We start from the raw sequence: 219,071 nt of genomic DNA on the forward strand, positions 1-219,071 counted from the left end.
GGGGGGGCCGGTGCGGGGGGCGCCGGGGGGGCGCCCCGCCCCCGGCGCGGGGGGGGGGCCGGGCCCCCGGGCCCGCCCCCCCCCACCCGGGGGGGGCGCCCGGGGGGCCCGGGGCCCCCCCCGCGGTGGTGTGTGCGTCAGCCGATGACCTTGGCGGACTCGATGACCACGGACTCGGTGGGGACGTCCTGGTGGCCACGACGGCTGCCCGTCTTGACCGCCTTGACGGAGTCGACGACATCCCGGCCCTCGGTCACCTTGCCGAACACGGCGTAGCCCCAGCCGGTCGGGCTCTTCGCCGAGTAGTTGAGGAAGGCGTTGTCCGAAACATTGATGAAGAACTGGGCCGTAGCGGAATGCGGGTCGTTCGTCCGCGCCATCGCCACGGTGTAGTTGTCGTTCTTCAGCCCGTTGTCGGCCTCATTCTGAATAGGCGCCTGGGTGGGCTTCTGGTCCATGTCCGGAGTGAAACCGCCGCCCTGAATCATGAAGCCGTTGATCACCCGGTGGAAAATCGTGCCGTCGTAGTGGCCGCCGCGGACGTACGACAGGAAGTTCTCGACCGTCTTGGGCGCCTCGGCGTCGTTCAGTTCCAGCACGATCCGGCCGAAGTTGGTGTTCAGCTCGACTGTCGACATCAAAAAACTCCTCATTCCGGTGGGCTTCCCCACGCCTACGCTACGGAATATACGACCACGGGGCACATGGGCCGCGCCGCAGCACCTCGTGGTGCGAACGGCCATCCGTCCGGGTCATGTCCTCACGACAGCCGGGGTGCGTCGGCGGGGGCCGGGGGCAGGGCCAGATGGGCCAGATCGCCCGGCCGCGGACTCGTCACCGGCCACAGCGGAGCGGCCGTCCCGTCGGCGAGCGCGGCCGGCGCGTCGGTGAGGTTCATGCGCTGGCGCAGCCGGCCGTAGAAGTCCGTCGGACCGAGCCGGACCGCCTTGAGCCGGCGCGGGGCGGCGTACACGCCGATCCAGTCGCCGGGGGCCAGTACCCCGCGCAACTGGCCGTCGATGCTGACCGCGGCCTGGCCCGAGCGCTCCAGCACCCGCAGCGCGATGGGCTCGTCCGGTGCGGCGACCACCGAGCGGTTGAACACCATGTGCGGCGCGACCGGTGTGAACACCAGGGCGTCCGCGCGCGGCGAGACCACCGGACCGCCCGCGGCGAAGCTGTACGCCGTGGACCCGGTGGGCGTGGCCACCAGCAGGGCGTCGGCCGAGTAGGAGGCGAGCAGCCGGCCCGCCAGATACACCCCCACCGACACCTGCCGGTCCCGGGCCAGCTTCTCCAGGACCACGTCGTTCAGCGCGGTGACGTTCAGGGCGACACCCCAGTCGTTGCCCACCTCGCACTCCCCGCGCACCTGCGGCGGGGGCAGCAGCGGCCCCCGCCCGTACCGCAGCAGCGTCTCCATCTGCGCGGGCACCTCCAGCCGGCACGACGCCCGCATGGTGAGGAGCATCCGGCTCTCGATGTTGATCCGCTCCTCCTGTACGGCGTCCAGCGCGTCCCGCACCGCCGTGGCGGGGACCTCCGTGAGGAAGCCGACCCGGCCGAGGTCGACACCGAGCACCAAGGCGTCGTTCTCGGCCGCGAGCCGCGCACCGCGCAGGAACGTGCCGTCGCCGCCCAGAGTGACGATCAGGTCCGGATCACCCGCGCTCTCGACCTCCTCGCGGGCGTTGTGCCGCGCGCCCTCCTGCCACACATCGATGTCCGCACATCCCACCGCGTGCTCGTCGCACCACGCGCGTACGGCCCGCGCGGCGGTCGCCGCCTCGGCGCGCCCGCCGTGCACGACCAGGCCGACACGGTTCACCGTCATATCCGCACACCGCCTCCCAGCCGGTTCGTACCGGGCGCCATCCTCGCCACGGACCGCGCCGGCCGGCGCACGCCACGCCGCCGCGGCCGGTCGCGCGACCGCCCGCGCCGTCCGGCACCGGTCCCCTCCGTGTACCTCGTCCGCTCTCTCTGTACCTCCCCGTCTTGCGCGTACCTTGCTGACTCCCCGTGCACCGTCTCCCCTTTCGTGTACGTGCGCCACATGTGTCACAGGGGACGCGCCGGGGAACCCGGTGTCCCGGTGTCTGGTCCGTGCCGGTGGGTACCGGCGCCGTGTCCGTGCCGGTGGGTACCGGCGCCGTGTCCGTGCCGGTGGGCACCGGTGCCGCGGCGGGCGCCCCGACCAGGTACCGACGCTCCGACCACGTACCGACGCCTCGACCATGTACCGGCGCCCCGACGACGTACCGGCACCCCGACCACGTACCGCGGACCACCGGGGGAATCCCATGGGCGACCGACACAGCATCCGCGTCACCGCGGCGGCTCTGACCGCCATCGCCGCGACCATGTCGCCGGCCGCCGCCCAGACGGCGAGCGCCGCCTCGGTGGAGGCGGCCCCGGCCGGCACGGCCCCCGCTTCCAGGGCGCCGGCCTGCACACCGGAGGCGCTGGAGGCGACGGCGTACCAGGCCGCCCACCGGCCCCGTGGCACGGGCACCGGAGCGGCGATCGTCCAGTTCACCAACGTCTCCGCGCGCACGTGCGTGGTCCGGGGCCACCCGACGGTGGCCGTGGCCGGCAACGGCTCCCCGGAGCGCAACCTCCCGCTGAAGGTGACCCGCGAGGGCAGCGCGGCCCCGGTGCGGGTCGCACCGGGCCGCAGCGCATGGGTGAAGCTGACCTTCGTCCAGGTGCACGGCGGGGCGGACGGGTACTGCGTCTCCGGCGCCACGCCCTCCATGTACCCGACCCTGGTGGTCGGCCTGCCCGGCGCGGGGATCCATCAAGTGGCCCTGTCGGCAGGCGAGATCACCGAGTGCGACAACAAGGTCACGGTGACGGCGGTGTCGGCGACGCGCCCCTCCTGAGTTCGCTGCCGTCCGCTCCCCGATCGCACGGCGCTTCGTCCGCGTCGAGGAACGGCTCCACCAGGCGCAGCAGCGCGTCCGGGCGGTCCAGCGGGATGATGTGGCCGCAATCCGGGATCACATGGCCCATCAACCGGTCGGCATACGGCCGCAGTTGGTGTTCCAGTGCCCGCCCCACCGGATGGGCGCCGATCGTCAGCGCGGGCACGGTGAGGCGGGCACCGGCCACGGCCTCCCGGATCTGCCGCGCGCCCGTGGGCAGGGCCCGGTACGCGCCGAAGGCGGAGCGCAGCGCCCCGCTCCCGGTGTACGCGCGGACGAACTCGGCGCGGACGTCCGGCCGCACGCCCCGGCCGAGCGTGCCGCGGTCCAGGAACCAGCCGATGTACGCCTCCTCGCGGCCGGCGAGCACGGTCTCCGCCAGGCCGGGTTCCGCGTGGAAGCCGAACCACCACGGCGGGCCGCCGGCGAGGAAGTCCTCGGCGCCCGGGAGGTCGCCCAGCACCGACTCCATCAGCACCAGCCGCCGTACCAGTCCGGGCCGCCGCATGGCCAGCAGGAAGGCGGGCGGGGTGCCCAGGTCGATGCCGACCACGGCGGCCGGACCGGCGTCCAGTGCCTCCAACAGGCCGGCGGCGTCGGCGGCGAGGCTCCCGGCGTCGTAACCGCCCGCCGGCCGGTCGCTGTCCCCGAACCCCCGCAGGTCCGGCGCGATCACCCGGTAGCGGGTGGCCAGGGGACCGATCACCTCGGTCCACAGCCGCCAGGTGTGCGGGAAGCCGTGCAGCAGCAGGACGGCCGGCCCCTGACCGGCCGTGGCGACGCTCAGTCCGACGCCGTTGACGGTGACCCGGCTCAGCCGCACGCCGGGGACGGGGGAGACAGCCATGAACGACCCCTTGAGTAACGAATGGTGACAAGGGAACGCTAGGTAACTAGCCTGGGTCCCACCAGACCGCACTTTCCCGTCAGTTGGTGAGCTTCAGGTGACCTCCCAGGCCAAGGGCGTGAACGCCCCGCGCGGCGACCTGTTCGACCCCGCGTGCCCGACCCGTCGGCTGCTCGACCGGATCGGTACGAAATGGACCTCGATGGTGGTGAAGGTGCTGGCGGAGGCGGCCCCCGGGGAGGTCCGCTTCGCCGAGCTGCTGCGCCGGATGCCCGGCGTCTCCCAGAAGATGCTGTCGGTGACCCTGCGGAACCTGGTGCGGGACGGCCTGGTCGCGCGCAGGGTGGAAGCCACCGTGCCGCCCGCCGTGCACTACCGCCTCACCGAACTCGGCCTGTCCCTCGAAACCGTTCTCGCGGCCGTCCGGAACTGGGCCGAGGAACACATGGCCGAGGTCGACCGGGCCAACGAGCTGACCGGCGATCAGGACGCCTGAACAGGGCCGGGGTCCACCGCCGTGTGATCTCCTCCCTTGCGGCCGTGGCGCAGCTCCTGTGAGTCTCCCGTCGAACGATTTTCCGAAGAACTGTTATCGGCACCGCACCGAGCGGTCTCCCAGGTAACGGACAGCATCGTTCGGCGTCGAGGACAGGGAAGCTCTGATGAGGACACAGCACACGGTGGATCCGGCGGCACTGGTGAACGCCGCCCGAGCGGGGGACCCGGCGGCCCAGGACGCCCTGGTCAGCGCCTACCTACCGCTGGTGTACAACATCGTGGGGCGGGCCCTGAACGGTTCGGTCGACGTCGACGACGTGGTCCAGGAGACCATGCTCCGGGCCCTCGGCTCGCTCGGCGACCTGCGCACCCCGGAGAGCCTCCGCTCCTGGCTCGTGGCCATCGCGATGAACCGGGTCCGGGCGCACTGGCAGGACCGCCGACTCGCCCCGGACGCCGTGGAGGAGCGCGGCGACGTCGCCGACCCCGGCGCCGACTTCGTCGACCTGACCATCGTCCGGCTCCAGCTCTCCGGCCAGCGCCAGGAGACCGCGCGCGCCACGCGCTGGCTGGAGCCGGACGACCGGGAGGTGCTCTCGCTGTGGTGGCTGGAGTGCGCCGGCGAGCTGACCCGGGCGGAGGTCGCCGCGGCCCTCGGGGTGTCGCCGCAGCACACGGCGGTACGGGTGCAGCGGATGAAGGCGCGGCTGGAGGCGGCCCGGGTGGTGGTACGGGCGCTGGACACGCGGCCCGCCTGCGAGGAGCTGCGCGCCGTGCTGGCTTCCTGGGACGGCCTGCCCTCCGCCCTGTGGCGCAAGCGAATAGCCCGGCACGCCCGCGAGTGCCCGCGCTGCGACGGCCTGTGGAGCGGCCTGCTGCCGGCGGAGGGGCTGCTGGCCGGACTGGCGCTGGTCGCGGTGTCGTCGACACTCCTCGCGACGACGCGCTCGGCGACGGCCACCCTGACCGCGACCACCGAAGCCGCCCCTCGGCTGACCCACCTGGGCCCGGGCACCGACACGGGTGCCGGCGGGCCGGGTCACGGCACCGCCGGGTCGGACGCCGGCAGCACCGGACCGGGCGTCGACGGCAGCAGCCCCGCCCCCGTCGGACTCCGGGCGGCCTCCCGTCGTCGTACGAGCGGGCGTGGCGAGGCGCGGCGGCGGCGACGCGTCCGGCGTCGGGCCGTCGGGGGCGCCGTGGTGGCGGCCTGTGTGGCCGGCGGCGGTCTCTGGTACTTCGGCACCGACTCCCGACCGGCCGACACCCGGGAGGCGACCGCCGCGCGGACCGCCGGTGCCCCCGTCGTGGACCTGGCGGAACCCAGCGCCGTCGCCACCTCCGCGTCGCCCTCGGCATCCGCGTCGCCGTCACCGTCCCCGTTCGCCACGAAGAAGAAGCCGAGTGCTTCCAAGAGCCCCCGCCCCACGCGCGAGGACACCACTCCCCGGGCCGAGCCGGCCGCGCCCACGACTCCGACCGTCTCCCGTACCCCGCAGGCGCAGCCGGCGCCCACCGGCACGGTGGCCCAGGTGGTCGCGCTGGTGAACAAGGAGCGCGCGGCCGCCGGGTGCGGCCCGGTCACCGAGGACCCACAACTGGACAAGGCCGCCCAGGGCCACTCCGACGACATGGCCGCCCGCGGCTACTTCGACCACACCGACCCGGACGGCGCCGGCCCCGGCGAGCGCATCACCGCGGCGGGCTACCGCTGGTCCACGTACGGCGAGAACATCGCGAAGGGCCAGCAGACCCCGCAGGCGGTAATGGACTCCTGGATGAACAGCCCGGGCCACCGCGCCAACATCCTCAACTGCGCGTTCAAGAACATCGGCGTGGGCGTCCACGACGGCTCGGGCGGCCCCTGGTGGACCCAGGCCTTCGGCGCCAAGCTCTGACCCGGTCAGGGCGGGGGAGACCGCCCGGCGGCCTGTGCCCGCGGGCGCGCGGCCAGGACCACCCGCCCTCACGGATCGGCACCGCGGGCGGCATCACCCTCGGCCCGGCCGTCGGGCTCCGGCGGACCGGCGAACCCGCGGGGCTGTCCGGGCCGACGCGCCGCCCGCCGACGCGCCGCCCGCCGACGCGCAGCGGACCGATGCTCCGCGGACCGACGCCCAGCGGACCCACGCTCCACGGACCGACGCCCAGCGGACCGACGCCCAGCGGACCCACGCTCAGCGGGACGTGCCGAAGTCCTGGGTCCAGTAGCTGCCGGGCTGCGCGAGACCGACGCCGATCTCCTTGAAGCCGCAGTTGAGGATGTTGGCCCGGTGGCCGGGGCTGGACATCCAGCCCGCCATGACCTGGTCCGCCGTGCTGTAGCCGTAGGCGACGTTCTCGCCGTAGCTGCTCCAGGTGTAGCCGGCCCGCGTGATGCGGTCGCCCGGGGACGAGCCGTCGGATCCGGTGTGCGACATGTTCTGGTGCGCCGCCATGTCGTCGCTGTGGGCCTGAGCGGCCTTGGTCAGCGTCGAGTTGAGGGTCAGGGGCTGGCAACCGGCCTTGGCACGCTCGGCGTTCACGAGCCGCACGATGTCGGCGGTGACCCCGGACGCCGTGGCGGCGGGCGCCGGGCTGCTCGGCGCGGCGGGCGCCGCGGAAGTGGTGGGCGCCGGGCTGCTCGGCGCGGTGGGGGCCGAGGAAGCGGTGGGGGCGGGCGCGGTGGTCTGGGGGGTGCCGGGAGCGGCGGTCTGCCGGGCCTTGTGGGCCAGGGCCTTCTTCTTGTGGGAAGGCGCGTTCTTCTCGGCGTGCCAAGGCCTGCTGCTCGGCCGGGTCGTCGGACGCGTCGCGGCCCGGGGCGTGGGCGGCACGCTGGTCTCCGGCCCGACGGTCAGCGGCGCTCCGGTGGCGTAAACGTTGCTGTCGTGATCTCTGGGCGTGTACTGCCACTGCCCCACGGGTGCGCTCGTCGCGGTGGTCTGCGCCGGGTCGTCCGTGCCGTACGGCCACTCGGAACAGGCCAGGGCGACAGATGGCACGCCCACGGCGCCGATGGCGGCGGCGGTGACGACTATTCGCCGGTAGTGCTTCGTCTTGCGGTGCTGGCCCATACGTCAACCTCACTCGGTGATCGCGGAGGGCTCATTCTCAAGACGGCTTCACACGGAGTGCAAAGGGTGCGTCTACTATCGCTCCCCGTAGAGCCGCGCGGCCCTTGTCAGACGGGCCGAGAGATGCCGACTTCGCGACCGCGACGTTTGCGCAATGCTGCCGGACCGTCAGATCCGCGCTCTCGCCGGGTCATGCGACGAGGTGCCGGGCGGCGCGCGTGCCACCGTTCGAGCCGCCGCGCATACCCACGGCAAGCCGGACAAATCCCATATGTCGTGGGAGCCGCACCTACTATCCGGCCCGCTCAGTCGCCGACTCCGCTGTGACGGATGTCACCTCTCGCCAGGTCGCCGTGTTGTAAAGGCCGCGAAACAGCCGGGCAATACCGCGGCACGAACCTTCCTGCACTGCCCCGGGCCGTCCGGGCGCAGCGCAGGCAAAGGGGAGCGCCGTGACGGAGATCGTCGACACCCAAGCGCCACCGGCCCCGCCAGGCGGTCGTACGTACAACGGCTGGACGCAGAACGACACGCTGGAGGACTACTCGCTGCGGTACGCGCCCAAGTCCTTCCGCCGCTGGTCGCCGTACGTCGTCGCCACCACGGCCCTCGGCGGTATCGCCTACCTCGCGGACTTCGCCATCGGCGGCTCGATAGCCGTCTCGCACGGCTTCACCAGCGCCCTGGTGGCGATCCTGACCGCCGCGGTGGTCATCTTCCTCACCGGCATCCCGATCTCGTACTACTCGGCGAAGTACTCCATCGACATGGACCTGCTGACCCGGGGCGCGGGCTTCGGGTACCTCGGCTCGACCCTCACCTCGGTGATCTACGCGAGCTTCACCTTCATCTTCTTCGCCCTCGAAGGCTCCATCATGGCGCAGGCGCTGGAACTGGGCCTGCACATCCCGCTCGCCGTCGGCTACGTCCTGTGCTCCCTGGTCATCCTGCCGCTCGTCGTCCACGGCATGACCGCCCTGTCGAAGATGCAGGTGTGGACGCAGCCGGTCTGGCTGGTGCTGATGGTGGCCCCGTTCGTGTCCATCGCGATCCAGGAGCCCGGAAAGTTCTCGGAGTTCGCGCACTTCGCGGGCGACTCGCCCACCGGCTCGACGATCAGCATGCTCGGTGTCGGGGCGGGTGCCGGCGTCGCGCTGTCGCTCATCGCGCAGATCGGGGAGCAGGTCGACTATCTGCGCTTCATGCCCGACAAGACCCCGGAGAACAACGGGCGTTGGTGGGCCGCGGTGCTCGGCGCCGGCCCCGGCTGGGTGGTCCTCGGGGCGCTGAAGCAGATCGGCGGCGCCTTCCTGGCCTTCTACATCGCCGGCAGCGTGGGACCGGGCAAGGCGAACGAGCCGATCCAGCAGTACGTCCACGGGTTCGGGACGTTCGCCGCGCCGGTCGCCCTGGGCCTGGCCACCTTCTTCGTCATCCTCTCCCAGGTGAAGATCAACTCGACGAACGCGTACTCCGGTTCACTGTCCTGGTCGAACTTCTTCTCACGGCTGACACACCGCCACCCGGGTCGCGTCGTCTACATCTTCCTCAACGTCGGCATAGCGCTCGCGCTGATGGAGGGCGGCGTCTTCGGCTTCCTCAACACCGTCCTCGGCTTCTACTCCAACGTCGCCATCGCCTGGATCGGCGCGGTCGTCGCCGACCTGGTCGTCAACAAGCCGCTCGGACTGAGCCCGTCGTACATCGAGTTCAAGCGGGCGCACCTGTACCACTTCAACCCGGTCGGCTTCGGCTCGATGCTGATCGCCTCGGCGGTCTCCATCGCCGCGTACTTCGAGGCGTTCGGCGCGTACGGCAAGGCGTTCTCGCCGTTCATCGCACTGTTCCTGGCCATGGTGCTCTCACCGCTGTTCGCGGTGCTCACCCGGGGCCGCTACTACCTCGCCCGCGCCGACGACCTGTCCGAGCCGCCGCTCGGCGCGGACGGTCTGCCCTCGGCCGCCGTCCTGACCTGTTCCGTCTGCGCGACCGGCTTCGAACGTCCGGACATGGCCGCCTGCCCCTTCCACCAGGGCGCCGTCTGCTCACTGTGCTGCAGCCTGGAGAAGGACTGCCACGACTCCTGCAAGAGCGGCACGGGCGCCCCCGGTCCGGTCCCCCTCGCCCTGCCCACCGTGCGGTCCGGCGACGGTCCCGGCCCCCGCTGACCACCGCGCGGCGGCCGGAGCAGAAGCCCCCGGCCGCCGCGCACCCGTGTCCGGTCGCCGTCACTCGTTCTGGAAGACGGCCTTGCTGACCTCGGCGGGGTTCTCGAACTTCTTCTTCCCGAGGTGAGAGATCCGCTCGGTGATCTCCTTGGGCGCGTGGTTGTTCTCGGCGACCTTCCGAAGCTGGTCGGAAGTGGCCGGGTAATCCGCGCCCGACAGGGCTTTCTGCAGCTCAGGTGGGGTGATACCCGCCATGGCTCCTCCAGGCGGTGAGTTGGTTCAGGATCATCGGGCCGGCGCCGCATGCTGCGCCGGACTGGTCAGGTACCCATCCGACGGAAGCGGATTCAGAGATTCCGCGGGTGATGGGTCCCGCGTCGCCCGGGTACCCGGGGTCCGGAACAGCGCGCACGCGTGAGAGGACCGAGAGCATCCGATGAGCGAGAACACCCCCTCCCAGGCCGAGGGCGAACGGGAGCCGGGCGCCCCCGAGGCCGAACAGCCGCCCCGCACCACTCCGTCTCAGGCGGAGGGAGCGGACCCCGCGGACGAGCAGACGGACGAGACCGCAGACGAGAGCGGTGACGCGTAGGGAGGCGTCATGGGCATGGCACACACCGGCGTTCCCGAGGTGCTGGACGCGCTGAAGGACGTGACCTACCCGGCGGACAAGGACCGGCTGGTCTCGGCCGCGCGAGAGGCCGGAGCCTCCGAGGAGGTCGTGAAGGCCCTGCGCGGCATACCCGCCGAGGAGTACACCAACCGCGCGGACGTGGCGAGGTCGGTCAGGGTGGACCCGGACTCCGACCTGGGCACCAACGCCACCCAGCGGGCGGAACGGGCACGGCAGGGCGGCAAGCCGGGACTCTCCCAGCACCTGCGGGAGGAGCCGAAGACCCCGATCCAGGAGGAGTTCGACCGCTGACCGGCTGAACCGGGCTTGCCTGGGCGCCCCCGAGGGCAGACCTAGCGTGATCGAACACGTCCGGACAGGTAGGGCAGGTGGCTCGGCGATGACGCACCCGCACGACCCTCTCGACGGCGGAGCCACCGGCCCTCTGGACGGCGGAGCCGGCGGTCCTGTCGACGGCGGAGCCACCGGGCCTGTCGACGGAGGAGCCGGCGGCCGTGTCGACAGTGGAGCCGACGGCCCTCTGGACGGCGGAGCCGGGGGCCGACCCCTCCAGTTGGAGACGCACGGGCTCGACGTGATCGCGGACTCGGAGCGCCGGGGCACCCCGCGCTCCCTGTTCTGGCCCTGGTTCGGGGCCAACGTGTCCGTGCTCGGACTCAGCTACGGCGCCTTCGCGTTCGGCTTCGGCATCTCCTTCTGGCAGGCCATCCTGTCCGGCGTGCTCGGCATCGCCGTCTCGTTCCTGCTCTGCGGCTTCGTCGCGGTCGCCGGGAAGCGCGGCTCGGCCCCCACCATGGTGCTCAGCCGGGCCGCATACGGCGTGCGCGGCAACCGGCTGCCGTCCGTCGTCTCCTGGATGCTCACCGTCGGCTGGGAGACCGTCCTCACCGCGCTCGCCACGCTGGCCACCGCGACCGTCTTCGACAGCCTGGGCTGGGGCGGCGGCACCGAGACGAAGGCGGTCGCCCTCATGGTGGTGGCCGCGCTGACCGTCGTCGGCGGGGTCATGGGCTTCGACCTGATCATGCGGTTGCAGACCTGGATCACCGTGGTCACCGGCGCGCTCACGATCGTCTACGTCGTCCTCGTCGCCGACCACATCCACTGGAGCACGGTCGAGGCCGTCCCGGCGGGCTCGGCGCAGGAGTTCATCGGCGCGCTGGTGTTCATGATGACCGGCTTCGGCCTCGGCTGGGTCAACGCCGCCGCCGACTACTCCCGCTATCTGCCGCGCGACTCCTCCAGCCGGGGCGTGATCGGCTGGACCGCCTTCGGCGCCTCCCTGGCCCCGCTCGTCCTGCTGGTCCTCGGTCTGCTGCTGGCCGGTTCCTCCGCCGAGCTGAGCAAGGCCGTCGCGGCCGATCCGATCGGGGCGCTGGCGACACTCCTGCCGACCTGGTTCCTGGTGCCGTTCGCCCTGGTCGCCGTCCTCGGTCTGGTCGGCGGCGCCGTCCTCGACATCTACTCCTCCGGCCTGGCCCTGCTCTCCGCCGGCCTTCGGGTGCCCCGCTATCTGGCCGCGCTCTTCGATGGCGTGCTGATGATCGCCGGCGCGATCTACATCGTGTTCTTCGCCGACACCTTCCTCGTCCAGTTCATGGGCTTCCTCACCACCCTCGGCGTACCCATCGCCGCCTGGGCCGGCGTCATGCTCGCCGACCTGGCCCTGCGCCGCCGCGACTACGACGACGGCGACCTGTTCCGCCCGCACGGCCGCTACGGCGACGTCCCCCTCCGCCCACTGGTCCTCACCCTCGCCGCCACGGCGGTCGGCTGGGGCCTGGTCACCAACAGCGCCGCGCGCTGGCTGACCTGGCAGGGCTACCTGCTGGAGCCGTTCGGTCTCGGCGGCAGGACCGGTGCCTGGGCCTACGCCAACCTGGGCGTCCTCGTCGCCCTGGCCCTCACCTTCGTCGGCACGCTGCTCCTGGGCCGGGCCCCGGTCCGCTCCCAGGAGGCCCGTGAACCGAGCCCGGCGCTCGACGAAGGGGTGCTGAACCCATGAGCGCCGGGCACCCCGGCGCCCGGGTGCCCCGCAGGAGCCCCGGACATCTAGCCGTCATCGACATGCAGCGCGTCTTCGCCGACCCGGCGAGCCCCTGGGCCACCCCCCGGTACGCCGACGCGGCAGCCGGCGTACGCGCCCTGCTGCCGGCCTTCGCCGGCCGCGTCACCTTCACCCGCTTCCTGGCCCCTGAGCGGCCGGCCGGCGCCTGGCGCGCCTACTACGACCAGTGGCCCTTCGCCCTTCGGCCCCCCGACGCCGGACTCTGGGCGCTGACCGACGAGTTCGCCGGTCTCGCGGACCACGTCATGGACGCCACCACCTTCGGCAAGTGGACCCCCGAACTCGCCGCCCGCACCGCCCCGGACGGCCGCCTGGTACTGGCGGGCGTCAGCACCGAGTGCTGCGTGCTCTCCACCGCCCTCGCCGCCGCGGACGCCGGCGCAGAGGTGCTGGTCGTGGCGGACGCCTGCGCGGGCGTGGACGACGACTCCCACGTCAAGGCCCTGCAGATCATGGAGCTGTACCGGCCGCTGGTCCGGGTCACCACCATCGACGACCTGCTCGCGCAGGCCGGGCCGTGACCGGTGTCCCGCCCGCCCGGGCCACCGGCGGGTGAGCGGCCGCCCGGAGAGCCCCCGAGGCGGGTCCCCCCGCGTCAGGCGCGCCCCGGACCCGGTAGAGGCCGAGCTCCCCGTCCAGTGCGACGCGAGCAGCATGGCGTACTCGTCCACCTCCTCCGGCGCCGGCGCGTCGAGCCATGTCACGCCCGGTACGTCGTGCAGCCGGCCGATCGGGGCGCACGCGCGTGAGGGGTGCTCTGAGGAGTGGTGGGGCCGCGCTCACCTGATCGTTTCCCGGCCGCCGTCAGGTCCACCGCCTCGTCACCGGACCTGCCGCCGATCCCCACGCATGCCGGGGACCCCACCGGGTACGCGAGGCGGGAGCCCGTCCGGGCACCAGCCCGCCCGGACGGCCCGTACGACCGCCCGCTACCTGGGGACCAGCCATGGAGACACCCGCACACGACGCCCAGCCGACGCCGGCCCAGCAGGCACTGGACGCGCTGGCCGAGAACGCCGAGGACCAGGCCGCCCTGGACACCCTCGCCCACAGTGACGTGCTCGTCCCCGTGCCGGACGACGCGGTGGACGGAGAAGGCGCCGACGCCTCGACGGTGGCGCTGCCCGTCCTGGAACAGCCCGGGGGCGACCCGGTCGTCCCGGTGTTCACCACGGAGGGTGAGATGGCCGAGCTGCTGCCGTTCGTCTCGCGCTACCGCCTGATCCCGCTCGGCGCGCTCGCCGCCCAGTGGCCCGAGGGAGAGCTCTCCCTGGCCATCGACGGCAGCTCCGCGCACGGGCTGACCCTCACCTCCCAAGGGGTACGCACCCTGCTGGCCCGGTGACCCACCGCCTCTGAGGGGCGCGAACGCTGAATCCCGGCCTTACGCGCCCGCGCTGAAGCCAGGCGTACGCGCCACGATGAAGCCGGGCGTACGCCCCCACGATGAAGCCGGGGCACGCCCCACACGCTGAATCCCGGCGCACGCGCCCACGGTGGAGCCCGGCGCACGCCCCCACACCGCGCGCACCGGCGCGCGTCAACCGAGGCGTCCCGGTCCTGGACGGCCGGAAGTGCTCCCCGGCGCCGGTGGTCACCGGCCTTCCGGCGGGAAGATCCCAGCGGGAGACGGATCGGGCGAGCGCGAAGGAGCCGATGGTCGTGAAGGTCGTCCTGCTGGGTACCGCCGCCGGGGGCGGCTTCCCGCAGTGGAACTGCGCCTGCGCGCTGTGCGCCGCCGCCCGGGACGGCAGGCTGCCCTCCCGCACACAGGAGTGCGCCGCCGTCACCGGCAACGGCCGCGACTGGTGGCTGCTGAACGCGTCCCCCGACCTGCGCACCCAGCTCGCCGCCACCCGGGCCCTGTGGCCCGGCCCCGGACCCCGGGACACACCGCTGCGCGGCGTGCTGCTCACCGACGCCGAGGCCGACCACGTGACCGGCCTGACCGAGCTGCGCGGGGCGGCGGGCCTGAAGATCTACGCCGCGCCTCCGGTCCACGCCGCCCTCGCCCCCGCCCGCGCCGCCCTTGACCGCTACGCCCCCTGGGAGTGGGCCGACAGCCTGGCCGACGGCGGCTTCGTGCTGGCCGGCGGACTCGTGGTCACCGCCCATCCGGTGGGGATGAAGGTCCCGAAGTACGTACCGGACCAGGCGTCCACGGAGCCGGGACCCTGGGTGACGGCGTACCGCGTCGAGGATCTGGCCACCGGGGGAGTGCTGGTGTACGCACCCTGTGTCGGCGCCTGGAGCCCCGTCCTGGACGGCCTGTGCGCCGAGGCGGACTGCGTGCTGCTGGACGGCACGTTCTTCGCCGCCGACGAGATGGGCACGGCGGTGCGCTCCGGCGCCGGGCAGGCCGCCATGGGGCACCTGCCGGTCACCGGTCCGCAGGGCTCGCTGGCCGCACTGGCCAGGTATCCCGGCGCGCGCCGGATCTACACCCATCTCAACAACACCAACCCGCTCCTCGACCCCGCCTCACCCGCACGCGCGCGCGTGGCCGGGTACGGCGCCGAGATCCTGCCGGACGGGACGGAGCTGGTGCTCTAGACGGCCGGTTCTCCGGGGTGGGTCCCGCGCTGCCGGGCCAGCATCCGCCGCAGGACCGCACGCTGCACCGGCAGTACCTCGGCGTGCAGGGCGCGTCCCTTGGGAGTGAGCGCGACCCACACCCCGCGCCGGTCCTCCGCGCACACCGAGCGCTCCACCAGGCCGTCCTTCTCCAGCCGGGCGATGAGCCGGGACAGCGCGCTCTGGCTGAGATGCACCCGGCCGACCAGGTTCTGCACCCGGCACTGGTCACCCTGCCGGGGCGACTCCGTCGCCAGGATGTCCAGCACCTCGAAGTCGCTGGCGCCCAGACCGTGCGGATGCAGGGCGCGGTCGATCTCGCACATCGTGCGCGCGTGCACCGCGAGGATGTCCCGCCAGCGTTCTTCGAGCCGGGTCTCGGCCGTCGTGCCTGCCATACCCGCACCGTAGCACCGATCCGGCCAATCGTTGAGTGTGCAACTAGTGCTGGGCGCGGGGGTCGTGGCGACGTCAGGCCGCCGCGTCCTGGAGCAGCCCCACGAGGTTGCCGTCGGCGTCCTTCACAGAGGCGATCAGCCGGCCGCCGCCGACGTCCTGCGCGTCCTGGAGCAGCTCGGCGCCCGCCGCCAGCAGCGCCGCGAGCCGCTCCCGCAGATCCGCCACGTGCCAGTACGGCACCGGCCCGGTCATGCCCTTGGCGTGCCCGTTCGGGTCCAGGCCGACGTCCTGGCCGGCGGCCTTGAAACCGACGTAGTACGGCTCGTCCGCGTACGGCTCGACACCCAGCAGCGCGCCGAACAGGGCCTTGGCGCGGTCCAGGTCCTTCACCGGATAGATGATCGTCTGCAGGCCGGCGGTCATGGTGCTCACTCCTTCGAGACGCGTGGATCCGACGGTTCCCCGCCGGTGCTCCCACGCTAGGGCCGGGGAGCCCGCCGCGGCTTCTCCGATCCTGACCGCTTAGGGCGGGGCCTTCTCGTCGGCACGGGCGGCACCCCCGCAACGCCGCAGGCACACCCCCTGTGCGCGGTGCTCCTCGCCGCGTGCCACAGCGAACGGGGGGCGGGGAGCAGACGGGGAAGGACGGCGTCGTCAGCCGGTCCGTGGCCGCCCGCACCCCGTCCGGGGGCCCCGAGTTCATCGGGTTCATGCAGTTGCTCGACTCCGTCGCGGAGCCGCAGCCTCAGGCGCCGGCCACGGTCGTGCCCGAGCCGTCCGAGCCGCCGGAGCCGGGACGGGTGAGGACCGCGCCCACGCCCCTGCCCACGCCGCCCCCGCCCCGCCCGTCCCGGACGCCACCGGCTCCCCCGTGAACCCCGTGCGGAGGTCGCGCTGAGCGGTGTCGAGAAATGCCCGGCCCGCGCCCAGGCCCGCCGGATCACCGGCGCCCTGGAGGAGACGCCCGATCCCACTCCGGGCCAGGTCGAGGAAATGCTGCGCGGACTCGGTCACCTCGATCAGCGCATCGACGGCCCCCGGCGGCGTGGGCTGCACGCTCGACCTGCGGATCATGGGCGGACAGCTGTGCCTGGACGGCACCGTCACCGGCACGAGGACAGCCGTGGTGGCGTACGGCGCCTCACCGCGGGTCGGCTGCCGGCAGGTGCGCCCGAGCGCACCCGACGTCACGTCGAGTCGCGCTTGACCAGCTCCGTCGGCAGGATCACGGCCGCCGGGTCCTCACCGCCGATCTGGGCGAGCAGCACCCGCACCATCTCGTTGCTGATCCGGTCCCACGGCTGCCGGATGGTGGTGAGCGCCGGGGTGGCGGCGGTCGCCGCCGGCGAGTCGTCGAAACCGCCGACGGCGATGTCCTCGGGCACCCGCTTCCCGGCACGGTGCAGGGCCGCCAGCACCCCCTGCGCCATCAGGTCGGAGGCGACGAACACGGCGTCCATGTCCGGCGCCTGCGCCAGCAGCCGCTCCGCGCCCGCCTCGCCGCTGGCCCGGCTGTAGTCGCCGGAGACGACGAGCCGCTCGTCGGCCGCGATACCCGCCTCGGCGAGCACCTCCCGGTACCCGGCGAGCCGCTCCACACCACCCGGGGTGTCCAGCGGTCCGGTGACCACCCCGATCCGGCGCCGCCCCAGGGACAGCAGGTGCCGGACCATGTCCCGGGCGCCGTCCCGGTCGTCGGCGGCCACGTAACTCACCTTGGAGCCGAGCCCGATCGGCTTGCCACAGGCCACCAGGGGCACGCCCGCCTCCCGCAGCTCCTCGGCGACCGGATCGCCGGAGTGGCTGGAGACCAGCAGCACCCCGTCGACGTGCCCCGCGGTGATGTACCGCGTGATGCGCCGCCGTTCGTCCTCGGTGCCCGCCAGCATCAGCAGCAGCGGGACGTCGTGCGCGGCCAGCGCCTGGGTGCAACCGCGCAGCAGGACGTTGAAGTTGGGGTCCTCGAAGAACCGCTCCTGCGGCTCGGTCAGCAGGAAGCCCACCGAGTCGGAGCGGCCCGTGATCAGCGAACGGGCGTGCCGGTTCACGACGTACCCGGTCCTGCGGATGGCGGCGTTGACCGCCTCCTGGGCGGCGGGGCTGACGTAGTGGCCGCCGTTGAGCACACGTGAGACGGTGCCGCGCGAGACGCCTGCCTCGCGCGCCACGTCGTGGATCGTCGGCGGTCTGCGCCGGCCCCCCGTATTGCTCATGGTCATGACTTTACGGCCCCGGACAGCAGATCGAGGCTCCAGAAGCGCTGGATGACCAGGAAGAGGGCGATCAGCGGGAGCACCGCGAGGAACGCCCCGGTGATCACCAGGGTGTACAGCGCGGGCGTGTTGGAGCCCTGCTCCAGCAGTGTGTACAGACCCAGCGTGAGCGGGAACTTCTCGTCGTCGCTCAGCATGATGAACGGCAGCAGGAAGTTGTTCCAGATCGCGACGAACTGGAACAGGAACACCGTGACCATGCCGGGGACCATCATCGGCAGCGCGACCCGGGTGAAGATCCGCCACTCGCTCGCCCCGTCCATCCGCCCGGCCTCCACCACATCGGCCGGCACGGCGGCGGAGGCGTAGATCCGGGCCAGGTAGACGCCGTACGGGGAGAGGATCTGCGGCAGCAGCACGGACAGGTAGGAGTCCGTGAGGTCGGCCTTCGCCAGCAGCAGGTACTGCGGGATGGCGAGGATCACCGGCGGCATCAGGACGCCCGCGAGCAGGACGTTGAACATCGTCTCGCGGCCCTTGAAGCGGTAGGTCGCCAGCGCGTAGCCGCTGAACGCCGACACGGTGGTGGACAGCAGGGCGCCGAGGCCGGCGTACAGGGCGGAGTTGCCCATCCACTCCCAGTAGATTCCGCCCCGGTAGGCGTTCAGGTCCTTGAGGTTGTCGGTGAAGCCGGTGCCGGGCAGGAAGGTGAACGTGGAGAACAGTTCGTGCCCGGACTTCGTCGACGCGATCACCACCCAGGCGACCGGGAGGAGGGTGTAGACCGCGCCGAGCAGCAGCGTGACCGTCGGGATCAGCGCGATACGGCGGCGCGGCGGGGGGCCCTGCGCGGTACCCGGGGTGGTGCCGGCGGCCGGGGCCGCCTTGCGGACGGCGAGGGTGCTCATCCCGCTGCCTCCTGCTTGTTCCGGCGGTTGGCGGCCCGCAGGAAGCCGAACGACAGCAGCAGCGTGACCACGGCGATCAGCGTGGCCTCGGCCGCCGCCGAGTAGACGTCGTTCCGGCCGAAGGCGTCCTGGTACACCTTCATCAGCGGGCTCCAGGTCGTGTTGACCGAGTTGGTGAGGGGCTTCAAGGTGGTCGGCTCGTTGAACACCTGGAGGGTCGCGATGATCGAGAAGAAGAAGGTCAGCACCAGCGAGGGCGCCACCATCGGGATCTTGATCCGCAGCGCGATCTGCAACGGGGTGGCGCCGTCCAGCCTGGCCGCCTCGTAGACCTCGGCCGGGATGGACCGCAGCGAGGTGTAGATGACGATCATGTTGAAGCCGGTGCCGCCCCAGACCGCGATGTTCGACAGGGCGAGATACAGCGGGCCGCCGTCCAACAGGTCCGGCTGCGGCAGGCCGAGCTTGTCGAGGACGAAGTAGAACGGGCTGACGTCCGGCAGGTACAGGAAGCCCCACAGCAGCGCGGCCACCACGCCGGGGATGGCGTACGGCAGGAAGATCGCGAGCCGGGTGAACGGGGCGAGGCGCACCTTGTCGGAGTCCAGCATCAGCGCGAACAGCAGCGCGAGGCCGAGCATCACCGGGACGACGACGCAGCCGTAGCCGAGCACGCGCAGCGCGCCGTCCAGCAGTTCGCTGTCCCGGAAGGCCCCGGTGTAGTTCTCGAAGCCGGCCCACACCTCCTTCCGGGCGCCCGACCCCAGGCCGAGGCCGGAGACGCGCACTTTGCGGAAGCTGAGCCAGACAGCGTAGCCGATGGGCAGCGCGAAGAAGAGGGCGAACAGGATCGCGGCGGGGAGGAGGAAGCCGTACGGGGCCCCCTTGACCCCGTACGGCCTCCGGCTGGTGGAGCCGCTCACCGAGCGACCTCGAAGCCCTGCTTCTTCATGTCGGCGACCGTGTCGTCCTGCATCTTCTTCAGGGCGGCGGTGAAGTCCGACTTGTTCTTGGCGGCGGCGCCGAAGGCGTCCTTGAAGGAGGTGTAGGCGACGTTCACGTTCGGGCCCCACGCGGACGGCGCGGTGGTCTTCGCGATGTCGGCGGCCTTGGTGTAGAAGTCCGCCTGGTTGGAGAAGTACGCCGGCGGGTTGGAGAAGGCGCCGCTGAGCTGGGCCGAGGTGGAGGCCGGGTAGATGCCGCCCTCCTTCGCCAGCGCGTTCAGGGCGTCGTGGTCGGTGTTCAGCCAGGCCGCGAACTCGGCGGCGGCCTCCTTGTGCGCCGAGTCGGTGGTGACCGCCGTCGAGGAACCGCCCCAGCTGCCGGTGACGTCCTGGTCGGCCGACCACTGGGGGAGCGGGGCCATGGCCCACTTGCCCTTGGTGTCCGGCGCCGCCGTGGTCAGGGTGCCGGGCGCCCACACGGCGCTCACCCAGGCGATCTGCTTGCCTGTGTTCAGCGCCTTGTTCCAGGACGGGGTGTACATCGGCTGGTTGTCGATGACGCCCTCCTTGACCAGACCGCCCCAGAACCCGGCGACCTTCCGGGTGGCGGCGTCGTCGATGCCGACCTTCCACTTGTCGCCGGAGGTGGTCCACCACTTGGCGCCGGCCTGCTGGGCGAGGCCGGCGAAGAGACCGGAGTCGTTGGCGGAGAAGGTGGTCAGGTCCTTGTCCGGCGCCTTCTTCTTCAGCAGGCGGGCGGTCTCGGCGAACTGCTCCCAGGTGGTGGGGACCTTGAGGCCGTAACGCTTGAACAGGTCCTCGCGGTAGTAGAACATCATCGGGCCGATGTCCTGCGGCACCGCGTAGACCGCGTCCGTGCCGAGGGTGGTCTGCTGCCAGACGCCCTCGGCGAACTCGGCCTTGACGTCGCCGACCTGCCCGGAGATGTCGGCGAGGGCGTCGTTGCTGACCAGCGTCGGCAGCGCCTGGTACTCGGCCTGCACCAGGTCGGGGGCCTTCTTCGCCTTGTGCGCGGTGAGGATCTTGGTGACCAGCGTGTCGCCGGACGCCTGCTTCTTCACCGTGACGGTGATCCGGTCCTTCTTCCCCGGCCCCTTGTTCCACAGGTCCACGACCTTGTCCATGCCGGGTGTCCAGGTCCAGTACGTGAGCGAGACGGGACCCGACTCGGCCTTGGCGTCGTCCCCGGAACCGCAGGCGGCGAGGGCGGTGGCGCCGAGGGACACGGCGAGGGCGGTTGTCACGAGGCGACGGCGCTTCGTGTGCGGCATGGTTTCTCCCCTGACCTGGGTCCCCGCCCGCTGCGGGGACCTGCCATGCAGATGTGCACGTTCACATGACCCGGCTGCTCTCCGGCCGAGAGCCCCTGCCATGCTTCTGTGAGCGTTCACAGTAGAGAAACATCCCGGACACTTGTCAATGGTTGTTGCTGTGCGGTTATGTTGGGCTCGCACCGCCGACGATGTGTGTGCACGTTCCCAAATGATCGATTTCCCGGGAGAGATCCATGCCGGACACCAGCCCCAGGGGCCTCACCAGGCTCGCCTTCGGCGGGGACTACAACCCCGAGCAGTGGCCGGAATCCGTCTGGCAGGAAGACGTCCGGCTGATGCGTGAGGCCGGCGTCACGATGGTGAGCGTCGGGATCTTCTCCTGGGCGCTGCTGGAGCCGGCGCCGGGGGAGTACGACTTCGGCTGGCTCGACCGGGTCATCGGCCTGCTGCACGAGAACGGCATCCGCGTCGACCTCGGCACGCCCACCGTGGTGCCGCCCGCCTGGTTCTACCGGGCCCACCCCGAGGCCCTGCCGGTCACCGCGGAGGGGACGCGCTACGAGTTCGGCTCGCGCGGGGCGATCTGCCACAGCAACGCCGACTACCGCGCCGCCGCGGCGAACATCACCACCCGCCTCGCCGAGCGCTACGGCGACCACCCGGCACTGGCCCTGTGGCACGTCCACAACGAGTACGGCGTCCCCGTCTCGGCCTGCTACTGCGAGTCCTGCGCGGACCGGTTCCGCCGCTGGCTCGCGGACACCTACGGCAGTGTCGAGGCCGTCAACGAGGCGTGGGGCACGGCCTTCTGGGGCCAGCACTACACCGACCTCGCGCAGATCAACCCGCCCCGGGCCACCCCGACCGTCGGCAACCCCGGCCAGGCCCTCGACTACAAGCGCTTCGCCGACGCCGTCATCCGGGAGAACTTCCGCGCCGAGCGGGACATCCTGCACCGCCTCTCACCGGGCGTCCCGGTCACCACCAACTTCATGACCGCGCTCAGCCAGTGCGACTCCATGGACTACTGGGCGTGGGGCCGCGAGGTCGACCTCGTCACCAACGACCACTACCTGATCACCGACGGCCGCCGCACCCACGTCAACCTCGCGATGGCCGCCGACCTCACCCGCTCCGTCGCCGGCGGCGCGCTCTGGCTGCTGCTGGAGCACTCCACCTCGGGCGTCAACTGGCAGCCCCGCAACCCCGCCAAGGCCCCCGGCCAGATGGCCCGCAACTCCCTCGCCCACGTGGCGCGCGGCTCCGAGGGCGCGATGTTCTTCCAGTGGCGCCAGTCCCGGCGCGGCGCCGAGAAGTTCCACTCGGCGATGCTGCCGCACGGCGGCACCGACACCCGCGTCTGGCGCGAGGTGGTCGGACTCGGCGCCTCCGTGGGCGCGTTGAGCGAGATCCGGGGCACCCGCACCGAGGCCGACGCGGCCATGCTGTGGGACTGGCAGTCCTGGTGGGCGCAGAACCTCGCCTGGCGCCCCAGCGAGGACCACGACCCGCGCGAGCGCGCCGACTCCTTCTACGAGGCGCTCTACGACCGCCACCTCACGGTCGACTTCGCGCACCCCGAGGCCGACCTGTCCAGGTACCCCCTGGTCGTCGTGCCGGCCCTGTACCTGATGACGGAGGCCGCCGGGAACAACGTCCGGGAGTACGTCGAGCACGGCGGCACCCTCGTGGTGTCGTACTTCTCCGGCATCGTCGACGAGCACGACGCCGTCCACGAGGGTGCCTACCCGGGCGCGCTGCGCGATGTCCTCGGGCTCACCGTGGAGGAGTTCTCGCCGCTGCTCAAGGACGAGCGGGTCCGCCTGACCGGCCCGGACGGCTCCGAGCTGACCGGTGACGTGTGGACGGAGTTCGTGGTCCCGCGCGGTGCCGAGACCGTGTGGACCTACGCCGACGGGCTCACCGCGGGCCGTCCCGCCGTCACCCGGCACCGGCTCGGCCGGGGCACCGCCTGGTACGTCTCCACCCGCCTCGACGCCCAGGGCCTGGACGCGGTCATCGGCTGGGCGGCCGACGACGCCCGTCTCGCCCCGCGCGCCGACCTGCCCCGCGACGTGGAGGTCGTGCGCCGCCGCGGCGACTCGGGCAGCTACCTCTTCGTCATCAACCACACAGCCGGCGACACCAAGGTGCCGCTGGACACGCCCGGGACCGAACTGCTGACGGGCGAACGCGCCGCGGGCCGCCTCGCGGTCCCGGCGGGGGCCGTCCGGGTCGTACGACTCGACGGCTGAGCCGGCTCCCCTCCGCCCGCGTGTGCCACGAGAGCCGTGGGCGGAGGGGTTCTCCTCCGCTCGCACCGGAGGACACCTCCCCAGTTACGTCGAAGGGACGACGGACGATGAAGTTCCATCCCAGACGCACCATCAGGGCCCTGCTGCCGCCGCTCGCGGCCGGGTTCGCCCTCACCGCCCTGCCCGCCCAGACCGCCCAGGCCGCGAGCACCCTCACCAACGGCGGATTCGAGTCCGACGGCACGGGCACGGCCACGCCCGCCGGCTGGTCCGAGTACGGCGACACCGGTGCCTCGTACACCGAGCCCGGTGGCCATGGCGGGAGCTACCGCCTCAGCCACTACGCGTCGTCCGCCTACAAGGTGGAGACGTACCAGTACCTGTCCGGGCTGACCAACGGGACCTACACGTTGACGGCGTGGGTCCGGTCCAGCGGCGGGCAGAAGGCCGCGTACATGTCGCTCAAGAACTGCGGCAGTGCGGAACAGCGCACCGATCTGCCGATCTCGTCCAGTGGGTGGATACGGATCGTCACGTCGGTCAAGGTGACCAACAACCAGTGCACCATCAGCGTCAACAGTGACGCGAATGCCGGCAACTGGATCAACGTTGACGATCTCACCTTCACATCCGGCACCACCGGTACATCCATCCATGGTGCCGACATCTCCTCCCTCGCCAAGAGCGAGGCCAAGGGCGGCGTCTACAGGACGGGTTCCGGAACGACCGGGGACGCGCTGTCCATCCTCAAGTCGTCCGGCATGAACTACGCGCGACTGAAGGTCTGGGTGAACCCGGCCGACGGCTTCAACGACAAGGCGCACGTCCTGGCGACGGCCAAGCGCGTCAAGGCGCAGGGCATGAAGCTGCTGGTGGACTTCCACTACTCGGACAGCTGGGCGGACCCGGGGCAGCAGAACAAGCCGGCCGCGTGGGCGGGTCACACGTACAGTCGGCTCAAGACGGACGTGTACAACCACACGTACGACGTGTTGAACGCCTTGAAGGTTCAAGGCACCACGGCCGACATGGTCCAGGTGGGCAATGAGATCAATGGCGGCATGCTGTGGTCCGAGGGATCCACGGACAACTGGAGCCAACTCGCCGGGTTGATCAACTCCGGCTATGACGCCGTCAAGGCGGTCAACCCGTCCACCACGGTCGCGCTGCACCTGGCCAAGGGCGGGGACAAGGCCGGCACCGAGTGGTGGTTCGACAACGCGGTCGCGAACGGCGTCAGGTTCGACGCGATCGGCCTGTCGTACTACGGCTACTGGCACGGCCCGCTCTCCGACTTCCAGAGCACGCTGGACGACGCCGCCTCCCGCTACGGCAAGCCGGTGTTCGTCGCCGAGACGGCCTACCCGTTCCGGCTGGACAGCGACGACGCGCTCACCAACCAGATCGACACCACCGGCGAACTGGTCTCCGGCTACCCGGCGACCGTGGCCGGCCAGACCAAGTGGATGAACGACGTGGCGAGCATCGTGGAGGCCGTCCCGAACGGCCGCGGTCTCGGCGTCTTCTACTGGGAGGCGACCTGGACCGCCGTCACCGGCAACGGCTGGGACCCGGCGGACGCCACGTCCGGCAACGGCTGGGAGAACCAGGCCTTGTTCGGCTACGACGACAAGGCGCTGTCCTCCCTGACGTGGTTCGGTCACCGCTGAGCCGTCCGTGTCCGGGCCCGGTCGCGCGCGGCGGCCGGGCCCTCGCCGTGTTCCTGGGCTGCGGACCCCTCCCCGGACGCACGGCCGTTCGGTACCGGTCAACGGCCGCCGAGTCCCGGACGTGGCGGCGTCGCCCGCGCCGACAGTGGGAAGACTGCGTACGAGGAGGCCGGGGACGGGAGGGCGGACGGATGACGGGGACTCCCTCGGGCCGGATGCGGCAGACCATCCTGGCGCTGCTCAAGGACCCGCCGGCCCACTTCCGCGTTTCGCGTCGCCGCGACCCCGCCGAGACAGGCGTCACCGCGCGGGCCGTCGCCGCCAAGCTGGGCGTACCCCGCCGGACCGCACGCGCCCACCTCGACTTCCTCACCCGCCTCGGTGTCCTGCGCACCCGCCGGATCCACGGCCGCACCTACTACCGGCGCGACGAGATCCGCATCGCCGAGGTGGCCCGCATGTTCGAAAAGGGCTGGTGAAGGGACGGCCACGGGGCGGCTGCCGACAGGGCACCGACGGAAGGGACCGCACATGGACCGATCGACGGCACTCGTACCGCTCCACTACGTCTCCCTGCGCGCCCGCGGCCCCGAGGACGTCGTCGCCGACCCGCACGGGCGTGTCCTGACCGGAGTGGCGGACGGGCGCATCCTCCGTGTCCAGCACCTCGGCGACCCGCTCACGGCCCGCGCCGAGGTGCTGGCCGAGACAGGCGGCCGTCCCCTCGGGCTCGAACTCCTGCCGGACGGGGACCTGGTGGTGTGCGACGCCGAGCGCGGCCTGCTGCGCGTCAGCCCGCACGACGGAACCGTCCGCGTCCTCGCGGACGCGGTGGCGGGGGAGCGGCTCCGCTTCTGCAGCAACGTCGTCGCCCTGCCCGACGGCACCCTGTACTTCACGGTCTCCAGCCGCCGCCACCCCCTGGACCGGTGGATCGGCGACATCGTGGAACACACCGGCACCGGCCGCCTGCTCCGGCTCGCCCCCGGCGACCGGGAACCCGAAGTACTGCTGGAAGGCCTGCAGTTCGCCAACGGGCTCGCCCTCAGCGCCGACCGCTCCTTCCTGGTGATCGCCGAGACCGGCTCCTGCCGGCTCACCCGCTGCCCGCTCACCGGCCCCCGCGCCGGACACGCCGAGCCCTTCGCCGACCTCCCCGGGATGCCTGACAACCTCTGGCGCGAGGGCCCCGACGGGCCGGTCTGGGTCGCCCTGGCCGGCCCCCGCCTCCCCCCGCTCGGCCTGCTGCACCGCACCCCGCCGGCCGTCCGCCGCGCCGCCGCGCGGGCCGCCGTCCACGCGCCGTACCGCCCGAGCGGGACCGTCGGCGTCGTCGCCGTCGACGACGCGGGCCGGACCGTCCACCACCTCACCCGCCGGCACTCCGGTTTCCGCATGGTCACCAGCGTGTGCGCCGTCGGCGACCACCTGGTGCTCGGCAGCCTCCGGGAGTCCGGTGTGGCGGTCTGCGCCCGGCCCGCAGCACGCTGAGGCGGCGGTAGCCTGGTCCCGGCCTTGACCGTCTCTCGGGACCGGGGCCGAACAGGGGACCCACCGGCATGACCTCCCCGGAGCCGGCGATCCCGCGGCCCACGCGGCGGCGGTCCGCACCCGCTCGCACCAGACAAAACGGACAGCGGAGGTAAGAAGTCGTTGTGAACCGGCCGCTCGTCATCGCGGGAGCCCTCGTCGGCGCACGAGGCCCCGGCTGACCGGGGCCGGCCCCGACCTCTACGCTGCCCTGGACGTCGTGGCAAGCGGGGCGTGCCGGCGGGTCACGCGGCGGCCTTCAGCGGGGTCTCACCCGCCGGCGCCCCGGGGGCCCGGGCGCTTGCCCTACGGACGGGCACAGCAAGTACTGTCTACAGCAATGTCGACCAACTCTCCTCAGAACTGGATCCCATGAGCGCCATCTCCGTCGGTCAGGCCGTCGTCCTCGGAGTAGTCGAGGGGGTGACCGAGTTCCTGCCCGTGTCCTCCACCGGCCACCTCAAGATCGCCGAGGGGCTCATGGACATCCCCGTCGACGACAAGTCCGTCGTCGGGTTCTCCGCCGTCATCCAGGTCGGCGCCATCGCCGCCGTGCTCGTGTACTTCTTCAAGGACATCAAGCGGATCGTCACCGCCTGGTTCCGTGGTCTGACCAACCGCGAGGAGCGCTACCACCACGACTACAAGTTCGCCTGGTGGGTGATCGCCGCGACCATCCCGATCGTGCTCGTGGGGCTGGCCGCGAAGCCGCTGATCGACGGTCCGCTCGCCTCGCTGTGGGTGGTCGCCGGATCGCTGATCGTCGGCTCGGGCGTGATGTGGGCCGCCGACCAGATGGGCCGGCACAAGCGCGGTGAGGACGACACGTCCTTCAAGGACGCGATGTGGGTCGGCTGCTCGCAGATCCTCGCCCTGCTCTTCCCCGGCTTCTCCCGCTCCGGCGCCACCATGTCCACCGCGCTCATCCTGGACCTGGACCGCGTCGCCGCCACCCGGCTCTCCTTCTTCCTCGGCATCCCGGCCCTGACCGGCGCGGGTCTGTACGAGCTGAAGGACGCCCTCGGTGCGGGGGTCGGCGCCGCGCCGCTGGCCGTCGGCACGGTCGTCTCGTTCGTGGTCGCCTACGCCTCCATCGCCTGGCTGCTCAAGTTCGTCGCCAAGCACTCCTTCAACGCCTTCGTGATCTACCGGATCATCATCGGCGTCGGCCTCCTCGGCCTGCTGGCCACCGGCACGCTCAGCAGCTGAGCCCAGCGGCCGGGCGGACGCCGCTGATCACCCACGGGGTGCGGATGCCTGTATTCAGGCGCCGCACCCCGTGAATGTTTCCTTGCCGGATGCCTTGACAGGCCCTGCCCGCAACCCGCAGGATCGCTCCCGTGAACCTGTCAGACAGCCAGACAGGTGGCCTGGCCCCGCGGCGCGTGAGCGCCATGGAAGCGGTGCTCGCCCACCTCCGCGACGCCATCGAGCGCGGCCGGTACGCCATCGGCGACAAGCTCCCCTCCGAGGCCGAGCTGTGCCGCACCCTGGAGGTGTCCCGGCCCGTGCTGCGCGAGGCGCTGCGCGCGCTGCAGACGATGGGCCTCACCGTGTCACGGACCGGGAAGGGCACCTTCGTCGTCGCGAACGCGGTCGAGGACCCGACCTTCGGCGACTACGCCGCCAGCGACCTGCTCGAAGTGCGCCGCCACATCGAGATCCCGGTCGCCGGGTACGCGGCCCTGCGCCGTACCCCGGAGAACCTGGACCACCTGGCCCACCTGCTCGACCGCATGGAGCGGGAGACGGACACCACCGCCTGGGTCGCGATGGACACCCTCTTCCACCTCGCCGTGGCCGAGGCCGCCCAGAACCCGGTCTTCCGCCGGGTCATCGAGGAGATCCGCGACGCACTGGCGCGCCAGTCGGCCTTCCTCAACGAGCTGGGCGGGCGCCGCGAGCAGTCCAACCGCGAGCACCGGGCGATCGTCGAGGCGCTGACCGACGGTTCCGAGCACGACGCCGTGGAGGCCATGAGCCACCACCTCGACCGCGTCGAGACGACCCTCACCGACATCGTGCGTCCCCAGCGGACGGACCCCCCTACGGAAGGCGGACCCGAGGCGTGAGCGAGCAGCACCTCAAAGACGAGACGCGCCCCTCGTCCGGCCATGTCGACGCCGGAGACGCCGGCTACAGCAAAGGTCTGAAGCACCGGCACGTCAACATGATCGCCATCGGCGGTGCCATAGGCACCGGCCTCTTCCTCGGCGCGGGCGGCCGGCTCGCCGACGCCGGCCCCTCCCTCTTCATCGCGTACGCCGTCTGCGGCGTCTTCGCCTTCCTGGTCGTCCGGGCCCTCGGCGAACTCGTCCTGTACCGCCCGTCCTCCGGCGCCTTCGTGTCGTACGCCCGGGAGTTCCTGGGCGAGAAGGGCGCGTACACCGCGGGCTGGATGTACTTCCTGAACTGGGCGACCACCGGTATCGCCGACATCACGGCGGTCGCCACCTACACCCATTACTGGGGCATGTTCTCGGACGTCCCGCAATGGTTGATCGCATTGATCGCCCTCGCGGTCGTGCTGACCGTCAATCTGATCTCGGTCAAGATCTTCGGCGAACTGGAGTTCTGGTTCGCGATCGTCAAGGTCGGGGCGCTCGTCGTGTTCATGTGCATCGGCATCTTCCTGCTGGTCACCCAGCACCCGGTCGACGGCCACCACCCCGGCCCCTCCCTGATCACCGACAACGGCGGCGTCTTCCCCAACGGCCTGCTGCCCATGCTGCTGATCATCCAGGGCGTCGTCTTCGCCTACGCCTCCGTCGAGCTGGTCGGCGTCGCCGCCGGCGAGACCGAGAACCCCGAGAAGATCATGCCCAAGGCGATCAACTCGATCATGTGGCGCGTCGGCCTGTTCTACGTCGGCTCGGTCGTCCTGCTCTCGATGCTGCTCCCGTGGAACAAGTACTCCGCCGGTGAGAGCCCCTTCGTCACGGTCCTGTCCCACATCGGCGTCCCGGCGGCCGGCGGTGTGATGAACCTCGTCGTCCTGACCGCCGCCATGTCGTCGCTGAACTCCGGCCTGTACTCCACCGGCCGCATCCTGCGCTCCATGGCGATGAGCGGCTCCGCCCCGAAGTTCACCGGCCGGATGAGCCGGAGCCAGGTGCCGTACGGCGGGATCCTGCTCACCAGCGGAATCTGTGTCCTCGGCGTGGGCCTGAACTACGTGGTCCCCTCCGACGCCTTCGAGATCGTCCTCAACTTCGCGGCGATCGGCATCCTCGCCACCTGGGGCATGATCATGCTCTGCCACCTGCTGTTCTGGCGGAAGACCCGCAGCGGCGAGCTGACCCGGCCGTCGTACCGGCTGCCGGGCTCCCCCTGGACCGAACTCGTGACGCTGGCGTTCCTCGCCTCCGTCCTGGTCCTCATGTACGCCGACGGCGGCGCCGGACGCACCACCGTGCTCTGTCTGCCGCTGATCGTCGCCGCACTGGTCGCGGGCTGGTACGCCATCCGCGCCCGTATGACCCGCACATCCACCGGCGCCGGCGCGTGACCCGCGTACCGGCCGACCCCGACCCCCTATGCAGGCAGTGATGCACAGCAGTTCCCCCGCCGACGCGCCCGTCGTCCGCGAACCCCTCCACGCCCCCGTCGCCCACCTCGTCCGCGGCGGGGTCGTCGAGGGCGTCCACTACGGCTCCGTCGTCGTCCTCGGCGCCGACGGCCAGGTGCGCTTCCAGCTCGGTGACATCGAGGCGGCCTTCTACCCGCGCTCGGCCCTCAAACCCGTCCAGGCCGTGGCCATGCTGCGGGCCGGGCTGCCGCTCGACGGCGAACTGCTGTCGCTGGCCGCCGCGAGCCACTCCGGCGAGGAACGCCACCTCGCCGGCACCCGCCGCATCCTCGAACTCGCCGGTCTCACCGAGGGCGACCTGCGCAACGTGCCCGACATGCCGTTCGACCCGGTCGTGCGGGACGCCTGGGTCCGCGAGGGCCGGCTGCCCTCCCGGCTCGCCCAGAACTGCTCCGGCAAGCACGCCGCCATGCTGTGGACCGCCAAGCTCAACGGCTGGTCCCTCGACGACTACCTCGCCCCGGAGCACCCGCTCCAGCAGGCCGTCGCCGCCACCGTCGAGGAGCTGACCGGCCAGCGCGTCGCCCGGGTCACCGTCGACGGCTGCGGCGCGCCGCTGTTCTCCATCTCCCTGCACGGACTCGCCCGCGCCCTCGCCCGGATCACCTCCGCCGCGCCCGGCACACCCGAGGCCCGGGTCGCCGAGGCGATGCGCGAGCACGCCGAGATGGCCTCCGGCTCGGGGCGTGACGTGGCCGCGCTGATGCGGGCCGTGCCGGGGCTGCTGGCCAAGGACGGCTTCGAGGGCGTGCAGGTCGCCGCGCTGCCGGACGGCCGGGCCGTCGCGGTGAAGATCGCCGACGGGGCGAACCGGGCGCGGATCCCGGTCGCCGCGGCGGCGCTCGCCCGCGCGGGCGTCGACCCCGCCCTGCTCACCGAGTTCGCGGGGGAGCCGCTGCTCGGGGGCGGGGAGCCGGTGGGATGCGTGCGGGCCGTGCGTGCGCTGGACCCGGTTCCGCTCACTGCCTGCGCGTAGCGCTCCGCTGCCTCGGCCGTCCCGGATCCGCGGGTCCGTCGTGGTCCCTCGCGCAGTTCCCCGCGCCCCTTTCGGGGCGCTCTCACCTCCGTACCTCAGGAAGAGGACCGTACCCTCATGACCGCCGCCACCCGCAGCGAACACGATCTGCTCGGGGACCGTGATGTGCCCGCCGACGCGTACTGGGGTGTCCACACCCTGCGCGCGACGGAGAACTTCCCCATCACCGGCACGCCGATCTCCGCCTACCCGCACCTGATCGACGCCCTGGCCGCGGTGAAGGAGGCCGCCGCCCTCGCCAACGAGGAACTCGGGCTGCTGGCGCCCGAGAAGGCGGCCGCGATCGTCGCCGCCTGCCGCGAGATCCGGGCCGGGGAGCTGCACGACCAGTTCGTCGTGGACGTCATCCAGGGCGGTGCGGGCACGTCCACCAACATGAACGCCAACGAGGTCGTGGCCAACCGCGCGCTGGAACTGCTCGGCCATGCCAAGGGGCAGTACACGCATCTGCACCCCAACGAGGACGTCAACCTCGGCCAGTCCACCAATGACGTCTACCCGACGGCCGTCAAGGTGGCGACGATCTTCGCGGTACGTGGACTGCTCAAGGCGATGTCCGTACTCCAGGACGCGTTCGCCCGTAAGGCAGTCGAGTTCCGTGACGTGCTCAAGATGGGCCGTACACAGTTGCAGGACGCGGTACCGATGACGCTCGGTCAGGAGTTCTCCGCGTTCGCCGTCATGATCGAGGAGGACCGCAGCCGTCTCGCCGAGGCCGTCGAGCTGATCCATGAGATCAACCTCGGTGCCACGGCCATCGGTACCGGCCTCAACGCTCCCGCCGGCTATGCCGAGGCGGCCCGCCGGCACCTGTCGGCCATCACCGGCCTGCCGCTGGTGACGGCGGCCAACCTGGTGGAGGCCACGCAGGACTGCGGCGCCTTCGTCCAGATGTCCGGCGTCCTGAAGCGCATCGCGGTCAAGCTGTCCAAGAGCTGCAACGACCTGCGGCTGCTGTCCTCCGGTCCGCGCGCGGGTCTCGGCGAGATCAACCTGCCGCCGGTGCAGGCCGGTTCGTCGATCATGCCGGGCAAGGTGAACCCGGTCATCCCCGAAGTGGTCAACCAGGTCGCCTTCGAGGTGATCGGCAACGACGTCGCCATCACCATGGCCGCCGAGGCCGGACAGCTCCAGCTCAACGCCTTCGAGCCGATCATCCTGCACTCCCTGTCGGAGTCCGTCACGCACCTGCGGACGGCGTGCCTGACACTGGCCGAGCGCTGCGTGTCCGGCATCACCGCCAACACCGAGCGGTTGCGCGCCACCGTCGAGAACTCCATCGGTCTGGTGACCGCGCTCAACCCGCACATCGGCTACTCCGCCGCCACCGACATCGCCAAGGAGGCCCTCGCGACGGGCCGTGGCGTGGCCGAACTGGTCCTGGAGAAGGGCCTGCTGCCGGCCGAACAGCTCACGGGGCTCCTCCGGCCGGAGGTGCTCGCGGGCAGCGGGACCACACCGGCGATCTGACCCGACGGCACCCGCGTGCCGCCCGGCCCGTCATGCCGGCCGGACCGGCCCCCGGGTGCCGTCTCACCCGGGGATACCCCCGTCGGTCTCCGACACCGCCGCGAAAGGAGTGGCCGTCGCCCCTGGAGAGCCCCCGCACCAGGGGTGCGGCATGATGACGATCATGTCCTCGCAGTTCCAACCGGTCCTCGATCGCATCATGGCGGAGATCGATCGCACTCCCGGGCGCGGCCGGTCCGCCGACTACATCCCGGCGCTCGCCGCCCGCGACCCGCGCCGCTTCGGCATGGCCGTCGCCGAACTGGACGGCACGGTGTACGGGGTGGGGGAGTGGCGGCAGCCGTTCTCCACGCAGTCGATCACCAAGGTGTTCACGCTCGCCCTGGACCTGGCCCGCGAGGGCGACGAACTCTGGGAGCACGTGGGCCGCGAGCCCTCCGGCAACCCGTTCAACTCCCTGGTCCAGCTGGAGTACGAGAACGGCATCCCGCGCAACCCCTTCATCAACGCGGGCGCGCTCGTCGTCACCGACCGCCTGCACACCCGTACCGGGGACGCGGCCGGCGAGCTGCTGTCCTTCCTGCGCGCCGAGAGCGGCAACCCCGATCTCGGCTTCGACGAGGAGGTCGCCGCCTCCGAGACCGCCCACGGTGACCGCAACGCCGCCCTCGCCCACTTCATGGCGTCCTACGGAAACATCGACAACGAGGTGCCGGTCCTGCTCGACCAGTACTTCCGGCAGTGCTCCATCGCCGCCTCCTGCGCCGACCTGGCCCTCGCCACGGGCTTCCTCGCCCGGCACGGCATCCGCGCCGACGGCAGCCGGCTGCTCAGCCGCAGCCAGGCCAAGCAGGTCAACGCGGTCATGCTGACCTGCGGCACGTACGACGCGGCCGGCGACTTCGCCTACCGCGTCGGCCTGCCCGGCAAGAGCGGGGTCGGCGGCGGGATCATCGCCGTCGTACCGGGCCGGTGCACCCTCTGCGTGTGGAGCCCCGGCCTGGACGAACGCGGCAACTCGGTGGCGGGTGTGGCCGCCCTGGACCGTTTCACCACCCTGACAGGGCTGTCGGTGTTCTGAGGCGCGCCACCGTCCGACCCGGGTCCGGGAAGCCGGCCCGCGGGGGCCCGGGTTCGAGCGGAGCCTCGGGGAGGCGGCGAGCCACGGCGGACCGGCGCCGGGAATCCAGTTCGAGCGGAGTCTCGGGGAGGCGGCGAGCCACGGCGGACCGGCGCCGGGAATCCGGCCGGAACAGACCACGTGCCGGTCATACCCCGGCCCCCGCCCGGCAGGGCTGCCGTCTCCTTCCGGCCACCCGGCGTCGGCACGCTGACCAGGTGTTGGCCATGGTATTCCCCGTCGATCTCCGCCGCTGCCAGGTGATGGGCCTGGCCGGCACGGCCTTCCTCGCCCTCGGCGGTGAGACGGCCGGCGCCCTCCCCGTCCGGGACCTCCTGGCGCCCGCCCCGGCGCGGGCGGCGCTCGGCCTGGTCGGGGTCTACTTCGGGGTCGTCCTGCTCATCGCCGCCTGGGCGCTCCTCGGCCGGCTGGTCCGCGGTCCCGAGCCGCCCACCCCGCGCGCCCTGCTGCTCGTCCTGGCCGTGTGGGCAGCCCCGCTGCTGCTGGCCCCGCCGCTGTTCAGCCGGGACGTGTACAGCTATCTCGCGCAGGGCGCCATGGTCGACGCCCACATGGACGTCTACGCCCACGGCCCGGCGCGGCTCGGCGGCCCGCTCGCCGACGAGGTGGCCCGATGTGGCGGCACACCGGCGCCCCCTACGGCCCCGCCTTCCTGGCCCTCGCCTCGGCGCTGTCCGGACTGACCCGCGGCGAGGTGCCCGCCGGCCTGCTCGGCATGCGCCTGGTCGCCCTGCTCGGCGTGGCCCTCATGGCGGTGGCGCTGCCCCGCCTCGCCCGGCACAGCGGCGCCGACCCGGCCGCCGCCCTGTGGCTCGGCGCCCTGAACCCCCTGGTGCTGCTGCACCTCGTCGCGGGCGCCCACAACGACGCCCTGATGCTCGGCCTGCTCGGGCTCGGCCTGGTCGCCGCGCGAGGCAGACCGGCCGTCGGCGCCGTCCTCGTCACCCTCGCCGCCCTGGTCAAGGCACCGGCGGCACTCGGCCTGCCGGCCGTCGTGGCCCTGCGGGTCCGCTCCGGCCGCCCTCCGCTGCCGGCCGTGCTGACCACGGCTGCGGCCTCCGCCGCGACGACGGTCGCCGCCACAGCCGTCGCCGGCACCGGCTACGGCTGGATCGGCGCGCTGGACACCCCGGTCTCCCCGCACAACTGGGCGCTGACCAGCCTGCTCGGCCGCGCCACCGGTGCCCTGCTGGGACACCTCGGCAGCGGCCTGGCCCCGCTGGCCGTCCCGGTCTGGCACCTGCTGGGCCTCGCGGCCACCGCCGTAGCCGTCCTGCTCATATGGCTGCGGCTGCGTCCCCGGCCGGTGTACGCGCTGGGTCTGAGCCTGCTCGCGGTCGCCGTCCTCGGCCCGGCGATCCGCCCCTGGTACGTGCTGTGGGGCCTGTTCCTCATCGCCGCCGCCGCGCCCAGCACCTCGGTACGGCACCGGATGGCAGCCCTGGCGGGAGTGCTCGCGCTCGCCGTACTGCCCAGCGGCGGCCCGGCCGACCTCGGGCAGCTGGTGCTCGCGGTCTCCGGCGGGGCGCTCGGGGTGGTCGTCCTGTGGCAGGCCCATCAGGCCCATCAGGCCCACCGGACGGCCCGGGCCCCGGTTCCGGGACCCGTGGCATGACGGGCCGGTGGGGGCGGCCGGGGCTGCCCGGGCCGTTGGGAGAGGCGGGGCCGCGCACGGACCGGGGCCGGCTGCTGCTGGTCCTGCTCCTCGCGGTGGCCGTGACCGTGTTCACGGCCACTGTGCCGCTGCTGCGCGGTTTCTTCGACCTGCGGGTGTACTACGGCACCGTGCACACCTGGGTGCACCACGGCGGCCGGATCTACGACTACAAGGTGCCGGGCACCGCGTACGGCTTCACGTATCCGCCGTTCGCCGCCGTCGCCATGCTGCCGCTGGCCCTGCTCGGCCGGACCGCGGCGATCGTGCTGTCCCTGCTGGTGAACCTCGCCGCGCTCGCGGTGGTCCTGCGCATCCTGGCCGGGCCGCGCCCGCGCCGCCACGGCTGGTACCGGTGGGCGCTGTGCCTGTGCCTGCTCGCCCTGTTCGAGCCGCTGCGGGACACCGTCAGCTTCGGGCAGGTGAACCTGGTGCTGCTCGCCCTCGTCCTCGGCGACTGCCGGCTGCTGGCGACCGGCCGGGGCCGCTGGGCGGGCGTGGGAACGGGGCTCGCCGCCGCCGTGAAGCTCACCCCCGCCCTCTTCATCGGTCTGCTGCTGCTCGCCGGGCGACGGCGGGCGGCCGGCACCGCGACGGCCGTCGCCCTGGCCGCGACCGCGCTGGCCGCCTGGGCGGACCCGGCGGCCTCCCGCTTCTACTGGACCGAGGCGCTGTGGGACACCGGCCGGGTGGGCCGCCTCGACTACGTGTCGAACCAGTCGCTGCAAGGGGTGCTGGCCCGCCTCGGTGAGACCGGCCGCCCCCTGTGGGCGACGGTGGTCCTGCTGACCCTCTGCGTCTGGGCGTGGCGCGGCAGGCGGGCGGTCGCGGCCGGCGACTGGACGGCGGCGTTCGCGCTCACCGGTGCGGCGGCCTGTCTGGTCAGCCCGATCACCTGGGTGCACCACCTGGTGTGGCTGCTGCCCTCCTTCGCGGTGCTGGTCCGCGCCGGGCACCCGCGGATCGCGGCCGCCCTGTACGCGGTGCTGTGCACCAGCGTGGTGTGGCTGTGGTTCGACGACGCCTCCGGCCTCGACGGGTTCCTGGGCGGCAATCTCTACACGTGGATCTCGCTGGGCCTGCTGCTCGGTCTGCCGGTGGGTCAGTCGCGGGCCCCGCGGTTGCCCTTGGCGCGCAGCACCAGCGCCACGGCCCCGGCGCCGAGCCCGGACAGCCCCGCGACGACGGCGGTGCCGGACCAGTCCGAGTCGTCGTCCGGTGCCACGGCCGCCGCCACCGGCGTCGCGGACGCCGTCGGCCGGGAGGAGTGCGGTCGCAGCCCGTCCAGCGAGCCGACCGGGTCGACCCGCCCGGCCGCCGCGAAGCCCCAGTCGAGCAGGGCGCGGGCCTCCTCGTACACCGTCAACCCGCCGTCGGCCTGAGGGTTCAGCACGGTCACCACGAGGGTGCGCCCGCCCCGGCGCGCCGCGGCCACCAGGGTGTTGCCGGCGTTGCTGGTGTAGCCGTTCTTGATGCCGATGAGCCCGGGGTACGGCGCCACGCCGTCCTCGCCGGTCAGCAGCCGGTTGGTGTTCTCGATGGGGTACGGCGACCCGTCACCGGGGAAGGGGGCCTCGGCGGTGGCGCAGTACCGGGCGAAGTCGGGGTTGCGCAGGCCCGCCCGGCCGAACACCGCGAGGTCGTAGGCGGAGGAGACCTGGCCCGGGGCGTCGTAGCCGTCCGGGGAGACCACATGGGTGTCCAGGGCGCCGAGCGAGCGGGCCTTGTCCTGCATCCGGGCGGCCGTCGCCTCCCAGCCGCCGCCCATCCGGGCGAGCACGTGCACGGCGTCGTTCCCGGAGCTGAGGAAGACGCCGCGCCACAGGTCGGCCACCTGGTAGGTGTGCCCTTCCTCGACACCGACCAGGCTGCTGCCCTCGCCGACGTCGTCCAGTTCGCCGTACCGCACGGTGTGCTGCTGCCCGCTCGGCAGCACCGGCAGCACGGTGAGCGCGAAGAGGGTCTTCAGGGTGCTGGCGGGCGGGAGCTCGCGGTGGGCGTCGTACGCGGCCAGCACCTCGCCGCTGCCCGCGTCGGCGACGAGCCAGGAGAGCGCCGAGATGTCCGGCAGCCCGGGTGTGTCCCGGTGCGGCCGGACCTGGACGCCGGAGCGGTAGAGCAGGGACGGCCCCGGCACCGCCGCCCTGGGGCGGGGCGGGGCGGGCTCCCCGGCGGGCTGCGCGGCCCGGGGCCCGGCGGCGGCAGCGGCCGGCGTGAGCGCCAGGAGACCCGCCACACAGAGGGAGCAGGCCGACACCGCCGCGCGATAAGAGAATCCGGTCATCATATGATCAAAGTACGAAATCGGTGTGTATCCACCACGCCGCCGGGCCGTTCGGGTCGCCGGGGCAACCCGGATGCCGCACCCGGCCGCCCCCCGGCCGCGCGTCAGGCGCCCGGCAGGGTGGGCCGGACCTGCCGCAGGAACGCGGCGTTGCCGGGTGTGGCGCGCAGCCGCTCCAGCAGGGTCTCCAGCCCGGAGGGTCCGCCGTCCCGGGAGCGCAGGACGCGGCGCAGACCGTGTACGGCCGTCAACTCGGCCGGCGTGAGCAGGAGTTCCTCGCGCCGGGTGCCGCTGGCGTCGATGTCGACGGCGGGGAAGACGCGGCGGCCGGCGAGTTCCCGGTCCAGGCGCAGTTCCATGTTGCCCGTGCTCTTCAGCTCCTCGAAGAAGTAGCCGTCGGCGCGCGAGCCGGTGTCCACGAGGACCGTGGCGAGGATGGTGAGGGAGCCGCCCTCCTCGGCCTGGCGCGCGGCGCCGAAGAACCGCTTGGGGCCGAGCAGCGCGCCGGCGTCCACACCGCCGCTCAGGGTACGGCCGCCGGCGGCGGAGGCGTTGTTGTGGGCCCGGCACAGCCGGGTCAGCGAGTCCAGCAGGACGACGACGTCCTCACCGGCCTCCACCAGGCGCTTGGCCCGCTCCACGACCAGGTCGGCGAGGGCGATGTGCTCCTTGGCCGACCGGTCGAAGGTGGAGGCGTACACCTCGCCCCGCACCGAGCGGCGCATCTCGGTGACCTCCTCGGGCCGCTCGTCCAGCAGGAGGACCATCAGCCGGCACTCGGGGTGGTTGCCGGCCACGGCGGCGGCGAACTGCTGGAGCAGCACCGTCTTGCCGGTCTTCGGCGGGGCCACGATGAGGCCCCGCTGGCCCTTGCCGACCGGCGCGAGCAGATCGGTGACGCGTCCGGCCAGGCCGGAGGCGGGGTGCTCCAGACGGATGCGCCGGTGCGGGTGGAGCGGGGTGAGGTCGCGGAAGTGCGGCCGGGCGGCCGGCTCGCCGGGAGCGCGTCCGTTGACGCGCGCGACCTCGGTCAGGGCCCGCTGCGCACCCCGGACGCCTTCGACCAGATCGCCCTTGCGCAGCCCGTGGCGGCGGATCAGCGCCGGCGCGACCTGCGGATCGGCGGGTGAGGGCAGGAGGCTCGCGGCCCTCAGGTGCCCCTTCCCGTGCGCGTCGATGTCGAGGACACCGGTGACGAGCGGGGCGGCCGGCGCCTGCCGGGTCGCGGGCGGGTTTTCGAGTGTGGTGGTCATGGAAGGGAGTCCTTTCGCGGACGGATCGGGGAGGAGCAGATCAGGGAAGAGGGGGCGAGGCCGCGAGGGGGAGGCGCCTGTGACTGCCTCCGGGCGGCGGGAACGGCACCTCGGGTACGGCGCGCAGGGCCCGTGACGAGGTGGTGCTGGGAAGCTGACGCGCCGGGAGCCGGACATCCGGAAACGGCGGACGGATCAGCGTGAAGGAGGGAAACTGGCACCGGCGGCCACCGTGGCCGTGCACGAGTGCTGAGGGAACGGTACCACTCGGGGGAGTACCACGTCCGTGATCGGCTCAACAAACCACCGGACGGGGCTATTCCCGGGGGCGGGCGTCCGCTCAGGGAGCCGTCAGGAGGATTCACCTTGTCAGGGGAGCGTCAGGAGTATCGGGTGGACACCTCGGCCGCCCGCACCCCGCACCGTCTGGACCCCGCCGGGGGCTGCCCGCACGCCGTCAACGCGCGACTGCTGGCCCAGGGTGCCGTGGCTCCGGTCGAGCTGCCCGGCGGGGTCGAGGGCATGGCCGTCCTCGGGCACGAGGCGCTGAAGGAGTTCCTTCAGCACCCCCAGGTCGCGAAGAACGCACGCCACTTCACCGCCCTGCGGGAAGGGAGGGTCGGCGAGGGCTGGCCGTTGCTGACGTTCGCCACCGTGCCGGGCATGACCACCGCCGACGGTGACGACCACCGGCGGCTGCGGTCCCTGGCCGCGCGTGCCTTCACGCCCCGCCGGGTGGCGGAACTGCGGCCGCGCGTCGAGGAGTTGACGGAGTCGCTGCTGGACGGGCTGGCCCGGGCCGCCACCGCGGGCGACGGGGTCGCCGATCTGCGGCGGCACTTCGCCCTGCCCCTGCCGATGGGCGTGATCTGTGAACTCCTCGGTGTGGACGTGGAGTTCCGGGACCGCCTGCACCGGCTCGGCAGCCTGGTCGTGGCCACCGACACCGCACCGGCCGAGGCCGTCGCGGCCAACCGAGACATCGTCGCCGTCCTGGGCGAGATCGCCGCGGCGAAGGCCGCGCGGCCCGGAGGCGACCTCACGAGCGCGCTCCTCGCCGCCCGCGACGAGGGCGGCGACCGGCTGAGCGAGCGGGAGCTGATCGGCACCCTGCTGCTGATGATCATCGCCGGGCACGAGACCACGCTCAACCTGATCACCAACGCCGTGCGCGCCCTGTGTGCCCACCCCGAGCAGCTCGCCCTGGTCCGCGCGGGCCGGGCGAGCTGGGCGGACGTGGTGGAGGAGACACTGCGCTGGGACGCGCCGGTCAGCTACTTCCCGTTCCGCTATCCCGTGCGGGATCTGACCGTCGCCGGCACGCTCGTCCGCGCCGGCACCCCCGTGCTCGCCGGTTACTCCGCCGCCGGCCGCGACCCGGCGGCGCACGGCCCGGACGCCGACCGCTTCGACCTCACCCGCTCCGCCCGGCCCGGCGCCGTACGCCACCTGTCCCTCGGGCACGGCGCCCACTACTGCCTGGGCGCACCGCTCGCCCGGCTGGAGGCCACGGTCGCCCTGGAGCGGCTGTTCACCCGCTTCCCGTCGCTGCGACTCGCCGTGCCGGAAGCCGACTTGGTGCCGCACGCGGGCTTCGTCGGCAACAGCGTGCGGAGTCTGCCGGTGCGGCTCACGGCGGGGTGACCCGCCCTGGGCCGCGAACCGGCGGACCGTCAGGGCCGGGAACAGAAGTCCCCAGACCGTAACGATCCCGGACGTCCGGGGACTTGACCACCAACCGTGCCCTATCTTCGCGACATGTCCACGCCACCGCAGCCCCCGCAGCCGGCCGACCAGCCCGCACAGCAGCCCCCGCGGCCCCAGCAGCCGGCCGTCCCGCCCCAGCCGACGGCCTACCCGTACCCGAATCCGCAGTCACCGCCGCCGGGGACGTTCCACGCGCAGCCCACCCTGGCCGCCCAGCCCGCACCGGGACAGCCCCAGCCGGGCAACCCGTACGCCCAGGCACCCCAGTACGGGCCCGTGCCGCCCGCTCCTCCTGCCGGCGGTGGCGGTGGGGCGGGCCGCGCGGTGCTGTGGGCCGCAGTCGGCGCGGTCGTCGCCTCCGCCGCGTGGGCGGCGGGTGTCCTCCTCATCGGCGGTCGCAACGACAGCGCGGACCTGCGCGGCTACTCGGCGCCCTCCAACATGTGCTCCAGCGCCGACTACTCCTCCTTCAAGGACGAGTACACCGAGAACGACTCCTCGCCGACCCGCACCTCGCTCAAGGACACGGCGCTGGACGAGAGTTACTGCAGCCTGGGCCTGAAGAAGCCGGGCTCCTCCTACGCGGACGCCTATCTGACCATGCAGCTGGACCTGCACAAGAAGACCGATCCCACTCCCGAGTTCACCGCCACCTGGAAGAACTACGGGGACAGCCACACCGGTTACGACGTCGACCCGGTCGAGGGCATCGGCGACGAGGCCTACCTGGTCAGCCAGGACACCACGAACGGCTCCTCCTCCAGCGGCTCCCGGTACGCCACGCTCGCCGTCCGCGACGGCTGGGTGACGTACACGATGAGCTACAGCGTCTACCTCACCTCGTACGACGAGGACAAGGACCCACCCGCGCTGACCGACGTCACCGACTGGCTGAAGACCGACGCCAAGTCCACGCTGCGACAGCTGAAGGACTGATCGCCGCCGTGCCGCGGTGAGCGCGGCGGTTCACGCCGACCGCGCCCCGGCATCCTTGACGATCTGCTCGAACCGCGCGCCCATGGCCTCGCCGAGGGCCTGCGCGCCCGACAACGGCCGGACCATGACCATGAGGTCGTCGATCAGGCCGTCCTCGTTCACGTGCAGGAAGTCGCAGCCCGTCAGCTCCCGGTCCCCGACCCGGGCCTGGAAGACCAGCGCGTGGTCCGGGCCGTCCGGCTTGCCGATCTCCCGGACGTACCGGAAGTCCTCGAAGACCTGGACCACCGCGCGCAGCACCGCCGCGGTGATCGCCTTGCCCGGGTACGGCTTGAAGGCGACCGGGCTGGTGAAGACGACGTCCTCGGCCAGCAGTGCCTCGATGGCGTCCAGGTCCCTGGCCTCCACCGCCTCGCGGAACGCGCGCATCGGCTCACCCACTCACTACTCAACTAATTGAATAAGTGCGAAGGAGATTACTCAACTGACTGCTAGCCTGTCCACATGTCGCTCAAGTACGCCGTCCTGGCCGCCCTGCTGGAGGGGGAGGCCTCGGGCTACGAGCTGTCGAAGGCTTTCGACGTCTCGTTCGCGAACTTCTGGCCCGCGACCCCCCAGCAGCTCTACCGGGAGCTGGAGCGCCTCGCCGGGGACGGGCTGGTCCAGGCCCGCACCGTGCAGCAGGAACGCCGCCCCAACAAGCGGATGTTCACGCTCACCGAGGCCGGCCGGGCCGAGTTGAGCGCGTTCGCCGCCGAGCCGCCCAAGCGGCCCACCGCGATCCGGGACGAACTCCTCATCAAGGTCCAGGCCATGGACGGGGGCGACCCGGAGGTCACCCGGGCGCTGATCGAGGAGCGCATGGGCTGGGCGCGCGGCAAGCTCGACCGCTACCGCAGGGTGCGCGAGCGCCTGCTCGACGGGCGTACGGAGGAGGAGTTCCTCCAGACCGCCGACCGCGTCGGGCCGTACCTCACACTCCTGGCCGGGATCGCCTTCGAGGAGGAGAACCTGCGCTGGTGCGAGCGGGTCCTCGCGGTGCTGCGACGCCGTGCTGACGACGGGTCGGCCCGGCGGATCGCTCATCAGGGTGGTGATCCCCTGCGGAACGGGTCGTGACCCCGGGCGGTGCGGCACCGTGGGCGGGTGCCTCGCCGACTTATTCCGCTGCTGGTGGCGGCGCTGGTGACCGTCGCCGGCTGCACCACCGTCGGCTCCGCTCCCGGGCCCGACGCCGCCCGCCCCGGGCGCTCACCCGCCCCGGACACGGTGGTGCGGCCCCCGGTGCTCCAGAAGCCGGCCGAAGTGCCGTCCGGGCACGCGGCGCTGGTCCGCACCGGCCCCGGGCCCCGTTCGTCGGCCGGACCGCACCGGCGTCCCGCGACCGGCCGCCAACCGGTGCCCGCGGCGCCTCCCCGGGCGGTCGCACCGGCCGCCCCGCCGGTGCGACACCCACGCCCCGAGCACCGGAGACCGGTACGGCGCCCGGTCCGGCGCCCCCGTCCCGCGTCCCGGCCGCCCACCGCCGTCGGGATGCGCGACCTGTGCCGCCAGGCGGACGGTGTGACCACACCGGAGATCGCGCGGCTGTGCCACGACACCTTCGGCTGACCGCGGCACCGGGGCCGACGGAGCCCGCGGCGGAGCCCGAGAGCGCGGCGGAACCCGGTCCCGTGGCGGAACCCGGTCCCGTGGCGGAGCCCGGTCCCGCGGCGGAGCCCGAGAGCGCGGTGGAACCCGGTCCCGTGGCGGAGCCCGAGAGCGCGGTGGAACTCGGTCCCGTGGCGGAGCCCGGTCCCGTGGCGGAGCCCGAGAGCGCGGTGGAACCCGGTCCCGTGGTGGAACCCGGTCGTCGCTCTTGTCGCTTCCGCCCGCGCCGCGGCACCACCGTCATAGGCTGACGTCATGTTCGGTCCCGAAGGCCCCACGCTCCGCGAGCTGACCGTGCAGGCGCTGTCGTCCGTCGAGCACGGCTACGACCTGCTCGCGCCGAAGTTCGATCACACCCCCTTCCGGACGCCCGACGCCGTACTGGACTCCATGGCGAAAGTGCTCGCCCCGCTCGGCCCCTTCACGGACGGACTGGACCTGTGCTGCGGCACCGGCGCCGGAACGCACCTGCTGACCGGACTGTGCCGCCGCAGCGTCACCGGGGTCGACTTCAGCGCCGGCATGCTCGACATCGCCCGGCGGCGGGTGCCGACCGCCGACGGGCCGGGGATCGCATGGGTCCGCGGCGACGCCCGGGCCCTTCCGTTCACGGCCGCCTTCGACCTCGTCGTCTCCCTCGGGGCGTTCGGTCACTTCCTGCCCCGCGAACTGCCGGGCCTCTTCACCCAGGTCCGCGGGGTGCTGCGGCCCGGTGGCCGCTTCGCCTTCCCGGTGTTCGCGCCGCCCGGCCCGGCACACCCCGCCTTCTGGACGCTGCTCGGCTTCGACGCGGTGATGCGGGTGCGCAACGCGCTGTGGCGACCGCCGTTCGTCATGTACTACCGGACCTTCCGACTGAGCACCGTGCTGCGGGAGTTGGAGCACGCGGGCCTGGCGGTCGAGCTGGGCGTCCTGCCCGGATTCGGCCGGCGAGCCGACGGCAGCCCGCGCGCCCGGCTGGTGACGGCCCGCCGAGCCGACGCGGCGACCCTCGGCGGTCAGACCGCGGCCGGCAGCGTGAACTCGTAGACCAGAGCGTCACGTTCGCCGTCCACGACCAGGTCGGTGATCTCCAGCGGGCGTGCGTACTGGTCGTGCACGCGCCGGGTCACCCGCACCGAGGAGGCGTCGCCGACCTGGGTGATGGCGTCCCGGTGGTGCAGGGTCAGGCCCGCCTTGCGCATCCAGTCGTAGGCCCGCCGCAGCTGCGCGGGCGTGGCCCCGTCGGCCCGGTCCCGGTAGCGGGCCAGCTCCGCCACCTCGGCCAGCACCACCGCGGAGAACGACGTCACCGCCGTGCGCAGCGACCGGCCGTCCGGCGTCACCGACCGGTACCGGTGCACCAGCGTGGGCCGGTGCGGGGCCAGACCCAGCGCCCGCGCGTGCTCCGGCGGCGGCTGCTCCCAGGTCACCGTGGCCCGGTCGACCGCGTAGGGGTCCACCGGCCGCGCGCCCACCGGGAAGGTGAGCGATTCCGCCGTCTCGACGGGCCGGCCGGGCAGCGTAGCGTGGCTGCCCCGCCGGTCGGTGGCGACCGCGCCGCTGCGCCGCAGCACCTCCAGTGCCTGCCGGACGGTCTCCCGGCTGACCCCGTAGTGCGCGGCCAGGTGCCGTTCGCCCGGCAGCCGTTCACCCGGTGGAACGGTGCCGGCGCGTAGTTCGTCGAGCAGCAGCGCCGCGATCCGCCCGTACAGGGGCCGGTCGTCGCCGGGCGGGGGATCGTGCGGGGTGGTGCGGGCCATGCCGCGCCTCCTGTCGGTGACAAAAGGTAGCCGTGCGGGTTCAGTGCGCGACCATGAGTACCATTGGTCTAAACCACAACGGAAGAGCGGTCGGTCGGTTCGACCGAAATCCACCCGCGCGCACCGCGGTCACCAGGCACCGCGCCGCACCCTCACAGGGCGCTGTAAAGGGCGTCCACCAGGGCTGTTTTCCGTGGATCATTGGCGATGTGCGGCCCCATCCGGTTCATGACGTAGCCCAGCGACACCTCCGCGTCCGGATCGGCGAGCCCGCAGGAACCGCCGAATCCGTCGTGGCCGAAAGCTCGCGGGTTCGGGCCGTACGATCCCTGGGGCCCGCTCAGCCACAGCCCGAGCCCCACCTCGGTCTCGCCCTCGAAGCCCGCGCCGAGCACCAGGTCACGGCAGCGGCCCTGCCCCTCGCGCACCCGCTCCGACGCCTCCGGTGACAGGATCCGCCGGCCGCCGTACGATCCGCGCCCGGCGAAGACGCCGTACAGCGCCGCGACCGCCCGGGCGGTGCCGTGACCGTTGGCCGCCGGGATCTCCGCCGCCCGCCAGGCCGGGCTGTTGGCCTCGGCCGCCCCGACGAGGGGATTGGTCAGGGCCGCCAGCGCGGCCGGCGCCAACTGGCTGAAGACGGCTGCCTGTTCGCCGCGCGACGCGGCCGGTGGATGCACCAGCTCCGCCGCCCTGCCGGCGTCCCGCTCCGGCAGGCCCACGGTGAAGTCCAGCCCGAGCGGTCCGGTCACCTCCCGCTCCAGGAAGGTCCCCGGCCGCAGTCCCGAGACGCGCCGCACGACCTCCCCGACCAGGAAGCCGTACGTCAGCGCGTGGTAGCCCGACCGGGTTCCCGGCTCCCACCAGGGGGCCATGGCCGCGAGCCGCGCGGTGGTCAGCTCCCAGTCGTACAGCTCCTCCAGGGTGTGCGGCTCGCGCAGCCCGGACAGCCCGGCGCGGTGCGACAGCAGGTGCCGTACGAGCACCTTGTCCTTGCCCTCGGCGGCGAATTCGGGCCAGTAGGTGGCCACCGGCGCGTCGAGGTCGAGCAGCCCCCGGTCGGCGAGGACGTGCGCGCACAGGGCCACGGGCCCCTTGGTGGTCGACCACACGTTCACCAAGGTGTCCCGTGCCCACGGCCGGGTGCGGGCCGCGTCGGCCCAGCCGCCCCAGAGGTCCACCACCGTCTGACCGGCGACGGTCACCGAGACCGCGGCGCCGAGTTCCCCGCGTTCGCGGAAGTTCTCCGCGAAAGCCTCCCGGACCGCCGCGAACCGCGGATCGCAGTGCCCGTGGATCCGTGTGTCCGTCTCCGGTGTCTGCCGTGTCTCCTGGGCTTCGTGCGCGGACATGTGGCCTCCGTCGTCGCCGGGAACCCGGGACGCGGCACTGCGGCCCGGGTGCTCCGAACGTACCGACTGGTCGGACCGGATGAAAGACCGGCGCCGCCGGCGGCGGGTCTCAGGCGTACCTCCGCAGCCAGCGCACCTTCTCGGCCTCCTGGAAGGGGCCGCCGCCCTCGTGGTCGTTAAAGTCGTACACCTCGATCGCCTTGTCCTCGTGCGCCCACGCGTTGAACGCCGCGAACACGGTCGACGGCGGACAGGTCTGGTCCTCCAGGGCCGCCGAGAACAGGGCCGGTGCCCGGCCCCGGGCCGCGAAGTGCACCCCGTCGAAGTAGGACAGCGTGCGCAGCACGTCCACCGAGCGCCCGCGGTGCGTCTTCAGGAACAGGCCGATCTCCCGGTAGGGGTGACGGTCCGTCAGGGTCGTCGCGCGCGGGAAGTCGCACAGGAACGGCACGTCCGGGGCGACCGCCACCAGGTCCGGGACCAGGCCGCCGACGGCCAGGGCGATGCCGCCGCCCTGGCTCCCGCCGGTCACCGCCGTCCGCGCCGGGTCGGCCAGCGGATGGGAACGGGCGGCCTCGACCGCGCGCACGGCGTCCGTGAACACCCGGCGGTAGTAGTAGTTCTCCGGCGCGTCGATGCCCCGCGTCATGAACCCGGGGTACGCGGGCGCCGCGCCCACCGGGTCCGGCGTGCCGCCACCGCCGCCCCAGGCGCTGCCCTGCCCCCGGGTGTCCATCGCGAAGTGGGCCCGGCCCGTCGACGCCCACAGCAGGTTCTCGTGCGGCAGGCCGCGTCCGCCGCCGTAGCCGATGAACTCCACGACCAGCGGCAGCGGTTGTGCGGCCCCGGCCGGCAGCCGCAGCCAGCCCTTCACCGGGTGGCCGCCGAACCCCGCGAACGTCACGTCGTACACCTCGACCGTGGACAGTCCGGTCTCCACCGGCTCGAAGCGCGCGTCCAGCTCGTGCTCGCGAGCCTGCTGGAGCGTCTTGTCCCAGAAGGCGTCGAAGTCGTCCGGCTCGGGGGACTCGCTGCGGTACGCGCGGAGTTCGTCGAGGGGCAGATCGAACAGGGCCATCAACAACCGCCTTTGTGAAGGGAGACTGCGTCGCCTCACCGTACGTGGGTGATCGGATGACTCGCCAGGGTCAGGCGGAGGTGTGACCCGGCTTCGGTTGCTCCTTCCTGGGTGTCGTCGTGGCTGGCCCGGAGGTGAGTAAGCGCTTGCTCCCAAGGGTCGGGCGGGTACGAGGGGAGCTCTCAGTGGTCGGGTCACCCAGGAGCGATCAGTCGCCTTGGCAGCCATGCCAGCCGGCTGGGGTCATGCGCGCGGCTGGGTCCACCGGGGTCCCGTCCGGGCCCACTCCCGCTCCCACTCGGCCAGCCGGTGGCGCAGGGCGATCCGGCGCTCGATCGCATGCCCGAGGAAGACGACGGTCGCCGTACCGGCCGCCGCGCACAGCCCCACGGTCACAGTGTGCTGCCACACCGCGACGTCGTCCGCGGGCGGCGCGACACTGCGGCCCCGGGAGTCGAACCACACCGACACCGGCTCTCCGGGGCGGGTCCCCATCGGCACCCGGGCCCACGCCGTCCGGACCCCCTTGCCCGGCTCGGTCCAGCGGACCTGGGCGCGGTAGGGCTGCCGGTGGTCGCTCTGCGACGCGGTCAGCCGCTGGGGCGCGTCGCCGACCACCACGGCACGTACCTGATGGCGTTCGGCCCGCTGGGCCGCGGCGAGCGCCCGGGCCTGACCGTGGGCGTGCAGGCCCGCGGCCACCCCGGCCAGGGGCGCGACCACGAACATCAGGACGGCGACCACCAGCACCGTCCACGCCTCCACGACGTCCGACCGGCGCCGCAGCGGATTGCGCCGCCAGCGCCAGCCACGCACCCGGGTACGCATGTCCACCTCCTCGCCACCGCCGGAGCCGGAGAGCGGGAGGAGCCGGTCGCCGGTCCACCGCCCCCGCCGCTCACGGACACGAGCGTCCACACTCGTCTCGTACCCCGTTCGGCGCACCTCGCGCACGCCGCGAACCGCGAGTTCCGGCCCATATGGCGCACGGCACACACCATGCGCCCCACGATCGCGCGCGGTGCTCCCCGTCGCGACCCGGGCGCCGCCCCGCCGGGCCCCGACCGAACCGTTTGCCCCTGGCTGACGTCGGGTCGGCCGGGCGACGGGCTCGGGGTCGGTCCCCTCGCACAGTCTCCCGGCGCGCTGGGGGTCGTGCCCCTCAGGGGCCACCCCCGCGCCCGGTCTCGATCGACTCGCTCGGTGTCCGCCGACCCGGTCGGTCGGTCCGGGCCGGCCGACTCCGTGTCAGCGCGGCCGCTCGGTCCCAGCCGACCGCTCAGGTCCCGGCCGACGCGCTGCGGGCACCGCGCCTCGCCCGGCCCCGACGGGTCAGCCGAAGCGCTCGATGCGGATGCGGTCCACCGGCTGGCCGGCCGCCACCAGCAGTCGGGAAGCGTGTTCGGCGAAACCGTTGGATCCGCACACATAGGCTTCCCACCCACCGACGGGCTGTTCGGCCAGGAGCGGCGTCACATGTGCGGTCGTCATACGTCCCACCGGGACCCCGGGCGGAGCGCTGCGCGTGAACACCGGCGTCGTCTCCGCGCCCAGCTCGGAGGCGTAGATCAGTTCCTCGGGGCTGCGCGCCGACACCAGCATCCGCAGCGGGACGGCGAGGCCGCGCGCCCGGTGGTGCCGGATCATCGACATCAGCGGTACGACCCCGGAACCGGCCCCGATCAGCAGCGCGGGCCGGTCACCCGGCCAGGCGAAGAAGCCACTGAGCGGCCCCCGCACCTCGACCGTGTCACCCGGCCGGGCCACGGTGTGGAACCAGCCGGAGACCTCCCCGTCCGGCACCCGGTCGAGGGTCAGCTCGATGTGCCCGGAGCCGTCCGGCGCCGACGCGATCGAATAGTGGCGCTGCGCCACATAGCCGTCGGCGGCGGTCAGCCGCAGCAGCAGGTGCTGGCCCGGCAGGTGCCCCGCCCAGCCCGGCACCGCCAGCCGGAACGTGGCCGCGTGCGGTGTCTCGGGCCGGATCTCCGTCAGGGTGGCCGTCTGCCACATGGAGGCCGCCTGCTCGCTCACGGCGATCCGCCCGGGCACCGCGAACCGCGTCACGGAAGTCGTCGTCTCAGTCACCGCAGTACCGCTGTTCCTCCCACGGGTTGCCGCGCGCGTGGTAGCCGTTGCGCTCCCAGAAGCCGGGCTCGTCGTGGTCGAAGAGCGTGATGCCCGCGATCCACTTGGCGCTCTTCCAGAAGTACAGGTGGGGCACCAGCAGCCGCGCCGGTCCGCCGTGTTCGGGCGGCAGCGGCGCGCCGTCGTACTCCCAGACGATCCAGGCCCGCCCACCGGTGAGGTCGGCGAGCGGCAGGTTGGTGGTGTAGCCCGTGTGGGAGCGGGCGACGGCATATGTGGCGGATCCATGGGGGCGCACCACATCGAAGAAGGCGTCCAGCGAGACGCCGCCGAACCGCACGCCGAACTTCGACCAGCCCGTCACACAGTGGATGTCACCGTCGTACGCCGACGCCGGCAGTGCGTGTGCCGCGTCCCAGTCCCAGGTGTGCGGGCGCTCGACCAGGCCGTCGATGCGGAAGGACCAGTCGGCGGGGGCGAGGTCGGGGGTGACCTCGGCGGACAGGACGGGCCAGTCGTCGCGCGCGTCGTACTGCCCGGGCGGCAGCCCCGGGTTGTGGACGCGCGGGCGACCCGTGAAGCCTCGCGTGACGTTCATGGTTCAACCGTACGTGGTCGGCCGGGATGCCCGGATCCCGGCCGACGGCCCCGCGGCGGTACGGCGCGCCGCGGCTCACGGCGCCGCAGCGCCCCCTACCGCGGCTCACGGCGCCCCCTACCGCGGCTCATCACGCGTCGTTGCAGCCTTATGAACACTGTCCCGGGCCGGGAATACCGGCCCGACGCCGCTCCTTGGCGATCGGTGCCGGCACCGGTGCGCCGGTGACAGCACGAGAGAAGTGAGGAAACGAGGATGCTCCAGGCCCATGTCTCCAGGACCGTGACCGAGGTGGCCGGATGAGCGCCGTCAGCAGCCCGGGCGTCCCCGGTCCGGCCGCCGCCGGTGTCCCGCACGTCCTCGACAACCCGGCGCTCGCCTCCCTGACCGGCCCGCACGCCCACTTCGCCGAGCGGCGCGGCCGGGTGCTGCGGTATCCGGTCGACGTCTCCCCGTGGCTGGCCCTGCCCGACGAGCCGGACGTGCGGGACTGGGCGGACCTCGCCGCGCTGGCCGGCCCCGGCGCCGAGGTCCCGCTGCCCGGCTTCCGGGGTGAGGTGCCGGACGGCTGGGAGATCACCTTCAGGGTCGAGGGCGTGCAGTTCGTGGACGACGGCCTCGCCGCGGCACCGGAACCGGAGGCGGTCCGCCTCGGCCCGGCGGACGTGCCCGAGATGCTCGACCTGGTGGCGCGGACCCAGCCGGGACCGTTCCTGCCCCGCACCGTGGAACTCGGCACCTACCTGGGCATACGCCGCGACGGCGCGCTGATCGCCATGGCCGGGGAGCGGCTGCACCCGCCGGGCTGGACCGAGATCAGCGCGGTCTGCACCGACCCCGCGTTCCGCGGGGAGGGCCTGGCCACCCGCCTGATCCTCGCGGTCGCGCACGGCATCCGGGAACGCGGGGAGACACCGTTCCTGCACACGAGCGCCGGGAACACGAACGCCATCCGGCTGTACGAGTCCCTCGGCTTCCGGCTGCGCCGCCGTACGGCGTTCCTCGCGGCGCGGGCACCGCAGCGGCCGGCGGAGGACCGGGCGGCGTGACCGGTGCCGTGATCCGGCGCGGTTCCCCGCGGCCCGGCCACCGCCTCAGTCCGAGTCGGCGCCGCCCGGGCCCGCGTTGTACCGCTCCAGGTAGGCGGCGAAGCGCACCAGGTCCTCCTCCGGCCAGTTGGCGAGCCGTTCCCGGAACGCGGCCCGGCGGCTGCGGGTGACCTGGGCCAGGATCTCCTGGCCGGCCTCCGTCAGATGCAGCACCTGGACCCGGTGGTCCTCCGGGTCCAGCCGGCGCTCGATCAGCCCGGCCCGCTCCAGGGCCGCCACCTGGCGGCTGACCGTGGACTTGTCCAGGGCGTAGTGGGCCGCCAGGTCCGTCGCCCGGCAGCCGCCGCTCTCCTCCAGGTGGCCCAGCAGGGTGTACGACACCAGGGACAGCTCGGGGTGCATGCGGCCCGCCGAGGCACGGGCCCGGCGGGCGAAGATGGTCATCTCGCGTTGGATCGTCTCGACGGCCGACTCCGCTGCGCTCACGGGAATACCTCCTCCGACATTCTAGTTGTATAGTACAACTCGAACTGAGAGTTGTATAAGCCAACCTTTGGAGGGTCGCGCGCGATGAGGTCACCGGCACTGCGCCATGTGCTCACGCACCTGATCACCCCGCTGCTGATGTGCATCGGCATGGGGCTCGCGTACATGGGGGCGTTCGTCACCCCGGAGCCGAACCACCTGCCGGTCGCCGTCGTCGGCACCGCCCCGAAGGCGAAGGTCTTCGCGCAGACCGTCAAGGACGCCGCGGGGGACAAGCTCGACGTCCGCACGGTCGCCACCCGGGCCGACGCCGTCGCCCTGCTCAAGTCCCGCGATGTGACCGGCGCCTATGTGCCGAGCGCCAGGGCGCCCGAGCTGCTGGTGGCGACCGCCGCCTCCGACATGGGGGCCACGGCCGTCGAGAAGGTCTTCACGCCGGTCGCCGCCGAGGAGGGCGTTCCGCTGAAGGTCACCGACGTGGCCGCCCCGGTCGCCGACGACCCCACCGGCCAGGGCGTGTTCTTCCTGCTGGTCGCGGTCAGCATCGGCTCGTACGCCTCGGTCGCCGCGCTCGGCGCCGCCGGCGCCGCCCTCGCGATGCGGGTCCGGGCGCTGCTCGCACTCGGTGTCGCCGCCGTGGTCGGCGGCATCGGCGCGCTGCTCGCCGGGCCGGTCTTCCACCTCGCCCACCACGACCTCGCGGGCGTCTGGGGCATGGCCTCGCTGTACTCGGCGGGCATCCTCCTCATCGGCGTCGGTCTGCACACGTTCCTCAAGCGGTGGACCACGCTCACCATGATGGTGCTGTTCGTGATGCTGAACTTCACCAGCTCCGGCGGTCTGTTCCAGCCCGAGCTCCAGAACGGCTTCTTCGGCACCCTGCACGCCTTCTGGAACGGCGCCGGCTTCGTCGAGGGCGCCCGCAGCCTGCTCTACTTCGGCGACGACGGCCTCGCCCGCTGCGTGTGGACCCTGGTGGCCTGGCTGCTCGCCGGTGTCCTGGTGACCGCGGTGGCGGCCCTGTACGAGCGCACCCGCGCCGCCCGCCAGGAAGCCACCGCCCCCGGGGCCGGGGCCGGGGCCGCGCCGGCCGTGTCCGAGCCCGAGCGGAAGGCCCGGCGGGCCACCGAGGAGGAGGCCGCGCAGGAGGCCGAGGAGGAGGCCGAGGAGACGGTCGGTGTCTGAACCCGGCGTCCCCGAGGGCCCGTCGGGGGCCGTGGGGTAAGGTGGCGGTCCTGGTCGCGGCGTCCGCGGCTTCGACGACGAGGAGGTGAGACCCATTACCGCTGTGTCGGCTGGGGTGCTCCCTCCTCGTGACGGCGCGGTACGCCGGCGCCGGTGACCGCGGGAGCGCCCTGAAGGCTTCGTGCTCCCGAAAGGCTCTCGGCTTCCATGCCCGCTCCTGTCCCGTTCTCCCCGTCCGCCGTCGTCTCCGCGTTGCGTGCCGCAGGGTGCGTCTTCGCCGAGGACGAGGCCGAGTTGATCCTCGCCACCGCCCGCACGCCCGAGGAGGCGGCCGGCATGGTGGACCGGCGCGCCGCCGGGCTGCCGCTCGAACAGGTCCTCGGCTGGGCCGAGTTCCACGGGCTGCGCGTCACCCTGGAACCAGGGGTGTTCGTCCCCCGCCGCCGTACCGAGTTCCTGGTCGCCCAGGCGCTGGCCGCCGCGCCGGACGCGACCGTCGTCGTGGACCTGTGCTGTGGTTCCGGCGCGCTCGGCGCGGCGCTGGCCGCCGCCCTGGACGGGGCGGAGGTGCACGCCGCCGACATCGATCTGGCCGCCGTGCGCTGCGCCCGCCGTAATCTCGCCGCGTACGGCGGCCGGGCGCACCAGGGCGACCTGTACGACGCCCTGCCCGCCGGCCTGCGCGGCCGGGTGGGTGTCCTGACCGCCAACGTGCCCTACGTACCCACCGACGAGGTGGCCCTGCTGCCGGCGGAGGCCCGCGAGCACGAGCCGTTGACCGCGCTGGACGGCGGAGCCGACGGACTCGACGTGCTGCGCCGGGTGGCCGCCGGGGCACCCGAGTGGCTCGCCCCCGGCGGCTGCCTGTTCTCCGAGACCAGCGAACGCCAGGCACCGGCCGCCGTACGGGTCTTCGAAACCGCGGGCCTGACGACCCGCCTGGCGGTGAGCGAGGATCTCTACGCACATGTGGTCATCGGTGTACGGCCCCGGGCCGGAGGGTGATTCCGGTCGGCCACGGGCCGCCGGTTCCCTGAACAGCCGTCAGCCGCCCCGGCCGCGAGGCCCCTACGGCAGCTCCTGTGCCCGGGCGATGAGCAGGGCCACGTCGTCGTGGTTGTCCGGGTGGTGCAGCGTGCGCAGCAGGAGGTCGCACGCCTCCTCCAGCGGGCGGGCCGGGTCGTCGAGCAGGGACAGCAGGGAGGCCAGGCGCTCGTCCAGCGAGTGCCGGCGGGTCTCCACCAGTCCGTCGGTGTAGAAGACCAGCTCGTCGCCGGGCTCGAAGTCGACCGTGACGGTGGAGAAGTCGACCCCGCCCACCCCCAGCGGTACCCCGGTGGGCAGGTCGAGCAGCTCCGCCGGGCGGCCGGGCCGTACCCGGGCCGGCGGCAGATGGCCGGCGTTGGCGATCCGGCACTGCCGCAGATGCGGGTCGTGGACGGCGTACACGCAGGTCGCGATCGAGTGGTTCAGGGCCGAGGTCGTCTTGTCCAGGTGCTCCAGCAGGCGCGCCGGATCGAGATCGAGGACGGCCAGGGTGGTCGTCGCGGTGCGCAGCCGGCCCATCGTGGCGGCCGCGCTGATGCCGCTGCCCATCACGTCACCGACGACGAGCGCGGTCTTGCCGCCCTCCAACGGGATCACGTCGAACCAGTCCCCGCCCACCTCGCTGGTGGCGCCCGCCGGCTGGTACCGGGACGCCACCTCCAGGCCGGTGGTGACCGGCGGATGGCTGGGCAGCAGGCTGCGCTGGAGGGTCAGCGCGGTGTTGCGGGCGTTCTGGTACCAGCGCGCGTTGTCGATCTGCACGGCCGCGCGGGCGGCCAGCTCCCGCGCCAGCAGGACGTCGTCCTCGTCGAAGGGCGCCGCGTTGCGGGTGCGTTTGAGGTCGAGCGCGCCCAGCACCTCGCCGCGCGCGATCAGCGGCACCGCGAGGTACGAGTGCAGGCCCGCCCGGCCCAGCAGCACGGCCGCCTCGGGGGAGCGGGCGATGCGCGGCAGATCCTCGTCCTTCACCTGCGGCACCAGGACCGCCTCGCCGGTGCGTACGCATTCGGTGACCAGGCGGTCGGGTGCGTACCGGGCGATCTGGCCGGGCGGGTCGGCGGCCAGCACCGCCTCCGAGCCCTCCGCCGGACGGACCGCCAGGGCCCGGATCACCGCTGCCTCCGTGGGACCCAGGGTGCTGCGCCGGCCCTCGACCACCGCCTCCAGCAGATCCACGGCCGCCACGTCCGCCAGTTCCGGCACGGCGACCTCGGCGAGCTCGCAGGCGGTGCGCTCCAGCTCCAGCGTCGTACCGATCCGGGCGGAGGCGTCGGCGATGACCGCGAGCCGGCGCCGTGCGGCCTCCCGCTCCACCGACGCCCGGTGCTGCTCGGTGATGTCGGTCATCGAGACCGCCACCCCGAGCACGTTGCCCATGGCGTCCTCCAGCCGGTACAGCGAGTGCGACCAGGTGTGGTCCGCGTCCGGGTCGGCGGGCGTGCGGCCGACGAGCGTGGCGTCGATCACCGGCACTCCCGTCTCCAGCACCCGCCGCGCGGCGGCCTCCAGGGACTCGGTGTCCAGCAGCGGCAGCACCTCGTGCAGCGTCCGGCCCACGTGCCCGGCGGCCGGCACCCCGTTCATCTTCTCCAGGGCCGGGTTGACCGAGACGTACCGCAGGCCGGTGTCCAGGACGGCGTAGCCGATCGGTGACTGCATCACCATCCGCTCGGACAGCGCCACGTCCTGCTCCAGCCGTCGTACGGTCGACTGGTCGGCGGCGAGCCCGAGCGCGTACACGTCCCCCTGGTCGTCCAGCAGCCGCATGTTGCGGAACTCCACCAGACGGGTGCTGCCGTCCTTGTGCCGGACCGGGAAGCCGCCCGCCCAGCTCTGGCCGGTGCGCATCACGTCGGCGAAGAGCTTGCCGACGAGCTGGATGTGCCGTTCGTGCACCATCAGCCGGGCGGCGTACTGGCCGAGGGCCTCCTGCGCGGTGTAGCCGAAGAGTTCCTCCGCCTGCGGGCTCCACAGGACGATCCGGCCGTCGGTGTCCAGCACCACCGACGCCACGCCGAGGACGTCGAGCAGGCCGCCCGGAGGCACCGGCCCACGCGCCGGTTCGCCGCTCTCCGCCACCGGAGCCCCGGGTGCACTCATGCCACGCACCGCCTTCGCCCGTCCGCACGGTACGCCGTCCCCCGTGCCGACTCCCCTTGTTCTACCGCGCTCACACCCGACTCTCCGACGCCTTCGCCGTCCACCTCCACCATCTCTCACCACGGCGCGGCCGTCCGCCGAAGCCGTCGCGCCGGCGGTGCGCGCGGTGACGGACCTCCTGCCGAGACCGTACAGCGCGCTCCCGCGGGCCGTGAGAGTTCACGCTCATGTTGCTTCCTTGGTCTGTACATGACTACGGCGCCACGCCAGACTGTCCGCCGACCGAGTGTCCCCGCCCGCTCACCCTGGGTCCCCACCCCCGTCAGAGGAGTCGGCCATGCCCGCGTCCGCCCGGCAACGTTGTCACGCAGTTCTCGCCGGACTCGTCACCCTCGCCACCGCCGCCGTCGTGTCGCTCGCCGCACCCGCGCCCGCCCGCGCGGCCGACACCTGGACCGAGACCGGCTCCGACCGCGCCGACCCGCTGACCGAGAGCCAGGGCCTGACCTCGGTGGAGGTCCCGGCGAACAGCGCCAACCGCTACACCGGCATCGGCACCATCCCCCTCGGCGTCTCCAGCCGCGGCTGGAACCACGTCGGCGACCCCGACGCCTCGTACGACGGCTACTACATCGAGCCCTACCAGCGCGACTCCGGCAACTCCAAGATGTTCCGGGTGCAGGCGCCCGGCGGCGCCTGGTCGGAGTACGTCCACACGCTGAGCGCGGGCGAGGCGCTGAACAACTCCTGGGCCGCGATCTCGCCCGACGGCCAGTGGATGCTGTCCGGTGAGTGGGGCACGATGACCCGGCTGCTGGTCTTCCCGACCCCGGGCGTCAACCCGGCCACCTCCCCCTCGGTGAACCTCCCGCAGGCCTCCACCGTCCGCCTGGACCACGCCGTCCGCGACGTCCAGGGCTGCGACTTCTCCGGCCCGACCACCCTGCTGTGCTCCTCCGACGACCCGGAGGGCAGCCTGTTCGGACTCACCAAGCCGCTGCTCCAGATCGACCTGTCGGCCGCGCCCAACGGCACGGCGGACGTCTCCGGCCATGTCACGGCGCTGCGCCAGCTGCCGCTGCGCAGCTCCTGCTCGGGCACGTTCGAGGCGGAGGGCATCGACTACGACCGCCGGAGCGGCACCCTGCGCGTGATCGTGGTCTCGCCCGGTTTCTGCGTGCTGACGGACAGCAAGACGTACAAGTTCTCCCGCGGCTGAGGTGTGCCCGGCGGCCGGTGGTGCTTTGCTGAGGATGAACGCGGTTCGGCGGGGTACCCCGTTCCACCGCAGCGCGGCCACGAAAGGAGCGATCATGGCAGACACGGAGCGGTCGCATCCGGAAACCGTCTCGGTGGAGATCAGCGGCTATTCCAAGGACGACGCCCGGCTCGTCTTCGAAGCGCTCAGCGCCTGCTTCGCCTCCGACCGGGCTCCGGAGGAGGTACCGCAGCAGCTCCACGAGACCCGTCCGATGGTATGGCTCGGCACGTACGACGTGGCGGACGCCCGCGGCGGGGGCTGCCCGCCGGTCCACCTCGACTCGCCCGTCCAGGCGGACGTGCAGGGCAGCTACTGGGCGGTGGAGAGGTTCCGCCACACCCTGGACTCGATGTTCACCGTGCAGGAGACCTGCACGGCCTCCGGCGACCAGGAGCGGGACCTGCACCTGCGCCTGGAGAGCCGCTGAACACGTCAGGGTCCTGAGCAACGCCCCGGTCGGCTCCCCGCCGACCGGGGCGTACTGCGTCAGGACGTCCATGCCCCCGTGCGGGCGGTTGTGCAACTAGTTGCACAAAGGCTCGGGCTTCCTCTACAACAGGAGGTGACGACACCGCGCACGGAGGGCCCGATGAGCCGTTACCCGCATCTGATGACCCCGCTCGACCTGGGCTTCACCACACTGCCCAACCGCGTGCTCATGGGCTCCATGCACGTCGGCCTGGAGGAGGCCGAGCGCGGCTTCGAGCGGATGGCGGCGTTCTACGCGGCCCGCGCGCGTGGCGGAGTGGGACTCATCGTCACCGGCGGCATCGCTCCCAACGAGGAGGGACGGCCGTACGAGGGCGGAGCCATGCTCACCACCGAGGCGGAGGCCGAGCGGCACCGGACCGTCACCGAGGCCGTGCACCGCGAGGGCGGCCGGATCGCGATGCAGATCCTGCACTTCGGCCGCTACGCCTACCACCGGGACCTCGTCGCGCCGAGCGCGCTCCAGGCCCCCATCAGCCCCTACGTGCCCCGCGAGCTGACCGACGCCGACGTCGAGCGCACCATCGAGGACTACGCCCGCGCCGCCCGCCTCGCCCGCCGGGCCGGCTACGACGGGGTCGAGATCATGGGCTCCGAGGGCTACCTGATCAACGAGTTCATCGCCGCGCAGACGAACCGGCGCACGGACCGCTGGGGCGGCTCCTACGAGAACCGGATGCGGTTCCCCGTCGAGATCGTCCGCCGGGTGCGCGAGGCCGTCGGCGAGGACTTCATCGTCATCTACCGGCTGTCCATGCTGGACCTGGTCCCGGGCGGCTCCTCGCTGGACGAGGTGGTCGCGCTCGGCAAGGCCGTCGAGTCCGCCGGGGCCACGATCATCAACACCGGCATCGGCTGGCACGAGGCCCGCATCCCCACCATCGCCACCTCCGTGCCGCGCGGCGCCTACACCTGGGTCACGAAGAAGCTCATGGGCGAGGTGTCCGTGCCCCTGGTGACCACCAACCGCATCAACACCCCGGAACTCGCCGAGCGACTGCTGGCCGACGGCTGCGCGGACATGGTCTCCCTGGCCCGCCCGATGCTCGCCGACCCCGACTTCGTCGCCAAGGCCGCCGCCGGCACCCCGGAGGCCATCAACACCTGCATCGGCTGCAACCAGGCCTGCCTCGACCACACCTTCAGCGGGCAGATCACCTCCTGTCTGGTCAACCCGCGCGCCTGCCACGAGACCGAGCTGGTCCTCGCGCCGACCCGGCTGAAGAAGCGCGTCGCCGTCGTCGGCGCCGGCCCGGCCGGCCTCGCCTGCGCGGTCTCCGCCGCCGAACGCGGCCACACCGTCACCCTGTTCGACGCGGCGAGCGACATCGGCGGACAGCTCAACGTCGCCCGCAAGGTGCCCGGCAAGCAGGAGTTCGACGAGACGCTGCGCTACTTCCGCCACCAGCTCGACGCCCACGGCGTCGACGTGCGCCTGGAGACCTGGGTGGAGGCCGGCGACCTGGAGGGCTTCGACGAGGTCGTCGTCGCCACCGGCGTCACCCCGCGCACCCCGGACATCCCCGGCGTCGACCACCCCCGCGTCCTCGGCTACCTCGACGTGCTGCGCGACGGCGCGCCCGTCGGCGACCGCGTCGCCGTCCTCGGGGCCGGCGGCATCGGCTTCGACGTCGCCGAGTTCCTCACCGACGGCGGTGACAAGGCGAGCGAGGACCCGGAGACGTACTTCCGGAACTGGGGCGTCGACATGACCTACCGGGCGCCGGGCGGGCTCGCCGCCCCCGAACGGCCCGCGCCGCCCCGCCAGGTCCACCTGCTCCAGCGCAAGACCAGCAAGGTCGGCGCCGGACTCGGCAGGACCACCGGCTGGATCCACCGCACCGAGCTGAAGCACCGGGGCGTGACCATGGTGCCGGGCGTGCGCTACGACCGCATCGACGACGCCGGGCTGCACATCACCGTCGGCGACGAGAGCACGGTCCTGGAGGTCGACACGGTCGTGCTCTGCACCGGCCAGGAACCGCGCCGGGAGCTGTACGAGGAGCTGGTGGCCGCCGGGCGCAGCGTGCACCTGATCGGCGGCGCGGACGTCGCGGCCGAGCTGGACGCCAAGCGGGCGATCAAGCAGGGCACGGAGCTGGCGGCGGCGCTGTAGGGGCCCGTGCGCGCCTCCCTAGGATGAGCCCATGTCACTCCCGCACGCGATCCTCACCGCCCTGCTGGAAAAGCCGTCGTCGGGACTGGAGCTGACCCGCCGGTTCGACAAGTCGATCGGCTACTTCTGGTCCGCGACGCACCAGCAGATCTACCGCGAGCTGGGGAAGCTGGAGGCGGAGGGCCTCATCCGCACCCTGCCGGCCGAGCAGCCGGCCCGTGGGCAGAAGAAGAGTTACGAGGTCCTGCCCGCGGGCCGCGCCGAGCTGGTCCGCTGGACCGCCGCCGCGCAGGACCCGAAGACCCTGCGGGATCCCCTGCTGCTGCGGCTGCGCGCGGCGGCCGTGGTCGGCACCGCGGGCCTTGAGGACGATCTGCGCCGCCATCTGGAGCTGCACCGGCGGCAGCTGGCCGAGTACCGGCGGATCGAGCAGCGCGACTTCCCGCCGGACCGGGACGCCCCGCAGGACCGGCTGCGCCACCTGGTCCTGCGGGCGGGCATCGACCTGGAGACCTTCTGGACCCAGTGGCTGACCCACGCCCTGGCGGAGTTCGCCGAGCTGCCGGACGCCGACTGAGGGGCGCTCGTCCGCCGGTACGGCCGTGCGGGCCGCTCAGAGCCGGTACGGCTTCGAGCGGCGGCGCAGGACCCAGCCCGTGGCGACGACCCCGGCGCCGACCAGGGCCGCGCCGACGCCCAGGGTCAACGGGCCGTAGTCGCGGGCGGCGCCGCCGAGTCCGCCCATCACGCCCCGGGACGGTGCCGGGCTGGACGTCGAGGAGATCGTCGGCCGCGTCGCGGGGACCGTCGGTTTCGCGGACACCGGCGCGGACGCCGACACGATCACCGACTGGCTGCCCGCCGTGAGGCCGCTGGAGCAGACCACCACCACGGTGTACGTCCCCGGGTTCACCCCGGTCCAGGCGGCGGACTGGCTGACGGACGTGCCGGACAGGGCCACCTGCCGGCCCTGGGCGAAGTTCGCCTGCCGGTTGGTGAGCAGGGCCGCCGTGCCCCAGCTGCCGTTGATCAGGGTGCAGGCGCTGGTGACCACGGAGACCGTGGTGCCGGTGGTGCTGACCGAGATGCCCGAGACCGCGGCGGACGGCCCGGCGAGCACGGCCGGGAGGGCGGCGGCCGCCAGGGTCAGGCCGGGTCGGAGCAGAAGTCGCGAGGTGTGCATGGGCTGGCCTCCGGCGGCACGGTCGGCGGTACGTCCCATGCGCCGCCGGGGGTCGGGAAACGTCCGTGCTGCCTCAACCGCAGCCAACGCGCCCCCCGACCCGCCCGCATGCGGGACGGACCCGGTCGGGTGACGCGTTCCGCCGACCGGCGCAGCCGGGACACGCCGGCTCGCCGCGCCGATGGGCCGTGTGTGGTCATGCCTCTGGGGTGGGCGGTCGGCCGTGTGTGGTCGCGTCTGGTGGGTGGGTCGGTGGGCCGTGTGTGGTCATGCCTCTGGGGTGGGCGGTCGGCCGTGTGTGGTCGCGTCTGGTGGGTGGGTCGGTCGGCCGTGTGGTCCCGCCTGTCGGGTGGGGGGAGCCGCCCGTGGTCACGCCCGCCTGGTGGGCCGGTCAGCCGCCCGTGGTCAGGCCCGCCTGGTGGGCCGGTCAGCCGCCCGTGGTCACCGTGCGCTCCGCCGACCAGCCGCCCCAGGTGCCGTCCGGCAGGCGAGCCCGCAGCCGCACGCGGTGTTCCTCTCCGGCGTCGGTGCCGGCGTAGAAGCTGTGGCGTGCCCGGCCGCGCGGCGGTGTGCCGCCCCAGACCAGCGAGGTGGTCGCACTGCGGTCCAGCTCGATCTGGTACTCGGTGATCACCCCGTCCGTGCGGGGCGGGTCCCAGGCCAGATCGATGTAGTGGGCCCCGCCGGCACGGTGGGTCGCGGCGGTGAACCCGGTGGGCGCGGTGTTCCGGCCGTCGTCGGTGCCCGGTGTGGTCAGACGGACCGGTGCGCCGGCGGGGGAGAGGTTGTCGGCGGCGTCGCGGGCCCGGACCGTGAAGACGTAACGGCTGCCGGGGCGCAGACCGGTGACGACGGTGGCGGTCTGGTTCCCGCCGACGCTGTGGATCTTCACTCCGCCCTGGTAGACGTCGTACGACAGCACGCCCCGGTCGTCCCGCGACGCGCCCCAGGACAACTGGACCGCCCGGCTGCCGACGGCCCGCCCGGTGGTCGTCGTCGGCCGGGTCGGTGCCGAGTGGTCCGCCACCGTCGCCGCCGGCGTCCGGGCGCGTGTCGTCCGGCTCGGCGGGCCCAGCCGGCCCGCGCTGTCCCGGGCCCGCACGGTGAACGCATACATGGTGGACGGCCTGAGCCTGGTGACGTCCACCATGTGCTGCGAACCCGGTACTTCCGCCACCTTGGTGGGGCCTCGATAGACCTCGTAGCTGCGGACCCCGGAGCCCTCCGGTGCCGCGTTCCACATCACATGGACGCTCGTGGCGCTGCCCGCCGCGGCGGTGACCCCGGCCGGGGCGCCGGGCACCCGGCCCTCGCCGCCACCGTCGTCGGCCCGGCTCCAGCCGCAGGACGCGACCAGCAGCAGCGAGCCGCAGACCAGGACGAGCGGGACGGGAACGCGTCGCACGGCTCTGCCTCCCCCGGACGGCCTCGACATCCCTAAAGGTCCGGACCAATATGGCCCGGCCGGTGCGGTCACAGCAAGGGGGCCGCGTTGGTGAGCATCCCCGGATGTTACGTATGCTGAGCGTCCCTACGGCTGAACTACCCAAGAGGGCAGGGAAGTTCATGCCTGTGGCGCGGACACGCTGTCGTCGCCGATCCCGCGCCGGCGCGGGTGGCCGGGGATCCGGGGCGGTACCCGGTCCGGATCCCCGGCCCCTGTTGTCCCCGCCGGGCCCCGAGGCTCGCCCGGTTGTCCCCTTACGGGGTGTCAGAAGCGTGCTCCATCCGGCCCCTTCGCGGCGGCTCCCGTGGCCCTGCGCCCGGAGCCGCACCACAGTGTGCTGGATGTCCGCCATGTCCCCGACGAGAGGGTCCCTCATCGTGCGTGTCCCGTCGCTGATCCTGGCCGCGGCCGGCGCCGCCCTGATCGCCCCGGCGGCGCTGCCCGCCCCGGCCACCGCCGTCCCGCCCCGCGAGCGGCCCGCGGCCCGGGATGAGGGCGGGGTCACCGCCGCCGACCTGCTGGCCCGGACCGGCACGTGCACCGAGCTCTCCCGGGGCCGGTACCGCACCGACGCCGGCAGCCCCGCGACCGTCCCCGTCTGCGGCACCGACGACGCCGTCTTCTGGAAGGCCGACCTGGACGTCGACTGCGACGGCCGGCCCACCATCCACTGCAACTCCAGCACCGACCCGGTCTTCGCCCCCATGACGGCCTTCCAGCAGTCCGACGGCCTCTACCTGAACGCCGAGACGCTGCCCTACATCGTGGTCCCCGCCCCGAGCTCCCGCTGGGACTTCCGCGCGCACGGCATCCGGGGCGGCTCCGTGGCGGCCGTCGTCCACGGCGACCGGGTGCAGTACGCGGTCGTCGGCGACACCGGTCCGAGCGACCTCATCGGCGAGGCCTCCTACGCCACCGCCCAGGGCCTGGGCATCGACCCCGACCCGCTCACCGGCGGGACGCCCTCCGACGTGACGTACATCCTCTTCCGGAACTCCCTGATCACCCCCATCGAGGACCACGAGGAGGCGGTGGCGACGGGGGAGCGGCTGGCCAGACAGTTCCTCACGACCGACTGACCGCCCGCCCCGGGCGACCCGCCGGCCAGGGACGGCCCCGGTCGGGAGACCCCTGGGGTCGGCCGACCGGGCCAGGCGCACACGGGCCGCTCCCGGCCGGCCCGGACGGGGCGCGCTGCACCTCGACGGACCGGCCCGGTGCGGGACGCCCGGGCCGGCCGCCGCTGGTCGTCGGCCCGCTCAGGGGAGCCCGGTCAGGTCACCGACCAGGCGGGGGCCCCGGAGTCACACCTTGCGGTAGCTGTACGCCTCCGCTGCCGCGGACTCCACCGCGTCCAGGTCCGCCCCGGCGGCGGAGGTGACCACGGCGGCCACCGCGCCCTCCACGAACGGCGCGTCCACCAGGCGGGTGCCGTCCGGCAGTTCGTCGCCCTCGGCGAGCAGCGCCTTCACCGTGAGCACCGCGCTGCCCAGGTCGGTGAGGACCGCCACCCCGGCCCCCCGGTCCACCGAGGCCGCCGCGGCGGAGATCAGCTCGGCGCTGGTGCCGAGCCCGCCGCCCTCGGTGCCGCCCGCCGGCGCCACCGGTACCGCGGTCGCCCCGCCCGCCAGCCCCTTGGCCAGCTCGGCGACCGACGCGGCCACCTCCGCGCTGTGCGACACCAGCACGATCCCGACCAGCTTCTCCCCGCTCACCGCTCCGCCTCCGCCGTGTCGGCCAGCGCGGCGATGAGCAGCGCCGACGAGGTCGCCCCCGGATCCTGGTGGCCGATGCTGCGCTCGCCCAGATAGCTCGCGCGCCCCTTGCGCGCCTGCAACGGCGTGGTGGCCAGCGCGCCCTCCTCCGCAGCGGCCCGCGCGGCGCCGAACCCGGCCCCGAGCGCGTCCACGGCCGGCACCAGGGCGTCGATCATGGTCTTGTCGCCCGGTGCGGCCCCGCCGAGCGCCATCACCCCGTCCACGCCCGCGCGCAGCGCCGCGGCCAGCTCATCCTCGCCGACCTCGGCGGCGTCCCCGAGCGCCTTGCCGGTCCGGCGCAGCAGGGTGCCGTACAGCGGTCCGGACGCACCGCCGACCGTCGAGATCAACTGCCGCCCGGCCAGCGTCAGCACGGCCCCCGGGGTGTCCGGCGCCTCCTTCTCCAGCGCGGCCGCCACGGCCGTGAACCCGCGCTGCAGATTGCTGCCGTGGTCCGCGTCCCCGATGGCCGAGTCGAGGGCGGTGAGCCGTTCCGCCTCGCGACTGACGGACGCGGCGGCCGTCGTCATCCAACGGCGGAAGAATGCGGCGTCGAGCACTTGATCTCCTCGCGTGGTAGGGCTGTCGGCCGTTCGGCCGGGATCGGTCGCCGTCTGCTCCGCCGTATCACATTCCCCAGCGCAGCGCCGGGGTCTTCACCGGCGCGTCCCACAGCCGCAGCAGCTCCTCGTCGGCCTGGCACAGCGTCACCGAGGCGCCCGCCATGTCCAGCGAGGTGACGTAGTTGCCGACGAGGGTGCGGGCCACGGCGACCCCGCGTTCGCGGAGCACCCGCTGCACCTCCGCGTTGAAGCCGTACAGCTCCAGCAGCGGCGTCGCGCCCATGCCGTTGACCAGCACCAGGACCGGGCTGCGCGGCGGCATGTCCTCCAGGATCGCGTTGACCGCGAAGTCGGCGATCTCCCCGGAGGTCATCATCGGCCGCCGCTCGCGGCCCGGCTCGCCGTGGATACCGATGCCCAACTCCAGCTCACCGTCCGGCAGATCGAAGGTCGGGCTGCCCTTCGCCGGGGTCGTACAGGCGCTCAGGGCCACGCCGAAGCTGCGGGAGTTCCCGTTGACCTGGCGGCCGATGGCCTCCACGCGCTCCAGCGGCTGCCCCTCGGCCGCGGCGGCGCCCGCGATCTTCTCCACGAAGAGCGTCGCGCCGGTGCCGCGACGCCCGGCCGTGTAGAGGCTGTCGGTGACGGCCACGTCGTCGTCGACGAGCACCTTGGCGACCTGGATGCCCTCGTCCTCGGCCAGCTCGGCCGCCATGTCGAAGTTGAGCACGTCGCCGGTGTAGTTCTTCACCACGAACAGCACGCCCGCGCCGCTGTCCACGGCCGCCGCGGCACGCGCCATCTGGTCGGGCACCGGCGAGGTGAACACCTCTCCGGGGCAGGCGGCGGACAGCATGCCCGGGCCGACGAACCCGCCGTGCAGCGGCTCGTGCCCCGAGCCGCCTCCCGACACGAGCGCGACCTGACCGGCCACGGGCGCGTCCCGGCGGGCGATCACCCGGTGCTCCACGTCCACGTTCAGATCCGGGTGCGCGGCCGCCAGACCGCGCAGCGCGTCCGCCACGACGGTCTCCGGGACGTTGATCAGCATCTTCATGCGTATCTCCTCGTGAGCTTGGCGGTTGAGCCCAAGACCTGTGTCTTCGCAGGTCACCGGCGCACTGACGGCCTCCCGAGGGGGAAGCCGCCCGTCCCGTCTACTGGAAGTATCGACCTTGCGGCGGCGAAGGTCACCTGCGACCGCGCCGTTTCACGGTGCGTAGCGGCCGGTCGGCCGACCGTGCTCGCCGCACGATTCAGGCGCTCGGGCCGAACCGGGCCAGGACGGTCATGGTCGGCCGGATGTTGCGCGCCCCCGGCAGCCGCCGCAGCACGGGCCGGACCACGCCGAAGTACGCGCCGCGTCCGCGCGGCAGCGGCAGTTCGCGCACCTCGGTGACGGCCGGGTGCGCCGTACGGATCTTCGGCAGCTCACCGGCGTCGAGCGCCCAGGGCATGGGCGGAGTGACGTAGCCCTGCGCCGTCCTCATCCGACCGCTCAGGGTACGTTCGCCGAACCACCGCGGCACCGCGTCGAAGACCAGCGATCCGCCGGGGAACGCCTCGGCGCAGCCGGCGATCAGCTGCCGCACCTCGGCCGGGCGCAGGTACATCAGCAGGCCCTGCGCGGTGACGAGCACGCCGTGCGCGGGGTCCACCTCGCCCCGCCAGGACGGGTCCAGCGCCGACCGCGCCAGCGTCCGGCGGCGTTCCTCGTCCGGCAGCAGCGCCTGGCGCACCTTCGCCGTCTGCGGGAGTTCGACGCAGAGCCAGTGCGCACGGCCGTTGTCGACCCGCCAGAACTGCGTCTCCAGCCCTTCGGCGAGCGTGACGACGGTGCCGCGGGGATGCTCCCGGAGGAAGGCCCTGACGGCGTCGTCGAAGGTGCGCACCCGCAGGGCCTGCCCCTGGGCCAGGAGCGGGGACGGCGTGCCGAAGGTCTCTTCGAAGGGGTAGTCGATGCGCTCGACGAGCTCGACCGCCTTCGGGTCGTCGAGCACGGGGTGCGGCTGCCGCGCCTCGTAGGCCCGCTGATGGAGGTTCCACAACAGTGTCTCGGGGACGCCCTCCAGGTCGACGCGCCGCCGCCCGCCGTGGTCCATCGCGCCCCCTCACCGGTCTGTTCCCGCCGTGCTACTCCAGTGTCCCAGTCCGGTCCTCCTCCCCGGTGGGCAGGCCCACCGGGCGGCGGCCCGGCGGCTGCTGGGGTTCCGGACGCGTGGGAGCGGGGGGCATCGGGCGGTCGACCGGCCCGTCGGAGGTCAGGGGCGTCAGCTCCCCGTGGTGGAGTACGTCCAGTGGCCCGCCCTCCACCAGCTGGTAGCGCACGCGGCTCCGGCCGATGTCCACCTTCAGCCTGCGTCCGCAGACCAGCACGGTGAACGCCACCCTGGACAGTGCTTCCGGCAGGCGCGGTGTGAACGACAGCATCCCCGGCTTCCCGTCCTCGCCGAGGTACCGGCGCATCCCCCCGAAGCCCGCGACGAGGGCGATCCAGGTTCCGGCGAGGGAGGCGATGTGCAGCCCGTCACGGGTGTTGTGTTCCAGGTCGTCCAGGTCCATCAGCGCGGCCTCACCGAGGTAGGCGTAGGCCAGCCGCAGATGACCGGTCTCGGCGGCGAGCACCGCCTGGCAGGACGCCGAGAGGGAGGAGTCGCGGACGGTCAGCGCCTCGTAGTAGGCGAAGTTGCGCGCCTTCTGCTCCTCGGTGAAGGCGTGCGGGCACTCCATCATGGCCAGCACCAGGTCGGCCTGCTTCACCACCTGTTTGCGGTACAGGTCGAAGTAGGGATAGTGCAGCAGCAGCGGGTAGTTGTCGGGCGGGGTCGCCTCGAAGTCCCAGCGCTGGAAGGTCGTGAAGCCCGCCGACTGCTCGTGGACACCGAGGGATTCGTTGTACGGCAGCGCCATCCGGGCCGCCGCGTCCCGCCAGACCGCGGCCTCCTCGTCGTCGACACCGAGTTCCGCGGCCCGGTGCGGATGACGTACCGCCGCGTCCGCGGCGGCCACGAGATTGTGACGGGCCATCAGGTTCGTGTACAGGTTGTCCCGGGCGAAGGCGCTGTACTCGTCGGGACCGGTGACCCCGTCGATGTGGAAGACGCCCTCCGAGTCGTGGTGACCGAGGGAGCGCCACAGCCGGGCGGTCTCCACGAGGATGTCGAGCCCCTCGGCGCGCTCGAACTCCTCGTCACCGGTCACCATGACGTACCGCACGACGGCCATGGCGATGTCGGCGTTGACGTGGAAGGCGGCCGTACCGGCGGGCCAGTAGGCGGAGCACTCGGCGCCGTCGATGGTCCGCCAGGGGAACGTCGCCCCGGACAGCCCGAGTTGACGCGCGCGCTCCCGCGCCGCCGGCAGCGTCCGGTGCCGCCAGCGCAGCGCCGACGCGACGGCCTCCGGCGCGGTGAAGGTCAGGACGGGCAGCACATAGGACTCGGTGTCCCAGAAGGAGTGTCCGTCGTACCCGGTGCCGGTCAGGCCCTTCGCGGGAATCGCCCGGTTCTCGCCGCGGGCCGCCGCCTGGAGCACATGGAAGAGAGCGAACCGCACCGCCTGCTGGATCTGCGCGTCCCCCTCCACCTCGACGTCCGCGCCGGCCCAGAAGCGGTCCAGGTACGCCCGCTGGGCGGCGACCAGCCCGTCCCAGCCGGTGCTGACGGCGGCCGCCACCGCCCCGTCCACCTGGTCGTGCACGGCCGGCAGCGAACGCTCACCGGACCAGCCGTGGGCCACGAACTTGACCAGCCGCAGCGGCTGACCGGGCACCAGGTCCGCGGTCACCGTCAGCCGGCTGACGTCGGGCTCGCTGTGTGCCGTCCACTTCGTGCTCTCGGGCCCCTCGACGAGGTGGTCGGCCGCCGTACCGACCCGCAGCCTGCTGTTGCCGGTGCAGTGCACGAGCCGCAGCCGGGTGTGCTGCGCGAAGTGCTCCTCGGGCAGCAGCGGGGACTCGGTCGCCGCCGCGACGCGCGGATCGCCGTGGATGCTGGGCAGTTGTTCGTTGGCGACCAGCTCGGACTGCACGGCGACCGTCGTCGGTCCGTCGACCGGCTCCACCTCGTACACGACCGCGGCGACCGCGCGCTGGGTGAAGGACACGAGCCGGTGGGAGGTGATCCGGACGGTACGGCCGCCGGGCGACGTCCACCGCGCGGTCCGGCTGAGCACACCGGAGCGGAAGTCCAGGACCCGCTCGTGCGCCAGCAGCCGGCCGTAGCGCAGATCGCACGGGTGGTCGTCCACGAGCAGCCGGATGATCTTGCCGTCGGTGACGTTGATCATCGTCTCACCGGACTCGGGATATCCGTAGCCCGCCTCCGCGTACGGCAGCGGGTGCCGCTCGTAGACGCCGTTGAGGTAGGCGCCGGGCAGTCCGTGCGGCTCCCCTTCGTCGAGGTTGCCGCGCCATCCGACGTGTCCGTTGGACAGCGCGAACACCGATTCGCTCTGGGCGAGCACATCGAGGTTCAGCTCGGTCTCGCGCAGGCACCACGGCTCGACCGTGTAGCTGGGATGAGTGATCACCGCGACTCCAGGAGCTCGGCCAGGTCCCGGACCACCACGTCGGCCCCGTGCTCGCGCAGTTGCCGCGCCTGGCCCACCCGGTCGACGCCCACGACGATGCCGAACCGTCCCGCCCGGCCCGCCTCGACGCCGGCCAGGGCGTCCTCGAAGACGGCCGCCTCCTCCGGTGGGAGGCCCAGCCCGCGGGCCGCTTCCAGGTAGGTGTCCGGGGCGGGCTTGCCGCGCAGATGACGCTCGCGTGTCACCACGCCGTCGATCCGCTCGTCGAACAGGTCCTCGATCCCGGCCGCGACCAGGACGTCCCGGCAGTTGGCGCTGGACGACACGACCGCGCAGCGCAGTCCGGCCTCCCGCACCGCGTGCACGAAACGGACCGAGCCCTCGTAGGGCTCCACCCCGTCCTCGCGGATCCGCCGCAGGACCAGGTTGTTCTTGCGGTTGCCCAGTCCGTTCACGGTCTCCGTCTCCGGCGGGTCGTCCGGCGATCCCTCGGGCAGGTGCACCCCGCGCGAGGCGAGGAACGTGCGCACCCCGTCCTCACGGGGCCGCCCGTCCACGTATTCGTCGTAGTCGTCGACCGCGTCGAAGGGGACGAACGCCGTCCCCTCACGGGTCGCGCGCTCGCGGAGGTAGCCGTCGAACATCTCCTTCCAGGCCGCCGCGTGCACTTTCGCGGTCTGGGTGAGTACCCCGTCGAGGTCGAACAGGCAGGCGCGGACATGAGAAGGAAGCCCCAGCATGCCGCCGAGGCTAGAAGCCCGGCGCGGCCCGCGGCGGCAGGACACCGGCCGGCGGGCCGGAAGGCACCCACTCGGTGGAGGCGGGAGCGGCGCCGGGGCCGGGCCACCGGCCGCGTCGACGCGGTGGCCCGGCCCGGCCTCACCAGGTGACCGGCAGACTCAGCGGGAAGCGGCGGATGGTGCCGTTGTCCCACTCGATCTCGTCGGCGGGGACGTCGAGGCGCAGCTTGGGGAAGCGGGCCAGCAGGCCGGAGACCGCGCTGTCCAGCTCCGCCCGGGCGAGCGGTGCCGCGAGGCAGTGGTGCCCGCCCCAGCCGAAGGTCATGTGCGGGCGCACGGGCCGTTCCAGGTCGAGCTTGTGCGGGTCGGGGAAGACGGCGGGGTCCCGGTTGGCCGCGAGGTAGGACACGTGCACGTAGTCGCCCGCGCGGATCCGGACGCCCTCGATCTCCGCGTCCTCCAGCGCGATCCGCGGAATGCCCACACCCTTGCGGAACGGGATGAACCGCAGCAGCTCCTCCAGCGCGCCGGGGAACCGCTCGGGGTCGCGCGCGAGCGCGGCCGTCTCCTCCGGCCGGGTCAGCAGCAGATAGGCGATGTCGCTGATCTGGCAGGTCGCGGTGTCGTTGCCGCTGAGGATGAGCGTCACCGCCAGGACCGCCAACTCGTCGTCGCTCAGCGGCTCCTCGCCCTCCGGCACCGGGGCGGTGGCCAGCGTGCTGAGCAGGTCCTCGCCCGGCGAGCTGCGCCGTGCCGGGATCAGTTCGGCGAAGTACGTCCGCAGGCACGCCTTGGCGTCGGCCGCGTCCTGCCGCGCGTCCGGCGAGGTGGCCAGCAGCCGCATGGTGTGCGCGCGCAGCTCGTCGCGGTCGGCCTCGGGGACGGCGAGCAGCTCGCAGATCGTCAGGTGGGGCAGCGGTACGGACAGATGGGTGACCAGGTCCGCGGGCGGCCCCGCCTCGTCCATCGCCGTCAGCAGCCCGGCCACCACCCGGTCCACCGCCGGCCGCATGGCCGCCACCCGCTCCCGGGTGAACGCCTGGGCCGCCACGTGCCGCAACCGGGTGGCGTGCGGCGGGTCCGTCACGTTGATCGACTCGGGGGACACGATCGGCTCGGGAGTCATCCTCGGATAGTCGCGCCCGACGATCGCCGCCCGGCTGAACCGGGGATCGCACGTCACCTGACGCACTCCGGCGAAGCTGGTCACCAGCCACGCCTCCGCCTCGCCGTAGGGCAACCGGATCCGGCTGACCGGGCCGCGCCGTGCCAGCGCGTCCAGCGCCGGGTCGTACTCCAGTGCGTCGGCGAAGTCGAAGGGGCAGTCGAGCACTGCCGGGTCGTGGGACGACATACAGCCTCCTTTGTGCGCCGCCGGGCGCGTCGCTTCCGGGGGGCCGGTCCTACCCGTGCCGGCCGCTCAGCGTCGTCGCGGCGGCCCCGGGGGCGAAGGCGTGGTGTGGGCAGCCCCGGTCCTCCCCGGCCGACCTGGTGCGAGAGCTGTGTTCACTATGCGGTACACCGACCGCTCCCGCACCACGGGCGCTCCGGCCGGCGCACGGGCTCAGGCCGTCATCAGCACGTTGACGAGGACGATGACCACGCCGGCCACGATGGCCGCGACGACCACCCAGGGCCACATCGCGTGTTCCTCGGCCGGCTCGACCGCCGCCCGGACCGGCGGCTTGACTTCGGTGGATTCGGGCACGGTGGCTCCTCGCGGGGCGGACGGCGGGCGGACGGGCGGACGTACGGGGGCCAGACCTGCGGAGCCGGACGTGCGGGGGCCGGACGCACGGGGGCTGGACGCAGGGGGGCTGGACAGGCTCCATCGTGGCCCGTGCCGGGGCCGCGTTTCAGTCAGGGTGGCCACCGGACCCGGGGTGGAGTTATCTCCACCCCGAATCTCCGCCCGCGTCTTCACTCCCTCCTCCGCCCGGCCCGCCGCGGCACCGCATCGGCCGGGCGGAGAGGGGAACTCGGTCGCCCGGGGCCCGGAATGCCGCCGGTCGGCGGAGGAGGTGCCGTTGCCGTGGACGACTGGGAGATGTGGGAGATGCGCGACGAGGTACGGCTGTCACCGCGGGAGCGGCTGACGCTGCTGCGGATCGAGGCGGACCTGCGACGGGACCGGCGGTTCGCGCGCCGCATGGGCGCCGCCCCGCGCGAGGTGTGGCTGCCGGTGGCGGTGCTGCTGCTGACGGTCGCTTCGGTGTTCGTCGCCGTCATGGGCATCCGCACCTCGGACCCGGCCCTGCTGTGGTGCTTCGCGCTGCTGTGGCCGCTGACCCTCTTCCAGGCGTTCCGGCTGCTGTGCCGGGCGACCCGCACACGTCCCCGCACCGGTGCCCGGACGCCGCGTGGCACGGAACCGTGGCTGTGAGAACGCGGCTCCGGGGCGCTGGTCCGGGGCGCTGGGCGGAGCCCCGGCCGGTCGACGTGAGCCGAACGGGTGAGTCCAGGCCGGTGCCGCTCGGTGTGGACCGAATGGGTGAGCCCAGACCGGTGCTCCGCCGGTGCCGCTCGGCGTGGGCCGAACGGGTGGACCCAGGCCGGTGCTCCGCCGATGCCGCTCGGCCTGAGCCGAACAGGTGACAACAGACCGGCACCGCCCGGCCCCCGCGGGTCCGGACGGCGCCGTTCTCCCTCGGCCCTGGCTCTCCTTGCCCGGCCCTGGCTAGCTCTCCTTGCCCCGCCCCGTCAGCGCGTCGCGCATCCGGTCGACCAGACCGGCCCCCGGTGCCAGCAGCTTGTTGGCCGGGGGCTTGTCCGGCGCCGACGGGTGCGGACGGGTGGGCGCCATCTTCTTGGCCCGGCGGACCTTGTCGCCGAGGTCCATCAGCGCGTCCGGGGGACAGGCCGCCTCCAACTGCGGGAAGAGGTTCTGCTCCTCGTCCGTCACATGGGACCGGATCTCGCTCATCAGCTGTGCCATCAGCGAGTCGAACCGCGGATCGTCCGCCTGGCAGCCCTCCAGGTCCTTCATGATCTGCTCGGCCTTGGCGTGGTCCTCCAGCTCCTTGTCCGCCAGGGCGTCCCCGCCCGTCACGTGCCGGCGCACCGCCGGGTAGAGGTAGGCCTCCTCCGCGACCGAGTGGCGGACCAGTTCGATCGTGGCCTGGTCGCAGAGGTCCTTGCGCTCCTGGGAGCCGGGCGGCAGCGCCTCGATGCGGCCGAAGATCTCCTCGACCTCGCGGTGGTCCGTGGTCAGCTCCTGGATGACGTTTCCGCCGTGACCCATGGTCGTTACCTCCTGCGTGGAACGCGGCGGCCCGTGAACGGCCGGCCGTCGCCGCGCCGAGTGCCCCGGGCCGTGCCCGCTACACGGCCCGCCGCGCCCTGTCAGCGCATCGAGTGGCAGGCGGCGGCCGTCCGGCCCGCCCCGGACAGCGCCCACTCCCACCAGTGGTCCAGGATGTCCGGCGTCAGCGCGTCCGCCGCCACCAGTGCCGGCCAGTCCAGGGCGCGGGCCTGGGCGCTGACCTTGGCGCCGCCCGCCACCGGATCCACCGCGATCACCGGGGTGCCGGTGCGCAGGCCCAGCACCAGGCCGTGCAGCCGGGTGGTGACGACCAGGTCGAGACGGACCAGGAGGGCGAGGAACTGCTCGGCGGTGGCGCACAGCCGCCAGTCGTCGGTGGCCAGCCGGGAGTCGGCCGGCACCCGCGCGCAGTCCTTGCCGGCCAGCCAGCCGGTGATCCGCTCGGTCACCTCGGTGTGCCGGCGGCGTGCCCCGTACTCGCCCTGGCCGTGGGAGAGGATCACTCCCGCCACGGGCGGCAGCGGGCCCGCCGGGGCGTCGGCCGCGAGATCGCGCCGGGCCGGGACCGCGGCCCCGTCCCGCGCGACGATCGCGTGGAAACCGGTGACCGCCGGGTCCGCCGGATCGACCACGGACACCCCGGCCGCCAGTCGTCTGCACGACCCGAACCTTTCATGCAGAGCGGCCACTTGCGGACCGTACACGGGACCGCACACGAACAGCAGGGTGTCGTACACCCGCGGGTCGGCCGTCTCCAGCGACAGTCCACCGGGCCGGAAGCCGGGGCTCCACGCCGTCTCGTGCCGGATGCCCGCCCTGGTCAGCGCGGCCGACATGTGCTGCTGCGCGAGCACGTCCCCGGCCGTCGCCTCCCCGTCGCGGAAGCTGAACCAGCCGGTGAGCAGCAGCCGTTCCGGAGGCCGGCCGGGCCCGCGCAGGAAGCGCAGCACCGCCTCCGCGACGTCGTCGTGCATCAGCGCCTCCAGCGTGGTAGAGGGCCGCAGGAGTCGCGCGAGTACCCCTGAGACCGGAGAATAAGAATCCAACGTGTGAATCCAACTGGCAGGGGAACTCAGCTGCCAGTGCCGTCCAGCAAGCGGCGGCCTTCCAGGCCGGTCCCCCGCATCAGCGGTGACCCGGGCCGAGCCCCCTTTCTCCCTGCGGGCCGACGAGGTCGGTCCCGGCGACGCGGTACGCGCCGAACGCCCAGGCAGAGGCGTTCCCGGGCGCGCACGACGCGGACGAAGGAACAGCCCCATGACTGGTGACACACCGTTCTCCTGGCGGCGCGCCCTCGTGACCGGCGGCGCCGGCTTCCTCGGCTCGCACCTGTGCGAGCGGCTGCTGGATTCAGGTGTCGAAGTCGACTGTGCCGACAACCTGGCCTGCGGGCGGCGCGAGAACATCGCGCACCTGGAGGACCGGCCCGGTTTCCGGTACACGCACTGCGACGTCTCCGCACCCGACTGCACCGAGCGGCTGGCGGGGCCGTACGACCTGGTCCTGCACTTCGCCTGCCCGGCCTCGCCCGCCGACTACCTGCGCATGCCCCTGGAGACCCTGGACGTGGGCAGTCTCGGCACCCGCAACGCGCTGGCCGTCACCGAACGCGACGGTGCGCGCTTCCTGCTCGCCTCCACCTCCGAGGTCTACGGCGATCCGCTCGTCCACCCGCAGCACGAGGGCTACTGGGGCAACGTGAACCCGGTCGGGCCGCGCAGCGTCTACGACGAGTCGAAGCGGTTCGCCGAGGCCCTGGTCACGGCACACGCCGGTACCAGGGGGACGAACGCCGGGATCGTCCGGCTGTTCAACACCTACGGGCCCCGGATGCGGGCCCACGACGGCCGCGCCGTGCCCACCTTCATCTGCCAGGCCCTGGCCGGCGAGCCGCTCACGGTCACCGGCGACGGCAGCCAGACCCGCTCGCTGTGCTACGTGGACGACACCGTCGACGGCATCCTGCGGGTCGCCGCGAGCAGGTCGGTACGACCGGTCAACATTGGCGGCAGCGACGAGATCACCGTCGCGGACCTGGCCCGCCGGGTGGTCGCCCTCACCGGCTCCCGCTCCCCGATCGCGTTCATAGACCGGCCCGTGGACGATCCCGGCCGGCGCCGCCCCGACACGACCCTCGCACGCGAACTGCTCGGCTGGTCGCCGCAGGTCCCCTGGGAGGAGGGCCTGAAGCAGACCATCGCCTACTTCGCGGCCCTGCCCCCGGATCCGGACCCGCGCGCGGAGGAACCGGCCCCGCGGACCTGACCCGGTCCCGCCCCCTGCACGTTCCCCGGCCCTGGAGACAGCGCATGCACGTCCTCGGTATCAACGCACTCTTCCACGACCCCGCCGCCGCCCTCATCACCGACGGCAGGGTCGTGGCGGCCGCGGAGGAGGAGCGGTTCTCCCGCCGCAAGCACGGCAAGCGGCCCGTTCCCTTCTCGGCCTGGGAACTGCCCGAGCAGTCGGCCCGCTGGTGTCTGGAGCAGGCCGGCCTCACCCCGTCCGAGCTGGACGCCGTCGCCTACTCCTACGACCCCGCGCTGGCCCGCCCCGCCGACGAGATGGGGCTGCACGACCCCTGGGACCACCTGCGGCAGCAGTACGCCCGCGAGGCACCGGACTTCCTCGCCGAGGCACTGCCGGGACTCGACCCGGGCAAGGTGCGGTTCGTCCCGCACCACATCGCGCACGCGGCCTCCGCCGGACCCGTCTCGCCGTACCCGGACTGCGCGGTCCTCGTCCTGGACGGCCGCGGCGAGTGCGGCTCCCACCTGGCCGGCCGCTGCACCGACCGCGAACTGACCGTCCTCGGCACCCAGCGACTGCCGGACTCCCTCGGCCTGTTCTACGAGGACCTCACCCAGCACCTCGGATTCCTGCGCAGCAGCGACGAGTTCAAGGTCATGGCGCTCGCCTCCTACGGCACCCCCCGCCACGCCGGCCGGCTGCGCGCGTACGTCCACGCCGACGACCAGGGCGGCTTCCGGGCCCGCCCGGTGCCCTGGGCCGAGTTCGTCCCGCCCCGCCCGCCCGGCGGCGCCTGGAGCCAGGACCACGCCGACCTCGCCGCGAGCGCCCAGCTGTGCCTGGAGGAGGCCATGCTGGCCCTCGCCCGGTGGCTGCGCGAGCGCACCGGCGAGGACGCGCTCACCATGGCCGGCGGTGTCGCCCTGAACTGTGTCGCCAACACCCGGCTGTGGCGGGAGAGCGGCTTCCGGCACGTGTGGGTGCAGCCCGCCGCCGGTGACGCCGGTACGGCCCTGGGCGCGGCGGCGTACGTCGCCGGGCAGAAGGACACCCTGGAACCGATGCCGACCGCCGCGCTCGGCCGGGGCTGGAGCGACGCCGAGCTGCGCGCGTGGCTGGAGCGGGCGGCCGTACCGTACGAGGAACCCGCCGACATCGCCGAGACCGCCGCCCAGGCGCTGGCCGACGACGGGATCGTGGCCTGGTTCCAGGGCCGCAGCGAGTACGGGCCGCGCGCGCTCGGACACCGCTCCCTGCTGGCCCACCCCGGCAAGGCGGAGAACCTGGAGCGGCTCAACGCCGTCAAGGGACGCGAGGAGTTCCGGCCCGTCGCGCCCATGGTGCTCGCCGAACGCGCGGGCGAGATCTTCGACGGGCCGCTGCCCAGCCCGCACATGCTGTTCGTGCACGACGTGGCCGCCGAGTGGAAGGCCCGCATCCCGGCCGTGGTGCACGTCGACGGCACGGCCCGCATCCAGACCGTGGACCGCGCCCAGGAACCCCTGGTGGCCCGCATGATCGAGGGCTTCGAACGGCGCACCGGACTGCCCGTGGTGGTCAACACCAGTCTCAACACCGCCGGGCGGCCCATGGTCGACGACCCCCGCGACGCCCTGGAGTGCTTCGGCTCGGCCCCGGTCGACCTGCTGGTGCTCGGCCCGTTCGCGATCCGCCGTGGGAAGGCCTTCGCATGACCGACGCCCCCGCCTACACCGTCGTCGTCCCGACGATCGGCCGCCCCTGCCTCGCCGAGTGCCTGCGCGCGCTCGCCGCGGCCGACGGCCATCCGCCGCACGAGGTGGTCGTCGTGGACGACCGGCCCGCGCCCGACGGCGGCCTGCCCCTGGAACCGGCCGGGCAACTGCTCGACCGGGTGCGCACCCTGCGCACCGGCGGCCGGGGGCCGGCCGCCGCCCGCAACGCGGGCTGGCAGACCGTCCGCACGCCGTGGACGGTGTTCCTGGACGACGACGTCCAGGTGCTGCCGGACTGGTCCCGGCGGCTCGCCGACGACCTGCGGCAGGCCGGCCCCGACGTCGGCGGTGTCCAGGGGCGGTTGCGTGTCCCCCTGCCCCTGGACCGCCGGCCCACCGACTGGGAACGCACCACCAAGGGCCTGGAGAACGCCGCCTGGGCCACCGCCGACATGGCCTACCGCACCGAGGCGCTGAAGCGGACCGGTGGATTCGACGAACGCTTCCCGCGGGCCTTCCGCGAGGACGCCGACCTCGCCCTGCGCGTCCAGCGGGCGGGCTGGTCCCTGGCCCGGGGCACCCGGGTCACCCGGCACCCGGTCCGTCCCGCCCACTGGTGGGCCTCGCTGCCCGCGCAGCGCGGCAACGCCGACGACGCCCTGATGAACCGGCTGCACGGCCGCGACTGGTGGGACCGCGCGCAGGCGCCGCGCGGCCGGCTGCCCCGTCATGTGGTGGTCACCGGTGCCGCCCTCGCCGCGGCCGGCTGCGCCCTGACCGGACGGCGCCGGGCCGCGACCGCCTGCGCGGCCCTGTGGACGCTCGGCACCACCGAGTTCGCCCTCGCCCGGATCCTGCCCGGGCCGCGCACCGCCCGCGAGATCGCCGGGATGCTCGGCACCAGCGTGCTCATCCCGCCGCTCGCCGTCCGGCACTGGCTGCGCGGAGTCGTCCGCCACCGGCACGCCGAGCCCCTGGGAGGTGCCGAGTGAGCAGGCTGTCCGCCGTCCTGTTCGACCGTGACGGCACCCTCGTCGTGGACGTGCCGTACAACGGCGACCCCGACCGGGTGCGGCTGATGCCGGGCGCCGCCGCGGCCGTGGCGCTGGCCCGGTCCGCCGGGCTGCCGACCGGGGTGGTCAGCAACCAGTCCGGCGTCGGCCGCGGACTGCTCACCGTGGAGCAGGTGGTCCGCGTCAACGAGCGCGCCGACGAACTGCTGGGCGGGCTGGACACCTGGGTGTTCTGCCCGCACGCCCCCGACGCCGGCTGCTCCTGCCGCAAACCCCGCCCCGGCCTGATCCGCACCGCCGCCGCCCGGCTGGGCGTACCGCCGTCCGAGTGCCTGGTGATCGGTGACATCGCCGCGGACGTCGTGGCCGCCCGCGCGGCCGGCGCCCGGGGCGTCCTGGTCCCGAACGCGGCCACCGCTCCGGCGGAGGTGGAACGTTTCGCCACGGAGAGTGCCCCCGACCCCCTCACCGCGGTCCGCGCGGCCCTGACGGAGGCGGGCCTCGCCCCGCCGAGGCGACCCCGGCCCCCACACGCCCCACCCGCGCGGACGGCCCCGGCCGACGACGGGATGCGGTGGTCCCACGAGGGAACCGCGGTGGTCGCCGAGGGCCGGTGGTCGTCGGTGCGGGACACGGAGAGGCCCCAGGGAACGCGGCCGTCCGGGCAGGGTGCCGCGTTGGCCGAGGGCCGGTGGTCCTCCCCGCGGAACGCGGAGAGGGCTGCGGGGATACGGCCGTCCGAGCAGGCTGCCACGGTGGCCGCCGAGCGGTGGGGGTCGGCTGTGCCGGGTGCGGCGGCTTCGGATCGGGCTCGGTCGGCTGCGTCGGGTGCGGCGGTTCCCGAGGAGTCCCTGTCGGCCGTGCCCAGCGGCGCCGCCCCGGAACGGTCCTGTTCGTCCACGCCCGACCCGTCGGCACCCGACCGGTCCGGGTCGGGCGTGGCGGGCGTCGGTCGGCCCCTCGGGAGGTGGTCGGCGTGAAATCGCTCGTCGTCCGGCTCGACAGTTTCGGTGATGTGCTGCTCGCCGGTCCCGCCGTGCGTGCCGTCGCCGCACGGTCCTCGAACGTCACCCTGCTGTGCGGCCCTCGCGGCGCGGACGCCGCCCGGCTGCTGCCCGGGGTGGACGAGGTGCTGGTGTGGGAGGCGCCCTGGGAGGGGTTCGACCCGCCCCCGGTCAGCCCCGCGGACATCGACGGGCTGGTGGGGCGGCTGCGCGCCGGGGCCTACGACACCGCGCTCGTCCTCACCTCCTTCCACCAGAGCCCGCTTCCCACCGCCCTGCTGCTCCGGCTCGCCGGCGTCGGCCGGATCGGCGCCGACAGCGTGGACCACCCCGGCCGGCTCCTCGACGTACGCCACCGGCGGCTGGAGGGCCGGCACGAGGCCGAGGCGGCGCTGGACACCGCCGCCGCCATGGGCTTCCAGCCGCCGCCGGGGGACGACGGGCGGCTGCGCGTCCTCCCGCCCCCGGACACCAGCAGCCTCACCGGCTACGGCCCCTACGTCGTCCTGCACCCCGGCGCCAGCGCCCCCGCGCGCGCCTGGAGCCCGCACCGCTGTGCCGAGGCGGTCGCGCTGCTCGCCGACGCCGGGCACCGCGTGGTCGTCACCGGCGGCCCCGAGGAGACCGGCCTCACCCGGCGGGTCAGCGGGGACCTGGCCGTGGACCTCGGCGGCCGGACCTCCCCGCGCACCCTCGCCGGCGTGCTGCGCATGGCCGACGTCGTGATCAGCGCCAACACCGGCCCCGCCCACCTCGCCGCCGCCGTCGGCACCCCGGTCGTCTCGCTGTTCGCGCCCGTCGTACCGGCCGGGCGCTGGGCGCCGTACGGCGTCCCCGTCATCCTGCTCGGCGACCAGTCGGCGCCCTGCGCGGACACCCGGGCCCTCACCTGCCCGGTGCCCGGCCACCCCTGTCTGGACGAGGTCACCGGACAGGACGTGGTGCGCGCGGTGCACAAGCTCATCCAGGAGCGGCAGTCATGAACATCCTCGTCTGGCACGTGCACGGATCCTGGCTCACCGCCTTCGTGCAGGGCCCGCACACCTACCTCGTCCCGGTCACCGACGACCGCGGACCCGACGGGCTCGGCCGCGCCGTGACCTGGGACTGGCCGGAGAGCGTGCGGGAACGCACGCCGAAGCAGCTGTGGGACTGCGACATCGACCTCATGGTCCTGCAACGCCCGCACGAACTGGACCTCGCCCTGCGCTGGACCGGCCGCCGGCCCGGGGTGGACGTGCCCGCCGTGTACGTCGAGCACAACAGCCCCGACGAGTCGCCCGAGCGCCAACTCCACCCGCTGGCCCTGCAGTCGAGCATCCCCGTCGTGCACGTCACCCACTTCAACCGGCTGATGTGGGACAACGGCCAGGCCCCCACCGAGGTCGTCGAACACGGCATCATCGACCCCGGCGCGCTCTGGACGGGCACCGAGCGGCGCGCGGCCGTCGTGGTCAACGAGCCCGTGCGCAGGGGCCGTACCACCGGCACCGACCTGCTGCCCCGGTTCGCCCGGTCCGCGCCCCTGGACGTCTTCGGCATGCGCACCGAGGGACTCGCCGAGCACCTCGGCCTGCCGCCCGAGCGCTGCCGCACCCGGGACCTGCCGCAGCACGAGCTGCACCGGCAGATGGCCCGGTGCCGGGTCTACCTGCACCCCGTGCGCTGGACCTCGCTCGGTCTGTCCCTGCTGGAGGCCATGTTCCTGGGCATGCCCGTGGTCGCCCTGGACACCACGGAGGCCCGCGAGGCGATACCCGAGGGCGCCGGGGTGGTCTCGAACCGCCTCGACGTCCTGGAGGACGCCGTACGGGCCTTCCTCGCCGATCCCGGACTGGCGCGCCGCACCGGCGCGGCGGCCCGGGCCGCGGCCCAGGACCGCTACGGAGAGCGGCGCTTCCTGGACGACTGGGAGCGCCTGATCAAGGAGGTCACCCGATGAGCCGCATTCCGCACACGGCCGGGCGCGTCGCCATGGTCTCCGAGCACGCCAGCCCCCTGGCCGCGCTCGGCGGACCGGACGCGGGCGGCCAGAACGTGTACGTGGCGCAGGTCGCCCGGCAGCTCGCCAGAAAGGGATACCGGGTCACGGTGTACACCCGGCGGGACTCGGCGGGCCTCCCGGACCGGGTGACCCTCATCGACGGCGTGCAGGTGGTGCACGTGCCCGCCGGACCGCCCGCACCCGTCCCCAAGGACGAACTCCTGCCCCACATGGCCGAGTTCGGGAATTTCCTGGCCCGGCAGTGGGCCCAGAGCCCGCCCGACGTGGTGCACGCCCACTTCTGGATGTCGGGCCTGGCCGCCCTGGCGGGCGCCCGCGACCTCGGGATCCCGGTCGTGCAGACCTACCACGCGCTGGGCACGGTCAAGAAGCGCTACCAGGGTGCCGCCGACACCAGCCCGCCGCAGCGCCTCGCCGTCGAGGAGGCCGTCGGCCACGAATGCGCCCGGATCATCGCCACGTGCAGCGACGAGGTGGCCGAACTGAAGGCCATGGGGCTGCCGGAGGACCGGATCAGCGTCGTGCCGTGCGGGGTCGACCCCGACCAGTTCGCCCCCGTCGCCCGCACCCGCCCGCCCGGCGCCCGCAGGCGGCTGCTGGCGGTCGGCCGGCTCGTGCCCCGCAAGGGCTTCGACCGCGCCATCCGCGCCCTGGCCGACGTCCCCGACGCCGAACTCCTCATCGCCGGCGGCCCCGAGGCCGACCTGCTCGGTGCCGAACCCGAGGCCGCCCGCCTCTACGGCATCGCCGGCGAGTACGGCGTCCAGGACCGGGTCACCCTGCTCGGCGGGGTCAGCAGGGCCCGTATGCCCCGGCTGATGTCCAGTGCCGACCTGGTGCTGTCGCTGCCCCGGTACGAGCCCTTCGGGATCGTCCCGCTGGAGGCCATGGCCTGTGCCACGCCGGTCGTCGCCACCGCCGTCGGCGGCCAGCTCGACACGGTCGTGGACGGCACCACGGGCGTCCTGGTCCCGGCCGACGACGACCACGACCTCGGCGCGGTCGTCCGCGCCCTCCTCGCCGACCCCGACCGGCTCGCCCGGTACGGAGCCGCCGGCCGCGCCCGGGTGCTCGGCCACTACACCTGGGACCGGGTGGCCGACGGCGTGGCCGGGGTGTACGGCGCGGTGTCCTCCATCCGCTCGCTGTCGGGAGTGGTCCGATGAAGAGTCCGACGAAAGGTCCGGGGAAGGGTCCGACGAAGACCGTCACCGGCACGGCGCACGGGAACACCGGCACCGCCACCGCCACCGCCACCGCCACCGCGCACTGTGACGACCTCGCCAAGGCCCTGGAGGCGTTCCGCGACCACGGTTCGCTCATCGAGCGCTGGGGCACCGAACTCGCCCGGCGGCTGGGCGCGGGCGCCCGGCTGCTCGTCGCGGGCAACGGCGGCAGCGCCGCCCAGGCCCAGCACCTCACCGCCGAACTCGTCGGCCGCTACCGCGACGACCGGCCGCCGTTCTCCGCGGTCGCCCTGCACGCCGACACCTCCTCCACCACGGCGATCGCCAACGACTACGGCGTCCAGGAGGTGTTCGCCCGCCAGACCGCCGCGCACGGCCGCCCCGGCGACGTGCTCCTGCTGCTGTCCACCAGCGGCGCAAGCGCCAACCTGCTGGCCGCCGCCGACCGCGCGCACCGGCTCGGCCTGACGGTGTGGGCGCTGACCGGACGGGCCCCCAACCCGCTGCAACTCGGCGCGGACGACGCGCTGTGCGTCGACGCCCCCCTCGGCGCCACCGTCCAGGAACTGCACCTGGTCGCCGTCCACATGCTCTGCGAGTCCTTCGACCAGGCCGTCGAACGGGGCGAGGCCGACCACGGGCCGGCGTACCCCGGCACCGACGACCGGACGGACGCGGCCGGTCGCGGCCCAGGAGGCAGTCCGGACGGCGAGCGCGAGCGACGCGCCGAAGGGGAGCGGTACGCCGAGGCCAAGCGCGTTGCCGATGGCCGAGGGGGTGCCGATGGCCGGCCGGGTGCCGGTGGTCGGTCGGGTGCCGATGGCGGGCCGGGTGCCGATGGCCGGTCGGGTGCCGGTGGTCGGTCGGGTGCCGGCGGTGGGCCGGGTGTCGACGGCAAACCCGGTGTGGATGGTCGGCCGGGTGCCGACGGCGGGTCCGGTGCCGATGGTCGACCTGGTGTCGATGGCCGGCCGGGTACCGACGGCAAACCCGGTGTCGTGGGGCGGCTCGTGGGCCGTGCCCGCAGCGTCGGCCGGGCCGCGCCCGGCGCGCCCACAGCCCCCAGGAAGGGACACACATGACCGCCTCGCAGACACCCCTGGTCGTCGTGGGCGACGCCCTGCTCGACCACGACCTGTGCGGCCGGGCCGAGCGGCTGGCGCCGGACGCGCCCGTCCCCGTCGTCCACGGCACCCGGCGCAGTTCCCGGCCGGGCGGCGCCGCCCTCGCCGCCTGCCTCGCGGCGGCCGACGGACGGCCCGTCACCCTGGTCACCGCCCTCGGCGCCGACGCCGCCAGCGACACCCTGCGGGAGCTGCTGTCCGGCCGGGTCGGCCTGGTCGAGGTGCCGCTGGAGGGCACCCTGAGCAGCAAGACCCGCGTCCTGGCCGGGGACCGGCCACTGCTCCGCCTCGACGACGGCGAGGGCCGGGCCCGCGAGGCGACCCAGGAGGCGGTGTCCACGATCGCGGCGGCCGGGGGCGTCCTCGTCGCCGACTACGGCCGCGGTACCGCCGATGTCCTCCGGGACGCCCTCGCGCACACGGCGGCCCCCGTCGTCTGGGACCCGCACGTGCGCGGCCGGCCCCCGGTCCCCGGCGTCCGTCTGGCAACGCCCTCGGCCCAGGAGGCCCGCGCCTTCGCCCGGCAGCTCGACGACGCCGAGCCCGGCGACGCGGCGGGGCTGCGCACCGCCGCCCGGGACGCCCGTGCCCTCGTGCGAGCCTGGCGGGCCCAGGCCGTCGCGGTGACCCTCGGTGAACGCGGCGCCCTGCTCTCCCACGGCGAGACCCCGCTGCTCGTGCCGACCCCGGCCGCCGCCACCGGCGACCCCTGCGGGGCCGGCGACCGGTTCGCGGCTGCCGCGGCCGGCCTGCTCGCCGACGGCGCCCTCACCGAGGCCGCCGTACAGGCAGCCGTCCACGCCGCCACCCGGTACGTCGCCGAGGGCGGCGCTCGCGCGGTCGCCGTCCCGGACCAGCCGGAGACGGCCGAGGAGGGGGCGGGTGACGGCGACACCACCGCGGACGCCGTACGTACGGCCGCGCGGGTACGGGCCGCGGGCGGCACCGTGGTCGCGGCGGGCGGCTGCTTCGACCTGCTGCACGCCGGGCACGTCGCCCTGCTCCAGGCCGCCCGCCGGGCCGGTGACTGCCTCGTCGTGTGCGTCAACTCGGACGACTCGGTCCGCCGCCGCAAGGGTGACGGCCGCCCGCTCGTCCCGGCCGCCGACCGGGTGCGGGTGCTGCGGGCCCTGGAGTGCGTGGACGCCGTGGCCGTGTTCGACGAGGACACCCCCGAACGCATCCTCGGCGAACTCCGCCCGCACATCTGGGCCAAGGGCGGCGACTACGCCCGGACCCGGCTGCCCGAACAGCCCCTCGTGGAGAGCTGGGGCGGCCAGGTCCTCCTGCTGCCCTACCTCGACGGCCGCTCCACCACCGGCCTCGCCCGCCGCGCGGCCCTGACCCCGGCACCCACGGGAGGAGACGCCAGGTGAGCACGGCACGACCCCTGGCCGGGCCCCGTCCCGACGCTCCGGCAGTCCGGGCACCGACCGGTCAGGCCCGTCGTACCCCGGTCCGGGAGAACGGGTGGCCGCCGAACGCCGGACCCCTCGCCCGATCCTGCCGCCGGGCAGCGACGCCGGCCCGTTCCTCGGGCGGGGCTGTCGCGCCGGCGTGTGGCGTTGGTGCCGGGCGTCCGGTGGGGGTTTTGGGCTGGGGAAGTGGGGTGGTGGGCACGGGGCGGCTCGCTCGTGCCCCGCTCCGGGCTGTCGCGTCGGCTCGTGCCCCGCTCCGGGCTGTCGCGTCGGCTCGTGCCCCGCTCCGGGCTGTCGCGTCGGCTCGTGTCTCGGGCCGGGCTGTCGCGTCGGCTCGTGTCTCGGGCCGGGCTGTCGCGTCGGCTCGTGTCTCGGGCCGGGCTGTCGCGTCGGCTCGTGCCTCGGGCGGGGCTGTCGCGCTGGCGTGTGGCGTTGGTGCCGCGCGTCCGGTGCGGGTCTTGGGCCGGGGAGGCGGGGTGGTGGGCGGGAAGTGCCTCCACGCGCCCCCAGCCGGAACCGACCGCCGACCCGGCCCCGGCGCAAGCGTCCCGCCCGCGTCCCGCACCACCGACCGGGACGTACCGCCCGCGCCTCACACCACCGGCCAAGGCGTACCGCCCGCTCGGGCCGGCGGCCTCGGCGGACGGAGGCCGGCCCGCCGTCCGTCCCCGGCTTCCGCACGCAACGGAGGACCCACTCGGTGACCCGCACCCCGATTCCCACCCCGGACCCCCCGACCGTCCTGGTCCTGCGCGCCCTGGGCCTGGGCGATCTGCTGGCCGGCGTGCCCGCGCTGCGGGGCGTCCGGCGGGCCTTCCCCGGCCACCAGGTCGTCCTCGCCCAGCCGCCGGGGCTCACCGAACCCGCCCTGGAGACCGGGGCGGTCGACGCCGTGTTCCCGGCCGAGGCGCCGGGCCGCGCGGTGCCGGACCTCGGTCACTGGCCCGGCCCGCCCCCCGACGTGGCGATCGACCTGCACGGCAACGGCCCCGAGAGCCGCGACGCCCTGGCCGCCCTGCGCCCGCGCCGGCTGCTCGCCCACGCCTGCCCGGACGGCCCGCCGTGGCGGGACCAGGCGAACGAACGGGACCGCTGGTGCGCCTTCCTGCACGGCTACGGCATCGCGGCCGACCCCCTGGACCTACGGCTGCCCCGGCCCACCACACCGTCCCCCGCCCCGGGCGCGGTCGTCGTGCACCCCGGCGCGGCCTCGGGCTCCCGCCGCTGGCCGGCGGAGCGGTTCGCCGCCGTCGTACGGAGTCTGCGCGCCGCGGGCCACCACGTGGTCCTCACCGGCGGCCCCGGCGAGGACGCCCTGGTCCGCTCGGTCGCCGAACGCAGTGGCCAGCGGGGCTGCGACGTGCTGACCGGCGGCCTGCCGTTCGGCGAACTGTCCGCGCTGGTCGCCGGGGCGTCCCTGGTGCTCAGCGGCGACACCGGCCTCGCCCATCTCGCGGTGGCCCACGGCACCCCTTCCGTCACCCTGTTCGGACCGGTCCCCCCGCGCCTGTGGGGGCCGCCCCCGAGCCCGGACCACCTCGCCCTGTGGAAACCCGGCCCGCCCGGCGACCCGCACGGCCGCACCCCCGACGCCCGTCTGCTGCGCATCCGCGCGGGTGAGGTCGCCGCGGCCTGTCTGACGCTCCTGGGGGACCTGCGCGGCCGGCAGGAGCGGACGGGCCCGGAGGTGGCGCATGTCCACTGAGCAGGCGCCGGGCCGCGTGCACCGGCCCACGACCCCGGGCGACCAACGCCTCACGGTCGCCGTCATCACCCGCGACCGCACCGCCAGCCTGCTGCGCACCCTGGACGCGCTGGCCGCGCTGCCCGAGCGGCCGCCGGTCGTCGTCGTGGACAACTCCCGCGACGACACCACCCGCCGCGCCGTGGCCGGCCACCCGGCGATCGCCCGCCTGCTGCGGCCCGCCGCCAACACCGGTGCCCTCGGCCGCAACCTGGCCGTCCGGCACGCCGACACCCCCTACGTCGCCTTCAGCGACGACGACTCCTGGTGGGAGCCGGGGAGCCTCGCCCGCGCCGCCGACCTCCTCGACGAGCACCCCCGCCTCGGCCTGCTCGCCGCCCGCACCCTGGTCGGCGACGAGGACGCCGAGGACCCCCTCAACGCGGTGCTCGCCGCCTCCCCGCTGCCGCTGGAACCGGACCTGCCCGGCCGCCCGGTGCTCGGGTTCCTCGGCTGCGCCTGCGTGGTCCGCCGCGAGGCGTTCCTGGGCGCCGGCGGCTACCACCCGTTGCTCTTCTTCGGCGGCGAGGAGACCCTGCTCGCCTACGACCTGGCCGCCGCCGGCTGGGGTGTCGCCTACGAACCCTCCCTGCGCGCCCGCCACCACCCCGAGGACCACGACCGTACCGGCCGTTCCTTCCTCGTCCGGCGCAACCACGTGCTGACCACCTGCCTGCGCCGCCCCTGGCCGGTCGTCCTGCGCGCCGGCGCCGACCTCGCGCTGGCCGCCGCGGCCGGCCGCCCCGGCGCGCGCCGCGCCCTGAAGGAGACCGTCGCCAGGTTCCCGGCCGCCCTCGCCCGCCGCCGGCCCCTCCCCCCGCGCGTCGAACACGCCGCGGGCCTGCTCGACCGGGAACCGGCCGACCGCCCCCGCGGAGGCACCGGGCCATGACCGGGACGGCCGCGAGACCCGTGCCCGGGACCGCCTCGGCGCCCCACGAGAGCGTGCCGCCCGAGACCCGCGCCCGCGCTCCGGCCCGGCCGCGCACCCGGAGGCGCCGGACGCCGGCCACCCTCGGCCCTCACCCCGGACGGGAGGGCGCCGGGCGACGGCCACTCCCGGTCCGCCCTCACCCCGGACGGGAGGGCGCCGGACGACGGCCACTCCCGGTCCGCCCTCACCCCCGACGGGAGGGCGCCGGACGATGACCACTTCGGTCCGCCCTCACCCCCCACCGCACGCACCGGAGGGTGACGACCCCGACCCGGCCTGCCCCCCACCGGAACGCACGTGACGCTGACGACCCCGACCCGCCCTGCCCCCCACCGCAGCGCACCGGACGCTGACGCCCCCCCCACTCGCCCTCACCCCGCACCGCACCGCCCACCGCAACGCACCGGACGCTGACGACCCCGACCCGCCCTGACCCCCCACCCGGAGGCGCCGGACGATGACCAGTACCGCCCCCGAGACCTCTGCCCGGACCGCCCCCGACGACCGTACGACCGTCGTCCTGATCACCCACAACCGCCGTGACGAACTGCTGCGCACCCTCGCCCTGCTGCGCCGGCTGCCCGAGCGGCCGCCCGTGATCGTCACCGACAACGCCTCCATCGACGGCACCGCCGAAGCCGTCGCCCGGGAGTTCCCGGAGATGACCCTGCTGCGTCCCGGCCGCAACCTGGGCGCCATCGGCCGCAACCTGGCCGTGCAGCGGGTGCGCACGCCGTACGTCGCCTTCTGCGACGACGACACCTGGTGGGAGCCCGGCAGCCTGCGCCGGGCCGCCGATCTGCTGGACGCCGGTCCCCGGCTCGCGGGCGTCACCGCGCGGATCCTCGTGGAACCGGAGGGCACCGAGGACCCGGTCGTGCGCGAGCTGCGCGAGTCCCCGCTGTCCGGACCCGACTGGCTCCCCGGACCCGCCCTCGGCTCCTTCCTCGCCGCCGCCACCGTGCTGCGCACCGACGCCTTCCGCGCCGGCGGTGGCTTCCACCCGGGCCTGTGGCTCGGCGGCGAGGAGGAACTGCTCGCCTGCGACCTGCTGCGCCAGGGCTGGTGGCTCGCCTACGCCGAGGAACTCACCGTCCACCACCACGCCTCCCGGCTGCGCGACAGCACGGCCCGGCGGGTCCTCGGACTGCGCAACACCCTGTGGTTCACCTGGCTGCGCCGCCCGCTGCTGCCGGCGCTCCGCCGGACCGGGCACCTCATCCGGACGGTGCCCCGGGACGCCGCCTCCGCCCGCGCGTTCGCCCACGCCACCGCCGGACTGCCGTGGGTGCTGCGCCAGCGCGACCCCGTACCGCCGGACCTGGAGCGCCGGCTCGCCGCACTCGAAAGAGCCCGTAGGGACTCACCCGCCCGGCGGTACGTCGGCTGACGTGCCGGCGGTACGACACGCCCGGGGACGTCGTTGCATCCCCCGCACCGCGCGGGCACAGTGATGTCCCGGTCAAGACGCGGCCGGCTGATCCTTCCTCCCGCCTCCAGGAAGCCCGAGCCCCGTGGAAACCCGATCACCCAGGGAAGACGGTCAGCCGTCACCCGCCCGCGTCCGCCCCGGCGGCCCCGCCCCGCTGCTCCTGCAGACCGTGCACGAGCACCGCCCGGGGCTCGGCGGCATCAGCGTCCTGAAGACCCGGGGCACGGTCGACGCCTCCAACGCCCGGCTGTTCTCCGAAGCCCTCGCCGAGCACGTGGCCCATGCCGGCCAGGCCGGTGAACACCCCCTGCTGGACCTGAGCGAGGCGTATCTCGCCTGTGCCGACGCGGTCCGCTCCCTGGACCGGGCGACCGGGGCCCTCGCGCACACCGGCCGCGCCCTGTCCGTCGTACAGCCCAGACCGCACGTCCGGGAGGCCCTGACCTCGGCCGGACTGCCGGGCATCCGGGTGCACGCCACCCTGGCGTCGGCCCTGGACGCCCTGACGTCCCGCGAACCGGCCCGGGAACGGGCGTGCGAGCCGGCGTACGAACCGGCCCGCCCGGACCCCGGCGGCCTCGGCTAGCGACCGCGCGGCCCGCCGCTTCGTCGCACGGCGCGGTGGATGGCGCCGTCGACGTTCCGGGGCCTACCGTGCGCAATGGCGCACAGGTCGGGAAAGAGGCCGATCGAGTTCTTTGGGACGTCCTGTCTGGGTGATGCGATGAAACCTTCTTCCGGCCGACCTGCGGCACCGGCTCCCCTCGTGATCGAGTCCTCCGTCGTCGAGGGGCTGCCCGCCGAGGGCGCCCTCCTGCTGCGCATGTCGGGCAGCCTCGACGCCGACGGCGCCCAGGCATGGTCGGAGGAACTGCGCGGTCACCTGGAACAGGCGGACCGCGCCGGACTGCGCCCCGTGCTCGACATGGCGCACGTCCAGCTCGGCGGCGCCGCCGTGCTGCGCACGCTCAGCGAGACGACCCGGGCACGCACCGGACGCCCCGACCTGATCATCGTCCGCGCCCGCCCCGGGGTCCGCGAGGCGGTGCACCTGGCGCGTCTGGACGGCGTACGGCTGTACGCCACCCTGGACGAGGCGCTGCGCGAGCTGGCCCGTGCCGCCTCCCGGGTGGAGGAGCTGCCCGCCTGGCGGTCGCAGATGGCGGACCCGCTGCGGCCCTCGTACGAGGACCTGCACAAGGAGGTCCGCGCGCTGCGCGCCCGGGTGCGCACCGCGCCGGTGATCGGCATGGCGCAGGGCACGCTCATGGTCCGCTACGGACTGCCGGACTCCGGCAGCGCCTTCCGGGTGCTGCGCGAGGCCTCGCAGCGGTTCAACGTGCCGCTGCGGGTCCTGGTGTCGGCCGTGGTGGTGGCCCGGCCCCCGGACGGCGACGTGTGGTTCCCGGGCCGCCGCTCGCTGCCGGTGCCGCAGCTGCGGATGCTGGCCCGCGGCGGCCGGGACCCGCGCTACCGCCGGCAGATGATCGACGCCGTCCTGCACGAGGCGCTGGCCATCGGGAAGGCGCCCGCCGGGTACGTGCAGTTCGTGGACCCGGCCGTGAACGCCCTGATGCCGGAGGCCCACTACGGCTGCGCGGAGACGTTCCTGGACCAGCTCGTGCGGGGCCGGGGCGACGGCACGGCCGACGCGGCGGCCCGGGTCCGGGGCCGCCAGGTGAGCGTGCCCGACGTCGCGACGGACACGCAGCTCTCCGACGACTGCCGGCGCGTGCTGCTGGCCACCGGCACCCAGGCCGTGCACAGCGTCCCGGTGCTCTCCTCCGCCGGCTCGTGCACCGGAGTGATCACCCTGCACTGGCCCGACGCCGGGCACCGGACGACCGCCGCGCAGGCCGAGGCGTTCGCCCTGCTCGCCGCGGACACGTCGGCCTGGCTGAGCTGGTACCACCGCTCGGTGCTCCTGGACGCCCTCGAACACCTCCACCGGACGCTGACCCGCCCGACGCCGTGAATCCGGTCCGCCGCCGGTGCGCGTCACCCGCGTCCCCCTGGGAACCCGGGCCCCGTACGGAGCACGCACCATCACGCACCAGGCGGAGGGAGTCCGGCGCATGTCCAATCCGCAGCAGCCCGAACAGCGGCGCAGTGACAAGGGTGGCGCCACCCCGCAGGACAGCGGCGAGCTGAAGGCCCGCCGGCCGGCCGGCCGGGACGCGGGCGGCCGCCCGCACGGCTCTGACAAGGCAGGAAAGGGCGGCAAGGGCGGGGGAGAGGGCGGCGGGGTGCCTCCGGCACAGCAGCCCGATCACCCCTGACCCCGCACCCTGCCCGATGCCTGCCGAACGGCCCCTCCGCGGGGCCGTTCGGCATGTCCGGCCGGGCCGGGGCGCCACGCGCTACGCTCCGGGGTATGCGGATCTCCGTCTCCTCCGACATGGACGAACCCGTGGCCCGTCTGCTGGTCGCGGAGCTGCGGCGCCGTGGCCACGAGGTGCGTGAACACGGCGCGCTCAGGCCCGGGGCCGACGCGCAGTGGGCGGTCTGTTCCCAGGCCGCCGCCCGGGACGTGGCCGAGGGCGCGGCCGACCAGGCGGTGGTGTGCTGCTGGACCGGTACCGGCGCGTCCATCGCGGCCAACAAGGTGCCGGGCGTGCGCGCGGCGCTGTGCGTGGACGCCGGTACGGCGGACGGAGCGCGGCGCTGGAACGACGCCAACGTCCTCGCGCTGAGCCTCAGGCTCACCTCGGAACCGGTGCTGAAGGAGATCCTCGACGCCTGGTTCGCGGCCGAGCCCAGCCAGGATCCCGAGGACCGGGAGAACGTGGCCCGCGTCGGCCGCCTGGACGCCGCCCGGAAGTCCTCCTAGGGGCGCACGGCGGACCGGCGCGGGCCGGGTTGCCGGGGATCGGTGAGGGGCGGGATCGGGGCCGACGCTCAGTGGGCGCCGAGTCCGCCGCCGCCGAACGAGCCGCTGGAGCCCTTGCTCCAGCGCGGACGCTCCTTCGACGGGTTCGTCCGGGTGTCCATGTTGGTCAGCTCGTACGGGGTGAGCGGGCGGTCGCCCTTGGGGATCCGCGGTATCTCCGCGGACTCCCGGTTCTCCCGGACCTCGTGCACCGGTCCCTCCGGCGGCAGCTTGGGCTGTTCCTCGGGGCGGGGGCGCGGGGACTCGCGGTATCTGACGCGCGAGGTCATCCAGAAGCCGCCGGCCAGCAGCGCGAGCACGGCCACGGCCACGATGAACAGGAAGAGGCTCATCAGGCCGCTCGCCGCGGCCAGCTGCATCGATGCGGTGTTCATAGAACAGGGATACCCGGCCAGAAGCTGACAAACCCGGACACTATGGGTTACGGCGGTCGGCCGGGCCGTGCCCGCCCGGCCGGTCCCGGGGGACAGTGGTTTGTGGCCGCCCGCCCCGGCTACCCGCACGGTGTGACATCGCCGACTTCGCAGCAGCTCTACCGGTTCCTGGAGGACCGTTTCACCTGTGCCCAGGCGTGCACCGAGTGCGCCCGGGCCTGTGCCGTGCGCGCGAGCCTGGTCGACCCGGACGGGAGTGAGCACCAGGAGCGGGCGCGCCGGCTGGGCATCATGTGCGCCGAGGTGTGCGACGCGACCTGCCGCGTGCTGTGCGAGGAGAACCGACAGGACGAGGAGGCGATCCGGGTCCGGGTGGACTGGTGCCGCTCGGTCTGCCTGGAGTGCGCCCGCGCCTTCGACGAGCACCCCGGTGCCGAGTCCGCCGCGGCCTCGTGCCGGGCCTGCGCCGATGCCTGCGCGGACTTCCTGGAAACGCTCGGGTGAGTGCCTTCGGCCGCATGCGCCCGCGCATCCGGCCGGGTCCCGGCATTTCTGGACGACCAACGGCGACGCCGCCAGCTGGGCGCGGCGGGCCCTGCGCACCTATCGCGGCGCCCCGCCGCACAGCCACCGCGATGTCGGCTTCGAGGGCAACGCAACCCGGATCTCGTCGCCGACGTCTTCGACGCTCCGATTCCGCCGCCGGACGTGGGCGCATAGGCTGCGCTCAGGAAGCCCGGCGGGATGCGGCAAGGGGTGAGGTCACGTGGCTGTGGGCACATCCGCGGGCACCGGCGACCCCGGACTGTTCACCCCCGCCTCCGTGACCTGGCAGATGCACGGTGACCCCATGATGTGGGTCGCCGGGGTCCGTGCGCTGTACCTCCAGGCGTTGCATCCGCGTGCGGTCCGGGGCGTCATGCAGAACTCCGACTTCCGGCGGGACGCCTGGGGGCGGCTGATGCGGACCGCGCACTTCGTCGGGACCACGACCTACGGCACGAGCGAGGCGGCCGAGCGGGCCGGGGCGCGGGTGCGGAAGATCCACAGCATGCTCACCGCGACCGACCCGGACACCGGCGAGCGGTACGGCGTCGACGAGCCGGAGCTGCTGCTGTGGGTGCACTGCGCGGAGATCGACTCCTATCTGCACGTCCTGCGCCGCTCCGGCTTCCCGCTCACCGACGCCCAGGCCGACCGGTACATAGCCGAACACCGCGTCAGCGCCCGCCTGGTGGGGCTCGACCCGCACACCGTACCGGCGAGCCGGGCGGAGCTGGCCGCGTACTTCGCAGCGGTCCGGCCGGAGCTGGCCGCCGGACCCGAGGCCCACGACGTGGACGCCTTCCTGCTCCGGCCGCCGGCACACCCCCTGCTCGTCCCGGCGCGCGAGCTGCTGTGGCGGCGGGTGGCCCTGCTGGCGTACGCGGCCCTGCCGCCGTACGCCCAGGAGCTGTACGGCAGGCCCGCCCCCGCGCCCGCCGTCGTCACCCGCCGGCTGCGCGCCACCGGGGCCGTGCTCCGCGGGATCCCCGCACGGCTGCGCTGGCAGCTCCCGCCGAAGCACATCCTGCGGGCCGTGGCGCGGCTCGGCCCGCAGGCGCGTCCGGCACCGCACAAGGTGAGGGCCTGATCCGGCCCCGGCCCGCCTCTGGCCGTCGTGGATCACCGCGTGCTACGAAGAACCATGTCCGCGAACGAGGGAACCCGCGCGTACGACGCCGTCATCGTCGGCGCAGGCCACAACGGCCTGGTCGCCGCCGCCTACCTGGCCCGGGCCGGCCGCTCGGTGCTGGTGCTGGAGCGTCTGGACCACACCGGCGGCGCCGCCGTCTCCACCCGCCCGTTCGCCGGGATCGACGCCCGCCTGTCGCGCTACTCCTACCTGGTCAGCCTGCTGCCGGAGAAGATCGTGCGCGACCTCGGGCTGGACTTCCGCGTCCGCTCCCGCACCATCTCGTCGTACACCCCGGCGGAGCGCGCGGGCCGGCCCACCGGTCTCCTCGTCGGCGGCGGCGAGCAGCGCACCCGGGAGGCGTTCGCCCGGCTCACCGGCGGCGACCGCGAGTACGAGGCCTGGCAGCGCTTCTACGGCATGACCGGCCACGTCGCCCAGCGTGTCTTCCCCACGCTCACCGAACCGCTGCCCACCCGCGACGAACTGCGCCGGCGCATCGACGACGAGGCCGCCTGGCGCGCCCTGTTCGAGGAGCCGGTCGGCGTCGCCATCGAGCGGACCTTCACCGACGACCTGGTCCGGGGCGTCGTCCTCACCGACGCGCTCATCGGCACCTTCGCCGACGCCCACGACCCGACCCTCGTGCAGAACCGCTGCTTCCTCTACCACGTCATCGGCGGCGGAACCGGCGCGTGGAACGTGCCCGTCGGCGGCATGGGCGCGCTGACCGACGCGCTGGCCGACGCGGCGCGCGCGGCGGGCGCGCGCATCGCCACCGGGCACGAGGCGATCCGGATCGACACGGACGGGACGACCGCCGAGGTCGTCTACCGCACCGCCACCGGCGAGGGCACCGCGACCGCCCGCCACGTCCTGGTGAACGCCTCCCCGCACGAACTGGCCGTCCTCACCGGCGACCCGGCGCCCGAACCCGTCGAGGGGGCCCAGCTCAAGGTCAACATGCTGCTCACCCGGCTGCCCCGGCTGCGTGACCCCGAGGCCGACCCGCGCGAGGCGTTCGCCGGCACCTTCCACATCGCCGAGGGCTACCGGGAACTGGCCACCGCCCACGCCCAGGCCGCCGCCGGCGAACTCCCCGCCGCCCCGCCCTCGGAGATCTACTGCCACTCCCTGACCGACCCCACCATCCTCGGCGCCGACCTCGCCGGGCGCGGCTACCAGACCCTCACCCTCTTCGGCCTGCACGCCCCGGCCCGGCTCTTCGACCGGGACAACGACGCCGTACGCGAGGAACTGCTGAAGTCCACCCTCGCGCAGCTCGACGCCCACCTCGCCGAACCCCTCGCGGACTGCCTGGCCACCGACGCCGACGGCCGCCCCTGCATCGAGGCGAAGACCCCGCTCGACCTCGAACGGGACCTGCGGCTGCCCGGCGGCAACATCTTCCACCGGGCCCTGTCGTGGCCGTACGCCCAGGAGGACAGCGGCCGTTGGGGAGTGGAGACCCGGCACGCCAACGTCCTGCTGTGCGGGGCGGGCGCGGTGCGCGGGGGCGGGGTCAGCGGGGTGCCGGGGCACAACGCGGCCATGGCGGTGCTGGAGCGGAACTGACCGCGGGGCCCCGGCTCAGTCCGCCGAGGCCTGCCAGCCCACCGCCGCGATCCGAGCCGCGTCCGCCGGGCGCGCCCCGTCGAACAGCACCGTCCCGCCCGCCTCGACGCGCAGCGCGTCGACGTACGCGCCCCGGCCCACGTACAGCGCGTCCGTGGTGTACCGCCAGCGCAGCACCAGCCGGGGATCGGCCGGCAGATCCGCGGCCACCCGGTGCCAGACGCGGCCCGACCAGCCGGTGACCGTGCCCGCCGGGTGGTCGTCGGGGTCCCCGCCGCGGCGGGTGGTGGTGAAGGCGACCGGGTGCCAGGTGGCGCCGCCGTCCGTGGTGGACTCCAGGGCCACCAGGTCGGAGCGGGGTTCGGTGTCCCACCACAGGGCGCAGCGCAGCCGGGCCGCGCCGGAGGAGGTGTCCAGCGCCGGCAGGGTGAGCGTGGCGGCCGTGGCGTTCGCCATGCCCGAGAACCAGGCCGTACGGCCCTTCGCCGGACGGACCGGAACCGCGCGGGCGACGTGGTTCCCGGCGGCGACCCGGGGAGCGGAACCGGACCGCCAGGTACGCACCGGGTGCACGGAGTTGCCGAGGACGACCAGGAAGGAGTCGGTCGTGGGGTCGAGCACGAGCGAGGTGCCGGTGAAGCCGGTGTGGCCGGCCGTGCGCGGGGTGGCCATCGCTCCCATGTACCAGTGCTGGTACAGCTCGAAGCCGAGGCCGTGCTCGTCGCCGGGGAAGGCCGTGTTGAAGTCGGTGAACATCAGGTCCACCGACTCGGGCCGCAGGATGCGGGCCCGGCCGTAGCGGCCGCCGTCGAGCAGCGTACGGCCGAGGACCGCGAGGTCCCACGCGCTCGCGAACACGCCCGCGTGACCGGCCACGCCGCCCAGGCTGTACGCGTTCTCGTCGTGCACCTCGCCCCACACCAGCCCGCGGTCCAGCCCGGACCAGGGCTTGCGCGCGTCCTCGGTGGCCGCGATCCGCGGCTTCCAGGAGGCGGGCGGGTTGTAACGGGTGCTGTCGAGGCCGAGCGGTCCGGTGATCTCCTCACGCAGCAGCACGTCCAGCGCGCGGCCGGTGATCCTCTCCAGGACGAGCTGGAGCGAGATCAGGTTCAGGTCCGAGTAGAGGTAGGCGGTGCCCGGCGGGTTGAGGGGTGCCTCGTCCCAGATGAGCTGGAGCTTCTCCTCGTACGTCGGCGCGTTGTACAGCGGGATCCACGCGCGGAAGCCCGAGGTGTGCGTGAGGAGCTGACGGATCGTCACCGACTGCTTCCCGGCGCGTCCGAACTCCGGGAGGTACGAGGCGACCGTCCCCTCCAGAGCCAGCGCGCCCCGCTCGATCTGCTGCACGGCGAGGAGGGAGGTGAACAGCTTGGAGACGGAGGCGAGGTCGAACACGGTGTCCCGGGTCATCGGGAGCTGCTGTTCGGGCGGCAGTTCGACGCCGGTGTCGGTCTTCTCGTCGTACCGGGCGTAGCGCACCGCCATGCCGATCGGCTCGTGCAGCGCCACGGTGGCGCCGCGCCCGGCGAGCAGCACGGCGCCCGCGTACCAGGGGTGCCGGGGGGACGGTGCGAGGAACGCCTCGGCGTCGGTGACGAGTTGCCGCAGGTGCGCGGGGAGCAGCCCGGCACGTTCCGGCGAGCCGTGGCGCAGGGTGGGATGGCGGCCGGAGGCGGGTGCGGCGGCGGCCGGCCCCGCCGGGAGGGCGCCGAGGGCGAGTGCGCCGCCCGCGGCCAGGGTGCCCGCGACGAGCCGGCGGCGGGTCGGCCCGCTCGCTCGTCCGCCTGCCACGTCGTCCGTCATGCTGCGGCCTCCCGCGTGAAAGTATCTTTCGGCGCCTGCGATGCACCGTGAAACTTTCCTGTCAGGAAGGGGATGTGTCAACGGGGCGCGTGACTTCCACGGAATCTGATGATGCATCAGGAACAATGCGGGGCCGGCGTTCGCGCCGTCCGGGTGCTTGACCCGTTCCCGGCGCCGGACCCAGGATCATGAGCCATGACGCAGGGACAGGGCAGCACGGTGGACGGGGTGCTGCGGCGCAGCGCCCGGCGCACCCCGGCACGGGTCGCGGTCGAGTACGCCGACCGTGCCTGGACGTACGAAGAACTCGACGAGGCCGTCTCCCGCGCGGCGGGCGTCCTGCTCGGCCAGGGCCTCGCCCCCGGTGACCGGGTCGGCTCCTACGGCCACAACTCGGACGCGTACCTGATCGGCTTCCTGGCCTGCGCCCGCGCCGGTCTCGTGCACGTGCCGGTCAACCACAACCTCACCGGCGACGACCTCGCCTACCTCGTCCGCCAGTCCGGCAGCTCCCTCGTGCTCACCGACCCCGGTCTCGCCGGCCGGCTCCCCGGCGGCGTCCGCACGCTGCCCCTGCGCGACACCGGCGACTCCCTCCTGGCGCGCCTCGCGACCACACCCCCGTACGACGGCCCCGAGCCACGCACCGAGGACCTGGTGCAGCTGCTCTACACGTCCGGGACCACCGCCCTGCCCAAGGGCGCGATGATGACGCACCGCGCCCTGGTCCACGAGTACCTGAGCGCGATCACCGCGCTCGACCTCAGCGCCGGCGACCGCCCCGCGCACTCCCTGCCGCTGTACCACTCCGCTCAGCTGCACGTCTTCCTGCTGCCCTACCTCGCGGTCGGCGCCACCAACCTGATCCTCGACGCGCCCGACGGGGACCGGCTGTTCGACCTGGTCGAAGCGGGGCGCGTGGACAGCCTGTTCGCCCCGCCGACGGTCTGGATCGCCCTGGCGGGCCGCCCGGACTTCGCGACCCGCGACCTGTCCGGACTGCGCAAGGCCTACTACGGCGCGTCCATCATGCCGGTGCCGGTCCTGGAGCGCCTGCGCGAGCGGCTGCCGGAGCTCGGCTTCTACAACTGCTTCGGCCAGAGCGAGATCGGCCCGCTGGCCACCGTCCTCGCGCCCGACGAACACCGGGGCCGGATGGACTCCTGCGGCCGGCCCGTCCTGTTCGTCGACGCCCGCGTGGTCGACGAGGACGGCAAGGACGTCCCCGCGGGCACGCCCGGCGAGATCGTCTACCGGTCACCGCAGTTGTGCGAGGGCTACTGGGACAAGCCCGAGGAGACCGCCGCGGCCTTCCGCGACGGCTGGTTCCACTCCGGGGACCTCGCCGTGCGGGACGCCGACGGATACTTCACCATCGTGGACCGGGTGAAGGACGTCATCAACTCCGGTGGCGTACTGGTGGCTTCGCGCCAGGTCGAGGACGCCCTGTACACGCACGAGGCGGTCGCCGAGGCCGCCGTGATCGGCCTGCCCGACGAGCGGTGGATCGAGGCCGTCACGGCGGTCGTCGTCCCGCGCGGCGAGGTGACGGAGGAGGAGCTGATCGCGCATGTGAAGGCGAGGCTCGCGCCGTTCAAGGCGCCCAAACGGGTGCTGTTCGTGGGGGAGTTGCCGCGCAACGCGAGCGGCAAGATTCTCAAGCGCGAGCTGCGCGACCGCTTCGGCGGCTAGAAGGGGCGTACGGCGGCGCCCGGCCGCCCGGCGCTCGGGTCTGGGCGTACGGGTGCTCGGGCCCGGGCGTACGGGTGCACGGAACCGGTGGTACGACGCTCGGCCCGCGACTCACCGACCTGGCCGGTCGCTCATCGGCCGGCCGAGTCCTTCGCCGGCAGCAGCGCGTCGGCCAGCGACCGCCAGTGCGGCAGCGCCGACTCGCCCGGCCGCACGCCGATCACCTGTACCGCCACATGGTCGGCGCCCGCGTCGACGTGCCCGCGCAGCTTCCGGACGACGGTGTCCGGGTCGCCCCAGAACACCAGGTCGTCCACGAGGCGGTCGCTGCCGCCGCCGGAGAGGTCGTCGTCGGTGTAGCCCAGCCGGCGGAACTTGGCGAGGTTGTACGGCGTCTGGAGATAGCCGCGCAGATGCTCGCGCGCGAGGCCGCGGGCCCGGACCGGGTCGGTCTCGAACAGCACGGCGTGCTCGACGGCGAGGAACGCGTCCGGGCCGAGGATCTCCCGGGCCTCAGCGGTGTGGGCCGTGTTCACGTGGTAGGTGTGGGCGCCGGCGGCGCGGTCGCGGGCCAGCCGGAGCATCTTCGGCCCGTAGGCGGCCAGCAGCCGCCGGACCGGGGTCTCCGGGCGGGGGTTCGGCGTCTCCAGGGTGTCCAGCTCGTCCAGGTACGCGGACATGGCGGCCAGCGGCTTCACCCCCGGCCGGGGGTCGCCGCCGAAGCCCAGGCCGAGCACGTGCCGGCCCGGGTAGGCGTCCGCCAGCAGCAGGGCGGCGCCGTGCGTCCAGCGGGCCTCGCGCGACCAGATCCGGGCGATGCCGTTGACGACGGTCAGCCGCCGGGTGGCGGAGAGCAGCAGGCCGGCGTGCGTGAACGCGTCCCGGCCGAGCGCCTCGGGAATCCACAGCGCCCGCCAGCCCAGCTCCTCCAACTGCTGGACGGAGTCCCGGATCCGCGCGGCCGGCTGGTGCTCGAAGTCGAAGGTGTAGATCCCGAACGTGCCCAGGTCCATGGGTGTGCTCCCTCGCAGACAATGCTTCGTCGATTCGGAATATCGCAGATTCTCGATATGATGCGCAAGGGGAGCGCCGGTGGTGGAAAGCGGACCAGCGGGAAGGGGGTGGTTGGGCCCCGCGATGCCGGGCTGATCCAAACGAGACCGTCTAGAGGGTCTGCCCCAGCCGGGCGACGAGGTCGGCGATGCGCTGCTCGTCCCGCTTGTAGTGGGTCCACTTGCCGACCCGGGTCGCCCGGACCAGACCGGCGCGCTGGAGTTCCGCCATGTAGGCCGACACGGTCGACTGCGCCAGCCCTGCCTTGGCCTGTATGTGGCTCACGCACACACCCACCTCGGCGGGGTCGGCGATGGCCGCCTCCATCGGGAAGTGCCGCGAGGGCTCGCGCAGCCATCGCAGCATCTGGAGGCGCATCGGGTTGGACAGCGCCCGCAGCGCGTTGACCAGGTCCGGGTCCGGGGTGGGGGCGGTGTCCGTCATGGCTCCGGAGTATAAGCGGCGGTCGACGTTTCGAGGTACGTCGATGCGACCGCGCGGAGCGGCTGTCCCGGGTGACCGGTGTCGCCCCCGGCCGTCGGAGCCGTCCCGCGCGGTCGCAGCCGTCCTGGTGTGCCCGACCCCTACCCGGCGTCGCGCGGCCGCAGGTCCACGATCCGGCGGATCTTGCCCACCGAGCGCTCCAGTGACTCGGGTTCCACGATCTCCACGCCGACCGACACCCCGATGCCGTCCTTGACCGCCGCGACGATGGCGCGGGCCGCCGCCTCCCGCACCTCCGGCGGTGCGTCGGGGCGGGCCTCGGCCCGCACGGTCAGCGCGTCCATGCGGCCCTCACGGGTGAGACGCAACTGGAAGTGCGGCGCCACACCGGGCGTGCGCAGCACGATCTCCTCGATCTGGGTCGGGAACAGATTCACCCCGCGCAGGATCACCATGTCGTCGCTGCGCCCGGTGATCTTCTCCATCCGCCGGAACACCCGGGCCGTGCCGGGCAGCAGCCGCGTCAGGTCCCGCGTCCGGTACCGGACGATCGGCATGGCCTCCTTGGTCAGCGAGGTGAACACCAGCTCCCCCCGCTCGCCCTCCGGCAGCACCTCACCCGTGATCGGATCCACGACTTCCGGGTAGAAGTGGTCCTCCCACACATGGAGGCCGTCCTTGGTCTCCGCGCACTCCTGGGCGACACCGGGGCCGATCACCTCGGACAGCCCGTAGATGTCGACGGCGTCGATCGCGAACCGCTCCTCGATCTCCCGCCGCATCTGCTCGGTCCAGGGTTCGGCGCCGAAGACGCCCACCCGCAGCGAGGTGGTGCGCGGGTCCACGCCCTGCCGTTCGAACTCGTCCAGCAGGGTGAGCATGTAGGACGGGGTCACCATGATGACGGACGGCTCCAGGTCCTGGATCAGCTGCACCTGCCGGGCCGTCATGCCACCGGACGCGGGAACGACCGTACAGCCCAGGCGCTCGGCGCCGTAGTGCGCACCGAGACCCCCGGTGAACAGCCCATAGCCGTACGCCACATGGACGACATCGCCCGGCCGGCCGCCGGCCGCCCTGATCGACCGCGCCACCATGTCGGCCCACATGGAGAGGTCGTTGTCCGTGTAGCCGACGACCGTGGGGCGTCCCGTGGTGCCGCTGGAGGCGTGCAGCCGGCGGATCTTCTCCCGGGGCACGGCGAACATGCCGTACGGGTAGTTCTCCCGGAGGTCCGCCTTGGTCGTGAAGGGGAAGTGCGCGAGGTCGGCGAGGGTGCGGCAGTCCTCCGGGCGGACACCGGCCTTGTCGAAGGACTCACGGTAGAACGGCACGTTCTCGTACGCGTGCCGCAGCGACGCACGCAGCCGCTCCAGCTGCAGCGCCCGCAGCTCCTCGGCTCCGAGCCGTTCGCCCGCGTCGAGCAGGTCCGTCACATCCGCCATCGCGACGTCTCCCTCACCAGCAGCCTCGTTCAACCGACCGATCATTCGGTCGATGTGTTCCGGGTCAGTAAATGCAGGTCACGAACCCCGAGGCAAGAGGGCGGCGGAGAATTTCCGCGGGGAGTGCCAAATGCGTTGCGGTGCGGCGGCGGGCCGCACCATGATCGGCGGCGTGCCGATCTTCACCGCGTACGACGGAACCCGGCTCGCCTACCACCTGCGGGGGGAGGGGGAGCCGCTCGCCGTGGTGCCCGGGGGGCCCATGCGGGCCTCCGAATACCTCGGGGAGCTGGGCGGGCTGACCGCGCACCGCCGGCTGGCCCTGCTCGACCTGCGCGGGACCGGTGACTCGGAGGCGCCCGCGGACCCGGCGACGTACCGCTGCGACCGGATGGTCGAGGACCTGGAGGTATGGCGGGAACACATGGGTCTGGAGCACATGGATCTGCTCGCCCACTCGGCGGGCGCCGCCCTGGCGATGCTCTACGCGGCCCGCCATCCGCAGCGGACACGACGGCTGCTGCTGATCACCCCCAACCCGTCCGCCCTCGGTCTGCGGGCCGTGCCCGAGGACCGGCTGGCCGCGGCCCGGCTGCGTGAAGGCGAGCCGTGGTTCGGGCGGGCGTTCCCCGCCTTCCGCGCCTGGCTCACGGGCGAGGCGGACTTCGACGACGTGTTCCTGCCGTTCTTCTACGGCCGCTGGGACGACACCGCCCGGGCCCACACCGACGCGGAACTGCACCAGACCAACGAGGAGGCCGGCGAGCACTACTTCGCCGAGGGCGCCTTCAGCCCGGACGCGACCCGGAAGGCCCTCGCCGCCCTGACCGCGCCGGTCCTCGTGTACGCGGGCGCGCTCGACGGCTGGCCGAGCCCCACCGTGGCCCGCCGCACCGCCGAGGCGTTCCCGCACGCCGAGTGCGCCGTCCAGCCCGGCGCCGGGCACTACCCCTGGCTGGACGACCCGGAGCGGTTCGTCGGCCGGACGCTCGCCTTCCTCGACCGGTGACGGGTTCCCGGCCGGAGGCGAGGAGGTCAGGGACAGCCGGTGGGCGGCGCCCGCGGGGTGCTCGGGCACCCGTACGGCGGCGGCTCCCGGTTCTTCTCGATGTGGCTCCTGGGCGCCGGGCCCCCCGACTGCTGGGGGTCCCGCCGGAGCGGCCGGCCGACCTGCCGGAGGGTTCTCCCCGCGTGCCCTGTCCGCCGTAGCGACCGGTCGCTAGGCTGACCCGCGGACGACGAACCGGGAGGAGCAGGGACGTGGCCGAGAGCACCATCCAGCAGCAGCCGCTGGCGGGCTGGGACAAGCCGGAGCTGGACCTGAGCAAGGCCGAGTGGCAGTCCAGCAGCCGCGGTCTGGGCGATGTCCAGATCGCCTTTGTCGAGGGCTTCATCGCGATGCGCAACAGCGGCCGGCCGGAGAGCCCCTCCCTGATCTTCACCCCCGCGGAATGGGGCGCCTTCGTCTCCGGCGCCCGGGAGGGCGAGTTCGACCTCACCTGAACCGGGGGTGTTCCGGCCGGATTTCCGGACACGCGACCGGCAGAGCCCTGTCGGGGCCGGACCTGAGCCAGGCTGGCCCCAGCAAGGGGAAGGTCGTGTTCCGGAGGTGGGGCAAGGATGGACGCTGCGCCGGTCATCGCCGCGGTCGACGGTTCCGAGGACAGCCTGCGCGCCCTGGACTGGGCCCTGGACGCCGCCCGCCGCCGCGCGGCACCGCTGCGCGTGGTGCACGTACGGCAGTACGCCGCCTGGGGCCAGGCCGACGTGCTGGTCGCCGGGCCGCCCGAGGCGGAGGGTGATCCGGTGCTCGACGAGGTGCGTGGCCGGCTCGCGGACCACACCGGGCCACCGGTCGTGGAGTACCTCGCGGTGGAGGGCGTACCGGGGGCCGTCCTGCCCGAACTGGGCAGCGACGCCCAGCTGTTGGTGCTCGGCTCGCGGGGCCGCGGCGGCTTCGCCAGCCTGCTCCTCGGCTCCAACGGCCTCGCCGCCGCCCGGGACGCCGAGTGCCCGGTGGTCGTCGTACCCCGGCCGGGCCGGGAGGTGCACGGGGAGGGCCCGGCCGAGACCGGGCCGCGGGTCGTCGTCGGCCTGCACGTCGACAGCCCCGATGAGTCCGTCCTCGCCCTCGCGTTCGCCGAGGCCGCCCTGCGCGACGCCCGGCTCCAGGTGATCGCCGCCTACCCGTGGCCGGTGCAGACCTGGTCGGCGCCCGGCCAACTGGTGCCGCCCCTGATCGACCAGGACGCCGTGGCGAACGAGACCCGCTCCCTCGCCGAGGGATTCCTCGCGCCGCACCGCGAGCGGCACCCCGGGGTACGCGCCGACGCCGAGGCCCGGCCGGGCGACGCGGCCGGTCACCTCGTCGCCGCCTCGAAGGACGCCGACCTGGTCGTCGTCGGCCGGCACCGGCGGCGGCTGCTCGCCCCGGCCCGCATGCTGGGTTCCGTCACCCACGCCGTACTGCTGCACGCGGCGAGCCCGATCGCGGTGGTGCCGCCTGCCCCACCGCAGGAGTGAGGCCGAGGAGCGACGACAGGGGGGTGCGGTCGGCCGAGTGCGGTCGGGGAGCGGGGCCGGCGGACTGCGTCGGCTCAGTCATGCAGGCGGAGTGACGCGGGCGCAGCGGCGCGGGCGGAGTCGCGCGGGCGGAGTGCCGCCCGCGAAGTGATGCCCGCGAAGTGATGCCCGCGAAGTGACGCACGCGAAGTGACGCACGCGAAGTGACGCGGGGTCACCTCGGCGTAGCAGACCCCACCGCGCTCCGCAATCCGTCCGGTGCCGACGGACGATCCCCCCGCTGTGGTGCGCCGCGCCATGGTGCCCGGACACACCCGAACCTATGGTTCCGGCACTCCCGGCTGGTTCCGCCGTGCTCGGCGCGCCAGGCGCCGCCCCGTGGGGGAGCGGCCGGGACCGTGTGTCCACCGAAGGAGCCGCCATGCCACTGCCCCCGTGTAACAGGGCACCCGGAGCGCCACCACGGGCCCGCCCGCTGCCCCGCCTCCTGCCCCGCCTTCTCGCCGTCCTCGCCGTCGTCCTCGGCACCGCGCTCGCCGGCCCCGCGCCCCATGCCCAGGCCCGGACCCAGGCCGCCGTCACGCTCACCCGGGTGAGCGGCTTCGGCTCCAACCCTGGCGCCCTCACCATGTACGTGTACCGGCCCGCCACCCTGCCGGCCCACCCGCCGGTGGTCGTGGCCCTGCACGGCTGCACGCAGAGCGCCCAGGTCTACGCCGACAACTCCGGGCTGCCGCAACTCGCCGACCGCGACGGCTTCCTGCTCGTACTCGCCGAGACCGGCACCGCCAACAACGCGAACAAGTGTTTCAACTGGTTCCAGGCCGGTGACAACCAGCGCGGCCAGGGCGAGGCCCTGTCCGTCCGGCAGATGGTGAGCCAGGCCGTCACCGCGTACGGCGCCGACCCGCAGCGCGTCTATGTCACCGGCCTCTCCGCCGGCGGCGCGATGACCGCCGTCATGCTCGCCACCTACCCCGACGTCTTCTCGGCCGGCGCGGTCGTCGCCGGCCTGCCCTACGACTGCACCAGGGACAACAGCCCCTACACCTGCATGAACCCCGGCGTCGACCTGAGTCCGGCCGCGTGGGCGCAGCGGGTGCGGGACGCCTACCCGTCGTACGGCGGGCCGTGGCCGCGCACCGCCATCTGGTACGGCGACCAGGACACCACCGTCGTACCGCGCAACGCCACCGAGCTGCGCGACCAGTGGACGGCCCTGCACGGCCTGTCCCAGACGCCCACGCGCACCACGACGATCGGGCCGGACGCCACCCGGCAGGACCAGTACCTGGCGGCCGACGGCACGGTCGCCGTCGAGGTCGACCGGGTCCCGGGCATCGGGCACGGCACCCCGGTCGACCCCGGCACCGGCAGCGAACAGTGCGGAAGCACCGGGGCCCCGTACTTCCTCGACTCGATCTGCTCCAGCCGCTGGATCGCCCGGTTCTTCGGCCTGGACACCAGCGACCCGGGCGGCGGGGACCCGGACCCGGGCGGCGGCACCGCCGCCTGCTGGACGGCGAGCAACTACGCCCAGGTACAGGCGGGACGGGCCACAACCAGCGGCGGCTACACCTACGCCAAGGGATCCCAGCAGAACATGGGCCTCTACAACACGTTCGTCACCCACACCCTGAAGGAGTCACCCCCGGGCTACTTCACCCTCGCCGACACCGGCTGTCCCTGACAGCCGGTCAGGACCGGGAAGGGCCGCCATGGTGCCCGGCGCCGCCGAACGCGCCGTCATCATGGCGGCCCCACACATGTCCGGAACCCCCACACCCGCCCTAGCCTCCAGCGCGTCCCCAACCCGCCGGAGGAACCCCATGCTTCCCCACCGCACACCACCGCTCGGCCGCGCCGGACGGCGCACCCGGGCCGCCCGGCGCACCGCGCTGGGCTCCCTCTCGCTCGCCGCCGCCTGCGCGCTCCTGGTCACCCCCGCCACCGCGGCACCCGTCGGCCCGGATCCCGCGGACGCCCACTGCGCGGGACAGGCCCGGCTGCACGTCCCCGGCGCCGCCCGCCAGCAGACCGACTGCCTGGACGAGCTGACCACCGCCGGGACCGTGGCCACCGGCCACACCGACCCGGCCGACTACGCGGGACTCACCCCCAAGGACCTGCCCACGCCCAGTGGCGTCCCCGGCATCCAGATCGACGGCTACTTCCCGGACACCTCGACCACCAACACCAATCACGGCTGGCACCACGACTCCCAGTTCGTCGTGCGGCTGCCCGACCACTGGAACGGCGGCCTGGTGGTCGCCGGCACCCCGGGCAACCGCGAGCAGTACGCGAACGACCGGGCCATCGCCGACTGGGTGCTCGCCCGCGGCTACGCCTACGCCGCCACCGACAAGGGCAACACCGGCACGGCCTTCTACCGCGACGGCCGCCGTCCCGGCGACGCCATCGCCGAATGGAACACCCGCCTCACCCAGCTCACCCGCGCCGCCCGCGCCGTCGTCACCCAGCGCTACCAGCGGCCCCCGGCCCGCACCCTCGCCACCGGCATGTCCAACGGCGGCTACCTGGTGCGCTGGCAACTGGAGAACCACCCCGAGCTGTACGACGGCGGAGTCGACTGGGAGGGCACCCTCTGGCGCACGGACGGCCCCAACCTGCTGACCTTCCTGCCGGCCGCGCTGCGCCACTACCCCGCGTACGCCGCGGGCGGGCCCGGCGCGGCCGAGGCCGGGGCGGCGCTGCACAGGGCCGGCTTCCCGGCCGGCTCCGAGTTCCTGTGGCCGTACCACCACCAGGTCTACTGGGACCTCACCCAGCGGATCTACCGCGAGGAACTCGACCCCGGCTACGACGGTGACACCGAGGCGGGCACCCCGTACTGCGCCTCCGGCACCCCCGCCTGCGACGCCGACTACGCCTACCCGGACCGGCCCGCCGCCGCCCACCGGGCGGTCGACCGCATCGCCCTGACCGGACGCATCGGCAAGCCCTTGATCACCCTCCAGGGCACCCTCGACGTCCTGCTGCCGATCAGCCAGGACTCCGACGTCTACGCGCGCATGGTCCACCAGGCCGGCCGCGGCTCGCTGCTGCGCTACTACCGCATCGAGGACGGCACCCACACCGACTCGCTGGCCGACCTCTTCCCCGACCGGCTCCGCCCGATGGTGCCCTGCCACCGTTCCGCCTTCACCGCCCTGGAACGCTGGCTCGACGGAGCCGGCCGCCCGCCCGCCGACCGCACCGTCGCCCGCCCGGCCGGCGTGGACCCGGCCACCCTGCTCACCAGCTGCCCCCTGCGCTAGCCGATCTCCCGGGCGCCCACAGGTCACCCACCGGAGCCCAGGCACGTACCATGGCCGCATGTCGTTCCTCCGCCGCCGCAGCGCGACCCCTGCCGGACCCGACTTCGACGTGCTGGCCATGGACCCGGGCGACTGGCCGGGCAACCTCGGCGCGGGTCTGCTGCCCGCCCCCGACGGCACCTGCCAGGGCGTCTTCCTGCGTTACGACCTGTTCGGCGGACGCGGCCCCGCCATGATCATCGGCAACCTCCCCGAGGGCTCCCCGGCCCGTGACGTCGCCGAGGGGGAGATCCCCTTCGAGGTGGGGCAGCTGCTGCTGGCGCTGGAGAACGACGAGGAGGTCACCGTCGTCGGTGTCGAGGACACCCCGGTGCTCCAGGGCGACAACCTCCTCATCGTGCGGCGGCTGAAGCTCTCCGAGAGCCGGATCTCCTGCGTCCAGTTCGACCGCAGCGACGGCGTCCTCGTCACCATCGCCGCCTGGGACCGCCCGATCACCGACGACCTGTACGCCCTGCTGAAGCCGCTCCCGGCGGAGCTTTTCCAGCAGGGCTGAGAGACCGGGCCTAGCGCGCCGCCCCTTCGACCGTCACGTCCGCCGCCCGGACGAACCCGACCCGGTGGCCGTACTGGATCTCGTAGTACAGGTCCTGGCCCACCACCACCCGGTGCGAGTCGGGGGTGAAGGTGACCGCGTAGTAGTACTCGCCCGGCACCTCGTCACCGGCCACGTACTTCTGCCCGGCCGGGATCGTGTAGGGCAGCGGCACCACCGACTGGGCGGGGACGCCCGCCGGGTAGGCCTCCTTCTCCGGGTAGGCGCGGCCGTACACCGGGATGCTGGCCAGGCCGTCCCTCGGCCGCACCAGGAGGCCCTTCGCCGGTACGGCCGTCGGGTCCTTCACCGGGTTCCGGAACCAGGCCTTCTGCCCCAGGTACCAGATGGCCGTCCAGTCGCCCCAGCGGTCGGCCACCGCGTACTGCTGACCGGTGGACACCCGTGAGGACAGATCGTTCACCCCGTCGGTCGGGTCGGTCTTCAGGCCGATGTCCTTGACCAGCGGGGCGGTCTCGTCATGGTCGGTGTACAGCCGCACCTCGCTGGATCCGTGCGCCGCGCACGGCTCGCCCTTGGTGGTGCAGCCGGTGTACACGGGCCGGTTCGAGGCGTAGTCCGGCAGGATCGTCACCGCCTTGGCGTGCCGGCCGGCCGTGGGCCGGAACGGGTGGCCGAGCAGCCGGAAGTAGTGCCGCCAGTCCCAGTACGGGCCGGGGTCCGTGTGCATCCCCGGGACGGTGGACGCGGTCGGACCGGGCACGTTGTCGTGGCCCAGGATGTGCTGCCGGTCCAGCGGGACGTCGTACGTCCGGGCCAGGTACCGCACCAGCCGCGCCGAGGACCGGTACATCGCCTCCGTGTACCAGGCGTCCGGCGAGGTGAGGAAGCCCTCGTGCTCGATGCCGATCGACTTGGCGTTGACGTACCAGTTGCCGGCGTGCCAGGCCACGTCCTTGCCCTTGACGTGCTGGGCGATCAGCCCGTCGGTGGAGCGGATCGTGTAGTTCCAGGACACATAGGTGGGGTCCTTGATGAGGTTCATGACCCCGTCCCAGGCGCCCTCCGTGTCATGGATGACGATGTACTTGACGCTCTGCGACGCCGGGCGGTCGCCGAGGTCGTGGTTGCCGTAGTCGTTGTCCCCGAACTCCTCGTACGGCGCCGGGACCGACACACAGGACACCGATGCGGGGCACTCGGTGCCGTCCGTGGGCAGCGTGCGCAGGCCCGTCCGGCCCAGTCGGCCGGTGTCGGCGGTCAGTCGTGGCTGGGCGGCCAGGGACATACGCTGGCCGTCGTCCGTGACGCGCTCCTCGCCGGTGCGCAGCACGTCGTACACGTCGTCGGCGTACGCGGCGGCGGTCGCCGTGTCGTCGGCGCCGGAGAACCGGGCCACCGCGCCGTACCACTCGGCCGGGTCGGCGCTCAGCGGCTCGCCCAGCTCCTTCTGCGTGGCGGCGAGCAGGGCGGCACCGCCCGCCACGTTCGCCGCCGGGTCGGTGCGCAGTTCCTCGGCGGGGATGCCGGTCAATTCGGCCGCCCTCGGCAGCGTCTTCAGACGGGCCGGGACCGCCGACTCGGCCGGCACCTCGGCGACGGGGTGCAGCGCGGCACGAGCGCTGTCGCCCCGGGCGTCCTCCGTCCCCTCGGCGAAGTGCTCCGCGGTGGCGAGCGCGGTCCGGGCGTCGGTGAGGTGCATCGGGCCGTAGCCGCCGGTCACGCTCGGCGCGCCGCCGTGCGCGTCCCAGCGGGACTGGAGGTAGGAGACGGCCAGCAGAACGCTCTGCGGCACGTGGTAGTCGGCTGCCGCGGTGGCGAACGCGTGCTGCAACCGGTCCGTGCCGGAATCCGCGGCGGTGGGGGCCGGGGCGGCGCCGAGCAGGGGCAGCAGCAGGGCCGCGGAGGCGAGCGGGACGGCGGTCCGCCGCAGACGTCTGTGGCCGGGTGTGGACGTGGGGTCGGTGGCGGATCCTCGCAATGCGGCCTCCTGTGACGGGCGGAGCGTGGCGGGGCGTGCGGGGCCGAGCTGGGTCAGTGGTACCGGCTTGCCGACGATCCGTCAATGATGCCGTCAGACGGGCGATTTCCCATGTCACGGAGGGTTTCCGGCGAGTTTCGCGGCGGCGGCGCGCGGGCCTGCGGGGCGTCACTGGCATACACCAGTGGCTCTCGGAGGCGGGGCGTGCGGAGAAGGTCCGCGGTGCGCCGCCGCTCAGGGCGCACCGCGGAGCCGTCACCCCGTCAGCGAGTGCCCACCGCCGCGCGGACGGCCTTGCGGGCCATCTGGCAGTCGTCGTGCAACCGCCTGAGCAGCAGCCGCTGTTCCTCACCGGTCGGCATGGCACCGGGGTGGGCCGCGACCGGTGCCGCCGGGGCCGCCTCGTGCATCGAACGCTGCACGGCCGTCTCGTACCTACGGATCTCCCGGGTCAGCAGGAGCATCAGGTTCACCAGGAAGGCGTCCCGGGAGGCAGGGCCCGCCGACTGGGCGATCTGACTGATCTGCCGCCGGGCCACCGGCGCGTCCCCGAGGACCAGCCACAGCGTCGCCAGGTCGTACCCCGGCAGATACCAGCCCGCGTGCTCCCAGTCCACCAGCACTGGACCGGCCGGTGACAACAGGATGTTCGACAGCAGGGCGTCGCCGTGACAGAACTGGAGCATGCCGTGCCGGCCCACCTCTTGGGCGATGCCGTGCAGCAGCTTCTGCAGGTCACCCAGGTCCCGGTCGGTGAGCAGGCCCAGCTCGTGGTAGCGCGAGATCCGGGCCGCGTAGTCCAGCGGCATGTCGAAGGTGCCCGCCGGGGGCCGCCAGGCGTTCAGCCGGCAGATCGCGCCGAGCGCGGCCCGGATGTCCGCGCGCGGCGGCGCCTCCATCGGATGCCGCTGGAACGACGCCGTCCGGCCCGGCATCCGCTCGATCACCAGAGTGCAGTTGTCCGGGTCCGCCGCGATCAGCCTCGGCACCCGGACCGGCGGCCGGTGCCGGACGAACGAGCGGTATGCGGCTATTTCCTGGCGGCTCCGCTCCGCCCAGGCCGGCGAGTGGTCCAGGAGACACTTCGCGACGGCCGTGCTGCGCCCTGTCGTCCCGACGAGGAGGACGGACCGTCCGCTGCGCCGCAGGACCTGCACCGGGGCGAACTCCGGGCAGATCCGGTGCACCGAGGCGAGCGCGGTGCGCAGCTGCGCGCCCTGGGGGCCGGACAGGTCCAGCCTCCCGCTGAGCGGTTGGGCGCCGGGCTGGCCCGGGACCCGCCGGGTCCGGCCCGCGACCGGCACGGGACCGCCCGGACGCGGCGCCGGGTCGAGGTAGGGCCCGCCGCCCGCCGGGCGGGGGCGCAGCGGCCGGGGCGGGGCGGACACGGAGGACGATGCTGCGTACATGGGAGAAACAGATCCCTTCGTGTGCCTGCGGTGCCTGCCTGTACGTCCGCGTCCCGAACTCATGCTCACGTTGCGTGCCCCGTGAGCGTGGTTCCGGGAGCGTGCGCCCACCCGGCCCGGCCGTCCGGGTACACCCTGGGGAATGTGCCCGTCTTCGCCCGCCGTGCTCGGCCGTATACGGCCGTCATATGCGGGTGGCGACCGGGTCGGGGTGGCGCGTTCCTACCTGACACCCGATGGCCGGTGGCACACCATCTGGCGGACCCTGGCGAACCGTGGCGAATAGTCGCCCGGCAACTTGCACCGGGCTACTGTCAACTCAGCCGAGAACCTGGGGGCTTGACGTGAGCGGACAACCCAACACCCGCCTTGCGGACCTGTTCGGCCTGGCCGGCTGGTCGAAGGGCGAACTCGCGAGGCTGGTCAACCGGCAGGCGGCGGCCATGGGCCACCCCCAGCTGTCGACCGACACCTCCCGGGTGCGGCGGTGGATCGACATGGGAGAGATCCCGCGCGATCCGGTGCCGCGGGTGCTGGCGGCCCTGTTCACCGAGCGTCTCGGCCGTGTCGTGACCATCGAGGACCTAGGTCTGGTACGGCACGGGCGTACGGGGAAACGGCGGAGCGACGGGATCCAGGAACATCCCGACGGTGTGCCGTGGGCGCCCGAACGGACCGCCGCGGTCCTCACCGAATTCACGGGAATGGACCTCATGCTCAACCGACGCGGCTTGGTGGGCGCGGGTGCCGCGCTCGCCGCGGGATCCACACTCAGCAGCGCCATGCGCGACTGGCTGCACACCGACCCGGCCCTCAAGGCCGACGCCCCTGTCCTCGACGACCCCCTGCACGCCGACCCCGCCGGGTTCGACCGCTACGAGGCCGCCCCCATCGGGTCCCAGGAGATCGAGGAGCTGGAGCGCTCGGTCGAGGTGTTCCGCGCCTGGGACGCGGCCCGTGGCGGCGGGCTGCAGCGCAAGGCGGTCGTGGGCCAGCTCAACGAGGTGGGCGGCATGCTCGCCTACCACCACCCACCCCATCTCCAGCGGCGCCTGTGGGGCGTCGCTGCCAACCTCGCCGTCCTCGCGGGCTGGATGTCGCACGACGTCGGCCTGGAGCCCACGGCGCAGAAGTACTTCGTCATCGCCGCCCACGCCGCCAGGGAGGGCGGTGACCGGCCGCGCGCGGGTGAGGCGCTGTCCCGGGCGGCCCGGCAGATGGTGCACCTCGGCAGGCCGGATGACGCCCTGGACCTGATGAAGCTGGCCCAGTCCGGCGCCGGGGACCGCTTGCAGCCGCGGACGAAGGCGATGTTCCACACCATCGAGGCCTGGGCGCAGGCGTCGATGGGCAAGGGCCAGGCGATGCGCCGCACGCTCGGGCAGGCGGAGGACCTCTTCGTCTCCGACCGGCAGGACGTGGAACCGCCGGACTGGATGCAGACCTTCAAGGACGAGGATCTGTACGGCATGCAGGCGCTCGCCTACCGCACGCTGGCGGAGTTCGACCCGGGCGCCGCCGCGCACGCCCAGTACTACGCGGAGAAGGCCCTCGCCCTCCGCGTCGACGGGCGGGAGCGGTCGAAGATCTTCGACCATCTGTCCATGGCGTCGGCCTGCTTCATCGCCGACGACCCCGAACAGGCCGACCGCTACGCCCGGCTGGCCCTGATGTCCATGGGCTCGAACTCCTCCCGGCGCACCTGGGACCGGCTGCGGCAGATGTACCGGCTGACCGCACAGTACGCCGGCTATCCGGGGATCCACGAGCTGCGGGAGGAGATCAGGCTCGCCCTGCCCAAGCCGAGGGCCAAGGGGGACGGCAACAGCGCACAGGCGTAGGGGTCCTGTGCGCTGTCCGGCCCGGAGGGCCGGTCATGTGGTGACCGTCAGGTCGTGACCTTGACGACGAGCACGCACGCGTCGTCCTCGCGCCCGGCCCCACCGAACTCCTCGACGACCGTTCGCACACAGTCCTGCGCGGTGCGCGCCGCGCCGAACCGTGGGGCGAGGCCGACGAGCCGGTCCACAGCCGCCGTCCTGCTGTGGCCCGACAGCAGCCCGTCGGTGTGCAGGAGGAGCAGGTCGCCCGGTCGCAGGGTGACGACGGACTGTCCGTAGACGGCGCCCGAGGAGGCGCCGAGCAGGACGCCGTCCGGTGCGTTCAGCACGCGCCCCGTCCCGTCGCGGTACAGCAGCGGGGCGGGGTGTCCTGCCTGCGCCCAGACCAGGGTGCGGGTCTCGGGCCGGTAGCGGCAGCAGACGGCGCTGCCGAGGGCGGGTTGCACGGTGGTGTCGAGTAACTGGTTGAGCAGGGTGAGCAGTTGACCGGGCTCCGTGCCGGCCATCGCCATCCCGCGTACGGCACCGAGCAGCGTGGCCATACCGGAGGCGACGGCGACGCCCTGTCCGGTGAGGTCGCCGACGCTGAGCAGCGTCTGGCCGTCGGTCAGTTCCAGGGCGTCGTACCAGTCGCCGCCGAGCAGCGTGGGGGTCGCGGCCGGGAGGCGGTGGGCCGCCAGGTCCAGCGCGCCCGGCCCCTGGCGCGGGAGCCGCAGGGAGCCGCGCCATGGCGGCAGCACGGCTTCCTGCAGCTCTGCCGCGATCCGGTGCTCGGTCTGCTCCTGCCGGCGGTGGCGGTGCAGCGAGTCACGGGTCTCGCGCACCGTCCGCTGGCTGCGGCGCAGTTCGCTGACGTCGCGCAGCACGGCCCACATGGAGGTCGTACCGCCGTCGGCGCCGAGCACCGGCTCGCCCATCATGTGCACGGTCCGCACGGAGGCGTCGGGCCGTACGACACGGAACTCGCCGTCGATCGGCTTGGCGTCGACCAGGCAGTCCGTGACCATCGCGGTGAGTTTCGGCCGGTCCTCGTCCAGGACCAGGCTGGGCAGCTCGTCCAGGGTGAGGGCCGGACGGGCCGGGTCGAGGCCGAGGATCTGGTACAGCTCGCCGGACCAGGTCGCCTCGTCGGTCAGCAGATCCCACTCGGCGCTGCCCACGCGGCTGAGCAGCGAGCCGCTCGGGGCGGCGCCCGGCGCGGGCGGTGCCGCGAGAGGCGCCGCGGGCTCGGCCGGGGCGGGCTGCGGGCCGTCCCGCAGCTGGGCCAAGTGGGCGTCCAAATCGTCGAGTTGGTGCAGGGCGAGGTCGTACAGGGCGCGCTGCCAGCGTTCCTCGGGGTCCGCACCGTCGCTCCGGGTGTCCCGCCGTACGGCGTCCACGTCACCCTTGAGCCGCCGCGCCTGCGTTATCAGCGACTCGACCGAGCCGCGCCCGGGCGGCTGGGCGGCTGGGCGGTCCGCGGAGACTGGGGACGGCATGACGCACTCCGATGCGGGACGGTACGGCGGGGACGACGGGGGACCGCTACGACTGTCGCACAGCCCGCGACGCCCTGTAAGGGATTTGGCAACACACGATACGGTGGTGCTTCCGGCATATGCCAGAGTCTTCCCGGAGGGATCCGCGGGTACGAGAGGCGTACGCGCCGGGGTGGTCAAGTCGTAGCAGCAATACGCGAGTTGAGCCAGTCGGTGTGGCCCGGCCCCGGCGTTCAAGCGTGTGTTCGACGTCTGCGTGTTCCATGCTGGTGCGGAGCGGCCGGTACCTGCCGAAGTCTGACCGGAATTGACGGCATGCGACGGGGCCGCGCGGACTCCTTAAGAGCATGGACATCACCGTCGAACAGCTCGCCGAGGCCCGGCTCGTCACCGCCCAGGACCAGGAGGTCCCGGTGTCCGCCACTCTTCGTTACACCGCCGACGACCCCCTCGCCGTGTTCGTGGACTTCCCGGCCGAGGCCGCGCTGCACGGCGAGGAGGTCACCTGGACCTTCGCGCGCGCCCTGCTCGACCAGGGTCTGCGGGCCCCGGCCGGCCACGGGGACGTGCAGATATGGCCGTACGGCCGTACCCGGACGGTCATGGAGTTCCACTCGCCGCACGGCATGGCCCTGCTGCTGTTCCCGGCGTCCTCGCTGCGGCGCTTCCTGGTGCGGACGTACGAGGTGGTGGCGGGCGGGCAGGAGGACGTGGCCGACGTGGTGGAGCGGGGCCTGAGCGCGCTGTTCGGCGGGGTGTGAGGCGGGGACACCCCGGGCGGCGGCCGTTCGGTCGTCGACCGGCCGGACGGCGCCGGCCGCCCACTCCGCCGGTCAGCGGCTCGCGGGGGCGTACAGGTCCGGACGCGGGGCCAGGTCGACAGCCACCCGGCCTCCCGTCTCCAGCGCACGGACCCCCGCCTCGGCGACGGCGGACGCCGCGTAGCCGTCCCACACGTCCGGCCCGGTGACCTCCCCGCGCCGGGTCGCGTCGACCCACGCCTGCAGCTCACGGTCGTAGGCGTCGGCGAAGCGGACGAGATAGTCCTGCGCCACCTCTTCCCGGGCGCCGCCCCGGGTGGTGACCACCATGCTGTGCTCGTCGCCGATCCGGGCGCTGCCCGCCTCGCACACGGCCTCGCAGCGCACCTGGTAGCCGAAGCCGCTGTTCACGAAGACCTCCACGTCCACCAGGGCGCCCCGCTCGGTTTCGAACAGCACGAACTGCGGGTCGAGCAGGCCGTCGGGCGCGCCCGAGGACGGCGCGGGCCGCAGCACGGTGACCGCCGTCAGCTCCTGCCCGAGCAGCCAGCGGGCCGCGTCGATCTCGTGCGAGACGGAACTGTTGATCAGCATGGCGCTGGTGAAGCCGGCGGGGGAGGAGACGTTGCGGTGCGTGCAGTGCAGCATCAGCGGCCGGCCCAGGCTGCCCCCGGCCAGCAGGGCCTTCAGCCGCCGGTACTCGGCGTCGTAGCGGCGCATGAAGCCGATCTGGGCCAGCCGACGGCCGAGCGCCGCCTCGGCCTCCACGATCCGCAGGGCGCCGGCGGAGTCGGGCACCATGGGCTTCTCGCACAGCACCGGCAGCCGGCGGGCGAAGGCGGCGAGCAGCGCCTCCTCGTGCGCGGGGCCGGGGGAGGCGATCAGCACGGCCGCCACACCCGGCGCGTCGAGCGCGGCCACCGGGTCGGTGTGCACGCTGACCCCGTCGAGTCCGGCCACCGCTGACGCGGCCCGCTCGGCATCGGGGTCGGCCACCGCCGCGACCCTGGCTCCGCTGACCACCTGGTCGAGCCGTCGTATGTGATCGGCCCCCATGTGTCCGGCACCCAGTACCGCCACACCCAGCAGGTCACCCATGTGTGCGCTCCCTTACGCCGACGATCACGCCGTAGCGTACGCCGACGCAAGGGCGGGTCCGCAGGGTCAGTACCGCAGCACTCCCGCGATGCCGTGGGCGTCGCCGAGCGCGCCGTCGGGCACGAAGCGCACGTCGGCGCCCGTCTCCAGGCACTGCTCGACGATCTCGTCCACGATGTCGTCGCGGGCGTCCAGGTCGCCGGGTTCGGCCGGCACCAGATGTTCGCCGAGGTCGCGGACGGTGGCCCGGAAGTCCTCCTCCACGGCCAGCAGCCGGACCCGGCCCTCCCGGGCGCTCTGCCACAGCTCGTCCAGCCCGGCCGCGTACGTGCGGTGACCGCGCGCCGAGGTCAGCTCCTCGACCACGGCCTCGGTCTCCTTGCGGGACTCCTCCGCCAGCACCGGGCGCAGTGCCTGCCAGACCGCTTCGGGGCCGGCGTGCCCGAGACCGCCGCGCGGGACGTGGACGGCGGACTTGGCGACGCTGCCGACCTCGTCCAGCAGCGACAGCGCAGCCTGCTCGCCCATGACGTAGAGCGGCCGGGGCTGTTCGCGCAGGACCGTGGCCATGGCGGTGTCCGCCTCGCGCAGGAACTGGCGGGTGCCCTCGTCGCGGAAGGTGCTCGGCAGATCGCCGATCCGCATCTGGCGCTCCGCGTCGAAGTTCTCGCGTCTGCGCTCCAGCGGGAAGCCGCCCCAGCGTTCCTCCACGACCCGGTCCGGGCCGCCGCTCCACAGGGTGACGCGGTCCGCGGCGACGGACAGCACCCAGTAGGGGCGCTCGGCGGTGTGTGCGGCGACCAGGTTGCGGGTGAGGAAGGTGTCGGACAGCACCACCCGCTCGGGGACGGTCCGCGCCAGGGACCAGACCTGGTGCTCACCCGGGGCGGCGAAGATCACCAGCCCGTCCTCGGCATGCGTCAGGTCGACCTCCGCGAGGGCGCGGTCGAGCTGTGCCACGACGTCGGCGCGCCGCTCGCGGGTGACGGCGGGGTCGGACTCCAGACGCCTGCGCGCCTCGGTCAGCGCGTTGCGCAGCCGGACCGGGTCCTGGCCGCTCCCGCGTTCCCGACGGTGCGTCGGGGTCAGTACGGAGACTGCCGGATAGGGGCGCGGGCGCCGCAGTTCGGCAAGGGTCACGGGACTCAGTGCGTGCTCCATGACACGACGATAGGGCGGATTCACCATTACGGCATTCGGGGTAATCCGGTCATCAGTTACCTGCGCTGACCACCACCGCCGTTCTCGTCGCACGGCGGTGACGCGGGCCCCGCGGCCGGTTGCAGTACTCGTCGGTAACCGGGGCTGGAGCGGGCGCGTGAGGACACGCCAAGGCGTACCCCGACGCGCTCGTCCGCGTCCTGGGTGCCGGCCGCCCGAACTGCCGGGTGGAGAAGTCGGCCGAACCGACCGGAGGGCCGGACTCATTTCTGACCGCGAAGCCGTGGCGAGGCGTAGCGCTCGGGCTGCTTGGGGAAGTTTTTGCCTGTGGCTGGTTCATGTCGTCCCATGCCCGGTGACGGGCCGGTCTGCGGATTTTGCTGAGGCAAAACACGGCCGAAACCGTGGGGCGGACGCCCGCGCCGTGTTACAGCCGCGTTGACTCGGCCGACCGCCTGACGGACGCTCGATATATAGGTGCTCGATACAACTGGTTTGCCGGCCGGTCCTCCGCGACCGCGAAAGCGCAGGTGAACGCGGACCGACGGGCAGCCGGAGGCAGGAGGTAGCGCATGTGCGGCATCACCGGATGGGTCTCCTTCGACCGTGACCTGACGGCCGAGGCCACCACATTGCATGCGATGACCGAGACGATGGCCTGCCGGGGCCCGGACGACCGCGGCACCTGGACCGAGGGCCCCGCCGCCCTGGGACACCGCCGGCTCGCCATCATCGATCTCCCCGGCGGCCGTCAGCCGATGTCCCTGCCGACCCCCGAGGGCACCGTCGCCCTCGTCTACTCCGGGGAGGCCTACAACTTCACCGAGCTGCGGCGGGAACTCATGGACCGCGGCCACCGGTTCACCACCGACTCCGACACCGAGGTCGTGCTGCACGGCTACCTGGAGTGGGGCGACGCCGTCGCCGAACGGCTCAACGGCATGTACGCGTTCGCCGTGTGGGACGGCCGCGTCGACAAGCTGGTCATGATCCGCGACCGCATGGGCATCAAGCCCTTCTACTACCAGCCCACCGCCGACGGCGTCCTCTTCGGCTCCGAACCCAAGGCGATCCTCGCCAACCCGCTGGTCCGGCCCCGCGTCACGCTGGACGGCCTGCGCGAGCTGTTCGTCATGGTCAAGACGCCGGGCCACGCCTTCTGGGACGGCATGCGCGAGGTGGAGCCCGGCACGGTCGTCACCGTCGACCGCTCCGGCCTGTCCACCCGCGTGTACTGGCGTCTGGAGACCCGCCCGCACACCGACGACCGCGACACCACCATCGTCACCGTGCGCTCGCTCCTCGACGACATCGTGCGCCGCCAGCTGGTCGCCGACGTGCCGCGCTGCACCCTGCTCTCCGGCGGGCTCGACTCCTCCGCCATGACCGCGCTGGCCGCCCGGCAACTCGCCGCGCAGGGCGAGAAGGTGCGCAGTTTCGCCGTCGACTTCGTCGGCCAGACCGACAACTTCGTCGCCGACGAGCTGCGCGGCACCCCCGACACACCCTTCGTGCACGACGTGGCCCGGCTCGCCGGCACCGACCACCAGGACATCGTGCTCGACGCCGACGCCCTCGCCGATCCCGCCGTCCGCGCCCAGGTCATCCGGGCCCGCGACCTGCCGTCCGGCCTCGGCGACATGGACAGCTCCCTGCTGCTGCTCTTCCGCGCCATCCGGGAGAAGTCCACGGTGGCCCTGTCCGGCGAGTCCGCCGACGAGGTCTTCGGCGGCTACCTCCAGTTCTTCGACGAGGAGGCGCGCCGCGCGGACACCTTCCCGTGGCTGACGACCATGGGCCGCCACTTCGGCGAGGACGCCGGCGTGGTGCGCGCCGACCTCGCCAAGTCGCTGGACCTGGAGAGCTATGTCGCCGACGGCTACCGCACCGCCGTCGCCGGCATCGACCGGCTGGACGGCGAGAGCGACTTCGAGTTCCGGATGCGGCAGATCAGCCACCTCCACCTGACCCGCTTCGTGCGCATGCTGCTCGACCGCAAGGACCGTATGAGCATGGCCGTCGGACTGGAGGTACGGGTGCCGTTCTGCGACCACCGGCTGGTCGAGTACGTCTACAACACGCCCTGGGCCCTGAAGTCCTTCGACGGCCGGGAGAAGAGCCTGCTGCGGGAGGCGGCGGCGGACGTCCTGCCGCGCTCGGTGTACGAGCGGGTCAAGAGCCCGTACCCGTCCACGCAGGACCCCCGGTACGCCCGCGCCCTCCAGGAGCAGACCAAGGACCTGCTCGCCCGGCCCTCCCACCCCGTCTTCGAGCTCGTCGACCGGGACCGGGTCAGGCAGGCCGCCGAACGCGAGGCGCCGGTCAGCACCCAGGCGGCCCGGCGGGGCCTGGAACGCACCCTGGACCTCGCGGCGTGGCTGGACCTCTACTCGCCCGAGCTGGTGCTCGACTGAGCGGTCAGCCGAGCCCGATGGCACGGTCGGCGGCCTCCGCCGACCGCTGCCACCACGTGGTCACCGGCTCCCACACGAGCACCCGGCGCCCGGTGCCGAGCCGCCCCGCCGTGAAGGAGCGGCCCCAGTGCGCGGCCGACGCCGCCACCCCGACCCCCACCACCCGGCGGGCCTCCGGATCCGCCGGGTCGGCGATGGTCCGCACGTCGGCCCAGGCCGTGCCGCCCGCCGCGAGCCGGTAGCTGCCCGCGCCGCCCTCCGGCACCGGCAGCGCGATCCCGTCCAGGTCCCCGAAGGTCACCGTGGGCACCCGGTCGACGACACACGCGCGGGTGCCGCGGTTGGTGACGCTGGTGCGCAGCACGGTCGGGTGGCCGGTCACGGCCTTCGCCCGGATCGTCAGCGCCTTCTCGGCGCAGCGGGCGGGCCGGTCCTGTCCGGTGGCGGCCTGACTCTGCGGGGCGGTCAGCAGCAGGGCCGCCACGGCGGCCGAGGTGGCGGGTACGGCGATGACGGCACGCATGCGCATGACGGGCTCCCTGTCGCGGTCACGTTGGGATGGGCGGGATACGGCGGCCTGGGCGCGCCTTGTCGAGTGGGACGGCCGGCGCGGCCGGGAGGTTGCCCCGGTGCGCGGCATTCACCCCAATGCGCCACGTCCGGTGCCGGCCGGCGCGGGGTGGACCGGCGGCCGGTGGCGCGCGGCCCTCAGCCGGTGCTGTCCGAGGTGACACTCTGGCGGGTCGCGTCGGCCGGGCAGGAACTGCCGCTCGCGGGCAGCGAGCCGTACAGCAGGAAGTCGTTGACCTTGCGGTGCACACACATGGAGGACGAGTACCCGGTGTGGCCCTCACCCTTGTTGTCGAGCACCACCGCCGACGGGCCGAGCCGGTGTGCCGTCTCCACGGTCCACCGGTACGGCGTCGCCGGATCGCCGCGCGTGCCGACGAGCAGCATCTTCGCCGAGCGCACGTCCTTCACCCGGTCGCGGATGAAGCCGGTGCCCTTGGGGCGGCCGTAGCACAGCAGCAGCTGGGTGAGCCGGTAGCGGCCGAAGACCGGTGAGGCCTGGTCGTAGGCGGCCCGCAGGTCCTTCAGGTCCTCGGTGAGCCGAGCCGCGGTGGGCCGGTCGGGGTCGTCCGCGCAGTTGATCGCCATCAGCGCGGCCGGCAGGTTGTCCGCCGGGATGTCCTGGGCGTCGGCCAGTCCGCCGTCCGGCCGGTGCCGCTCGTGGGGCAGGCCGATGCCGCCCGTGGTGAAGGCCAGGACGCGCCGGGTGTCGCCGTCTTCCATCAGCGAGGCCAGCGCGCGCTCCAGCGAGGGCCACAGCTCCCTGCTGTACAGGGCCTGTCCGATGGCGCCCACCAGGTCCTGGCCGGAGAACGATCCGCCGGAGCCCGTGGGCACCGGGTTCTCGTCGAGCGAGCGCACCAGCCGGATCACCTCGGCCCCGGCTTTGCGCCGGTCCTGCCCGAACGGACAGCCGAGATCCGTCGTACACCAGTCCAGGAAGTCGTCCAGCGCTGTCTGCTGCCCCTCGGCCCCCGCCGCCCCCTGCTCGGCCAGCGACTCGGTCAGCGTGTCCACGCCGTCCAGGACGACCCGGCCGACCTTTCCGGGGAACTGCGCCGCGTACACCGCGCCGAGCCGGCTGCCGTAGGAGAAGCCCAGGTAGTTGAGCCGGCCGTCGCCGAGCGCCTGGCGGATGACGTCCAGGTCGCGGGAGGCGTTCACGGTGCCGATGTGGGGCAGCACCGGGCCGGAGGACCGGGCGCACTGGTCGGCGGCCTGCCGCAACCGCTTGAACAGCGTCTGGGGACGGCTCATGTCGGTGTCCTTCTCCGTCACGGCCGCGGCCGCGTCGCTGCCCTCGCCGCAGCTGACGGGGGAGGAGCGGCCGACCCCGCGCGGGTCGAAGGTGACCAGGTCGTATCCCTTGGTCAGGTCCATGAACTGCTTGCCCTCGGCGGCCAGGGCGGGGATGCCGGCGCCGCCCGGACCACCGAAGTTCAGCAGCAGCGAGCCCTGGGGCGTCCCGTCGGCGCGGTAGCGGGCCAGCGCCACGTCGAGCGTGCCGGCGCGCGGTCGCGCGTAGTCGAGCGGGACGGTGACCTTCGCGCACTGGAGGTCCTTCGGCATGTCCGCCCCCCGGCAGGCGGTCCAGGTGAGCTTCTGCCGGTAGAAGCGGGACAGGTCGGGCTGCGGCTGGTCGGCGGCAGCCGCGGGCAGCCCGGCTCCGAGCAGCGCGAGGGCGAGGGCCGAGGCGCCCGCGCAGCGCCGGACGGCGGGCCGTGTGGACAGCTTGGCCAGCATGGTTCGCCTCCCGGGGCGCCCGCCGCGGACCGGGGTCGGCGCCCTCGGATCAGGTTAAGCGGGCACCGGACGGCCCGCCTCCGGGCGAGCGAGGCGGCTGCCGCCGGGGTAGTCTGCCGCGCCCTCCGTGCCCGGTCGGTGATCTTTCAGCGGCTTTACATGCAGTTCGATAACCGTGCCGCTCGATGGGGTGAAAGACCGATTAGCCATAACTCCGATTGGTTCGACTCCGTTCTAGGTGGTGCGGGTGAGTGCTCGCGATGATGTCTGGAAGGCAGGAACCTATGAGACGGGCTACCCGAAACGGTGTGATCGCCGTCGCCGCCGCGTCCGGCGCGATGGCCGTGGCGCTGCCGGTGTCCACCGCCTTCGCGGCGGGCGGGTCCGACGCCCACGGCTCGGCGGCCGACTCGCCCGGGCTGATCTCCGGCAACGGCATCCAGCTGCCGGTGCATGTGCCGGTGAACGTCTGCGGCAACACGGTGAACGTCGTGGGGCTGCTCAACCCGGCCGCCGGCAACGCGTGCGCGAACACCGGCGGGCGAAAGAGCGGCGGCACGGGGAAGGACGGGGCACCGGCCACGTCCGGCGGGGCGTCCGCCCACGGCGCCACCGAGGACTCGCCCGGGGTGCTCTCGGGCAACGGCGTCCAGCTCCCCGTCGACCTGCCGGTCAACGTCACCGGGAACAGCGTCGACGTCGTCGGCATCGGCAACCCGGCCCACGGCAACCAGTCGGTCAACGGCCCCGGCGACGAGCCGACCCCGCACCCGCGGACCCCGGCCCCGACGCACCGGGCCCCGAAGCCGCCGGCCCCCGTCCGGTCGCACCCCGCTCCGCACCCGGGGACCGCCACGCTGGCCCACACGGGAGCGGACCTGACGGCCCCGGCCGTCGCCGGCAGCGCCGCGCTCCTCCTCACCGGCGCGATCCTGTACCGCCGCTTCCGCCCCGGCCGCCCCCACTGACCCACCCCTCACACGGCCCCACCGGCCCCCGCCCCGGCGGGGCCGTGCGCTCCGTCGGGGGTGGTCAGGGGTGCGGCCTCCTCGGACCCCGACCGTGGGGCCGTGAAAGCTGGCGGACGCCCTGGAGCAGGCAGTAAGGAAGGGCCTCATCCGTCGGTTTCCGTTCCGGCGCGCCCGGCCTCATGTGTGCCCCTCATCCCATGCCGTACCGCCCCCGCGGAGCGGCTGACGGCACCGTGAAGCCGATCCGGTCGAACACCGCGTCCCAGGGGCCCTCCCGCAAGGCCGCCGCTATCCCGTGTCCAGGCGTCACCGAACTCCCTCGTGCCGTTGACGGAGTCCAGCCGTATCGGCCGATCTCCCCATGGCGCGGCCTCGCTTGATTCGGAAGGATGCTGCGGGCGGCCGGCGGACGGCCGTGCCGTACCGGCAGCCCCATCCCGACGGAAACGGAGCGCATCGATGACCTCTGCGACCCCCCACGACCTCGTCGTCACACGGGCCACCCTCGACGACTGGCCGGTGATCAGCGGGTGGGCGGCCGCGGAGGGCTGGAATCCCGGGCTGTCCGACGGGCCCGCGTTCTTCGCGCAGGACCCCGAGGGGTTCTTCCTCGGCCGGATCGACGGGGAGCCGGTGTCGGCCGTCTCCGTCGTCAACCACGGCCCCGACTACGCCTTCCTCGGCTGCTACCTGGTCCGCCCCGATCTGCGCGGCCGGGGACACGGGCTCACCACGTGGAAGACCGCGCTGGCGCACGCAGGGAACCGGACCGTCGGCCTGGACGGAGTCGTCGCCCAGCAGGACAACTACTGCCAGTCCGGCTTCCGTTCCGCCTACCGCACCGTCCGCTTCACCGGCACCGCCCACGAGACCGGCACCGCCCACGAGACCGGCGCGCCCGCCGGCGTCCGCCCGGTCGGGCCCGCCGACCTGGCCGCGCTCACCGCCTACGACAGCGTCTGCCACCCCGCCGACCGCCCCCGCTTCCTCGCCGAGTGGCTCCGCACGCCCGGCCACCGTGCCGTCGTCCGCGAGGAGGGCGGTCGCCCGACCGGCTACGGCGTGCTCCGCCCCGGCCACGACACCCTGCGCATCGGCCCCCTCTTCGCGGACACCGCCGACGACGCCCGGGCCCTGTTCGCCGCCCTCACCGCCGAGGCGGCCGGCAGCGAGGTGGCGATCGACGTCCCCGAGCCGAACGCGGCCGGCGTCGCCCTCGCCGAAGCGGCGGGCCTGCGCCCGTCGTTCGAGACCGCCCGCATGTACACGGGACCGGTGCGCCCGTACGCCCGGGAGCGGGTGTTCGGCGTCACCACGCTCGAACTCGGCTGACGTCAGGCAGGACGGGCGCGCCCGGCGTGGTGGCGGCGGTGCAACTCCCGTACCTCGTCGACCAGTTCCGGCACCGGCCCCTCCACGGCCACGTCGGGCGCGATGTCCCGCACGGGCAGCGTGCGCACCGGCGGCGCGGGCACGCCCAACTCGGCCAGCAGGCCGGAGAGCTGGACGGAGGAGACGATGTACACGATCCGGCCCAGCCCCACCCAGGCGTGCGCCGCCGCGCACATCGGGCAGTGCTCGCCGGAGGTGTAGACGGTCGCCGCCGCGCGCTCCCCGGGCGTCAGGTGCGCGGCCGACCAACGGGCCAGCTCGAACTCGGGGTGCCGGGTGCGGTCCCCGTCCGCGACCCGGTTGCGGTCCTCCGCCAGCACGGCCCCGTCCCCGGCCACGAGCACCGACCCGAAGGGCTCGTCACCGGCGTCCAGCGCCTCTGTCGCCAGCTCCACACAGCGGCGCAGATGCCGCAGCTCACTGTCCCGGACCATCGGCCCACCTCCTCACGGCATGATCTCCGGCGGGGCACGCTACGGCCACCGCGGCCGTTCCGGCCAGTACGTTTGCCTCGGGGGCAACGGCCCGTCGCCGGGCCGGGAAGGCGTACCGGCGCCCGGCCGCGACCGTCGCGAGCGCCAGCAGGACCGGCGGCAGCGCGGTCCAGGGCAGCGCCCCTGCGCCCGCCGCGTCCAGCGCCAGCCCGCCGGTGAGCGAACCGGCGGCGATGCCCGCGTTGTACACGGTGGTCTGCAACGAGGTCGCCACATCGGCGTCGGCCGGCCCCGACGCGTCGACCAGCGCGGTCTGGATCAGCGTGGGCGCCCCGCCGAAGGCCACGCCCCACAGCGCCACCGCGCCGACCAGCAGTCCGGGCACTCGGGCGGCCAGGCCCAGCACCAGCAGCACGGCGGCGACCAGGGCGAGCGCCGTGAGCAGGGTGGGGCGCGGCCTGCTGTCGACCAGCACACCGGTGAGCCAGATACCGGCCACCGTGGCGGACCCGAACACCGCGAGCAGCACGCCCGTACGGCCGTACCCCGCGTGCGCGGCGAACGGGGCGAGGTACGTGTACATCACCTGGTGTCCCAGCAGCAGGAGCAGTGTCACGGACAGCACCGGGCGGATCCCGGGGCGGACGGCGACCCGCACCAGGGGCACGCGCGCGTGCGGCGTCTCGCCGGGGAAGCCGGGCACCCGCAGCCGTACCCAGCCCACGAGCAGCACGGCGAGCGCGGCGAGCGTGCCGAACGCGGCCCGCCAGCCCACCGTTCCGGCCAGCGCGGTACCGGCGGGCACGCCGAGCGCCAGGGCCAGTGTGATCCCGGCCAGCACGACCGCGATGGCCCGGCCGCGCCGCTCGGCCGGCACCATCCGGGCCGCGTACCCGGCGAGCATCGCCCACAGCGTGCCGCCCATCGCTCCGGCCAGCAGCCGGGCCGCGACGGTGAGCGGGTACGACGACGACACCGCCACCAGCGCGTCGCTGACGGCGAATCCCAGCAGCGTGCCGCACAGGACCGGCCGCCGGGGGAGTCCCCGCAAGGCCGCGGTCACCGGGATCGCGGCCACGAAGGAGGCGGCGGCGTACGCGGTGACGAGGAATCCGATCCGGGACTCGGCCACCCCCAGCGGGGGCGCCATCGCGGGCAGCAGGCCCGCCGGGAGGAGTTCGGTCAGTACGGCGGTGAACGCGGCGCAGGACAGGGCGAGCAGCCCCGACCACGGCAGGCGGCCGCCCTCGACCTGGGAGGACAGGGTCATGCGACCATGGTCGAAGCCTCACATCAGTGTGAAGGTCAAGCCTGGGTCCGGGAGGCCGGCATGCGCATCGGTGAGCTGTCCCGCCGTACGGGCGTCCCCACCCGGCTGCTGCGGTACTACGAGGAACAGCACCTGCTCCACCCGGAACGCGCCGCCAACGGCTACCGCGGCTATCCCGAGTCCGCGGTCGCCCGCGTGGGGCAGATCCGCGGCCTGCTGGACTCCGGTCTGACCACCGGGATGATCCGCGCGATTCTGCCGTACCTGTGCGGTCCGGGTCATCTCGTGCCGGCCCCCGAGGACGTGCCGCCGGAGACGGCCGCCCTGCTCCAGGAGCACATCGACCGCATCCAGGCCCGCATCGACTGCCTGGCCCGCAACCGGGACCGCCTCACCGCCTACCTGGCGGCGGTACGGCCGGACGGCCGCTGACCCCCCGTCAGATCCCCCGAGTGTGCCCGGTAAATCCTTTGTGGCTGCCCGGCCGGCATGCTGAAGTGAGGCCATGGATCATGCCTCAGTGCTCGCTGTGTACGACCGGGACCTGCGCGAGGGTGCCCGGCCCGACGGACCCGGGGCCCGGATCGAGCGGGCCGGCGGGGTGGTGCGCCAGGTCACGGACGCGCACGGCTGGAACGGCGTGCTCTGGTCCGGCCTGGGCGCGGCGGACGTGGACCGGACCGTCCGCGAGCAGATCGCCTACTTCGGCGGCCTGGGCCTGGACTTCGAGTGGAAGCTCTACGCCCATGACGAGCCGGCCGATCTCGGTGACCGGCTGCTCGCCGCCGGATTCCGGGCCGAGCCCGCGGAGACGCTGATGGTGGCCGAGGTGACCGGGCTCCCGTTGGACACCGCGCCGCCGGCCGGCGTCCGCTTCGTCGAGGCCACCGATCCGGCCGGTGTCGACCTCGTCGTGGACGTGCACGAGAGGGTCTTCGGGACCGACGGCGGCGGGCTGCGGCACCGGTTGCTCGGCCGCCTGGCCGCCGACCCCGGCACGGTCGTCGCCGTGGCGGCCCTCGCCGGCGGCGAACCCGTCGCCGCCGCCCGCATGGAGTTGGTGCCCGGCACCCGGTTCGCCGGGCTGTGGGGCGGCGGCACGGTCGAGGCCTGGCGGGGCCGGGGCATCTACCGCGCCCTGATCGCCCACCGCGCCCGTGTCGCCGCCGCCCAGGGCTACCGCTACGTCCATGTCGACGCCTCGTCCATGAGCCGCCCGATCCTGGCCCGTCTCGGCTTCCACGCGCTGAGCACCACGACGCCCCACATGTACGAGAACTGACTCAGCGACGGGCCCGGCTCCGGTCCAGCGCGGCCACCCCGACGGCCGCCAGGGCTATCTGGATGAGCCACTCGATCCAGTCGGGCCCCTTCGTGTCGGCGACCCCGATCCCGGCGGCGATGGCCGAGCCCACCAGGGCGGCCACGATGCCGACGACGATGGTCCACAGGACTCCGATGTGCTGCCGCCCGGGGACGACCAGACGCCCCAGCACACCGATGATGAGGCCGATGACGATGGCGCTGATGATGCCTGAGATCTCCATGGCCGACCCTCCTTGACGGTCTTGTTCTTGATCCCCGCTGATGTGGCATGTGCCCGCTGTAAGCGGAGCCACTCCGCTCCGGTTGCCCCCGGAAGCCTCTGTTCACCGCCCCTTCATGCCATGTACCTTTCAACCGTTCGACGCGTGTAGAACCCTCAAGCGGGCTCTACGCGCGCAGACTTGGCGCCGCACTCCCTCTTCCCCACCCCTTCACGGAGGTTCGACGGATGCCCGGATGCAGGAGATCCCGCCGCAGATTCACCACCGCCCTGGCCGGCCTGGGCCTGCTGGTCACCGCAGCCGCCTTCCAGGTCGGCACCGGCACGCCCGCACACGCGGCGACCACGCACCGCGTCCTGTTCGACAACGCCCACGCCGAGACGGCCGGCAACGCCGACTGGATCATCTCCACCAGCCAGCCCGACCCGCTCGGCCAGGACTCCACCCCGTCCGCCGAGACGGACTGGACCGGCGCCCTGTCCTCCTGGGGCGTGGCCCTGCAGAAAACCGGCGACTACAGCCTGAAGACCCTGCCCTCGGGCTTCAGCCTCGGTTACGGCGGCACGTCCGCGACCGACCTGTCGAACTTCGACACGCTGGTCCTGCCGGAACCCAACACGCCGTTCACCAGCGCTGAGAAGACCGCCATCATGACCTTCGTCAAGAACGGCGGCGGTCTGTTCATGATCTCCGACCACACCGGGGCCGACCGCAACAACGACGGCTACGACGCGGTCGAGATCTTCAACGACCTGATGACGAACAACAGCGTCGACTCCACCGACCCGTTCGGCTTCTCCGTCGACTCGCTGAGCATCAGCTCCGACCACCCGGCCGCGATCAGCGACAGCAACGACCCGGTGCTCCACGGCTCCTTCGGCACCGTCACCAAGAGCCTGATCGCCAGCGGTACGACCGCCACCCTCAAGCCCGCCGACAACGCGGCCGTCAAGGGCCTGCTCTACCGCACCGGTTACTCCGGCAACACCGGTGCCTTCTTCGCCACCAGCACCTTCGGCAGCGGCCGGGTCGCGTTCTGGGGCGACAGCTCACCCATCGACGACGGCACCGGCCAGTCCGGCAACACCCTGTACGACGGCTGGAACGACTCAACCGCCACCGACGCGGCCCTCGCCCTCAACGCCACCGAGTGGCTGTCCGGCGCGGGCGGCACCAGCGGCGGCGGTGGCGGTGGCGGCACCTGCACGGCCGCCCAGCTCCTGGCCAACCCCGGGTTCGAGTCCGGCGCCACCTCCTGGACCGCCTCCAGCGGTGTGATCACCAACGACACAGGCGAGGCGGCCCGCACCGGCTCCTACAAGGCCTGGCTGAACGGCTACGGCTCCGCCCGCACCGACACCCTCGCGCAGTCGGTGACCATCCCCGCCGGCTGCACGAGCGCCACCCTGAGCTTCTACCTCCACGTCGACACCGCCGAGACGACCACCTCGACGGCCTACGACACCCTCAAGGCGCAGGTGCTGGGCAACGGCGGAACGGTGCTGTCCACCCTCGCGACCTACTCGAACCTGAACGCGGCGAGCGGCTACACCCAGCGCAGCTTCAACCTCGCGAGCTACGCGGGCCAGACCGTGACCATCAAGTTCACCGGCACCGAGGGCTCCACCCTCCAGACGTCGTTCGTCCTCGACGACACCGCGCTCAGCGTGAGCTGAGCCGGGACAGGGGGTGGGCCGCGAGGTCCACCCCCTGGGGCGTCAGGCCGCCGGCACCGTCCGCTCCGGCGTGTTCCACCCGGACACCCGCACACCCGGAGCCGAGCCGCGCAGGTCAGCCGTCCGGTAGGTGGCGGTCAGCGTCACCGACTCTCCCGGCCACAGGCTCACCTCGTTGTCCGACCAGCGCACCGGCAGCACGGGCCTGCCCCGCTCGTCCACGAGGTGCACGTCCGTCAGCAGTGCCGGGGTCCTCCCGCTCCCGTTGTGGCGCAGCGTCACGGTCGTGGTCGACATGCCGTCCGACGCACGCGTGGCCGCCGTAGCCGTCACCGGGACCTGCGCCATCGAGGTGAGCCCCTTCATGTCGGCGTAGCTCGTCGTCGGCGTGTGGTACCAGGTGGTGCCGTTCCAGTCGAGGGTGTCGGGCCGGGTGGAGAGCCAGTACACGTTCCGGCTCACCTCCGTGCCGTCCGCGTCCGTCAGCACCAGCCGGAGCAGATACGTCGGCGACAGCCCGCTCACCGAGGACGGCAGGGTCAGCGGTGTGCCGTGCGCCCCGCCGCCGTCCACCGCCACGCCGGTGACGGTCCTGTCGTACTTCTGCGTGCCGTCGGGGTCGTACAGCGTGGCCCGCGCGGTGAGGCCCTTGGCGGCAGCGGGCCGGTTGTTCACCACCACGACCGAGCGGTCGTCGTAGGAGTACTGGATGTGCAGCGGCTCGTTCGCCTTCTTCGCGCCGTAGTAGGAGCCGTTCTGGTCGAGATAGCGGTCGGTGAGCTGCCAGTGCAGGGACGTCCAGCCGCTGTTGAACATCCAGTGGATCACCCCGGTGGCGGGCCGGTCCCGGTCGGTCGCGTTGCGTCCGTACGCCTCGAACTGGGCGCGGACGTTCTCGTACTGGGCCAGCTGGGCCTTGCGGACGTAGTCGGTGAGACCGCTCGGGGCGCCGTAGCGGCCGGCGAGGGCCTCGTCGTAGATCTTCAGGGTGCCGAAGACGGGGGACGGCGAGCGGTGGTACTGCCTGGCGTCCGGGTCCCTCCACAGGGTGTCGAGTTCGGCGGGCGTCATCATCCGGCGCAGGGTGTCGAGGGTGGGGATGCTGGGGCCCGCGCTGGTCTCGGAGTTGAACCCGGTCGCCCCGCCCTCCCGCTTGGCGTACCAGTAGCCGGGCGGCACCCAGTCGTAGGGGCCGGTCATCTTCATGCCCGAGCTGCCCAGCCGTGGGGAGGAGCGGTCGGAGGCGGAGGAGACGACGGGGGTGGGCCAGTCGGCGGACTCCAGGGCGTCCAGGTAGCCCTTCTCGATCGTCGCGTCGGGGGCGAAGTCGCTGCCGATCAGGAAGGAGACGACGCTCGGGTGGTCACGCAGCCGCGCGGCCTCGGCGGCCATGGACGCCCTGGCGACCGGGTAGTCGGCGTCGGTCCACCGGTCGCCCTTCTCGTCGCCGTTGAACTCGCCCTCCCATTTGTCGCAGCACTCCCAGCCCGGCAGGGTGAGCACGCCGTAGCGGTCGGCCAGGTCGAAGAACTCGTCCGGTTCCAGGTGGCCTTCCAGGCGCAGGGTGTTCAGGCCCAGGTCCAGGGCGTACTTCAAGCGGTCTTCTACATAGGCGGGGTCCCAGCGCAGGAACTCGTCCGGGGACCAGCCGCCGCCCTTGATCAGCAGCTTGCGGCCGTTGATCCGGTACTGGCGGGCGCCGTCGGAGTTCAGCGGGGCCCGCACGTCCCGGATGCCGAAGGTCTCGTGCGCGGTGTCCGACGTCGTGCCGGCCACGGTGGCGGTGAGGTCGAGGTCGTACAGCGGCTGTCCGCCCATGCCGGCCGGCCACCACACCTTCGGGTCGGTGAGGTGCAGCCCGGGGGTGTCGGCGGGGGAGAAGGTGACGGTCTTCGTCTCGTGCGCGGCCAGCGAGACCGTCGTGCGGAAGTCCGTCCCGTCGACGCTGCCGCCGACCTCAGCGGTGACCGGCGCGTCCGTGTCGTTGCGGGCCTCGGCCTTGACGGTCAGGTCGGCCGAGACGAGCGACGGCACCGCCAGCTTCGTGACCACGTGCGCGTCGCGCAGCGCGACCGGGCCGCCCCTGCGGACCAGGACGTCCCGGACGATTCCCATGTTCTGGTCGGGCGGCGGCTGGATCCAGTCGATCCAGCCCATGGTCAGGTCCTTGAGCGGGTCGTTGGGCCGGATGCGGAAGGCGACCGTGTTGGTGCCGGACCTGACCAGCGAGGTGATGTCCAGCTCGTGACGGGTGTAGGCGCCGGTCACCTCGGCGGCCTTCGCCACCTGCCGGCCGTTCACATAGACGTCCGCCGCCGAGACGACCCCGCTGAAGTCGAGGGAGGTGCGCTGCCGGGTGTCACGGACGGTGAAGTCGGCGCGGTACCACCAGGGCACCTCGAAGTCGGCCCGGGGGATCTTCTGCTGGTCGGTGGAGTGGAACGGGTCGGCGTACACACCGTTCGCCAGCAGTGCGGCCAGCACCGTGGAGCGCGGGCCCGCCGGATACCAGCCCCGCGCCGGATAGCCGGGGGAGGACACGGCCGCCGCCGAGTCGCCCACCTTCGCCGTGGACTGGACGGCGTAGCCGGACAGCGGGGTGCTGCTGCCGGCGGCCGAGGGGACGTGGGTGATCCGGGCGGGCCGGTGGGGCTCCGCCGTGTCCCGGGGGCCGGCCCAGGCGCCGGTGGCCAGGGAGCCGACCAGGGCGAGGAGCGCGGCGGTCAGGGGGAGCCGGCGGGCGGGGCGAGGGAACACGGCGGTCTCCAGCCTCGTAAAGTTAGGAAACTTTACTAACCTGGGCCACGCTAGGACGCACCACGGGCCGTGTCAACGAACCCCGCCGTGGTGGCCGTTGAACGGGTCAGGTTCCGGCCGTACGGCGTTCGAACACCAGGTCGCGGGCCGTGTCCAGGGCCGTGGCCACCGCGCCCAGCAGGACGGCGTCCTCGCCGAGCCGGCTCGGCGCGATCCGGGGCCGCAACGGGGTCAGCGCCCGCAACCGCTCCCGCACGGGCCGCAGCAGCAGATCGACACTGTGCCCGACACCGCCGCCGAGCACCACGAGGTCCGGGTCGAGCACGGCGGCGGCCGCCGCCACGGTGTGCGCTATCCGCTCGCCCTCCAGCTCCACGGCCCGCACGGCGCCCGGATGCCCCTGCCGTGCCGCGTCGAACACGGCCTTCGCCGTGAGCTGCCCGCGCATCCCGAACTGCCGGGCGGACTCCACCACCGCCACCCCCGACACCGCGTCCTCCAGCCGCTCCGGCTTCTGCCTCCCGTGCCACGGCAGGAAGCCGATCTCCCCGGCCAGCCCGCGCGCGCCCGTGAACAGCCGCCCCTCGCTGACCACCCCCATCCCCAGGCCGGTGCCGATCAGGATGTACGCGAAGAGCCGGCTGCCCGCGCCGACGCCGTAGGTGTACTCGCCGAGCGCCGCCAGATTGGCGTCGTTGTGCACCTCCAGCGGCACGCCCAGCTCCGCGCGTATGCCGTCCACCAGCCCGGCCCGTCCCCAGCCGGGCAGGTGCATCGCGTAGCGCACCCGCCGCTGCTTCTCGTCGTACACCCCCGGTGTGCCGACCACTGCGTGCACCACCTCCGCCGGGTCCACGCCCGAGTTGGCGATCACCTGGCGGGCGGTGCTCACCACCAGGTCGGTGAGGGCGGCCGAGGCGCGGGCCCGGTTGCGTACGTCGGCCCGGGCCACGACCGTGCCGTCCAGGTCGACCACCGCCACGCGCAGCCAGCCCCGGCCGATGTCCACGCCGAGCGCGTACCCGGCGGCCGGGTCGGGGGCGTAGAGCACGGCGGTGCGCCCGCGCTCCGGGGCCTGTGTGCCGACCTCGTGCACCAGGCCGGCCGCCGCCAGCGAGGCCAGCGCGCTGGAGACCGTCGGCTTCGACAGGCCCGTCTCCCGGGCCAGTTGGGCCCGCGAGGCGGCGCCGAGCGCGCGCAGCCGGTCCAGCAGCAGCCGCTCGTTGGTACTGCGCAGCCGCCGGCGGCTCCAGGGCTGTTCCGGCTGCTCTACGACGTCGCTGGCGGGCATCGCACCATTCTCGTGCATTCCTGTCGCACACTTGACGCCTCTAGTAAGGCTCCTTAACTTTATCCGCCAGTCACCCTCCGCCGGGCGTCGCACGCCCGTCGCGTCAGGAGTCCCCCATGTCCGGTAGCCCGCCACCCCCGGGTGGATTCGTCCGCCGTGTCGGCCTGTTCCAGGCCACGGCGATCAACATGAGCCAGATGTGCGGCATCGGGCCGTTCGTGACGATCCCGCTGATGGTCGCCGCGTTCGGCGGCCCCCAGGCGGTCATCGGGTTCGTCGCCGGCGCGGTCCTGGCGCTGTGCGACGGCCTGGTCTGGGCCGAGCTGGGCGCCTCCCTGCCCGGCTCCGGCGGCAGTTACCTCTATCTGCGCCAGGCCTTCCAGTACCGCACCGGCCGTCTGATGCCCTTCCTGTTCGTGTGGACGGCGATGCTCTTCATCCCGCTGATCATGTCCACGGGCGTGGTCGGCTTCGTCCAGTACCTGGGCTATCTCGCCCCCGGTCTCGGGCAGACCGCCGGTGACCTGATCGGCCTCGGCGTCATCGCCCTGGTGGTGATCCTGCTCTGGCGCGGCATCGAGCACATCGCCCGGATCACCGCCGTGATGTGGACCGTGATGATCGCCTCCGTGCTGCTGGTCATCGTCGCCGCCGCCACCCACTTCAGCCCACACATGGCCTTCACCTACCCGGCGGGGGCTTTCAATGTGATGAGCAACCACTTCTGGCTCGGCTTCGCGGCGGGCCTGACCATCGGCATCTACGACTACCTCGGCTACAACACCACCGCCTACATGGGCGCCGAGATCAAGGAGCCCGGACGTACACTGCCGCGCTCCATCCTCTTCTCGATCCTCGGCATCATGGCGATCTATCTGCTGCTGCAGATCGGCACCCTGGGTGTCGTCGACTGGCACCGGATGACCGACCCGCACGACATCGCCTCCTCCTCGGTGGCCTCCGCCGTGCTGGAGGAGACCTGGGGCAAGGGCGCGGCCGACACGGTGACCGTGCTGATCCTGATCACCGCGTTCGCCTCCGTCTTCGCCGGCCTGCTAGGCGGCTCACGCGTCCCTTACGACGCCGCTCGCGACCGGGTCTTCTTCCGCCCGTACGCCAAGCTGCACCCGAGGCACCGCTTCCCCATGCTCGGCCTCGCCACCATGGGCGTGATCACCGCCGTCGGCTTCCTGATCGGCCGCCACACCGACCTCGCGACCCTGATCCAGTTGCTCACCACGGTGATGGTCATCGTGCAGGCACTGGCCCAGATCGTCGCGCTGACGGTGCTGCGCCGACGCCGGCCGGACCTGCCCCGCCCGTACCGGATGTGGCTGTACCCGCTGCCGAGCGTCGTGGCCTTCGTCGGCTGGTGCGTGATCTATGGCTACGCCGACAAGAACTCCCCGGGCCGTCATCCCATCGAGTGGTCCCTGGCCTGGCTGGCCCTCGGCGGCGTGGCCTTCGTGATCTGGGCCCGGCTGGAGAAGGTGTGGCCGTTCGGCCCGAAGGAGATCAGCGAGGAGACCGGCGCGGAATCCGCGGGGGTGGTCACGGCAACACCCTTGGCGTGAGCTAGAGTTGCGGCCATCGAAACGCACCTCCCCGGCCGGACCGCAGTCCGCCGGGGAGGCTTCGGTCCATGACCGGGATCATGACCGCGGACGTCACCGTCCGCCCCGCGACCCCCGAGGACCGGCCCGCCGTGGAGCGGCTGTGGCTGATGTTCCGCCACGATCTGTCCGAGTTCACCGGCCTCCTGCCCGCCGCCGACGGCACCTTCCGCAGTGACCGCGTGGCGTACGCCTTCACGGAGCCGGGTTGGGCGCCGTATCTGCTGACCTGCGAAGAGCGCCCCGCCGGGTTCGCCTTCGTCCGTGGGCTGGACGGTCCGGTCCGCGTGCTGAACAGCTTCTTCGTGGTGCGCGGCGCCCGGCGCCGGGGCATCGGGCTGCGGGCCGTGCGCGAGGTGCTCACCCGGCACCCCGGGCCGTGGGAGATCGCCTTCCAGCAGGACAACCCCGCCGCGGTGAACTTCTGGCCGCGCGTCGCCGAGGATCTGGCCGGCGACGCGTGGACCCGCGAGCCACGGCCGGTGCCGGGGCGGCCGGACCTGCCCGCGGACGTGTGGATCTCCCTCGCGGTGACCGGCTGACCGTGCCGGACCGGAGCCGGGCTTCCTTTACATGCAGGTAATTGCCTGCATAATGTGAGGTGTGCGATCGGAGGACGACACCGGGATGGACAAGGTCTTCAAGGCGCTGGCCGACGACACGCGCCGGCGCCTGCTCGACCGGCTCCACGAGAACAACGGCCAGACCCTGGGTGAGCTGTGCGAGCGCATCGCCATGACGCGCCAGTCGGTGACCCAGCACCTGGCCGTCCTGGAGGCCGCCAACCTGATCAGCACGGTGCGGCGGGGGCGGGAGAAGCTGCACTACCTCAACCCCGTGCCGCTCCACGAGATCCAGGAGCGGTGGATCGACAAGTTCGAGCGCCCGCGCCTCGCCGCGCTCGGCGCCGTGAAGCGACGAGCCGAGGAAGCCATGACCGACAAGCCCCGTTTCGTGTACGTCACCTACATCGCGAGCACGCCCGAGAAGGTCTGGGAGGCGCTCACCGACGCCGACCTGACGGCCGCCTACTGGGGACACCGCAACGTCTCCGACTGGCGGCCCGGTTCCCGCTGGGAGCACGTGCGCACCGACGGCTCCGGCATCGCCGACGTGGTCGGCCGGGTCGTGGCGAGCGAGCCGCCGACCCGGCTGGTGACCACGTGGGCCGCGCCGGACCAGGAGGGGCAGGAGGACCGGCACTCCCGGGTCACCTTCGAGATCCGGCCGCACGAGGACATCGTCCGCCTGACCGTCACTCACGAGGACCTCAACGACGAGGGTGAGCGCGCGGACGTCGCGTCGGGCTGGCCCGCCGTGCTGTCCAACCTGAAGTCGCTGCTGGAGACCGGCCGGACCCTGCCGCAGGAGCCGTGGCTGGTGCCGTCCCGCTGACCGTCACGGTGACCGTCCGCTGCACGCACGGGGGAACGCGGGAAACGGACGGGGGAGTGGGCGGGGAAAGGACGGGGGAGCGGGCGGGGAACGGGCGAGCGGTCGGCGGAGCGCGCAGGAACGCGGAGGCCGGTCCGCCCGGGGCGGACCGGCCCGCGTTCTTTCCTTCCTTTCCTCGGTCTTCTCTTTCAGGGCTTTCGCGGCTCTTCTACGGCCTGGGGGCGCTCTTCGCCGCCGTACCGGCGCAGATCAGTCCGAGGACGAGGGCCAGGGCTCCGATGACGATGTTGTTGACGATGACACCCGTGTCCGGGCGGCTGCCCACGATCCAAGGAGCGATGATCATCCAGATGCCCAGGGCGCACATGGCCCAGCTCAGGCCGTACATGCGCTCGGGTGCCCGGGTGAATCCCAGTGCCAGCAGGCCTATCGCGATGCCCATGATCAGGTTGTGGGTCATGAGGGCGGGCTGGCTGGCCGTGTAGTGCAGGATCCACGGGGAGGCGGCGCAGTACAGGCCGAGCAGGAACACCGGCCCGTCCACGAGCGCCACATCACGACCGCCGAGCATGCGGGCGTAGCGATCCCGCATTTCGGAGACATCGGGGTGGCTGGATATGTCACCCCTGTGCAAGTTGGCCATGAGTCGTCTCCTTTGACTTTGCAGGCCAGACCGCGTCTGGTGCGGCATGCGTCGAGCGCCGCACAGTCCAGTTTGCCCTTATTCATTCCTTATGTGTAGAGCTGGGCGGTCCCGGGTCACTGCCGCTGGAGGTTGTGCCGCAACCGGCGCAGGCCCCGGCGTGCGTGGCTCTTCACCGTGCCCAGCGGCCACCCGGTGCGTTCCGCGATCTGGGACTGGGTGAGGTCCTCGTAGTAGGCCAGGCGGAGCACGTGCCGCTGGGGCGCCGGGAGCCGGGACAGTTCCTGGCTGACCAGGAGGCGGTCCAGGACCGCCTCGGGCCGCCCGGCGGCGGACTCGTCCGGCAGAGCGGCCGCGGCGGCCGCGACCAGTTCACCGCGGCGTGTCCGCGCGGAGAGGGCGTCGGCGACCCTGCGGCGGGTGATGCCGACGATCCAGCCCGCCACCGAGCCGCGCTCGGGCCGGTAGCCGGCGCGGCCGCGCCAGACGGCCAGGAACACCTGCTGCGTGACGTCCTCGGCCTCCCGCACGTCGCCCAGCGCGCGCCACGCGAGGGCGTGCACCATCGGGGACCAGCGACGGTGGACCGCGGCGAGACAGCCGTCGTCGCCGGCGACCAGTCCCCGTACGAGGTCCGCGTCGGTGGGCGGCTCCCCGACGGGCGACGGCGCCGGTACCTCGGCGGACCCTCCGGACGGGACCGTGGTGCCCGCCGCGGCGGCGGTCGGACGCGGGCTCATGACGACGGCTCCTTCGCGTGGGACGCAGTGGCCGGAGCGGGCCGGGCGGACACCGTCGGCGCGGCCGACCGGACGGTACGGGGCCCCCGCGCTCATCCTGCGCACCGGTGCGCGGCGCGGACAACGCGCATCGCTTCTGCGTCGTATCGTCGGTCGTATGGACGCGGCCGAAAGAGCGGGGACACCGCGGAGCGGACGGGCCGGTCCGTCCGGCACCGCGCAGCCCGCGCTGACGACCGGAGCCCTGGCCCGCCGGCTCGGCGTCTCGCCGACCACCCTGCGCTCCTGGGACCGCCGTTACGGCATCGGCCCCGCCACCCGCACCGGTGGCCGGCACCGGCGCTGGACGACCGAGGACGTCGCGACACTGGAGACGATGTGCCGGCTGACCGCCTCCGGGGTGCCCCCCGCCGAGGCCGCCCGCGCCGCCAGGGAACGGGCCGCGCCGACGGCCGCCCAAAGTCCGTCCGGACCCGCGCCGGCGCCGGGTCCCACCGCGTCGGCCGGACCCGCCGGCGCCCCGGCGCGGTCCACCCTCCGGGCGCCGTCGCCCGTCGGTGTCCGCCAGGAGGGCCGCGGTCTGGCCCGGGCCGCCGTCCGGCTCGACGCCGCGGCCGTCGAGGAGCGGCTGGAGGCCGCCGTCACCGGGTACGGCGTCGTGACCGCGTGGCAGGACGTGATGGTGCCGACCCTGCACGCCGTGGGCCGCAGATGGGCCTCGGCGGGGGACCGGTACGTCGAGGTCGAGCACCTGTTGTCCTGGCATGTGTCCACCACTCTTCGACGGCACACACTGCGGCCCGAGGGCCCGGCGGCAGCGGGCCCCGTGCTCCTGGCCTGCGTCCCCGGCGAGCAGCACACCCTTCCGCTGGAGGCGCTCAACGCCGCACTGAGCCACGCCGGCCTCCCCGCGCGGATGTTCGGCGCCGCGGTCCCGGCCGAGGCACTGGTGGCGGCGGCGCGGCGGCTCGGCCCGGCCGTCGTGGTGCTGTGGGCGCAGGCCCGGTCCACCGCGAGTCTGCCGCTCGCGGAGCACCTGGCCGCCATGGAACGGGGCACCCGGGGCGCCCGCACGAAACCACTGGTGATGCTCGGCGGCCCCGGCTGGGCCGGCCGGCCCGCTCGCGGCATGCTCCGCCCGGCCACTCTGACCGAGGCACTGGACACCCTGGCGGCCCGCTACGCCGACAGACCGCCGGCCGGCCCGCTCAACCGCGGCTCCGCGCCCGTCTGAACCGGGCCAGCCCGTCGGCGAGGTCGACGATCGGCTCCGGGTAGGCGGCGACGAGCTCGCGGTCCGGGCCCCCCAGCTTCCACGGCTCGTGCACCGCCGGGCCCGCCACCCCCTTCAGCTCCGGCACCCACCGCCGGACGTACACCCCGTCCGGGTCGTACCGCCTGGCCTGGGTCAGCGGGTTGAGGACCCGGTCGGGGCGGGTGTCCGTGCCCGTGCCCGCGACCCACTGCCAGTTCAGCTGGTTGTTGGCCAGGTCACCGTCGACCAGCCACTCCAGGAAATGCCGGGCCCCGACGCGCCAGTCGACGTACAGCGTCTTCGCCAGGAAGCTCGCCGTGAGCAGCCGGGCCCGGTTGTGCATCCACCCCTCGTGGCGGAGCTGGCGCATAGCCGCGTCGATCACCGGCCAGCCGGTACGGCCCTCCCGCCACGCCTCGATGTCGTCCCGGGCCGTCCGCTCGGACCGCCAGCGGTCGTGCCGGGTGCGGTAGTCGGCGACGGTCGCGCCGGGCCGGGCCGCCAGCACCTGGCGGTGGAAGTCCCGCCAGGCGATCTGCCGTACGAACGCCTCCGCTCCCGGGCCGCCCGCGCGGCGCGCCCGGTGCACCAGCTCGACGGGTGACACCGTGCCGAAGTGCAGGTGCGGGGAGAGCCGGGAGGTCGCGTCCCCGGCCAGGTCGTCGTGCCGGTCCGCGTAGACCGCCAGGCCGGACCGGAGCCAGGCGGTGAGCCGCTTGCGGCCGGCCGTCTCGCCGCCCTGCGGCAGTCCCGGCGAGATGCCCGGCAGCGAGGCCCGGGACGGCAGCTCCTCGGAACCGATGCCGGGCGGCACGGGAACGTAGCGGGGCGCAGCCAGCACGTCCCGCGGCCGCTGCCGGGACCACTGCCGGAAGTACGGCGTGAACACCGCGAAATGGTCCGAGGAGGCAGGGGTCACCTCGCCGGGCGGCACCACCGTGGTCACGGCCTCGTGGACGTGCAGCCGCCGCCCTCCGGCCTCCAGGGCGCGCCGCAGCCGCCGCTCCCGGGACCGGGCGTAGGCACTCGCGTCGGCCGCCACGTGCACCTCGTCGGCGTCCGCCTGCGCGGCCACCGCGCAGACCTCCTCCACGACGTCGCCGGAGCGCACCACCAGCCGCCCGCCGCGCTCACGGAGGCCGACGTCCAGGTCCCGCAGGCAGTCGGCGAGGAACGCCAGCCGGTTGGGCGCCGCGAAGCCCGCGTCGGCCACGCCCCGGTCGCGGACGAACAGCGGGACGACCTGACGGGGGCCTTCTAGCGCGGCCCGGAGCGGTGGATGGTCGTACAGGCGCAGGTCGGCGGTGAACAGGACGACCGAGACATCCATGGCGCGGCTCCGGAACGAGGAAGAGCGAAGGAGGGGGAGCGAAGGAGGGGGACGACGCGACCGGGCACTTCCGGTCCGGCGAGTCGGTTGGATGCGGTGTCAACGCGCGACTTCGGGGCCCTGCCGGGCCGCCGCCCGCGCGATGTTGCGGGCCATCCCGCCGAAGACCACGGCGTGGAACGGTGAGACGCCCCACCAGTAGGCGTGGCCCAGCAGCCCGCGCGGGTGGAACAGGGCCCGCTGCCGGTACCGGCTGCGACCGTCGCCGGCCGGTTCCGCGCACATCTCCAGCCAGGCCAGCCCGGGCAGGCGCATCTCCGCCCGCAGCCGCAGCAAGTGACCCCGCTCGATCTCCTCCACCCGCCAGAAGTCCAACGAGTCGCCCGCCCGCAGCCGCTCCGCGTCCCGCCGGCCCCGGCGCAGGCCCACCCCGCCGACCAGCCGGTCCAGCCACCCACGCAGGCTCCACGCCAGCGGGAAGGAGTACCAGCCGTGCTCTCCGCCCACGCCCTCGATCACCCGCCACAGCGCGTGCGCCGGGGCGTCCACCACCGCCTCGCGACGGTCCGTGTACAGGCTGCCGCCGGCCCAGTCTGGGTCGGTGGGCAGCGGATCGCTGGGCGCGCCGGGTACCGCGGCGGACGACCAGCGGGTGGTCACGCGCGCCTCACGCACCCGGCGCAGGGCCAGTCGTACGGCCTGGTCGAAGCCGAGCGGGTGCCCCGGCGGGTCGGGCAGATACCGGGAGATGTCGTGCTCGCGGCAGACCACCTCGTGCCGCAGCGACTCGGTCAGCGGCCGCGCGAGGGACGCCGGGACGGGCGTGACGAGTCCCACCCAGTGGCTGGACAGGCCGGGGGTGAGGACCGGCACGGGCACGATGACACGCGGCGGGAGCCCCGCGACGCGCGCGTAGCGGACCATCATGTCCCGGTACGTGAGGATGTCCGGCCCGCCGATGTCGAAGGCCCGGTTCACGTCGTCCGGCAGGCCGCCTGCGCCGACCAGCAGCCGCAGCACGTCCCGCACGGCGATGGGCTGGATACGGGTGCGCACCCAGCTCGGCGTGACCATCAACGGCAGACGTTCGGTGAGGTAGCGCAGCATCTCGAAGGAGGCCGAGCCCGAGCCGATGATCACGGCGGCACGCAGCACGGCGGTCGGCACACCGGAGGCCAGCAGGATGCGGCCCACTTCCGCCCGGGACCTCAAGTGCGGTGAGAGCCGGTCCGCGGGCACCCCGGACGGCGTGAGACCGCCCAGGTACACGATGCGCCGCACCCCGGCAGCCTTCGCCCGTTCCCCGAAGACGCGGGCCGCTCGGCGGTCGGTGTCCTCGAAGTCCGTGCCGCTGCCGAGCGCGTGCACCAGGTAGTACGCCACGTCGACGTCCCGCATCGCCCGGGCGACCGAGTCCGCGTCCGTGACGTCCCCCCGCACCACCTCCGCCTCACCCGCCCACGGGTGGTCGCGCAGCTTCTCGGGGGAGCGGGCCAGACAGCGCACCCGGTGCCCGGCGGCCAGCAGCTCGGGCACGAGCCGGCCGCCGATGTAGCCCGTGGCTCCCGTCACCAGGCAACGGAGCCGGTCCGTGGAGTCGTCGTGGTTCATGCCGTACAGGCCCTCCGCGTCGGTGGTCCCCCGGGAATCACTTCCCGCCCGGCCCGGCGGACGGATGCGCGTCGTCCCATCGGCCGAACGCCTGGGCGCGCGCTCGCGCGTCCGCGCGTCCGGCCGCCGGCCGGTCGCCACCGGTCGACCGCCACCCGTCGACCGCCTCTCCCGCGCGTGCCGTGAGGACCGTACGCAGTGACATGTCCTCACTGATCGGGGGCAATCGGACCGGTACAAGCTGTACATACCGTTCGGTCAGCGACGCAGGAGGTGTCCGCCGCCATGAGTGCCAAGGTGCTGGAGCGATTCCCCGCCGGAGCTCCGCGTGGATCGTGGCCCGCGGAGGAGTACGCCGCCGCCCGGCGTGCCGAGGGCGAACCGGCGACCGTGGTCATGGACTTGAAGTCGGACACGTTCCTCGTCGTGGTCGACGGACAGGAGGAGGACGGCCGGGCCTGAGCCGTCCGGCCCCGCGGGAAGCCGTCCCTGATCCCCCGCCACCTCTTACTTCCCTTCCAGGGTCCGCCATACGAGACCGGTCGGGATTTCCTTGACGGCCGTCGCCGGCTGCTGCCACGATCACGGCATGACGATGCGACTGGACCTCACGCGGCGACGCCATGTCGACCTCGCGCGCGTCTCCAGCGCCTCCTGTCGCCCCACGGCCTGATCCGCGCCTTCCCCGCCGGTCCCGTCGGGCCAGCCGCACGCCTGACTCGCCTGCCCCTTCCGCCCTGTCGGGACCGGAATCCGGCGTGCCTGGACATCCCGCCCGGCACTTCCGCGGCAGGAGCCCCGGGGCTCTGCGGCTTCTCCAGTGTGGAATCGCCTGGGCTCCTGGAGTTCGTGGGGTTCATCGAGTTCCGCGTGCCCGGAACGCCTGTGACATCCGCCTGCCGGGTCCCCGCCTGACCGCCGAGCCGGAATCCGCTCCCCTTCCGACTTCACCGGGCGCCCGTCCCCGTGCGCGTGCCCGGCGCACCCCAGAAACGAGGCACCCATGGCCACCGTCCTGTCCGTCTCCGGCAGCCCCTCCGCCTCCTCGCGCACCGGCCGTCTGCTGCGCCACCTGGACCAGCGGCTCATCGCCCAGGGCCACGAGGTGGTCCCGCTCGACGTCCGTACCGTCCCGGCCGAGGCCCTGCTCGGCGCGGACTTCCGGCACCCCGCCGTCGTCGAGGCCACCGAACTGTTCGCCCGCGCCGACGGCGTCGTGGTCGGCACCCCCGTCTACAAGGCGTCGTACTCCGGCGTCCTCAAGGCGCTCCTGGACCTGCTCCCGCAGTACGCGCTCACCGGCAAGACCGTGCTGCCGCTCGCCACCGGCGGCTCCACCGCCCATGTCCTCGCCATCGACTACGCCCTGCGCCCGGTGCTGAACTCCATGGGTGCCGCGCACATAGTCCAGGGCTGGTTCACCCTCGACAAGGACATCACGGTCCGGGAGGACGGCTCGGTGTCCCTCACGCCCACCACCGCCGAGGCCCTGGGGCACGTGGTGGACCAGTTCGCCGCTGCCCTGGACCGCACCCCGCTGCTGGCGGCGGCGAGCTGACGGCCCTGCTGCCGGGTGCCCGCACCCGCCCCGCACGCCCAACCCCCGGCGACGCGCATCGCGTCGCACCGCTCGACCCGGCCGCCCCGGCACGGCCTGCTCTGATCGGAGACCCCACGTGTCCCTCACCTTCCACTGGTTCCTGCCCACCAACGGCGACAGCCGTCACGTCGTGGGCGGCGGCCACGGCACCCCGGCGACCGCCTCCGGCAGGGACCGGCCGCCCACGGTCGCCTACCTGAGCCAGATCGCGCGGGCCGCCGAGGACCTCGGCTTCGTCGGCGCGCTCACCCCGACCGGCGCCTGGTGCGAGGACGCGTGGCTGACCACCGCGATGGTCAGCCAGAACACCGAGCGGCTGAAGTTCCTCGTCGCCTTCCGCCCCGGCTTCGTCTCCCCCACGCTCGCCGCGCAGATGGCGTCCACCTTCCAGCGGCAGACCGGCGGACGGCTGCTGCTCAACGTCGTCACCGGCGGCGAGAGCCACGAACAGCGCGCCTACGGCGACTTCCTCGACAAGGACGCCCGCTACCGCCGTACCGGTGAGTTCCTGCACATCGTGCGGCAGTTGTGGGACGGCAAGAGCGTCGACCTGCACGGTGAGCACCTCCGGGTCGAGGAGGCGAGGCTCAGCCGGCTGCCCGACCCGGTCCCCGAGGTGTACTTCGGCGGCTCCTCGCCCGCCGCCGGACAGGTCGCGGCCGGGTACGCCGACGTCTACCTCACCTGGGGCGAACCGCCCGCGCAGGTCGCCGGGAAGATCGCCTGGATCCGGAAGCTCGCCGCGGAGCACGGCCGTACCCCGCGCTTCGGGATCCGGCTGCACGTCATCACCCGGGACACCGCCGCGCAGGCCTGGGCCGAGGCGGACCGGCTGCTCGACGGCTTCGACCCGGAGACCGTACGGACCGTCCAGTCGGGCCTCGCGCGCAGCGAGTCGGAAGGCCAGCGGCGGATGCTCGCGCTGCACGGCGGCAGCCGGGAGAGCCTGGAGATCCATCCCAACCTCTGGGCCGGCATCGGGCTGGTGCGCGGCGGTGCGGGCACCGCGCTGGTCGGCAGTCACGAGGAGGTCGCCGAGCGCATCAAGGAGTACCACGCCCTCGGCATCGACGAGGTCGTCCTCTCCGGGTATCCGCACCTGGAGGAGGCCTACTGGTTCGGCGAGGGTGTCCTGCCCCGACTCGCCGCCCAAGGGCTGTGGACCCACCCCGACCGCAGGGCTGCCGCATCGGCGGAGGTGCCGTTCGCGGGCTGAGCGGGCGGCGGGCGGCGGGCGGTCGGCCGGCCCGGTGACGTGGGAGAGAGGAGCTGGGCGTAGGGCGTCGGCGACAGCGGGCGTCGGCGACAGCGGCTGCTCCTGTCCTGCTCCCGTTCTCCGGTCCTGTTCTCGGGTCCGGTCCTGCTGTCGGGCTCAGTCCCGTTCTCCGGGCCGGTCCTGCTGCCGGGACCGGCCGTGTTCGTCGGTCCGGTCCCGTTCTCCGGTGGCGGTGGGCGCTCCGCCCAGCGCCCGCAGATGTGCCGCGCGCGATTCCGCCGTCTGGCCCTGCACCAGCAGGAACAACCCTTCCCGGGCCAGACGCTGGGCGCGGCTGGTGAGGGCCATCGCACGGCCGCCGCCGGCCACCACCGCCGCGGTGGTGGCCGCACGCAGCAGGTCGTACGCCTCCGCGCGCACGGCCAGCCGCTCCGCGGTCCAGCCGTCCCCAGCCCCGCCTACCCTGCCTTGCCCGGTCCCCCCGGCGCCGCCTTCCCCGGCGCCGCCTTCCCCGGCTCCGCCTTCCCCGGCTCCGCCTTCCCCGGCTCCGCCGGCCCTGCCACCCCGGGCCCCGCCGACGCCGCCTTCCCCGTCCCGGCCGGCCGCGCCTTCCCACGCCCATCCGTCCCCGTCTTCCCCGTCCCCCCCACCCCGTACCGTCGGCCCGTTCCCAGCCCCCTCGGCCTCCACCATCCCCGGCGCCTCGCCCCGCGCCTGCTGAACCGGAGCGTCGGCCAGGGTGTAGGCCCGTTCGCGGAGGTAGGCCAGGCGGGAGCGGAGTGGGGCGGCCGCGTCGTCGTCCAGGAGGGACAGCGCCGCCTCCGCCACGCCGAAGACCGCCGGGTTGGTGCTCAGCGTCTTGACCCGGTCGCCGGCGGCCCACCGGGCGTACGGCGTGTGCAGGGCCACCGCCTCCGCGGGCAGCCACAGGCCGTCCAGTTCCAGCGACACCGTGCGCGCGGCGGTGAGGGCCGCCAGCCGCATCGGCGCCGACGCCCGCAGCCCGGGCTGTTCGCGCGCCTCGGCGAAGGCGAACAGCACCTCGTCGGAGTCGGTCACCCCGGCCAGCAGCATCACGTCGTTCAGGCCCCACCCGGTGTACCAGGGGACGGTCCCGTCGAACCGCCAGCCGGTGCCCTCCCGGCGGACCCGCACCGGGCGGCGCGGATACGACCGCAGGTGCGCGTACGCCACCCCGGACAGCAGCTCTCCACGGGACAGCGGGCCCAACAGCCTCTCCCGTACCGGGAGTTCGCTGCGCGCCAGCGTCTGCACGGGCGTGTGGTGCTGGGTCTGCACGAACCAGGTCGCACAGCACGCGCCGGACAGGATCTCCGCGGTCGCCCGCAGCACGGCCGGAGGCGCCCCCGCCCCGCCGTACTCGGCCGGCGCGGCCACCCCGAGCAGCCCCGACCGCTTCACCGCCTCGATGTGGCTCGCGGGCACCCATTCCTGGTCGATCCGCTCGGCCTCGGGGATCAGCAGGTCCGTGGCGAGCCGGCGGGCGCGGACGACGAGCGGGTGCGAGGTGAGGTCCATGCGGGAGATTCTTCCGTTCTTCCCCTCCGTCCGGTCACCGGATCCTCCGGCAATGCGGCATTCCGGACGTCCCGACTTCCGGACGTCCCGACTTCCGGACGTCCGCCCTCCCGGACGTCCGCCCTCCCGGACGTCCGCCCTCCCGGACGTCCGGGATTCCGGCGCTCCGGAGAATTTTTCCGCGACCGTGGCGCGCGGTGTCGATCCGGGGCCCCGCCGTTCGTGTAGGAGGTGACACAGAGCCCGCCCCGGGCCCGACGCCTTGGAGGACGTCATGAAGCACTACCTGCTCAGCGTGGTCCAGCCGGCCGGCGCCACCCCGCCCGACCCCGAAGCCCTCGCCGCGATCATGCGGAACGTCGAGGCCTTCAACGACGAGCTGCGCAGCGCCGGCGCCTGGGTCTTCGCCGGCGGTCTGCACGGTCCGGAGACCGCGACCATGCTCCGCCCCCAGGACGGTGACGTGCTCGTCACCGACGGCCCGTACGCCGAGGGCAAGGAGTACCTGGGCGGCCTGTGCCTCATCCGGGCCGCCGACCTGGACGAAGCCCTGGAGTGGGGCCGCAAGGCCGCCCTCGCGACCACCCTGCCCATCGAGGTACGGCCCTTCGTGGACCAGCACTGACGGTGGAGGCGGCACCGATGGCCGAGGCACCCGACATCGAGGCCGTCTTCCGCGCCGAGTACGGGCGCGCGGTCGCCGTCCTCGTCCGCTTCCTCGGCGACATCGACCTCGCCGAGGAAGCGGTCCAGGACGCCTTCGCCACGGCCGTGACGCGGTGGCCGGAGACCGGTGTGCCGCCGAGCCCGGCCGGCTGGATCATCACGACCGCCCGCAACCGGGCCGTCGACCGGCTGCGCCGCGAGTCCTCCCGGGACGCCCGGCACGCCGAGGCCGCCCGCCTGCACGCCCCCGAGGCACCGCCCGAGGAGGGCCCCGTGCGTGACGACCGGCTCCGACTGATCTTCACCTGCTGCCACCCCGCGCTCGCCCCGCAGTCCCGGGTCGCGCTCACCCTGCGACTGCTCGGCGGCCTGAGTACGGCGCAGATCGCCCGGGCCTTCCTGGTGCCGGAGGCGACTTTGGCCCAGCGGCTGGTGCGGGCCAAGGCCAAGATCCGGGCGGCGGGCATCCCGTACCGTGTGCCCCGGGACGCCGACCTGCCCGACCGGCTCTCCGCCGTCCTCGCCGTCGTCTACCTGATCTTCAACGAGGGCTACACCGGCGATCCCGCCCTGTGCGCGGAGGCGCTGCGCCACGGCCGGCTGCTCGCCGAGCTGATGCCGGACGAACCCGAGGTCACGGGTCTGCTCGCGCTGATGCTGCTCGTGGAGGCCCGGCGGCCGGCCCGGAGGGACGCGGACGGCGTTCTCGTCCCGCTGCCCGAGCAGGACCGCGCCCGGTGGGACCGGACCCTGATCGCCGAGGGTCAGGAACTGGTCCGCCGCTGCCTGCGCCGCAACCGGCCGGGGCCGTACCAGATCCAGGCCGCCGTCAACGCGGTGCACAGCGACGCGCCCACCGGCGCCGACACCGACTGGCGGCAGATCCTCGCTCTCTACGACCAGCTCATGGCCGTGGCGCCGTCCCCGGTCGTCGCCCTGAACCGGGCCGTCGCGGTCGCCGGGACCGAGGGGCCGGCGGCGGCCCTGGAGCTGGTCGACGCGCTCGGCCTCGGCCGGTACCACGTGCTGCACGCCGTCCGCGCCGACCTGCTGCGCCGACTGGGCAGGTCCGCCGAGGCGGCGGCGGAGTACGGCCGCGCCGCCGAGCCGGCGCCGAGCGAGGCCGTACGGGCGTACCTGGAGCGCCGGCGACGGGAGACGGAACAGCGGGCGTCGGGCCGTACGGGGACGTGACCCTCCTCACCCTGACGCGACTTCGGCATGAACTTCAGGATGTGAAAGGTTGGTGTCTACACCTGATCGACCGGAAAACCCGGGCCGGGCCCGCACCGGCCTGCGCACCCAGTGAGGCACCAGTGAACGACTCCCCACCCGAGCGGCCCGCCGACGTCGTGGCCCGGCTGCGCGCCACCTACGCCACCGGCCGGACCAGGCCCGTCGAGTGGCGCACCGGCCAGCTGGGCCGGCTGCGCGCGATGCTCACGGAACGCGGCGCCGACCTCGCCGCCGCCCTCCACGCCGACCTCGGCAAGAGCCGCACGGAGGCCCACCGCACCGAGATCGACTTCACGGTCCGGGAGATCGACCACACCCTGGAGCACCTGGCGCACTGGCTCCGCCCCGAGCCCGCGCCCGTGCCGGCGCACCTCGGTGCCGACGCCACGGCCTGGACGCAGTACGACCCCCTGGGTGTCGTCCTCGTCATCGCGCCCTGGAACTACCCGGCACAACTGCTGCTCGCTCCCATGGTCGGCGCGCTGGCCTCGGGCAACGCGGTCGTCGCCAAGCCGAGCGAACTGGCGCCGGCCACTTCCGCCGCCCTGGCCGAGCTGATCCCGGCCTACCTGGACACGGACGCGGTCGCCGTCGTCGAGGGTGGCGTCCCGGAGACCACGGCTCTGCTGGCCGAGCGCTTCGACCACATCTTCTACACCGGCAACGGCACCGTCGGCCGCGTCGTCATGCGTGCCGCCGCCGAGCACCTCACCCCGGTCACCCTGGAACTGGGCGGCAAGTCACCGGTGTTCGTGGACCGCGGCACCGACCTGGAGACGGTCGCGGACCGGCTCGCCCGCGGCAAGTTCCTCAACGCGGGCCAGACCTGTGTCGCCCCGGACTACGTCCTGACCGACCCCGAGACCGCGACCGCCCTGGAAGCCGCGCTGGTCCGCGCGATCGAGGGCCTGTTCGGTGCGGACCCGCGGCACTCCGAGGAGTACGGCCGGATCGTCAACGAGCGCCATTTCGACCGGCTTTCCGCCCTGCTCGACTCGGGCCGCGTCGCCGTCGGCGGCGTCGGCGACCGGGCGGCGAAGTACCTCGCGCCCACCGTCCTCGCGGACGTGGACCCGGAGTCACCCGTCATGCGGGAGGAGATCTTCGGCCCGATCCTGCCGATCGTCACCGTGACCGGCCTCGACGAGGCGATCGGCTTCATCAACGACCGCGACAAGCCGCTCGCCCTGTACGTCTTCAGCGAGTCCGGCGAGACCCGTGACCGCATCGCCGCCGAGACGTCCTCGGGCGGCCTCGGCCACGGCCTGCCCCTTGCCCATCTCACCGTCTCCGACCTGCCGTTCGGCGGAGTGGGGGAGAGCGGCATGGGCAGCTACCACGGCCGCTACTCCATCGAGACGTTCAGCCACCGCAAGGCGGTGCTGTCCAAGCCGCTGCGCTGACGTCCTCCGCAGTCCGGGCCCGGCCGCGTGCGCGCGGCCGGGCCCGACCGCCGTCCGGACAACTCCTCCATGGACGGCCGGTGTTCACCGACGCAACCGATCAGCGATTGACTGGTCTACACCCTTGACTGGTACAGACCAAGGCGGTTGAGTGTGCCCAACCCCCCACCACGGCCGCTCCCACCTCGTGGGTGCGGCCGTGCCGCACAAAGGAGTTGGTCCATGGTGAGGCACCGTATCGCCGCGCTTCTGACCTCGCTCGCCCTGGGCACGTCCGCCCTGGTGCTCCAGGCGGCGCCCACGGCCTCGGCCGCCGGTTTCGTCGTCAGCGAGGCGCAGTTCAACCAGATGTTCCCGAACCGGAACTCCTTCTACACGTACAGCGGCCTGACCGCCGCCCTCGGTGCCTACCCCGCCTTCGCGAACTCCGGCAGCGACACCGTGAGGAAGCAGGAGGCCGCCGCCTTCCTCGCCAACGTCAGCCACGAGACCGGCGGCCTGGTGTACGTCGTCGAGCAGAACACCGCCAACTACCCGCACTACTGCGACTGGAGCCGGTCGTACGGCTGCCCGGCGGGCCAGGCCGCCTACTACGGGCGCGGCCCCATCCAGCTCTCCTGGAACTTCAACTACAAGGCCGCCGGGGACGCGCTCGGCATCGACCTGCTCAACAACCCCTCCCTGGTGCAGAACAACGCGTCCGTGGCCTGGAAGACCGGCCTGTGGTACTGGAACACCCAGTCCGGGCCCGGCACGATGACCCCGCACAGCGCCATGGTGAACGGCGCCGGCTTCGGGCAGACCATCCGCAGCATCAACGGCTCCCTGGAGTGCGACGGCAAGAACCCCGCCCAGGTGCAGAGCCGGGTCTCCGCCTACCAGCGCTTCGCCCAGATCCTCGGGGTCACGCCGGGCGCCGGCCTGTACTGCTGACGCACCACCGGGGACCGGCCGGGTGCCGTGTGCGAGACTCCGCCGATGACTGCAGACGACACGATCACCGCGGACGCGTCCGGCACCTGGAAACTCGGCGACCTGCCCGTCCACCGCGTCGGCTTCGGCGCGATGCGGCTGACGGGCAGCGCCGCCTTCCACCTCGGCACGCCGAGCGACCGGGGACGGTCCCTCGCCGTCCTGCGCAAGGCGGTCGAGCTGGGCGTGAACCACATCGACACGGCGGCCTTCTACTTCTCGTCGCTGCGTTCCGCCAACGAACTCATCAACACCGCGCTGTCCCCGTACCCCGACGACCTGGTCATCGCCGCCAAGGTCGGCCCCTACCGCGACCAGCAGGGCGAGTGGGGCACCTCCGCCCGGCCCGACCAACTGCGCGGACACGTCGAGGAGAACCTGCGCCAGCTCGGGCGGGACCATCTCGACCTGGTCTATCTCCGCCGGATGCGCCAGGACTCCGTCGCCGAACACTTCGGCGCCCTCGCCGAACTGCGCGAGGCCGGCCTGATCCGGCACCTCGGTATCTCCGGCGTCGAACCCCGGCACCTCGCCGAGGCGCTGCGGATCGCGCCGGTGGTGTCCGTGCAGAACCGGTACGCGGTGGACCGGCCCGATCCCGTGGACGACGAGGTGCTGCGGCTGTGCGGCGAGCACGGCATCGCCTTCGTGCCCTTCTACGCGGTGGCCGGGCAGACCGGAGAACGCGGCGCGACGACCGCGCACGACGACGCGGTGCTGTCCGTCGCCCGGGCCCACGGCGTCAGCCCCGCGCAGGTCCGCATCGCCTGGACCCTGCACCAGGGTCCGCACGTCCTCGCCATCCCCGGCACCGGCGACCCCGGCCACCTGGTCGAGAACGTCGCGGCCGGCGCGCTGCGGCTGACCGTGGAGGAGCTGGCACGGCTCGACGAGGCCCGCGCGCAGGCGGGCTGACCGCGCAGGTGGGCTGACCACAGGACGCGGTGCGCGCCTGGCCGACGCTCATGGGATGACCGCTCACAGGTCGGCTGACCGCTCGCAGGCCGGCTGACCAGCGGTCTGCGGCACGCGGTGAACCGGTCGGTGGCCCGGCCGTGGGCGTGTGATCGGTACCGGGGACCGGGGACGTCCCCACGCGGGGGCGTGTCATGGGCGCGTCCGGACGCGAGCCGTACCCGGCCCGCATCCGGGCCACGTGACCAGGACGACACGCGGTCAGGGCCGGCGCCGGGCTGACTACGATGGCGTAGACGCCCTGCTGGACGGCACACGAAGACGACCGCACGCGAAGACGACCGCACGCGAAGACGACCGCACGCGAAGACGACCGCACACGAAGACGGGTGAAGAACCTCCCCATGACCGACGCCAAGGACGAACGCCGGCCGGCCGGCGAGCTCGAAGCGAGCGTCCTGGCGGCGCTCTGGGCCGCCGGCGCACCCCAGACCCCCGGCCAGGTCCAGCTGAGCCTGGGTGCGGACCTCGCCCGTACGACGGTGACGACGATCCTCACCCGCCTGCACGACAAGGGCGTCGTCCACCGGCGGCGCCAGGGCCGCGGGTACGCCTACTTCCCCGCCCAGGACGTCCAGGACGCCCACGGCCTCACCGCCCGCCGCATGCACAGCGAACTGGACCGGGACAGCGACCGCGAGACGGTCCTCGCCCGCTTCGTCGCCCAGCTCAGCCCGGACGACGAACGCATCCTGCGCGACCTGCTCGAATCCGACGGCCGATGACCGCCGCGCTCCTGCTGCTCCTGCCGCTGCTGCTGCCGTGCGCCCTGCCGCCCCTGGCCCGCCGGGCCCTGGACCGGCTGACCCCGGTCGCCGCCCTGTGGTCCGTCACCGGCTGCGCGGTGCTCCTCGCAGGCTGTTCGGCGCTGGCGCTCGGCACCTCCGTCCTGACCGGGCTGCTGAAGCTGCCGCTCTTCGCCGCGCTCGGCGAACTGGTCCATCCGTTGCGCACCGCCTCCGACGCCTTCGTCGTCCCGGCCGCCATCGCCTCGGCCGGCGCGCTGGCCGGGTGCGGCTGGAGCCTCGTCCGCTCGGCGCTGGGCCAGGCCCGTGCCTTCCGGGCGGCCCGTGCGGAGGCCGCGTGCGGAGCCGTCGCCGGGGACCTGTGCGTGATCGACTCGTCCCGCCCCGACGCCTACGCCCTGCCGGGCCGCCCGCACCGGGTCGTCGTCACCACGGCGATGCTGCGCAGCCTGGACGGTCCCGAGCGGGAGGCGCTGCTCGCCCACGAGCGGGCGCACACCGCGGGCCGCCACCACTACGCCCTCGCCGCCGCCGAACTCGCGGCGCACTGCCACCCCGCGCTGCGCCCGGTCCGCGCGACGATCCGGCTGGCCGCCGAGCGCGCCGCCGACGAGGCCGCCGCGGTTTGCGTCGGCGACCGGCGCCTGACCGCCCGGGCCATCGCCCGCGCCGCCCTCGCCGGGCAGGCCGCCCGGTCCGCACGCCCCGGCTTCGCGCCCGGTGCGGCCACGGGACCCGTCCCCCAACGCGTCCAGGCCCTGCTGACCGCCCCCCGCGCCCGCACCGCCCGCGCGATCTGCGCACTCCTCATCGCCTGCACCGCCCTCTCCTGCGCGGCCTCGGCCACCGCGACGGCCGACGTCCACCACCGCGTGGAGATCGCACAGGGCGAGCAGAGCCCCTGACCCGCCGGGCGAAGCCCGTGTGGAACCGCACCAGGTCCTGCCGTGCGGAACAGACCAGGTCCTCCCGCGCGGTTCACGCAGGCGCCTCCGTGCGGCCCCGCACAGTGCCCCCCGTCCCTCCGCCCGTCACCCCCGCCGACCCCGCACCGCAACGCGCGTAGACAGAGACTGGCGTCGCGCAGGTTTTACGTATAACCTCACCGGCTAACCGCCCCCGCCGGAAGGTCGCCATGCGTCGCGTCGCCCTTGTCACCCTCGTCGTGCACGACTACGACGAGGCCATCCGCTTCTACACCGAAGCTCTCGGGTTCCGTCTCGTCGAGGACGCCCCGCGTCCCGACGGCTCGCGCTGGGTCGTCGTGGAACCCGGGGGCGACGGACCCGGACTGGTGCTGGCCCGCGCGAAGGACGACGGGCAGCGGGCCCGCGTCGGCGACCAGACCGGCGGGCGCGTCGGCTTCTTCCTGCACACCGACGACTTCGCCCGCGACCACACCCGGATGACCGCCGCCGGCGTGACCTTCCTGGAGGAGCCGCGCCACGAGCCGTACGGCACGGTCGCCGTCTTCCAGGACCTGTACGGCAACCGCTGGGACCTGCTCCAGCCCGCCGGTCACTGACCCACCACCGCACCACCTGTCCCAGGACCCGAGGAAACGAAACGCCCATGACCGCGTCCCGCATCGACACCGAGACCCTCCGCCGGCTCCCCAAGGCCGTCCTGCACGACCACCTCGACGGCGGTCTGCGCCCCGCCACCGTCGTCGAGCTCGCGGCCGCGGTCGGCCACACCCTGCCCACCACCGACCCGGACGAGCTGGCCGCCTGGTACTTCGAGGCCGCCAACTCCGGCGACCTGGTCCGCTACATAGCCACCTTCGAGCACACCCTCGCCGTCATGCAGACCCGCGAGGGCCTGCTGCGCACGGCCGAGGAGTACGTCCTCGACCTGGCCGCCGACGGTGTCGTCTACGCCGAGGTCCGCTACGCCCCCGAGCTGAACACGAGGGGCGGGCTCACGATGCGCGAGGTCGTGGAGACCGTGCAGGAAGGTCTCGCCGCCGGCATGGCCAAGGCGGCCGCCGCCGGCACCCCCGTCCGCGTCGGCACCCTGCTGTGCGGCATGCGCATGTTCGACCGCGTACGCGAGGCCGCCGACCTGGCCGTCGCCTACCGCGACGCGGGCGTCGTCGGCTTCGACATCGCCGGTGCCGAGGACGGCTTTCCGCCCGCCGACCACCTCGACGCCTTCGAGCACCTGCGCCGCGAGAACGTGCCGTTCACCATCCACGCCGGCGAGGCGCACGGCCTGCCCAGCATCCACCAGGCCCTCCAGGTCTGCGGCGCCCAGCGCATCGGCCACGGCGTCCGCATCACCGAGGACATCCCCGACCTCGCGGCCGGCAAGCTCGGCCGGCTCGCCTCCTGGGTGCGCGACCGCCGCATCGCCCTGGAGATGTGCCCGACCTCCAACCTCCAGACGGGCTGCGCGACCTCGATCGCCGAGCACCCGATCACCGCCCTGAAGGACCTGGGCTTCCGGGTCACCCTGAACACCGACAACCGTCTGGTGTCGGGGACGACGATGACCCGGGAGATGTCCCTGCTGGTCGAGGAGGCCGGCTGGACGGTCGAGGACCTGCGCACGGTCACGGTGAACGCCCTCAAGAGCGCGTTCATCCCGTTCGACGAGCGCAACGCCCTCATCGAGGACGTGGTCCTGCCGGCTTACGCGTCCGCGCTCTAGAGGAGCGCCCTGAGGTCTGGAGGAGCCCCCTGAGCTCTGGAGGAGCCCCTTGAGGTCTAGAGGAGCCCCCTGAGGTAGGCGGCCTGTCCGACGTGCTGGAGGTCGTCGGACAGGACGCTCACCAGGCGCACCCCCAGGGACACCGGGGGATCCCAGCGCTCGTCCACGATGCGTTCCAGGTCCTTGGCGGCCAGCCCGCGCAGGCAGCCGAGGGTCTGTTCGTGGACGGCGTCGTAGTACCCGGTCAGCAGGTCCGCCGACTCCACCCGCACCTTCGTGACCTTGGCGGGGGTGTGCCCGTACCCGATGTCGTGCCGGGGCAGGTCGAGGCCGAAACGCTTCTCCCAGCCTTGCGCGAGCCAGACCTGGTCCAGGTCGAAGGCGTCGGCGACGTGGTCGTCCTGGACCCGCGTGAGGTGCCAGACCAGCCAGGCGATGGAGTTGGCGCCGGCGGCCGGGCGGTGGTGCAGCTCGTCCGCGCCGAGGCCGTCGAGGGCGGCATGGACTTCTTCCTGGATGCGGCCGTAGCCGTCGATGAGGATGTCCTTCGCATGCATACCGTCCACCATCGCAAATCAGCGGCGCGCACGCGCCCGGAACCCGGCTTCCGCACAGGCCCGGCGGCTCCCGCCCCGTCGGCACCCACCCCGGCTGCTGCGCCCGCGTCACCGGCCACGGCCGCCGGGACCTGACGCCGCGTCGGCCGACGTGACCGGCACGGCCGCCGTCACCGCAGCTCGTCGATGGGCGCGGCCAGGACCCCCGTCTCCAGCAGTGTGACCAGCGCCCGCGCGGCCGGGCTCGTGGCCCGTTCCGGCGGCAGCAGGGCGACCGTCTCGTACTCCGGCTCGCCCGCGCCCTTCAGCGGGAGCGCCGTGAGCGCCGGCCGCTTGTGCCGGAAGTGCCGGGGTACGACGGCGATCCCCAGGTTCTCGTCCACCAGGTCCAGCAGGCTGTGCACGTCGTTGACCTCCAGCGCGACCGTGCGCCGGACGCCGGCCGTGGCGAACGCGGCGTCGGTGGTGCGGCGCGGACCCCAGTCGGGGTGGAAGTCGACGAAGACCTCCCCGGCGAGATCCGCCGGGCCGAGCACGGCCGGGGCGGAGGCCAGGCGGTGGCTCGGGTGGCACAGCACCGTCATGGGCTCGCTGGTCAGGGACACCGAGCGCAGCTGGTCGGTGTCGGCCTGGGTGCGGTAGGCGAAGGCCAGGTCGAGCCGCCCGGCCGCGACCTCCTCGGCCAGCGCGCCGGAGCCGGCCTGCCGCAGCCGGATCTCCACGTCCGGGTGCCGGCCCCGGAAGGCCGCCAGCAGCCGGGCCACGTGCACCCCGGCGATGCACTGCTCGGTGCCGAGGGCCAGCGTGCCCCGCAGGACACCCTGCACCGCGGCCACCGCCTCGTGCGCGGACCGCACCTGCGCCAGGATGCGTTCGGCCTCCCCGAGCAGCGCGCGCCCCGCCTCGGTGAGCGTCACCCGGCGGGTGGTCCGGACGAACAGCGGCGCCCGCAGCTCGCGCTCCAGCGCCCGGATGGACGCCGACAGGCCCGACTGGGACACCATCAGGCGTTCGGCGGCCCGGGTGAAATGCTGGTCCTCGGCGACCGCGACGAAGTGCTGGAGATGGCGCAGTTCCATGATTGAGAAGCCTATCCGCTGAATTCCATCGGATTCTTCTGTTGGACCACTGCCCGCCGCCCGGGGAAGAGTGGCACCGGTAGATCGTGTGCCAACCCCTCTGGAGTCGCGTTGTACACCGCACACCCCGACCGCTACGCCGACATGCCCTACCGGCGCACCGGACGCAGCGGCTTGAAGCTCCCCGCCCTGTCGCTCGGCCTGTGGCACAACTTCGGGCCCGACCGGCCCGTGGAGACCCAGCGGGCCATCCTCCGCCGCGCCTTCGACCTCGGCGTCACCCACTTCGACCTCGCGAACAACTACGGCCCGCCGCCCGGCGCCGCCGAGTCCGCCTTCGGGGAGGCGCTGAAGGCCGACTTCGCCCGTTACCGCGACGAACTGGTGATCTCCACGAAGGCCGGCTATCTGATGTGGCCCGGCCCGTACGGCGAGTGGGGCTCGCGCAAGTACCTGCTGTCCTCGCTGGACCAGAGCCTGAGCCGGATGGGCCTGGACTACGTCGACATCTTCTACTCGCACCGCTTCGACCCGGACACTCCCCTGGAGGAGACGATGGGCGCCCTGCACACGGCGGTGCAGCAGGGCAAGGCCCTCTACGTCGGCGTCTCCAACTACTCCGCCGAGCAGACCCGCGAGGCCGCCCGCATCCTGGGCGAGCTGGGCACGCCGCTGCTGATCCACCAGCCGCGCTACTCGATGCTCGACCGGCGCCCCGAGGACCAGGGCCTCCTCGACGCCCTGGACGAGCTCCAGGTCGGCTCCATCGTGTACTCCCCGCTGGAGCAGGGCCTGCTCACGGGCCGCTACCTCGACGGCATCCCGGAGGACTCCCGGGCCGCGAGCGACAGCCCGTTCCTGAACTCGGACGCGGTCACCGAGGACCTGGTCGCCCGGCTGCGCGCGCTGGACGAGATCGCCAAGTCCCGCGGCCAGACCCTGGCCCAGCTCGCCCTCGCCTGGGTGCTGCGCGGCGGCCGGGTGACGTCCGCCCTGGTCGGCGCGAGCAGCCCGCGGCAGATCGAGGACAGCGTCGCGGCCATCAGCAACCTCGACTTCGACGCCGACGAACTGGCGCGGATCGACGCGATCGTCCGGCCGTAGCGCCGTAGCGCCGTAGCGCCGTAGCGCCGGACGGACCGGAACACCAAACGGGCCGGAGCGCCGGATGGACCCGGAGCGCCGGACGGGCCGGAGCGCCGGATGGCCCGAAGCACCGGACGTACCGGAGCACCGGACGGGCCGGGGGAGCGGCCGCGACAACCGCGGCCGCTCCCTCCGTCGTACCGCCACCCCGTCGCCCGTCCGGAGGCGCCGGCGCCGGCCCCGTCAGGTGCCCGCCGGAACCCGGTCCAGGAACCCCAGCACCTGCCGGATGCGGCCCTCGCCGTCCAGCGTGACCACGTCGAACCCGGCCACCGGCGCCGAGCCGTCCTGCTCGTTCACCAGCTCCCAGCCGAAGCGCGCGGTGTCGTGGTGGCCGTCGACCGCGCCGAGCGGACGGAACACGAAGCCGGGGAACTGCTCGTGGGCCGCCGCGATCACGGCCGCGATCTGGTCGTGCCCGCGCACGTCGACGAGCGGGTCGGTGTAGCCGCCGTCCTCCGCCCAGGCGGCGGCGACGGCCTTCTCGATGTCCTCCGGCCGGGTGGCGTTCCAGGCCTCGAAGTAACGGGCGGCGGCGTTCTCGTGACGGTCGGTGTGCACGGCCATGGCGAAGCATCCTCCATCGATGTCGTCTCTGCTGGTCAGCTCCCGGATGCGGGGTTCGCCGATCCGGTGTGACCACCATGCGGGAGGAACGGGTGCCGGGTCGATTACCTCCGGAGTCATGGCCGGGGGCAGGACGGTCCGCCTCATTTCGGCCAGAACAGGCGCTGAATATGCCAGGAGACTGGCCGGAAAGTCATGGTGACAGTGGTTCAGTAGTGAACATACTCGACTGTGAGGACTTCACTTCGCGCGAGGTTCCGATCACGCACCGCACACGGCCGCACCGCAGACGAGCCGCACCGAGAGCGAGGCCAGCCGGCAGGCGAACGACGCGACGGGGGAGTGCGCATGCACGACGAGTTCCTGTGCCATGTCACCGCGTACGGCACCTGCGGTGGGCAGCGCATCGGAGTGCCCCTGGGCACCTATCGGGCGCCCACTCTGGCCCTCGCCCTGTGGTGGCTGCGCGACCGCGCCAACTGGATCGCCGACCGCCTCGACCCGCGTCCCGAGGCCGGGCACTTCCCGCCGAGCGCGCTCGTCCCGGTCGCGGACACCGTGCCCGACGTGCCGGCCGTGCTGCGCGCCTGGTGCGGCGACCCTGCCCAGCAGGAGCTGGTCGCCGACGAGCTGGCCGCGGGGAGGCTGGTGCGGATCGCGACCGGCGACGACACGACCGAGTACGAGCTGCTCGCGGAGTCCGTCGACGCCCTGCGCATGCAGCGGACCATCCCGGCTCTCGTCGTACCCGTCGCCTGACCGGCCGCGCCGTACCGAGCCGTCCCCGCCCGCCCGCCCGGCCAGGCGCCCGCTCCGGCCTCCTGTGACCGGTGTGGGCCGTGAGCCTCGCCACTGTGCGCGGTGGGCGAACACATCCGGTGGACTGGCGAGCCGGGCTCGGGGTACGAGGACTGGTGCAACAGCGACCGGCCGGACCGGGTTTTCCGAGAGAGACAGCATGATCAAGCACCTGGGCGGGGCAGTGATACCGACTGGCTTCGACGTACCCGTGGAGCCGCTGCGGCGTGCGGCGCACTACACCGGCGAACCCGGATGCATCGCCGAAGCACGTGCCTTCGCGTCCCAGTTCCTCCAGCAGCTGCGTACCGAATGGTGCGCCACCGCCGACGGCCGGGCCGACGGCGAGCTGCTGCTGATGGTGAGCGAACTGGTCACCAACGCCGACCAGCACAGCAACGGCCCGTACATCCTGGAACTGGAGGGCACGGCCGCTTCGGTCGTGGTGTCCGTGTACGACAGCAGCACCGCCCTGCCCCGCCGGTACCCGAAGGACCCGAAGCGCGTCGGACGGCACGGACTGGAGATCGTGCACGCCCTGGCCTCCGAGGTCACCGTCGAGCGGGTGCCCGTGGGCAAACGCGTACGGGCCGTCTTCCCGCTCCGGCAGAACGGCGACGGCCCGTCCCCGACCGACTGAGACGTCGGACTGGGAGACCCGACCGAGACGTCGGGCTGACGGAGACATCGGGCCGGCGCCGGGGCGCCGGCCCGACCGAGGTGTCAGGCGCAGCCGAGTTCGCCCAGCATCCCCTGCCGCAGCCGGGTGATGATCCGCTTGATCAGCCGGGAGACGTGCATCTGGGAGCACCCCAGCCGCTCCCCGATCTCGGCCTGGGTGGCCTCCTCCACGAACCGCATGTGGATGATCTGCCGGTCACGGTCGCTCAGCTCCGCCATGAGCGGGGCGAGCGCGTGGAAGTCCTCGACGAGCCGCAGCCCCTCCTCCTCCACACCGATGAAGTCGGCGAGCACGGCCTCGCCGTCCTCGGGCCCGTCGCCGGTGAGCGCGGCGTCCAGGGAGGCGGAGTTGTAGCCGTTGGAGGCGAGCTGGGCCTCGATCACCTCGTTCTCGGAGAGGTTCATCAGCGTGGCCAGCTCGGCGACGGTCGGATCCCGGTCCAGGCGGCTGGACAGCTCCTCGCGCGCCTTGGCCAGCTCCACCCGCAGCTCCTGGAGCCGGCGCGGCACATGGACGGCCCAGGTGGTGTCCCGGAAGAAACGCTTGATCTCACCGACGATGTACGGCAGCGCGAAGGAGGTGAACTCGACCTCGCGCGCCAGTTCGAACCGGTCGATGGCCTTGATCAGGCCGATCATGCCGGTCTGGACGATGTCCTCCATGTCGTCGCCACGGCCCCGGAACCGTCCGGCCGCGAACCGCACCAGCGACATGTTCATCTCGATGAGCGTGTTGCGCGCGTACTGGTACTCGTGTGTCCCCTCCTCCAGCTCGGTCAGCCGGCGGAAGAACTGGCGGGACAGCTCCCGCGCGTCCCGCGGGGCGACGGACGCGGGGTCCACAATGCCAGGCAGTGATCCCTCGCCCGTCCTGTCCTGCTCGGTCTGCTCGACGACCTCTGCTTCCGACCGGATCCCGGCGGCGGTGTTCATTGCCTCTCCCACGAAAGTCACGGTTTCGTCCTCTCCCTGTACGGCAGCTCCGTCGGCTCCGGACACAGGTAGCGCTCCTGCGGGTACCCGATGTGCGGCGGGTCATTCCTCCCGCAGAGCCGCTCACGGCGCGGGTACCCCCCGTGACGGCGCGCATGCGTCCGCCACGCCGCAGTGGCGTGAAATGGACGCTCCGGCCCGGGTTTCCCTGAGGGCGGAACGCCGCGCCCTTGTCCCGCACCGTACCGCTCCTAGGCTGACGGGATGAGCAACCCGCTGAGCGAGGAAGCCCGAGTGATCCCCCTGCGGCCGGCACCCGTCCGCCCGGACGCGCCGGACGGCGAGCCCGCGCCGCGGGAGCCCCTGTGGCGGGATCTGGTCGGCGAGGTGCTGCGCCGGGAGCGGCGGGCGCAGGAGCGCACGCTCAAGGACGTGGCCGACGCGGCCCGGATCTCGCTGCCCTATCTGTCCGAGGTCGAGCGGGGCCGCAAGGAGGCGTCGTCGGAGGTGCTGGCCGCCGCGGCCCACGCGCTCGGCCTGGGCCTCGGCGACCTGCTGGCGCTGGCGCACGGCGAGCTGAGCCGGCGCACGGCCGAGCGGCACCGGCCCGCCGCCACGCCGAGCCGGGCCGTCGCCGTACCGCACCGGCCCGCCGCCGCGCCGAGCCGCGCCGTCGCCACACCGGACCGGCCGTACCAGGGGCTCTGCCTGGCTGCCTGACCGACTGCCTGACCGGCTGCCCGCCGGTCACCTCGACCGGTGTGCCGAAGGGGGTTCGCCGGGGACGGCCACCGCGCGGCCACGGAAGCGGGCGGCCACTTCGCGACCATGGAATCGGGGCGGCCACTTCGCGGGCGGAGGAGCCGGAGCCGGACCCGCCGGGCGGAGACGTCCGGCGGGTTCTTCCGGAAGCTGGGGAACGGACCGATGAGTTTCGCGTGGGGGAGCGGTCCCCCTTCACGACGGCGTTCCACGCCCGGTTCCACACTCCACGTTCACGCCCCCGGGAGGCGCTCATGACCACCGCCGGATTCACCACGTGTCTCTGGTTCGACGGCCAGGCGGAGGAGGCCGCGCACCACTACGTGTCCGTCTTCAAGGACGCCGCCCTCGGGCGCGTCGTCCGCTGGCCCGAGGGCGGTCCCGGACCGGCCGGCTCGGTGCTGACCGCGGAGTTCACGGCCAACGGCCAGAAGTTCGTCGCGCTGAACGGCGGCCCCGAGTTCACCTTCAACGAGGCGATCTCCTTCCAGATCCTCTGCTCCGACCAGCAGGAGATCGACCACTACTGGACGAAGCTCACCGAGAACGGCGGAGAGGGCGGACCCTGCGGCTGGCTCAAGGACAGGTACGGCGTCTCCTGGCAGGTCGTCTACGCCCCGCTGCTCGACATGGTCGCCGACCCCGACCCGGAGAGGGCGACGCGTGCCACCAAGGCCATGATGGGCATGGGCAAGCTGGACGCCGCCGCGCTGGAGAAGGCGTACGCGGGCGAGTAGCGGATGTCCGGCCGGCCGCCGTCACCGTCGCGCGGCCTCGGCGAGGATCTCGGCGATCACATGCCGGGAGTTCTCCGCCAGGGCCGGGTTGGTGTGCCAGTAGTACGGCAGCTGGATCAGCGAGATCGACAGCGCCCAGCCCCGCCCGCGCGCCCACTCGGCGTCGTCGGCGCCGACGGCCTTGCGGAAGGTGTCCCGCGCGGACGCGGGCAGCAGGTTCCAGGCCACGATCAGGTCCACGGCCGGGTCGCCGACGCCGGCGCAGCCGAAGTCGATGACCGCGCTCAGCCCGTCCCCGTCGACCAGCACGTTCCCCGGGGAGAGATCCCCGTGCGCCCAACACGGCGGCCCCGAGTGGGCCGGGGCCCGCAGCGCCTCCTCCCACAGGGCCGTCACGGTCGCCGTGTCGATCCGGTCGGTGAGAGCGGGGAGCCGTGCCAGTGCGGCCCGGGTGGGCTCGTCCCGGGTGGCGAGCGGCACGCCCCGGGGGGCGGGCGGCCCGTCGTGCGGGTCGATCCCGCGCAGCGCCGCCACGTACGCCCCGAGCCGCTCGGCGAGGCGCTCCGGCTCCGCGACGGCACCGGCGACCGGGTTCCGGCCGTCCAGCCAGCGGTACACCGACCAGGGCCACGGGAAGTCCTCGTCGGGCACGCCGAGCCCGGCCGGCTCCGGCGTGGCCACCGGCAGCAGCGGGCCGAGACGGGGCAGCCAGCGCTGCTCGTGCGTCACGTCGGCGACCGCGCCGGGGTGCCGGGGCAGTCGTACCACCAGTCCGGTGCCCAGGCGGAACATGACGTTCTCCGTACCGGAGGACTTCACGCGCCGTACGGGCAGCGCCGCCCACTCGGGAAACTGCCGGGCGACCAGCCGGCCGACCAGCGGCGGGTCGATGTCGACCTCGCCCTCACGCATCCTGACCGTGTTCACCGGGCCCATCACAGCCGGACGCGCACCCCGCTGTCGACCGAATTGCGGCTCCCGGCTCGGCGCGCGGGCCGAACCCCGGATCGCTAGCGTGAACAAACGGGACACATCACCTCAGGAGGGCCGCCAGCATGGCCGTGCAACCCGAAGGAACGCCCTGTTGGGCCGATGCGATGTTCAGTGACGTCGAGGGAGCCAAGCGGTTCTACGGCGACGTCCTCGGCTGGACCTTCGGCGAGTCGTCGTCGGAGTACGGCAACTACACTCAGGCCTACGTGGACGGCAAGGCCGTGGCGGCGGTCGTCCCGCCCATGCCCGGTCAGGAGGGCCAGTCGCAGTGGTGCCTGTACTTCGCCTCGCCGGACGCCGCGGCCACCGCGGAGAAGATCCGCGAGAACGGCGGCGAGGTGCTGATGGAGCCGATGCAGGTCGGTGATTTCGGCACGATGTGTCTGGCCCGCGAGCCCAGCGGAGCCGTGTTCGGCGTGTGGCAGGCGGGCACCCACGAGGGCTTCGAGTCGACGGCCACGCCCGGCGCCTACTGCTGGGCCGAGGTCTTCACCAGGGAGCCGGAACAGGCGGACGCCTTCCTCGCCGCGGTCTTCCCGTACCGGATGAAGGAGATCGAGGACGACGCGGTGGACTTCCGGATGTTCGACGTCGGCGAGGACACCGTCCTGGGCCGGATGCGGATGACCGACGACTTCCCGCCCGAGGTGCCGTCCTACATCAACGTCTACTTCACCGTCGACGACTGCGACGCGGCCGTCGACCGGGCCGTCAAGCTCGGCGGGATACTCCGCTTCGGCCCGATGAGCAGCCCCTTCGGCCGGTTCGCGGCGCTCAGCGACCCGCAGGGCGCCAACTTCTCGGTGATCGACACCACCACCACCGAGGGCGAGATGCCGAAGGTCAAGGACGTCTGACCGGTCCCGGAACAGCGCTCCGCACGGCCATGGCATGATCGGGCACATGCGTGAACGTGTGGTGGCCGCGTGCGACGGGGCTTCGAAGGGGAACCCCGGACCGGCCGGATGGGCGTGGGTGGTCTCGGACGACGACGAGCGGACCCCCGCCCGCTGGGAGGCGGGCCCGCTCGGCCGGGCGACCAACAACGTCGCCGAGCTGACGGCCCTGGAGCGGCTGCTCACGGCCGTCGACCCGGACGTTCCGCTGGAGATCCGGATGGACTCCCAGTACGCGATGAAGGCCGTCACCACCTGGCTGCCCGGCTGGAAGCGCAACGGCTGGAAGACCGCCGCCGGCAAGCCCGTCGCCAACCAGGACCTGGTGGTCCGCATCGACGAACTGCTCGGCGGCCGGTCCGTGGAGTTCCGCTACGTCCCCGCCCACCAGGTCGACGGCGACCCGCTGAACGACTTCGCCGACCGCGCCGCCAGCCAGGCGGCCTCCGTGCAGGAGGCGGCCGGCAGCGCGCTCGGCTCGCCGGAGCCCCCGCCGTCGCCCGACACCCCGGCGGGCGCCGGGGCAGGGCGCAGGAAGGCGCCCCGCCGCACCGGCGGTGCCGCGTCCACGCGCACCACCGGGACCGCGTCCGCCCGCACCATCAAGGCGAAGTTCCCCGGCCGCTGCCTGTGCGGCCGGTCCTACGCGGCCGGCGAGAAGATCGCCAAGAACGCGCAGGGCTGGGGCCACCCGGAGTGCCGTACCGCCGAGGCCTGATCAGGCGTCGAACGTGTAGAACCTGGTGTGGTCCAGCAGGTCCGCCGGACGCACGGTGTTCCACGGCTTCATCGTGTCGTTCAGGTCCACCACGTCCCGCGTGCCGCCCGCCGGCGCGTACGCGGCGTCCGGGTGCCGCCGCTGCCACTCCGCCCACAGCTTGTCGACATAGGCGTGGTGCAGCCAGAACACCGGGTCGTTGGGGGAGACCCCGGTGGCCATCTGCCCGCCGACCCACACGTGCACCCTGTTGTGCAGGTTGACCCCGCGCCAGCCCTCCAGGTGATTGCGGAAGCCGTCCGAGGCGCTGTTGTACGGCGCCGTGTCGTACGTCGCGATCGACAGCACCGACTCCACCTCGGCGCGCGTCGGCAGCTCGCGCACGCTCGTGCCGAGCGAACGGCGCAGGAACGTACGGCTGTCGACGCGCACGTTCACCGGCCAGTTGCCCGTGGACGTGGCGAACGGGCCGTCCATCACCCGGCCGTCGGTGCTCCGCCCGGTGCCGCCGAGGAAGTCCGGCGCCCACAGCGAGGCCCGCACCGTGCGGTCGGTGCTCCAGTCCCAGTACGGCAGCGCGACCGAGGCGTCCACCGACTGCAGCGCCTGCTCGAAGTCGAGCAGGAACCTGCGGTGCCAGGGCAGGAAGGAGGGGGAGCGGTGGCCGGTCCGCTCGCCGCTGTCGGTGTCCGCCATGATGAACTCGTTGTGCGTGCGGACGAAGTCGTCGTAGCGTCCGCCGCGCTTGAGTTCGAGGACGGCGGCGACGAACCGGCGCTTCTCGTCGGCGGTCAGGGTGGCCTGGTTCTTGCGTACGGTCATGGTGCGCGGTGCTCCGGAAGTCCTTGCGGGGGCGGTCAGTTGGCGGGGAACGGCAGCAGCGGCGCGCCCTGCAGCTCGTCCACCGCGGCACGGGCGGCGGCGCGCGGGGTGGCCACCGGGTCGTAGTGGCTGACCACGCTGATCCAGCTCCCGTCGGCGTTCCGCATCACATGCAGCCGTATGCCGTCGACGAACACCGCGTATCCGCCGCCGTGTTCGTGGTGGTGTCCGCCGTCGCTCGCCGGACGGCCCTGTATCCGGCGGCCCTTGTAGACCTCGTCGAAGGAACCGGGCGTGGCGGGTGCGTGGTGGCCGGCCGCCGACGCGGCGGGCGCGGCGAGGGTGGCGGCCGTGGCCGTCGCGGCGACGGCGGCTGCCGCGGTGAGCGCGCGGCGCCGGCTGATGTCGGGCATGCGGGGTCCTCCTGAGGAGTGGTCCGGTGGTGACGACGCATGCCTATCGGGATGTCGGGGAGCGGAAGAAATCGGTCGGAACCGGTTGGCTGTGATTCGGACAATCAGTTACATGTCGTATAGGGTTGAACTAAGGTGATCTTGTCGTGACGGTGGCCCCGTCCGCCCCGGAACGGGGAATTCCTTGCCGGGTGGACCGGATTCCCGGTGATCCTTTCCGGCCGCCCTCCGTCCGGGTGGCGCGGCTCACCGCGCCAGGCTGACGCGATCGGGCACGCCCGCACCCTGCTACCCTCCGGTTCCGATCGACCACTTTCGGTGACTGTCAGGGGTGTGCGCGTGAAGGTCGTCTGTGTCGGAGGCGGGCCCGCCGGTCTGTACCTCGCGATCCTGCTCAAGCGGCAGGACCCCTCCCGTGACATCACCGTCCACGAACGCAACCCGCAGGGCTCCACCTACGGCTGGGGCGTGACGTACTGGGGCGGCCTCCTCGACAAGCTCCGGGCTCACGATCCCGCGTCGGCACGGGCGATCGAGGAGCACTCCGTCCGCTGGAGCGACGGCGTCGCCCACGTAGGGGACCTGACGACCCGGCACCGCGGCGACGAGGGCTTCGGCATCGGCCGCCACCGCCTGCTCGACCTGCTCGCCACCCGGGCCCGCGCCCTGGGCGTCCGCCTGGAGTACGAGAGCGAACTCACCGAGCCGCCCGCCGACGCGGACCTCGTCGTCGCGGCCGACGGCGTGCACAGCGCCCTGCGCACCCGCCGGGCCGGCCACTTCGGCACCCGGACCACCTCCGGCCGCAACCCGTACATCTGGCTCGGCACCAGCAAGGTCTTCGACGCCTTCACCTTCGCCTTCACCGAGACCGAGCACGGCTGGATCTGGGCCTACGGCTACGGCTACAGCGGCGAGCACAGCACCTGTGTCGTCGAGTGCTCCCCGGAGACCTTCACCGGGCTCGGCCTGGACCGGACCGACGAGGGCGAGGGTCTCGCCCTGCTGGAGAAACTCTTCGCCGGCGTCCTCGACGGCCACCCCCTGACCGCCCGCTCCGGCGCCTCCTGGCAGACCTTCCGCACCCTCACCAACGAGACCTGGCACGACGGCAACCTGGTCCTGCTCGGCGACGCGGCCCACACCACCCACTACTCCATCGGCGCCGGCACCACCCTCGCCCTGGAGGACGCCATGTGCCTCGCCGACGCCCTGCGCGCGCATCCCGGCCTGCCCGACGCGCTCGCCGCCTACCAGCGCCGGCGCCAGGCCGAACTGCTGTCCGTGCAGAGCGCGGCCCGCCACAGCGCCCAGTGGTACGAGAACCTGCCCCGCTACATCCACCTGCCCCCGCACCGGATGTTCGCCCTGCTCGGCCAGCGCCACTCGCCCCTGCTGCCGTACGTCCCGCCCCAGCTCTACTACGGCCTGGACAAGGCGGCCGGCCGACTGGAGGCGCTGCGCCGGCTCAAGCGCTGGCTCGGCCCCCGCGCCGCCCGCGCCCTGCACGCCCGCGCCACGGCCCGCCGGAGCTAGGTGTGCTGTTCGGACAGGCACCCGAGGAGCCCCGCATGGCCGTCCCCGTCGCGTTCGACCACACCTCCACCGGCTACAGCCTCCAGCGCGCCTACTGGCTGGCCCGCGCGGCCGACCTGGCCTACCGGGACCGGGCCGCCATCGAGGAACAGGCCGCCCGGTGGAGCTTCGAGGAGGTGCGGCACCACCACACCCGGTTCACCCCGCCCTTCCCGCTCCAGGACACCCAGGCGTACACCCTGGCGAGCGACCGGTTGATCGTCACCGCTTTCCGCGGCACCGAACCCGACCGGATCAGGGACTGGCTCTCCGACGCCACCACCCCGCCCCGGCCCGGACCCGGCGGTCACGGCTACGTCCACCAGGGCTTCGCCGAGGCCCTCGCATCGGTCCACCCGGCGGTCCACGACGCCCTCACCGAGCTGCGCACCGACGACCACGCCGTCTACTTCACCGGGCACAGCCTCGGCGGAGCGCTCGCGATGCTGGCCGGCGCCCGCCTCTACCTGGAGGAGCCGCACCTGGCCGCGGACGGCGTCTACACCTACGGCCAGCCCCGCACCTGCGACCGGCTGCTGGCCGAGGCGTTCCACGAGGGATTCGGCGGCCGGACGTACCGCTTCGTCAACAACAACGACATCGTCGCCCAGCTCCCGCCGGAGCCCGCCTACACCCACGTACGGTCCCTGCGTTACTTCGACTCCAAGGGCCGGCTGCACGAGTCCATGCCCATGCTCTCGGTGCTGGGCGACCGGGCCAGGGGCGCCACCGCTGACCCGTTCGCGCCCGCCTCCGACGGCGTCCGCGACCACTCCATGCACAGCTATCTGGCGGTCCTTGAGCAGAACCTGGCCTAGATCCGGTCTCTCCTGTACCGGGCCGTCACGGCCTCCTCATTCGGGCCAGGGAACGTTGGTGAATGCCCATTCACTCGATAAGGTGAATGAGTATTCACCTCGTCACCGTGCCGCCGCAGGAGCGCCGATGGACCAGCCCGCCCCGATATCCCCGCCCCGGCTGCGCGACCGGCTCACCATTCCGGTGCTGGCGTCCGGCGGCATCCTGATGGCGGTCATGCAGACCGTGGTCGTCCCGCTCCTGCCCGACCTGCCCCGGCTCACCGGCGCCTCGGCCGCCGCCGTCTCCTGGACGGTCACCGCGACCCTGCTCTCCGGCGCCGTCCTCACCCCCGTCCTCGGCCGGGCCGGCGACATGTACGGCAAGCGCCGGGTGCTCACCGCCGCGCTCGCCCTGATGACCGTCGGCTCCGTGATGTGCGCGCTCTCCTCCGACATCGGCGTGCTCATCGCCGCCCGCGCGCTCCAGGGCGCCGCCGCCTCCGTGGTCCCGCTGTCCATCAGCATCCTGCGCGACGAACTCCCGCCGGAACGCCGTGGCTCGGCGGTGGCGCTGATGAGTTCCACCGTCGGCATCGGCGCCGCGCTCGGCCTGCCGCTCGCCGCGCTGGTCGTGCAGTACGCCGACTGGCACACCATGTTCTGGCTGACCAGCGCCCTCGGCGCGGCGGGCGTCACGGCGACCTGGTGGGCGGTCAAGGAGTCCCCGGTGCGGGAACCCGGCCGGTTCGACGTCCTCGGCGCCCTCGGCCTCGCCGCCGGACTGGTCTGCCTGCTGCTGGGCGTCTCCCAGGGCGGCACCTGGGGCTGGGGGAGCGCACGGGTGCTCGGACTGTTCCTCGGGGCGGCCGTCGTGCTCGCCCTGTGGTGCCGGCAGCAGCTCCGCACCGCACGGCCCCTGGTCGACCTGCGGCTGGTCACCCGGCCACGGGTGGGCCTGTCCCATGTGGCGGCCCTGCTCACCGGGTTCGCCTTCTACGCCAACTCCCTGGTCACCGCCCAGCTGGTGCAGGCGCCGAAGGCCACCGGGTACGGCCTCGGCCTGTCCATCGTCGCCACCGGCCTGTGTCTGCTGCCCGGCGGCGTCACCATGCTGCTGTTCTCCCCGCTGTCGGCCCGTATCTCGGCCGCGCGCGGCCCCCGGATCACGCTCGCGCTGGGCGCCGCCGTCATCGCCTGCGGATACGCGCTCCGCATCGCCGACAGCCGCGACCTGTGGATGATCATCCTGGGCGCCACCGTGGTGGCGACCGGCACCACACTCGCCTACTCCGCCCTGCCCACCCTCATCCTGCGCGCCGTACCGGCCGCCCAGACCGCCTCCGCCAACGGCGTCAACGTCCTCATGCGCACCATCGGCCAGGCCGTCTCCAGCGCGGCCGTCGCCGCCGTCCTCGTCCACCACAGCAGCCCCCTCGGAGGCGTCCCCGTGCCCAGCCTCCACGGCTACCAGCTCGCCTTCGTCATGGCGGGCGCCGTCGCCCTCGCGGCCTGCGCGGCGGCCCTGACCATCCCCGGCGACGACTCCGCTCCGGGCGCCCGGCGGGCCCGGAGCGGCACCCGGCGCGCCCGCGACGAGGCCATGGAGGGAGCATGAGGACCATGACCACGCCACCCGGTCAGGCGCCCGCCCCCGCACGCCGGGACGCCGAGGCCACCAAGGCCGCCATCCTGAAGGCCGCCCGCCACCTCCTGGCCCGGCACGCGCACGCCGACATCACCCTCAGGGCCGTCGCCGAGCGCGCCGGGGTGAGCCCGCCGCTGATCCTGAAGTACTTCGGCAACAAGGACGCCCTGTTCGCCCGCGTGATGTCCTTCGACACCGACGCCGACGCCCTGCTGGACGCGCCGCTGGACACCCTCGGCCGGCACATGGTCCGGCACGTCGTGTCCAGCCAGCGCGAGCGGGGCGCCGACCCGCTGCTGCGCATCGCCTTCGCCCCGCTGCACGGCGACCACGGCGACGTCCTGCGCGCCAACTTCCGCGCTCAGGTCACCGAACGCCTCGCCGCCCGGCTCACCGGCCACGACGCGGGCCTGCGCGCCGAACTCGCCGTCGCCGCCCTGGTCGGCCTCGGCGTCATGTACGGCATCGCCCGCGGCCCCCACCTGCGCGAGACCGACACCGACGTTCTCGCCGACCGCTACGGGCCCGCCGTCCAGGCACAGCTGACACCGGGCCCGTGAGCCGCTCGGGGAGCGAGCGGCGTCAAGGGCGACGCCGGATCCGGCCCGCACGGTGTCACCTCCTCCGGGTGAACGCGGATTTGGAGCGGCCGGTTCCGCGGGACCCCCGGCCGGATGACAGACTGACGCCATGGACGAACGCGTGATCGGCAGGTCGGGGCAGTGGGCATCGGTGGTCGGGCTCGGCACATGGCAGCTGGGCGCCGACTGGGGGGACGTGGACGACAAGGAGGCGCTGTCCGTCCTGGAGGCGGCGGCCGAGGCCGGCGTGACCTTCTTCGACACGGCCGACGTGTACGGCGACGGGCGCAGCGAGGCCACCATCGCCTCGTTCCTGCGCACCCGGCCCGATCTGCACGTGCTGGTGGCCACCAAGATGGGCCGCCGGGTCGAACAGGTCCCGGAGAACTACGTCCTGGCCAACTTCCGCGCCTGGAACGACCGCTCGCGCCGCAACCTCGGCGTCGACCGCATCGACCTGGTGCAGCTGCACTGCCCGCCCACCCCCGTCTACTCCTCGGACGCGGTGTTCGACGCCCTGGACACCCTGGTCGAGGAGGAACGGATCGCCGCCTACGGCGTGAGCGTGGAGACCTGCGCCGAGGCGCTGACCGCCATCGCCCGGCCGAACGTGGCGAGCGTGCAGATCATCCTCAACCCGTTCCGGATGAAGCCCCTGCGTGAGGTGCTGCCCGCCGCCCGCGCGGCCGGCGTCGGCATCATCGCGCGCGTGCCGCTCGCCTCCGGGCTGCTGTCCGGAAAGTACACGAAGGACACGGTGTTCGCGGCCAACGACCACCGCACCTACAACCGGCACGGCGAGGCCTTCGACCAGGGCGAGACCTTCTCCGGTGTCGACTACGCGACGGGCGTCGAGGCCGCCGCCGAGTTCGCCGCGCTCGCCCCGGAGGGGTACACCCCGGCCCAGCTGGCGCTGCGCTGGATCATCGAGCAGGACGGCGTGACCACGGTGATCCCGGGCGCCCGCAACCCCGGGCAGGCCCGCGCCAACGCCGCCGCCGCCAAGCTGCCGCCGCTGCCGCCGCAGACGTCCGCCGCGATCCGCGAGCTGTACGACCGCCGGATCAAGGACCAGGTCGAGCACCGCTGGTAGCCGCGGGCATGCGGACCGTTTGAAGGGACGGCCGGGCGGTTACACGCAACCGCATGACGGAGGCAGGACGGCGCAGGGGGCGCGACGAGACCGAGGAAGAGCGGGCCGACCGGATGTGGGGCGAGCTCATCCAAGAGGTGCGGGTGGCCCAGACGGGCGTGCAGATCCTGTTCGGCTTCCTGCTGACCGTCGTCTTCCAGCCGAAGTACGGGAAGCTCGCCACCGTCGACCAGGTGATCTACATCGTGACCGTCGTCCTGGGCGCCTGCGCCACCGGCGCCCTCATCGGACCGGTCTCCCTGCACCGCCTGGTCTCCGGCCGCCGGGTCAAGCCGCAGGCGGTACGGCTGGCCTCCCGGATGACGTTCGTCGGCCTGGTCCTGCTGCTCGCCACGATGACGTCCTCCCTGCTGCTGATCCTCCGGGTGGCCACGCACGACGGCTATGTGCCGTACCTGGTGGCGGCCGTCGTCGCCTGGTACCTCGTGTGCTGGTACGGCCTGCCCCTGTGGGCCCGCCGCAGGCACACGGCCCGCTCCGGCGACTAGCCGGGGCGCCCCTACCGCTCGGCGCGGACCGGGGCGGTGCTCTCCAGCGCGCGCAGGTGACGGTCGTGGACCCGGCCGAGCAGCGACAGGGACAGGACCGAGCCGATCAGGGCGCAGAACATGTCCCACTGGGTGTCCCACACATCGCCCTGCGTGGCGAGGAACGCGTCCGCGCCGTGCCCGCCGATCTCGGCCGCCAGCCACTCCAGCAGCTCGAAGCAGGCGCTGAAGGCCAGGCAGGCGCACACGGTGAGCGGCGCCAGCCAGCGGCTGCCGCGCAACGGCGAGGTACGGCTGAGCAGTTCACGGACCAGCACCGCCGGGACGAAGCCCTGCATCAGGTGGCCGAACCGGTCGTAGGGGTTGCGCTCCAGGCCGAAGGTGTCGCGCACCCAGTCGCCCACCGGGACCCGCGCGTAGGTGTAGTGCCCGCCGACCGCGAGAACCAGCGCGTGCGCGGTCAGCAGCGCGCACAGCAGCCCGGTCAGGGGGAAGCGCCGCCAGAGCAGTACCACCAGGGGCAGCCCGGCCAGCGCCCAGACCGTCTCCAGGAACCAGGTCGTGCGGTCGCGCGCGTCCCACGCCGACACGGCCAGCCCCACGGCCACCACGCCGGCGAAGAGGGCGGGCGGCACGCGGCGCGGCGCGCGGAGCGGGGCGGGGTGCACTGCGGTCACGGCGGGGCTCCTTGCCTGAGGGCGGCCTCGGGGTCGTAGAGCCCCATCGTGGCGCCCGGCCGGGACCGGCGGCATGAGTACGGCTACTCAGCCCGAGCGCGGCTACTCAGCCGCGGAGAGGATCTCCGCCAGCAGTTCGTCCACCGGGATGCGCTCCCGGCCCGGGGGGACGATCTGGTGGGTCTCGCGCAGGAACGCGGCGACGGCGGGCGCCCACGCGAACACCACCGCGTGGTGCCGGCCGCCGTCCGGCCGGGTGTCCCCGAGGAACTCCAGGCGCAGCTCGTGCCACGGGCCGGTGGCCTCCGGGCGCATCCGGACGTCACCGACGCCGACCGGCCCGGCCAGTCCGTCGGCGAGCATCTGCCGGTCCAGCCGCCAGCACGCCAGGACCCGGCCGTCGTGGGCGAAGACGGCGCTGACGGCGAACGGGTCGTCGGCGTCGTAGCTGAGGTGGGCCAGCACCGGACACCTGCCGGTGCCCTGCGCGAGGAGCTGCACCACCAGGGTCTTGTGCACGAACGACTTCACGCGGGGGCCTCCGGGACGATGGGCGTAGAGCCCTCTAGTACCCCCGCAGCGCCCGGAATGCTCACCCGTGTGACTGAATCCGAAAGACGGCCTCCGCACGGCCGGGCGGCAGCCGCGGCCGTGCGGCCCGGGAGCGCAGGTCGGAGGCGTGCCGCGCGGCGGTACGCCGTCAGGCGAACGCCTCCCGCAGCGCCGGCAGCAGGGTCTTCGCCGACCAGTCAAGGAACTCGGGCTGCGTGTCGCCGCCGATCTGGACCAGGGCGACCTCCCCGAACCCGGCCTCCGCGTAGGGCCGTACGGCCTCCACGAACGCGTCCGGGTCGTCACCGCACGGGATGGAGGAGGCGACGTCGTCCTCGGTCACGAACTGGGTCGCGGCCTCGAAGGAGTCCGGGTGCGGCAGTTCGGCGTTCACCTTCCAGCCCAGCCCGAACCAGCGGAACTGGGAGTGGGCGCGCTTGACCGCCGTCTCCCGGTCCGGGTCGTAGCACACCGGCAGCTGGCCGACCCGGGGCTTGCCGCTGCCGCCGTGCCGGTCGAACGCCTCCAGCAGGCCCGCCTTCGGCTCCGTCGCGATCACCAGGTCGGCGAGGTGGCCGGCCAGCTTGCAGGACTGGTCACCGGAGACGGCGATGCCGATCGGCGGCGCCTGCTCCGGCAGGTCCCACAGCCGGGCCGACTCCACGTCGTAGTGCTGCCCGTGATGCGTGACGTGGCCGCCCTCGAACAGCGCCCGGATGATCTCCACCGCCTCTTCGAGCATCTCGTGGCGCACGTCCACCGGTGGCCAGCCGCCGCCCACGACATGCTCGTTCAGGTTCTCGCCGGCGCCGAGGCCGAGCCGGAACCTGCCCTCCGACAGCAGCTGCACGGTCGCCGCCTTCTGCGCCACGATCGCCGGGTGGTAGCGCAGGATGGGACAGGTGACGTACGTCATCAGGGGGATCCGCGAAGTGGCCTGGGCGGCGGCGCCCAGCACGCTCCACGCGTACGAGGCGTGCCCCTGCGAGCGCAGCCACGGGAAGTAGTGGTCCGAGATCACAGAGAAGTCGAAACCCGCCTCCTCGGCCTTCACCACGTGGTCCACCAGATCCCGGGGACCTGCCTGCTCGGTCATCATCGTGTATCCGATTTGCACCATGGGTGGCGAGTCCCCGGGTCGGCGCCCGGAAAACGGCCGAGGCGCCCGGGTCACTCCTCCGGCGTGCGGAAGGTCCCCAGGAACGTCTTCAGCGCCAGCCGGTTGGCCGCGTCGTCCCAGGCCGCGGCCGGGGTGGTGAAACGCAGCGAGAAGCCCCGCGTCCCGCCCAGCAGGAAGCCCCGCCCGAAGGTGTGCGCCCGGGTGTCCCCGGACCCCGCCAGCCACTCCAGGTCGGCGGCCCTGCGGCCCTGGTAGGTGGTCGCCCGCACGGCGCCGACGCGGTCGTAACCGGGCAGCTCCCTCAACCCGGGCTCGACGTCGTCCCGCCAGACGGCGACCGGGTCGGGGCCGACGCGCTCGCTGTAGGTCACGGCGAGCGTCGGCGCGTCGCCGCCCCGGCCGAAGGTGACGCGATATGCCAGATCGGACACCCGGGAGGTGGTCAGCCGCTTCCAGCCGCCGGGCAGCGCCACCGAGAAGCCCTCCGGGGCGGTGTACCGGCGGTAGCCGGCCGGCAGGGCGGGGACCGGCTTCGAGGAGGGGGCCGAGGTGGGTGTGGCCCCGCCACCCGGTTGCCGGGCGCCGGGGCCGGACGGGGTCGCCCGGGGCGGCGCCCCCGCCGTGTCCGTGCCGGACGACAGCGCGCCGGACGCGGCCAGTGCCGCCGCGGCCACGGTGACCACGGCCAGCGCGGTGCCGGCGGCCAGGGCCCGTCTGTCCCGCGGGGGTCCGGCGTGACGCACGGCCCGGTACGCGCCGCGCAGCCGGGGCTCGGGGGCCGGTGGCCGCTCCGCGTCCGTGTCCTCGCGCAGCGCCCGGGTCAGCGCCTCGCGGACCACCGGCCGGGTCAGCCGCTCCCGCGCGTCCTTGCGCAGCAGACCCTGCACGGCCTGGGTGAGCGGCCCGGCGCGCAGCGGGGTGCGCAGCGGCAGCCGGTCCACCGCCTTCAGCGTGGCGTCGGGCCGGCCACGGTCCCGGAACGGCGGCCGGCCCTCGACCATCGTGTAGAGCAGCGCGCCCAGCGCCCACAGGTCGGCGGCCGGGCCGATGCGCTCGTCGCGGGCCTGCTCCGGCGAGGCGTACGACGGTGCCGTCAGCCTCGGCACGAGCGTCGCGCCCGCCAGCCCGAACCCGGTGACGACGACCGGGCCGTCGTCCCGTACGAAGACCTGGCCGGGGCTCAGCTCGCCGTGCGTGACGCCCTCGTCGTGCGCGGCCTGGAGCACGTCCAGCAGCTCCAGGCCGAGCCGGGCCGCCCGCACCGGGTGGAACGAGCCCTCCCCGGCGAGGAGTTCGCCCAGGGGCGTGCCGTCGATCCACTCGGTGACCGTCCACAGGGCGCCCGCCTCCACCACGGCGTCGACGACCGCCGCCACCTGGCCGGGGCGCAGCAGCCGCATCGTCTGAGAGGTGCGCACGACCCGGGCGGTGACGCGCCGCGCGGTGTCCTGGCCGGCGGGCTCCGGCAGGGCCGTCTGCGCCACCAGGCGGGGCTGCTCCGCCGCCACGTCCTCGGCGTACCACCACAGGCGGTTCGTCTCGCGGGAGAAGACCTCCAGGAGCCGGTAGCGTCCGGCGACCAACTCGTGTGCGAAGACGTGCGCCTTGACCATGGTCATCCCTCGCTGAAACCCCTGCCTCGTCTTTCCCAGAGGTACGCGGGGCGGGCGGGGGTGCGTTCAGGGGCGCGCCCAAAAGCTCTCACAGCGCGGTCGTGACGGCGGAGTCCGCACAGCAGCGCTGTCAGAGCAGGCTGAAGCGGCCCGCCCAGTCGGTGAGTTCCCGGGGTGTCGTGTTGCCCCCGCACACCACGAGCCCGATCCGGGCCCCGTCGCCGACCCGCTCCACCACCTGCCGGGCCGCCGGCAGCAGACAGCCCGCGGCCGGCTCGGCCCACACCTTGGCGTGCTCGGCGAGGTCCAGACAGCCCCGCACCGCGTCCCGGTCCGTGACCACCAGCACCTCCTCGACCAGCGCGGACACATGGTCGTACGTCAACTGCGACACCGAGGGCGCGCTCAGCGTGGTGACCAGTGAGGACAGCGGGACGGGCACCGGACCGCCGGCCTGAAGGGCGCCGGACATCGCCTCCGCGCCCCCGGTCTCCACGCCCCACACGCGCACCCCGGGCCGACGGGCGCGCAGGGCCGCCGCGACCCCGGCGATCAGACCGCCGCCGCCCACGCTGACGACGACGTCCGTCAGCTCCCCGGCGTCCTCGGCCAGTTCAAGGCCCACGGTGCCCTGTCCGGCGATCACGACCGGGTCGTCGAACGGGTGGACCAGGGTCAGGCCCTCGTCCCGCAGCCGCGTCACCAGCTCGAAGGCGCTGTCCATGCCGTCGGTCAGCCGCACCACCGCCCCGGCCTCCTCGGCGAGCGCGAGAGAGCGCGCGGGCGCGGTGCGCGGCATGACCACGGTCGCCTTCACATCGAGGGCCGCGGCCATCACCGCGAGCGCGATCCCGTGGTTGCCGCCGCTCACCGCGACCACCCCCGCCGCACGCTCGGCCTCGCTCAGCGACAGCAGCTTCGCCGTGGCCCCGCGGGCCTTGAACGAGCCGGTGCGCTGGAGCAGTTCCAGCTTGGCGGTGACGGGGACGCCGAGCAGCGTGCCGAGGCCGGGGCTCGGTACCGTCGGCGTGCGGACGACGTGCCCGGCGATCCGCCGGGCGGCGGTTTCGATGTCCGAGATCTCGATCACGGTGCTCCACCCTTCCGGCGCGGGTCGGACCGCGCCCCTCGCACCTTGACCCGCCGGGAGTCCGGAGGTCAACGCCGTTCCGGATCATGGCTACAGCGCGCGGTCCAGCAGGGACTCCAGCAGCTCGGTCAGCTCCTCGGCGGCCCCGGCGGCCCCGGCGGCCCCGGCGGCCAGGGGCGCGGTGGTGAGCAGCTCCCGCGCCGCGGCCGTGTGGGCCCAGGCCTCGGCCAGGGCCGCCGTACGGCCCCCACCGCCTCGACCAGCGCGGCGGCCTCCTCGGTGTGCCCGTCCGGGCCGAGCAACGCGGGCAGCCGTCTGGCCGCCGGGGAGCCGAACGCGGCCAGCACCGGGAACGTCTTCTTCCGCTCCCGCAGATCGCCGCCCGCGGGCTTGCCGGTGACGGCCGGATCGCCCCAGATGCCGAGTACGTCGTCCACGAGCTGGAAGGCGACGCCGAGGTGGCGGCCGGCCCGGTCGAGCGTGTCGGCCGTGTCCGGGGGCGCCCCGCCGAGCGTGGCGCCCAGCGCGACGGCACAGCCCAGCAGCGCGCCGGTCTTGCCCTCCGCCATCGCCCGGTACTCCTCGGGTGTGACCCGGTCCGGGCCGGTCCAGGGCCGGGTGGCGAACAGCAGGTCGTCGGCCTGCCCGCGCACCAGATCGGCGAGGGCCGCCGACAGCAGCCGTACCGCGCAGGCGCCCTCCGGCGTGGCGGCGAGGGTGTCCACCGCCAGCGCGAACAGGGCGTCCCCGGCCAGCACGGCCGGACCCGTGCCGTAGGCCTGCCCGACGGCGGGGCGGCGGCGCCGGGTCGCGTCGTCGTCCATGATGTCGTCGTGCAGCAACGAGAAGGCGTGCACCAGCTCGACCGCGACCGCCGGCACCGAGCGACTGCGCGAGGCCGATCACGCCGGACACCCCGGCGCGCTGCGGGGTCGCCGTCGCCGAGGCACACCGGCGATGGCGTGTACAGCGTCTCGGAAAATCGCCCCGGCCCGAGGGGGCCGGGGCTCGGTCTGCCGATGGCCAAGACGTGGGTACGGCGGCGGGGGTTGCCCGCCTCGTGTGGATCAGGCGCGGAGGTCAGTCATCGTCCTTGTGGGGCGTCACCTCGCTGGGCCGTACCACGACGTACCCCTCGCCCTGGAGCATCAGCTGCACGGCCTCGCCCGAACCGCCGCGCAGCATCGAGCCGAAGGACTGCGAGCGGTGCAGTGAGGTCTGCAGGTTCGCCGTCCAGCCCACCACCGCGTCCGTGTCGACGTACACCGGGCCCTGCGCGGTCACCGGTATGACCAGGGGATTGCCGTCGCAGATCAGACCGAGCCGGCCGTGCCCGCTGAAGACGCTGTTGAACAGGCCGCCACCGGCGATGCCGGAACCCTTCATCGTCTTGATCTCGTACGACAGCGAGGTGTCGAAACACAGGACGTTGCGGCCGTTGACGGTGAACTGGTCGCCGGGCTCGACATCGACGATGAAGCAGTTCTGCGCCTCGTGCGCGAACCACGCCTCGCCCTGCCCGCTCACCGTCATGAGGGGCAGACCCTCACCGGTGACCGCACGCTTGAGCATGCCGCCGACGCCCTGCCCCTTGCGTTCGAACTTGAGGCTGCCGCGGTAGGCCACCATCGCGCCCTGCCGGGCGTACATCTCGCCGTTCACCGTGTACTTGATGCACTTGGCGTTCTCGACGGACATTCCCGGCTCCGCGGCCGGCTGCACCATGTGCTGGCTGGAAAAGAGATCACTCTTCATGCGGGGCATGGTGTCGTGGACGACGGCCTTCTGCCAAGATCACCGAAGGTATCGGTTCAACTACCGAACAGCTGCGTCCAGTACGTGCCCGCCCGGCCGCCGCCGGTGAAGCCGACACCGATGTGGGTGAACTCCCGCTTGAGGATGTTGGCGCGATGGCCCGGACTGTCCATCCAGCCGTCCACGACCTCGGCGGGGGAGCGCTGCCCGCAGGCGATGTTCTCGCCGATCAGGCGCCGCCGGGACCCCGCGGCGGCGGCCCGGTCCCAGGGCTGGGCGCCGCCGGGGGAGGTGTGCGCGTAGAAGTCCCGGGCCACCATGTCGGCGCAGTGCGCCTGCGCCGCGGTGGTGAGCAGCGGGTCGACGGCCAGCGGGGGCAGCCCGGTCCGCGCGCGCTCGGCGTTGGTGCGGGCGACGACCTCGCCGACCCAGCGCCCCAGCCCGTCCGGTGTCAGCGGTGCCGCCCACAGCGCGGTCCAGTACCGGTCGCCCGCGTCCGCGTGGGCGAGCCCGGCATGCCGGAACGCCGGGTCGAACAGGGTGCGCCGGGCCCGCGCCGAACCCAGGCAGTGGTCCACGAACTCGGCCGGGGTGCGCGGTCCCGAGACGAGGTGCTCGCCGACGGTCACGTACCCGTACCCGGCGGCCGAGATCCGCTGGTACACCGACACCCCGTCCCGTCCCTCCGCGCCGAGCCGCCCTCCGTCCGCCATGGCCCGGGCATGCGCCCGCGCGGCCGAGAGCAGGCGCGGATCCGGTACGACGGGTGGGCGACCGGCGCGGGCGCGGGCGGAGTTGACCAGGCGGATGAACGCGTCGGACACGGGGGAGGCCCCGGGGCCGGCCGGACGCCGTGGTGCGGCCGCCGCCGACTGTCCGCCGTCGTCGGCCACGTCCACCCCGAAGTCCCGGGCGAGGCCCGCCAGCCCGTCGGCGTACCCCTGCCCGATCGCCCGCAGCTTCCAGCCGGTGCCCGGACGGTGATAGAGCTCGGCGAGCAGCAGCACGGTCTCCGGCCCGGGCCGGGGCGGCGCGAACCCGGCCACCGCACGCCCGGAGCGGTCGGTGACGGCGAGGCGGGGCGCGGGCAGCCGCCCGAGCGGGGTGCCGGGCTCGGCCGCGCTGACCACGACCGTGACCCGGCACGCGCCCCTGCGCAACCGCGCCGGATCGACGGTCAGCGTGTCCCCGCGCAGCCGGACACCGGGCGCGTCGGGCTGGTTGTAGAACACGAAGTCACCGTCGCCGGCGACCTTCCCGTCGGCCCCGGTGACAAGAGCGGACACGTCGAAGGCACCGGCCACCCGAAGCCGTACCGGACCTCCCGGCAAGGGCACGTTGCCGCCGGGGACGAGTTCCCCCATGTCCGGTACGACGCGGGCCGGGCGCCGGCGGGTTCCCGCTCGCCGGCGCAGGGGCGCGGCACGCGCACTCGGCGACGGCGCGGGCCGCCCCTACCGCTTCCCGCAGAACGCGGACTCCAGCGCACCGGCCAACGTGTCCGGCACCTTCCCGTTGTTCGACGTGTTGGCCACGGCCGTGAGACTCCGCGTCCCGTCCTTGGTGCTGAACGCGTACGTGTAGTACCCCTGTACCGCCCCCGTGTGCCCGTACACCGACACCCCGCAGGACAGGTCCCGCCGCCGCAGCCCGAGCCCGTACGCCGTCGTGCTGGTCACCCGGGTGAACCGCGCCATCTCGGCGAGCCGCGCGGCGGACATCAGCTTCCCCTTGAGCAGCGCGCTGTAGAAGACGTCGAGGTCCCGCGCGCTGGAGATGACCGCCCCCGCGCTCTGCGCCCAGGACACGGTCTGCGCGGTCGCGTCGACCAGCGGGGCGCCCGCCGTGTCCGGCGTCAGGTACCCGCGGGTGTACCGGCCCGGGATCGCGGTGTCCGGATGGACGTAGAACGTGTCCCTCAGTTCCAGCGGCCCCGTTGACGCGCTTCTCGTACGCCGTCTTCACGGACTGCCCGGTGAGCTTCTCGATGAGCAGCCCGGCGACGACGAAGTTGGTGTTGGAGTACGCGTACGCGGCGCCCGGCGCGTTGGTGCGGGGCTTCCTCAGGGAGAGGGCGACCAGCTGCCGGTAGGTGAAGACCTTCTTCCGGACGGCCTCGAAGCCGGAGACACTGTTCGCGAACATGTCCTCGGTGCAGTCGTACAGCCCACTGCGGTGGCCGAGCACATGACGGACCGTGATCCGGTCGTCCGGCAGCAGGTTCGGCAGGTAGCGGTTGACCGGAGCGTCGGGCGAGAGCCGGTGTGCGTCCACGAGCTGGAGCAGCACGACGGCCGAGAACGTCCTGGTGACGCTCCCGATCCGGAAGCGGTCGTCGGTGCTGATGGCCCGCCGGGTGGCGCGGTCGGCCACGCCCTCGGTGACCTGGTACGTCCTGCCCCGGTCGTCGATCCGGGCCAGCGCTCCCGGCGCGCCCTGCGCCACCGCCGACCGCAGCACCGCGGCCAGTCCCGCGGTGTCGGGTGCCGGCAGCGCCGCCGGCGCCGGCGTGCCCGGGCCCCCGGTCGCGGCCCGCGCCGGAACCGCGAGCAGCGAGAGCGCGACCGCTCCGAGGACCGCTCCCCGCACCGCCGTTGCCGAGACCATCCCCTGCCCACTCCCATCGGCCGGTTCCTGATGCGATGTCGGTCACATTCCGCCCTGGGAACCCAGGGGATCGGGACCGCGTCTCCACAGCCGACACACAGCTTGTCATCCGTTGATCACTCTGCGGCGGCCATTCGTAAAGGATTGCCATAGAAGTTCGCGAAATGGATCATTCCGGCTTTACGTGCCCATGACTGATCCGTAAGGGTGACCTCTCGGGGCCTGACCGGCCCCCGTGGCGCCCAACCGCGCCATGCCTCAAGGCGGTTGGGCAGTCCGGCCGCCTTCGAACGGAGGAACCCTGATCAGATTGCGTAGACCGCACATACGCACCGTGGCCGTCGCCGTCGCGGTGACGACCGCTGCCACGGGCCTGGCCGGTACGGCCTTCGCGGCTCCTTCCACGGGGGTGGAGCGGTCCGCCGCCTCCGCCGCCCCGAACGCCACGGCGGTGGTGGAGGCGGCGCGCACCGCGGCCTTCGCGCACGCCTCGGCGACCGGTGTCTCCCAGGGCGACGAACTGCACGCGCAGGACGTCATGATCGACCCCGAGGGCGCCCGGCACGTCCGTTTCGTCCGCACCCACGACGACCTGCCGGTGCTCGGTGGCGACCTCATCGTCCACCTCGACCGCCGGCTCGGCTACACGGGCGTGACCCGCGCCGCCGACCACGCCGTCAAGCCGGCCGTCGCCAAGGCCAAGCTGACCGCGGGTCAGGCCGCCGCCAAGGCCGCCCAGGCCGCGAAGGGCGACGCCGGCAGCGCGCAGCTCGTCGTCGACGCCCGCGGCGGTGCCTCCGCGCTCGCCTACCAGGTCACCGTCACCGACAAGGACAGCGCCCGCACGGTCGTCGTGGACGCCGTCACCGGCAAGGTGCGCAGCAACACGCCGACCAGGGACGAGTTCCTGTCGCCCAAGCTGCTCGACGCCCTGCGCGAGCGCGGCGAGACCCTCGACCCGGCCACCGGCAGCGGCTCCGCCGCCGCCGTCTCCGGCCTGGTCGGCTCCCGCGGCGCCGGCGCCGCCGCCTACCCGTCGGCGGCCAAGGGCACCGGCAAGACCCTCTTCGTGGGCACCGTCTCCCTGACCACCACGCAGACGTCGCGCGGCCACTACCAGCTCAAGGACCCCAACCGGTACGGCACCGAGACGCGGGACGCCAAGGGCTCGTACACGGAGAAGTTCAGCGCGGGTTCGAAGCTCACCAACACGACCAACGTGTGGGGCAACGGCAAGACCACCAGCCGGGTCAGCGCCGCCGCGGACGCCCAGTACGGCATCACCAAGACGCTGGACTTCTACAAGTCCACGTTCAAGCGCAAGGGCATCGCCAACAACAGCAAGGCCGCCCAGGGCATGGTCCACTGGGGCAACAAGGTCGCCAACGCCTTCTGGGACCCGGCCTGCAACTGCATGCTGTACGGCGACGGCGACGGCCAGATGTTCAAGAAGCCGCTCGTCGTGCTCGACGTCACGGGTCACGAGCTGACCCACGGCGTGGTGGAGGCGACCGCCAACCTCCAGCCGACCTTCGTCGACTCCGACGGCAACCAGTACGGCGAGCCGGGCTCGCTGAACGAGTCGCTCGCGGACATCTTCGGCTCGAACGTCGAGTTCTACGCCAAGAACACGAAGGACACGCCGGACTACCTGGTCGGTGAGAAGCTGGGCCTCGCGCAGAAGTTCCTGCGCCGCCTGGACCACCCGTCCCTCGACAAGCTCGAAGGCACGATCGACTACTGGTCACCGGACACCTACTACGAGGAGGTGCACGCCGGTTCGGGCGTCTCCTCGCACGCCTACTACCTCCTCGCCGAGGGCAGCGGCAAGAAGACGATCAACGGCGTCAACTACAACTCGCCGACGTACCACAACATCGCGGTCAAGGGCATCGGCCGCACCAAGGCGACGGCCATCTACTACCGTGCGCTCACCCGCTACATGGTCTCCACGACCGACTTCCACCAGGCGCGCACCGCGACGCTGAAGGCGGCCAAGGACCTGTACGGCGCGAGCAGCACCGAGTACAAGACCGTGGACAAGTCGTGGGCCGCGGTCAACGTCACCGCCGCCAACACGCCGAGCGCCCGTCACTGACGGACACCGGACCACACCGGCACCACCGGATGCCCCGCCCCGTGCGGGGCATCCGCGCGTCCGGGGAACGCGACGGCCGGGCCGGGGGCGAGCCCCGGCCCGGCCGTCGCGTTCCTCAGCGCAGCGTCCGCGCCCAGTCCGCCGGCACCCGGCCCGCCGGGCCCGGCACCGGCTGGTCGACGGGGTGGCAGTCCGGGGGAGTGAGTTCGGGCCCGGAGCCGTACAGCTGGTCGGTGGTGAAGTCCCAGAACCAGTCCTCGCCCGGCTCGAAGCTCTGGATGATCGGGTGTCCCGTCTCGCGGTAGTGGGCGGTGGCGTGCTTCGAGGGGGAGTCGTCGCAGCAGCCGACGTGCCCGCACTGTGCGCACCGGCGGAGGTGGAACCACCAGCCGCCCGCCTCCTCGCACTCCACACAGCCCGTGCCGCTCGGCGGGACGCTGGGGTCGATTCCGTCGATGTCGTTCATACCGTCTCCTCGTCGGGCGTCTCGGCGGTCAGGGGGAGCAGCACCTGGAAGCGGGTGTCGCCCGGCACCGACTCCACCCGCAGGGCGCCGTGGTGCTTGTTGACGACGATCCGCCAGGAGATGTCCAGGCCGAGCCCGGTGCCCTCGCCGACCGGTTTGGTGGTGAAGAACGGGTCGAAGATCCGGTCCTTGATCTCCGGCGGCACACCGGGACCGGTGTCCCGGAACTCGACCAGCAGCCGCTCGTTGTGGAGCGCCGTCCGCACGGTCAGCGTGCCCTGGCCGCCCGCGCTGTTCATGGCCGAGACGGCGTTGTCCACCAGGTTCGTCCACACCTGGTTCAGCTCGGCCGGGTAGGCGGGCACCGGCGGGAGCGTGCGGTCGTACTCCTTGACGACCTCGATGCCCCGCCCGATCTTCCCGGAGAGCATCAGCAGCGTGCTGTCGAGGAGTTCGTGCACGTCCACCACCCGGTACGGCGCCCGGTCGAGCTGCGAGTACTGCTTGGCCGCGTCGACGAGGTGCGAGATGCGGGTGGTGGAGTCCTCGATCTCGTTCATCAACAGCTCGGTCTCGATGGTGTAGTTGAGCCAGCCGACCGCGTTCGGCAGGATCTCCTCGTCCACCGCCGCCGCGACCTGCTCCAGCCAGTCCACGTCGACCCCGGCCTGCACGAAGGTGGGCGCGAGCTGCCAGCCCTGCTCGACGCCGTGGTCCTCCAGCCAGTCGGTGAGCGTGTCCTCCCGGTCGCTGGCCTCAAGCGGGCTGAGCACCGGGGCCTTCGCCACCCGCTCCGCGGTGCGCTCCTGGATCTCCACCAGGCGCGCCAGCACCTCGCGGGAGAACGGGCCCTCGGCGATCAGACCGAGCTTGCGCCGCATCTTCGCGACCCGCTCCCGCAGGGTCGCGGTGGCCCGGACCGCCGCCGCGGCGGGGTTGTTCAGCTCGTGCGTGAGTCCCGCCGACAGCGAGCCCAGCGCCAGCAGCCGCTCCCGCTGCCCGATCATCGCCTGGGTGTTCTTCGTCCCGAAGAACAGGCCCTCCAGCAGGTGCACCGCCATCGGGAACCACTCGTGCACGACCTCGGAGAAGAGCTCCGCCGGCAGCACGAAGAACCGCGTCGGCTCGGTGACCCGCATCGAGTTGTTGTAGACCTGCCGCACCCGGTCGCCGAGGTACGCCTGCATCGCGCCCGCGTACACCCCGGGCTGCGAGGTCCGGATGACCTCCACGTCGTCGCCGCCGACCCGGCGGGACAGCACGACCGTGCCCTCGATCATCACGAAGAAACAGGTGGCCGGCTCGCCCTCGGCGTAGACCGGGCCGGGCTGGAACAGCTCCACCCGTCCCTGGGCGCACAGCCGGCCCAGCTGCTCGTCGCTGAGCTTCTCGAAGAGGAACAGCGAGCCGACCTCCTGCGGGCTGCACGCCACGACCTGCCCGCTCACGACTGCTCCAGGTACCGGTGGACGAGCATCACGGCCATGGCTCCCTCTCCGACGGCGGACGCGACACGCTTGGCGGACTCGGACCGCGCGTCACCCGCCACGAACACCCCGGGGATGCTGGTCTCCAGGTGGTACGGCGGCCGGTCCAGCTCCCAGCCGGCCGGCGGCCGTCCGTCGGCGGTCAGGTCGGGACCGGCCAGGATGAACCCGCGCCCGTCGCGCAGCACCGTGTCGCCCAGCCAGTCGGTCAGCGGGGCGGCGCCGATGAACACGAACATCCACTGCGCGTCGACCCGTTCCCGCTCCCCGGTCACCGTGTTCCGCAGCGTCAGCTGCTCCAGGTGCTCGGCGCCGTGCGCCTCCTCGACGACCGTGCGGCAGCGCACCGATATGTTCGGGGCCTCGCCGATCTGCTGGATCAGGTAGTGCGACATGGACGCCGACAGGTCCGGGCCGCGCACCAGCAGCGTCACCGACTTCGCGCCCCGGGACAGGTACATGGCCGCCTGGCCCGCCGAGTTGGCGCCGCCGACGATGTACACGTCCTGGCCCTGGCAGGAGGCGGCCTCGGTCAGTGCCGAGCCGTAGAACACCCCGCAGCCGGTCAGGTCGGTGCAGCCCGCCGCCTCAAGCTGGCGGTACTGCACCCCCGTCGCGAGGATCACGCTGTGCGCCGCGATCGCCGAGCCGTCCGCGAACCGTACGACCCGTGCGGCGCCGTTGACCTCCAGACCCGTCACCTCCCGGGCGGTCAGGATCTCCGCGCCGAACTTGGCGGCCTGCCGCCGTGCCCGGTCGGTGAGCTGGGCGCCGGAGACCCCGTCGGGGAAGCCGAGGTAGTTCTCGATCCGGGAGCTCTGCCCGGCCTGCCCGCCGGTCGCCGAGCGCTCGACCAGCACGGTCCGCAGGCCCTCGGAGGCCCCGTACACGGCCGCGCCGAGCCCGGCCGGGCCGCCGCCGATCACGACGAGGTCGTAGAAGTCGGACGTGGGTGTCGTCGCCAGGCCCACGTGCGCGGCCAGCTCGGGCGCCTCGGGTTCCACCAGGACCGTGCAGTCCGGGGTGATCACCAGCGGCAGCCGCTGCCCGTCCTGCCCGGCCGCCGCCAGCAGCCGCTGCCCCTCCGGCTCCTCCACCGAGTACCAGCGGTACGGCACCTGGTTGCGGGCCAGGAACTCCCGCACGTCCGAGGAGCGCGCCGACCAGCGGTGCCCGACGACCTTGGTGCTGGGCACCGGCTTGTAGGCGCTGTTGCGCCACGCGTCCAGCAGATCGTCCAGGACCGGGTAGAGCTTCTCCTCCGGCGGGTCCCACGGCTTGAGCAGATAGTGGTCCAGGTCGACCACGTTGATCGCGTCGATCGCCGCGTTGGTGTCCGCGTACGCGGTCAGCAGCACCCGGCGCGCCCCCGGGTACACGTCGAGCGCCTGCTCCAGGAACTCGATGCCGTTCATCTGCGGCATGCGGTAGTCGGCCAGGATCACCGCGACGAGGTCGCCGCGCAGCTTCAGCTCGCGCAGCGCGTCCAGGGCGGACTCACCGGACTCCGCGCGCACGATCCGGTACGACTCGCCGTAGCGCCGTCTCAGATCGCGGGCGACGGCACGGGAGACCCCCGGGTCGTCGTCCACGGTCAGGATGACGGTCCGCGCGGTGTCGGCGGCCTGTGCCATACGTCTCCCACCCGAGTGTCGGATCCCCCTCGGTCGGTGTCGTGCGGACCACCGCCCCGGTTCCAGGCCATCGTATGTTCGATGCTCCCGGTTCCGCTTGTCCGACGGAGACCGGTACTTGCCCGACAGTGACCACCCAGCGCCCCCGCTGCCCGGGAACCGGTGCGCCGGCCCGTGGGAGAGATCATCATGACGGTGCGCACCGGCGCCCGGCAGCGGGCATCCGGAACCCGAGGACGCGACGACGAGGAGGCCCACGGATGACACGCCCGATCACGGCAGGGGTGGACGGTACGGAGGAGAGCCTGGCCGCGCTGGACTGGGCGGCCCGGGAGGCCGTGCGCCGGGGGCTGCCGCTGCGGGTGGTCCATGCCTGGCGGTACGCCGAGGCGCTCGCCACCGCCGACCGGGACACCCAGCGCGGGTGGGTGTCGGAGGGCGTCACGGCGGCCGTGCGCACCGTCACCGAGCGGCACCCCGGGCTGACGGTGACCACCGACGTGGTGGAGGGGGCCGCCGCGCACGCGCTGGCCGACGCGGCGGCCGGGGCCGAGATGCTGGTGCTCGGCTCGCGCGGCCACGGACCCGTCGTCGGGTTCCTGCTGGGCTCGGTCGGTCAGCAGGTGATCGCCGAGGCGACCCGGCCCGTGGTCCTGGTGCGCGCCGGGGACCAGCCCGCGGCGGAGGCGGCCGGCCGGGACGTCGTGGTCGGCCAGCACGGCGGCCCCGAGGACAGCGCGGCGGCGCTGCGGTTCGCCTTCGAGACGGCGGCGGCCCGTGGCGCCGCCGTCCGGGCCGTCCGGGCCTGGACCCTGCCGCCGGTCTTCGCCTACAGCCCCGGTTCGCTCAAGCTGCTGGACGACGCGGGCGGTCTCGAACCGTACGAGAAGCAGGCACTGGCCGACGCCCTCGGGCCGTGGCGCGAGCGGTTCCCCGAGGTGCCCGTGGCCGAGCACGTCGAGATGGGCAGCGCCGGCCAGGTGCTGCTGTCGATGACCGGCCGGGCCCAGCTGATGGTCGTCGGGCGCCGGGCGCGCCGCACGGCCGTCGGCGCCCGGATCGGCTCGGTCGCGCACGGGGTGCTGCACCACTCCGAGTGCCCGGTGGCCGTGGTCCCGCACGAGTGACCTACTCCGGGCCGGCCGTCTCCAGGCCGGCCCGGGCCTTGGGCAGGACGTTGTCGATGTAGTCCTTGACGGCGGTGTCGAGGCCTATGTCGTGCTGCGCGCGCTCGGACAGGTACCAGCGGTGTTCGAGGAGCTCGTGGTAGATCTCGGCCGGGTCCATGGAGCCGCGCAGCTCCAGGGGCACCGCCCGCACGGTCGGCCGGAACACGTCCCGCACCCAGCGGTGGGCGAGCACCTCCGGGCGGGCGGCGAGGGGGTCGCCGGGCGCGTAGTCGTCCTGGGTGGCCATCCAGCTCTCCAGGTCGTTCAGCAGCCGCCGGGCCTGGTTCTCCTCGGCGTCCAGGCCGGTCAGGCGGAGCAGCTGCCGCTGGTGGTGGCCGGCGTCGACGACCTTCGGCACGAAGGTGACGGTGTCGCCGTTGGAGGAGTGCTCGATCTGCATCTCGGCGACGTCGAAGCCGAGGTCGTTCAGGCGGCGGATCCGGCGCTCGATGTAGTGGTACTTGCCCGCCGGGTACACCGAGGTGCGGGTCAGCTCCTGCCACAGGCCGTGGTAGCGGGTGCAGATCTCGTGGCCGAACTCGACCGGGTCGACGGACGGGTGCAGCGCGCCGGACGCCTCCAGGTCCAGCAGCTCGCCGCTGATGTTCACGCGGGCCAGGTCCAGGTCGTAGTCCCGCTGTCCGGGGCTGAGCCGGGGGTGCAGGTCGCCGGTCTCGGCGTCGACCAGATAGGCCGCGTAGGCGCCCGCGTCCCGCCGGAACAGGGTGTTGGACAACGAGCAGTCGCCCCAGGCGAACCCGGCCAGGTGGAGGCGGACCAGCAGCACGGCGAGGGCGTCCATGAGCCGGTGCATGGTCGCCGGGCGCATGGTCGTCTCGAACATCGACCGGTACGGCATCGAGCCGCGCAGGTGCCGGGTGACGAGCACCGGCTCCAGCGGGGCGCCGGAGGGGTCGGTGCGGCCGGTGACCACGGCCAGCGGGTCGACGGCGGGGATGCCGAGCCGGTCCAGGTCGCGCAGCAGCTCGTACTCGCGCAGCGCGGGCCGTTCGGCCAGCTCCTTGACGGCGATCACCTCGTCCCCGGCGTGGGCATAACGGACCACGTGCCGGGAGATGCCGCGGGGGAGCGGCACGAGGCACTCCTCGGGCCACTCCTCCAGCGGGGTGTCCCAGGGGAGCGCGAGCAGGAGCGCGGGGTGCTCCGGGTTCGTGGCGCTGATCTGCAAGGCCATGGCACGAACCCTAAGGCCCCGCGCTCCTGTTCGAGGAGACCGGTCCCTGTGGGAGGCCGGGCGCGCTTCGGGTGGTGCGGTCCCTGTGGGAGGCCAGGCGGGCTTTGGGTGGGGTCCGCCCTCCGCGCGACCCGGCGTTCGGGGCGGCCTCGCCCTCCGCGCGGGCCGGCGTTCCGGGTGGCCCCGCCCTCCGCGCGACCCGGGCCCTCCGCGTGGTCCGTCCCTCCGGAGGCTCGGCGCGCTTCGGCGGACCGGTGTCCCGGGCGGCTCGTCCGGCTACGACGCCCGTTCCCGGGCCTGTTCGGCCGCGGCACGTACCGAACCGTGGTGGAGTGGTCCGTGGCCGGGCAGCAGGGTGTCGCCGTCGAGCGCGCCGACCACGTCCAGGGAGGCCAGGGTCCGCGCGCGGTCGTGGTGGAAGAAGTCGGGCAGGAGCTGCGGGCCCTTCACCCGGGAGGTGGCGTGCCCGCTGACCAGTGCGTCCCCGGAGATCACGATGCCGGCGTCGGGCAGGTGGTAGACGCAGTGGCCGTCCGTGTGGCCGGGGGTGTGCACGGGGACCGGCCGCCCCGGCAGGTCGAGCGCTCCCTCGGCGGGGAACGGCTCGGGTGCCGTGACGGGGTGCTGCTCCGTGCCGCCCACCCGGATCACGTGCACGGCCCAGGGCAGCACGCCGGGCCGCCAGGCGTTGCGCACCACGTCGGCGATGGTCGCCTGCTGGAGGAAGTCGCGCCGGGCGTGCGGGACCTCGGCCGGGTGGAGATAGACCGGGGTGCCGTGGGCGGCGCGCAGGTACTCGGCGGAGCCCAGGTGGTCGTTGTGCGCGTGGGTGATGAGGACGGCGGCGACCGCGTCCGGTGAACTCCCCACGTGCGCGAGGGACTCCAGCAGTCCGGGCCGGTCCCCGGGATAGCCGGTGTCCACCAGCGTGACGGCGTCGCCGTCCTTGAGGATCACCCAGTTGGTGTTGTGGCCGTGCACCAGATAGGTGCCGTCGGCGACTTGTCTTACCTCTGCCCGCATGATCTCTCCGAGCCCTCAGCGGCGGATCGTCGGGGACAGCCAACCAGACGGGGGTTCGTCCCGCGCGGGCGGGCCCGGTCGTCAGTGGACCCCGCGAGGGCGGAACTGGATGCTGATGCGCGGTCCCGTGGCCCGGCTGGTCTTGGGGACGCAGTGCTCCCAGGTGCGCTGGCAGGAACCGCCCATCACGATGAGGTCACCGTGGCCGAGCGGGCGCCGGACCGCCGTACCGCCCCCGCCGGCCGGCCGCAGCAGCAGGTCGCGGGGCTCGCCGACGGAGAGGATCGCGACCATCGTGTCCTCCCGGGAGCCCCGGCCGATCCGGTCGCCGTGCCAGGCGACGCTGTCCCGGCCGTCGCGGTAGTAGCACAGCCCGGCGGTGGTGAACGGCTCGCCCAGTTCGCCGGCGTAGTGCCGGGACAGGGCGGTGCGGGCCTCGTCGAGGACCGGGTGGGGCAGCGGGTCCTCGGCCTGGTAGAAGGCGAGCAGGCGTGGGACCGCCACCACGTTGTCGTACATCTTGCGCTGCTCGGCCCGCCAGGGGACCTCGGCCGCCAGGTGTTCGAACAGGTCGTCGGCGCCGCTCAGCCAGCCCGGCAGGACATCGATCCAGGCGCCCGAGCCCAGCTCGGTCCGGCGCAGCCCGTCGAGCGGGCCGAGCCTCAGCTCGTCGGTCTGGTCGAACAGGGAGCCCTGGAGGTGCGTGGACATGGGTCCAGCGTACTCCTTAATCGAAAATGCGTTCCATTTGATCAACGAGCGTCCAGAGGGCTTTCGATACACCGGTGTATCCGATACATTCGCGTATCGACTCGACGAGGAGGCAGCCATGGAGACGGCCGGACGCGTCACCCGGCGCCGGGTCCGCACCCGCGCCCGGCTGCTCGACGCCGCCTTCGCGGTGTTCGCGGCCAAGGGCTACGGGCGCGTCTCCATCGAGGAGGTCTGCGAGGCGGCCGGGTTCAGCCGGGGCGCCTTCTACTCGAACTTCGCCACCCTGGACGAGCTGTTCTTCGCCCTCTACCAGGAGCGCGCCGACCTCATCGCCGCCCAGGTTGCCGACGCCCTCGCCCAGGACGGACCCGACCTCGACGTGCCCGCCTCCGTGGACCGGGTCACCGAGGTGCTGCTGCTCGACGTCGACTGGCTGCTGGTGAAGACCGACTTCCTGGTGCACGCGGCCCGGAACCCGGACGTCGCCCGGGCCCTCCTCGACCACCGCGCCCGGCTCCGGCGGGCCATCGCCGACCGGCTCTCCCGGGCCCGGGGTCACACCGCACTGCCCGCCGTGCTCGGCGACGCCGACGGCGCCGCGCACGCCGTGGTCGCCGCCTACGACGGGGTCACCACCCAACTGCTGCTGGACCGGGACGTCGAGGCCGCCCGGGCCTGGCTGGGGCAGCTGCTCACCGCGCTGCTCACGGACGGCAGCCGCACCCCCGCCGCATGAGCACAGCCGGAACGGCACCGTCGTACGAGCGCACGCGCACCCGCGGGGGCCGGCGCCGAGCACCGTACCGAGCACCGTCAGGAAGGACACAGTCGTCATGGACGCGGACGTCATCGTCGTCGGAGCGGGTCTCGCCGGCCTGGTCGCGGCACACGAACTCACCAGCCGGGGCCGCCGGGTCGCGCTGGTCGACCAGGAGAACGCCGCCAACCTCGGCGGCCAGGCGTTCTGGTCCTTCGGCGGGCTCTTCCTCGTCGACTCGCCCGAGCAGCGCCGCCTCGGCATCAAGGACTCCCTCGAACTGGCCTGGAACGACTGGCAGGGCAGCGCGCGGTTCGACCGGCTCGCCGACGAGGACTCCTGGGCGGTGCGCTGGGCCCGCGCCTACGTCGAGTTCGCGGCCGGCGAGAAGCGCTCCTGGCTCCAGGGGCACGGCATCGAGCTGCTGCCCACGGTCGGCTGGGCCGAGCGCGGCGACCTGCGGGCGGACGGGCACGGCAACTCCGTGCCCCGCTTCCACATCGCCTGGGGCACCGGCACCGGCGTGGTCGAGCCCTTCGTGCGGTACGCCCGGCAGGCCGCCCGGGACGGGCTGCTGACCTTCCACCACCGCCACCGGGTGGACGAACTGGTCGTCGAGGGCGGCACGGCACGCGGGGTACGCGGCACCGTCCTCGCCCCCGACGACTCCCCGCGCGGCGTCGCCTCCAGCCGCGACCGCGCGGGCGACTTCCACCTCACCGCCCAGGCCGTGGTCGTCACCACCGGCGGCATCGGCGCCGACCACGACATCGTCCGCCGATACTGGCCCGAGCGGCTCGGCACACCCCCCGCCGAGATGGTCACCGGCGTCCCCGCCTACGTCGACGGCCGCATGCTCGACATCAGCGCCGAGGCCGGCGTACGCCTGGTGAACCGCGACCGCATGTGGCACTACACCGAGGGCCTGCGGAACTGGGACCCCATATGGCCCGGCCACGGCATCCGCATCCTGCCCGGCCCGTCCTCCATATGGCTCGACGCCCTCGGCCGCCGGCTGCCCGACCCCTGCCTGCCCGGCTACGACACCCTCAGCACCCTCAGGTACCTGCGCACCACCGAGGACATCGCCGGGTACGACCACTCCTGGTTCGTCCTCACCCGGAAGATCATCGAGAAGGAGTTCGCGCTCTCCGGCTCCGAGCAGAACCCCGACATCACCGCCAAGGACCGCAAGGCGGTGCTGCGCGACCGGCTGCTCGGCAAGGGCGCCCCCGCGCCGGTGCGGGCCTTCCTCGACCACGGCGCCGACTTCGTCACCGCCGGGAGCCTGGAACAGCTCGTCGGGAAGATGAACGGCCTGACCGGGAAGCCGCTGCTGGACGCGGCCGAGGTGCGCCGCCAGATCGAGGCCCGCGACCTCCAGATCGCCAACCCCTACAGCAAGGACGCCCAGGTCCAGGGCATCCGCAACGCCCGCCGCTACATCGGCGACCGCCTCGGCCGCGTCGCCGCCCCGCACCGCCTCCTCGACCCGGCCGCGGGCCCTCTCATCGGAGTCCGGATGCACGTGCTGACCCGCAAGACCCTCGGCGGCATCCAGACCGACCTGGACTCCCGGGCGCTCGGCGCCGACGGCACACCGATCGAGGGGCTGTACGCGGCCGGCGAGGTCGCCGGGTTCGGCGGCGGCGGGGTCCACGGCTACAACGCCCTGGAGGGCACCTTCCTCGGCGGCTGCCTCTTCTCCGGCCGCGCGGCGGGCCGGCACGCGGCCCGGCACACCGGCTGACCTCAGCCCGCCACCAGCTCCGCCAGGACGTGCGCGTGGCTCTCCTCGGTCTTCTTGGACGCCGTGAGGAGGGTCACCGTGCCCTTGCGGGCCGACTCCCGCAGGTGGTCCAGCAGTTCGGCGGCCCGGGGGGCCTCCAGCTCCTGCTCGTAGCGGCTCCTGAACTCCTCGTAGGAGCCCCCGCCGTGGTACCACGTGCGCAGCTCGCTCGACGGGGTCAGTTCCTTCGGCCACTCGTCCACGTGCGCGGCGTCCTTGGCGAGGCCGCGCGGCCAGAGCCGGTCGACCAGGACGCGCAGGCCGTCGTCGGGCTCGGGCGGTTCGTAGATCCGGCGCACACGCACGCTCACGGTCGGGCCCCTCTCGGGTCGTGGACGGTCGTGCGAGCGTACTGCGCCGGGCCGCGCCCACCCGGCGGCGACGCGGCACGACTTGACCGGAACAAGGGGGAAACCGTGCCCGCACGGCGCCTACTCTGACGGCCAGTCGATCACCGGCCACTTCCGAGGAGCGCATGTGACACCACCCCGCAGACTGCCCGCCCGTCGCCGTACCGCCGTCCTCGCCACCGTCCCCGTCGCCGTGGCCGCCCTCCTCGGCGCCGCCGGCCCCACGGCCGCGGGCACCACCGGAGCGCCCGGCGCCGGCGACCCGTACTTCCCGCTCAGCGGCAACGGCGGCTACGACGTCCGCCACTACGACCTGACACTGCGTTACGACACCTCCACCCGCCGCCTGGACGCCACCGCGGTGCTCACCGCCCGCGCCACCCAGCGGCTCACCCGCTTCGACCTCGACCTCACGGGCCTGAAGGTCACCGCCGTCACCGTCGGCCGCACGAAGGCGGCCTTCCGGCGCGACGGCCAGGAACTCGTCGTCACCCCGCGCCACGCCCTGCGCGCCGGGCAGGAGTTCCGCGTCACGGTCGCCTACCACGGCACCCCGAAGCCGGTCACCGACCCCGACGGCTCGGCGGACGGCTGGATCCCCACCGACGACGGCGCGTTCGTCGCCGGGGAGCCGCAGGGCGCGATGACGTGGTTCCCGGCCAACGCCCATCCCAAGGACAAGGCGTCGTACGACTTCACCATCACCGTGCCCGAGGGGCGCACCGCCGTCGCCAACGGCGTCCTGCTCGGAGAGCGCACCGCCGGCGGGCGGACGACCTTCCGCTGGCGCGAGACCCAGCCCATGGCCGCCTACCTGGCGACCGCGACCATAGGCACGTTCCAGGTCGAGCGGTACACCACCCGCGACGGCGTCCAGGTGTACAACGCCGTGGACGCCCGCGAGGCCCGCGCCGCGGCGCCCGTGCTGAAGAAGCTGCCCTCCGTGCTGGAGTGGGAGAGCAAGCTGTTCGGGCCGTACCCGTTCCGGGCCGCCGGGGCCATCGTCGACCACGCCCCGGACGTCGGCTACGCCCTGGAGACCCAGACCCGGCCGGTCTACGACTCCGCACCCGACCTCGACACCCTCGTCCACGAGAGCGCCCACCAGTGGTTCGGCGACTCCGTCAGCCTCACCGCCTGGAAGGACATCTGGCTCAACGAGGGCTTCGCCACCTACGCCGAGTGGCTCTACGACGAGCAGCACGGCGGCCCCAGCGCCCAGCACGCCTTCGACTCCCTCTACGCCCGCCCCGCGAGCGACGGGTTGTGGGCCTACCCGCCCGGCGACCCGGGCAGCGGCGAGAACATCTTCGGCACCCCCGTCTACGCCCGCGGCGCCATGGCCCTGCACGAGCTGCGCCGGGCCGTCGGCGACCGCGACTTCTTCCGGATCCTGCGCGCCTGGGCGACCGGGCACCGCGGCGGGCACGGGACCACGGCACAGTTCGTCAGGCTCGCCGAGAAGACCTCGGGGAAGCAGCTGGACGGGCTGTTCCGCACCTGGCTCCACACGCCGGGCAAGCCGAACCGCCCCTGAAACCCGGTCAGTTCCCCCCGCGCTCGCGACGCTGACCGGTTCCAAACAACTGCCGGTCAAGATCGACTCATGATCCGACGCAGAACCGCCGTCGCTCTCCTCGCCTCCCCGCCGCTGCTCACCGGCTGCGGCGGCGGAGCCGAGGCGACCGAACGCCGGACCCCGGCCCGCCGTCCGGCACCGGCACCCACCCCCGGCACCGCCAGACCGCCGGCCCCGCGCGGCATACCCGGCCTCGGGCCCGAGCGGACCGCGGCGATCCCCGAGCGCTGCACGCAGGCCGTCGTCGTCACCGGGCGCGGCGTGAACTCCCCGCTGTGCACCGTCGTCCTGCACCAGCGCACCCCCACCGGCTGGCAGTCCGGACCCGCCTGGCCCGCCCACAACGCGCTGCGCGGCTGGAGCGCCCACCACCTGCTCGGCGACCTGCGCTCCCCGCTCGGCGTCTACACCCTCTCCGACGCCGGCGGACTGCTCCCGGACCCCGGCGGCAAGCTCCCGTACCACCGTTCCAGCGGATTCCACTCGCCCGGCACCGGCTTCGAGGGCGAACCCCTGGAAGGCTCCTTCGACTACGTCATCGCCATCGACTACAACCGCAGGCGTGGCACCTCGCCCCTGGACTGGACCCGGCCCCTCGGCCCGGGACGCGGCGGGGGAGTGTGGCTGCACGTCGACCACGGCGGGCCCACCCACGGCTGCGTCAGCGTCGCCAAGGCGCACATGAAGGACCTCCTGCGCACCCTCGACCCCGGCCGGCACCCCGTCGTCGTCATGGGGTACGCCGACTGGCTCGCGCACTGAGCCGCTTAGGATCCGAACTCGTGTGCGCACATGTGCTGGTCGCCGAGGACGACGAGAAACAGGCCGAACTGCTCCGCCGCTCCCTGCTGGCCGAGGGCCACACCGCCACCGTCGTGCACGACGGCGCGGCGGCGCTCGACGCCGCCCGCCGGCTGCGGCCCGACCTCGTCGTGCTGGACCTGATGCTCCCGGTCCTCGACGGCTTCGGGGTGTGCCGGGCGCTGCGCGCGGGCCCGGAGCAGCCGGACATCCCGGTGGTCATGCTCACCGCCCGCTCCGCCGAGGACGACCTGTTGCTCGGCCTCGACGTCGGTGCCGACGACTACCTGACCAAGCCGTACAGCCCGCGCGAGCTGATGGCCCGTATCCGTACGGTCCTCCGGCGCAGCGGGCGGGGCGTCGGAGCCCGGGACGACGACCCGGTCGTGCGGGCCGCCGGGATCAGCGTCGACCCGGTACGGCACGAGGTGCGCTGCGACGGCTCGCCGGTGGAGTGCACACCGGCCGAGTTCCAGATCCTGCTGGCCATGGCGGGCGAGCCGGAGCGGGTGTTCACCCGGCGGCAACTGCTGCACTGCACCCGCGGCTTCGACCGGGCCTCCACCGAGCGGGCCGTCGACGTGCACATCATGAACCTGCGCCGCAAGATCGAGGCCGACCCGCGGCGGCCGGCGCGGCTGCTGACCGTGTTCGGGGTCGGCTACAAGCTGAGCGGCACCCGGCGATGAGGCGCCGGATCCCGGTGCGCAAACGGCTGGTCGTCCGGCTGCTGTTCGTCTCCGCGCTCATCGCCGTCTGCTCCGTGGCGGCCACCGCCTGGCTCGCCGTGACCACCACCACCAGCGCCCTGAAGGAGGAGCAGGGGCAGGACCTCGCCGCCGACAACCGCATCCTCGCCCAGCTCAGCGGCTACGCCGCCACCCACTCCGACTGGTCGGGGATCCGGCCCACCCTGCGGGAGCTGGCCGCCCGCACCGGCCGCCGGATCGCCCTCACCACCGCCGACCGCACCCCGGTCGCCGACTCCGCGCCTCGCGGCACGCCGCTGCCGCCCCGGCCCGCCGCCACCGTCGACCCCCTGCGCACCGACACCTACACCGAGACCGGCGCCCAGCTCAGCGGCATCGACCCGCGCGTGGTGGGCCCCTACCTGCTGCCGGCCGCGGAACGCGCCAAGCTGGACACGCTGGCCGCGCGCCGCGAACAGTGCTACGAACGCTACGGCCTCCAGGCCACCGTCGAACGGACCGAGAGCGGCCGGCCGGTGGTCACCCTGCCGGACGGCGCCGATCCCACCGCCTACGGCGCCGACGTGTGCGAGGACGGCCGGCTCAACACCCCCACCGCCACCGAGCAGAAGGCCCTGGACGCCCTGTCCGACCTGATCCGGCCCTGCCTGAGCAAGGACGGGATCGACCTCGGCGGACGGCTGTTCCTCACCTTCGACCCCAGCGGCAAGGACCCCTTCGGCGGCGGCTACCTCGTCGGCAAGTACGCCAAGCTCGGCACCGGCGAGGCCTCGCGCATCACCCAGCGCTGTGTCCAGACCGCCCGCCGCACCCAGCTCCAGCCCTATGTCGCCCCGGTGGCCGAGCTGTTCCTCGGCATCGGCGACCAGAACCCGGCCCGCTTCGACATGTCACCGGCCAACAAGGCCAAGGTGGTCGGCGTGGCCGGTCTGGTCCTCGCCGTCACCGTCGCCGTGACCGCCGTCGTCGCCGTCCGGCTGGTACGGCCGCTGCGCGCGCTCACCCTCGCCGCGCAGCAGCCGCCCGAGCTGCACGTGCGCGTGCCGGTGACCACCCGGGACGAGACCGGCATCCTCGCCGAGGCCTTCAACGACCTCACCGAGCGCCGCGCCCGCCTGGAGGCGCAGCGCAAGGCCATGGTCAGCGACATCGCGCACGAGCTGCGCAGCCCGCTCACCAACATCCGGGGCTGGCTGGAGGTCGTCCGGGACGGCGTCGTCGAGCCCGACCCGGCACTGCTGGACTCGCTGCACGAGGAGGCGCTCGTCCTCCAGCGGATCATCGACGACCTCCAGGACCTCGCCGCGGCCGACGCCGGCACGCTGCGCCTGCACCGGGAGCCGCTGCGGGCCGGTGACCTGCTCGACCAGGTCGCCGCCGCCCACCGCGTCGCCGCCGACGCCGCCGGGGTCGCCCTGCGCACCGAGGCCGACGCCGCCGCCTGGCTGGAGGCCGACCCGGTGCGGATGCGGCAGGCCCTCGGGAACCTGGTCTCCAACGCGCTGCGGCACACCCCCGCCGACGGCACCGTCACGCTCACCGCCCGCCGGGACGGCGACGAGGCCGTCCTCACCGTCGCCGACACCGGCTCGGGTATCGCACCCGAGGACCTGCCGCACGTCTTCGAGCGGTTCTGGCGGGCGGAGAAGTCCCGCAGCCGCCGCACCGGGGGCAGCGGGCTCGGTCTGCCGATCGTCCGCCACCTGGTGGCCGCCCACGGCGGCACGGCCGGGGTCGCGAGCGAGCCGGGTTCGGGCACGGTGTTCACGCTGCGGCTGCCGGCCGCGCCACCGCCCGGCGACGAGCCCTGGGAGCGCGGGCGAGCCCTGTGAGCGGCGCGGACGGGTCTTGAGAGCGGCGTGTACGGGCGCCCAGAGCGGAGCATCCGGGTCCGGAGAGCGGAGCAACGGAATCCGATTTCCGGCGCGCGCCGGGGGTACTCCGGTCGCGCAAGCGCAGCACAAGGAGGCAGAGGGAGGTCATGCCATGAGCGGACCGGACGACCTTCCGGTCATGTCCACGCTGGCCGAAGCGGCCCGCCTGGTGCAACGGCACCAGGGTCTGTACGTGCGCTGGTCCAAGGGGCCGGGCACCGACCTCGACGACGTCTCCAGCACCGACGAACTGACCGGCGTCCCCATGCCGGGGCTGTCCGCCAACCCGCTCGACGTGGAGAACTGGTGGGAGGACCGGTCGGTGGAGCTGTGGGTGGCGCGCCGCCTCTACGACTACGCGCACCTGCCGCACGACAAGGGCCCCGGCGTGCGCGCCTGGGTCCTGCGGGGCCGGGAGACGGGCCGGGGCCCCGACAACGAGCCGCTCGTGGCCGACGTAGAGCCGCTGTGCTGGATCGCCGACGAGGTGATCGACGCGGCCCGGGACGAGGTGGCCCGGCAGGAGCGGGAGTGGGGGACCCTGCGCCGAGGTGGCCGCTGAGCCCCCGCCGCCCCCGCCGCGCCCGCCGGGCCGCCGGTCAGCCGGAGCGCTGCCGGGAGCGGGCGCGGCGCCGCAGCGCCCGGCGTTCCAGCTCCGTCGTACCGCCCCAGACACCGATGCTCTGGCCCGTGTCCAGCGCCCACTCCAGGCACTGCTCCCGGACCGGGCAGCGCCCGCACACCGCCTTGGCCCGCTGTGCCTGCACCTGCGCGGGTCCGGTGGTGCCGATCGGGAAGAACAGATCGGGGTCCTCGTGACGGCACGCGGCATGGTCGCGCCAGTTGTCCATCGGAATCTCCTGGTTGGGATCGAAGTCGTCCGTGCCCTGTCGCGTGCGTCGCCCATGGGGCGCGCAGGCGTTCCGCACGCGTTCTCCGGTCTCGGGTGACCGGTCAGGAGGGTGTGAAACGGCGCAACGGGCGGAGATCGGGTGACGGATGCGCTGCGGTCACCCCGGACGGCGCCGGCCCGGCGGGACCGTACGCGGTCAACAAGCCGGGCAGCGGGGACCGGAGGACACCGGACCACCCGACCGCGCACCGCCGAAGAGGGGTTCGAAGCAGCCGGCCACCCCACCCCGCCACCGAGGAAGCCATGCTGCTCCGCCAGCAGCCTTACGGCACCGATGAGCTGACGGGCCGCCTGGCAACGGACAGGAGACGGGAGTCCGGAACCGGACCGGCCCAGTGCCCCGGCCCCGCCGACCTTCGGCGCCGTGCGTCGGTTCTGTCAGGCTCCGGTGGTCAGCCGCGCAGCGTTCGCGATGCCGTCGTCGTCACGGCCTCGGCGAGGGACGCCAGTGCGGGGGAGTCGAGCTTCCACTGCTGCCAGTACAGCGTGACGTCCATCCACTCGCCGGGGGCGAGCACGACCAGCCGCCCCCGGTCGAGCAGTGGACCGGCCTGCACCTCCGGGACCATGCCCCAGCCGAGCCCCGCGGCGACCGCGTCCAGGAACCCCTCCGAGGTGGGCACGTGGTGCCGGAACGGGCCGGCGGACGCGCGGCCGAGCCGGCGGGCGAAGGCGTCCTGGAAGTCGTCCTTGCGGTCGAAGACCACGACGGGCGCCCGGGACAGCGCCTCCGGCAGGGGCCGCCCGTCGAGGTGGGCCGCGGTGAACTCGGGGGCGGCCACCGGCAGATAGCGCATCCGGCCCAGCGGACGGACCGTGCAGCCGGGCACCGGGTCGGGCGAGGAGGTCACCGCCGCCATCACCAGACCCTCGCGCAGCAGCGCCGCCGTGTGGTCCTCGTCCTCCCGGTGCAGCTCGTAGCAGAGGCCCGCCACCCGGGTCAGGGCCGGCAGGAACCAGGTCGCCAGCGAGTCCGCGTTCACCGCGACCGAAACCCGTGTCGGCTCCCCGGTGCCGTTCAGCCCCAGCTCTCCCCAGGCGTCCCGCTCCAGCCGGGCGAGCTGCCGGGCGAACCGCACGAGCACCGCACCGGACTCCGTGGGCCGTACCGGTTTGCTGCGCCGGAGCAGCACCCGGCCGGTGCGCTGTTCGAGGGCCTTGACCCGCTGGCTGACCGCCGACGGCGTCACGTGCAGCGCCGCCGCGGCCGCGTCGAAGGTGCCCTCGTCCACCACGGCCAGCAGCGTCCGCACCTGTTCCAGAGGCAGATCGGTCATCACAAGCGCTAATGGTACGTAAAAATCCTTAGCTGTACTTGTGACCGGGAGTTTCCTAGCGTCGACGGCATGAACCACGCCCTGACCGCCGCGGCCGCCGGCTTCGGCACCGGCCTCTCCCTGATCGTCGCCATCGGTGCCCAGAACGCCTTCGTCCTGCGGCAGGGGGTGCGCCGGGACGCCGTCCTCGCCGTCGTCGGCATCTGCGCCCTGTCCGACGCCGCGCTCATCGCGCTCGGCGTCGGCGGGGTCGGCGCGGTCGTGGTCGCCTGGCCCGGCGCGCTGCGGGCGATCGGGATCGTCGGCGGTGTGTTCCTGCTCTGCTACGGCGCGCTGGCCGCCCGCCGGGTGCTCAGGCCCGGCACCGGACTGCACGCGGAGGGCGAGGCGGCCGGCTCCCGCCGCCGGGCCGTGCTCACCTGCCTGGCGATGACCTGGCTGAACCCGCACGTCTACCTGGACACCGTGTTCCTGCTGGGCTCCCTGGCCGCCGACCGGGGCCCGCTGCGCTGGACGTTCGGGCTCGGCGCCGCGCTCGCCAGCCTGTGCTGGTTCGCCGCGCTCGGCTTCGGCGCCCGGCTGCTCGGCCGGTTCCTGGCCCGGCCCGGCGCCTGGCGGCTCCTGGACGGCCTGGTGGCCCTGACCATGCTGGCCCTCGGCGCGACCCTGGTCGCCGGATCCTGAGACGAACGGGCTCGTCGCGCAGGGGGTTCCTGGGACAGTTAGGCTCTCGAAGCGAAAAGATGTAACGAGCAACCAGGACATCCGTGGACACCAGCGAGAGCAGCAGCACCAAGGCCGAGCGGCCCGTGAGCCGGTCCGACACCGACGCGCCGGCGGTCGAGGACCCGCCCCGGCGCGGCTGGCGCCGCTGGGCGATGGACACCCGCCCGCTGCGCATCCCCGCCTACCGGCGCCTGTGGTCGTCGACGGTCGTCACCGCCGTCGGCAGCCAGCTCACCGCCGTCGCCGTACCCAAGCAGATCTACGACATCACCCACTCCTCGGCCTGGGTCGGCTACGCGAGCCTCGCGGGCCTCGTGCCCATGGTGGCCTTCGCGCTGTGGGGCGGGGCGGTCGCCGACACCGTGGACCGGCGCAAGCTGCTGCTGGTCACCAACATCGGTATCGCGGTGACCTCGCTGCTGTTCTGGGCGCAGGCCGTCACCGGCGTGGACTCGGTCGTCGTCCTCATGGTCCTGCTCGCGCTGCAACAGGCGTTCTTCGGGCTCAACTCGCCCGCCCGCACGGCCTCCATAGCCCGGCTGGTCCCCGCGGAGCAGCTGCCGGCCGCGAACGCCCTCGGCTCGACGGTGATGCAGACCGGTCTGGTGGCCGGTCCGCTGCTCGCCGGTGTGCTCATCCCGGTCATCGGGCTGCCCGAGCTGTACCTGATCGACGCGCTGGCGCTGTGCGTGACGGTGTGGGCCGTCTTCCGGCTGCCCGCGCTGCCGCCGCTCGGCGCCACCGCCCGCCGGGCCGGGCTGCGCGAGGTTGCGGCGGGCTTCCGTTACATCTCCCGGCACAAGGTGCTGCTGCTGTCCTTCCTCGCCGACATCGTCGCCATGGTGTTCGGCATGCCTCGCGCCCTGTTCCCGGAACTGGCCGCGCACACCTACGGCTCGTACGGCGAGGGTCTCGCGCTCGGTGTGCTGTTCGCCGGCATCCCGGTCGGCGCGGTGCTCGGCGGTCTGTTCTCCGGGGTGTTCTCGCGGGCCCGCCGGCACGGCTGGATGGTCATCGGGGCGGTCGTCGCCTGGGGCGCGGCCGTCGCCGGGTTCGGGCTGAGCGCGAACCTCTGGGTGGCCGTGGCCTTCCTCGCCGTGGCCGGTGTCGCCGACATGGTCTCGATGGTGTTCCGCGGCGCCATCCTGCTGTCCGCCGCGACCGACGAGATGCGCGGCCGGATGCAGGGGGTGTTCACGGTGGTCGTCGCGGGCGGGCCGCGCCTGGCCGACGTGCTGCACGGCACCGCCGGTTCGGCGTTCGGCCCGCGGGCCGCCGTCGCGGGCGGCGGCGCCCTGGTGGTCGTGGTGATGCTGGCCCTGGCCGCCGCCGTCCCGGCCCTGCGCCGCTACCGGATCTGAGGGCCCGGCGCGCCCGGGCCCCGGTGAGCCCGGCGGCCTAGATCGGGCTGCTGCGCCGCCGCATCGTGTACTGCTCCATCAGCTTTCCCCGGGTCGTCTCCAGCCGGTGGGCGAGGATCTCGGCCACCGTGCGCACCAGCGAGAGCCCGAGCAGTGGATCCTCCACGCACAGCCCGAGCACCGACGGCCCGTCGAACTCGTAGGCCCGTACGTTGCTGAAGGCCACCGCGCCGAAGTCCCACTGGTACGGCGGGAAGAGCCAGGACCAGCCGAGCATGTCGCCCGCGCCCAGCGTGGCCACGGTCACCCGCTGCCGCGAGGTGACCTGCTGGTCCAGGTGAACCGCGCCCGAGCGGATCACCCAGAACCGGTCGGCGGTGCCGCCGGCCTCGAAGATGTGGGTGTCCTCCGGGAAGGACACCTCCTTCGCCAGCTCCATCAGGCGCTCGCGCTGCGCCTGGGGGAGGGCGGTCAGCAGTTTGATCGCTTTGGTCATGGCGCATGGCTCCTCGCCGGCGGCGGTCGCGGTCCGGGTGGTGTGCTCTCAAGCCCATTTCAGCCGCTGTGACCGTCCGGAGCACGTCGAGGGAGGCGGATCTCCGTCCGCGTGTCGCGCTCGGGGCAGCAGAAAGCCCTGGCTGGACGGGGGAAACCAGCCAGGGCCGTACGTGGTGACACAAGGAGCGGGGAAGGGCGGCTTCCGCGCCGCTCCCGCGTCACTGTGGATGAACCATAAACCATCTGCCGTACTTTTGGGTAACCGGAAGCGGGTCAGGTGACCCGTTTCACTCCTTCCGCCCGCACCGGGCCCCCGCCCGGGCGGACGATCTCCTCCAGCACCCGCAGCACCGCCTCGAACGCCCGGGCCCGGTCCGCCGCCTCCCGCGCGCCCTCCGGATCCGTCGCCGTCAGGCTCTGCGCCCGCTCCCGCCAGGCCCGTTCCTCCTCGGCCGCGCGCTCCTGGCCCCGCCGGATCCGCCGCAACAACTCGTCCGCGTCCACCACATCGGTCATGTCCGGCGGGTACCCGCTCGGTCCGTGGTGATGACACGGGTACCCAGGGTGTTTGACAGCGCTCTGACGGGTCAGCCGAAAGGGGAGAGAACCCTGCAATCCGGGCACCGCTCAAGGAGGAAGGGATGCTCGACAAGCACCGGACCAGTTCCATCGCCACCCTGCCGGAGACGCACGACAGGATGCCGTGCCGGCCGGCCGAGGCCCGCAGAACGGTGGAGCGCGTCATGACCGAGCGGTGCCGGGCCCGCGCCCTGCCGTGCCGGCCCGAGGCCGTCGACGACGCACTGCTGGTCACTTCGGAACTCACCACCAACGCCCTGCTGCACGGCGGCGGCATCACCGGCTTCGACGTGGACGTCGACGGTGGTGGCGTCCGGGTCTCGGTGAGCGACAACAGCGACGACCTCCCGGTCACCGATCCGGCCGACGACGATCCCGGCCACGCCCATCCGGGCGGCCGCGGCTGGCCCATCGTGTGCCGACTGGCCAGGGACATCCGGGTCGCGGAGCTGCCTCGCGGCGGCAAGTGCATCACGGCCGTCGTACCGCTGCGCTGAAGCGGTCCGGGAAGTTCCGTTCACCGTGTTTGCGCGTGGGGGCGAGGGGCAGACGGAATCTCGTGCTTCGGACCGGAGGCGCCTGCCCCGCGGGGACGATCCCGCTGCCGGGCCCCCTTTCCGGCGGCCCGGTGGCTCACCCGCGGAGAACCCTGACACCACCGTTCGGGCCAGGACCCGGAACCGCAGTTCCGGCCATGTGCCCTGAAACCCCGTTCAGGAGCGATTCCGCATGCTGACCGACATGTCGACAAGCCGTCCCGGCACGACCGCCACCACCAGCGACACCGCCGGCGCCGCCGCGGCGCCCGCCCGGCGGAACCATGACGACGCCCCGGACACCGCGGAGCTGTTCGTCCGGCTGGCGGAACTGGAGGACGGACCCGAGCGGGACGCCGTACGCGACGAACTCGTCACCGCCTGGCTCCCCATGGCCCACCGGATCGCCGGCCGGTTCCGCGACCGTGGCGAGTCCGTCGAGGACCTGCGCCAGGTGGCGGCCCTGGGCCTGGTGAAGGCCATCGACCGCTTCGACCCCTCGCGCGGGGCATTCGAGAGCTACGCCGTGCCGACCATCACCGGCGAGGTCAAACGGCACTTCCGTGACCGGATGTGGGCCCTCAGGGTGCCGCGCCGGGTGCAGGAACTGCGCAACCGGGTGCGGGTCGCCCGGCGGGAACTCACCCAGAACCCCGGCAGCCCCGAACCCACCGTCGCCGACATCGCCGCCCACACCGGGCTCAGCGAGGAGGACGTGACCGCCGGCATGGAGGCGCTGGAGAGCTTCAGCACCCTGTCGCTGGACGCCGAACTCTCCAGCGGCGACGACGGCTACAGCCTCGCCGACACCCTTGGTGCCACGGACACCTCCTACGACATCGTGGTCGACCGCGAGGCCGCCAAGGAGGGACTGCGCCGACTGCCCGAGCGCGAGCGGGCCATTCTCTACATGCGTTTCTTCGAGGACATGACCCAGAGCCGCATCGCCGACCGGCTCGGCATCTCCCAGATGCACGTCTCCCGGCTGATCAGCCGTAGCTGCGCCCGCGTCCGCGACGAGGTGCTGGGCAGTCGCCGCCCCGGTGCCGACCCGAGGTGAGCGCCGCTCACTTCCGCGGCTGGGCCCGTCCGCCGGTCAGGCCGAGCGGCCGGGCGAGGCCGGAGACGGCCTCGTCCAGGCGTTGCAGATGGCGCAGCACCCGGTCGGTCACACGGCCGTAGCGCGGGGTGCGCAGGGTGCCCGGCTCCAGCATCGACGCGATGCTGGAGCCGGTTTCGATCTGTGCGGGGGACCTCGGGTCCGTGACGTGCGCGGCGATCGCCTCGATGTTGTGCACGATCCGTGCTCCCGCCCCGCGCAGCCGGGGGTCCGCCGCGATCGACGGGTGCGTCGGCAGCAGCTCGGCCGTGGCCGCGAGAGACCGCCCGTGGTACGCGCAGGTCTCCAGGAGCGCCACGACATAGCGCACCGTGTTCCGGCGCGCGCGCAGCGGGGTGATCGGATGCGTGAGCGGCTGGGTGGCCGCGCGCAGGTCGGCCAGCGCCTGGTCCAGCTCGCGCGCCTGCTCCACCAGGTCGCCGCCCGCCCCGCCGCTGAGCTGGTCGACGGCGCCGCGGGTGACGTCGGCGAGCCGGTCCAGCACCGCGACCAGCAGCTCGTTGGTACGGCGGTCGGTGTGGACCGGCAGCACCACGGCAGCCGCGATCACCCCGCAGGCCGCGCCGAGCGCCGTCTCCTCGATCCGCAGTACCAGCACCGACATGCTGTAGGTGTGCAGGAGGGTGTACAGCAGCCCCAGCATGGCCGTCACGAAGAACGACATCAGCGTGTACGACAGGGGCGCGGTGTAGAACATCGCGAAGATGAACAGCAGCACCAGCGCGAACGCCGTCCACGTGTGGTGTCCCACCAGGGCGGCGAGCCCGATGCCGGCCACCACGCCGAGCACCGTGCCCAGCAGCCGCCGGTAGCCCTTCACCAGGATCTCGCCGGTGGAGGAGGTGTTCAGGAAGACGATCCAGCAGGTCAGCACCGCCCAGTACCAGCGCTGGGTGGACAGCAGCTCACCGCCGGCGATGGCCAGCGAGGAGCCGACGGCCACCTGGACGGCGGCCCGGGTGGTGGGCCGCTTCAGACCGGTCGGCCGCGGCTCCTCCGGCTCGCTCTCCTCGCTGATCTCGATCGCGGCGTCCTCCGCGTCCAGCTCCTCGCGTGACCGGGCGGTCGCCGGGGTGTCGTCGGACTCGTCCTGCGGCCCGTCCAGGGCGACCCGCAGACCCAGCGCGGCCCGCGCGGCCTCGCCGAGGCCGCGGAAGACGTCCTGCACGGCCGGGGAGGCCGGGGGCAGGTTCTCCTCCTCCCGGTAGCCGAGCAGCCGGTTGCGCACCTGGGCGAGCGCCGTCCCCGACGCCTCCCCGGCCGGCCGCAGCATCAGCAGCCGCAGGGCCTGGAGATCCCGGCGCAGCGCGGCCGTCGCCTCGTCCCGCACCGGCAGCTCGCCGCCGGAGGGCAGCGGGGCGCCCGGCAGGTGCAGGGTGAGCGTGTCGGTCCGCTGCGCGCTGCGCGCGGTGAGCAGCAGCAGGCCGAGCCGCTCGGCGGCGATCTCCGCGTCCGCGATCCGCCGCTGGAGCAGCCGCGCCACCGCCGGGTCCGACGTGCCGTCCTCCAGCCGGCCCTGGATCAGCAACGCCGTCTCGTGCAGCCGCGCGGTGCCGGTGCGCAGGTCCGCGAGCACCTTCTCGGCCTCGTCGGGTCCGGCGTCCAGCAACTCGGCCTGGGTGGCGAGCAGCTGGGCCAGGCGGGCGCGGAAGGCCCGCCGCAGCCGGTCCAGGGTGCCCGCCGGGGTCTGCGGCAGCAGCACGAACCGCGCGGTGGCGCTGCACGCGAACGCCACGCAGATGACGCCGTACAGCGCGGGCAGCACGGACGCCGTCGCGCCCACGAACAGCGACAGGAAGTAGACCTGGAAGCCGATCAGCCCCAGTGCCGTGCCCCGGTCGCCGAACCGGCGGCCGTAGACGGCGCAGAAGATGAGGACGACGAAGAACAGGTCGCCGGCGACGACCCGTTGGTTGAGCAGCGCGCCCAGCGACACCGAGGCCAGTGCCACCGGCAGGCCGGCCGCCAGCGTCACGGCCTGCTGGGCGCGCTGCTTCTCCCGGATGGCGAAGGTGGCGACCATCGCCGCGATCGCCCCGGCGACCAGCTGGGGCACCGGGAGGCGCAGCGCGGCGAGGACGGCGAGGGTGAGGGCGATCGCGGTGACCGTGCGCAGTCCCGCGGTCAGGCGGAGCAGTCCGGGATCCGACGCCGCGAGCCGGTCCCACATAAGTACCCGTCCCGACCGTGCCACTGCCCTCACGCCGCCGCGCTCTCTCCCGTGCCGGAAATCGATCTCCGACCCAGCATCGCACGCGGCCCCGGCTCAGCTCTCTCCGGCCAGGGTGGCGGCCACCAGCGCGTTGGCGTGCCCGTGTCCCATGCCGTGCTCGGACTTCAGCCAGCCGACGAGCTCCATGTGCTTCGTCAGCGGCGAGGAGCGGATCAGCTCCTGCCACTCGCCGACCGGGCGGCCGTACTTCCTCTCGATCGACGGGAAGTAGCTCGCCGGGCCCTTGACGGTCTTCTCGCTCATGCCGGGGTGTCCCCTCCGTGTGACGTTTCCGTTCGCATGAGAAGACCGCCGGTCACAGGCGAAGTGATCGGCGGCCCCCAGGTGATCCACGTCACCTCACGGATGGTCGATGCCCGCGCCCTCCACCCGGGCCCGGACCTCGTCCGGTGTCAGGTAGGAGTCGGTGAACTCGAAGTCCTTCAGCCGGGCGGGCTTGCGGGCCTGGAAGCCGGTGCGGACGAAGTCGTCGCCCGCGACCGCGTTCAGCAGCCAGTTGGTCATCACCCGGGTCTTGGCGACGTTGGTGCGCAGCGCCGACCAGTGGTAGCCGCGGGCCACCGCCTGCGCCGGGACTCCGCGCAGTTCGACCCCCAGCGGCTTGGACACCGCGTCCTTGCCGCCGAGGTCGACGACGAGGCCCAGGTCCTTGTGGACGTACGGCTGCATCTGCTGCCCGCGCAGCGTCGCGATGACGTTGTCGGCGACCTTCCTGCCCTGCCGCATGGCGTGCTGCGCGGTGGGCGGGCAGACCGCGCCCTCCTGGCCCTTGGCCAGGTCCGGCACGGCCGCCGAGTCACCGAGCGCGAACACCCCGTCGTGGCCCGGCAGGCACATCTCCGGGGTGACGGCCAGCCGGCCCTTGACGGTCTCCGCCCCGAGCGTGGCGATGAGCGGACTGGCGACCACCCCGGCCGTCCAGATCAGGGTGTGCGTCGGCACCACCCGGCCGTCGGTGAACGTCACCTCCTCCGGGCCGGCCTTGTCGATCGACACGCCCAGCGAGACCTCGACGCCGCGCCGCTTGAGGATCTCCTGCGCGCTGCGGCCGAGCTTGTCGCCCAGCTCGGGCATCAGCTTGGGCGCGATGTCGATCAGGTGCCACTTGATCAGGCCCGGGTCCAGCCGCGGGTAGCGCTGCACGGCCGCGTGCGTCAGCCGCTGGAGGCAGGCCGCGGTCTCGGTGCCCGCGTAGCCGCCGCCGACCACCACGAACTGGAGCCGCGCGGCCCGCTCGGCGGGGTCGTCGCTGGCGTCCGCCAGGTCGAGCTGCGAGATGACGTGGTCGCGGATGTAGGCGGCCTCGGCGAGGGTCTTCATCCCGAAGGCGTGCTCGGTCAGGCCCGGGATGTCGAAGGTGCGGGTCACGCTGCCCGGCGCCAGCACGATGTAGTCGTAGCGCTCGTTGACGATCTTGTCGGTGATCGTGCGGATGACGCACACCTTGGCCTTCAGGTCCACCCCGATCGCGCCGCCGGGGATGATCCGGGTGCGGTACTTCTTGCTGCGGCGCAAGGACAGGGCGATCGACTGCGGCGTCAGCACGCCGGAGGCGACCTGGGGCAGCAGCGGCAGATAGAGCTGGTAGGCGAACGGCGTCACCAGCGTGACGTCGGCCTCGTCCGGGGCGAGTTTCCGCTCCAGGCGGCGGACGCAGTCGACTCCGGCGAAGCCTGCGCCAACCACCAGGATCCTGGGTCGTGTCACGGTGTTCATCCCTTTCTGCGGCTCCGGGTGGTCCGACTCGACGCCGTTCGCATGCCCTGGACCGCTCTGCGCCGACTCCGATCCCACCGTGCCTCCAGCCGTTTTGCCAGCCGGGTGCGGCAGGCAGACGAACGCGTGGGGACCGCATGCCCCACTGTGGGGCGGAGTAACCGCCCGGCGCACACCTACACGTCGCACACCTGCACGTTCGCACGCCTGTCACACATCACCAGGGCAGGAATGCGTGGATGTCCTTGCCATGGTCGTGCACCACGACGCTGACCTGGGTGCACAGCGTGTGCACCAGGTGCCAGCCGATGCCGCCACCGCCCGTGCGCGGGTGGAACGGCCTCGGCTCCGGCTTGGTCGTGCTGGTGTCCCGCATCGTCACGTGCACCCCGTCGAAGGTGCGGCGCATCCGCAGGTCGAACGGACCGGGCGCGTACTGGATCGCGTTCGCGGCCAGTTCGGTCACGACCAGCAGGATGTCGTCCCAGTACTCGTGCGCGCCCGGCGGCGCGTCCCGGGCGAGGGCGCACAGGAACTCCTCCGCCGCGAGCCGCGCCCCCGTGACGTTGCGCAGCTCACCAGGGAAGGAGAACGTACGCTCGTACCTCTCCTCCGAGGGCGGTGTGTCGTCCCAGCGCGGCTCCGTCACCATCTCGCATTCCCCGGCCCCGGCCCGGAACGGGCCGGCCTCGGCCCCTTCCGACCGGAACGGTCGTCGTTGCTGATCTCTCGCTGCGCTGCGGGTTCCCCCAGCCGCGCAGGCTATCCGTCCCCCCTCGGACCCACCGCCCGTACGCCGTACTCCCGCGGCCCTCGTCAGCGGAAGACATCGTCCGGTTCGTCCCACTCGGCCGGTTCCGGCGGACCCGGCCGCGACCGGGAGCGCGCCTGGTACATCGCCTCGATCTCGGCCGCGTAGTGCCGCACGACGGCGTCCCGGCGCAGCTTCATGGACGGCGTCAGCAGCCCGTTGTCCGGTGCGAACGGTTCCTGGAGGACACGGTAGACCCTGATCGACTCCGCGCGGGACACCGCACTGTTGGCGGAGGCCACCGCTCGGGCGATCTCCTCCCGCAGCGCGTTCTCCTCCCGCGTCTCCCGTCCCTGGGCGTCGCCCTGCAGCGCCAGGGCGGCCCGCCAGTCCGCGAGGAACTCCGGGTCCAGGGTGATCAGGGCACCGACACAGGGCCGGTCGTCGCCGATCACCACCGCCTGGTGGACCAGCGGGTGCATCCGCAGCCGCTGTTCCAGCAGGGCCGGGGCCACGCTCTTGCCGCCGCTGGTGACGATGATGTCCTTCTTGCGCCCGGTGATCGTCAGATAGCCCCCGGAGTCCAGCCGGCCGATGTCCCCGGTGGCCAGCCAGCCGCCGCGCAGCGCGGCCCGCGTCGCGTGCTCGTCGCTGATGTAGCCCTGGAACACCGACGGGCCGCGCACCAGGATCTCCCCGTCGTCGGCCACCTGGATCTCGGTGCCGGGCAGCGGCAGGCCCACGGTCCCGGACTTCTCCCGGCCGAGCGGCTGCATGGTGATCCCGCCGGAGGCCTCGGTGAGCCCGTACCCGTCGTGGAGGTACACGCCGATGCCCTCGTAGAACAGGCACAGTTCGCGGTCGAGCGCGCTGCCGCCGGAGGTGCCGCGCACCACCCGGCCGCCGAGCGCGGCCCGCAGCCTGCGGTACACCGTCCGCTCGTACAGGGCGTGTTGCAGCCTCAGTTCGAGACCGGGGCCCGGCCCGGTGCCCAGCCGCCGGCGTTCCTCGGCCGCGGCGAAGTCCCGCGCGGTCTGCGCGGCCCGCTCGAAGAGAGCGCCCCGGCCCGCCCGTCGGGCGGTGCGCAGAAAGGTCTTGTAGAGCTTCTCGAACACCGACGGCACGCCGTACAGGTACGTCGGCCGGAACGTGCTCAGGGCCGACGACAGGGCCGGCCCGGTCAGCTCCGGCTCGTGCGCCATCAGGACCCCGCCGCGCACACACATCAGCATGATCATGATGCCGTAGACGTGCGAGAACGGCAGGAACGCCAGCACGGACGGCTGTTCGCCCGGCGGCGCGGCGGTGTGCGCCCAGCCGGCCAGCAGGGTGTCGCAGGGGTAGGCCAGACCGCGGTGGCTGAGCGCGCAGCCCATCGGGCGGCCCGAGGTGCCGGAGGTGTAGACGACGGCCGCCGTGGAGTCCGGCAGCACGATCCGGCGCAGCGACTCCACCGTGGTGAACGGGACGACAGCGCCCCGCTCCACGAGCTCCGGCAGGGCGCCCGCGTCGAGCTGCCAGACGTGCCGCAGCCGCGGCAGCCGGGTGCACACGGTACCGACGGTCATGACGCCCTGCTCGTCCTCCACGACCACGGCCACACAGCCCGCGTCGCGCAGGATCCACTCCACCTGCTCCCGTGAGGAAGCCGGATGGACCGGCACGATCTCGGCGCCCACCGCCCACAGCGCGTGGGCGAGCACCGTCCACTCGTAGCGGGTGCGGGCCATCAGGGCCACCCGGTGGCCGGGCGAGATCCCGGCGGCGATCAGGCCCTTGGCCAGGTCGACCACCTCGTCCCGCAGCTCGACCGCCGTCACCTCCTGCCAGTCCGCGGCGGCGGGACCGGCCCGGCGCGCGAGGACCGGCAGCGTCGGGTTCCGTTCCGCAGTGGCGAACACGCTGTCGGCGAGGCCGCCGGTGAGCGGCGGGGCGACGGCGGGACCGGGGGCGAGGTTCCGCATGCGCTGCTCCTGGTGTACGCAAGGTCACTCCGCCGATCGGCTCTGTGTCGGCGGTGCTCGAATGTAGCCCAGGCAAGCGCGTTCGGTGACGGGAACGGGGAAGTCGTGATCGGTTGATGATGTGGGCGTGTCCTGGGGACTCGGGACACATGAGTCATGTGAACCCCGATCCGGAACCCGAGCGCACGACCGGTCTGGAACCAGGTGGGGGAGTTCCACCGGGCGAGACCCCGCCGGCCGAGAGCAGCATGCCCGAGGCCGGCCCCCGCGAGCCGCACGTCCAGCGCAGGGGCTGGGCCAAGGCGCCGCTGACCCTGATCCTGCTGCTGGTCGTGGTGATCGCGGCCTTCTTCCTGGTGTACGCCCTGGTGCTGATCCTCTGACCGGGCCGCTCAGTGCTGTGTTCAGTGCTGTGTGCGCCGCACGCACTCGGTGACGACGTCCCGCAGGCTGCCGGTGTGCTCCAGCAGCCTGCGCTGCTCCTGCGCGCCGTTGCCCGTGCGCAGCAGCTCCTCGGCGGCCCGCTCGGCACGGGCCGCGTCGCCGCTCTCGGTGAGCGCGTCCCCCGTGTACTCCAGCAAGGAGCGCAGCACCCGCGGCGCGCGCCGGGGCCGCATGGTCACCGGGTCGAGCAGATCCTCCTCCAGGCCGTAACGGGCGGCCTGCCAGTCGGCCAGCCGGAGCAGGCTCACCCCGGGGTCGGGTGCCGGCCGGCCCGCCCGCCACTCCCGGGCGGTCGTCTCCACCAGGGCGCGGCAGAGCGTCGCGATCAGCACGGCGCTCTCCGCGCTCAGGCACACGTCCGCCACCCGGATCTCCACCGTGGGGTAACGGGCCGACAGCCGCGCGTCGAAGTACGCCATCGCCTCGTCGAGGATGACCCCGGTGGCCACCATGTCGGCCACCCTGCGGTGGTACCGCTCGGCGGACCCGAACGGCTCGGTCGGGCCGGCCGACGGCCACCGGTTCCACACCCGGCTGCGGTAGCTGGCGTACCCGGTGTTCCGGCCCCGCCAGAACGGGGAGTTCCCGCTGATCGCCCGCAGCACCGGCAGCCACGGACGGATCCGGTCGAGGACCGCGACGCCCTCCTCGTCGGACTCCACCGACACATGCACGTGGCAGCCGCAGACCAGCTGCTCCCAGGTCGGTATGCCGAACCGCTCGGCCAGCCACTGGTACCGGTCGTTCACGCTGAGGGAGGGGCTGACCGGCAGCGGGGAGGAGGCCAGCGCGGCGACCGCGCAGCCGATCTGTCCCGCGTGCCGGGCCGCCTCCTTGCGGCAGCGGACGATCTCGTCGCCGAGGTCCGCCATGTCCGACTGCGGGTGCGTGGCGAACTCCAGCATCTGCCCGAACAGCTCCTTCTCGAAGATGTCCTGTTCGGGATCGTCCTGGGCGGCATGGGCGAGGACGGCCGCCGCCAGCGCCTTCGGGTCGCCGCTGTCCGGATCGACCAGAAGGAGTTCCTCCTCCACTCCGACGGTGCGCACGTGGTGCCGCCCTTCTTGTCCGTGCCACGAGGGCAGTCGCTGTCTGTACGACCCCGACTGCCCCCTCGTACGGCCGCCGACACCTGCTGCTTTCAGCCCTCCGGCGTCAGCCAGACGGTGGCGAGCGGGGGCAGCGTCAGCTCCAGGAACCCCTCCTCGGGCTTGACGGGCCCCCCGGTGCGGACGCCGCTGCCGCCGTACCCGGTGTCGTCGGTGTTCAGCACCTCGCGCCAGGCGGGGAACCCGTCGGGGACCCACAGGCGGTAGTCGTGCCGGACGACCGGGGAGAAGTTCGACACCGCCAGCAGCGGGCCGCCGTCGGCTGCGAAGCGCAGGAACGCCAGTACGTTGTCGTCCGCCGCGTCGCACAGCACCCACCGGAAGCCGCCCGGGTCGGTGTCCCGCTGCCACAGCGCCGGCGTCGCCCGGTACACCGTGTTGAGGTCCCGTACCAGGGCCTGCACGCCCCGGTGATCGCCGGCGGAGTGGTAGTCGTCGGAGAGCAGCCACCACTCGGGGCCGTGGGTGTGCGACCACTCGGCCCCCTGGGCGAACTCCTGCCCCATGAACAACAGCTGTTTACCGGGGTGGGCCCACATGAACCCCAGGTAGGCCCGGTGGTTGGCGCGCCGCTGCCACCAGTCTCCGGGCATCTTCGACACCAGCGCCTGCTTGCCGTGCACCACCTCGTCGTGCGAGATCGGCAGGACGTAGTTCTCGCTGTAGGCGTACACCATCGAGAAGGTCATCTCGTTGTGGTGGTACTTGCGGTGCACGGGCTCCTTCTGGATGTACTCCAGCGAGTCGTGCATCCAGCCCATGTTCCACTTCAGCCCGAACCCGAGCCCGCCGCTGTCCGTCGGCCGGGTCACCCCGTCCCACGCGGTGGACTCCTCGGCGATGGTCACCACGCCCGGGCAGCGCCGGTACACGGTGGCGTTCATCTCCTGGAGGAAGGCCACGGCGTCCAGGTCCTCCCGGCCGCCGAACACATTGGGTTCCCACTGCCCGGAGTCCCGCGAGTAGTCCAGGTAGAGCATGGAGGCGACGGCGTCCACGCGCAGCCCGTCGATGTGGAACTCCTCGCACCAGTAGACGGCGTTCGCGACGAGGAAGTTGCGCACCTCGGTGCGGCCGTAGTCGAACTCGTACGTCCCCCAGTCCGGGTGCTCCGCCCGCAGCGCGTTCCCGGGCTCGTACAGCGGGTCCCCGTCGAACCGGGCCAGCGCCCAGTCGTCCTTCGGGAAGTGCGCGGGCACCCAGTCCATGATCACGCCGAGGCCGGCCCGGTGACAGGCGTCCACGAAGTACCGGAAGTCGTCCGGCGAGCCGAGGCGGGGTGTGGGCGCGTAGTAGGAGGTGACCTGGTAGCCCCAGGAACCGCTGAACGGGTACCCGGCCACCGGCATCAGCTCCACATGGGTGAAGCCCATCTCCTTGACGTACGGCGGGAGTTCCTCCGCGAGCTGACGGTACGTGAGCCCGGGCCGCCACGACGGGAGATGCACCTCGTACACCGAGAACGGCGCCTGGTGCACGGGCGTGTCACCGCGGTGCGCCATCCACCGCGCGTCCCCCCACTCGTAGTGCGAGGACGTCACGACCGACGCCGTGTCCGGCGGCACCTCCGTGCCCCGCGCCATCGGGTCAGCCTTCAGGAACCGGTGCCCGTACCGTGAGGTGATCTCGAACTTGTACCGGGTGCCCTCGCCGATCCCGGGCAGGAACAGCTCCCACACCCCGGACGCGCCGAGCGACCGCATCGGGTACTGCGTGCCGTCCCAGTACGTGAAGTCCCCGGCCACCCGCACCCCCTGGGCGTTCGGCGCCCAGACGGTGAAGCGGGTGCCGGCCACGCCCTGGTGGACCATCGGCTCGGCCCCGAGTGCCCGCCACAGCTGCTCGTGCCGGCCCTCCCGGATCAGGTGCAGGTCCAGTTCGCCGAGGGCGGGCAGGAAGCGGTAGGGGTCGTGCACCTCCTGCTCGGTGTCGTCGTACGCGACGAGCAGGGTGTACGACGGGACCTGCGCGCAGGGCAGGACGGCGGCGAACAGACCGTCGCCCTCCGACCGCAGCTCGGTGCGCGTGCCGTCGATCACGACGCTCACCGCACGGGCGTTCGGGCGCAGCGCCCGGAACAGCGTGCCGCCCGGGACCGGGTGGGCGCCCAGCAGGGCGTGCGGATCGTGGTGCGCGCCGGCCAGTAGCCGGCCGCGGTCGTCGGGGTCCAGGGCCACGGCCGCGGGCGGCCTGGGCCCGGCGGTCTCGGGGCGCGTGGTGTCCTTCAGTGCCATGGGTCAGCCTCCCCACACGGCGAGCCGTTTGATCGCCGCCATCGGTACCGGCAGCCAGTCGGGCCGGTGTTGCGCCTCGTACAGCACCTCGTAGACCGCCCTGTCCGTCTCGTGCGCGCGCAGCAGCGCGTGCTTCTTGCGTGGGTCCCAGCCGGCGCGGGCCGCGTAGCCCGCGCAGAACGCCTCCCGGCAGCGGCGCGCCCACTCGGGTCGCCAGGGGCGGCGCTGCCGGGCCGCGTAGTCGAAGGAGCGGAGCATCCCGGCGACGTCCCGCACCGGGGACTGCGGGGCCCGCCGCTCGGCGAGCGGCCGGGACGGTTCTCCCTCGAAGTCGATGACGAACCAGTCGCGGCCGGCTCGCAGTACCTGCCCGAGGTGCAGATCGCCGTGGATGCGCTGGGCGGGCGGCCCGGTGTCGCACGTGGCGAGCGCCTCGAACGCGGCCTTGAGGCCGGGCACGTAGGGCAGCAGCCCGGGGACGGCGTGCGCGGCGGCGTCGAGCCGCGCGCACATCGCCTCGGCCGTACGGCCGTTCTCGCCCGGCCCGGCCGGCGGGAAGGCCTCGGCCAGTGCCAGGTGCACCTCGGCCATGGCCCGGCCCAGCGCGCGGGCCTCGGCGGTGAAGTGGTCGCCCGCGGCGAGCGCGCGCAGTGCCAGCGTCCAGCCGTCGGTGGCGTCCGGCAGGAACGGCTGCAGCACCCCGAGGGTGGCCGGGCGGGGGGCGGTCGTGGTGAACCACGCCACCGGCGCGGGCACCCGGGTGCAGCCCTGCGCGGTCAGCGCCGCCGGCACCTCCAGGTCAGGGTTGACACCCGCCTGGATGCGGCGGAACAGCTTCAGGATGTACGCGTCGCCGTACACGATCGAGGAGTTGGACTGCTCGGCGTCCAGCAGCCGCGGCGGCAGGCCGCCGGGCACATGGGCGGCCGGGTCCCTCTCGAACCGCAGCGGGCCCGCCGTGCCGGGCTGCCGCAGCCGCTCCAGCAGCAGATGGGCCGAGCGCGGGTCGTGCAGGGCGTCGTACACCGCGAACCCGGCCAGCGGGCCGTCCACGGCGCGTCCGATGAACGCCCGCTCCAGCCGTGGGGCGAGGTGCTGGCGCAGGCCCAGCAGGAGCTGGTAGCAGTCCCCGGGCGGGGGAGTGCCGCCGGGGGTGGGCACCGGCACGTGCGAGGCGTGCACCAGCAGGTGCAGACACCCCGGGAACAGCTCCGTCACGGACAGCACCGACAGATCGGTGACCGGCCGGTCCTTGCCCGCGAACCAGCGTTGCCTCGGCAGCCAGTCGCGCAGCAGCCCGCCCAACGAGGCCAGTGGCCCGTCGGGCCCGGCCGCGGTGCGCGGTCGGGGGGTGATGGTCTTCGGCATGGTGACGCGTCCTTTCCTCGGCGCCGGCGTTCAGCGGCGGCGGCCGATGCGGGATGCGACTCGGGTGAGCCGGAACCAGTAGAAGCCGTGGCCTTGCAGGGTGAGCAGGTAGGGCAGTTCACCGATGGCCGGGAAGCGCACCCCGCCGATCAGCTCGACCGGGTGCCGCCCGTCGTAGGCCCGCAGGTCGAGTTCGGTGGGCTGGGCGAAGCGGGAGAAGTTGTTCACGCACAGCACCAGGTCGTCGCCGTACTCGCGCAGGAAGGCGAGCACCGCCGGGTTGGAGGACGTGAGTTCGGTGAACGAGCCGAGTCCGAAGGCGGGGTTCTGCTTGCGGATCTCGATCATGCGGCGGGTCCAGTGCAGCAGGCTGGACGGGGACGACATGGAGGCTTCCACGTTGGTGACCTGGTAGCCGTAGACCGGGTCCATGATCGTGGGGAGGTAGAGCCGGCCGGGGTCGCACGTCGAGAAGCCGGCGTTGCGGTCGGGGGTCCACTGCATGGGGGTGCGGACGGCGTCGCGGTCGCCGAGCCAGATGTTGTCGCCCATGCCGATCTCGT

204 protein-coding genes and 4 pseudogenes are annotated in these 219,071 nt (G+C 73.3%); 116 read left to right on the forward strand and 92 right to left on the reverse strand.

Annotated elements, in window-relative coordinates; translation table 11 throughout:
• Positions 1-137: 137 nt before the first annotated feature.
• Positions 138-638 (reverse strand): peptidylprolyl isomerase, encoded by a 501-nt coding sequence (locus tag ACH4LD_RS34650; RefSeq protein WP_398058094.1) that lies wholly within the window; start codon positions 636-638, stop codon positions 138-140.
• Between the two features lie 122 nt (positions 639-760).
• Positions 761-1,834 (reverse strand): NAD(+)/NADH kinase, encoded by a 1,074-nt coding sequence (locus ACH4LD_RS34655; RefSeq protein WP_398058095.1) that lies wholly within the window; start codon positions 1,832-1,834, stop codon positions 761-763.
• Positions 1,835-2,303: 469 nt separating this feature from the next.
• Here ACH4LD_RS34655 and ACH4LD_RS34660 point away from each other — a divergent pair, with 469 nt between their 5' ends.
• Positions 2,304-2,885, forward strand: a complete 582-nt coding sequence (locus ACH4LD_RS34660; RefSeq protein WP_398058096.1) for a DUF4232 domain-containing protein — start codon at positions 2,304-2,306, stop codon at positions 2,883-2,885.
• Here ACH4LD_RS34660 and ACH4LD_RS34665 read toward each other — a convergent pair.
• Positions 2,848-3,774: an alpha/beta fold hydrolase gene (locus tag ACH4LD_RS34665; RefSeq protein WP_398058097.1), complete on the reverse strand. Its 927-nt coding sequence runs from the start codon at positions 3,772-3,774 to the stop codon at positions 2,848-2,850. The genes ACH4LD_RS34660 and ACH4LD_RS34665 overlap by 38 nt on opposite strands.
• A gap of 97 nt (positions 3,775-3,871) precedes the next feature.
• On the opposite strand from ACH4LD_RS34665, the gene ACH4LD_RS34670 reads away from it, so the two are divergent.
• The gene (locus ACH4LD_RS34670) at positions 3,872-4,270 is read left to right on the forward strand and encodes a helix-turn-helix domain-containing protein (RefSeq protein WP_103816103.1); all 399 of its coding nucleotides are present in this window, start codon (positions 3,872-3,874) and stop codon (positions 4,268-4,270) included.
• 166 nt (positions 4,271-4,436) lie between these two features.
• Complete coding sequence (locus tag ACH4LD_RS34675; RefSeq protein WP_398058098.1) at positions 4,437-6,170, forward strand: sigma-70 family RNA polymerase sigma factor; 1,734 nt, start codon at positions 4,437-4,439, stop codon at positions 6,168-6,170.
• Positions 6,171-6,449: 279 nt separating this feature from the next.
• Here ACH4LD_RS34675 and ACH4LD_RS34680 read toward each other — a convergent pair whose 3' ends face one another.
• Complete coding sequence (locus ACH4LD_RS34680; RefSeq protein WP_398058099.1) at positions 6,450-7,325, reverse strand: CAP domain-containing protein; 876 nt, start codon at positions 7,323-7,325, stop codon at positions 6,450-6,452.
• A gap of 452 nt (positions 7,326-7,777) precedes the next feature.
• On the opposite strand from ACH4LD_RS34680, the gene ACH4LD_RS34685 reads away from it, so the two are divergent.
• Positions 7,778-9,493, forward strand: coding sequence for a purine-cytosine permease family protein (locus tag ACH4LD_RS34685; RefSeq protein WP_398058100.1), 1,716 nt, complete (start codon positions 7,778-7,780; stop codon positions 9,491-9,493).
• Between the two features lie 60 nt (positions 9,494-9,553).
• On the opposite strand, the gene ACH4LD_RS34690 is transcribed toward ACH4LD_RS34685, so the two are convergent.
• Entirely contained in the window at positions 9,554-9,748 is a 195-nt protein-coding gene (locus ACH4LD_RS34690) for a DUF2795 domain-containing protein (RefSeq protein WP_132790240.1), read from the reverse strand.
• A gap of 181 nt (positions 9,749-9,929) precedes the next feature.
• On the opposite strand from ACH4LD_RS34690, the gene ACH4LD_RS34695 reads away from it, so the two are divergent.
• From ACH4LD_RS34695 to pqqB, 6 genes are all read left to right on the forward strand, one after another.
• On the forward strand, positions 9,930-10,085 hold the full coding sequence (locus ACH4LD_RS34695) for a hypothetical protein (protein ID WP_398058101.1): 156 nt from the start codon (positions 9,930-9,932) through the stop codon (positions 10,083-10,085).
• Positions 10,086-10,094: 9 nt separating this feature from the next.
• Positions 10,095-10,418: a DUF2795 domain-containing protein gene (locus tag ACH4LD_RS34700; protein WP_398058102.1), complete on the forward strand. Its 324-nt coding sequence runs from the start codon at positions 10,095-10,097 to the stop codon at positions 10,416-10,418.
• A gap of 88 nt (positions 10,419-10,506) precedes the next feature.
• Positions 10,507-12,132 (forward strand): purine-cytosine permease family protein, encoded by a 1,626-nt coding sequence (locus ACH4LD_RS34705; protein ID WP_398058103.1) that lies wholly within the window; start codon positions 10,507-10,509, stop codon positions 12,130-12,132.
• Positions 12,129-12,716, forward strand: a complete 588-nt coding sequence (locus tag ACH4LD_RS34710) for a cysteine hydrolase family protein (protein ID WP_398058104.1) — start codon at positions 12,129-12,131, stop codon at positions 12,714-12,716. Before ACH4LD_RS34705 ends, ACH4LD_RS34710 begins: the two co-directional genes overlap by 4 nt.
• Before the next feature lie 425 nt (positions 12,717-13,141).
• Entirely contained in the window at positions 13,142-13,540 is a 399-nt protein-coding gene (locus ACH4LD_RS34715) for an SseB family protein (RefSeq protein ID WP_132790232.1), read from the forward strand.
• 311 nt (positions 13,541-13,851) lie between these two features.
• The gene (gene pqqB, locus ACH4LD_RS34720) at positions 13,852-14,748 is read left to right on the forward strand and encodes a pyrroloquinoline quinone biosynthesis protein PqqB (protein ID WP_398058105.1); all 897 of its coding nucleotides are present in this window, start codon (positions 13,852-13,854) and stop codon (positions 14,746-14,748) included.
• Here pqqB and ACH4LD_RS34725 read toward each other — a convergent pair.
• A complete protein-coding gene (locus ACH4LD_RS34725) occupies positions 14,745-15,167 on the reverse strand; it encodes a MarR family winged helix-turn-helix transcriptional regulator (protein WP_398058106.1) in 423 nt (140 codons plus the stop codon). The two genes, pqqB and ACH4LD_RS34725, sit on opposite strands and share 4 nt — an antisense overlap.
• 73 nt (positions 15,168-15,240) lie before the next feature.
• The gene (locus ACH4LD_RS34730) at positions 15,241-15,591 is read right to left on the reverse strand and encodes a VOC family protein (RefSeq protein WP_132790228.1); all 351 of its coding nucleotides are present in this window, start codon (positions 15,589-15,591) and stop codon (positions 15,241-15,243) included.
• Between the two features lie 182 nt (positions 15,592-15,773).
• On the opposite strand from ACH4LD_RS34730, the gene ACH4LD_RS34735 reads away from it, so the two are divergent.
• Positions 15,774-16,043 (forward strand): hypothetical protein, encoded by a 270-nt coding sequence (locus ACH4LD_RS34735; RefSeq protein ID WP_398058107.1) that lies wholly within the window; start codon positions 15,774-15,776, stop codon positions 16,041-16,043.
• A 312-nt stretch (positions 16,044-16,355) separates the two neighbouring features.
• Here the strand turns inward: ACH4LD_RS34735 and ACH4LD_RS34740 are convergent, their stop codons facing one another.
• From ACH4LD_RS34740 to ACH4LD_RS34755, 4 genes are read right to left on the reverse strand one after another with little or no spacing between them, the layout of a single operon-like run.
• Positions 16,356-17,387: a LacI family DNA-binding transcriptional regulator gene (locus tag ACH4LD_RS34740; protein ID WP_398058108.1), complete on the reverse strand. Its 1,032-nt coding sequence runs from the start codon at positions 17,385-17,387 to the stop codon at positions 16,356-16,358.
• Positions 17,384-18,289 carry a carbohydrate ABC transporter permease gene (locus ACH4LD_RS34745; RefSeq protein WP_132790224.1) on the reverse strand — a complete coding sequence of 302 codons (906 nt, stop codon included), beginning with the start codon at positions 18,287-18,289 and terminating at the stop codon, positions 17,384-17,386. Before ACH4LD_RS34745 ends, ACH4LD_RS34740 begins: the two co-directional genes overlap by 4 nt.
• Positions 18,286-19,212 (reverse strand): carbohydrate ABC transporter permease, encoded by a 927-nt coding sequence (locus tag ACH4LD_RS34750; RefSeq protein WP_398058109.1) that lies wholly within the window; start codon positions 19,210-19,212, stop codon positions 18,286-18,288. Before ACH4LD_RS34750 ends, ACH4LD_RS34745 begins: the two co-directional genes overlap by 4 nt.
• Positions 19,209-20,525, reverse strand: coding sequence for an ABC transporter substrate-binding protein (locus ACH4LD_RS34755; protein WP_398058110.1), 1,317 nt, complete (start codon positions 20,523-20,525; stop codon positions 19,209-19,211). The genes ACH4LD_RS34750 and ACH4LD_RS34755 overlap by 4 nt, the downstream gene beginning before the upstream one ends.
• Positions 20,526-20,761: 236 nt before the next feature.
• On the opposite strand from ACH4LD_RS34755, the gene ACH4LD_RS34760 reads away from it, so the two are divergent.
• The 12 genes and pseudogenes from ACH4LD_RS34760 (at position 20,762) to ACH4LD_RS34815 (ending at position 36,255) form a co-directional block, all read left to right on the forward strand.
• Positions 20,762-22,783 (forward strand): beta-galactosidase, encoded by a 2,022-nt coding sequence (locus ACH4LD_RS34760; RefSeq protein ID WP_398058111.1) that lies wholly within the window; start codon positions 20,762-20,764, stop codon positions 22,781-22,783.
• A 107-nt stretch (positions 22,784-22,890) separates the two neighbouring features.
• On the forward strand, positions 22,891-24,453 hold the full coding sequence (locus tag ACH4LD_RS34765) for a glycosyl hydrolase 53 family protein (RefSeq protein ID WP_398058112.1): 1,563 nt from the start codon (positions 22,891-22,893) through the stop codon (positions 24,451-24,453).
• 191 nt (positions 24,454-24,644) lie between these two features.
• Positions 24,645-24,932 (forward strand): ArsR family transcriptional regulator, encoded by a 288-nt coding sequence (locus ACH4LD_RS34770; protein WP_132790214.1) that lies wholly within the window; start codon positions 24,645-24,647, stop codon positions 24,930-24,932.
• 52 nt (positions 24,933-24,984) lie between these two features.
• The gene (locus ACH4LD_RS34775; protein WP_398058113.1) at positions 24,985-25,944 is read left to right on the forward strand and encodes an SMP-30/gluconolactonase/LRE family protein; all 960 of its coding nucleotides are present in this window, start codon (positions 24,985-24,987) and stop codon (positions 25,942-25,944) included.
• A 411-nt stretch (positions 25,945-26,355) separates the two neighbouring features.
• Complete coding sequence (locus tag ACH4LD_RS34780; RefSeq protein WP_132790210.1) at positions 26,356-27,192, forward strand: undecaprenyl-diphosphate phosphatase; 837 nt, start codon at positions 26,356-26,358, stop codon at positions 27,190-27,192.
• A gap of 185 nt (positions 27,193-27,377) precedes the next feature.
• Positions 27,378-28,055 (forward strand): FadR/GntR family transcriptional regulator, encoded by a 678-nt coding sequence (locus ACH4LD_RS34785; RefSeq protein ID WP_132790322.1) that lies wholly within the window; start codon positions 27,378-27,380, stop codon positions 28,053-28,055.
• The gene (locus ACH4LD_RS34790; RefSeq protein WP_398058114.1) at positions 28,052-29,491 is read left to right on the forward strand and encodes an amino acid permease; all 1,440 of its coding nucleotides are present in this window, start codon (positions 28,052-28,054) and stop codon (positions 29,489-29,491) included. The genes ACH4LD_RS34785 and ACH4LD_RS34790 overlap by 4 nt, the downstream gene beginning before the upstream one ends.
• 40 nt (positions 29,492-29,531) lie before the next feature.
• Positions 29,532-30,548 carry an asparaginase gene (locus ACH4LD_RS34795; protein ID WP_398058115.1) on the forward strand — a complete coding sequence of 339 codons (1,017 nt, stop codon included), beginning with the start codon at positions 29,532-29,534 and terminating at the stop codon, positions 30,546-30,548.
• Positions 30,549-30,665: 117 nt separating this feature from the next.
• Positions 30,666-32,078, forward strand: coding sequence for an aspartate ammonia-lyase (gene aspA, locus ACH4LD_RS34800; protein ID WP_398058116.1), 1,413 nt, complete (start codon positions 30,666-30,668; stop codon positions 32,076-32,078).
• Positions 32,079-32,229: 151 nt separating this feature from the next.
• The gene (locus ACH4LD_RS34805; protein ID WP_373309367.1) at positions 32,230-33,159 is read left to right on the forward strand and encodes a glutaminase; all 930 of its coding nucleotides are present in this window, start codon (positions 32,230-32,232) and stop codon (positions 33,157-33,159) included.
• A gap of 266 nt (positions 33,160-33,425) precedes the next feature.
• Positions 33,426-34,834 (forward strand): annotated as a pseudogene (mptB, locus tag ACH4LD_RS34810) (polyprenol phosphomannose-dependent alpha 1,6 mannosyltransferase MptB).
• A complete protein-coding gene (locus ACH4LD_RS34815; RefSeq protein WP_398058117.1) occupies positions 34,831-36,255 on the forward strand; it encodes a glycosyltransferase family 87 protein in 1,425 nt (474 codons plus the stop codon). Before mptB ends, ACH4LD_RS34815 begins: the two are co-directional and overlap by 4 nt.
• Positions 36,256-36,314: 59 nt before the next feature.
• On the opposite strand, the pseudogene ACH4LD_RS34820 reads toward ACH4LD_RS34815, so the two are convergent.
• Positions 36,315-37,160, reverse strand: a pseudogene (locus ACH4LD_RS34820) (D-alanyl-D-alanine carboxypeptidase family protein); the annotation flags it as partial.
• Positions 37,161-37,261: 101 nt separating this feature from the next.
• A complete protein-coding gene (gene rho, locus ACH4LD_RS34825; RefSeq protein WP_398058118.1) occupies positions 37,262-38,410 on the reverse strand; it encodes a transcription termination factor Rho in 1,149 nt (382 codons plus the stop codon).
• A gap of 393 nt (positions 38,411-38,803) precedes the next feature.
• Between rho and ACH4LD_RS34830 the strand changes: the two genes are divergently transcribed.
• Both ACH4LD_RS34830 and ACH4LD_RS34835 read left to right on the forward strand, forming a co-directional pair.
• Positions 38,804-40,054, forward strand: coding sequence for a cytochrome P450 (locus ACH4LD_RS34830; protein ID WP_398058119.1), 1,251 nt, complete (start codon positions 38,804-38,806; stop codon positions 40,052-40,054).
• A gap of 114 nt (positions 40,055-40,168) precedes the next feature.
• Positions 40,169-41,053 carry a hypothetical protein gene (locus tag ACH4LD_RS34835; protein ID WP_398058120.1) on the forward strand — a complete coding sequence of 295 codons (885 nt, stop codon included), beginning with the start codon at positions 40,169-40,171 and terminating at the stop codon, positions 41,051-41,053.
• A gap of 30 nt (positions 41,054-41,083) precedes the next feature.
• On the opposite strand, the gene ACH4LD_RS34840 is transcribed toward ACH4LD_RS34835, so the two are convergent.
• Complete coding sequence (locus tag ACH4LD_RS34840; protein WP_398058121.1) at positions 41,084-41,482, reverse strand: nuclear transport factor 2 family protein; 399 nt, start codon at positions 41,480-41,482, stop codon at positions 41,084-41,086.
• A gap of 75 nt (positions 41,483-41,557) precedes the next feature.
• On the opposite strand from ACH4LD_RS34840, the gene ACH4LD_RS34845 reads away from it, so the two are divergent.
• The 3 genes from ACH4LD_RS34845 to ACH4LD_RS34855 all read left to right on the forward strand — a co-directional run bounded on the left by ACH4LD_RS34845 (position 41,558) and on the right by ACH4LD_RS34855 (position 43,732).
• Positions 41,558-42,172: a PadR family transcriptional regulator gene (locus tag ACH4LD_RS34845; protein ID WP_398058122.1), complete on the forward strand. Its 615-nt coding sequence runs from the start codon at positions 41,558-41,560 to the stop codon at positions 42,170-42,172.
• Between the two features lie 27 nt (positions 42,173-42,199).
• A complete protein-coding gene (locus ACH4LD_RS34850; protein ID WP_398058123.1) occupies positions 42,200-42,664 on the forward strand; it encodes a hypothetical protein in 465 nt (154 codons plus the stop codon).
• A gap of 294 nt (positions 42,665-42,958) precedes the next feature.
• The gene (locus tag ACH4LD_RS34855) at positions 42,959-43,732 is read left to right on the forward strand and encodes a class I SAM-dependent methyltransferase (protein ID WP_398058124.1); all 774 of its coding nucleotides are present in this window, start codon (positions 42,959-42,961) and stop codon (positions 43,730-43,732) included.
• On the opposite strand, the gene ACH4LD_RS34860 is transcribed toward ACH4LD_RS34855, so the two are convergent.
• The 6 genes from ACH4LD_RS34860 to ACH4LD_RS34885 all read right to left on the reverse strand — a co-directional run bounded on the left by ACH4LD_RS34860 (position 43,702) and on the right by ACH4LD_RS34885 (position 49,561).
• Positions 43,702-44,445 (reverse strand): GntR family transcriptional regulator, encoded by a 744-nt coding sequence (locus ACH4LD_RS34860; protein WP_398058125.1) that lies wholly within the window; start codon positions 44,443-44,445, stop codon positions 43,702-43,704. The two genes, ACH4LD_RS34855 and ACH4LD_RS34860, sit on opposite strands and share 31 nt — an antisense overlap.
• A 152-nt stretch (positions 44,446-44,597) precedes the next feature.
• Positions 44,598-45,797: a serine hydrolase domain-containing protein gene (locus ACH4LD_RS34865; protein ID WP_398058126.1), complete on the reverse strand. Its 1,200-nt coding sequence runs from the start codon at positions 45,795-45,797 to the stop codon at positions 44,598-44,600.
• 109 nt (positions 45,798-45,906) lie between these two features.
• Positions 45,907-46,875, reverse strand: a complete 969-nt coding sequence (locus tag ACH4LD_RS34870; RefSeq protein ID WP_398058127.1) for an acetylxylan esterase — start codon at positions 46,873-46,875, stop codon at positions 45,907-45,909.
• A 243-nt stretch (positions 46,876-47,118) separates the two neighbouring features.
• The gene (locus ACH4LD_RS34875) at positions 47,119-47,703 is read right to left on the reverse strand and encodes a hypothetical protein (protein ID WP_398058254.1); all 585 of its coding nucleotides are present in this window, start codon (positions 47,701-47,703) and stop codon (positions 47,119-47,121) included.
• Positions 47,704-48,207: 504 nt separating this feature from the next.
• Positions 48,208-48,963, reverse strand: coding sequence for a ferredoxin reductase (locus ACH4LD_RS34880; protein WP_398058128.1), 756 nt, complete (start codon positions 48,961-48,963; stop codon positions 48,208-48,210).
• On the reverse strand, positions 48,956-49,561 hold the full coding sequence (locus tag ACH4LD_RS34885) for a sulfite oxidase-like oxidoreductase (RefSeq protein ID WP_398058129.1): 606 nt from the start codon (positions 49,559-49,561) through the stop codon (positions 48,956-48,958). Before ACH4LD_RS34885 ends, ACH4LD_RS34880 begins: the two co-directional genes overlap by 8 nt.
• A gap of 299 nt (positions 49,562-49,860) precedes the next feature.
• Between ACH4LD_RS34885 and ACH4LD_RS34890 the strand changes: the two genes are divergently transcribed.
• Positions 49,861-50,610 carry a GNAT family N-acetyltransferase gene (locus tag ACH4LD_RS34890; RefSeq protein ID WP_398058130.1) on the forward strand — a complete coding sequence of 250 codons (750 nt, stop codon included), beginning with the start codon at positions 49,861-49,863 and terminating at the stop codon, positions 50,608-50,610.
• 45 nt (positions 50,611-50,655) lie between these two features.
• Here the strand turns inward: ACH4LD_RS34890 and ACH4LD_RS34895 are convergent, their stop codons facing one another.
• Positions 50,656-51,054, reverse strand: a complete 399-nt coding sequence (locus ACH4LD_RS34895) for a MarR family winged helix-turn-helix transcriptional regulator (RefSeq protein WP_398058255.1) — start codon at positions 51,052-51,054, stop codon at positions 50,656-50,658.
• A 126-nt stretch (positions 51,055-51,180) separates the two neighbouring features.
• On the opposite strand from ACH4LD_RS34895, the gene ACH4LD_RS34900 reads away from it, so the two are divergent.
• Both ACH4LD_RS34900 and ACH4LD_RS34905 read left to right on the forward strand, forming a co-directional pair.
• Entirely contained in the window at positions 51,181-52,281 is a 1,101-nt protein-coding gene (locus ACH4LD_RS34900) for a hypothetical protein (protein WP_398058131.1), read from the forward strand.
• 207 nt (positions 52,282-52,488) lie between these two features.
• Positions 52,489-53,286: a putative protein N(5)-glutamine methyltransferase gene (locus ACH4LD_RS34905; protein WP_398058132.1), complete on the forward strand. Its 798-nt coding sequence runs from the start codon at positions 52,489-52,491 to the stop codon at positions 53,284-53,286.
• A gap of 63 nt (positions 53,287-53,349) precedes the next feature.
• Here ACH4LD_RS34905 and ACH4LD_RS34910 read toward each other — a convergent pair whose 3' ends face one another.
• Positions 53,350-55,428: a SpoIIE family protein phosphatase gene (locus tag ACH4LD_RS34910; protein ID WP_398058133.1), complete on the reverse strand. Its 2,079-nt coding sequence runs from the start codon at positions 55,426-55,428 to the stop codon at positions 53,350-53,352.
• A 337-nt stretch (positions 55,429-55,765) separates the two neighbouring features.
• On the opposite strand from ACH4LD_RS34910, the gene ACH4LD_RS34915 reads away from it, so the two are divergent.
• From ACH4LD_RS34915 to ACH4LD_RS34930, 4 genes are all read left to right on the forward strand, one after another.
• The gene (locus ACH4LD_RS34915) at positions 55,766-56,647 is read left to right on the forward strand and encodes a hypothetical protein (protein WP_398058134.1); all 882 of its coding nucleotides are present in this window, start codon (positions 55,766-55,768) and stop codon (positions 56,645-56,647) included.
• Between the two features lie 94 nt (positions 56,648-56,741).
• A complete protein-coding gene (locus tag ACH4LD_RS34920) occupies positions 56,742-57,116 on the forward strand; it encodes a hypothetical protein (protein WP_103816061.1) in 375 nt (124 codons plus the stop codon).
• A gap of 162 nt (positions 57,117-57,278) precedes the next feature.
• Complete coding sequence (locus ACH4LD_RS34925; RefSeq protein WP_398058135.1) at positions 57,279-59,294, forward strand: FAD-dependent oxidoreductase; 2,016 nt, start codon at positions 57,279-57,281, stop codon at positions 59,292-59,294.
• 31 nt (positions 59,295-59,325) lie between these two features.
• Entirely contained in the window at positions 59,326-59,871 is a 546-nt protein-coding gene (locus ACH4LD_RS34930) for a PadR family transcriptional regulator (protein ID WP_132790161.1), read from the forward strand.
• 36 nt (positions 59,872-59,907) lie between these two features.
• On the opposite strand, the gene ACH4LD_RS34935 is transcribed toward ACH4LD_RS34930, so the two are convergent.
• Positions 59,908-60,477, reverse strand: a complete 570-nt coding sequence (locus tag ACH4LD_RS34935; protein ID WP_132790159.1) for a hypothetical protein — start codon at positions 60,475-60,477, stop codon at positions 59,908-59,910.
• Between the two features lie 427 nt (positions 60,478-60,904).
• Positions 60,905-61,882, reverse strand: coding sequence for a fibronectin type III domain-containing protein (locus ACH4LD_RS34940; RefSeq protein ID WP_132790157.1), 978 nt, complete (start codon positions 61,880-61,882; stop codon positions 60,905-60,907).
• Between the two features lie 419 nt (positions 61,883-62,301).
• On the opposite strand from ACH4LD_RS34940, the gene ACH4LD_RS34945 reads away from it, so the two are divergent.
• Complete coding sequence (locus tag ACH4LD_RS34945) at positions 62,302-63,003, forward strand: glycoside hydrolase family 75 protein (protein WP_398058256.1); 702 nt, start codon at positions 62,302-62,304, stop codon at positions 63,001-63,003.
• Positions 63,004-63,228: 225 nt separating this feature from the next.
• On the opposite strand, the gene ACH4LD_RS34950 is transcribed toward ACH4LD_RS34945, so the two are convergent.
• From ACH4LD_RS34950 to ACH4LD_RS34985, 8 genes are all read right to left on the reverse strand, one after another.
• Positions 63,229-63,639 (reverse strand): PTS-dependent dihydroxyacetone kinase phosphotransferase subunit DhaM, encoded by a 411-nt coding sequence (locus ACH4LD_RS34950; protein ID WP_398058136.1) that lies wholly within the window; start codon positions 63,637-63,639, stop codon positions 63,229-63,231.
• Positions 63,636-64,241 (reverse strand): dihydroxyacetone kinase subunit DhaL, encoded by a 606-nt coding sequence (gene dhaL / locus ACH4LD_RS34955; RefSeq protein ID WP_398058137.1) that lies wholly within the window; start codon positions 64,239-64,241, stop codon positions 63,636-63,638. The genes ACH4LD_RS34950 and dhaL overlap by 4 nt, the downstream gene beginning before the upstream one ends.
• Before the next feature lie 67 nt (positions 64,242-64,308).
• Complete coding sequence (gene dhaK, locus ACH4LD_RS34960; protein WP_398058138.1) at positions 64,309-65,301, reverse strand: dihydroxyacetone kinase subunit DhaK; 993 nt, start codon at positions 65,299-65,301, stop codon at positions 64,309-64,311.
• A gap of 199 nt (positions 65,302-65,500) precedes the next feature.
• Positions 65,501-66,346: a class I SAM-dependent methyltransferase gene (locus ACH4LD_RS34965; protein ID WP_398058139.1), complete on the reverse strand. Its 846-nt coding sequence runs from the start codon at positions 66,344-66,346 to the stop codon at positions 65,501-65,503.
• A gap of 31 nt (positions 66,347-66,377) precedes the next feature.
• Entirely contained in the window at positions 66,378-68,774 is a 2,397-nt protein-coding gene (locus tag ACH4LD_RS34970) for a glycoside hydrolase family 65 protein (RefSeq protein WP_398058140.1), read from the reverse strand.
• On the reverse strand, positions 68,771-69,514 hold the full coding sequence (locus ACH4LD_RS34975) for an HAD family hydrolase (RefSeq protein ID WP_398058141.1): 744 nt from the start codon (positions 69,512-69,514) through the stop codon (positions 68,771-68,773). Before ACH4LD_RS34975 ends, ACH4LD_RS34970 begins: the two co-directional genes overlap by 4 nt.
• A gap of 139 nt (positions 69,515-69,653) precedes the next feature.
• On the reverse strand, positions 69,654-70,868 hold the full coding sequence (locus ACH4LD_RS34980; protein WP_398058142.1) for a cytochrome P450: 1,215 nt from the start codon (positions 70,866-70,868) through the stop codon (positions 69,654-69,656).
• A 210-nt stretch (positions 70,869-71,078) separates the two neighbouring features.
• Positions 71,079-71,222, reverse strand: a complete 144-nt coding sequence (locus ACH4LD_RS34985) for a hypothetical protein (protein WP_398058143.1) — start codon at positions 71,220-71,222, stop codon at positions 71,079-71,081.
• Between the two features lie 324 nt (positions 71,223-71,546).
• Between ACH4LD_RS34985 and ACH4LD_RS34990 the strand changes: the two genes are divergently transcribed.
• A complete protein-coding gene (locus ACH4LD_RS34990) occupies positions 71,547-71,897 on the forward strand; it encodes a DUF3040 domain-containing protein (protein ID WP_132790145.1) in 351 nt (116 codons plus the stop codon).
• A 294-nt stretch (positions 71,898-72,191) separates the two neighbouring features.
• Here ACH4LD_RS34990 and ACH4LD_RS34995 read toward each other — a convergent pair whose 3' ends face one another.
• Complete coding sequence (locus ACH4LD_RS34995; RefSeq protein ID WP_398058144.1) at positions 72,192-72,755, reverse strand: hemerythrin domain-containing protein; 564 nt, start codon at positions 72,753-72,755, stop codon at positions 72,192-72,194.
• Positions 72,756-72,856: 101 nt separating this feature from the next.
• Positions 72,857-73,750, reverse strand: a complete 894-nt coding sequence (locus ACH4LD_RS35000; RefSeq protein WP_398058145.1) for a polysaccharide pyruvyl transferase family protein — start codon at positions 73,748-73,750, stop codon at positions 72,857-72,859.
• Between the two features lie 283 nt (positions 73,751-74,033).
• On the opposite strand from ACH4LD_RS35000, the gene ACH4LD_RS35005 reads away from it, so the two are divergent.
• The 16 genes from ACH4LD_RS35005 (at position 74,034) to ACH4LD_RS35080 (ending at position 91,411) form a co-directional block, all read left to right on the forward strand.
• Positions 74,034-75,041, forward strand: a complete 1,008-nt coding sequence (locus ACH4LD_RS35005; protein WP_132790141.1) for an NAD-dependent epimerase/dehydratase family protein — start codon at positions 74,034-74,036, stop codon at positions 75,039-75,041.
• Positions 75,042-75,085: 44 nt separating this feature from the next.
• Positions 75,086-76,720 (forward strand): carbamoyltransferase, encoded by a 1,635-nt coding sequence (locus ACH4LD_RS35010; protein ID WP_398058146.1) that lies wholly within the window; start codon positions 75,086-75,088, stop codon positions 76,718-76,720.
• Entirely contained in the window at positions 76,717-77,712 is a 996-nt protein-coding gene (locus ACH4LD_RS35015; protein ID WP_398058147.1) for a glycosyltransferase family 2 protein, read from the forward strand. The genes ACH4LD_RS35010 and ACH4LD_RS35015 overlap by 4 nt, the downstream gene beginning before the upstream one ends.
• Entirely contained in the window at positions 77,709-78,713 is a 1,005-nt protein-coding gene (locus ACH4LD_RS35020) for a D-glycero-alpha-D-manno-heptose-1,7-bisphosphate 7-phosphatase (protein ID WP_398058149.1), read from the forward strand. Before ACH4LD_RS35015 ends, ACH4LD_RS35020 begins: the two co-directional genes overlap by 4 nt.
• Positions 78,710-79,720, forward strand: coding sequence for a glycosyltransferase family 9 protein (locus tag ACH4LD_RS35025; protein ID WP_398058150.1), 1,011 nt, complete (start codon positions 78,710-78,712; stop codon positions 79,718-79,720). The genes ACH4LD_RS35020 and ACH4LD_RS35025 overlap by 4 nt, the downstream gene beginning before the upstream one ends.
• On the forward strand, positions 79,717-80,679 hold the full coding sequence (locus tag ACH4LD_RS35030) for a glycosyltransferase (RefSeq protein WP_398058151.1): 963 nt from the start codon (positions 79,717-79,719) through the stop codon (positions 80,677-80,679). Before ACH4LD_RS35025 ends, ACH4LD_RS35030 begins: the two co-directional genes overlap by 4 nt.
• Positions 80,676-81,908, forward strand: a complete 1,233-nt coding sequence (locus ACH4LD_RS35035) for a glycosyltransferase (RefSeq protein WP_398058152.1) — start codon at positions 80,676-80,678, stop codon at positions 81,906-81,908. The genes ACH4LD_RS35030 and ACH4LD_RS35035 overlap by 4 nt, the downstream gene beginning before the upstream one ends.
• Entirely contained in the window at positions 81,905-83,011 is a 1,107-nt protein-coding gene (locus tag ACH4LD_RS35040) for an SIS domain-containing protein (RefSeq protein ID WP_398058153.1), read from the forward strand. Before ACH4LD_RS35035 ends, ACH4LD_RS35040 begins: the two co-directional genes overlap by 4 nt.
• Positions 83,008-84,429 carry a PfkB family carbohydrate kinase gene (locus ACH4LD_RS35045; protein ID WP_398058154.1) on the forward strand — a complete coding sequence of 474 codons (1,422 nt, stop codon included), beginning with the start codon at positions 83,008-83,010 and terminating at the stop codon, positions 84,427-84,429. The genes ACH4LD_RS35040 and ACH4LD_RS35045 overlap by 4 nt, the downstream gene beginning before the upstream one ends.
• Before the next feature lie 742 nt (positions 84,430-85,171).
• Positions 85,172-86,176: a glycosyltransferase family 9 protein gene (locus tag ACH4LD_RS35050; protein WP_398058155.1), complete on the forward strand. Its 1,005-nt coding sequence runs from the start codon at positions 85,172-85,174 to the stop codon at positions 86,174-86,176.
• Positions 86,166-87,107: a glycosyltransferase family 2 protein gene (locus tag ACH4LD_RS35055; RefSeq protein ID WP_398058156.1), complete on the forward strand. Its 942-nt coding sequence runs from the start codon at positions 86,166-86,168 to the stop codon at positions 87,105-87,107. The genes ACH4LD_RS35050 and ACH4LD_RS35055 overlap by 11 nt, the downstream gene beginning before the upstream one ends.
• A gap of 499 nt (positions 87,108-87,606) precedes the next feature.
• The gene (locus tag ACH4LD_RS35060) at positions 87,607-88,539 is read left to right on the forward strand and encodes a glycosyltransferase family 2 protein (protein ID WP_398058157.1); all 933 of its coding nucleotides are present in this window, start codon (positions 87,607-87,609) and stop codon (positions 88,537-88,539) included.
• Between the two features lie 124 nt (positions 88,540-88,663).
• Positions 88,664-89,167, forward strand: coding sequence for an anti-sigma factor antagonist (locus ACH4LD_RS35065; protein WP_132790119.1), 504 nt, complete (start codon positions 88,664-88,666; stop codon positions 89,165-89,167).
• A gap of 180 nt (positions 89,168-89,347) precedes the next feature.
• Entirely contained in the window at positions 89,348-90,556 is a 1,209-nt protein-coding gene (locus ACH4LD_RS35070) for an ANTAR domain-containing protein (RefSeq protein WP_398058158.1), read from the forward strand.
• A 100-nt stretch (positions 90,557-90,656) separates the two neighbouring features.
• Positions 90,657-90,860: a hypothetical protein gene (locus ACH4LD_RS35075; protein WP_398058159.1), complete on the forward strand. Its 204-nt coding sequence runs from the start codon at positions 90,657-90,659 to the stop codon at positions 90,858-90,860.
• Between the two features lie 95 nt (positions 90,861-90,955).
• Complete coding sequence (locus tag ACH4LD_RS35080) at positions 90,956-91,411, forward strand: RpiB/LacA/LacB family sugar-phosphate isomerase (RefSeq protein ID WP_103816036.1); 456 nt, start codon at positions 90,956-90,958, stop codon at positions 91,409-91,411.
• 68 nt (positions 91,412-91,479) lie between these two features.
• Here ACH4LD_RS35080 and ACH4LD_RS35085 read toward each other — a convergent pair whose 3' ends face one another.
• Positions 91,480-91,845, reverse strand: coding sequence for a DUF6479 family protein (locus ACH4LD_RS35085; RefSeq protein WP_398058160.1), 366 nt, complete (start codon positions 91,843-91,845; stop codon positions 91,480-91,482).
• Positions 91,846-91,977: 132 nt separating this feature from the next.
• On the opposite strand from ACH4LD_RS35085, the gene ACH4LD_RS35090 reads away from it, so the two are divergent.
• From ACH4LD_RS35090 to ACH4LD_RS35100, 3 genes are all read left to right on the forward strand, one after another.
• On the forward strand, positions 91,978-92,349 hold the full coding sequence (locus tag ACH4LD_RS35090) for a ferredoxin (RefSeq protein ID WP_398058161.1): 372 nt from the start codon (positions 91,978-91,980) through the stop codon (positions 92,347-92,349).
• A 331-nt stretch (positions 92,350-92,680) separates the two neighbouring features.
• Complete coding sequence (locus tag ACH4LD_RS35095; protein ID WP_398058257.1) at positions 92,681-93,478, forward strand: oxygenase MpaB family protein; 798 nt, start codon at positions 92,681-92,683, stop codon at positions 93,476-93,478.
• Between the two features lie 54 nt (positions 93,479-93,532).
• A complete protein-coding gene (locus ACH4LD_RS35100) occupies positions 93,533-95,095 on the forward strand; it encodes a phytoene desaturase family protein (protein ID WP_398058162.1) in 1,563 nt (520 codons plus the stop codon).
• 15 nt (positions 95,096-95,110) lie between these two features.
• Here the strand turns inward: ACH4LD_RS35100 and ACH4LD_RS35105 are convergent, their stop codons facing one another.
• Positions 95,111-96,898 carry a serine hydrolase gene (locus ACH4LD_RS35105; protein WP_398058163.1) on the reverse strand — a complete coding sequence of 596 codons (1,788 nt, stop codon included), beginning with the start codon at positions 96,896-96,898 and terminating at the stop codon, positions 95,111-95,113.
• Positions 96,899-97,093: 195 nt separating this feature from the next.
• On the opposite strand from ACH4LD_RS35105, the gene ACH4LD_RS35110 reads away from it, so the two are divergent.
• Positions 97,094-98,590, forward strand: coding sequence for an acyl-CoA synthetase (locus tag ACH4LD_RS35110; RefSeq protein ID WP_398058164.1), 1,497 nt, complete (start codon positions 97,094-97,096; stop codon positions 98,588-98,590).
• A gap of 131 nt (positions 98,591-98,721) precedes the next feature.
• On the opposite strand, the gene ACH4LD_RS35115 is transcribed toward ACH4LD_RS35110, so the two are convergent.
• The 3 genes from ACH4LD_RS35115 to paaK form a co-directional block, all read right to left on the reverse strand.
• Complete coding sequence (locus ACH4LD_RS35115; protein ID WP_398058165.1) at positions 98,722-99,603, reverse strand: TIGR03620 family F420-dependent LLM class oxidoreductase; 882 nt, start codon at positions 99,601-99,603, stop codon at positions 98,722-98,724.
• 151 nt (positions 99,604-99,754) lie between these two features.
• Entirely contained in the window at positions 99,755-100,087 is a 333-nt protein-coding gene (locus tag ACH4LD_RS35120) for an ArsR/SmtB family transcription factor (RefSeq protein ID WP_398058166.1), read from the reverse strand.
• Positions 100,088-100,227: 140 nt separating this feature from the next.
• Positions 100,228-101,532 carry a phenylacetate--CoA ligase PaaK gene (gene paaK, locus ACH4LD_RS35125; RefSeq protein WP_132790492.1) on the reverse strand — a complete coding sequence of 435 codons (1,305 nt, stop codon included), beginning with the start codon at positions 101,530-101,532 and terminating at the stop codon, positions 100,228-100,230.
• Between the two features lie 172 nt (positions 101,533-101,704).
• Here paaK and ACH4LD_RS35130 point away from each other — a divergent pair, with 172 nt between their 5' ends.
• The 6 genes from ACH4LD_RS35130 to ACH4LD_RS35155 all read left to right on the forward strand — a co-directional run bounded on the left by ACH4LD_RS35130 (position 101,705) and on the right by ACH4LD_RS35155 (position 107,889).
• Positions 101,705-102,541 (forward strand): alpha/beta fold hydrolase, encoded by an 837-nt coding sequence (locus ACH4LD_RS35130; RefSeq protein WP_398058167.1) that lies wholly within the window; start codon positions 101,705-101,707, stop codon positions 102,539-102,541.
• Positions 102,542-102,792: 251 nt separating this feature from the next.
• Positions 102,793-103,035, forward strand: a complete 243-nt coding sequence (locus ACH4LD_RS35135) for a DUF397 domain-containing protein (protein WP_103816026.1) — start codon at positions 102,793-102,795, stop codon at positions 103,033-103,035.
• Positions 103,036-103,152: 117 nt separating this feature from the next.
• The gene (locus ACH4LD_RS35140) at positions 103,153-104,055 is read left to right on the forward strand and encodes a universal stress protein (protein ID WP_398058168.1); all 903 of its coding nucleotides are present in this window, start codon (positions 103,153-103,155) and stop codon (positions 104,053-104,055) included.
• 421 nt (positions 104,056-104,476) lie between these two features.
• Positions 104,477-105,745, forward strand: a complete 1,269-nt coding sequence (locus ACH4LD_RS35145) for an alpha/beta hydrolase family esterase (RefSeq protein ID WP_398058169.1) — start codon at positions 104,477-104,479, stop codon at positions 105,743-105,745.
• A 139-nt stretch (positions 105,746-105,884) separates the two neighbouring features.
• Positions 105,885-107,333, forward strand: a complete 1,449-nt coding sequence (locus ACH4LD_RS35150; protein WP_398058170.1) for a tannase/feruloyl esterase family alpha/beta hydrolase — start codon at positions 105,885-105,887, stop codon at positions 107,331-107,333.
• Positions 107,334-107,391: 58 nt separating this feature from the next.
• Positions 107,392-107,889 (forward strand): hypothetical protein, encoded by a 498-nt coding sequence (locus ACH4LD_RS35155; RefSeq protein ID WP_014670824.1) that lies wholly within the window; start codon positions 107,392-107,394, stop codon positions 107,887-107,889.
• 10 nt (positions 107,890-107,899) lie between these two features.
• On the opposite strand, the gene ACH4LD_RS35160 is transcribed toward ACH4LD_RS35155, so the two are convergent.
• Positions 107,900-109,870: an N-acetylmuramoyl-L-alanine amidase gene (locus tag ACH4LD_RS35160; protein WP_398058171.1), complete on the reverse strand. Its 1,971-nt coding sequence runs from the start codon at positions 109,868-109,870 to the stop codon at positions 107,900-107,902.
• Positions 109,871-110,133: 263 nt separating this feature from the next.
• Entirely contained in the window at positions 110,134-111,279 is a 1,146-nt protein-coding gene (locus ACH4LD_RS35165; protein ID WP_398058172.1) for an aminoglycoside phosphotransferase family protein, read from the reverse strand.
• A 344-nt stretch (positions 111,280-111,623) separates the two neighbouring features.
• Here ACH4LD_RS35165 and ACH4LD_RS35170 point away from each other — a divergent pair, with 344 nt between their 5' ends.
• Positions 111,624-113,120: a hypothetical protein gene (locus tag ACH4LD_RS35170; RefSeq protein WP_398058173.1), complete on the forward strand. Its 1,497-nt coding sequence runs from the start codon at positions 111,624-111,626 to the stop codon at positions 113,118-113,120.
• A gap of 47 nt (positions 113,121-113,167) precedes the next feature.
• Here ACH4LD_RS35170 and ACH4LD_RS35175 read toward each other — a convergent pair whose 3' ends face one another.
• A complete protein-coding gene (locus ACH4LD_RS35175) occupies positions 113,168-114,598 on the reverse strand; it encodes a PP2C family protein-serine/threonine phosphatase (RefSeq protein WP_398058174.1) in 1,431 nt (476 codons plus the stop codon).
• A 347-nt stretch (positions 114,599-114,945) separates the two neighbouring features.
• Here ACH4LD_RS35175 and ACH4LD_RS35180 point away from each other — a divergent pair, with 347 nt between their 5' ends.
• Complete coding sequence (locus ACH4LD_RS35180) at positions 114,946-115,359, forward strand: SsgA family sporulation/cell division regulator (protein ID WP_103816020.1); 414 nt, start codon at positions 114,946-114,948, stop codon at positions 115,357-115,359.
• Positions 115,360-115,431: 72 nt separating this feature from the next.
• Here ACH4LD_RS35180 and ACH4LD_RS35185 read toward each other — a convergent pair whose 3' ends face one another.
• Both ACH4LD_RS35185 and ACH4LD_RS35190 read right to left on the reverse strand, forming a co-directional pair.
• Positions 115,432-116,457, reverse strand: coding sequence for a Gfo/Idh/MocA family protein (locus ACH4LD_RS35185; protein WP_398058175.1), 1,026 nt, complete (start codon positions 116,455-116,457; stop codon positions 115,432-115,434).
• A 66-nt stretch (positions 116,458-116,523) separates the two neighbouring features.
• Positions 116,524-117,618, reverse strand: a complete 1,095-nt coding sequence (locus tag ACH4LD_RS35190; RefSeq protein WP_398058176.1) for a chemotaxis protein — start codon at positions 117,616-117,618, stop codon at positions 116,524-116,526.
• Between the two features lie 572 nt (positions 117,619-118,190).
• Between ACH4LD_RS35190 and asnB the strand changes: the two genes are divergently transcribed.
• Positions 118,191-120,032: an asparagine synthase (glutamine-hydrolyzing) gene (gene asnB / locus ACH4LD_RS35195; protein WP_398058177.1), complete on the forward strand. Its 1,842-nt coding sequence runs from the start codon at positions 118,191-118,193 to the stop codon at positions 120,030-120,032.
• Positions 120,033-120,036: 4 nt separating this feature from the next.
• On the opposite strand, the gene ACH4LD_RS35200 is transcribed toward asnB, so the two are convergent.
• Positions 120,037-120,561: a DUF4232 domain-containing protein gene (locus ACH4LD_RS35200; protein ID WP_398058178.1), complete on the reverse strand. Its 525-nt coding sequence runs from the start codon at positions 120,559-120,561 to the stop codon at positions 120,037-120,039.
• A gap of 179 nt (positions 120,562-120,740) precedes the next feature.
• Positions 120,741-122,345 (reverse strand): alpha/beta hydrolase, encoded by a 1,605-nt coding sequence (locus ACH4LD_RS35205; protein ID WP_398058179.1) that lies wholly within the window; start codon positions 122,343-122,345, stop codon positions 120,741-120,743.
• 284 nt (positions 122,346-122,629) lie between these two features.
• Between ACH4LD_RS35205 and ACH4LD_RS35210 the strand changes: the two genes are divergently transcribed.
• The gene (locus tag ACH4LD_RS35210; protein ID WP_398058180.1) at positions 122,630-123,313 is read left to right on the forward strand and encodes a chaplin; all 684 of its coding nucleotides are present in this window, start codon (positions 122,630-122,632) and stop codon (positions 123,311-123,313) included.
• A 462-nt stretch (positions 123,314-123,775) separates the two neighbouring features.
• The gene (locus ACH4LD_RS35215) at positions 123,776-124,648 is read left to right on the forward strand and encodes a GNAT family N-acetyltransferase (RefSeq protein WP_398058181.1); all 873 of its coding nucleotides are present in this window, start codon (positions 123,776-123,778) and stop codon (positions 124,646-124,648) included.
• 2 nt (positions 124,649-124,650) lie between these two features.
• Here ACH4LD_RS35215 and ACH4LD_RS35220 read toward each other — a convergent pair whose 3' ends face one another.
• A complete protein-coding gene (locus ACH4LD_RS35220) occupies positions 124,651-125,142 on the reverse strand; it encodes a nucleoside deaminase (RefSeq protein WP_398058182.1) in 492 nt (163 codons plus the stop codon).
• The gene (locus ACH4LD_RS35225) at positions 125,126-126,412 is read right to left on the reverse strand and encodes an MFS transporter (protein ID WP_398058183.1); all 1,287 of its coding nucleotides are present in this window, start codon (positions 126,410-126,412) and stop codon (positions 125,126-125,128) included. Before ACH4LD_RS35225 ends, ACH4LD_RS35220 begins: the two co-directional genes overlap by 17 nt.
• A gap of 60 nt (positions 126,413-126,472) precedes the next feature.
• Here ACH4LD_RS35225 and ACH4LD_RS35230 point away from each other — a divergent pair, with 60 nt between their 5' ends.
• Positions 126,473-126,844, forward strand: a complete 372-nt coding sequence (locus ACH4LD_RS35230; RefSeq protein WP_132790465.1) for a MerR family transcriptional regulator — start codon at positions 126,473-126,475, stop codon at positions 126,842-126,844.
• Positions 126,845-126,917: 73 nt separating this feature from the next.
• Positions 126,918-127,694: a GNAT family N-acetyltransferase gene (locus tag ACH4LD_RS35235; RefSeq protein WP_207928603.1), complete on the forward strand. Its 777-nt coding sequence runs from the start codon at positions 126,918-126,920 to the stop codon at positions 127,692-127,694.
• A 1-nt stretch (position 127,695) separates the two neighbouring features.
• Here the strand turns inward: ACH4LD_RS35235 and ACH4LD_RS35240 are convergent, their stop codons facing one another.
• Complete coding sequence (locus tag ACH4LD_RS35240) at positions 127,696-127,959, reverse strand: GlsB/YeaQ/YmgE family stress response membrane protein (RefSeq protein WP_132790463.1); 264 nt, start codon at positions 127,957-127,959, stop codon at positions 127,696-127,698.
• Between the two features lie 227 nt (positions 127,960-128,186).
• On the opposite strand from ACH4LD_RS35240, the gene ACH4LD_RS35245 reads away from it, so the two are divergent.
• On the forward strand, positions 128,187-129,635 hold the full coding sequence (locus ACH4LD_RS35245; RefSeq protein ID WP_398058184.1) for a hydrolase: 1,449 nt from the start codon (positions 128,187-128,189) through the stop codon (positions 129,633-129,635).
• Between the two features lie 42 nt (positions 129,636-129,677).
• On the opposite strand, the gene ACH4LD_RS35250 is transcribed toward ACH4LD_RS35245, so the two are convergent.
• Together ACH4LD_RS35250 and ACH4LD_RS35255 are read right to left on the reverse strand one after the other, a co-directional pair.
• Positions 129,678-132,392 (reverse strand): glycosyl hydrolase 2 galactose-binding domain-containing protein, encoded by a 2,715-nt coding sequence (locus tag ACH4LD_RS35250; RefSeq protein ID WP_398058185.1) that lies wholly within the window; start codon positions 132,390-132,392, stop codon positions 129,678-129,680.
• Positions 132,393-132,498: 106 nt separating this feature from the next.
• Positions 132,499-133,683, reverse strand: a complete 1,185-nt coding sequence (locus ACH4LD_RS35255) for an ROK family protein (protein WP_398058186.1) — start codon at positions 133,681-133,683, stop codon at positions 132,499-132,501.
• 116 nt (positions 133,684-133,799) lie between these two features.
• On the opposite strand from ACH4LD_RS35255, the gene ACH4LD_RS35260 reads away from it, so the two are divergent.
• The 3 genes from ACH4LD_RS35260 (at position 133,800) to ACH4LD_RS35270 (ending at position 136,691) form a co-directional block, all read left to right on the forward strand.
• Positions 133,800-135,257 (forward strand): APC family permease, encoded by a 1,458-nt coding sequence (locus ACH4LD_RS35260; RefSeq protein ID WP_398058187.1) that lies wholly within the window; start codon positions 133,800-133,802, stop codon positions 135,255-135,257.
• A 68-nt stretch (positions 135,258-135,325) separates the two neighbouring features.
• On the forward strand, positions 135,326-135,838 hold the full coding sequence (locus tag ACH4LD_RS35265; protein ID WP_398058188.1) for a GNAT family N-acetyltransferase: 513 nt from the start codon (positions 135,326-135,328) through the stop codon (positions 135,836-135,838).
• A gap of 85 nt (positions 135,839-135,923) precedes the next feature.
• Positions 135,924-136,691, forward strand: coding sequence for a metalloregulator ArsR/SmtB family transcription factor (locus ACH4LD_RS35270; RefSeq protein ID WP_132790510.1), 768 nt, complete (start codon positions 135,924-135,926; stop codon positions 136,689-136,691).
• 208 nt (positions 136,692-136,899) lie between these two features.
• On the opposite strand, the gene ACH4LD_RS35275 is transcribed toward ACH4LD_RS35270, so the two are convergent.
• Together ACH4LD_RS35275 and ACH4LD_RS35280 are read right to left on the reverse strand one after the other, a co-directional pair.
• Entirely contained in the window at positions 136,900-137,334 is a 435-nt protein-coding gene (locus ACH4LD_RS35275; protein ID WP_132790453.1) for an SPW repeat protein, read from the reverse strand.
• Positions 137,335-137,450: 116 nt separating this feature from the next.
• Positions 137,451-138,074 (reverse strand): sigma-70 family RNA polymerase sigma factor, encoded by a 624-nt coding sequence (locus tag ACH4LD_RS35280; RefSeq protein ID WP_398058189.1) that lies wholly within the window; start codon positions 138,072-138,074, stop codon positions 137,451-137,453.
• Positions 138,075-138,231: 157 nt separating this feature from the next.
• Between ACH4LD_RS35280 and ACH4LD_RS35285 the strand changes: the two genes are divergently transcribed.
• Positions 138,232-139,308 carry a MerR family transcriptional regulator gene (locus tag ACH4LD_RS35285; protein WP_398058190.1) on the forward strand — a complete coding sequence of 359 codons (1,077 nt, stop codon included), beginning with the start codon at positions 138,232-138,234 and terminating at the stop codon, positions 139,306-139,308.
• Here ACH4LD_RS35285 and ACH4LD_RS35290 read toward each other — a convergent pair.
• Together ACH4LD_RS35290 and ACH4LD_RS35295 are read right to left on the reverse strand one after the other, a co-directional pair.
• Complete coding sequence (locus tag ACH4LD_RS35290; RefSeq protein ID WP_398058191.1) at positions 139,283-140,659, reverse strand: cryptochrome/photolyase family protein; 1,377 nt, start codon at positions 140,657-140,659, stop codon at positions 139,283-139,285. The two genes, ACH4LD_RS35285 and ACH4LD_RS35290, sit on opposite strands and share 26 nt — an antisense overlap.
• Before the next feature lie 99 nt (positions 140,660-140,758).
• A complete protein-coding gene (locus ACH4LD_RS35295; protein WP_398058192.1) occupies positions 140,759-142,270 on the reverse strand; it encodes an SDR family oxidoreductase in 1,512 nt (503 codons plus the stop codon).
• Positions 142,271-142,555: 285 nt separating this feature from the next.
• Here ACH4LD_RS35295 and ACH4LD_RS35300 point away from each other — a divergent pair, with 285 nt between their 5' ends.
• From ACH4LD_RS35300 to ACH4LD_RS35315, 4 genes are all read left to right on the forward strand, one after another.
• Entirely contained in the window at positions 142,556-142,732 is a 177-nt protein-coding gene (locus ACH4LD_RS35300) for a hypothetical protein (protein WP_398058193.1), read from the forward strand.
• A gap of 133 nt (positions 142,733-142,865) precedes the next feature.
• Positions 142,866-142,943, forward strand: coding sequence for a putative leader peptide (locus ACH4LD_RS35305; protein ID WP_351793143.1), 78 nt, complete (start codon positions 142,866-142,868; stop codon positions 142,941-142,943).
• Between the two features lie 330 nt (positions 142,944-143,273).
• Positions 143,274-143,828, forward strand: coding sequence for an NADPH-dependent FMN reductase (ssuE, locus tag ACH4LD_RS35310; protein WP_103816705.1), 555 nt, complete (start codon positions 143,274-143,276; stop codon positions 143,826-143,828).
• Positions 143,829-143,946: 118 nt separating this feature from the next.
• Positions 143,947-145,086 carry an LLM class flavin-dependent oxidoreductase gene (locus ACH4LD_RS35315; protein ID WP_398058194.1) on the forward strand — a complete coding sequence of 380 codons (1,140 nt, stop codon included), beginning with the start codon at positions 143,947-143,949 and terminating at the stop codon, positions 145,084-145,086.
• A gap of 156 nt (positions 145,087-145,242) precedes the next feature.
• Here ACH4LD_RS35315 and ACH4LD_RS35320 read toward each other — a convergent pair whose 3' ends face one another.
• Positions 145,243-146,625 (reverse strand): acyl-CoA dehydrogenase family protein, encoded by a 1,383-nt coding sequence (locus tag ACH4LD_RS35320; RefSeq protein WP_398058195.1) that lies wholly within the window; start codon positions 146,623-146,625, stop codon positions 145,243-145,245.
• A 274-nt stretch (positions 146,626-146,899) separates the two neighbouring features.
• On the opposite strand from ACH4LD_RS35320, the gene ACH4LD_RS35325 reads away from it, so the two are divergent.
• From ACH4LD_RS35325 to ACH4LD_RS35365, 9 genes are all read left to right on the forward strand, one after another.
• Entirely contained in the window at positions 146,900-147,250 is a 351-nt protein-coding gene (locus ACH4LD_RS35325) for a YciI family protein (protein ID WP_132790443.1), read from the forward strand.
• 17 nt (positions 147,251-147,267) lie between these two features.
• A complete protein-coding gene (locus ACH4LD_RS35330; RefSeq protein WP_398058196.1) occupies positions 147,268-148,485 on the forward strand; it encodes an RNA polymerase sigma factor in 1,218 nt (405 codons plus the stop codon).
• 122 nt (positions 148,486-148,607) lie between these two features.
• Positions 148,608-149,930, forward strand: coding sequence for an aldehyde dehydrogenase family protein (locus ACH4LD_RS35335; protein ID WP_398058197.1), 1,323 nt, complete (start codon positions 148,608-148,610; stop codon positions 149,928-149,930).
• A 222-nt stretch (positions 149,931-150,152) separates the two neighbouring features.
• A complete protein-coding gene (locus ACH4LD_RS35340; RefSeq protein ID WP_398058199.1) occupies positions 150,153-150,863 on the forward strand; it encodes a chitinase in 711 nt (236 codons plus the stop codon).
• A gap of 45 nt (positions 150,864-150,908) precedes the next feature.
• Entirely contained in the window at positions 150,909-151,817 is a 909-nt protein-coding gene (locus tag ACH4LD_RS35345) for an aldo/keto reductase (RefSeq protein ID WP_398058200.1), read from the forward strand.
• A gap of 404 nt (positions 151,818-152,221) precedes the next feature.
• Positions 152,222-152,602 carry a BlaI/MecI/CopY family transcriptional regulator gene (locus tag ACH4LD_RS35350; RefSeq protein ID WP_132790437.1) on the forward strand — a complete coding sequence of 127 codons (381 nt, stop codon included), beginning with the start codon at positions 152,222-152,224 and terminating at the stop codon, positions 152,600-152,602.
• The gene (locus ACH4LD_RS35355; RefSeq protein ID WP_398058201.1) at positions 152,599-153,528 is read left to right on the forward strand and encodes a M48 family metalloprotease; all 930 of its coding nucleotides are present in this window, start codon (positions 152,599-152,601) and stop codon (positions 153,526-153,528) included. The genes ACH4LD_RS35350 and ACH4LD_RS35355 overlap by 4 nt, the downstream gene beginning before the upstream one ends.
• Before the next feature lie 230 nt (positions 153,529-153,758).
• On the forward strand, positions 153,759-154,148 hold the full coding sequence (locus ACH4LD_RS35360) for a VOC family protein (protein ID WP_132790433.1): 390 nt from the start codon (positions 153,759-153,761) through the stop codon (positions 154,146-154,148).
• Between the two features lie 47 nt (positions 154,149-154,195).
• Positions 154,196-155,275, forward strand: a complete 1,080-nt coding sequence (locus ACH4LD_RS35365) for an adenosine deaminase (protein ID WP_398058202.1) — start codon at positions 154,196-154,198, stop codon at positions 155,273-155,275.
• Between the two features lie 56 nt (positions 155,276-155,331).
• Here ACH4LD_RS35365 and ACH4LD_RS35370 read toward each other — a convergent pair whose 3' ends face one another.
• The gene (locus tag ACH4LD_RS35370) at positions 155,332-155,832 is read right to left on the reverse strand and encodes a DUF664 domain-containing protein (protein WP_398058203.1); all 501 of its coding nucleotides are present in this window, start codon (positions 155,830-155,832) and stop codon (positions 155,332-155,334) included.
• A 170-nt stretch (positions 155,833-156,002) separates the two neighbouring features.
• Positions 156,003-156,911, reverse strand: a complete 909-nt coding sequence (locus ACH4LD_RS35375; protein WP_398058204.1) for a LysR substrate-binding domain-containing protein — start codon at positions 156,909-156,911, stop codon at positions 156,003-156,005.
• A gap of 111 nt (positions 156,912-157,022) precedes the next feature.
• Here ACH4LD_RS35375 and mgrA point away from each other — a divergent pair, with 111 nt between their 5' ends.
• A complete protein-coding gene (gene mgrA / locus ACH4LD_RS35380) occupies positions 157,023-158,015 on the forward strand; it encodes an L-glyceraldehyde 3-phosphate reductase (RefSeq protein WP_398058205.1) in 993 nt (330 codons plus the stop codon).
• Positions 158,016-158,240: 225 nt separating this feature from the next.
• On the opposite strand, the gene ACH4LD_RS35385 is transcribed toward mgrA, so the two are convergent.
• A complete protein-coding gene (locus tag ACH4LD_RS35385) occupies positions 158,241-158,624 on the reverse strand; it encodes a nuclear transport factor 2 family protein (protein ID WP_398058206.1) in 384 nt (127 codons plus the stop codon).
• Between the two features lie 348 nt (positions 158,625-158,972).
• Between ACH4LD_RS35385 and ACH4LD_RS35390 the strand changes: the two genes are divergently transcribed.
• Together ACH4LD_RS35390 and ACH4LD_RS35395 are read left to right on the forward strand one after the other, a co-directional pair.
• Positions 158,973-159,383: a hypothetical protein gene (locus ACH4LD_RS35390; RefSeq protein WP_398058207.1), complete on the forward strand. Its 411-nt coding sequence runs from the start codon at positions 158,973-158,975 to the stop codon at positions 159,381-159,383.
• Between the two features lie 199 nt (positions 159,384-159,582).
• Complete coding sequence (locus ACH4LD_RS35395) at positions 159,583-160,062, forward strand: ATP-binding protein (RefSeq protein ID WP_132790419.1); 480 nt, start codon at positions 159,583-159,585, stop codon at positions 160,060-160,062.
• A gap of 83 nt (positions 160,063-160,145) precedes the next feature.
• On the opposite strand, the gene ACH4LD_RS35400 is transcribed toward ACH4LD_RS35395, so the two are convergent.
• Entirely contained in the window at positions 160,146-161,036 is an 891-nt protein-coding gene (locus ACH4LD_RS35400; protein WP_103816690.1) for an RNA polymerase sigma factor SigF, read from the reverse strand.
• Between the two features lie 264 nt (positions 161,037-161,300).
• Between ACH4LD_RS35400 and ACH4LD_RS35405 the strand changes: the two genes are divergently transcribed.
• Together ACH4LD_RS35405 and ACH4LD_RS35410 are read left to right on the forward strand one after the other, a co-directional pair.
• Positions 161,301-161,756, forward strand: a complete 456-nt coding sequence (locus tag ACH4LD_RS35405) for a helix-turn-helix domain-containing protein (protein ID WP_398058208.1) — start codon at positions 161,301-161,303, stop codon at positions 161,754-161,756.
• A gap of 296 nt (positions 161,757-162,052) precedes the next feature.
• A complete protein-coding gene (locus ACH4LD_RS35410) occupies positions 162,053-162,535 on the forward strand; it encodes a VOC family protein (RefSeq protein ID WP_132790413.1) in 483 nt (160 codons plus the stop codon).
• 21 nt (positions 162,536-162,556) lie between these two features.
• Here the strand turns inward: ACH4LD_RS35410 and ACH4LD_RS35415 are convergent, their stop codons facing one another.
• Entirely contained in the window at positions 162,557-163,471 is a 915-nt protein-coding gene (locus tag ACH4LD_RS35415; RefSeq protein WP_398058258.1) for an aminoglycoside phosphotransferase family protein, read from the reverse strand.
• A 119-nt stretch (positions 163,472-163,590) separates the two neighbouring features.
• On the opposite strand from ACH4LD_RS35415, the gene ACH4LD_RS35420 reads away from it, so the two are divergent.
• Both ACH4LD_RS35420 and ACH4LD_RS35425 read left to right on the forward strand, forming a co-directional pair.
• Positions 163,591-164,385, forward strand: a complete 795-nt coding sequence (locus ACH4LD_RS35420) for a VOC family protein (protein WP_398058209.1) — start codon at positions 163,591-163,593, stop codon at positions 164,383-164,385.
• Between the two features lie 34 nt (positions 164,386-164,419).
• Positions 164,420-165,142 (forward strand): ribonuclease H, encoded by a 723-nt coding sequence (locus tag ACH4LD_RS35425; protein WP_398058210.1) that lies wholly within the window; start codon positions 164,420-164,422, stop codon positions 165,140-165,142.
• Here ACH4LD_RS35425 and ACH4LD_RS35430 read toward each other — a convergent pair whose 3' ends face one another.
• Entirely contained in the window at positions 165,143-165,964 is an 822-nt protein-coding gene (locus ACH4LD_RS35430; RefSeq protein ID WP_398058211.1) for a tyrosinase family protein, read from the reverse strand.
• Between the two features lie 35 nt (positions 165,965-165,999).
• Positions 166,000-166,377: a tyrosinase cofactor gene (locus tag ACH4LD_RS35435; protein ID WP_398058212.1), complete on the reverse strand. Its 378-nt coding sequence runs from the start codon at positions 166,375-166,377 to the stop codon at positions 166,000-166,002.
• Positions 166,378-166,710: 333 nt separating this feature from the next.
• On the opposite strand from ACH4LD_RS35435, the gene ACH4LD_RS35440 reads away from it, so the two are divergent.
• From ACH4LD_RS35440 to ACH4LD_RS35465, 6 genes are all read left to right on the forward strand, one after another.
• On the forward strand, positions 166,711-167,913 hold the full coding sequence (locus ACH4LD_RS35440) for an FAD-dependent monooxygenase (RefSeq protein ID WP_398058213.1): 1,203 nt from the start codon (positions 166,711-166,713) through the stop codon (positions 167,911-167,913).
• Positions 167,914-167,948: 35 nt separating this feature from the next.
• Positions 167,949-168,770: a lipase family protein gene (locus ACH4LD_RS35445; RefSeq protein WP_398058214.1), complete on the forward strand. Its 822-nt coding sequence runs from the start codon at positions 167,949-167,951 to the stop codon at positions 168,768-168,770.
• 127 nt (positions 168,771-168,897) lie between these two features.
• On the forward strand, positions 168,898-170,367 hold the full coding sequence (locus ACH4LD_RS35450) for an MFS transporter (protein WP_398058215.1): 1,470 nt from the start codon (positions 168,898-168,900) through the stop codon (positions 170,365-170,367).
• A complete protein-coding gene (locus ACH4LD_RS35455) occupies positions 170,364-170,957 on the forward strand; it encodes a TetR family transcriptional regulator (protein ID WP_398058217.1) in 594 nt (197 codons plus the stop codon). Before ACH4LD_RS35450 ends, ACH4LD_RS35455 begins: the two co-directional genes overlap by 4 nt.
• Positions 170,958-171,087: 130 nt before the next feature.
• The gene (locus ACH4LD_RS35460) at positions 171,088-172,071 is read left to right on the forward strand and encodes an aldo/keto reductase (RefSeq protein WP_398058219.1); all 984 of its coding nucleotides are present in this window, start codon (positions 171,088-171,090) and stop codon (positions 172,069-172,071) included.
• Positions 172,072-172,124: 53 nt separating this feature from the next.
• On the forward strand, positions 172,125-172,619 hold the full coding sequence (locus ACH4LD_RS35465; protein WP_398058220.1) for a DUF6328 family protein: 495 nt from the start codon (positions 172,125-172,127) through the stop codon (positions 172,617-172,619).
• Between the two features lie 11 nt (positions 172,620-172,630).
• Here the strand turns inward: ACH4LD_RS35465 and ACH4LD_RS35470 are convergent, their stop codons facing one another.
• The 9 genes and pseudogenes from ACH4LD_RS35470 to ACH4LD_RS35510 all read right to left on the reverse strand — a co-directional run bounded on the left by ACH4LD_RS35470 (position 172,631) and on the right by ACH4LD_RS35510 (position 181,847).
• Positions 172,631-173,254 carry a DUF2238 domain-containing protein gene (locus ACH4LD_RS35470; RefSeq protein WP_398058259.1) on the reverse strand — a complete coding sequence of 208 codons (624 nt, stop codon included), beginning with the start codon at positions 173,252-173,254 and terminating at the stop codon, positions 172,631-172,633.
• Between the two features lie 144 nt (positions 173,255-173,398).
• Positions 173,399-173,827: an SsgA family sporulation/cell division regulator gene (locus ACH4LD_RS35475; RefSeq protein WP_398058221.1), complete on the reverse strand. Its 429-nt coding sequence runs from the start codon at positions 173,825-173,827 to the stop codon at positions 173,399-173,401.
• Between the two features lie 169 nt (positions 173,828-173,996).
• Positions 173,997-174,968, reverse strand: coding sequence for an LLM class F420-dependent oxidoreductase (locus ACH4LD_RS35480; RefSeq protein WP_398058222.1), 972 nt, complete (start codon positions 174,966-174,968; stop codon positions 173,997-173,999).
• Between the two features lie 50 nt (positions 174,969-175,018).
• On the reverse strand, positions 175,019-176,587 hold the full coding sequence (locus ACH4LD_RS35485; protein WP_398058223.1) for a serine/threonine protein kinase: 1,569 nt from the start codon (positions 176,585-176,587) through the stop codon (positions 175,019-175,021).
• Between the two features lie 124 nt (positions 176,588-176,711).
• A complete protein-coding gene (locus ACH4LD_RS35490) occupies positions 176,712-177,671 on the reverse strand; it encodes a threonine/serine dehydratase (RefSeq protein WP_398058224.1) in 960 nt (319 codons plus the stop codon).
• A 90-nt stretch (positions 177,672-177,761) separates the two neighbouring features.
• A pseudogene (locus ACH4LD_RS35495) lies at positions 177,762-178,742 on the reverse strand (polyprenyl synthetase family protein).
• A gap of 9 nt (positions 178,743-178,751) precedes the next feature.
• Entirely contained in the window at positions 178,752-179,426 is a 675-nt protein-coding gene (locus ACH4LD_RS35500) for an AIM24 family protein (RefSeq protein ID WP_398058225.1), read from the reverse strand.
• A gap of 56 nt (positions 179,427-179,482) precedes the next feature.
• A complete protein-coding gene (locus ACH4LD_RS35505) occupies positions 179,483-180,790 on the reverse strand; it encodes a CAP domain-containing protein (RefSeq protein WP_398058226.1) in 1,308 nt (435 codons plus the stop codon).
• A gap of 90 nt (positions 180,791-180,880) precedes the next feature.
• A pseudogene (locus ACH4LD_RS35510) lies at positions 180,881-181,847 on the reverse strand (serine hydrolase domain-containing protein).
• Between ACH4LD_RS35510 and ACH4LD_RS35515 the strand changes: the two are divergent.
• Together ACH4LD_RS35515 and ACH4LD_RS35520 are read left to right on the forward strand one after the other, a co-directional pair.
• Positions 181,735-182,064, forward strand: coding sequence for a hypothetical protein (locus ACH4LD_RS35515; protein ID WP_398058260.1), 330 nt, complete (start codon positions 181,735-181,737; stop codon positions 182,062-182,064). The pseudogene ACH4LD_RS35510 and the gene ACH4LD_RS35515 sit on opposite strands and share 113 nt — an antisense overlap.
• A gap of 303 nt (positions 182,065-182,367) precedes the next feature.
• Positions 182,368-184,131 carry a M4 family metallopeptidase gene (locus ACH4LD_RS35520; RefSeq protein WP_398106208.1) on the forward strand — a complete coding sequence of 588 codons (1,764 nt, stop codon included), beginning with the start codon at positions 182,368-182,370 and terminating at the stop codon, positions 184,129-184,131.
• A gap of 115 nt (positions 184,132-184,246) precedes the next feature.
• Here the strand turns inward: ACH4LD_RS35520 and ACH4LD_RS35525 are convergent, their stop codons facing one another.
• From ACH4LD_RS35525 to ACH4LD_RS35535, 3 genes are read right to left on the reverse strand one after another with little or no spacing between them, the layout of a single operon-like run.
• The gene (locus tag ACH4LD_RS35525) at positions 184,247-184,597 is read right to left on the reverse strand and encodes a UBP-type zinc finger domain-containing protein (protein WP_103816668.1); all 351 of its coding nucleotides are present in this window, start codon (positions 184,595-184,597) and stop codon (positions 184,247-184,249) included.
• Positions 184,594-186,045 (reverse strand): ATP-binding protein, encoded by a 1,452-nt coding sequence (locus ACH4LD_RS35530; RefSeq protein WP_398058228.1) that lies wholly within the window; start codon positions 186,043-186,045, stop codon positions 184,594-184,596. Before ACH4LD_RS35530 ends, ACH4LD_RS35525 begins: the two co-directional genes overlap by 4 nt.
• Positions 186,042-187,718: an FAD-dependent oxidoreductase gene (locus ACH4LD_RS35535; RefSeq protein ID WP_132790373.1), complete on the reverse strand. Its 1,677-nt coding sequence runs from the start codon at positions 187,716-187,718 to the stop codon at positions 186,042-186,044. Before ACH4LD_RS35535 ends, ACH4LD_RS35530 begins: the two co-directional genes overlap by 4 nt.
• Positions 187,719-187,978: 260 nt before the next feature.
• Between ACH4LD_RS35535 and ACH4LD_RS35540 the strand changes: the two genes are divergently transcribed.
• Positions 187,979-188,845: a universal stress protein gene (locus tag ACH4LD_RS35540; protein WP_398058229.1), complete on the forward strand. Its 867-nt coding sequence runs from the start codon at positions 187,979-187,981 to the stop codon at positions 188,843-188,845.
• Between the two features lies 1 nt (position 188,846).
• Here the strand turns inward: ACH4LD_RS35540 and ACH4LD_RS35545 are convergent, their stop codons facing one another.
• The 3 genes from ACH4LD_RS35545 to ACH4LD_RS35555 form a co-directional block, all read right to left on the reverse strand.
• Positions 188,847-190,082 (reverse strand): DUF4032 domain-containing protein, encoded by a 1,236-nt coding sequence (locus ACH4LD_RS35545; protein ID WP_398058230.1) that lies wholly within the window; start codon positions 190,080-190,082, stop codon positions 188,847-188,849.
• 276 nt (positions 190,083-190,358) lie between these two features.
• Positions 190,359-191,105 carry an MBL fold metallo-hydrolase gene (locus ACH4LD_RS35550; RefSeq protein WP_398058231.1) on the reverse strand — a complete coding sequence of 249 codons (747 nt, stop codon included), beginning with the start codon at positions 191,103-191,105 and terminating at the stop codon, positions 190,359-190,361.
• Positions 191,106-191,186: 81 nt separating this feature from the next.
• Positions 191,187-191,816, reverse strand: coding sequence for an alpha-ketoglutarate-dependent dioxygenase AlkB (locus ACH4LD_RS35555; RefSeq protein ID WP_398058232.1), 630 nt, complete (start codon positions 191,814-191,816; stop codon positions 191,187-191,189).
• Positions 191,817-191,934: 118 nt separating this feature from the next.
• Between ACH4LD_RS35555 and ACH4LD_RS35560 the strand changes: the two genes are divergently transcribed.
• Positions 191,935-192,555 carry a TetR/AcrR family transcriptional regulator gene (locus tag ACH4LD_RS35560; protein ID WP_398058233.1) on the forward strand — a complete coding sequence of 207 codons (621 nt, stop codon included), beginning with the start codon at positions 191,935-191,937 and terminating at the stop codon, positions 192,553-192,555.
• 97 nt (positions 192,556-192,652) lie between these two features.
• A complete protein-coding gene (locus ACH4LD_RS35565; RefSeq protein WP_398058234.1) occupies positions 192,653-194,326 on the forward strand; it encodes an FAD-binding dehydrogenase in 1,674 nt (557 codons plus the stop codon).
• 2 nt (positions 194,327-194,328) lie between these two features.
• On the opposite strand, the gene ACH4LD_RS35570 is transcribed toward ACH4LD_RS35565, so the two are convergent.
• A complete protein-coding gene (locus ACH4LD_RS35570) occupies positions 194,329-194,676 on the reverse strand; it encodes a DUF488 domain-containing protein (RefSeq protein ID WP_181140705.1) in 348 nt (115 codons plus the stop codon).
• 166 nt (positions 194,677-194,842) lie between these two features.
• Here ACH4LD_RS35570 and ACH4LD_RS35575 point away from each other — a divergent pair, with 166 nt between their 5' ends.
• The 5 genes from ACH4LD_RS35575 (at position 194,843) to ACH4LD_RS35595 (ending at position 200,241) form a co-directional block, all read left to right on the forward strand.
• Positions 194,843-196,252: a M1 family metallopeptidase gene (locus tag ACH4LD_RS35575; protein WP_398058235.1), complete on the forward strand. Its 1,410-nt coding sequence runs from the start codon at positions 194,843-194,845 to the stop codon at positions 196,250-196,252.
• A 69-nt stretch (positions 196,253-196,321) separates the two neighbouring features.
• A complete protein-coding gene (locus tag ACH4LD_RS35580) occupies positions 196,322-197,056 on the forward strand; it encodes a L,D-transpeptidase family protein (protein ID WP_398058237.1) in 735 nt (244 codons plus the stop codon).
• A 20-nt stretch (positions 197,057-197,076) separates the two neighbouring features.
• Complete coding sequence (locus tag ACH4LD_RS35585) at positions 197,077-197,784, forward strand: response regulator transcription factor (RefSeq protein ID WP_398058238.1); 708 nt, start codon at positions 197,077-197,079, stop codon at positions 197,782-197,784.
• A complete protein-coding gene (locus tag ACH4LD_RS35590; protein WP_398058239.1) occupies positions 197,781-199,637 on the forward strand; it encodes a sensor histidine kinase in 1,857 nt (618 codons plus the stop codon). The genes ACH4LD_RS35585 and ACH4LD_RS35590 overlap by 4 nt, the downstream gene beginning before the upstream one ends.
• Before the next feature lie 154 nt (positions 199,638-199,791).
• Positions 199,792-200,241, forward strand: a complete 450-nt coding sequence (locus tag ACH4LD_RS35595) for a DUF6098 family protein (protein WP_398058240.1) — start codon at positions 199,792-199,794, stop codon at positions 200,239-200,241.
• Between the two features lie 37 nt (positions 200,242-200,278).
• On the opposite strand, the gene ACH4LD_RS35600 is transcribed toward ACH4LD_RS35595, so the two are convergent.
• Entirely contained in the window at positions 200,279-200,530 is a 252-nt protein-coding gene (locus tag ACH4LD_RS35600) for a WhiB family transcriptional regulator (protein ID WP_398058241.1), read from the reverse strand.
• 454 nt (positions 200,531-200,984) lie between these two features.
• Positions 200,985-201,869 (reverse strand): LysR family transcriptional regulator ArgP, encoded by an 885-nt coding sequence (locus ACH4LD_RS35605; protein WP_398058242.1) that lies wholly within the window; start codon positions 201,867-201,869, stop codon positions 200,985-200,987.
• Between the two features lie 69 nt (positions 201,870-201,938).
• Here ACH4LD_RS35605 and ACH4LD_RS35610 point away from each other — a divergent pair, with 69 nt between their 5' ends.
• Together ACH4LD_RS35610 and ACH4LD_RS35615 are read left to right on the forward strand one after the other, a co-directional pair.
• The gene (locus ACH4LD_RS35610; RefSeq protein ID WP_398058243.1) at positions 201,939-202,553 is read left to right on the forward strand and encodes a LysE/ArgO family amino acid transporter; all 615 of its coding nucleotides are present in this window, start codon (positions 201,939-201,941) and stop codon (positions 202,551-202,553) included.
• Positions 202,554-202,636: 83 nt separating this feature from the next.
• On the forward strand, positions 202,637-203,956 hold the full coding sequence (locus ACH4LD_RS35615) for an MFS transporter (RefSeq protein WP_398058244.1): 1,320 nt from the start codon (positions 202,637-202,639) through the stop codon (positions 203,954-203,956).
• Positions 203,957-203,993: 37 nt separating this feature from the next.
• Here the strand turns inward: ACH4LD_RS35615 and ACH4LD_RS35620 are convergent, their stop codons facing one another.
• Both ACH4LD_RS35620 and ACH4LD_RS35625 read right to left on the reverse strand, forming a co-directional pair.
• The gene (locus ACH4LD_RS35620; protein WP_103816649.1) at positions 203,994-204,452 is read right to left on the reverse strand and encodes a cyclic nucleotide-binding domain-containing protein; all 459 of its coding nucleotides are present in this window, start codon (positions 204,450-204,452) and stop codon (positions 203,994-203,996) included.
• 275 nt (positions 204,453-204,727) lie between these two features.
• Entirely contained in the window at positions 204,728-204,970 is a 243-nt protein-coding gene (locus ACH4LD_RS35625; RefSeq protein ID WP_132790347.1) for a hypothetical protein, read from the reverse strand.
• 125 nt (positions 204,971-205,095) lie between these two features.
• Between ACH4LD_RS35625 and ACH4LD_RS35630 the strand changes: the two genes are divergently transcribed.
• Together ACH4LD_RS35630 and ACH4LD_RS35635 are read left to right on the forward strand one after the other, a co-directional pair.
• Complete coding sequence (locus ACH4LD_RS35630; protein ID WP_398058245.1) at positions 205,096-205,530, forward strand: ATP-binding protein; 435 nt, start codon at positions 205,096-205,098, stop codon at positions 205,528-205,530.
• 232 nt (positions 205,531-205,762) lie between these two features.
• A complete protein-coding gene (locus ACH4LD_RS35635) occupies positions 205,763-206,629 on the forward strand; it encodes an RNA polymerase sigma factor SigF (RefSeq protein WP_398058246.1) in 867 nt (288 codons plus the stop codon).
• A 7-nt stretch (positions 206,630-206,636) separates the two neighbouring features.
• Here the strand turns inward: ACH4LD_RS35635 and ACH4LD_RS35640 are convergent, their stop codons facing one another.
• The 5 genes from ACH4LD_RS35640 to ACH4LD_RS35660 form a co-directional block, all read right to left on the reverse strand.
• Positions 206,637-208,859, reverse strand: coding sequence for an FUSC family protein (locus ACH4LD_RS35640; RefSeq protein WP_398058247.1), 2,223 nt, complete (start codon positions 208,857-208,859; stop codon positions 206,637-206,639).
• A gap of 96 nt (positions 208,860-208,955) precedes the next feature.
• Complete coding sequence (locus ACH4LD_RS35645) at positions 208,956-209,165, reverse strand: DUF4287 domain-containing protein (RefSeq protein WP_132790343.1); 210 nt, start codon at positions 209,163-209,165, stop codon at positions 208,956-208,958.
• A 96-nt stretch (positions 209,166-209,261) separates the two neighbouring features.
• Positions 209,262-210,638, reverse strand: coding sequence for an NAD(P)/FAD-dependent oxidoreductase (locus tag ACH4LD_RS35650; RefSeq protein ID WP_398058248.1), 1,377 nt, complete (start codon positions 210,636-210,638; stop codon positions 209,262-209,264).
• A 217-nt stretch (positions 210,639-210,855) separates the two neighbouring features.
• On the reverse strand, positions 210,856-211,290 hold the full coding sequence (locus ACH4LD_RS35655) for an ATP-binding protein (RefSeq protein WP_132790340.1): 435 nt from the start codon (positions 211,288-211,290) through the stop codon (positions 210,856-210,858).
• Positions 211,291-211,454: 164 nt separating this feature from the next.
• Positions 211,455-213,353 (reverse strand): AMP-dependent synthetase/ligase, encoded by a 1,899-nt coding sequence (locus tag ACH4LD_RS35660; RefSeq protein ID WP_398058249.1) that lies wholly within the window; start codon positions 213,351-213,353, stop codon positions 211,455-211,457.
• A 149-nt stretch (positions 213,354-213,502) separates the two neighbouring features.
• Here ACH4LD_RS35660 and ACH4LD_RS35665 point away from each other — a divergent pair, with 149 nt between their 5' ends.
• Positions 213,503-213,736 carry a DUF6480 family protein gene (locus ACH4LD_RS35665; RefSeq protein WP_132790337.1) on the forward strand — a complete coding sequence of 78 codons (234 nt, stop codon included), beginning with the start codon at positions 213,503-213,505 and terminating at the stop codon, positions 213,734-213,736.
• Between the two features lie 21 nt (positions 213,737-213,757).
• Here the strand turns inward: ACH4LD_RS35665 and ACH4LD_RS35670 are convergent, their stop codons facing one another.
• The 4 genes from ACH4LD_RS35670 to ACH4LD_RS35685 form a co-directional block, all read right to left on the reverse strand.
• Positions 213,758-214,846 (reverse strand): glutamate--cysteine ligase, encoded by a 1,089-nt coding sequence (locus ACH4LD_RS35670; protein ID WP_398058250.1) that lies wholly within the window; start codon positions 214,844-214,846, stop codon positions 213,758-213,760.
• A gap of 92 nt (positions 214,847-214,938) precedes the next feature.
• Entirely contained in the window at positions 214,939-217,140 is a 2,202-nt protein-coding gene (gene glgB, locus ACH4LD_RS35675; protein WP_398058251.1) for a 1,4-alpha-glucan branching enzyme, read from the reverse strand.
• 3 nt (positions 217,141-217,143) lie between these two features.
• Positions 217,144-218,508 carry a maltokinase gene (locus tag ACH4LD_RS35680; protein ID WP_398058252.1) on the reverse strand — a complete coding sequence of 455 codons (1,365 nt, stop codon included), beginning with the start codon at positions 218,506-218,508 and terminating at the stop codon, positions 217,144-217,146.
• A gap of 30 nt (positions 218,509-218,538) precedes the next feature.
• On the reverse strand, positions 218,539-219,071 hold a 533-nt coding region (locus tag ACH4LD_RS35685; protein WP_398058253.1), incomplete at its 5' end, for an alpha-glucosidase C-terminal domain-containing protein.

Source organism: Streptomyces sp. NPDC017676, assembly GCF_044329325.1.
Lineage (GTDB): Bacteria > Actinomycetota > Actinomycetes > Streptomycetales > Streptomycetaceae > Streptomyces.

What these genes read in the sequence shown, in the direction of transcription:
- ACH4LD_RS35225 (WP_398058183.1), bottom strand. Translation starts at nt 126,412, where the DNA reads ATGACCCTGTCCTCCCAGGTCGAGGGCGGCCGCCTGCCGTGGTCGGGG.
- ACH4LD_RS35405 (WP_398058208.1), top strand. Translation starts at nt 161,301, where the DNA reads ATGAGCAACCCGCTGAGCGAGGAAGCCCGAGTGATCCCCCTGCGGCCG.
- ACH4LD_RS35145 (WP_398058169.1), top strand. Translation starts at nt 104,477, where the DNA reads ATGCCACTGCCCCCGTGTAACAGGGCACCCGGAGCGCCACCACGGGCC.
- ACH4LD_RS35300 (WP_398058193.1), top strand. Translation starts at nt 142,556, where the DNA reads ATGAGTGCCAAGGTGCTGGAGCGATTCCCCGCCGGAGCTCCGCGTGGA.
- ACH4LD_RS34860 (WP_398058125.1), bottom strand. Translation starts at nt 44,445, where the DNA reads ATGGCCCGCACCACCCCGCACGATCCCCCGCCCGGCGACGACCGGCCC.
- ACH4LD_RS35085 (WP_398058160.1), bottom strand. Translation starts at nt 91,845, where the DNA reads ATGAACACCGCATCGATGCAGCTGGCCGCGGCGAGCGGCCTGATGAGC.
- ACH4LD_RS34910 (WP_398058133.1), bottom strand. Translation starts at nt 55,428, where the DNA reads ATGAGTGCACCCGGGGCTCCGGTGGCGGAGAGCGGCGAACCGGCGCGT.
- ACH4LD_RS35040 (WP_398058153.1), top strand. Translation starts at nt 81,905, where the DNA reads ATGAAGAGTCCGACGAAAGGTCCGGGGAAGGGTCCGACGAAGACCGTC.
- ACH4LD_RS35260 (WP_398058187.1), top strand. Translation starts at nt 133,800, where the DNA reads ATGTCCGGTAGCCCGCCACCCCCGGGTGGATTCGTCCGCCGTGTCGGC.
- ACH4LD_RS34780 (WP_132790210.1), top strand. Translation starts at nt 26,356, where the DNA reads ATGAGCGCCATCTCCGTCGGTCAGGCCGTCGTCCTCGGAGTAGTCGAG.
- ACH4LD_RS35235 (WP_207928603.1), top strand. Translation starts at nt 126,918, where the DNA reads ATGGATCATGCCTCAGTGCTCGCTGTGTACGACCGGGACCTGCGCGAG.
- ssuE (WP_103816705.1), top strand. Translation starts at nt 143,274, where the DNA reads ATGGCCACCGTCCTGTCCGTCTCCGGCAGCCCCTCCGCCTCCTCGCGC.
- ACH4LD_RS35290 (WP_398058191.1), bottom strand. Translation starts at nt 140,659, where the DNA reads ATGGATGTCTCGGTCGTCCTGTTCACCGCCGACCTGCGCCTGTACGAC.
- ACH4LD_RS35095 (WP_398058257.1), top strand. Translation starts at nt 92,681, where the DNA reads ATGCACGGTGACCCCATGATGTGGGTCGCCGGGGTCCGTGCGCTGTAC.
- pqqB (WP_398058105.1), top strand. Translation starts at nt 13,852, where the DNA reads ATGGTCGTGAAGGTCGTCCTGCTGGGTACCGCCGCCGGGGGCGGCTTC.
- ACH4LD_RS34975 (WP_398058141.1), bottom strand. Translation starts at nt 69,514, where the DNA reads ATGCTGGGGCTTCCTTCTCATGTCCGCGCCTGCCTGTTCGACCTCGAC.
- ACH4LD_RS34900 (WP_398058131.1), top strand. Translation starts at nt 51,181, where the DNA reads ATGAGGTCACCGGCACTGCGCCATGTGCTCACGCACCTGATCACCCCG.
- ACH4LD_RS35165 (WP_398058172.1), bottom strand. Translation starts at nt 111,279, where the DNA reads ATGTACGCAGCATCGTCCTCCGTGTCCGCCCCGCCCCGGCCGCTGCGC.
- ACH4LD_RS35270 (WP_132790510.1), top strand. Translation starts at nt 135,924, where the DNA reads ATGGACAAGGTCTTCAAGGCGCTGGCCGACGACACGCGCCGGCGCCTG.
- ACH4LD_RS34845 (WP_398058122.1), top strand. Translation starts at nt 41,558, where the DNA reads ATGTCGCTCAAGTACGCCGTCCTGGCCGCCCTGCTGGAGGGGGAGGCC.
- ACH4LD_RS34915 (WP_398058134.1), top strand. Translation starts at nt 55,766, where the DNA reads ATGCCCGCGTCCGCCCGGCAACGTTGTCACGCAGTTCTCGCCGGACTC.
- ACH4LD_RS34890 (WP_398058130.1), top strand. Translation starts at nt 49,861, where the DNA reads ATGAGCGCCGTCAGCAGCCCGGGCGTCCCCGGTCCGGCCGCCGCCGGT.
- ACH4LD_RS34770 (WP_132790214.1), top strand. Translation starts at nt 24,645, where the DNA reads ATGACGGGGACTCCCTCGGGCCGGATGCGGCAGACCATCCTGGCGCTG.
- rho (WP_398058118.1), bottom strand. Translation starts at nt 38,410, where the DNA reads ATGACCACCACACTCGAAAACCCGCCCGCGACCCGGCAGGCGCCGGCC.
- ACH4LD_RS34925 (WP_398058135.1), top strand. Translation starts at nt 57,279, where the DNA reads ATGAGCCGTTACCCGCATCTGATGACCCCGCTCGACCTGGGCTTCACC.
- ACH4LD_RS35005 (WP_132790141.1), top strand. Translation starts at nt 74,034, where the DNA reads ATGACTGGTGACACACCGTTCTCCTGGCGGCGCGCCCTCGTGACCGGC.
- ACH4LD_RS34710 (WP_398058104.1), top strand. Translation starts at nt 12,129, where the DNA reads ATGAGCGCCGGGCACCCCGGCGCCCGGGTGCCCCGCAGGAGCCCCGGA.
- ACH4LD_RS35580 (WP_398058237.1), top strand. Translation starts at nt 196,322, where the DNA reads ATGATCCGACGCAGAACCGCCGTCGCTCTCCTCGCCTCCCCGCCGCTG.
- ACH4LD_RS34875 (WP_398058254.1), bottom strand. Translation starts at nt 47,703, where the DNA reads ATGCGTACCCGGGTGCGTGGCTGGCGCTGGCGGCGCAATCCGCTGCGG.
- ACH4LD_RS35525 (WP_103816668.1), bottom strand. Translation starts at nt 184,597, where the DNA reads ATGAACGACATCGACGGAATCGACCCCAGCGTCCCGCCGAGCGGCACG.
- ACH4LD_RS35420 (WP_398058209.1), top strand. Translation starts at nt 163,591, where the DNA reads ATGGCCGTGCAACCCGAAGGAACGCCCTGTTGGGCCGATGCGATGTTC.
- ACH4LD_RS35320 (WP_398058195.1), bottom strand. Translation starts at nt 146,625, where the DNA reads ATGGACCTCACCTCGCACCCGCTCGTCGTCCGCGCCCGCCGGCTCGCC.
- ACH4LD_RS34805 (WP_373309367.1), top strand. Translation starts at nt 32,230, where the DNA reads ATGATGACGATCATGTCCTCGCAGTTCCAACCGGTCCTCGATCGCATC.
- ACH4LD_RS35545 (WP_398058230.1), bottom strand. Translation starts at nt 190,082, where the DNA reads ATGGCCTTGCAGATCAGCGCCACGAACCCGGAGCACCCCGCGCTCCTG.
- ACH4LD_RS35365 (WP_398058202.1), top strand. Translation starts at nt 154,196, where the DNA reads ATGACCGCGTCCCGCATCGACACCGAGACCCTCCGCCGGCTCCCCAAG.
- ACH4LD_RS35605 (WP_398058242.1), bottom strand. Translation starts at nt 201,869, where the DNA reads ATGACCGATCTGCCTCTGGAACAGGTGCGGACGCTGCTGGCCGTGGTG.
- ACH4LD_RS35500 (WP_398058225.1), bottom strand. Translation starts at nt 179,426, where the DNA reads ATGAAGAGTGATCTCTTTTCCAGCCAGCACATGGTGCAGCCGGCCGCG.
- ACH4LD_RS35000 (WP_398058145.1), bottom strand. Translation starts at nt 73,750, where the DNA reads ATGCACGACGACGTCGCGGAGGCGGTGCTGCGCTTCCTGCGCGGGCCC.
- ACH4LD_RS34980 (WP_398058142.1), bottom strand. Translation starts at nt 70,868, where the DNA reads ATGTCGTCCCACGACCCGGCAGTGCTCGACTGCCCCTTCGACTTCGCC.
- ACH4LD_RS35345 (WP_398058200.1), top strand. Translation starts at nt 150,909, where the DNA reads ATGACTGCAGACGACACGATCACCGCGGACGCGTCCGGCACCTGGAAA.
- ACH4LD_RS35015 (WP_398058147.1), top strand. Translation starts at nt 76,717, where the DNA reads ATGACCGACGCCCCCGCCTACACCGTCGTCGTCCCGACGATCGGCCGC.
- ACH4LD_RS35455 (WP_398058217.1), top strand. Translation starts at nt 170,364, where the DNA reads ATGAGGACCATGACCACGCCACCCGGTCAGGCGCCCGCCCCCGCACGC.
- ACH4LD_RS35385 (WP_398058206.1), bottom strand. Translation starts at nt 158,624, where the DNA reads ATGGCCGTGCACACCGACCGTCACGAGAACGCCGCCGCCCGTTACTTC.
- ACH4LD_RS34865 (WP_398058126.1), bottom strand. Translation starts at nt 45,797, where the DNA reads ATGTCCGCGCACGAAGCCCAGGAGACACGGCAGACACCGGAGACGGAC.
- ACH4LD_RS35400 (WP_103816690.1), bottom strand. Translation starts at nt 161,036, where the DNA reads ATGAACACCGCCGCCGGGATCCGGTCGGAAGCAGAGGTCGTCGAGCAG.
- ACH4LD_RS35610 (WP_398058243.1), top strand. Translation starts at nt 201,939, where the DNA reads ATGAACCACGCCCTGACCGCCGCGGCCGCCGGCTTCGGCACCGGCCTC.
- ACH4LD_RS35600 (WP_398058241.1), bottom strand. Translation starts at nt 200,530, where the DNA reads ATGGACAACTGGCGCGACCATGCCGCGTGCCGTCACGAGGACCCCGAT.
- ACH4LD_RS35030 (WP_398058151.1), top strand. Translation starts at nt 79,717, where the DNA reads ATGAACATCCTCGTCTGGCACGTGCACGGATCCTGGCTCACCGCCTTC.
- ACH4LD_RS34935 (WP_132790159.1), bottom strand. Translation starts at nt 60,477, where the DNA reads ATGCACACCTCGCGACTTCTGCTCCGACCCGGCCTGACCCTGGCGGCC.
- ACH4LD_RS34840 (WP_398058121.1), bottom strand. Translation starts at nt 41,482, where the DNA reads ATGCGCGCGTTCCGCGAGGCGGTGGAGGCCAGGGACCTGGACGCCATC.
- ACH4LD_RS35330 (WP_398058196.1), top strand. Translation starts at nt 147,268, where the DNA reads ATGGCCGAGGCACCCGACATCGAGGCCGTCTTCCGCGCCGAGTACGGG.
- ACH4LD_RS34725 (WP_398058106.1), bottom strand. Translation starts at nt 15,167, where the DNA reads ATGGCAGGCACGACGGCCGAGACCCGGCTCGAAGAACGCTGGCGGGAC.
- ACH4LD_RS35105 (WP_398058163.1), bottom strand. Translation starts at nt 96,898, where the DNA reads ATGACGGACGACGTGGCAGGCGGACGAGCGAGCGGGCCGACCCGCCGC.
- ACH4LD_RS35375 (WP_398058204.1), bottom strand. Translation starts at nt 156,911, where the DNA reads ATGGAACTGCGCCATCTCCAGCACTTCGTCGCGGTCGCCGAGGACCAG.
- aspA (WP_398058116.1), top strand. Translation starts at nt 30,666, where the DNA reads ATGACCGCCGCCACCCGCAGCGAACACGATCTGCTCGGGGACCGTGAT.
- ACH4LD_RS35480 (WP_398058222.1), bottom strand. Translation starts at nt 174,968, where the DNA reads ATGGTGCAAATCGGATACACGATGATGACCGAGCAGGCAGGTCCCCGG.
- ACH4LD_RS35340 (WP_398058199.1), top strand. Translation starts at nt 150,153, where the DNA reads ATGGTGAGGCACCGTATCGCCGCGCTTCTGACCTCGCTCGCCCTGGGC.
- ACH4LD_RS35680 (WP_398058252.1), bottom strand. Translation starts at nt 218,508, where the DNA reads ATGCCGAAGACCATCACCCCCCGACCGCGCACCGCGGCCGGGCCCGAC.
- ACH4LD_RS34885 (WP_398058129.1), bottom strand. Translation starts at nt 49,561, where the DNA reads ATGAACGTCACGCGAGGCTTCACGGGTCGCCCGCGCGTCCACAACCCG.
- ACH4LD_RS35640 (WP_398058247.1), bottom strand. Translation starts at nt 208,859, where the DNA reads ATGTGGGACCGGCTCGCGGCGTCGGATCCCGGACTGCTCCGCCTGACC.
- ACH4LD_RS35485 (WP_398058223.1), bottom strand. Translation starts at nt 176,587, where the DNA reads ATGACCATGGTCAAGGCGCACGTCTTCGCACACGAGTTGGTCGCCGGA.
- ACH4LD_RS34965 (WP_398058139.1), bottom strand. Translation starts at nt 66,346, where the DNA reads ATGGACCACGGCGGGCGGCGGCGCGTCGACCTGGAGGGCGTCCCCGAG.
- ACH4LD_RS34760 (WP_398058111.1), top strand. Translation starts at nt 20,762, where the DNA reads ATGCCGGACACCAGCCCCAGGGGCCTCACCAGGCTCGCCTTCGGCGGG.
- ACH4LD_RS35460 (WP_398058219.1), top strand. Translation starts at nt 171,088, where the DNA reads ATGGACGAACGCGTGATCGGCAGGTCGGGGCAGTGGGCATCGGTGGTC.
- ACH4LD_RS35425 (WP_398058210.1), top strand. Translation starts at nt 164,420, where the DNA reads ATGATCGGGCACATGCGTGAACGTGTGGTGGCCGCGTGCGACGGGGCT.
- ACH4LD_RS35450 (WP_398058215.1), top strand. Translation starts at nt 168,898, where the DNA reads ATGGACCAGCCCGCCCCGATATCCCCGCCCCGGCTGCGCGACCGGCTC.
- ACH4LD_RS34785 (WP_132790322.1), top strand. Translation starts at nt 27,378, where the DNA reads ATGGAAGCGGTGCTCGCCCACCTCCGCGACGCCATCGAGCGCGGCCGG.
- ACH4LD_RS35200 (WP_398058178.1), bottom strand. Translation starts at nt 120,561, where the DNA reads ATGCGCATGCGTGCCGTCATCGCCGTACCCGCCACCTCGGCCGCCGTG.
- ACH4LD_RS35120 (WP_398058166.1), bottom strand. Translation starts at nt 100,087, where the DNA reads ATGACGGACACCGCCCCCACCCCGGACCCGGACCTGGTCAACGCGCTG.
- paaK (WP_132790492.1), bottom strand. Translation starts at nt 101,532, where the DNA reads ATGGCGGATGTGACGGACCTGCTCGACGCGGGCGAACGGCTCGGAGCC.
- ACH4LD_RS35635 (WP_398058246.1), top strand. Translation starts at nt 205,763, where the DNA reads ATGCTGACCGACATGTCGACAAGCCGTCCCGGCACGACCGCCACCACC.
- ACH4LD_RS35280 (WP_398058189.1), bottom strand. Translation starts at nt 138,074, where the DNA reads ATGAGCCCGCGTCCGACCGCCGCCGCGGCGGGCACCACGGTCCCGTCC.
- ACH4LD_RS35325 (WP_132790443.1), top strand. Translation starts at nt 146,900, where the DNA reads ATGAAGCACTACCTGCTCAGCGTGGTCCAGCCGGCCGGCGCCACCCCG.
- ACH4LD_RS35535 (WP_132790373.1), bottom strand. Translation starts at nt 187,718, where the DNA reads ATGGCACAGGCCGCCGACACCGCGCGGACCGTCATCCTGACCGTGGAC.
- ACH4LD_RS35240 (WP_132790463.1), bottom strand. Translation starts at nt 127,959, where the DNA reads ATGGAGATCTCAGGCATCATCAGCGCCATCGTCATCGGCCTCATCATC.
- ACH4LD_RS35355 (WP_398058201.1), top strand. Translation starts at nt 152,599, where the DNA reads ATGACCGCCGCGCTCCTGCTGCTCCTGCCGCTGCTGCTGCCGTGCGCC.
- ACH4LD_RS35155 (WP_014670824.1), top strand. Translation starts at nt 107,392, where the DNA reads ATGTCGTTCCTCCGCCGCCGCAGCGCGACCCCTGCCGGACCCGACTTC.
- ACH4LD_RS35115 (WP_398058165.1), bottom strand. Translation starts at nt 99,603, where the DNA reads ATGGACCTGGGCACGTTCGGGATCTACACCTTCGACTTCGAGCACCAG.
- ACH4LD_RS35595 (WP_398058240.1), top strand. Translation starts at nt 199,792, where the DNA reads ATGAGCGGACCGGACGACCTTCCGGTCATGTCCACGCTGGCCGAAGCG.
- ACH4LD_RS34895 (WP_398058255.1), bottom strand. Translation starts at nt 51,054, where the DNA reads ATGACCATCTTCGCCCGCCGGGCCCGTGCCTCGGCGGGCCGCATGCAC.
- glgB (WP_398058251.1), bottom strand. Translation starts at nt 217,140, where the DNA reads ATGGCACTGAAGGACACCACGCGCCCCGAGACCGCCGGGCCCAGGCCG.
- ACH4LD_RS35625 (WP_132790347.1), bottom strand. Translation starts at nt 204,970, where the DNA reads ATGACCGATGTGGTGGACGCGGACGAGTTGTTGCGGCGGATCCGGCGG.
- ACH4LD_RS34655 (WP_398058095.1), bottom strand. Translation starts at nt 1,834, where the DNA reads ATGACGGTGAACCGTGTCGGCCTGGTCGTGCACGGCGGGCGCGCCGAG.
- ACH4LD_RS34855 (WP_398058124.1), top strand. Translation starts at nt 42,959, where the DNA reads ATGTTCGGTCCCGAAGGCCCCACGCTCCGCGAGCTGACCGTGCAGGCG.
- ACH4LD_RS35555 (WP_398058232.1), bottom strand. Translation starts at nt 191,816, where the DNA reads ATGTCCACGCACCTCCAGGGCTCCCTGTTCGACCAGACCGACGAGCTG.
- ACH4LD_RS34695 (WP_398058101.1), top strand. Translation starts at nt 9,930, where the DNA reads ATGAGCGAGAACACCCCCTCCCAGGCCGAGGGCGAACGGGAGCCGGGC.
- ACH4LD_RS34870 (WP_398058127.1), bottom strand. Translation starts at nt 46,875, where the DNA reads ATGGCCCTGTTCGATCTGCCCCTCGACGAACTCCGCGCGTACCGCAGC.
- ACH4LD_RS35265 (WP_398058188.1), top strand. Translation starts at nt 135,326, where the DNA reads ATGACCGGGATCATGACCGCGGACGTCACCGTCCGCCCCGCGACCCCC.
- ACH4LD_RS35210 (WP_398058180.1), top strand. Translation starts at nt 122,630, where the DNA reads ATGAGACGGGCTACCCGAAACGGTGTGATCGCCGTCGCCGCCGCGTCC.
- ACH4LD_RS35100 (WP_398058162.1), top strand. Translation starts at nt 93,533, where the DNA reads ATGTCCGCGAACGAGGGAACCCGCGCGTACGACGCCGTCATCGTCGGC.
- ACH4LD_RS34835 (WP_398058120.1), top strand. Translation starts at nt 40,169, where the DNA reads ATGTCCACGCCACCGCAGCCCCCGCAGCCGGCCGACCAGCCCGCACAG.
- ACH4LD_RS35540 (WP_398058229.1), top strand. Translation starts at nt 187,979, where the DNA reads ATGACACGCCCGATCACGGCAGGGGTGGACGGTACGGAGGAGAGCCTG.
- ACH4LD_RS35435 (WP_398058212.1), bottom strand. Translation starts at nt 166,377, where the DNA reads ATGCCCGACATCAGCCGGCGCCGCGCGCTCACCGCGGCAGCCGCCGTC.
- asnB (WP_398058177.1), top strand. Translation starts at nt 118,191, where the DNA reads ATGTGCGGCATCACCGGATGGGTCTCCTTCGACCGTGACCTGACGGCC.
- ACH4LD_RS34675 (WP_398058098.1), top strand. Translation starts at nt 4,437, where the DNA reads ATGAGGACACAGCACACGGTGGATCCGGCGGCACTGGTGAACGCCGCC.
- ACH4LD_RS35645 (WP_132790343.1), bottom strand. Translation starts at nt 209,165, where the DNA reads ATGAGCGAGAAGACCGTCAAGGGCCCGGCGAGCTACTTCCCGTCGATC.
- ACH4LD_RS35255 (WP_398058186.1), bottom strand. Translation starts at nt 133,683, where the DNA reads ATGCCCGCCAGCGACGTCGTAGAGCAGCCGGAACAGCCCTGGAGCCGC.
- ACH4LD_RS34745 (WP_132790224.1), bottom strand. Translation starts at nt 18,289, where the DNA reads ATGAGCACCCTCGCCGTCCGCAAGGCGGCCCCGGCCGCCGGCACCACC.
- ACH4LD_RS34740 (WP_398058108.1), bottom strand. Translation starts at nt 17,387, where the DNA reads ATGACCATGAGCAATACGGGGGGCCGGCGCAGACCGCCGACGATCCAC.
- ACH4LD_RS35150 (WP_398058170.1), top strand. Translation starts at nt 105,885, where the DNA reads ATGCTTCCCCACCGCACACCACCGCTCGGCCGCGCCGGACGGCGCACC.
- ACH4LD_RS35590 (WP_398058239.1), top strand. Translation starts at nt 197,781, where the DNA reads ATGAGGCGCCGGATCCCGGTGCGCAAACGGCTGGTCGTCCGGCTGCTG.
- ACH4LD_RS35430 (WP_398058211.1), bottom strand. Translation starts at nt 165,964, where the DNA reads ATGACCGTACGCAAGAACCAGGCCACCCTGACCGCCGACGAGAAGCGC.
- ACH4LD_RS35415 (WP_398058258.1), bottom strand. Translation starts at nt 163,471, where the DNA reads ATGGGCCCGGTGAACACGGTCAGGATGCGTGAGGGCGAGGTCGACATC.
- ACH4LD_RS35275 (WP_132790453.1), bottom strand. Translation starts at nt 137,334, where the DNA reads ATGGCCAACTTGCACAGGGGTGACATATCCAGCCACCCCGATGTCTCC.
- ACH4LD_RS34730 (WP_132790228.1), bottom strand. Translation starts at nt 15,591, where the DNA reads ATGACCGCCGGCCTGCAGACGATCATCTATCCGGTGAAGGACCTGGAC.
- ACH4LD_RS34715 (WP_132790232.1), top strand. Translation starts at nt 13,142, where the DNA reads ATGGAGACACCCGCACACGACGCCCAGCCGACGCCGGCCCAGCAGGCA.
- ACH4LD_RS34815 (WP_398058117.1), top strand. Translation starts at nt 34,831, where the DNA reads ATGACGGGCCGGTGGGGGCGGCCGGGGCTGCCCGGGCCGTTGGGAGAG.
- ACH4LD_RS34930 (WP_132790161.1), top strand. Translation starts at nt 59,326, where the DNA reads ATGTCACTCCCGCACGCGATCCTCACCGCCCTGCTGGAAAAGCCGTCG.
- ACH4LD_RS35410 (WP_132790413.1), top strand. Translation starts at nt 162,053, where the DNA reads ATGACCACCGCCGGATTCACCACGTGTCTCTGGTTCGACGGCCAGGCG.
- ACH4LD_RS34665 (WP_398058097.1), bottom strand. Translation starts at nt 3,774, where the DNA reads ATGGCTGTCTCCCCCGTCCCCGGCGTGCGGCTGAGCCGGGTCACCGTC.
- ACH4LD_RS35175 (WP_398058174.1), bottom strand. Translation starts at nt 114,598, where the DNA reads ATGCCGTCCCCAGTCTCCGCGGACCGCCCAGCCGCCCAGCCGCCCGGG.
- ACH4LD_RS35245 (WP_398058184.1), top strand. Translation starts at nt 128,187, where the DNA reads ATGCCCGGATGCAGGAGATCCCGCCGCAGATTCACCACCGCCCTGGCC.
- ACH4LD_RS35465 (WP_398058220.1), top strand. Translation starts at nt 172,125, where the DNA reads ATGACGGAGGCAGGACGGCGCAGGGGGCGCGACGAGACCGAGGAAGAG.
- ACH4LD_RS34775 (WP_398058113.1), top strand. Translation starts at nt 24,985, where the DNA reads ATGGACCGATCGACGGCACTCGTACCGCTCCACTACGTCTCCCTGCGC.
- ACH4LD_RS34795 (WP_398058115.1), top strand. Translation starts at nt 29,532, where the DNA reads ATGCACAGCAGTTCCCCCGCCGACGCGCCCGTCGTCCGCGAACCCCTC.
- ACH4LD_RS35010 (WP_398058146.1), top strand. Translation starts at nt 75,086, where the DNA reads ATGCACGTCCTCGGTATCAACGCACTCTTCCACGACCCCGCCGCCGCC.
- ACH4LD_RS35055 (WP_398058156.1), top strand. Translation starts at nt 86,166, where the DNA reads ATGTCCACTGAGCAGGCGCCGGGCCGCGTGCACCGGCCCACGACCCCG.
- ACH4LD_RS35285 (WP_398058190.1), top strand. Translation starts at nt 138,232, where the DNA reads ATGGACGCGGCCGAAAGAGCGGGGACACCGCGGAGCGGACGGGCCGGT.
- ACH4LD_RS35660 (WP_398058249.1), bottom strand. Translation starts at nt 213,353, where the DNA reads ATGCGGAACCTCGCCCCCGGTCCCGCCGTCGCCCCGCCGCTCACCGGC.
- ACH4LD_RS34700 (WP_398058102.1), top strand. Translation starts at nt 10,095, where the DNA reads ATGGGCATGGCACACACCGGCGTTCCCGAGGTGCTGGACGCGCTGAAG.
- ACH4LD_RS34705 (WP_398058103.1), top strand. Translation starts at nt 10,507, where the DNA reads ATGACGCACCCGCACGACCCTCTCGACGGCGGAGCCACCGGCCCTCTG.
- ACH4LD_RS34650 (WP_398058094.1), bottom strand. Translation starts at nt 638, where the DNA reads ATGTCGACAGTCGAGCTGAACACCAACTTCGGCCGGATCGTGCTGGAA.
- ACH4LD_RS35620 (WP_103816649.1), bottom strand. Translation starts at nt 204,452, where the DNA reads ATGACCAAAGCGATCAAACTGCTGACCGCCCTCCCCCAGGCGCAGCGC.
- ACH4LD_RS34995 (WP_398058144.1), bottom strand. Translation starts at nt 72,755, where the DNA reads ATGGGTCACGGCGGAAACGTCATCCAGGAGCTGACCACGGACCACCGC.
- ACH4LD_RS35630 (WP_398058245.1), top strand. Translation starts at nt 205,096, where the DNA reads ATGCTCGACAAGCACCGGACCAGTTCCATCGCCACCCTGCCGGAGACG.
- dhaK (WP_398058138.1), bottom strand. Translation starts at nt 65,301, where the DNA reads ATGAAGATGCTGATCAACGTCCCGGAGACCGTCGTGGCGGACGCGCTG.
- ACH4LD_RS34905 (WP_398058132.1), top strand. Translation starts at nt 52,489, where the DNA reads ATGCCCGCTCCTGTCCCGTTCTCCCCGTCCGCCGTCGTCTCCGCGTTG.
- ACH4LD_RS35075 (WP_398058159.1), top strand. Translation starts at nt 90,657, where the DNA reads ATGTCCAATCCGCAGCAGCCCGAACAGCGGCGCAGTGACAAGGGTGGC.
- ACH4LD_RS35220 (WP_398058182.1), bottom strand. Translation starts at nt 125,142, where the DNA reads ATGGTCCGGGACAGTGAGCTGCGGCATCTGCGCCGCTGTGTGGAGCTG.
- ACH4LD_RS35350 (WP_132790437.1), top strand. Translation starts at nt 152,222, where the DNA reads ATGACCGACGCCAAGGACGAACGCCGGCCGGCCGGCGAGCTCGAAGCG.
- ACH4LD_RS35565 (WP_398058234.1), top strand. Translation starts at nt 192,653, where the DNA reads ATGGACGCGGACGTCATCGTCGTCGGAGCGGGTCTCGCCGGCCTGGTC.
- ACH4LD_RS34690 (WP_132790240.1), bottom strand. Translation starts at nt 9,748, where the DNA reads ATGGCGGGTATCACCCCACCTGAGCTGCAGAAAGCCCTGTCGGGCGCG.
- ACH4LD_RS34755 (WP_398058110.1), bottom strand. Translation starts at nt 20,525, where the DNA reads ATGCCGCACACGAAGCGCCGTCGCCTCGTGACAACCGCCCTCGCCGTG.
- ACH4LD_RS35445 (WP_398058214.1), top strand. Translation starts at nt 167,949, where the DNA reads ATGGCCGTCCCCGTCGCGTTCGACCACACCTCCACCGGCTACAGCCTC.
- ACH4LD_RS35045 (WP_398058154.1), top strand. Translation starts at nt 83,008, where the DNA reads ATGACCGCCTCGCAGACACCCCTGGTCGTCGTGGGCGACGCCCTGCTC.
- ACH4LD_RS35390 (WP_398058207.1), top strand. Translation starts at nt 158,973, where the DNA reads ATGCACGACGAGTTCCTGTGCCATGTCACCGCGTACGGCACCTGCGGT.
- ACH4LD_RS35505 (WP_398058226.1), bottom strand. Translation starts at nt 180,790, where the DNA reads ATGGGGGAACTCGTCCCCGGCGGCAACGTGCCCTTGCCGGGAGGTCCG.
- ACH4LD_RS35215 (WP_398058181.1), top strand. Translation starts at nt 123,776, where the DNA reads ATGACCTCTGCGACCCCCCACGACCTCGTCGTCACACGGGCCACCCTC.
- ACH4LD_RS35080 (WP_103816036.1), top strand. Translation starts at nt 90,956, where the DNA reads ATGCGGATCTCCGTCTCCTCCGACATGGACGAACCCGTGGCCCGTCTG.
- ACH4LD_RS35035 (WP_398058152.1), top strand. Translation starts at nt 80,676, where the DNA reads ATGAGCCGCATTCCGCACACGGCCGGGCGCGTCGCCATGGTCTCCGAG.
- ACH4LD_RS35180 (WP_103816020.1), top strand. Translation starts at nt 114,946, where the DNA reads ATGGACATCACCGTCGAACAGCTCGCCGAGGCCCGGCTCGTCACCGCC.
- ACH4LD_RS34765 (WP_398058112.1), top strand. Translation starts at nt 22,891, where the DNA reads ATGAAGTTCCATCCCAGACGCACCATCAGGGCCCTGCTGCCGCCGCTC.
- ACH4LD_RS35230 (WP_132790465.1), top strand. Translation starts at nt 126,473, where the DNA reads ATGCGCATCGGTGAGCTGTCCCGCCGTACGGGCGTCCCCACCCGGCTG.
- ACH4LD_RS35665 (WP_132790337.1), top strand. Translation starts at nt 213,503, where the DNA reads ATGAGTCATGTGAACCCCGATCCGGAACCCGAGCGCACGACCGGTCTG.
- ACH4LD_RS35205 (WP_398058179.1), bottom strand. Translation starts at nt 122,345, where the DNA reads ATGCTGGCCAAGCTGTCCACACGGCCCGCCGTCCGGCGCTGCGCGGGC.
- ACH4LD_RS35550 (WP_398058231.1), bottom strand. Translation starts at nt 191,105, where the DNA reads ATGCGGGCAGAGGTAAGACAAGTCGCCGACGGCACCTATCTGGTGCAC.
- ACH4LD_RS34920 (WP_103816061.1), top strand. Translation starts at nt 56,742, where the DNA reads ATGGCAGACACGGAGCGGTCGCATCCGGAAACCGTCTCGGTGGAGATC.
- ACH4LD_RS34680 (WP_398058099.1), bottom strand. Translation starts at nt 7,325, where the DNA reads ATGGGCCAGCACCGCAAGACGAAGCACTACCGGCGAATAGTCGTCACC.
- ACH4LD_RS34660 (WP_398058096.1), top strand. Translation starts at nt 2,304, where the DNA reads ATGGGCGACCGACACAGCATCCGCGTCACCGCGGCGGCTCTGACCGCC.
- ACH4LD_RS35655 (WP_132790340.1), bottom strand. Translation starts at nt 211,290, where the DNA reads ATGGTGACGGAGCCGCGCTGGGACGACACACCGCCCTCGGAGGAGAGG.
- ACH4LD_RS35395 (WP_132790419.1), top strand. Translation starts at nt 159,583, where the DNA reads ATGATCAAGCACCTGGGCGGGGCAGTGATACCGACTGGCTTCGACGTA.
- ACH4LD_RS35370 (WP_398058203.1), bottom strand. Translation starts at nt 155,832, where the DNA reads ATGCATGCGAAGGACATCCTCATCGACGGCTACGGCCGCATCCAGGAA.
- ACH4LD_RS35060 (WP_398058157.1), top strand. Translation starts at nt 87,607, where the DNA reads ATGACCAGTACCGCCCCCGAGACCTCTGCCCGGACCGCCCCCGACGAC.
- ACH4LD_RS35650 (WP_398058248.1), bottom strand. Translation starts at nt 210,638, where the DNA reads ATGAACACCGTGACACGACCCAGGATCCTGGTGGTTGGCGCAGGCTTC.
- ACH4LD_RS35140 (WP_398058168.1), top strand. Translation starts at nt 103,153, where the DNA reads ATGGACGCTGCGCCGGTCATCGCCGCGGTCGACGGTTCCGAGGACAGC.
- ACH4LD_RS35185 (WP_398058175.1), bottom strand. Translation starts at nt 116,457, where the DNA reads ATGGGTGACCTGCTGGGTGTGGCGGTACTGGGTGCCGGACACATGGGG.
- ACH4LD_RS35110 (WP_398058164.1), top strand. Translation starts at nt 97,094, where the DNA reads ATGACGCAGGGACAGGGCAGCACGGTGGACGGGGTGCTGCGGCGCAGC.
- ACH4LD_RS35295 (WP_398058192.1), bottom strand. Translation starts at nt 142,270, where the DNA reads ATGAACCACGACGACTCCACGGACCGGCTCCGTTGCCTGGTGACGGGA.
- ACH4LD_RS35305 (WP_351793143.1), top strand. Translation starts at nt 142,866, where the DNA reads ATGCGACTGGACCTCACGCGGCGACGCCATGTCGACCTCGCGCGCGTC.
- ACH4LD_RS35190 (WP_398058176.1), bottom strand. Translation starts at nt 117,618, where the DNA reads ATGGAGCACGCACTGAGTCCCGTGACCCTTGCCGAACTGCGGCGCCCG.
- ACH4LD_RS35560 (WP_398058233.1), top strand. Translation starts at nt 191,935, where the DNA reads ATGGAGACGGCCGGACGCGTCACCCGGCGCCGGGTCCGCACCCGCGCC.
- ACH4LD_RS35360 (WP_132790433.1), top strand. Translation starts at nt 153,759, where the DNA reads ATGCGTCGCGTCGCCCTTGTCACCCTCGTCGTGCACGACTACGACGAG.